The following is a 230,686-nucleotide window of genomic DNA, read 5'->3' as shown; positions in this document are numbered from 1 at the left end:
CCGCCGCCAGGGCGGCACCACCCACTACAGCCTGGAGGCGTACACCTCCACGGTCGGCTCCGCACTGCGCTGGCTCTGCGAGGACCTGCGCCTGTTCGACTCGCCCCGCGAACTGGGCGAGGCCGCCGTCCGCGCCACCGCCCGGCCGGACGCCGGTCCCCGCTTCCTGCCCGCCTTCGCCGGGGTCCGTACGCCCCTGTGGCGGCCGGGCGCCACCGCGGCCCTCACCGGACTGACCCTGGCCACCACCCGCGACGACCTGGCCCGCGCCGTCCTCGACGGCATCGCGCACTCCGTGTGCGACCTCGTCGACGGCGTCGCCGGCACCCTCGGCGCCCCGCTCAGCCGGCTGCGCGTCGGCGGCGGCGTCTCCGGCAGCGACCCGCTGATGCAGACCCAGGCCGACCTGACCGGGCTGGCCGTCGAACGCGTCGCCGACTCCGCCACCGCCAGCCTGCGCGGCACCGCCTACCTCGCGGGCGTCGCCCAGGGCCTGTGGACCTCCCTGGAAGAGGTCGTCGAGGCCCAGCCGCGCGGCCGGACCTTCGAACCCGCCCTGGACACCGCTGGACGCGCCGCACGCCGCGCCGACTGGCGCGCACTGCTCGACCACCACCTCGACACACCCGAACCGACCCCCCACTGACGGCACCCCCGTGCCGTCACGCGCGGACCGCCCGAGGACCGCGCACCGAACCACCCAGGAGTTGATGTTGTGATCACCATGCCCGCCCGGAAGCCGCGGCGCTCCGCCGCGGCGACCCGTCGAGCCCCGCTGCTGCTCGACCGCGCGGCGGCCAGGCGCAGGCTGGCCGACGACACCTACGACGTCCTCGTCGTCGGCGGCGGCATCACCGGTGCCTACGCCGCCCTGGACGCGGCCTCCCGGGGGCTGCGCACCGCGCTGATCGAGAAGGACGACTTCGCCTCCGGCACCTCCTCGAAGTCCTCGAAGATGGTCCACGGCGGTCTGCGCTACATCGAGCAGGGCAACGTCAACCTGGTCCGCCACTCCCTCCTCGAACGCCACCGCTTCCGCCAGAACGCCCCGCACCTGGTGCACCGGCTGCCGTTCCTCTTCCCGGTCCTGGAGAAGGAAGGCGTCTTCGACGCCCGCCTCGCCAAGGGCTTCGAGGGCCTGCTGTGGACCTACGACCTGGTCGGCGGCTGGCGCATCGGCAAGCTGCACCAGCGGCTCACCGTGCCCGAGGTGCTCGCGCAGGCCCCCACCCTGCGCGCCGAGAACCTCAAGGGCGGCCTGCTGTACTTCGACGCCCGCACCGACGACGCCCGCCTGGTGCTGACCGTCGCCCGCACCGCGGCCGCGCTCGGCGCCACCGTCCTCAACGGCGTCCGCGCCGACGGACTGCTCATGAGCGGCGGCCGGGTCGCCGGGGCGAAGGTCACCGCCGACGGCGACACCTTCGAGATACGCGCGCACGCCGTCGTGAACGCCACCGGTGTGTGGACCGACGAACTCGACGCGCAGGCCGACGCGGGACACGCCCCGCAGGTGCGGCCCGCCAAGGGCGTCCACATCGTCGTCCCCTGGGACAAGGTGCGCATCAACTGCACGGTCACCGTGCCCATCCCGGGCCGCGCCCGCCGCGCCACCTGCACCCGCTGGGGCAACACCGTCGTCCTCGGCACCACCGACGAGGACTACCGGGGCTCCCCGGACGACGTGCACTGCACCCGCCAGGAGATGGAGTTCCTGCTCGAAGGGGCCAACACCGCCTTCGAGGGCAAGCTCACCCCGGACGACGTGGTCGGCTCCATCGGCGGACTGCGCCCGCTGGTCGGCGGCAAGGAGGGCGCCACCCTCGACATGCGGCGCGACCACCACATCACGATCGGCCGCACCGGCATGGTCACCGTCACCGGCGGCAAGCTCACCACCAGCCGCCACATGGGCGAACTCGTCATCGACAAGGTGATGACCGTCCTCGGCCGCAGCGCCCGCAGCCGCACCGCCCGGCTGCCGCTGCTCGGCGGCGCCGGCTACGACGCCGAGGCCGTGGCCGCCTCCGGCGGACTCGCCGCCCACCTGGGCGAACGCTACGGCACCGAGGCCCGCTTCGTCGGCGACCTGGTCCAGGAGGACCCCACCCTCGCCGAACCGGTCGTCCCCGGGCTGCCCTACACCCGCGCCGAGGTCGTCTACGCCGCCCGCGCCGAGATGGCCCGCTCCGTCGACGACGTCCTGTCCCGGCGCACCCGCGCCCGGCTGTTCGCCCGCGACGCCTCCGCCGGTGCCGCCCAGGCCGTCGGCGAACTCCTCGGCGCCGAACTCGGGTTCAGCCAGGCCCAGATCGAGCGCTCCGTCGCCGACTACCTCTCCTCCGTCCGTCACGAACGGTCCATCCTCCTCGAAGGGGCAGCAGCATGATCAGCCGTCAGACCATCACCCACCCGTTCAACCGCGGCACCTACACGGTCGGCGCGCCCAGCCCCGCCAAGTGGGCCCGGAACACCCCGGTCGGCGACGGACCCGCGGCCCTCCAGAACGACCCGGTCCAGGTCCCCGACAGCGTCGTCGAGGCGCTGCGCGGCGCCGCCCGCGCCGTCCACACCGAACGCGCCGAGGTCGTCGCCCGCACCCGCGACTGGTGGGCCGGATCCATGATCGGCGAGACCGAGGGCCGCCCCGCCACCCCGGACGCGGTCGTCGTGGAGGCCGCCGACGCCGACCAGGTCGCCGCCGTCCTGCGCATCTGCCACGACGCCGGCATCCCCGTCACCCCCTCCGCCGGCCGCTCCAACGTCACCGGCGCCGCGCTGCCCGTCTTCGGCGGCGTCGTCCTCGACCTGTGCGGCCTCGACCGGATCACCGGCTTCGACGCCACCTCCCACGTCGTCGACGTACAGGCCGGCATGTTCGGTGACCTCTTCGAGAAGCAGCTCCAGGAGGAGTACGGCGTCACCACCGGCCACTGGCCGTCCGCGTTCGCCCTGTCCACGGTCGGCGGCTGGATCGCCTGCCGCGGCGCCGGACAGCTCTCCACCCGCTACGGCAAGATCGAGGACATGGTCGTCGGCGTCGACGTCGTCCACGCCGACGGCACCCGCGCCACCTACGGCGACTACGCCCGCGCCGCCGTCGGCCCCGATCTGCGCCAGCTGTTCATCGGCTCCGAGGGCACCCTCGGCGTCATCGTCTCCGCCCGGCTGCGCGTCCACCCGCTGCCCGAGTACGCCCGCGCCCTCGCCTACGGCTTCGACACCTTCGCCGAGGGCCTGGACGCCTGCCGCGCCATCCTCCAGCGCGGCGCCACCCCGGCCGTGCTGCGCCTGTACGACAAGCTGGAGTCCAGCACCCACTTCGGCCGGCCGGACACCAACCTGCTGCTCATCGCCGACGAGGGCGACGCGGCCGTGGTCGACGCCTCGATGGACGTGGCCGCCGCCGTCTGCTCCGCCCACGGCCCCGAACTCGACTCCGAGGCCGTCTTCGCCCGCTGGCTCGACGAGCGGATGCTGGTCGGCAAGTCCTCCGACGGCTTCACCCCGGGCCCCGGCTTCGTCGCCGACACACTGGAGATGGCCGCCTCCTGGAAGGACCTGCCCGCCATCTACGACGAGGTGGTGGCCGCCGTCGAGGCGGTGCCCGGCACCCTCGCCGCCTCCGCCCACCAGTCCCACGCCTACACCGACGGCGCCTGCGTCTACTTCTCGCTGCGCGGCGAGGTGGCCCCCGAGGACCGCCGCACCTGGTACCGCGCGGTGTGGGACGCCGCCAACGCCGTCCTCGTCGCCCACCGCGCCGCCCTCAGCCACCACCACGGCTGCGGACTGCTGCGCGGCCCCTACGTCGCGGACTCCCTCGGCGCCGGCTTCGCCACCTTCGCCGCGGTCAAGGCCGCCCTGGACCCGGCCGGCATCCTCAACCCTGGCAAGCTGGGACTTTCCAGCCGCTTCGGTACGCCGCCGCTCTCCTGACCCGCGCGTACCCCAGTCCCAGGAGTCAGGCCACCGCCATGAACCCCGCCGCCCGGCCCAGCGCCGCCCTCGACCCGCGCCTCGCCCGCGCCTTCGCCGACGTGCCCGTCGTCGCGTCCGTCGTGGGCGGCAGACCCCTGCGGGACTTCCTGACGGCCCCCGTCAGGGTGTGCATCCTCGCCTCCTTCGCGGTCGGCGAACTGCCCAAGGTCGTGGGGGCGCTGGGCCGGGCCCAGCGGATCGTGTTCGTCAACGTGGACAGCAGCCCGGGACTGGCCCAGGACCGCGGCGCGCTGGAGTTCCTCAAGGATCTCGGCGCGCACGGCGTGGTCAGCACCCGGCTCAACCTCATCGAGAAGGGCCGCCCGCTCGGGCTGCTGACCATGATGAAGGTCTTCGTCACCGACCGCTCCAACCTGCGCCGCAGCCTGGACGCCGTCGCACACGGCGGCCCCGACCTGGTCGAGATCATGCCCGCGCCGATCACCGGCCGGATGAGCCAGGAGGCCCGGCGCGCCCTGTCGCCGTCCGTCGCCGCCGGTTTCGTCGAGACCGCCGAGGACGTGGCCCTCGCCCTCTCCCTCGGCTCGGTCGCCGCCGCCACCTCCGACCCCCGCCTGTGGCATCTGCGCCGCGACCACCTCCCACCCGCACCCCAGGAGTAGTCCCACCGTGAGCTTCACCGTCATCGCCCGCTACCGCTGCCTGCCCGGCCGCCAGGACACCGTGCTCGGCCTCCTGGACCGGATGGCGGCGGCCTCCCGCGCCGAACCCGGCTGCCTCGGCTACCGCGTCCACCAGGGCACCGAGGACCCCCGCGCCCTCGCCCTGTACGAGGAGTACGCCACCGAGGCGGACTTCACCGCCCACTGCGCCGCCGCGCACTTCCAGGACATCGTCCTCGCCCAGGTGGTGCCCCTGCTGGAGAGCCGCGACGTGCTGCGCTGCGCGCCCCGCCCGGAGGTGAGCGCGTGAAGACCCGCGCCGCCGTCCTGCGCGAGGTCTCCCGCCGCCGCCCCTACGGCGAGACCCGCCCCGTCGAGATCGAGGAACTGGACCTCGGCGCCCCGCGCGCGGGCGAGGTCAGGGTGCGCACGGCCGCCGCCTCGCTGTGCCACTCCGACCTGTCCGTCGTCAACGGCGACCGGGTCAGGCCGCTGCCCATGGCCCTGGGCCACGAGGCGGTCGGCGTGGTCGAGGAGACCGGCCCCGGGGTCGACCGGCTCGCCCCCGGCGACCATGTGGCGCTCGTCTTCGTGCCGAGCTGCGGTTACTGCGCGCGGTGCACCGAGGGCCGACCCGCCCTGTGCGACCGGGCCGCCGCCGCCAACGGCTCCGGCGCCCTGCTGCACGGCCCGTCCCTGCTCACCGACGCCGCGGGCGAGCGCGTCCACCACCACCTCGGCGTCTCCGCGTTCGCCGAACACGCCGTGGTCGCCCAGGAGTCGGTGGTCCCGATCCCCGCCGACGTGCCGTTCGCCGTGGCCTCGCTGTTCGGCTGCGCCGTCCTCACCGGCGCCGGGGCCGCCATCAACACCGCACGCCTGGGACCCGGCCGCTCCGCCGTGGTGTACGGGCTCGGCGGGGTCGGCCTGTCGGCCGTGCTCGGGGCCCGCGCCGCGGGCGCGAGCCCGATCGTCGCCGTCGACCCGGTGCCCGCCAAACGCGACCTCGCGCTGCGCCTCGGCGCCACCCACGCCTTCGCCCCCGACGAGGCGCTGGAGGCGGTGCGCGACCTGACCGGCGGGGGAGCGGAGGTGGCCGTCGAGGCGGTCGGCAGCCCGCAGGTGATGGCGGCCTGCCTGGACGCGGTGGGCCGCGGCGGCACGGTCGTCCCGGTCGGCCTCCCGGCGCCCGGCCGAGCCCTCGAAGTGCCCGCGCTGGCCTTCGCCGGCGAGGGCAAGAGCATCGTCGGCTCCTACATGGGCGACGCGGTGCCGCGCCGCGACATCCCCCGCTTCCTCGGCCTGTGGCGCGCCGGCCTGATGCCGGTGGAGCACCTGCACACCGACACCCTGCCGCTGGACGGTCTCAACACGGCCCTGGAGGAACTCGCCTCGGGCCGCGCGGTGCGCCAGGTCGTCGACACCTCCGGACTGCTGTCCGCGACCGCGCCCTGACCCCGCCGGGTCCGCCGCACACCGGCCCGTCGCCGCCCGTCACCGGGGGAGGCGGGCCAGCGCCGTCAGCAGCCGGTCGACGTCCTCGGCGCTGCTGTACGGCGCGAGTCCCACCCGTACCCCGCCCCCGTCGCCCAGGCCGAGGTGCCGCGACGCCTCCAGCGCGTAGAAGGACCCGGCGGGCGCGTCCACGCCGTGCCCGGCCAGATGCGCGGACACCTCGGCCGGGCGCAGGCCCGCCACGGTGAACAGCAGCGTCGGGGTGCGGTGCGCCGCACGCGAGTGGACGGTGATCCCGCCGAGGTCCGCGAGCCCCCGCTCGATCCGCTCCCGCAGCACGGACTCGTGGGCCTCCAGCGCGGCGAAGGAGGCGGCCAGACGCGCCCGGCGGCCGCCGCGCGCAGCGCCGTCCAGACCGGCGAGGAAGTCCACGGCGGCAGCGGCGCCGGCCAGCAACTCATAGGGCAGCGTGCCCAGTTCGAAGCGCTCGGGCACGGCGTCACTGGACGGCAGCAGCTTGTCGGGGCGCAGCCCCTCCAGGAACTCGGGCCGGGCCGCCAGCACCCCCAGATGCGGCCCGAGGAACTTGTACGGCGAGCACACCAGGGTGTCCGCGCCCAGCGCGGCGAGGTCCACCGCCGCGTGCGCGGCGTGATGCACCGCGTCCACGTGCAGCAGCGCCCCGGCCCCGTGCGCCAGCGCGGCGACGGCCGGGACGTCGGGGCGGGTGCCGATGAGGTTGGACGCCGCGGTGAGCGCGACAAGACGGGTGCGCGGGGAGAGCACCGCCGCCACCCGCCCGGGGTCCAGTTCGCCGGTGCCGGCGTCGAAGTCCGCGCACCGCACCGCCGCCCCGGCCGCCTCGGCCGCCTGGATCCAGGGCCGGATGTTGGAGTCGTGGTCCAGGCGCGTCACCACCACCTCGTCGCCCGGCCCCCAGGTCCTGGCGAGCGTGCGGGACAGGTCGTAGGTCAGCTGGGTGGCGCTGCGGCCGAAGACCACACCCCGCGGGTCGGCGCCGAGCAGATCGGCCAGCGCGCCGCGCGCCCGCGTGACGATGCCGTCCGCGTTGCGCTCGCCCTCGGTGGTGCGGCCCCGGTTGGCCAGCGGACGGGACAGGGCCTCGGCGACGGCGTCGATGACCGGCTGCGGTGTCTGGGTGCCGCCGGGCGCGTCGAAACGCGCCGAGCCGGACTTCAGGGCGGGGATCCGCGCGCGGACCGCGTCGACGTCGAGGGCCATGGGAACTCCTGATGGGCGCGGACGGCTCCGGGCGGCGTCGGCTGACGCGGCGCCCCCATGATCGCAGCCAGGACCGCTCCAGGGCAGGGGCAGGCACCGCGAAAAATGGTATTCCATTTTTCGGCCCCGGCTCTTGACGGTGCTCTGCGCGGCTCATTACGTTCTGGTCCACCCGGAAGCACTCTTCCGTTCTGTGGAAATCACGCACCCCCTCATCCCTCCCCCCGATCCCAGGAGTCCTGCATGACTGCCCTGGAAGACCGGTCGTCCGTACACAGCGGCACCATGGCCACCAGCTCCGCCCTCTACACCCACGACCTCGCCCCCACGAAGCGGGAAGGGCGCCGCTGGGGCGCCTACAACGTCTTCACGCTGTGGGCCAACGACGTGCACAGCCTGGGAAATTACGCCTTCGCCCTCGGCCTGTTCGCCCTCGGTCTGAACGTGTGGGGCATCCTGGCCGCCTTCGCGCTCGCCTCCGTCCTGCTCTTCCTCCTGCTGACCCTCTCCGGCTTCATGGGCCAGCGGACCGGAGTGCCCTTCCCCGTCATGAGCCGGATCGCCTTCGGCGTCAGGGGCGCGAAGATACCGGCCGCCGTCCGCGGGGTCGTCGCCATCACCTGGTTTGGTATCCAGACCTATCTCGCCTCGTCCGTCCTCAGCATTCTCCTGGTCGCGCTCATCCCCTCGCTGGGCCGCCTGGACACCAACTCCCTGCTCGGCCAGTCCACCCTGGGCTGGATCACCTTCCTGGCGCTGTGGGCGCTCCAGGTGCTCATCGTCAGCTACGGCATGCGGATGATCCGCCGCTACATGGCCTTCGCCGCGCCCACCACCCTGCTCACCATGTGCGCCCTCGCGGTGTGGATGTTCGTCCGCGCGGGCGGCTCCGTCTCCCTCGACGACGGCGCCCCGCTCACCGGCGGCGCCATGTGGCTCCAGGTCTTCCGGGCCGCCGCCCTGTGGGTGGTCGTCTACGGCACGTTCGTCCTCAACTTCTGCGACTTCACCCGCTCCGCGCGCAGCCGCGCCGCCATCGTCCGCGGCAACATCGTCGGCATCCCCGTGAACATGCTCTTCTTCGCCTGCATCGTGGCCGTCCTCAGCGGAGCCCAGTTCACACTGGACGGCCGCGTCATCACCAGCCCCACGGACATCGTCCGCACCGTCCCCCATATGTTCCTGCTGGTCCTGGCCTCGCTCGCCCTGATCGCCCTCACCGTGGCGGTCAACCTGCTGGCCAACTTCGTGGCGCCCATCTACGCCCTGGTCGACCTGTTCCCCCGCAGGCTCGACTTCCGGCGGGCCGGCCTGGTCAGCGCCGTCCTCGGCCTGGTGATCACGCCCTGGAACCTGTACGACAGCCCGGTCGTCGTCAACTACTTCCTCGGCGGCCTCGGCGCACTCCTCGGCCCGCTGTTCGGCGTGATCATGGCCGACTACTGGCTGCTGCGGAAGACGCGGGTGAACGTGCCCGCGCTCTACACCGAGGACCCGGACGCCGACTACCACTACCGGCGCGGCTACAACCCGCGCGCCGTCGCCGCGTTCCTGCCGAGCGCCGCCGTGGCCGTCACCGTCGCCCTGGTGCCGTACTTCCACGCCCTGGCCGGCTTCTCCTGGTTCGTCGGCGCCCTCCTCGCCGCCCTGCTCCACACGGCCGTCGCCGACCGTTCCGCACCCGTCCGCGACCTCGACGGCGAGGCCATCGCCGTCGCCGCGGAATAGCCCCACCGAACAGAAGGCACCCCGCCATGCGCATCCTCGTGGTCAACGTCAACACCACCCGGTCCCTCACCGACGCCATCGGGGCGCAGGCCGCCGAAGCGGCCGGTCCGGGCACCGAGATCGTCCCGCTGACCCCCGCCTTCGGCGCGGAGTCCGTCGAGGGCAACTACGAGAGCTACCTCGCCGCCGTCGCCGTCATGGAGACCGTGCGCGCCCACCCCGGCCCCTACGACGCGGTCATCCAGGCCGGATACGGCGAGCACGGCCGCGAGGGGCTCCAGGAACTGCTGGACGTCCCCGTCGTCGACATCACCGAGGCCGCAGCGAGCACCGCCCGGTTCCTCGGCCGCCGCTACTCCGTCGTCACCACCCTCGACCGCACGGTTCCGCTGATCGAGGAACGTCTCGACGTGGCCGGACTGAGCGCCCGCTGCGCCTCCGTACGGGCCACCGGGCTGCCCGTGCTCGACCTCGAACGCGACCCGCGCGCCGCCGCCGACGCCATCACCGAACAGGCCCTGCGCGCGGTGACGGACGACCGCGCCGAGGTGATCTGCCTGGGCTGCGGAGGCATGGCCGGCCTCGCCGGGCAGGTCGCCGAGCGCACCGGGGTCCCGGTCGTCGACGGGGTGAGCGCCGCCGTGACGATCGCCGAGTCACTGGTCCGGCTCGGCCTCACCACCTCCAAGGTGCGCACCTACGCCCCGCCGCGGCCCAAGCGGCTCGCCAACTGGCCCCCGCGCACGGCCTGATCCCGCCGGCCGCGGCGCCCGGAGCCGCCGCGGCCCCGGGGTATCCTGACGGGCCGCCCCGCCGCGCGTCCGCACGGACCCGGCCGGTGCCGCGGCGAACGGCGGACGAAGGACGAAGATGACGGAGCCAGGGGACTTCATGCCCGAGTCCGAGCGGGTGACCCGGCAGTTGCGCGACGAGATCCTCGACGGGGTACGGGGACCCGGCAGCCGTCTGGTGGAGCGCGAACTGGCCGAGGCGCTCGGCGTGAGCCGGCTCCCGGTGCGCGAGGCGCTGAAGACCCTGGTGTCCGAGGGCCTGGTGACCCCGCGCCCGCGCACCTGGGCGGTGGTGCGCGAGTTCACCGCCAGCGACGTCGCCGATCTCGACGAGGTCCGCTCGGCCCTGGAGACCCTGGCCTTCCGGCTCGCCGCCCAGCGCCACACCCGCGACGGTCTGCGGCGGCTGCGCGCCGACCTGGACGCCGAGCTGGAGGCGGCCCGCGCCGGTGACGCGGTCCGGGCCCGCCGGTCGGCGGCCGACTTCCACCAGACCGTCACCACCCTGGCCGCCAACGAGCTGCTGAACGAACTCGACCGCGTCCTCAGCAGCCGCATGCGGTGGTTCCGCGGCCGCCACGACGACCTGCTGGGGGTGGCCCGGGAACACGAGGCCCTGTACCAGGCGATCGCGGCCCGCGACGTCGCCCGCGTCGAGGCCCTCGTCCTGCACCACCTGGCCACCGGCCGCACCGCGGCCCTGGGCCACCGCGCCCACGACACCCGCGGCGACACCTGAACGGCCACGCCGCCAAACCCCCGGGTCAGGTCTTGCGCAGGTCCGGAGCCGGGACGCCGATGAGCAGGCGGCGCACCGCGTCCCAGGCCCCGCGCAGGGCGCGGGCCACCGCGGGCGGGTCGCTGCCCATGATCCGGACCCAGGCACCGCAGTCCTCGGGCAGCACGCTCACACCGAAGGCGGGCCCGGCGGCGCGCAGGGCCTCGTGCAGGGTGTCGGCGACCTCGGCCGCCGGGGCGAGCGGGGTCAGCACATGCAGGGTGGCCATCAGGTCGTGGCCGGCGAAGACCGCGGGCCCGGTCACCGGGCCCGCCTCGCCCGGATCCAGGCGTACGGTGTCCACCACCAGCGGCTCGCCGTCCGGGCGGGTGATCTCCAGGTCGCTGAAGAGCAGCCGGTAGGCGTGCCGTTCACCGCGGGCCAGCCGGCCCGCCGTGACCGTCTCGCCCAGCAGCACGGTGGCCGTCGGATCGGCGGTCACCAGGGTCTGCTGGTAGAAGCGGGCGTCCCGGTAGGGGATCAGCGGGTCGGGCAGGTACTCGACGTAGCTCTCCGCCCCGGCGGTCAGGTGGACGACCTGGGTGGCGTGGTCGAACTCCGTCCGGTGCAGCTTGGTGGCCGCCTGCGTCGTCAGGTGCACGGCGGTGCCCGCTCCGCAGTCGATGTCGATGCGGTTGCGGTCGGCCTGCACGATGCCGCCCCCGGTGGACATCAGATAGGTGACGGGCATGTCCGGCCGCAGCGGGTCCACGTACAGGGGCCGCATGATCTGCAACGGCGACTTCTGGTAGCGGTCCACGAGTTCGGTGCGCTCGCCGACCCGGGCGTAGCGCAGTTCGAGCAGGCCGACCTTGCCGGGGCGCCCGGCGGCCAGGGTGTCCGGCGCGCCGGACAGCTCGCGCATCCGGGCCGGCACCCGCCGGGGTTCGTAGTGGGCGGGGTCCAGCCGCGCGGGCGCCCCTGTCACGCGGACACCGCCGGGGCGCCGGCCGGGTCGGCGGCCTCGTGGGCGAGCACGAAGTCGGCGATGGCGTCCAGGCCGTCGCCGGTGAGGGAGTTGGTGAGCACCACGGGCCGGCCCTGCCGTACCGCGTAGGCGTCCGACTCCATCTGCGCCAGGTCGCAGCGCACGTACTGGGCGATGTCGACCTTGTTGATGACGAGGAGTTCGCACTCGGTGATGCCCGGACCGCGCTTGCGGGGCATCTTGTCGCCCTCGGCGGTGTCCAGCACGAACAGGAACAGGTCGACGAGGGCCGGGCTGAAGGTGAGCGTCAGGTTGTCGCCGCCGCTCTCGAAGAGCAGCGTGTCCACCTCCGGGTGGCGTTCCAGGATCTCGTCGGCGGCGGCCTGGTTCATCGTCGGGTCGTCCCGGACGGCGGTGTGCGGGCAGGCGCCCGTCTCGACGCCGACGATGCGGTCCGCGGCGAGGATCCCGTCCAGGGTGCGCCGTACGTGCGCGGCGTCCTCGGAGGTGTAGATGTCGTTGGTGATCACGGCCGGGGTGCGGCCGCGCCCGATCAGCACCGGGACCAGCGCCTCGATCAGCGCGGTCTTGCCGGAGCCGACCGGCCCGGCGACGCCCACGCGCAGCACACCGTCGGGGGTGCGCCGGACGAGGTCGTCGTCGTGGTGGTGGGAGCCCTTGACCTGGGTGGGGTCGTGCATGGTGATCCTTGTCGGACGTAGGGACGTAGGGACGTAGGGACGTAGGGACGTAGGGACGTAGGGACGTAGGGACGTAGGGACGGGGGAAGGGAGGCGGTGACGGTGGCCGGGGCGCTCAGCTCGCGAACAGCCGTGCCTCGGCGCGTTCGTGACGGCCCGCCATGACGTCGGCCACCGGGACGCAGCCGCCGAGGTCGGCGAGCTCGCGGCCCAGGGCCGCCGCCACGGTCTCCTCGATCACCGGGGCGGCGCCGTGCAGCACCACCTGCGCCCGCCGGTGGTCGGTGAGCCGGAGCCGCAGCGCGGCCCCGGTGAAACTGGCCGCGAAGGCGAACAGCTCGCAGGTGACGGCCTGTTCGACGGTGAGCCCGTTGCCCGCGTGGACGACACCGGCGACCACCGGCTGGCAGCCGCGCACCGCGCCGTCCCGGTACAGCTCCCGGTAGCGCTCGATCGGCTCCGTGCCGTAGACCTCCGCGGCCAGGTCGAGCAGCTGCCGCCCGGTGCGCACCGCGGCCTGCCGCGCCTCCCGGCCCAGCTTGGTGGCGTGCAGCCGCCGTTCCACGGCCACCACCTCGTCCCAGTCGCCCGCGCCGGCCGCGCGATGGGTGAGGGCGAGCGCGGTGGCGTCGGACGGGCCCACGCTGTGGCGGAGCAGGTCCGCGAGGAGCGCGGGCAGGGTGCGCGGGGTGACCGCGCGCGCCTGCTGGAAGCCCTCCAGGCCGTGCGAGAGGGTGTAATAGCCGCTGGGGAAGGCCGAGTCGGTGAGCTGGAGCCCGGTCAGCAGCGCCGGGATCGGCATCGGGTCGTTCACGCCGGGTGTCCGTTCCTGCCGGTGGCCGTCGGTCGCCGTCCGGCCGCGGGGGTCCGCGGGACGCCGGGCGCCCCGCGGACCGTCATGGGGTGGGGTCAGACGATGTAGAAGAGCTGGTTGAGCGGAAGGCGCTCGGCCGGCTCGATGGTGGCGGGTTCGCCGTCCACGGTGACCTTGTACGTCTCCGGGTCGACGTCGATGCGCGGCAGCGCGTCGTTGCGGACCATGTGCTGCTTGCCGACGGTGCGGCAGCGCTGCACCGGCTCGATCCGCCGCTGGAGCCCCAGCTCGCCGGGGACACCGGCGGCGATGGACGCCTGCGACATGAAGGTGACCGAGGTGCGCGACCTGGCCCGGCCGTAGCTGCCGAACATGGGCCGGTAGTACACCGGTTGGGGCGTGGGCAGGGAGGCGTTCGGGTCGCCCATCAGCGCCCAGTTCACCATGCCGCCCTTGATGACCAGCTTGGGCTTGGCGCCGAAGGAGTTGATCGGCCAGAGCACGATGTCGGCGAGCTTGCCGGGCTCCAGCGAGCCGATCACATCGGCCGCACCCACCGCGATCGCCGGGTTGATGGTGAGCTTCGCCAGATAGCGCAGCACCCGCGCGTTGTCGTTGCGGGAGCTGTCCTCGGCCAGCGCGCCGCGCATCTCCTTGCAGTGGTGCGCCGTCTGGAAGGCACGGGCGAAGGACTCGCCGACCCGGCCCATGGCCTGGGAGTCGGAGGAGAAGATGCTGATCACGCCGAGGTCGTGCAGCACCGTCTCGGCGGCGATGGTCTCCGCGCGCACCCGGCTGTCGGCGAAGGACACGTCCTCGGGGATGTCCCGGGACAGGTGGTGGCAGACCATCACCATGTCCAGCAGCTCGTCCACCGAGTTGATGGTGTACGGCAGCGTCGGGTTGGTGGACGCCGGCAGCACGTTGGGCTCACCGGACACCCGCATGATGTCCGGGGCGTGGCCGCCGCCCGCGCCCTCGGTGTGGAAGGTGTGGATGGTCCGGCCGTCGATCGCGGACAGGGTGTCCTCGAAGAAACCGCCCTCGTTGAGGGTGTCGGTGTGGACGGCCATCTGCACGTCGTACTCGTCGGCGACGCGCAGCGCGGTGTCGATGGTGGCCGGGGTGGCGCCCCAGTCCTCGTGCACCTTGAGCCCGGCCACGCCCGCCTCGACCTGCTCGCGCAGCGCCTCGGGCAGGCTGCCGTTGCCCTTGCCGAGCAGACCCACGTTGACCGGCAGGTCCTCGACGGCCTCCAGCATGCGGTGGATGTTCCACGGGCCGGGGGTGCAGGTGGTGCCGTTGCTGCCGTCGGTGGGGCCGGTGCCGCCGCCGAAGAAGGTGGTGATGCCGTTGGACAGGCCCTCCTGGGCCTGCTGCGGGGAGATGAAGTGGATGTGGGTGTCGATGCCGCCGGCCGTGGCGATCAGATGCTCGCCGGAGATGACCTCGGTGCCGGGGCCGATCACCAGTTTGGGGTCGACGCCGTTCTGCACATGCGGGTTGCCGGCCTTGCCGACCCCGACGATCAGACCGCCGCGGACGCCGATGTCGCCCTTGACGACACCCAGCACCGGGTCGAGCACCACGACGTTGGTGATCACCAGGTCGAGGGCGCCCTCGCGGTTGAGCGCGGCCGGGTCCTGGGCCATGCCGTCGCGGATGGCCTTGCCGCCGCCGTAGACGGCCTCGTCGCCGTAGGAACCGGCGTTGTGGTCGTACTCGACCTCGACGACCAGATTGGTGTCGGCCAGGTGGAACCGGTCGCCCACGGTGGGGCCGAACAGGTCCGTGTACTGCTTGCGCGGGATGATCGCCATCAGCGGTCGGCCCCCTCGTTCTCGGTGTCGGCGTCGGTGCCGGCGGCGGCGAATCCCAGCTCGGTGGCGCGGCGCACGGCGGCACGCCGGGTGTCGGCGGCGTTGAGACCGCCGTTGACCAGGGCGGCGAAGCCGACGAGCCGCCGGGTGCCGCCGAAGGCGACCAGCTCCACCTCGCGGGTGTCCCCGGGCTCGAAGCGCACGGCGGTGCCGGACGGGATGTCCAGGTGCATGCCGTAAGCGGCCTCGCGGTCGAACCGCAGGGCGCGGTTGACCTCGAAGAAGTGGTAGTGCGAGCCGATCTGCACGGCGCGGTCGCCGGTGTTGGCGACGGTCAGACTGGCCTTCGCCCTACCGGGGTTGATCTCCACGGGGTCGTCCCCGTAGAGGTAGTGGGCTCCACCCGACATCGTTGTCTCCTAGTTCCAGGCGGTGAATCAGGCGGGTCTCAGGCGCTGATGGGGTCGTGGCAGGTGACGAGCTTGGTCCCGTCCACGAACGCCGTCTCGACCTGGAGGACGGTGAGCATCTCGCGCACCCCGGGCATGACGTCGTCGGCGGTGACGACCTTGCGGCCCAGCTCCATGCACTCGGCCACGGTGTGCCCGTCGCGCGCGGCCTCCAGGACGGCCTCGGTGATCAGCGCTGCGGCCTCGCTGTAGTTGAGCTTGGTGCCCCGGGCCCGGCGGCGGCGGGCCAGGTCCGCCACCACGTAGACGTGGAGCTTGTCGATTTCGCGCGGTGCGAGGTTCATGGCGTCACTTCGCTTTCTCCAACGAGATGCCGGGCCGGTCCAGGGCTGGAACGGCCGCGAGGAAGAGCCAGGTCGTCACGACGAACGGCCAGGTGAAGGGGGACCCGCCGGACGGCTGGGCGAACGCCTGCCAGGCGGCGGTGAAGGGCACCGAGGCCACGGCGGCGAGCGCGGCGTACCCGGCGGTCCACGGGGTGAGGGGCAGGAAGGTGGCGGCCAGGGCGATCGCCACCAGGACCGCGTTGTAGCCGTACAGACCGGCCTCGATCCGGTCGGCGGGCAGGCCCATGGCACAGGCGGTGAGGACCGCGACGACGCTGCCGCAGACCGCGGCGACGGCGGCGGTGCGGGAGGCCACGAGCAGCCCCGCGAGCAGGATCAGGCCCGCGTACCACTGGTCGAGCAGGAAGATCTGCGCGATGCCGTCGCAGCAGGCCCGGCCGAACTCCGCGGCGGACAGGGCGGTGAAGCCGTCCGCGACGACCGGCGGCGCCGCGGCGGCCGGTGCCGTGGGCAGGGCGATCGCCAGCACCCCGGCGACCAGGCAGAAGGGGGCCGTCAGCGCGGGCAGCCCGACCCGGCCGAGCAGCCTCCCGGCCGCCGCGCCGATCACCGCGCACACCGCGGCGGCGAGCACGGCGAGCACGGCGGTCCGCCACGAGGCGCCGAGCCGGACGACGACCGCGATGGCGGTGAGGCAACCGCAGTAGCCCTCAAGGCCCTTGGCCAGTCCGCTCCGGTCGGCGCCCAGGACCGCGGCGGCCGCGGTGGACGAGACCACGCCGAGCAGTCCGTAGCCGCCGACGCGCCAGCCGCCCGCGAACAGCGCGAGCGCGAACAGCAGTCCGGTCCAGGCACTGGGACTGAGGGCGACCTGCGCGATGCCCCGCAAGTGGGTCCGTCCCAGCCGTCCCAGCCGTCCCACATCGGCGGGAACCCAGCCTCCGGACTGTCCACCCCGCCCTCCTGCAGGCATGCCTTCTCCTCGTCAGGGAACATCTCGGGGCACCAACGAACGCTGACGCACGGCGAGAAGCTGCGTGATCAACAACTTGTTGAAGGCTACGCCTGGACCTGACGGGGGAATCTCACCAGCACGATGTGACAGCGCGGTTACGGTTGGAGATCGCCGCTGTTGAACGGGGGCGGGAACGGCGGCCGCCCGGACAGAACTTGATCATGGATTCGAAACCTTGGCACGCCCTTGGGGGTTTCCGGGAGAAAAACCGACCAAAGCGTGAAGGGCGGGCGCGCCGCGCCGGGAGGACTCGGTCGGCACACCGCCCGCCGACTCGCCGCTCAGGCCGCCGGACAGGGCAGCAGCAGAGCGCCGTCGATCCGCTCCCGGGCGGACCTCGGCCCGGCGAGCAGTGCCGGCCGGCCCGCGGCGAGGTCGGCCTGTTCGCGGGCGTCCGCGACGAGGTCGTACAGCTGGTCCCGGCCGTCCGCGTCCCGGTAGTACTCCCAACGGCCGCGCCGCAGCTCCCGGTTGCCGCGCACCCGCCAGAACAGGTACCGCTCGGACAGGTCCTCGCCGCGCAGCAGATCCGCCCCGGGTACGGCGCGGGTAGCGGCCGGTGTAGAGGCTGAACCGGGTGGGTGCTCCCGGGACGGGGCGCGGATCAGTGGAGGGAGCGCCGCCGCGCAGGGCGCACGGCACACCCGGCCCTGCGGACCCGGCCGCGCGGGGACGGCGCACGAAGACGCTCCCCGGAACCGGGAACCGGGAAGCTAGGCTCCCGTCGTGGCCCTCCCCGGAGCGGAAGAGATCCGCGCGCTGCACCTGCGGCACGCCCCGACGCAGGAGGCGTTCGAGCTCGTGCACACGCACTGCGTGATCGTGCGGCACATCACCCGTGAACTGCTCGCCCGCGCCCCGGTGCGCGCCGACACCGAGCTGGCGCTGGCCGGCGCGCTCCTCCACGACATCGGCGTCTACCGGCTCTACGGCCCCGACGGCACCCTGGACGGCGCGGACTACATCCGGCACGGCGTGCTGGGGCACGAACTGCTGCGCGAGGAAGGGCTGCCGGAGGAACTGTGCCGCTTCTGCTCCCACCACACCGGCGTCGGCCTCACCGCACACGACGTCCGCGCCCAGCGGCTCCCGCTGCCGCCCGGGGACTACCTCGCGGACACCATGGAGGAGCGGGCGGTGATGTACGCGGACAAGTTCCACAGCAAGACCGCGCCGCCGGCCTTCCTGACGGCGGCGGCCTACGCGCGCCACGTCGTCCGGTTCGGCGCGGACAAGGTCCGCTCCTTCGAGCGGCTGCGCGCGGAGTTCGGCGAGCCCGATGTGCGCGCGCTCGCCGCGCGCTTCGGACACGCCGTGCGGTGAGGCCCGCCCAGGCCGTGGCGCAGCGGTCGTGCGAAGGGGCCGCTCACCCGGTGGTCCCCGGGCCGCGGGTGGCGGGCCGGTCGGGTGTCGCGTCCTTCTGCCAGGCACCGGTGCCGAGCTTCCCCGTGGTGCCGAGGTCCAGTTCGGGGGTCACGGTCACGGGGGCGGCGCCGGGCCCGGCGACCACTCTCACATAGGGCGCGTTGACGGGATCGCTCTCCAGGCCCGTGGTGTTGCGCCAGACCAGCGTCGCACGCGCGCTCTCCCCGGGCGCCAGCACCACGGGCCTGGGCTCGCCGTCGGCGCCGGTCCCGGTGGCGATCGCGGCGCCGCCGTGCAGGACGCGCACACCGTCGACCGGCCGGTGCCGCTGGTCGAACAGCCGTAGCTGCGGATAGCCGTCGAGCCGGTAGGCGCGCGTCCCGCAGTTCGCCAGATGCAGCCCGACGACGCGCAGCCCCATGGCGGCGTCGCCCCGGTCGGCGTAGACGCGCACCCCGGACGGCGGGCAGGGGCCTGTTTCGGCCGGCGCCTCGGCGGTGGGGACGCTCCTCACCTTGATCACCCGCACCTGTGCCACGCCGTCCGAGCCCGGCGGCAGCACACCGGGGTCCACCGTGCGCCGCACGGTACGGCCGGGCGCCACCGGAGTCACCGTCTGGACCGCACTCACCTGGGCCGTCGCGGAGTTGGTGAGCAGCTGGTAGGTGATCGTGTAGGTGAGGGTCTGCCGTGTGCCGTTGGTGACCTCGAACGCCGGGCAGCCGTCCTCGATCACGGTCCTCACCCTGTCCGTCGCCGTGTAGTCGGGGTTCGCGCCGGTGTCGGGGGTGCCGGACGGGGCGGCCACGGCGCAGGCGGGGGAGGACTGTCCGGGCGCGGCGCCGGAGCCCGGGGCGGCGGACTGCCCCGTGCCGCAGGCCGTGAGCAGCAGCCCGCCGGCGGCGAGGGCGGCGGGGAGGACGAGGAGAGCGCGGCGCATGGGCCAAGTCGATCATCCGCGCCGCCCCGGGGCTGTGACGCACGGCACGTTCTGAGTCACGGAGCTGTCACGACGTCAGGGCACGCGCGGTTGCCGTCCCGGCCTCCGGCCCCGGCCGGGCGCCTCAGTCCTTGTCGTTGGGCATCGTCCGGGTGACCCGGCCGCGGGCGGTCGCTTCGAGATAGCCGCTCTCGTGATACTTGTTGCTCAGATAGACGGCCATGCCGAGCGGGGTGTCCCACGTCGGGTTGGGGGCCCGTACATCGACGTAACGGCTCGACACCTCCTGCACGTTCAGGACCTTGTCCGCCTGCTTCAGCAGCGCGGGGACGGCGTCCCAGTCGAGGTCGTCGATGTCGAACGGACTCTCCAAGGGGGTCACCGTGCCGCTGATGATGCCCTTGCGCGCGCCCTCGCCGGGGCGGTAGGTCCAGTTGTCGTAGCGGGTCTTGCTGCCCGCGACCATCACACTGGCCGACGCGTGGTCGGAGTAGACGACGAAGGAACTCATCCGGTCCGTGCCCGTCGCGGTCTTGAGCGCCCGCACGGCGGAGCGGATGCCGGCCGGGGTCAGCAGGTCGGTGTCCTCGGTCCGCGCGGACGGCGCCGTCCCGGTGCCGCTCGCGGCGGAGGACGCGGACGGACCCGGCGTGGACGTGCCCGGCGTGGACCTGCCCGAGGCGGTCGCGGCCGGGCCGCCGCCGCGGTCGCCCGCGTCGGCGGAGTCGCCGTCCGGGAGGAACGTCCACAGCAGGGTGACCGCGAGCGCGGTCACGGTGACGGAGGCACCGAGCGCGAACCACCGCCGCTTGCCGGGCCAGGACGCCCCGGAAGGGGGCCGCGGGCCGCGACCGTCCGGCACCGGCCGCCCGGGGTCACCGCCGGGCACCGACCGCCCCGGGCCGGGGCCGGGCACCGGCCGTCCGGGGGCGGCGTCCTGGACCGTCCGGACGGGGACGGCGTCCCGGACGGAGGCGGAGGCGGTCGTCGCGCCGGGGCCGCCCGACGCGGGCGGAGCCAGGGGGTACGAGGTGGCGGTGGCCCCCGCACCCGCCGCGGGGCCGGACGGGGCACCGGCGGCGGGCGGCCCGTCCTCGGCCGCCGCGGCGAGCATCGCGTCGACCGCCGCCGGACCGGGGCGCGCGGCGGGGTCCTTGACCAGCACGGCGGTCAGCAACGGGGTGAGCACGCCGGCCCGTTCGGGCGGCGGGAGCGGTTCGTTGAGGACGGCCGCCAGGGTGGCGAGCGTCGAGGCCCGGCGCAGCGGGTGCCGGCCCTCCACGGCGACGTACAGCATCATCGCCAGCGACCACAGGTCCGCCCCGGGACCGCCCTCGTCGCCGGAGACCCGCTCGGGCGCCATGTAGTCAGGGGTGCCGATGACCGAGCCGGTCGCGGTGAGCGCGGTCGCCTCGCGGACGGCCGCGATGCCGAAGTCGGTGAGGACCGGACGCCCGTCCGGCCGCAGCAGCACGTTGGCGGGCTTGACGTCGCGGTGCTCGACGCCCGCCTCGTGGGCGGCGCGCAGCGCGGCGAGGACGTCACGGCCCAGGCGCGCCGCCTCCCGCGGCTCCATCGGGCCCCGGGCGAGGCGGTCGGCGAGCGAGCCGCCGGTCACCAGCTCCATCACGAGCCAGGGATAGGTGCCTTCGCCGGCGTCGACCACATGGTGGATGGTGACGACATTGGGGTGGTCGACGCGGGCCAGGGCGCGGGCCTCGCGCAGGACCCGGGCGCGCAGCAGGGCCGCCGCCCGCGGGTCGTACTCCGCGAGCGTGGGGTCGGGCGGCCGTACCTCCTTGAGCGCCACGACCCGGTCGAGCACCAGGTCGCGCGCCCGCCAGACCGTGCCCATGCCCCCGCCGCCGAGCCGTGCCTCCAGCTCGAAGCGGCCGTCGATGACCCGCCGCACGGAACCCCCCTCGCTCATGGAACCGAGCCTACGAGACACCTGTGACACCACCGGCACCGGGCCGCCCGCCGGACCCCGCCCCGGCGGGGCGGGGCCCGGCCGGGCCGGAGGTCACCGTCCGGCGTTCTCCGCGTACGCCGCCAGTTCCGCGAGGAACTCCTCGCGCACGGCGGGCGCCGCCCAGGAGATCTCGATGGCGTTGCGCTGGAGCCGCACCAGGTCGGCGTCGGACAGCTCCGCCGGACCGCGCAGGGCGGCCAGGTTCTCCGCGACATAGCCCGGGAAGTACGCCGGGTCGTCGGAGTTGACCGTCACCTTCACGTCCGCGTCGAGCAGCGCGCGGATCTCGGCGGCCTTCATGCCGTCGGTGACATGGGCGTTGGAGATCGGGCACACGGTCAGCCCGAGACCGCGCTCCCGGATCCGGGCGAGCAGGGCCGGGTCCTCCAGGGCGTTCACGCCGTGGTCGATGCGGTCGGCCCCGATCTCCTCGACCACCTGGCGGATGTGCTCCGTGGAGTTCTCCTGGTCGACGTCGCAGTGCATCGTCAGCCGGTAGCCCTCGGCCCGCGCGCGGGCGAACACCTCGCGGAACTTCACCGGCGGGTTGCCCGCCTCGTCCGAGTCCAGCCCGACGCCGACGATCCACTCCTTGTACGGCAGCGACTGTACCAGCGTGGCCATCGCGAACTCGGCCTGGAAGTCGCGCAGGAAGCACATCACCAGCCGGCCCCGGAACCCGGTGGCGCGCTCGGCGTCGTCCAGGGCCCGGGTCAGTCCGCGCACGACGGTGTCGAAGGCGACCCCGCGCGCGGTGTGCGCCTGCGGGTCGAAGAAGATCTCCGCGTACCGCACGTTCTGGGAGTGCGCCTTGGCCGCGTAGGCCGCCGCCAGGTCGTAGAAGTCCTGCTCGGTGCGGAGCACGGACATTCCCTCGTAGTAGACGGCGAGGAAGCCGGGCAGGTCGTGGAAGTCGTACGCGGCGCGCAGCGCGCTCTCGTCGGCGTACGGCAGCGCGATGCCGCCGCGCTGCGCCAGCGCGAACTTCAGGGCGGGCTCCAGCGTGCCCTCGATGTGCAGGTGCAGCTCGCACTTGGGCAGGCCGGCGACGAACGCGTCCACGGGTGCGGGAGCGGTGGTCATGACGGGGAACTCCTCGGCGGGTGAGGTCAGTTGACGGGGCGGGCGATGTCGACGACGTCCTGGGTGTGGTAGTTGACGACGCCCAGGTCGGTGACGGCGTACTCGGGGATGGCGGTGATCTCCAGGAAGATCAGATAGCCGAAGGCGGACGGCAGCGCGCAGCCGAGGGCACGCGCGGCGGCCTCCAGGCGGTCCTCGGCCGCGGCCATCTCCTCCGGGGCGAGGTCGGCGACGATGCCGGCCACCGGCAGCGGCAGGAACTCCTTGATCTCGCCGCCGTCCACGACGACCTGTCCGCCGCCCCGCTCGGCCAGGTGGTTCACCGCGAGGGCCATGTCGGCGCGGTCGGCGCCCACGCAGACGATGTTGTTGTCGTCGGGGGCGGCGGAGGAGGCGATCGCGCCGGAGCGCAGGCCGAACCCGTTGATCATCGCGGTGACGGTCCCGCCGCCGTTCTTCCCGTAGCGCTCGGAGACCGTGACGTACAGGGCGTCCTGCGCCGGGTCGGCGCGGACCGTGCCCTCCACGACCGGCAGCGTCAGCTCCACGCCCTTGCGCACGAACGGCACCGTGCGGTCCATCTCGACCACCAGTACCCGGGCCGCGTCGCCGTCGGCCGCCACCCCGACCGACTCGCCGGTGAGCGGCTTCACCCGGAAGGCGGGGGAGAGGGCGGCGGAGCGCTCGGGGGCGCGCGGCGCCTCGGTCGTACGGCCGTCGCGCGCGACGAGCTTCCCGCGCGCGAACACCTGCTCCACCCGGAAGGACTCGGGGGAGTCGATGATCAGCACATCCGCGTAGCGGCCCGGCGTCAGCGAGCCGACGAGGTGGTCGATGCGGTACATCTCGGCGCAGTTGAGCGTAGCCATCTGGATCGCCTCGACGGGCCGGACACCCGCGGCGATCGCCATGCGCACCAGCTTGTCGAGGTGGCCCTCGCGCAGGATGTCGGCGACATGCATGTCGTCCGTGCAGAAGCCCACGCGCCGCGACTGGGCGCCGAACTCGGTGACGGTGCGCACGTTCTCGTTCATGAAGTGCGCCACCGAGGACTCCCGGATGAGCAGCGACATGCCCGCGCGCAGCTTCAGCAGTGCCTCCTCGGCGGTGTAGCTCTCGTGGTCGAGGCGGACACCGGCGGCGGACAGGGCGTTGACGGTGGTCGGCGCGGCCATCGGGGCGCAGCCGAAGACGGGCAGCCGGTTGCGGTGGGCCAGTTCGAGGGCGCGCAGCACCTTCTCGTCGCGGTTGAGGACGAACTCGGCGACCGTCTCCCACACGCCGAAGCAGTCCGCCCAGCCCTGCGTCTCGGCGTGCTCGTCGGGCCCGAAGGTGAAACCGACCGTCGTCTCGGGCAGCGTGTAGGGCGTCTTGAACGGGGCGCCCCAGAAGATCTTCATGGGTCCGGCCTCCGCCTCGCGCAGCGCCTCGCGCACCCCGTCCAGACCGGCGACCACGAGGAACTGGTCGAGCCCGGAGACGACCGAGGTGGTGCCGTACCGGACGACCGCGTCGGCGAACATCGTCACCGACAGCTTGGAGCACTCCAGGTGCAGATGCCCGTCGATGAGCCCCGGCGTCAGGTACTTGCCGCTCGCGTCGACGAACTCGGTGTCCGGTCCCACGTACGCGCTCACGTCACCGGTCGCGGCGATGCGGTCGCCGGTGACGGCGACGTCGGCCGGGTAGATCTCGCCGGTGCAGACGTTGACGAGCTGCCCGCCCCGGATGACGCGGTCCGCCTTGGTCACGCCCTCGGAGGCGTCGATGAGCTGGCGCAGGGTGGGGTGGTTCATGGGGGTGGCTCCAGAGGACGAGGAAGACAGGAGTGACGGGATCGAGTGCGAGGTGCGTGAGGTGCCGGAGGTGCCCGGTCGGCTCAGGCGGTGGCCGCGGGCACGGGCACGGTCGCGGCTTCGGCGCGTACGGTGTGGCGGGCCAGCAGCCAGTACACGCCCCCGGCGACCAGGGCGCCCGCGAACACGGAGAGGTCCAGGCCGCCCGCCGCGCGCGAGAGCGGACCGGTGAAGACGGCCGAGTCGACCCAGAGCACGGCGGCGGCGCAGCCGAGCAGCACGGCGAGCAGTCCGGCCGGGCGGACGCCGCCCTTGTGCCAGTAGACGCCCTTGCGGCCGGTCCCGTCGGGGAACAGCGAGGGCACGTCGTAGCGGCCCCGGCGCAGCGCCCAGTCGGTCAGGTAGACGGCGGCCCAGGGGGCGAGCCAGAGCACGATGAGGCTGAGGAAGTCGGAGAGCAGGGTGTAGAAGTCGGCGGAGAAGACCGCCCAGAGGGTGATGCCGGTGCACAGCGAGAGGTCGACGAAGACGACCATCCAGCGCTTGACGGGCAGACCGACGGCCAGCAGGTTCAGCCCGGAGGAGTACATGTCCGTGGTGTTCACGGCGAGCAGCGAGACGATCGCCAGCAGCAGGTACGGGGTGGTGAACCAGCCGGGCAGGATCTGCGGCAGCCCGGAGACCGGGTCTGCGGCGTCGGTGGTCGCGGTGGCGACGGCGGCGCCGAGGATCTGGAGCAGGACGTTGGGCACCATGCCGCCGAGCGCGGCACAGGCGAACACCTTGCGGGGCCGGGAGTCGGCCGGCAGGTAGCGCGAGTAGTCGCTGCCCATGTCCGCCCAGGACAGGCCGCCCGAGGCGGTGACCATCGCGAGGACCAGGGAGACGGTCACCAGGGAGGGCGCCTGGCCGTGGCCGGCGAGGTCGGCCTTCGGGAAGACGAGGACGGCCATGACCGCGAACATCGCGGCGAAGATCCAGGCGAAGTACTTCTGCACCTTCATGATCAGGTGGTAGCCGGCCAGCGGCAGCAGCATCTGGAGCCCGGCCGCGGCGGCGATGACGAGCACCTTCACGGGTGTGGTGGCGGTGATGCCGGCCTGGCCGAGCAGGGCGAGCCCGGCGAGCACGATCAGCACCATGCCGCCCGCCTCGAAGCCGACGAGCATCACCCAGCTCAGCAGGGCCGGGAGCTTCCCGCCGCGCGGGCCGAACGCGGCCCGGGAGACGGAGTGCGTGGAGGTGCCGGTGCGCGGCCCCTGGAGGCTGGTGAGACCGGTGACCGCGAAGCCGAGCACATTGCCGACGACGATCAGCGCGACCGCGTACCAGAACGACAGCCCGAAGGAGACGACGAGCGCCCCGTAGACCACGGTGAAGACGGTGGTGTTGGTCCCGGCCCACAGGCCGAGCAGCCGGCTCGGGCCGCCCTGGCGCTCCTCGGCGGGTACGGCGTCGATGCCGCGCTGCTCGACAGTGAAGACGGAGACACCGGAGACACCGGAGACACCGGAGACACCGGAGACACCGGAGACAGCGGTGGCACCGGAAGCACCGGAGGCGGCAGATGCGCCGGACGCGGCGGACGGAGTGGACGCGGAGAGTCCGGGAGAACCGGCGGGCGCGGAGGTCCCGGGCGGTCCCGGCGGGGCGGCGGCATTGGCCTCGGCCATGGGTGCAGGCGTCCTTTGCGGACTCGCGCCCCGGCCTGGAGGGACGGGACGGGCGGGCGTACGGGGAGGTCCGGCGCGTGGCCGGAAGAGGTGCCGAAACGTTTTGGCAAAAAGCCGGGCGACGCTGCCCAATCGTTTTGGCAATGAGGTGGACGGTACTGCCCAAACGTTTTGGCAGTCAACCGGTAGGCTCGCCGCATGCCAGACGTCACAGAGCCGACCAGCCACCGCACGCCGCGTGCGGCCAAGGGGGGCGGCGGGCTGCGCGAGGTCGCCCGCCGGGCCGGTGTCTCCGTCACCACCGCCTCGCACGCGCTCAACGGAGTGGGCCGGGTCGGCGCCGAGACCCGCGCCCGCGTCCTCGCGGTCGCGGCCGAGATCGGCTACCGCGCCAACCCCAACGCGCGCGGCCTGCGCGGCGCCCGCACCGGGCTGCTCGGCCTGACCCACCGCACCGCCGTCGAGGGCGGCATCACCGACATCGAGTACTTCGTCAAGATCGTCAACGCGGCCACCTGGACGGCGATGGCGCACGAGTACTCGCTGGTGCTGGTGCCGCCCTCGCTCGACGGCCGCCCCTTCGACTCGCTGCCGCTGGACGGCACCATCGTCATCGACCCGCTCACCGACGACCCGCTGCTCACCCGGCTCTCCGCCATGGGGGTGCCCGTCGTCACCACCGGCCGCGACCTGTCCCGCAAGGACACCTTCCCCTCGGTCGACAACGAACTGTCCACCTGCGCCGTCTCCGCCTTCGACCACCTCGCCGCCACCGGGGCCCGCCGCGTCGGGCTGCTCACCGGATCCACCGGCCAGTCCTACGACGAGGACGCGGCGAGCGCCTACCGCGACTGGTGCGCCCGCACCGGCCGTCCCGTCCTCATGGACCGCGCCGAGCCCGGCACCGACTCCACGGCCGCCGCCCGGCGCCTGCTCACCCGCCCCGACCGGCCCGACGCCCTCTACGTCGTGATGGAGAAGTTCGGCTTCGCCACCGTGGCCGTGTGCCGGGAACTCGGTCTCACCGTCCCGGACGACGTGCAGATCGTGGTCGGCGCCGACGGGGAGTTCGCCCGCGGCGCCCGGCCCGCCCTCACCGCCCTCGACCTCGCTCCCGAGGAGATCGGCCGGCAGGCCGCGGAACTCCTCATCGACGTGATCCGCCACCCACCGGCGCCCGGCACCGCCCCCCGCCACCGCCTGGTCCCGGCGAAACTGCTGCCCCGGGCCTCGACCAGGCCGGTACGGGGGAGCGCTGACCGCACGTGACCGCGGCCCGCGGGGGCCGCGCGGCACGCTCGCGGATCCCCACGACCGCGCACCCGCGGGCTCCCCGCCGCCCCCCGGCTCAGGCGCCACCCGCGGCGACGCGCCCCCGCGCACGGTCCATCTCGCGCCATTCCGGCCGGAGTCCCGCCAGGTTCGTGGTGAGGAAGTACGCGGCCCCGCAGACGAACAGCACCGGCGCCAGTCCGACGGCGGTCACCGCCGCCCCGGCGACCAGGCCGCCGAGCGGGATCCCGGACCAGGAGAGCGAGTCACCGAGGGCGTTGACCCGGCCGAGCATGCGGCGCGGCACCCGCTCGAAGAGAACCGCCCCCAGCACCGGGTTGATGAAGCCGGCCCCGAACCCGCGTACGCGAGCGCCGCGGCGATCAGACTTCCGGCGACCGCGCGGCACCCGCCGCGCTGCCCATGGGACCGATGGCGGCGGGCCCCTCGCCGGACCCGGTCAAGCGTGGCGGGACCGGCCCGCCGCAGCGTCTCTCGGACTCGGCTCGGAGACCGGCGACGCCCCGAGCGGGCCGTCCATCGCGACGACGCCGTCGCCGACGGGTGTGCCGGTGAGGGCGGCGCGCGGACAGGCGGCTTTGCATGGTCATGCGTAAGGGTGCATACTCTTCCTATGTCAAAGGTCCTCACCTCCCTTCCGGCCGGCGAGCGCGTCGGTATCGCCTTCTCGGGCGGCCTCGACACCTCGGTCGCCGTCGCGTGGATGCGCGACAAGGGCGCCGTCCCGTGCACGTACACCGCCGACATCGGCCAGTACGACGAGCCCGACATCGCCTCCGTGCCCGGCCGTGCGAAGACCTACGGCGCCGAGGTCGCGCGTCTGGTCGACTGCCGTGCCGCGCTGGTCGAGGAGGGCCTTGCCGCGCTCACCTGCGGTGCGTTCCACATCCGCTCCGGCGGGCGCTCCTACTTCAACACCACCCCGCTCGGCCGCGCGGTCACGGGCACGCTCCTGGTGCGGGCGATGCTGGAGGACGACGTCCAGATCTGGGGCGACGGCTCGACCTTCAAGGGCAACGACATCGAGCGGTTCTACCGCTACGGCCTGCTCGCCAACCCGCAGCTGCGGATCTACAAGCCCTGGCTGGACGCGGACTTCGTGACCGAGCTGGGCGGCCGCAAGGAGATGTCGGAGTGGCTGCTCGCCCACGACCTCCCCTACCGCGACAGCACGGAGAAGGCGTACTCCACCGACGCCAACATCTGGGGCGCCACCCACGAGGCCAAGACGCTGGAGCACCTGGACACCGGCGTGGAGACCGTCGAGCCCATCATGGGCGTACGGTTCTGGGACCCCGAGGTCGAGATCGCCACCGAGGACGTGACGATCGGCTTCGACCAGGGCCGCCCGGTGACCATCGACGGCAAGGAGTTCGCCTCCCCGGTCGACCTGGTCATGGAGGCCAACGCCATCGGCGGCCGACACGGCATGGGCATGTCGGACCAGATCGAGAACCGGATCATCGAGGCCAAGAGCCGCGGCATCTACGAGGCGCCCGGCATGGCCCTGCTGCACGCCGCCTACGAGCGCCTGGTCAACGCGATCCACAACGAGGACACCCTCGCCCAGTACCACACCGAGGGCCGCCGCCTGGGCCGCCTGATGTACGAGGGCCGCTGGCTGGACCCGCAGGCGCTGATGGTCCGCGAGTCGCTCCAGCGCTGGGTCGGCGCGGCCGTCACCGGCGAGGTGACCCTGCGGCTGCGCCGCGGTGAGGACTACTCAATCCTGGACACCACGGGCCCCGCGTTCAGCTACCACCCGGACAAGCTCTCCATGGAGCGCACCGTCGACTCGGCGTTCGGCCCGGTGGACCGGATCGGCCAGCTCACCATGCGCAACCTCGACATCGCCGACTCGCGCGCCAAGCTGGAGCAGTACGCGGCGATCGGCCTGATCGGCAGCGGCACCCCCGCCATCGGCGCCGCCCAGGCCGCCGCGACCGGTCTGATCGGCAGCATGCCCGAGGGCGGCGCCGAGGCCATCGCCTCCCGCGGCGAGGGCTCCGACGACGAAATGCTGGACCGGGCCGCCATGGAGTCCGGCACGGACTGACGGCACACCGCCCGCGGACAGCGGCGGACATCGGCGGACATCGGCCCCGGCGAGAGGGCCCGGCGCCACCCGGCGCCGGGCCCTCCCGCCGTACGGCCGGGTGCCGGTCCCGCTCCCGGCCGACGGGCCCTCCGTCGGCCCGTGTGCCCGTAGGGTGCCCGGCGGTCCTGCCCCCGGCCCTGCCCGAAAGTGCCTTGCCCCGGGCGCCCCCGGCACCTTCCCATGGAGGGAGAGCTACCGGAGGAGTGGACTGACCGTCATGCGCGCGCGCCCGCAGGACAACTCGGAACGGGACACGGGCACGCGGCCCGTGAAGGACCGCACGGGCCGCCCGCCGGCCGCCGCCGGGCCGGAGGCCGCCTCGCTCCTGCACCTCCAGCGCACGGCGGGCAATGCCGCCGTGGCCCGGATGCTCGATCAGGAGCGCCACAGCCACGGTCCGGGCTGCGGACACGGCACCGCCGCGGACGAGGCGGCGCCCGTCCAGCGCTCCGCCGTGCACGAGGTGCTGCGCACCCCCGGCGCGCCGCTGGAACCGGGACTGCGCTCCGAGATGGAGGCCCGGCTCGGCGCGGACTTCTCGGACGTGCGCATGCACACCGACCAGGCGGCGCGGCGCTCGGCCGCCGAGATCGGCGCCCGCGCGTACACCTCCGGCAGCCATGTCGTCGTCGGCGAGGGCGGCGCCGACCGGCACACCCTGGCCCATGAGCTGACCCATGTCGTCCAGCAGCGCCAGGGACCGGTCGCCGGCACCGACCACGGCGACGGCCTGCGCGTCAGCGACCCCAGCGACCGGTTCGAACGCGAGGCGGAGGCCAACGCGCACCGCGTCCTGGCCGCCGCGCTCCCCACGACGACACGCGAGGACACGGGCGGGACGGGCGGGGCCGCCCAGCGGCGGTCCGCGCCGGAGGCCGCCGTGCAGCGCGCCGCCGTGCAGCGCGCCCCCTCGTTCCGGCAGACCGAGGAGTCCGGCGAGTCCGACCGGGACGCCGCCCTGCGGATGCTGGACCGGGTGGCCCGTACCGCCGAACGCGTCATCCTCGCCACGGACCCGCGCGCCGGGAAGAAGTTCACCCCGCACCTGGCCGTCAACCTGCTGCCCGACGGCACCCTGGGCATCGCGGGCAACACCGGCAAGCGGGTGGTCACCGAGCAGCAGCGCCAGGCGATCGACGCCGAGGTCCGGGGCTTCGCCGGGGGCGCCGCGCCCAGGGCGGGCCACCACGGATGGGGCTCGGCCCCGGCGGAGCGGCAGCGCGAGCGGCAGGACCGCAGCAAGCTCCGCGCCCTGGACGCCGGTTCGTACGCCGCCCAGCACACGGAGTCGCCCGAACTGGAGGCCATCCGCGCGGCGTTGCACAAGCCGCTCACCTGGTACGCGATCAGCGCGCCGGTCAAGAAGGGCGTCCCCGCCCAGCACGGCGAGATGACCCTGCTGGGCGAGCAGGTCGCCGCGTGGAAGAAGGCGCCCAGGGACCCGGGCGACCCCAAGACGGTGTACATGGGCGGGGTCAAGCTGGCCTGTGTCGCCTGCCAGTGGGCGTTCGAGGCGGTCAACGAGCACATCGGGCGGCAGCTCGGCTACCGGGTGGTCGCCGCGGGCGCCCATGGGCAGTTCTTCCCCAACTGGCTGATGCCGCAGTGGATGCGCGGGGAGCGGGCCGTCGTCGACGAGATCCGCTCGCGCGCCGGTGACGTGGGCGCGCGGCTGACCGGCGAGTGGGTGGTCGACGGCGACATGGCCAAGGGCGACTTCGTCCATGTGCCGCCCGACTCCGAGTCGGAGTACGAGTCCGACTGACCGTCTTGCGCGCTCACCCGGCGGCCGGGCTCACCGCGAGTGGACGAGCTGGATCAGATTGCCGCAGGTGTCGTCCAGCACCGCCGTGGTGACCGGGCCCGTCTCCAGCGGCTCCTGGACGAAGCGCACACCGAGGCCGCGCAGCCGCCCGAACTCGGCGTGCACGTCGTCCACGGCGAAGGAGGTCGCCGGGATGCCGTCCTGGACGAGCGCCGACTTGTAGGGCCGTACCGCGGGGTGGCCGGAGGGTTCGAGCAGCAGCTCGGTGCCGTCCGGTTCCTCCGCCGAGACCACGGTCAGCCAGCGGTCCGGGCCCACCGGGACGTCGTGTTTCTTCACGAAGCCGAGCACCTCGGTGTAGAAGCGCAGGGCCTTCTCCTGGTCGTCGACGAAGACGCTGGAGAGATGGATCCTCATGGGGGTGTCCTCCGGGTCGTCGGGGCGCGGTCCGGTCGGGGGAGCGGTCCGCCGGGAACGGATCGTACGGGCGCGGGGCGTTCCGGCGGCGGAGGTCCCGGCGGGGGAGGTCCCGGCGGGGGAGGTCCCGGCGCGGTGCCCGGACGTCACGGCCGTGTCAGGCGCGGTCCGTGAGGCCGGCCAGTTCCGCCGCGAAGAACAGGGCCGGGTCGAAGGCCATGCCGGTGAAGTGGCCGGCGAGTTCCAGGGACAGCAGGCCGTGCAGCCGGGTCCAGAAGGACAGGGCCCGGTGCAGGGCCTCGGGCGGGGCGGGATGCTCGCGGGCCCAGTCCCGGTGGTCCGCCAGATGGGCGCCGAACGGAGTCGCGGGGGTGTCCGGGGCGAGCGCCGCCGTGCAGGCGTCGAGCAGGGTCGCCATGATCCGCGCGGAGGTCTCGGTGGTGTCCTGCGGCGCGTGGTAGCCGGGGACCGGGGTGCCGTAGATGAGGAAGTACCGCTGCGGGTCCGCCAGGGCCCACTCGCGCAGCGCGTGCGCCAGTCCCGCCAGGTCCGCGCCGCCGGCCGCGGCGGCGGCGAGCGTCTCGTCGAGACTGCGGTACGCGTCCCGGATCAGCTCGGTGATCAGGTCGTCGCGGTTGGCGAAGTAGCGGTACAGCGCGGGTCCGCTCATGCCCATCTGCCGCGCGATCGCGTTGAGGGAGAGCGCGGGCACCCCCGCGGTGGCGATCTGCTCCCAGGCGTGCTCCTTGATCTCCGCCCGGACCTGCGCGCGATAGCGCTCCCGAGGGTTCCTGGCCTCCGCCGCCTCCGCCTTCGCCATGGCCCGCCTCCTTCCCCGTCGCCTCGGCTATGTGCTCAAGGTTTCGTTAGAAGGTATCACGAAGGCTGTTGACCGGCCGATCCGCCGCACGTTATAACTTCTAACGAACGGACGGCCCTCTAGCCACTTCTGGACACGTCCGGTCCCGTCCAGCCGCGTCTGCCGTCTCCGGCCACCCCCTCGACACAGGAGAACGCCATGTCCCGCACGCTCCGCTCCGCCCTGCTCGCCGTCCCGCTCGCCGTCGGTGTCCTCGGTACCGCCGCCGTACCCGCCGGTGCCGCCACGGCGCACCCCGGCCGCCCCGCCGCCTCCCTCACCTGCCGCGGGGCGGGCGTCGACCCCGGCGCGCGGGTCCGCCACCGGACGGAGACCGTGATCCACGCGCCGCTGCACACCGTCTGGAAGGTCCAGACCGACATCGAGCGCTGGCCGGCCTGGCAGGCCGCCGTCACGACCGCGCAGCGCCTCGACCACGGCCCGCTGCGGCCCGGCTCGGCCTTCCGGTGGACCACCCCGGTCCCGCCCAACCCCTCGACGCCCGCCACCCGCCTGGACATCACCTCGACCGTCCGGCAGATCCGGCCCGGCGACTGCATCCGCTGGACCGGGCCCGCCGACGGCGAGGGCCTGCACATCGACGGCGTCCACGTGTGGAACTTCACCAAGGTCAGGGGAGGCGTCCTGGTGCGCACCGAGGAGACCCACACCGGCCCCCAGGTGGACGCCGACGTGCCCACCGCGACCGCGATCCTCCGCCAGGGTCTCGAACAGTGGCTGCTCGACCTGAAGTCCACCGCCGAGGCTCGCGCCCACCACCACCTCACGCGCTGACCCGGCGGCCCGCGGCAAGGCCCCGGAACCCACCGGTGAGGTGAGGTCCGGGGCCCGCCCTTGAGGGCCGCGAGGGCCGCGAGGGCGCGCGTGAGCCGGGTCGGCCGGGTCAGTCGGTGTAGACCGTGCCCCGCGGCGGGGTCCGGCCGGTGACCAGGTAGTCGTCGATGGCGTCCCGCGTACGGCTGGTGCCGTGGGCCAGATAGCTGGTGTGGCCGTCGCCGTCGCGGGTCGCCAGCACACCGGAGGGCAGCGCGCGCTCCAGCCGCACGGCCCACGGATAGGCCGTCGACGGGTCGTGGGTCGCGTTGGTGATCAGGATCGGCGGGGCACCGTGCACATGCAGCGGCCGGGGCGGATTCGTCACCGGCGCGGGCCAGCCGGCGCAGCCCGCCAGAATGGTCCACGACTGCGACGCGCCGCCCAGCCGGGGCGCCGCCGCCTGCCCGGCCCGCCGCAGCCGCCGCAGGTCGTCGAGGGTCCGCACCGGCGTCGGCCAGTCCTGGCACTCGACCGCGAGGGCGCTGCCGTTGGCGATGCGGTCGCTCGGACCGGCGGCCAGGGCCGGGGAGAACGCGGAGCCGTCACCGTCGTGCGCCCGGCCCAGCGCGAGTGCCAGATCCGCCCGGCGGGCCGGGAACAGCAGCAGGTTCTGCAGACCGAGGAGGATGTCCTCACCGGTCACCGAGGTCCGGCAGTCGCCGTCCTCGGCGCACTGCGGGGCCGGGATCGGGGTGTGGTCGGCCTTCGTCACCAACTCGTCCACGAGACGCCCCACATCGGTGCCGTGCAGCGAGCACGAGGTGTCCCGCGCGCACCAGTCGGCGAACCGGTCGAGGGAGTCCTCGTAGGCGTGGGTCTCGCCGCGCATCAGCGCCGGAGTGGACAGCGAGTGGTCGAGGGCGCCGTCCAGCGCCATGGTCCGGACGCGGTCGGGGAACAGTTCGGCGTAGGTCGCGCCCAGCTGCGAACCGTAGGACAGGCCCAGGTAGTTGAGCTTGCCCTGCCCCAGGGCCCTGCGCAGCAGTTCGAGGTCGCGTGCCGCGCTGACGGTGTCCACATGGTCCAGCAGGGGGCCGGTCAGCCGGCGGCAGCTCTCACCCAGCTCCCGGTTCCGCTCCACCAGGCGCCGGAACGCGGCCTCGTCCTCGGGGAACAGCGACACCTGCCGGTTGAGCAGCGCCGGATCGCAGCGCACCGGACTGCTCAGGCCGACACCGCGCGGATCCACACCGATCACGTCGAAGTGCTCCCGGGTGGCGGCGGAGAACAACCGCGCGCCCATGGCCTCGCCGTACAGGAACTCCGTGCCCGACCCGCCCGGACCGCCCGGATCGAAGAACAGGCTGCCCACGGGATGCGCGCCGGTCGCCCGCAGCCGGTCCACCGTGACCGTCGCCTTCGGTCCGTCCGGGTGCGCGTGGTCCACCGGCACCTCGATGGAGGCGCACTGCAGTTCGGCGGGGGCGTCCGGGTAGGGGCAGGAGGTCCAGTGCAGGGCGGGCACCGCGGGTCCGGCGCCGGTGCGCGCGGCGGCCGTCGCCACGGGTGCGGCGGACGCGGCGGGCGCCGTCAGTGCCATGGTGGCGAACGCGGCCAGCGCGGCGGCACCCGCGGCCAGGGCCGCCCCGCGCCGCCCCGGCGGCCGGAGCCGTCCCGTCGGCCGGGCCGTGCCGCCCGGGTCCCGTGCGCCGGCCGAGTGGAGTGATGTTCTCATGCGGATCACTCTTCCCTGTTCCGGTCGCGCAGACCCTGGAGTCAGCCGGAGAGTCAGGGGTGGGGCACACCCCCGTCTCGTCGCAACTCCCCTGCGGTCACAGCTGGTTCAGACGGTGCGGACAGCGCGGACGGGCCGCCTTCCGTCAGGGCCGGCCCCCCGGTGACGTGGCGGCCCCCTCGACGAGGTCGCGCAACTGGGAGCGGGCGGTGATCCCCAGCTTGGGGAAGCTGCGGTAGAGGTGCGAGCCGACCGTACGCGGGGAGAGGAACAGCTTCTCGCCGATCTCGCGGTTGGTCAGCCCGCGCGCCGCCAGCCGCACGATCTCCTGCTGCTGCGGCGACAGCCGGGCGAGCGCGTCCGGCTCCCGGTCCATGACGCCGAGACCCGCGGCCCGCGCCTCGGCCCGCGCCCGCTCGGCCCACGGGCGTGCCCCGAGGCGCCGGAAGGTCTCCAGGGCCTCGCCGAGCGGCGCCCGCGCCTCCGCGATACGCCGCCGGCGCCGCAGCCACTCGGCGAAGTCCAGCCGGGTCCGCGCCAGTTCGAAGGGCCAGTGCTCCAGCTCCGGGTCGGCAAGGGCCGCCCGGAAGTGCGTCTCGGCCGCGTCCTCCGCACCGGCCAGCAGTCCTCGCGCCCGGCTGACCAGCGCCCGCAGCCGGGGCGAGGCGTCGTCCCCGAGGTCGCGGGCGCAGCGCTCCACGACCACCGCGGCCCCGGCCCGCCGCCCGCTGCGCGCCGCCGCGGCGGCCAGCTCCGCGAGCGCCGGATATGAGGCGTGGTAGTGGACGGGCGCGCCCTCGGCGGTGAAGACCGTACGGAGTCGGTCGTACGCCGCTTCGAAGTCGCCCTCCGCGAGGTCGGCGGCACCGAGCGCGCGCCGGGCGTACACCGTCACCGAACGGCTCTCCAGCGGGTCGACCAGCGCGAGCGCCTCCGCGGCGCGGGCGCGGGCCGCCGCCGTGTCGCCCTGGTGGGCCAGCACCATGGCGTCCACGGCCGCGGCGCAGGACACGGCGTGGTCGAGGCCCGTCGCCGCCGCGAGGGCGGCGCTGCGCGCGCAGGCCTGCCGGGCGCGCTCCCAGCGGCCCTGGTCCACATAGCTCCAGGTGGCCGCGCCGCCCAGACCGTCCGGCAGCGGCCCGCGCGAACCCCAGCGGTCGAACGCCTCGTCGAAGGCGCGCACGGCCAGCGGCGTCTCGTCCAGCAGCCAGGCCATCACCCCGAGAGCGGCCAGCCTATCGGGCCGCCGCCGCGCCTCGGCCGCCATCCACGGCAGCACGCCGAGCAGTTCCGCCCGGTCCGCGAACGGATCGCACACGGCCCGCACCCAGGTGCGCAGCCAGTCGCGTGACGGGTCCTCCGGCAGGCGCCGCAGCACGTCCTCGATCCGCCGCCGCTGGACATCGCGTCCGCAGTAGAAGCGGACCACCACCGCGTCGGCGAGGAGGTCCAGGGCGGTGTCGGGCCGTACGAGGCACAACTCCTCGGCGGCGTCGGCCAGTCGGGCGAAGACCACGGTGTGCCGTACGGTCAGTGCCGCCAGCCGGCCCGCCAGCGCGGCGATGTCCGCCAGCAGCGACGGGTCGTCGGTGCGGGCCCGTACCGCGGCGGCCAGCTCTTCCACCCGGTCGAGGTCGCCGGTGAGTACGGCCTCCTCGGCGGCGGCCACCAGCAGCCGCGCGCCGTCCGCGCGGTCCGGCGCCAGCTCCGCCGCACGGTGCAGCGCCTCGGCCGCCGCGGCGTGCCCGCCCCGGCGCCGCGCCGGGCCCACGGTCCGCTCCAGTTCCGCGGAGACGGCCGCGTCCGGAAGAGCCGTCGCGGCGGCCAGGTGCCAGGCCCGCCGGTCCGGCTCCTCGTCCAGCAGGCCGGCGAGCGCCCGATGGGCCTCGCGCCGGGCGTCGAAGGGCGCGGCGTGGTACACGGCGGACCGCAGCAGCGGATGACCGAACCGCGGGCCGCGGCCGCTGCGCCGCACCAGTCCGGCCCGTTCGGCGGCCGCCCACGCCGCGTCCCCGGCGTCCGCGAGCACGGCCGCGAGAGCGGGGGAGTCGGCGGGTTCCAGCGCGGCGAGGCGCAGCAGGGCCCGGCGGGCGGCGGCGGGCAGCGCGCCGAGCGGGGCGGCGTGGATCCGCTCCAGGTGGGCGGCGAGCGGCAGCGGGCCCACCGGTCCGGCCGCGTCCGTGGTGGCGCTCCCCGCCAGCTCGGTGAGCGCCAGCGGATTGCCTTCGGCCTGGGCGAGGATCCGCGCCCGGAGCCGGCCGGTGGGGCGGTCGGGACGCAGGTCCAGCAGCCGGCCGGCCGCGGCGGCGTCGAGCGGCCCCAGGGTGAGTGCCGTCGCCCGCGGGCCGAGGACCGGCAGGGCGTCACCGGGGCGGGCCGCGACCAGCATCGTGACCGGCTCGCCCGCCAGCCGCCGGGCCACGAACGACAGCACCTCCAGTGAGGCGCGGTCGCACCACTGCGCGTCGTCCACCGCCACGAGCAGCGGGCACCGGCCGCCCAGGGCCGAGAGCAGGTCCAGCACGGCGACACCGGCCGCCATGACACCGCCGTCCGCCGCGACCGGCCGGGCCGCGAGCACTCCGCGCAGTACCTCCCGCCGCTCCCCGGCCAGCTCCAGCCCGTCCCACTCCGCCGCCGAGGGCCGCAGCAACTGGTGCAGCGCGGCGAACGGCAGCCCCTTCTCGGGCTCGCTGCCCTCGGCGCGCAGCACGCGCACGCCCGCCGCCGGGGCCCGGCGCACCGCCCGCTCCAGCAGCGCGCTCTTCCCCGTGCCCGGCTCGCCGAGGAGCAGCAGCACCGGATCGGGCGACGGCATGTCCAACGCGCGCAGAACGCGCGGCAGTTCCGCCTCGCGGCCGACGAGAGGCGGACCCCCGTCCGCCTCGGGGCCGACGGCCGCCCGGCCGCCGTCCGCGTGCTCGTCCACGGAGTCTCCCGGAGTCGTGGCCCGCCGAGCGGAGCCGCCTCGCCCTTGCCCGCTCCAGGCTACCGGCGGGCCCGGCCGGACCTCCCCGGGGCGCTCGGGCGGGTGCAGTCATGTGACCGATACCCGCCGCACCGGCCCCGCTCCTACGGTTCTGGAAAAGCCCGCACACCGGTGAGGAAGAGAGAAGAGAAATGGAAAGCATCGAATTCGGCGACATCACCGTCACCCGGATCCGGGAATATTACGGACCCATGGGATTCACTCCCGCGGACATCGTCCCCGACGTACCGAAGGAGACCTGGCAGGACGCGCGTTCCTGGCTCGTCCCGCATTTCCTGGACCCCGGGACACAGGTCGTGAACGCCGCCGTCCAGACGTGGCTGATACGCAGCGAAGGCAGGAAAATCCTCGTCGACACCGGCGCGGGCAACCACAAGGAACGTCCGTACGCGCAGCTCTGGAGCCACCTGGACACCGATTTCCTGGCCCGGCTCGAACAGGCCGGAGTCCGCCCCGAGGACGTCGACATCGTGATCAACACGCATCTCCACAACGACCACGTCGGCTGGAACACCGTCCTGGAGGACCGGCACTGGGTCCCCACTTTCCCCAACGCCACCTATCTCATCCCGAAGACCGAATTCGACTTCTGGAACCCGGACAACGGCCACACATCGACGATCGGCCGCGGAAACCAGAACGTCTTCGAGGACAGCGTGGCCCCCGTGCACCGGGCGGGCCTGACAGTGCTGTGGGAGGACAGCCACCGCATCGACGCCGGGCTGCGTCTGGAGGCGGCGCCCGGACACACCCCGGGCTCCTCCGTGCTGACCCTGGCCTCCGGGTCCGACCGCGCGGTGTTCGTCGGCGATCTGCTGCACAGCCCGGCGCAGATCCTCGAACCGGACGCCAACAGCTGCTTCTGCGAGGACCCCGCGGGCGCCCGCGCCACCCGCCGCAGGATCCTCGGCTGGGCCGCCGACCACCACGCCCTCGTCGTCCCCGCGCACTTCGGCGGGCACGGCGCCGCCGAAGTCGTGCGGGACGGAAGCAAGTTCGCCGTCAAGGGCTGGGCACCGCTCACCCCGTACACCGACCACGACTGAGCCGCGTGAAGGGCACACCTGTGAGTCCCGTGAAAGGCACACCTGTGCACCATCGCCCGGACCCCGTCGTCACCACCGGGCAGGGCGCCGTCCGCGGCCTGCGCCAGGACGACGGCACCCTCGCCTTCCACGGCATCCCCTACGCCGCCCCGCCCCGCGGCGCCGGCCGGTTCGCCGCACCGCGGCCGCACCCGCCCTGGTCCGGCGTGCGCGACGCCACCGCACCGGGACCCACCGCGCCCCAGTCTGCCCGGAGCCTCGGCAGGGTCGACATGTCCCCCTACTTCGGGCCCGGTTGGGTCCGAGGCGAGGACTACCTCACCGTGGACGTCCGGACGCCCGGTGTCCCGGACACTCCCGGCGCGCCCGGCACTCCTGGCATCCCCGGTACTCCCGGAGCCGCCGAACGCGGCCTGCCCGTCATGGTGTTCGTCCACGGCGGCGGATTCGTCGCCGGCTCGACCCGCTCGCCGCTGTACGACGGCACCGCCTTCGCCCGGAACGGCGTCGTCCTCGTCACCGTCAACCACCGGCTCGGCATCGCCGGGTTCCTCGACCTGCCCGGGGCCCCCGCCAACCGCGGCCTGCTCGACGTGGTCGCCGCCCTGCGCTGGGTCCGCGCGAGCATCGCCGCGTTCGGCGGCGACCCCGGCAACGTGACCCTGTTCGGGCAGTCGGCCGGGGCGACTCTTGTCGGCGGTGTCCTCGCCGCCCCCGAGGCCGGAGGGCTCCTGCGCCGGGCGATCGTCCAGAGCGGCAGCGGCCTGGGCGCGTTCACCCCCGAGCAGGCCGCCCGGGTCACCGCGGCCGCCGCCCGGATCCTCGGCGCCGCACCGCACGCGGACGCCTTCGCCGGCCTGCCCGACGAACAACTGGTCGAGGCCGCCGCCGGACTCACGGGCATCGACCTGCGCACCGCCACCGACCACGACCCGCTCTTGGGCCTCAGCCCCTTCGGCCTGGTCCTCGGCACCCAGCCCGCCCGGTCCGTGGCCGCCGGGCTCGGCGCCGGAGTCGACCTGCTCATCGGGACCAACACGGAGGAGGGAAACCTCTATCTGGTCCCCGTCGACGCGTACGCCCGCTCCACCGAAGCGGACGTGCACGACACGGCGGCGCGCGCCCACCCCGATCCGGACCGGCTGGTCGCGGCGCACCGGACCGCGCGCCCCGGGGCGTCACCCGGCGCCCTGCGGTCCGCCGTCCTCGGCGACGCCCTGTTCGGCGCGGGCAGCCGCGCCCTGGCGGAGGCCCACGCGGCACACCCCGGATCCGCCACCTACGCCTACGAGTTCGCCTGGCGCTCCGCCGCCCTGGGTGGCGCGCTGGGCGCCGCCCACGCGGTGGAACTCCCCTTCGTCTTCGACCGCGTCCGCCTTCCCGCGCTGCGCGGCGCCGACGGCCTGCTCGGCCCCGGAGAACCCCCGGCAGGGCTCGCGGCCCGGATGCACGGCGCCTGGATCCGCTTCGCCCGCACCGGCGACCCCGGCTGGGACCCGTACGGCACCGCGCGCCGGACCACGATGCGCATCGGCACCGAATGGACCCAGGCCGACGATCCGCGCCGGGCCGAACGGCTGGCCTGGACCTGACCGGCGCCCACCTCGCCCCGAGATGCCCGGACGCCGTCGCTGTCGTCGTCGGCGTCAGACCGCACCGGCCAGCCAGTCGTGGACGGCGAGCGCGGTCGTCCGGGCGTGCTCCTCCAGCAGTGTGAAGTGGTCGCCGGGCACGGTGACCTCGGTGTGCGGCAGCGGCCAGACCGGAGCGGGTCCGGTACCGGGCAGCGGGTCCCGCGCGCGGACGAACAGCGTGGGCGCCGCGAGCCGTTGCGGCGCCCAGCCGGCGAACAGCTCCGCGTACCGGGCCATGGCCGTCAGCCGGTCCGGCTCGGCGGAGGCGAACCGCGCCGCCCGGCGCAGCATGTCCACCGTCATCGCGGGCAGCGCCTGTTCCCGGTCCGCGTCCGGGCTCGGGTGGGTGTCGAGCAGGACCACGGCCCGGGGCGCTGCCCCTTCGGCGGCCAGCCGCTCCGCCACCGCCTGCGCCGCCCAGCCACCCGCCGAGCGGCCCAGCAGCACCACCGGACCGCCGTCCGCGACCGTCCGGACCGCCGCCGCCTGGGCGGTCAGGAGGGCGTCCAGGGTGGCGGGCAGCGCCTCCCCGGCGCCGAACCCCGGGTGCCGCAGCGCCGACACCGGGCGCAGGTCCCGCAGTCCGGCGCCGAGACGGGCGTACTCCTGCGGTCCGGAGAGCGCGCTGAGGGCGGGGAAGCAGACCAGCCGGGGACCGGCGGTGTCCGGTGCGAGCGGCACCGGGCCGTGCGCCTCCCCGGCGGCCCCGGCACGGTCGAAGACCGGCCGGAAGCGGGCCGCGACGGTCAGCAGCACCATGCCGTCCCAGGTCCGTCCCTGGGCGCAGGCCGTACGGAAGAGCCCGCCCAGGGAGTCCGGCGCGGGCCTGTCGTGCCCCGGGGACTCCTCGTGCGCGTCGGGTCCGCTGAGAGCGGATCCGCTGTGGGCCGGGGAGCCGTCGCATCCCGGAGCCGGAGCCGGAGCCGGAGCCGGAGCCGGAGCCGGAGCCGGAGCCGGAGCCGGAGTCGGAGCGGGGGCCGGGGCTGCGAGGGTGCCGACCCTCTCCGCGGCGGCCGCCTCCCGGGCGTACCGCTGCGCCAGTTCGGCGGCGACCGCGCGCGGGGTCGGGAAGTCGAACAGCAGGGTGGCGGGCAGCGCCAGTCCCGTGGCGGCCGTGAGCCGGTTGCGCAGTTCGACGGCGGCCAGCGAGTCGAGTCCCTGGTCCGCGAGCAGGTCGTCCGGGTGGACGGCGTCCGCCCCCTCCGGGTGGCCCAGCACCGAGGCCGCCAGCGCCCGCACCCGCGCGAGCAGCGGTCCGGGCCGCCGGGCGAGCGGGTCACCGGCCGGGTCCGCCGGGCCGCGCACGGGCCGCGGCGGGCGGCGCCCGGCCGCCGGACCGCCGGCGTGCGGGGCGCCGGGGTCACCGGACCGCAGGGCGGCCGGGTCGAGGCGGGCCGCCACCACCACCGGATCGTCCCCCGCCACCGCCGCGTCGAACAGGGCCAGGCCCTCGTCGTCGCCGAGCGGGCCGAACCCGGCGGCGGCCATCCGCCGCAGGTCCGCGTCGGTGAGGTGCGCCATCATGCCGCCGTGCTGCCGCCAGGGGCCCCAGGCGATCGAGGTGCCGGGCAGCCCGAGCCGCCGCCGGTGCCGCGCCAGCGCGTCCAGGACGCAGTTCGCCGCCGCGTAGGTGGCCTGCCCCGCCGAGCCGAACGTGCCCGCCACCGAGGAGAACAGCACGAACACGGCCAGGTCGTGCCCCCGGGTCAGCTCGTGCAGGGCGAGGGCCGCGTCCGCCTTCGGCCGCAGCACCCGCGCCAGCCGGTCGTCGGTGAGCGCCGGGACGATCCCGTCGTCCAGCACCCCGGCGGCGTGCACGATCCCGGTCAGCGGTCGGTCCTCCGGTACGCCGTCGAGCAGGGCGGCGAGCGCCGTGCGGTCCCCGACGTCGCACGCCCGGACGCTCACCCGGGCTCCCGCGGCGCGTAGCTGCGCGACGAGTCCGTCCACCCCCGGTGTCCGCGGCCCGCGTCGGCTGGCCAGCACCAGATGCCGTACGCCGTGGGCGGTGACCAGATGCCGGGCCACCAGCGCGCCCAGGGAGCCGGTACCGCCGGTGATCACCACGGTGCCGCCGGGGTCCAGCCGCCGTCCGGCCCGGGGTCCGGCCGCCCGCCCGTGCCGTCGCCCCGCCCCTGCGCCGGGGACCCGGACCAGCTCCGGGACGTGCGCCACGCCCCGCCGTACGGCTGTCTCCGGGGCGGGGGAGGCCGCCAGGGCGGGCAGCAGCCGCCACGACGCGGGATCCCCGTCGACGTCGACGAGCGCGAAGCTGCCCGGGTTCTCCCGCAGCGCCGAGCGGACCAGTCCCCACACCGGCGTGTGCGCCGGAAGGGACGGTTCCGCCGTTGCCGGTACGGGCCCGGTGCCGTCCGCAGGGGCGGGATCCGCGCCTGCCGGGGCGACGGCGTCGCGGGTCACCACGACCAGACGGGACTTCGCCAGGCGCGGTGCGGCGAGCCACTCCCGGACCAGCCGCAGCGCCCAGGTCGCCGCCCACCGCGTCCGCCCCGCGTCGTTCCGCGCTCCCGCGTCCGTGTCCGGGGGCGCGGGGCACGGCGCGACGACCACGGGCGGCGGGGTGCCGAGGGAACCGAGCGCGGCGAGGGCGGCATGTACGGGAACACCCGATCCCGGGGGAGCCAGGGCGTCCACCAGCGGTGTGCCGGTCTCGCCCAGCACACCCCAGTGCGGCACCGCCTCCGACTGCGGCGCCCCGTCCGCCGGTACCCAGTCCACCCGGTGCAGCCCCCCGGCGAGCGTGCCCGCCGACTGGGAGGTGGGAGAGAGGAGCTGACGTAGCGTCAGCGCGTCGACGGACGCCACCGGCACACCCGCCTCGTCGGCGAGGTCCACCCGCCACCGCCCCTCCCGGCCGGGCGCGATCCGTACCCGCAGCCGCCGCACATCGGCAGCGGGCCTGTGCAGGCGGACCCCGTCGAAGGCGAAGGGCAGGGCGGGACGGGACGTGTCACCACCGGGCCGGTCCCCGGCACCTGTGGTGGTGCCGTGGAGCGCCAGGGCGTGCAGCGCGGCGTCGAACAGGGCGGGATGCAGGGCGAAGTCCCGAGTGAGGCCCTGAGCGAGGCCCTGACCGAGGCCCTGCTCGGGACCGGCCGCCGGAGCGTGGGCGGTCGCCGGAGCGTGGGCGGTCGCGGCCGTGGGCAGGACGACATCGGCGTACAGCTCCTGCCCGCGCCGCCAACCGGCCCGCAGGCCACGGAAGGAGGGGCCGTAGCGCAGCCCGTCCCCGGCAAGACGCTCGTACGGATCCCGGCCCCTGCCATCGGCGGGCGACGACGGCGACAGCGGTGGCAGCGGAAGCGCGCCGGACGGCGGCCAGGTCGTCCCGTTCCCGGACATGGCGGACCCCGCGAACTCCTCGCCGTCCGGATGCGGATCCGCAGGGGCGTGCTCCGGTGGCTCCAGCGTGCCCGAGGCGTGCCGCTGCCACGGCCGGTCGCCCGCCGGAGTGTGCGGCCGGGCGTGGAACAGCACGGTCCGCCGCCTTTGCTCGTCCGGTCCCGCCACCTTGATCTGGACCTCCACCGCGCTGTCGGACGGCAACACCAGGGGCGCGGTCAGGGTGAGTTCGCCGAGCACGGGCGTCCCGGCGGCGGCACCGGAGTACAGGGCCATCTCCACGAAGGCGGTCGCGGGCAACAGGACCGATCCGGCCACCACGTGATCGGCCAGCCAGGGGCTGGTCGCGCACCGACAGCAGCCCGCCCAGCAGCAGCCCCGCCGTCATCGGCCGTCGTGACGCGAGTGCGCAGGAACGGATGGACCGGACCGGCGCCCGGCGGCGCGGCGACGCCGGACGGTGTGGGCGCAGATGCCGCGGATGCCGTGGAGGCGGCGGAAGGATGCGGCGGGGCCGCGTCGAGCCAGTGGCGGCGGCGCTGGAAGGCGTACGTCGGCAGGGGGACGCGGCGGCCGCCGCGACCGGCGAACACGGCCCGCCAGTCGACCGGCACCCCATGGGTGTGCAGTGCGGCAAGGGTGTCGAGGACGGACTCCGCCTCCGGCCGTGCCCCGCGCAGCGCGGACAGCAGCAGCGTAGGCGCGGTCGGCCCGGCACCCGCCTCCGTGCCCGCACCGCTTCCGGCACCGTCCCCGCCGTCCGTGCCGTCCCCGCCGTCGACGTCGTTCGTGCCGTCTGTGCCGCCTCCCTGCTCCGGGGCCGCCGGGGCCGGTCCGGGCGCGGCCAGGCAGCGGCGGACCAGGCCGGTGAGCACCCCGTCCGGGCCCAGTTCGACATAGTGCGCCGCGCCCCGGTCCCGCAACCGGGCCACGGAGTCGGCGAAGCGGACCGGGCGGCGGACGTGGTCCGCCCAGAACTCCGCCGTGGCCACCTCCGCGTCGGTGGCCGCCCGGCCCGGCGACACGGCCATGACCAGCGGCAGGCGCGGCGCGGCGAAGTCGAGGTCCCGCACCGCCTCCGAGAAGTCGGCCAGCATGGGATCCATGCGTGCGGAGTGGAAGGCATGGCTCACCCGCAGGTGCGTCACCGGCCGGCCGCGTTCCCGGAAGTACGCGGCCGTCTCCCGCACCGCGTCCAGGTCCCCGGAGACGACCACCGAGGCGGGCCCGTTGACCGCGGCGATCTCCACCGCGCCGCCCGTCCCGGCGAGCGCATCGGCCACCTCGTCGGCACCGGCGGCGACGGAGGCCATGCCGCCGCCCGGCGGCAGCGCGTCCATCAGCCGTCCTCGGGCCGCCACCAGCGTGCAGGCGTCCGCCAGGGACAGCACCCCGGCGGCATGGGCGGCGGCCACCTCGCCCACCGAGTGCCCGGCCACCAGGTCAGGGCGCACCCCCCACTCCTCGAACTGCCGGAACAGGGCCGTCTCGACGGCGAGGAGCGCGGGCTGCGCGAACCGGGTCGTCTCCAGCAGCGCCGCCTTCTCCGTCCCGGCGTCGGCGAACACGACGTCCCGCAGGGGGACGGGAAGCAGCGGATCGAGCAGCGCGCAGCACGCCTCGAACGACCGGGCGAAGGCCGGGAACTGCCCAGGCGCGGCAGACAATTCACGGCCCATGCCAAGGCGTTGGCTGCCCTGACCGGTGAAGAGGAAAGCCAGTGGACCACGGCTGCGGGAACTTCCCCTGCGCACCCCTGCCTTGGTCTCACCGTCCGCCAGCAGCCGCAGTGAGTCGAGCAGTCCGGCACGGTCGCGGGCCACCGCCACGGCCCGGTGCTCGAAGGCCGTGCGGGTGGTGGCGAGCGAGTGGCCGAGGTCCAACGGTGCGGCATCGGGTCGGGCGCCGACGTACTCGTACAGCCGCCGTGCCTGGGCCCGCAGGCCCGCCTCGGTCCGCGCCGAGACCGGCAACGGCACGGGAACCGGTTCCGGCGCCGCCGACGTGGGGAGCGCCGCCGCCGTCGGTGACGGCGGGGAAGCGTCGGGATCCGCCGGGGGCTCCTCCAGCACCACATGGGCGTTGGTGCCGCTGATCCCGAAGGAGGACACCCCGGCCCGGCGCGGGCGCTCCGTCACCGGCCACTCCACCGGCCGGTTCAGCAGCGCCACCCGTCCCGACGACCAGTCGATCCGGGGGGAGGGCGCGTCGGCGTGCAGGGTGCGCGGCAGCACACCGTGCGCCATCGCCTGCACCGTCTTGATGACACCGGCCACCCCGGCGGCGGCCTGCGTGTGCCCGATGTTCGACTTCACCGAGCCCAGCCGCAGGGGGCGTTCGCGCGGCTGCCGCCCGTACACCTCCAGGAACGCCTCCGCCTCGATGACATCGCCCAGCCGGGTCCCCGTACCGTGCGCCTCCACCGCGTCGATGTCCCCGGGCGCCAGGCCCGCGTCCGCGAGGGCCTGGCGGATCACCCGCTGCTGCGCCGGGCCGTGCGGTGCCGTCAGGCCGTTGCTCGCCCCGTCCTGGTTGACCGCCGAGCCGCGTACCACGGCCAGGGCGGAGAGCCCCGCGCGCCGCGCCTGCGAGCGGCGGCACAGCAGCAGCATCCCGGCGCCCTCGGCCCACCCCGTGCCGTCGGCGGCCGCGCCGAACGCCTTGCAGCGGCCGTCCGGTGCCAGCGCCCGCTGCCGGCTGAACTCCACGAACGACGAGGGTCCCGACATCACCGTCGCCCCTCCGGCCAGCGCGTACACACACTCGCCCCGGCGCAGCGACTGCGCCGCCAGGTGCAGGGCCACCAGGGACGACGAGCACGCCGTGTCCACGGTGACCGCCGGGCCTTCGAGCCCCAGGGTGTAGGAGATCCGGCCGGAGGCGACGCTCCCCGCGTTGCCGATGCTCAGATACCCCTCGACCTGCTCGGGCGTCCGGGTGAGCCGTCCCGCGTAGTCGCTGTACATCAGACCGGCGTAGACCCCGGTCGCGGTGCCGCGCAGGGCGCGCGGCAGGATCCCGGCGTGCTCGACGGCCTCCCAGGCCACTTCGAGCAGCAGCCGGTGCTGCGGGTCCATGGCCGTCGCCTCGCGCGGGGAGATACCGAAGAAACCCGGATCGAAGAGGTCCACGCCGGACAGGAAGCCGCCCTCGCGCACATACGTCCGGCCCGGCCGCCCCGGGTCCGGGTCGTACAGCGCCTCGGTGCCCCAGCCGCGGTCGGCGGGGAACGGGCCGATGGCGTCCCGCCCCTCGGCGACCAGTCGCCACAGCTCCTCGGGGGAGGTCACGCCCCCCGGGTAACGGCAGGCCATGCCCACGATCACCACAGGATCTTCGTCCGGCGGGGCCGCGGCCCGGCGCGCGGGCGGGACCGCGGCGGGCGCGGCGGCGCTCCGCGCCCGAAGGTGGGCGGCGAGCGCGGCGGCCGTGGGGAAGTCGAAGGCGACGGCCTCGCCGAGCGGCAGACCGGTCGCCGTCGACAGCCGCTCGCGCAGCGCCGTCGCAGCCAGCGAGTCCATGCCCAGGTCCCGCAGGGCCGTGCCCGGATCCACCGCCCCCGGCGCACAGCCGAGCACAGCCGCCGCCTCCCGCCGCACGAGGCCCAGCAGATCCGCGGTCGTCCCTTCGCCGGCGGCCGGCCCCCCGGCCGTACTGGGCTCTCCGGCCGCGCCCAACCCGTCGACCGCGCTTAACCCTTTGCCCGTACCTGGTCGTCCGGCCGTACCGGATCCGTCGGCCGTACCGGATCCGTCGGCCGTGTCCGGCTCTCCGGCCGCAGCCGACTCCTCGGGCGCACCCGGTCCTCCCGCAGAGGCCGGTCCTCCGGCAGAGGCCGGCCCCCCGGCCGCCATCGGCACTCCCGCCACGTCGTCCGCCTCCAGCGGCCGTGCCGGGCGGTCGGCGAGGGCGGACCGCACGATCTTCCCGGAGGCGGTGCGGGGGATGTGCCCGACCTCGTACAGGCCGGCGGGCACCTTGGCGGCGGACAGCTCCGCGCGGCAGGCGGCGAGGATCCGGCCCCGGTCAAGACCGGCCCCGCCCGGCCCGGCGACCAGCTGGGCCACCGGCACCTCGCCGAAGAGCGGGTGGGGACGGCCGTACACCGCGGCGTCCGCCACCTCGGGCAGCCGCCGCAGCACCGCCTCCACCTCGGCCGGATGCACGTTCACCCCGCCCCGGACGATCAGATCGCCCGCCCGTCCGGTGATCACGATGTCGCCGCGGGCGTCGATCCGGGCCAGGTCGCCCGTGCGGAACCAGCCGTCGCGCAGCACCTCGGCGGTGGCCTCGGGGCGGTCGTGGTACCCGGGCATGACGCCGGGCCCGCTCACCCACAGCTCGCCCTCGCCGGTGTCCCGCCCGTCCGCGCCGCCGCCGACGCGGACCCGGGTGCCGGGCAGCACCCGGCCGCACGAACCGGGGGCGGTCGCCTCGCCCGGCGCCGCCATGGTGACCGGCCCTGCCTCGGTGCTGCCGTAGTGCTCCAGGAACGGCACCCCGCAGACCGTCTCGAACGCCCTGCGGAACCCGGCGCCCGCCGGGGCGCCGCCGCTGACACAGCCCCGCAGCGCCGGTGTGCCCAGCCCGCGCCCGCGCCCGCGCCCGTCCCCGTCGTCCCCGTCCCCGTCCTCGGCCCCCGCCTCGCGCCGGACCGCGTCGAGCAGCGCCGAGCAGGTCGTCGGCACCCCGCCGAGCAGGGTGTACGGGGCGTCCTCGCGGCGCAGTTCGCCGAGCACCTCCGCCACCGAGAACCGGTCCGGCAGCACCGCGCTCGCCCCGCTCGCGGTCACTCCGAGGACGCAGACCACCTGGCTCATGGCGTGGTGCAGGGGCAGCGGCCACAGCAGCCGGTCCCGTTCGCCCAGACCCAGGACGCCGACCAGGCCCGCGGCGACGCACGACAGACGGTTGCGCTGGGTCGACAGGACCCCCTTGGGGACACCCGAGGACCCGGACGTGTAGAGCAGCCAGGCCACCTCGTCGAGACCGAGGTCGTCCCGCGCGGGCACACCCGGCTCCGTACCGGCCAGGTCCTCGTACCGCAGCGCGCGCGGGACACCGGCCGCCGCCGCTTCCGCGGGGCCGCTCTCCGCCCCCGGCGCGGGGTCCGTCGCGGCGCCGGACACCGCGACCACCGTGAGTCCGGGGCGGGACAGCAGCCCGGGGTGGCGCGTCAGCCGGTCGTCGTCGGTGACGAGCACGCGTGCCGCGCAGTCGTCCAGCAGCCGGGCCGCCTCCGTCCCGGTGCTCCCGGGATCCAGCGGTACGCCCACACCACTCGCACGGGTGACGGCGAGCAGGCTTTCGACGGCCTCCACCCGGTTGCCGAGCAGGATCGCCACCCGCTCGCCCCGCGCCAGTCCGAGCCGCGCCAGGTGGCCGGCCAGCCGTCCGGCGCGCCGCTCCAGCGCACGGTAGGACAGCCGCGTACGCCGGTCCTGGAACGCGGTCTTCTCCCCGAGGCGCCGCGCGTGCTCCCGCAGCGTCTCGTGCAGCGGCCTGAGGACTTCCGTGTCATCGGTCACCCGCTCGAACCCTCCTCTGTGCACCCGTGGTTGAGGAGACGGTGACACAGGGGGACCGGTTGCCCGGAGGTGGAGCCTTGTGCGGTAAGCAAGTTGACGACGCGTCAGTCCACGGCCGCCGCGACCGGCGACCGGTAGCGGGGGTTCAGTCGCGGTAGGCGGCGACCGCGATCCGCACGAACGAGCGGACCAGCGGATCGGTGTCGTCCTCGTGCCACGCCACCACCACCGGGCTGGGCGGCATGTCCACCAGCGGCACCACGGTCAGTCCCGCGGGCGGCACATGGTCCAGGAGCGTCACACCGACCGTGCCGTTCCACAGGACGGCCTGCTGGCACTCCTGGACGGTGCGCACCACCGGACCGAGGCGCGGCTCACCACCGCTCCAGTACGTCTGCCAGGCGGGGTCGGTGCCCTCCGGGAACAGGAACCAGCGGCGGTCGGCCAGCTCCGCGAGCCGCAGGCTGCCCCGGCGGGCCAGCGGATCGTCGGCGCGCAGCAGCGCGCCCACCGGATCGGCGCGCAGTTCGCGCACGGTCAGGCCGGTTGCGTCGAACGGGCCCCGGGTCAGGGCGACATCGACCAGCCCCGCCGTCAGCCCGCAGGCCGGGTCGGTCAGATCGGTGTCGCGGACCCGGACCTCCACCTGCGGATGCCGCCGCCGGTAGGCACCGGCCAGCCGGTTGGCGCCCGGATCGGAACTGTCGCCGAGGATCCCGACGGTGAGGACGGCGGTCCCGGCCGCCGCGGCCACCCGCACCCGCACCCGGTCGGCCTGGTCGAGCAGGGCGCGTGCCTCGTCGAGCAGCACCGCGCCGACCCCGGTGAGCGTCACACCGGCGGGCGAGCGGTCGAACAGCGCGGCGCCCAGCTCCGCCTCCAGCCGCTTGACCGCCCGGCTCAGCGGGGGCTGGCTCATGTGCAGCCGGGCGGCGGCCCGCCCGAAGTGCAGCTCCTCGGCCACCGCCACGAAATACCGCAGGGTCCGCAGCTCCATGCTGCAACGATACCCGTACGGTATCGGTGCTGCGGAACAGGTCTTGGACAGTGCGGACGGTCCGGCCGTGGAATCGGAACATGACACATGAACCGCACTCCGGCGAGTCCGCCGCCCCCTCGCAGCACCAGCGGGCGGACACCGCCCCGGCCGTGTCGGTGGTCGGCCCGGACGAGGGCGAGACGATCCGGCTGGGCACCACTCGCATGCGCGTCCTGGAGGACGGCAGCACCACCGGGCACCGCCTCGGCCTCGCCGAATCCGTCCTCGCCCCGCACACCCCCGGTCCGCCGCAGCACCGCCACGCCCAGCACGACGAGGGCTTCTACATCGTCTCCGGCACGGTGCGCTTCACCGTCGGGCACGAGGTCCACGACGCCACCGCGGGCACCCTCGTGATGGTCCCGCCCGGCGCCCCGCACACCTTCGCCAACATCACCGGCGAACCGGCCGTCATGGTCAGCACCTTCACACCGGACCTCTACGTGCAGTACTTCCGGGACCTGCGGGACCTGTACGCCGGGGACGGGACGCCCGACCCGGGGGAGACCGTCCGCGCGATGCGCCGCTACGCCACGGAGCCCGCCACCGACCTCGCCCCGCGTCCCGGAGAGCGCCCCTCATGACCATCGCCTACGGCGTCGTCGCCGGTCTGCTCGCCCTGTTCTACCTCTACTCGGGCGCGCTGAAGGCGGTCCGCAGCCGTGCACGGCTCCAGCCGATGATGGCCTGGGTCGACACCACGCCGATGCCCGCCGTCAGGGCCCTCGGCGCGGTCGAGGTGCTCGGCGCGCTCGGACTGGTCCTGCCGCCGCTCACCGGCATCGCCCCCGGTCTCGCCCTGGCCGCCGCCCTCGGGTTCGTCGTCCTCCAGACCGGCGCGACCGGGGTCCACCTGCGCCGCGGGGACCGCGCCATCGGCCTCAACGTCACCCTGCTGCTCAGCGCGGCGCTGACCGTCTGGCTCGCCACGGTCTGGGTGTGACACGACCGGCTGTACGCGTCCGCCGGGCGCACGCGTCCGCCGGGCGCACGCGTCCGCCGGATCGTACGGGTCCGTCGGGCCGCGCGGGTCCGTCGGGCCGCGCGGGTCCGTCGTACGGCGACCCGTCATACGACGGTCCGCCGTACGGCGATGACTCCGGCGCGGCCCGGCGGTCGTTGTACGGGAGAGGAACACCGAGAAGGAACGGAAAGGAACACCGCCATGCCCGTACAGCGGCCCACGACCGACTTCGACGCCCGCTACAGCTCCGCGCTGCGTCCCCGCCCGGGTGCCGCCGAGGCCACCGCCACCCCGTGGCCCGAGGCCGAGCGGCGGCTGCGGACGGCCGAGATCTTCTGGGTCTCCACGGTGCGCCCCGACGGCCGGCCGCACGTCACCCCCGTGATCGCGGCCTGGCACGACGGGACGCTGTACTTCTCCACCGGCCCCGGGGAGCAGAAAGCCAGGAACCTCGCCCGGGACACGCACTGCGCGCTGACCACCGGGGCGAACGCGCTCACCGAGGGGCTCGACCTCGTGGTCGAGGGGCGTGCCGAACAGGTCACCGATCCGGCCCTCCTGGAGGAGGTGATCGCGGCCTACGAGGCGAAGTACGGGCCGCACATCACCTCGCCCGAGGGCACCTTCCACGGCATCGGGGACGCCTTCCGCGACGGCGGCGCGGTGGTCTTCGCGGTGGCCCCGGCCACGGCGTACGGCTTCGGCCGCGACCAGGGTGTCTACACGCACACCCGGTGGACCTTCCCGGCGGCTGAGGCGGCCGGGAAGGAGTCCTGAAGCCGCCGGGACGCCCACGGCGGGCCGCCGCCTGTGGCAGTCCTGAGACATTCCCGGCCCGGGGGAGAGGGCAGGCATGGTGTCGACCATGGTTCCGGCGGAGGACACCCGGCGGGGCCATCAAGCAAGGCAAGGAGTGTTCAGCATGCGTTCCCACACGAAGTACGCGATCGCCGTCGCCGCCGCCGCGCTCACGGGGGTGGCCTGTACGGGCGCCGCGCAGGCGTCCCCCACGGCGCACCGCACCGCCTCCGCGGTGACCCGCGCCGCCGCCCCCTCGGCCTGCCGTCCGGCCGACCATCTCGCCCGGATCACCCAGGACCGGGCCAGCTCCGGGCACAGCCACTACCGCGTGACGTTGACCGCGCCGCGCGGGTACGAGCCGTGCACGCTGGCCGGCTTGCCCACCGACGTGCGGTTCTCCCGGCACGGCGGACAGGTCGCCGTCGCCGCCGGCCACTACGGGGACCAGAGGACACCGGTGACCTTCGGGCCGGGCCACCCGGTGCACTTCGACATCCAGGTGCCCGGCCAGGGCCGCGGGGCCGCCGCCGACGAGGTGGCGTTCACGCTGCGCGCCCCGGACGGGGAGATCCCCGGCACATCCGTCGGCGAAGGCACCCTCACGGTGACCCCCGGCACCCTCGTCGGGCCGGTCCGGAGCGGCGCCTGACCCGCCCGCCCGGTGCGTCCCGGCGCGGTGCTCGGGCACCGCCGGGGACGGGACGCGCCGGGCACTTGCGCGGCTCACCCCTGAAACGGGCCGCCCACGGTGTCGTCCGCCGGGGTCCGGGCGGGCGGCGCGGTCGTCCTCGGCGCCTCTTCGGTCAGGGCCTCGATCAGATGCGGGACGAGGCGGTGGGAGAGGCCCCGGACGTCGCCGTCCCGGGTGCTCTGGATCAGCTGGAGCGCGGTCAGGCCCTCGGACAGCGCGACGATCAGCCGGGTCAGGTCCTCGGCGGGCACGGACGGCCGGCGGCCGGTCGCGCCCAGCGCGCGCAGGACCAGGCGCGACAGGCCCTCGGTGAGCCGTTCCTCGTGCGCGGCCAGCGCCCGCGCGGTCTGCGGGGAGCGCGCCGCGTGCAGCGTGAACTCCATCGAGACCACGAACCAGCGCCGCTCCTCGGGCCGCTCCCCGATGCGGTCCAGGAACTGCGCCACGGGATCGGCCTCCGGGTCCAGCCCCGCCGCCGTCTCCTCCAGCCGGGCCAGCAGCCGGTCGGTGTGCGCGTCGTACAGGGCGAGGAACAGCTCCTCCTTGTCCCGGTAGTTGGAGTAGAAGGCGCCGCGGGTCAGTCCGGCCCGCTCCACGATGTCGCTCACCGAGGTGGCGTGGAAGCCCTTCTCGGTGAACAGGGCCAGCGCGCTCTCCAGCAGGCTGGCGACGGTGCGGGGACGTCGCTTCGTGGGTGACTTGGGCAAGACGGGACCTTTCGTACGGCGGTGGCGCGACGGCCTCTGCGGGACCAGTGTCCAACGGCGCGCCCGGTGGGTCAGCCGCCGGTGCCGTAGTCGTCGTAGAAGCCCTGCCCGCTCTTCACCCCGAGGTGCCCGGCGTCGACGTACCGGTGGAGCAGTTCGCGCGGGCCCGCGGGCAGCTCCGGGCGCTCGGCGGCGTAGTGGTTCTCGATGTCCAGGACCACGTCGAGGCCGACCTTGTCCATCATGCGGAAGGGACCGGCCTTCGAGCCGGTGTTGATCTGCCACATGCGGTCGATTTCCTGCGGGGTCGAGACGCCCTCGGCGACCACGGCCAGCGCCTCGCGCTTGATGGCCGCCCAGATGCGGTTGAAGATGAAGCCGGTGCTCTCGCGGCGGGCCTCGAAGGGGTGGATCCCGTACCCGGGCAGCACCCGCAGCAGCAGGTCGAGGACCGCGCGGTCGGTGCTGCCGCCGGACATCAGATCGACGGCCGGCTGCTCGGGCGGCATGTAGAAGTGCAGGTTCACCACGCGCTCGGGCCGGCGCACCCGGTCGGTGAACTGCCGCGCCGGGTACGACGAGGAGTTGCTGGCGAGGATCGCGTCCGGGTCGGCGAGCCGGTCCAGCTCCCCGAAGACCTGCTTCTTCAGCTCCAGCTTCTCCGGCACCGCCTCGACCACCAGCCAGCTGCCCGCCAGCGCCGCGGCCTCGTCCTCGCTCGCGACGGCCGTCCCGGGCGCCCCGCCGGGCACCTTCGCGGCGACCTCGCCGAGGTGCTCCTCGACATAGGTGCGGGCGGCCCGCGCGGCGCCGGGGGACGGGTCGTAGATCCGCACCTCGCCGCCGCGGTCGGCGAACATCAGCGCGATACGGCGGCCCAGGGTGCCGGCGCCGATCACGGTCACGGGCCGGTCGTCGACCGAGTCGGGGACGGTGAAGGTCATGGTCGTCTCTCTTCCGCTTTCCGCTCTCCACGGGGGCCGGGCGCGGACGAGCGCGCGGGCTCCGGACGCGGGTGGCCACACTAAGGGATACACCCTGTATCGGATACATAGTGCATCCGATACAGGGTGTATGGCAACCGGACCGGCAACCGGACCGGCCCTCACTCCGCGGCGGCCGGCGGGGTGAAGAAGTTGACCAGGTTGCCGTCCGGGTCGCGGAGCAGCAGCGAGCGGTTGCCCCAGGGCATGGTGGTCGGCTCGGTGACGAAGTCGGTGTCCGTACCGGCCAGGTCCCGGTGGACGCGGTCCACGTCGTCGACCCGGAACTCGAGGATCACGCTGTGGTTGTCGGCCGGGCGGGCGGAGCCCGGCGCGAAGAGCGGCACGGTGCGGGTGCCCGCGACGGCCAGGGTCGCGGTGGGGGTGCGCAGCTCGGCGAAGTCCTCGGTGGCCCAGGCCGCGGCCACCCCGGTGGCCCGCTCGTAGAAGGCGACGAGGCGTGCGACGTCGGCGGTGATGATGCGGATCGAGACGAAGTCCATGGCGTTCTCCTGTGCTTCTGCGGCATGCCCGATGGGGCGGTTGCGGCTCGTGCGGCCGCTGCGTCTTCGAAGGTAGAACAGATAGTGGACAGAACCGGTCCACTATTGCGGCTAGCCTCCACGGCATGACCCGACCCACCGGACGCGTGCTCACCCTCCTGGAACTGCTGGAGTCGGGCGGCACCCGGACCCTCGCGGAACTCGCCGGCCGGCTCGGCGTCGACCCGCGCACCGTGCGGCGGTACATCGGCCACCTGCACGACCTCGACATCCCCGTCGAAGCGGTGCGGGGCCGCTACGGCGGCTACCGGCTGGCCCCCGGCCACCGGCTGCCGCCGCTCATGCTCGGCGACGACGAGGCGCTCGCCGTCCTGCTCGGCCTGGTCGCCGCGCGCCGGACCGGTCTGACGGCGGCGACGGCCACCGCGAGCGAGACGGCGGCGGCCAAGATCCGGCGCGTGCTGCCCCGCCGTCTGGCGCACCGGCTCGACGCGGTGCTGGACTCGCTCACCTTCACCGGGCCGCCCGGCCCCGGCCCGTCCGCCGCCCCCGACGCCGGTGTCCTGCTCACCGTGGCCGACGCGGTACGCCACCGCCGCCCCCTCTCGATCAGGTACACCGACCGCCGCGGCAGGCACAGCGAGCGCACCCTGCACGCGGACGGGCTCGTGGTGCACTCGGGCCGCTGGTACGTCACCGGAACCGACCCCGGCATCGGGGAGGAGCGCACCTTCCGCCTCGACGGCATCACCGGCGCGCGCACCCTCCCCGGGACGTTCGAGGCGCCCGCCGCCGGGCCCGAACCGGCGGAGCGGGTCCTCACCGGCTTCGCCACCGCCGCCTACCGGCACGAGGTGGTGCTGCACATCCACGGGACGGTCGCCCGGATCCGCACCCGGCTGCCCGCCTCCGTCGCGACCGTGGAGGAGGTGCCGGACGGGGCCCGGGAACCGGCGTCGCGGGAAGCGGCGGCGGCGGACGCCGGGGGCGAGTACGGGGCCGGGGGCGGGGCCGGAGGAGAGGGCGCGGACCTTGTTCCCGAACGCTGGTACCGCGTCACCCTGCGCGTGGAACGGCTCGACTGGCTGCCCCCGGTCCTCGCCTCGCTCGACCTGCCCTTCGCCGTCGGGCGCCCCGGCGAACTCCGCGACCTCGTCGCCGCGTTCGCGGACCGCCTCGCCGAGAGCGCCCGCCGGACGCTCCCCGGACCGCCCTGACGCACGCGCCGTACGGACCTGTCGTGCGCGCCGCCCTGGCCATCCGTCGGATCCCCGCTTCCCCGTTTCCCCGCGTCGCCGCGTCCCGAGGCGCGGGACGGCCATGTCCGCCTGGCGGACGCCCTCTTGCCGGGGCCGGGCCGGGCGCCCAGGATGATTCCCTACTTATCCGATAGGAAAAATGGAGAATGGTGGGGTCGCCGTGAGCACACCCGTTGCGCGTCCGTCCGGGGTACGACGATGAGCGGGGCCGCGGAGGCCGACGACGTCCATGGCACCGACGACGCCGCCGGGGCGACCGGGATCTGGAAGCGGGTCGCCCAGGACCTCGCCGACGATCTCGCGGTGGACGCGATCGACCGCGACCGGGCCGGCAAGCCGCCCTACGACGAGGTGGCCCGGCTGCGCGACTCCGGCCTCACCGCCGCCCTCGTACCGCCGGGCGCGCGGGGCGCGGGCACCGGGTGGCGGGACGCCTGCGACATCGTCCGCCGGATCGCGGTCGCCGACGGCTCGATGGGCGAACTCCTCGGCCGCCACTACGTCCTGTCCTGGACCGCCCGCTTCCTCGCCGAGCCGGGCCACGCGGCCGAACTGGAGTCCCGTGCCGTGCGCGAGCAGTGGCTGCTGGCGGGCGGCACCGGACCGGACGGCACGGACGGGGCCCGGCACCTCGGCGACCCGGGCGCCGGCCTGACCCTGTCCCGGGCCGGCGGCGGCTACCGCCTCAACGGCCGGCGGACCCTGCCCACCGCCGTGGACACGGCCGACCGGCTCGTCCTGGACGCGGTCCGCGTCTCCGGCGGCGACGCCCTCGTCGTCCTGGTGGACCCGCGCCACCCCGGGGCCGGCCGCACTCCTGTGACCGACCGGCTGGGCCAGCGGCTCACCGGCGCGGGCACGGTGGTCTTCGAGGACGTGCCGGTCGGCCCGTCCGACGTCATCGGCGCCGCCGCCCACGACGAGGACGCGATGGCCCCCTCGGCCACCCTCGCCCCGCTCGCCCTGCGGCTCATGCTCGCCCAGGTCGTCCTGGGCGTGGCCGAGGGCGCGCTCGCCGAGGCGCGCGACCTGGCCCGTGCCGCCTCCCACGCCCGGCCCGTGACCGAACCGGCGCTCTGTCCCGACCTGCCCCCGGGCGCGGACGCCGACATGCTGCTGGCCTTCGGGGAACTGGCGCTGGCCGTGCACAGCGCCTCGGCGGTCGTCGACCGTGCCACGACCGCCATGGCGCGGAGCCTGGCCGCCGGACCGGAGCTGGACACGGAGCGGCGCGCGGACGCCGCCGCCCTCGTCGCCGCCGCCGAGGCCGTCACGGCGCGGTCGGCCCTGCGCGCCGGGGAAGGGGTCCTGGAACTGGCGGGCGCCGAGGGGCTCGACCGGTTCTGGCGCAACATCCGGGTGCTCACCGGACGCGGTCCCGCCGCCCCCGTCCTGCGCTCCCTCGGCGACCACTTCCTGCACGGCGCGCGCGCCTCGTCGGCCCCCTGGAGCTGAACCCCGGGACCGCCGGGCCCGGCCACCGCCCGCCCCGGCCGGCCCCCGGCCGAGGCCCCGCCGACGGCCCGTCAGGCGGCCCGTCAGGAAGGGTCCGGCATCCGGGCACCTGTTGACGGGCGGCGCGATCTCTTGCTCAATGGAGGGCATGACGGCCCGGCGGCAGCGCTTGACCACGCGCGACCACATCGACTTCGGTCGGGTGTGGTCCGCGGCGTGTCGCGCCTGACCCGGCAAGGGCCCGCCCGACCGGCCCGCCCCGCTGCCTCCGGGTGACCCCACGCGGACCGAGCGGTTTTCGCGCGCGTCCGCGGCCCCGGCGCTTCCTCCGCGCACCTCTCCGTACCCGACGCCCGGATCCGTACCCGACGTCCGGTTCCGCCCCCGACGCCCGAAGCCGTCGCATCGTCCCCTCGTCGCGTCCCCGCCGCGCTGGACCGGCGGCGCGGCGAGCCGACGCCGCCGCGCCCGCGCGCCCCACCGCCCACCGACCTTCTCCCCAGCAGGCCCATCGGACGAAAGGCCACTCGCATGCCCGTGGAATTCCTCGGCATCGCCGCCACCAACGACGGCTCCGAGACCACCCCGCGCTCCGGCGCCGCCTTCGACAAGGACTACACGCTCCGCCTCGCCCGAGCGCACGAGGAGTACGGCTGGGACCGGGTGCTGTTCGCCTACGGCTCCGGTTCCCCGGACCCCGCGCCGGCCGCCGCGTACGTGGCGAGCCGCACCGAGCGGCTGGGGATCCTGCTCGCCCACCGGCCCAACGTCTCCTACCCCACCTTCGCCGCGAAGACCTTCGCCACCCTGGACCAGATCAGCGACGGCCGGCTGACCGTCCACTTCATCACCGGCGGCAGCGACCACGAACAGCGCCGCGAGGGCGACACCCTGACCAAGGACGAGCGCTACGCCCGCACCCGCGAGTACATCGGCATCGTCAAGAAGATCTGGACCACCCGCGAACCCTTCGACCACGAGGGCGAGCACTACCGCTTCCACGACTTCGTCAGCGACGTCTTCCCCGTCCAGCAGCCGCGCCCCGGCGTCTCGTTCGGGGGCTCGTCGCCCGCCGCGTACGCCGCGGGCGGCGCCGAGGCCGACATCTACTGCCTGTGGGGCGAGCCGCTGGCCCGGACCGCCGAGCAGATCGAGTCCGTGCGCGCCGCCGCGCGGGCGGCGGGCCGCACCGGCCTCCCGCGCATCCAGGTCGCCTTCCGCCCGATCATCGCCCCGACCGAGGAACTGGCGTGGGAGAAGGCCCACCGCACGGTCGGCGCCATCCGGGAGCGGCGGGCCGCCGGTGCCGTACGGCACCACCGGGGCGACGCGCCGCAGAACACGGGCTCCCAGCGGCTGCTCGACATCGCCGCGCAGGGCGAGCGCTACGACCGCGCGCTGTGGACCCCCACCGCCGCCGCGACCGGCGGAGCGGGCAACTCCAACGCCCTGGTCGGCACCCCGGAGACGGTCGCCCGCGCGCTCCTGGACTACTACGACCTCGGCGTCGACATCCTCTCCGCCCGGGGGTACGACCTGCTGGACGACGCGATCGACTTCGGCCGGTACGTGATCCCGCTCGTCCGCGAGGAGGTCGCCAGGCGCGACGCCGAACGCGCGGGCGCGGCCGCCGCCGACGCGGCCGGGCAGGGTTCCCGGGTGCTGGCGCAGGCAGGCGAACGGGCGTGAGAAACACTTGATATGACGGACCGTCAGGTGTGTGCGCCGCCCGCGAGCGCGACCCTGGCGATCTCGACGGCGGTGGCGTCCGCCGCCATGGAGCACAGCACCTGCCCGCCGACATGCTGGAACCGTAGGCGCCGGACGGTCATGCGGTTGCCGCCCTGGCCGACCGTCGTGGTCTCGGCGCGCTCCACCACGCGGATGTCCCGCCAGGGGTGCGCGACGGCGTCGGTCCTGCCGGTGAGGACGAGACCGCCGTCGAAGGCATGCATGCGGGGCAGGCGGCCGTCGCGGTGCCGCTCGTGGCGCAGGGCCGCGAGGGGCAGCGCGACGGCGAGGGCCAGGAAGGCGGCGCCGAGCGCGGTGACCGCCGTGCCGTGGGACCCGGCGGTCAGGCCGATCCCCGGCGCCAGCAGGACGACCGCCGCCCCGAAGCCCGCGCAGCCGGCGTCCCCGCCGCCGAGCGCGCGGGTGGCGCGGTGCGCGCCGAACCCGTGCCGCTCCGCGACCCGGGCCGCCCGGTCGGCCGCGGCGCTCGCCCCGGACCGCCCGGTCGGCGCGCCCGAACCGGCCCCTGCCTTCTTGTGTGCCACCGACCCACCGCCTTCCCCCGGGGCCGTGCCCGGCCCCGCACGCGGGACGCCCCGCTGCTGCGAGCATGCCCAACTACGGGACGGTGCGCACGATGTCGGCGGGATAGGCGCCCCTTCCGGGCCGGTGCCGTCAGCGCCGCCGCAGCACCCGCAGCGGCGCGTAGACGAGCAGCGCGGCCACGAACGCCACCGGGTAGGCGAGGTCGGCGCCGTGCAGCGCCTCGGCGGCCGGGCCCAGGTAGAGGCCGGTGTTCATGAAGGGCACGGCGGCGGCGAAGGCGGCGGCGAACGCCGTCAGCGCGGGCCACCACGGCTGCGGGCGGGCCGTCTCCTCGGCCAGATCGACCGGGCGGCCGCCGCGGGCCCGTGCGCGGGCGGCCCAGTCGACGATGACGACGGCGCAGAACCCGGGGATCCAGTACCCGACGAAGAGCAGGACGTTCTGGAAGCGGGCGGTGGTGTCGGCCGCGTGCATCCAGAGCACCAGCGGGAAGCCGAGGACCGCGGCGAACGCGGCGGCCACCGGGCGCGGCAGGCGCACACCCGTCGTCTGGAGGGCCAGCGACCCGCTGTAGTCGTTCATGGCGTTGCTGCACAGGGCCGCCAGGGCGACCGCGAGCAGCCCGAACGCGCCGAGCGCGCCGCCGCCGAGGACCCGGTCCACGCCCCGGGCGGTCTGGTCGGTGAACTGGGCGGCACCCCACAGGCCGAGCGCCTGCACCGCGACGAACGACAGGCCGACGCCGAGCAGGGTGCACCAGAACATGCGCGGACGGGAGGCGGTCCGGGGCAGATAGCGGCTGAAGTCGCTGGCGTAGGGGGCCCAGGACAGGGCGAGGCTCAGCGCGACGGTGCAGGTCAGGACGAACGCCCCGGCGCGGTCGGCGCCGTGCGCGGTGGCGCTCGCGCCGGTGTGGCCGCCGTCGGCGAGCTTGACGGCCACGACGGTGAAGGCCGCGGCGAGCCCGAACGTCATCACCGTCTGGAGGCGGTGGATCGCCTCGTAGCCGAGCACGCCCAGCGCGCCCTGTCCCGCCATCATCACCAGCACCCCGGCCCAGAACGGCCAGCCGCAGAGCTGGGCCAGCGCGTCCCCGCCGAACAGGCCGATCAGGGCGTCCCAGGCGATGGAGGACAGCCATTGCAGGGCGCCCGGCACCGTGACGGCCCGGCCGAAGGCGAGGCGGGCCAGCGGCAGCTGCGCCGCACCGGTCCGGCTGCCCCAGGTGCCCAGGTAGGCGGTCGGCACCGCGCCCAGCAGGGTGCCGAGGACGACGGCGGCCAGCGCGGTCGGGAAGTCCAGGCCGAGCGTGCTGCCGACGGTGCCGGTGAACACGCCGGTCATGGTCAGATTGGGGGCGAACCAGACGGTGAACAGCCGCGCGGGGCTGCCGTAGCGGGCGTCCTCGGGGACCGGGGCGATGCCCCGCGCCTCCACGCGCAGATCGCCCGGGGCCGTCGGCATCCGCCCGTCGAAGACGTGCCGGGGATCTCCGGGGGCCGCTTCACCGCGGGCATACGGCACTGACATGTGACATCCCTCCGCCAGTCCTAACTGGTTCAGGTTCGACGGGTGTGATCTCAGCCCCCGTGCGGGGGCACCCCGTGTCCAGGTACGCCGGTCAGAATAGCCCCGCCCCCCCCGGCGGCGTCGGGGAGGGCGGGGGAGGGCCGGGGCGGGTCAGCGGCTCGCGCCGGGCTCCGGGTCCAGGGCGAGGACGGCGAAGGTGGCCAGCCAGTGGTCGGTGGTGAAGTCGCCGCGCTCCACGGCCGGCAGGCCCGCCGCGAGATGGGCGTCGGCGGCCCCGGAGAGGCGGGTGCGGACCGGTCCGTCCGGCAGCGCCGCCGCCAGGGAGCGCAGCGCGGCGGCCCGGCTGAGGGCGAGGCCGAGCAGATGGCCGATCTGCGGATCGGCGTGGTCGGAGACCACGGGCACGTCCAGCGGCGCGCAGGGCGCCCCGGAGCCCAGGGCGGGCAGGAACCGGTCGAGCCAGGACGCGAACCGCTCCGGCTCCAGCACCCGGCGTACGGCGTCGGCCTCGGTCAGGGCGGGGGACAGGAAGTCCTGGCCGGAGGGCTCCCAGTGCGCGGGCGCGTCGTGGTCGTCGGCGAACCAGGCCAGCAGGCGGTCCCGTACGGCACGGTCGGTCGCGGGGGACAGCTCGCCCGAGTCGAGGGCGAGGCCGAGCGCGAAGGCGCTGTTGGGGTGGTTGCCGTGGCGCACGGGATAGGTGGCCTTGGGCAGCCAGTCGGCCAGCAGCCGGTCGACGGCGGCGACGCCCGGTGCCAGCGCCTCGGTCCAGCGGGCGCCCGCCTCGCCGCCGTGGGCGCGGCACTCGGCGGCGAGCGCGAGGAGCCAGGCCCAGCCGTAGGGCCGCTCGAAGGAGGGCCGGTCGAGCAGGTAGGCGGCCTCGGCGGTGATGCGCTCGGTGGTGAGGTGCCGGTCGAGCACGGCGGTGAACGGCGCGGTGCCGGGCAGCGCGGGGGTGCCGCCGTGGCGGCGCAGCAGCCGTACCAGCAGCCAGTGCATGTGGACGGCGGAGTGCCAGTCGTAGGCGCCGTAGAAGGCCGGGTGGAGGGTGCTCGGCCGGGTGTCCTCGTCCGGGGAGGCCACCAGGTGGGCGGGGAAGTTGGGGTACTCGCGGGTGATGTTGGCCAGGGCGAGCCGGGCGAAGGGCGCCGCGTGGGAGGCGAGGGGCATCAGTGGGTGGCCCCCTCGGTGACGCGCAGGTCCTGTCCGGCGGGTGTGCTCGCGGCGGCGGCCAGCAGGGCGCGCAGCCCGCGGGCCACGGTGGCGGGCTCCAGGGCGGGCGCGGAGCCGTCGGTGACCTGCTCCGGCGCCCAGGGCACGTGCATGAAGCCGCCGCGCACCCCGGGGAACTCGGTGGCGAGCAGATGGCCGAGGCCGTAGGCGACGTGGTTGCAGACGAAGGTGCCCGCGGTGTTCGAGACGGCGGCCGGGACACCGGCCGCGCGCAGGGCGGCCACGCACGCCTTCACCGGGAGGGTGGAGAAGTAGGCGGCGGGGCCGCCGGGGATCACGGGTTCGTCGACGGGCTGGGCGCCGGCGTTGTCGGGGATGCGGGCGTCGTCGATGTTCACGGCGACGCGTTCGACGGTGACGGCGGGCCGGCCGCCCGCCTGGCCCAGGCACACGACGAGGTCGGGGGCGCTCGCCCGCACGGCGTCCCGCAGCGCGTCGAGGGCCGCGCCGAAGACGCAGGGCAGTTCGGCGGCGGTGACGGTGAGGCCGGCGGGCGGTTCGGCGGCCAGCAGCGAGGCGGCCTGCCAGGACGGGTTCACCTGTTCGCCGCCGAACGGGGCGAAGCCGGTGACGAGCACACGGGTCATGGGGCTTCCTCCAGGAGGTACGAGGGCCAGGGGGCGGGACGGCGGGCGGGGCGGTCCGGCGGGCTCAGAAGGCGAAGACCGCCATGATCACGATGCAGCAGCCCAGCAGCGGGATCGCCGTCGGTATCTGCGCCTTGATCGGCCCGTACTGGTCCTTCAGTTCGAGCAGGGTGGCCGGGACGATGTTGAAGTTGGCGGCCATCGGGGTGCACAGCGTGCCGGCGAAGCCCGCCAGCATGCCGATCGCGAGGACGGCGGCCTCGTTGCCGTGCATCTGCTGGATGAGGACGGGCCAGCCGATCGCCGCGGTCATCACCGGGAAGGCGGCGAACGCGTTGCCCATGATCACCGTGAACAGGAACATGCCCAGGCAGTACGCCAGCACGGCGAGGTACTTCGAGTTGTCCGGCAGCACATCGTCCACGATCTTGCCGACCTGGGTGCCGACCCCGGCCAGCGCGAAGATCGACCCGAGCACGGCGAGCAGCTGCGGCAGCAGCAGCGCGGAGCCCATCGCCTCCAGCATCGAGCGCCCGGAGTGCAGCGGGACGGAGATCTTCCGCTCGCCGGTGACCAGCATGCCGACGACGAGGGCGACCACGCAGCCCACGCCGAGGCCGATCAGGGTGGCCTTGCCCGTCTCGAACAGGCCGGAGTCGTCGAGCACCGAGGCGCAGATGATCGCGACGACCGGGATCGTCAGGGCCGGAACGAAGATCTTGCTGCCCAGCCGGGCGGCCGAGGCCTCGCGCTGCTCGGCGGTGGTGGTGACCGGGACGCCCTTGCCGAGGAAGTTGAATCCGGCGAGCACGATCAGGACGAGGACCGCCACGCCGAGCGGTTCGGCGGGCAGCGTCCAGCCGCCGTTGTGCGCCTCGCCGTTGGCGACACCGGTGCCGTAGGGGAAGGTGAGCCCGAGCAGGCCCCAGAACGCGGCGGAGGTCCACCGCTTCGGGTTGCTGCGGTCGGCCGCCATCTGCACGGCCATCACGACGAAGACGAGCCCCACCAGCCAGTAGAGCCATTCGACCTTGATCACTTGGCGGTTCCCTTCGGGAGCGGCAGCTCGTGCTCGGCGGCGGCCAGCGCCATGTCGCGTTCCAGTTGCCGGTCCAGGAGCAGCAGCCGGGCTCCGTGGATGAGGAAGGCGCACACGGCGAGCGGGATCGCCCACAGGGCCAGCTGGGTCGGTTCCAGTTCCTGGTGGTACGTCGAGTTCACGAATCCGGTGATCAGGAGGATCGAGCCGATCGCGATGAAGCAGTCCTCGCCGAAGAAGACACCCACGGTGTCGGCCGAGGCGGCGTAGGAGCGGACCTTCTCGCGCATCCGCTCGGGCAGCGCCGCGCCCGTGGTGCGCTCGGCCGCGGCCTCGGCCATGGGGGCGACGAGCGGCCGTACGGTCTGCGCGGGACCGCCGATGCTGTTGAGGCCGAAGGCCGCGGTGACCTGCCGGACCAGCAGGTACACGGTGAGGAACCGGCCGGCGCTGAGGCTGCCGAGGCGGCCGATGAGATTGCGGGCCTGTTCGCGCAGGCCGTAGCGCTCCAGGAGGCCGATCACCGGGAGCACGATGGCGAAGACGGTGACCGAGCGGCTGTCGGCGAAGGACCGGCCGAAGGCCGCGAGGACCTCCTGCGGGTTCATCTTGCCGAGCAGGCCGGTGACGATCCCGGCGACGCCCACGACCAGGACGGGGTTGCGGCGGGTGACGAATCCGAGGATCACCACGACCACACCGAGGAGAACGATCATGCGCGGCCTTCTTCGGGCGTTGGGGACGGGGGCGCCCCGCGGGGGACGCGGATCCGGGACCGGATCCATGGGGAAGATGCACGGACCTTAGGCGATCGTTGAACGATCGAACAAGGGGTGAATTCACACTGCTGCCATCGGGCCGACATGTTCCCCCTTCGCCGGATCGTCCGCCACCCCCTTGTCGGATCGTTCAACAATCGTCTACGTTCAGGGTGTGATCGACCTCAACGCGGACCTCGGTGAAGGCTTCGGCCGCTGGACCCTCACCGACGACGACGCCCTCCTGTCCGTCGTCACCAGCGCCAACGTCGCCTGCGGATTCCACGCCGGCGACCCCGCCGTGATGCGCCGCGTCTGCGACCTCGCCGCCGAGCGCGGCGTACGCATCGGCGCCCAGGTGTCCTACCGCGACCTGGCCGGGTTCGGCCGGCGCGCCATGGACGTGCCCGGCGACGAGCTCACGGCCGAGATCGCCTACCAGATCGGGGCCCTCAGGGTCTTCGCTCAGGCCGCGGGCGCCGAGGTGGCCTACGTCAAACCGCACGGCGCCCTCTACAACCGTACGGTCCACGACGCCGAACAGGCCGCCGCGGTGATCGCCGGAGTGCGCCTGGCCGGCGGAGAGCTGCCCGTGCTCGGCCTGCCCGGCTCCCAGCTGCTCGCCGCCGCCGGGCGGGCCGGCCTCACCGCCGTGCCGGAGGCGTTCGCCGACCGCGCCTACACGCCCGAGGGCACCCTCGTGCCGCGCCGCGAGCCGGACTCCGTGGTCACCGACGAGGACACCGTGGTGCGGCGCGCCCTCGCCTTCGCGGTGGACGGCGCGGTCCGCGCGGTGGACGGCAGCACCGTCACGGTCGCCGCCCGCTCGCTGTGCGTGCACGGCGACACGCCCGGCGCCGCCCGGATCGCGGCCCGGGTCCGTACGGCCCTGGAGACCGCCGGCGTCCCGGTCGGTGCCTTCGCATGAGCCCGGACCGGTCCCCGACCCCGCGCCCGGCGGGCCGGCACGCCCTGCTCGTCGACCTGCCCGACGCCGAGCGGACCGCCGCCTTCCACGCCGAACTGCTGCGGCGGCGCGCGGCCGGCACCCTGCCGCCCGTCGAGGAGATCGTGCCCGGCGAGCGGACCGTGCTGCTGGACGGCGTACCGGACCCGGACGCCCTCGCCCGCGCCCTCACCGGCTGGGACGTGCCCGACCGGGCCGCCGACACCGGCGACGTGGTCGAGATCCCGGTGCGCTACGACGGCCCCGACCTCGCCGACGTGGCCGCCCTGTGGGGGATCGGCGCCCACGAGGTCGCCGCCCGGCACTCCTCGTACACCTACCGCGTAGCCTTCTGCGGCTTCGCGCCCGGATTCGGCTACCTCACCGGGCTGCCCGAGCCCCTGCACGTACCGCGCCGCGCCACCCCGCGCACCCGGGTCCCGGCCGGCGCGCTGGGCCTCGCCGGCCCCTACAGCGCCGTGTACCCGCGCGCCACCCCCGGCGGCTGGCAGCTCATCGGCACCATGCCGGACCCCGCCGCGCTCTGGGACCTGACCCGGGAGCGGCCCGCGCTCCTCACCCCCGGCACCCGGGTCCGGTTCGTCACCGAGGACACCGCCGCATGAGCACCACCACCGTCACCGTCGTCCGCCCCGGCGCCCTCACCACCGTGCAGGACACCGGCAGGCGCGGCCACGCGCACCTGGGCGTACCGCGCTCCGGCGCCCTGGACGCCCCCGCGGCCCGGCTCGCCAACCGGCTGCTGGGCAACGACCCCGGCGCCGCCGTCCTGGAGACCACCGTCACCGGCTGCGCCCTGCGCCCCGACCGTCCCGTCACCGCGGTCGTCGGCGGCGCGCCCTGCCCGGTGACCGTCGACGGCCGGCCCGCCGCCTGGGGCGCCCCGGTGCACGTGCCCGCGGGCGCGGTCCTCGACGCGGGTCCCGTCGCCGCGGGCGTGCGCGCCTACGTCGCCCTCGCCGGGGGCATCGCCGTCGAACCCGTCCTCGGCAGCCGCTCCACCGACCTGCTCTCCGGCCTCGGCCCGGCCCCGCTGCGCGCGGGCGACGTCCTCCCGCTGGGCGACGTCCTCCCGCCGGGCACGGCCGCCCGCCCCGCCGCGCTGCCCGGCGCCGCCCCCTGGCCCGCGCCGCCCGCCGAACTGGTCCTGCCGCTGCGGCTCGGCCCCCGCGCCGACTGGTTCACCCCCGCGGCGCTGCGCACCCTCTTCTCGGCGGCCTACCGCGTCTCCCCGCACAGCAACCGCGTCGGCCTGCGCACCGAGGGCCCGCCGCTGGAGAGGGCCGTGCCCGGCGAACTGCCCAGCGAGGGCATGGTCCTCGGCGCGCTCCAGGTCCCGCCGGACGGACGCCCCGTGGTGTTCCTGCACGACCACCCCACCACCGGCGGCTACCCGGTGATCGGCGTCGTCGCCGCGCCCGGCCTGGCCGCCGCCGCCCAGGCGGCGGTCGGCACACCGGTCCGCTTCACGCCCGGCTGAGCCACCCGCCGCCCGGCCGGCCCGGTTGGACCGCCCGCGCGGTGGAACCCGTACCCCCGACCACGACACCCCGGCAGGCGGCGGAGGCGGGACCATGCGCGAGGAGCGGACCACCGGGGAGACCGGCGACGAGCGGCCCGGCGGCCAGGGCACAGGGGCGACGGGCCGCGCCCCGCTGTGCCTGGTGACCGGCGCCACCGGCTACATCGGCGGCCGCCTGGTCCCCGAACTGCTGGACGCCGGGTACCGGGTGCGCTGCCTGGCCCGCACCCCGGCCAAACTGCGCGACCACACCTGGGCGGACCGGGTGGAGACCGTCCGCGGCGACGTCACCGACGCGGACTCGGTGGCCCGCGCCATGGCCGGAGCGGACGTCGCCTACTACCTCGTGCACGCCCTCGGCACCGGCCGCGACTTCGAACGCACCGACCGCGAGGCCGCCCGCGTCTTCGGCGAGCAGGCCCGCAGGAGCGGCCTGCGCCGCATCGTCTACCTCGGCGGACTCACCCCCGCGGGCGTCCCCGAGGACCGGCTCTCCCCGCACCTGCGCTCCCGTACCGAGGTCGGCCGCATCCTGCTCGACTCGGGCGTGCCCACCGCGGTGCTGCGCGCCGCCGTCATCATCGGATCCGGCTCCGCCAGCTTCGAGATGCTGCGCTACCTCACCGAACGCCTCCCGGTGATGGTCACCCCGCGCTGGGTGCACACCCGCATCCAGCCCATCGCCGTACGCGACGTGCTGCGCACCCTCGTCGGCTGCGCCGCCCTGCCCGGCGACGTCAGCCGCGCCTTCGACATCGGCGGCCCGGAGATCCTCACCTATCTGGACACGATGCGCCGCTACGCCGCCGTCGCCCGGCTGCCCCGACGCCTCATCGTGCCCGTGCCCGTGCTCACCCCCGGCCTGTCCAGCCACTGGGTCGGCCTGGTGACCCCGGTACCGGCCTCGATCGCCCGCCCGCTCACGGAGTCCCTGCGCCACGAGGTGGTCTGCCGGGACCACGACATCGAACGGTACGTGCCCAGCCCGCCCGGCCACCCCTTCGGTGTCGACCGGGCCCTCTCCCTGGCCCTGCGACGCATCCGGGACGCCCAGGTGAGCACCCGCTGGTCCTCCGCCTCCGTACCGGGCGCGCCCAGCGACCCGCTGCCCACCGACCCGGACTGGTCCGGCGGCAGCCTCTACACCGACGAACGCGAACGCGAGGCCGACGTGTCGCCCGCCGCGCTGTGGGACGTCGTCGAGGGCATCGGCGGCGAGCACGGCTGGTACTCCTTCCCGCTGGCCTGGGCGGTGCGCGGCTGGCTGGACCGGCTCGTCGGCGGGGTGGGACTGCGCCGGGGCCGCAGGGACGCCCGGCGGCTGCGCGTCGGCGACTCGCTGGACTTCTGGCGGGTGGAGGAGATCGAACGCGGACGGCTGCTGCGGCTGCGCGCCGAGATGCGGCTGCCGGGCCTGGCCTGGCTGGAGATGCGCGTGGACGGCGACGGCGCCGGACCCGTCCGCTACCGGCAGCGGGCCCTCTTCCACCCCCGCGGCCTCCTCGGCCACCTGTACTGGTGGAGCGTCTCGCCCTTCCACGCCGTCGTCTTCGGCGGCATGGCCCGCAACATCGTCCGCGCCGCCTCCCGCGTCCGGGAGGACCGCCCCGCGCCGGTGCCGCACACGGCGGCCGCGAGCCGGTAGCGTCGCCCCGGACCGCGCCCGGCCACGGAGGAGGAACTGAGCCCATGCGTGTTTCGGTCGTCCTGTTCACCTCCGACCTGCGGGTGCACGACCATCCGCCGCTGCGCGCCGCCCTGGCGGGCGCCGACGCCGTCGTCCCGCTCTTCGTGCGCGACCGGGCCGTGACGGCCGCCGGGTTCGACCCGCCCAACCGCGCCGCCTTCCTCGCCGACTGCCTGGCCGACCTGGACGCCGCGCTGCGCGAGCGCGGCGGACGGCTCGTGGTGCGCGGCGGCGACCTGGTGGAGGAGGTGTGCCGGGCGGCGGCCGAGGCGGACGCCGCCGAGGTCCATCTGTCGGCCGCGCACAGCCGGTTCGCGGTCCGCCGCGAGGAGCGGCTGCGCACCGCGCTGGAGGCCGACGGGCGCCGCCTGACCGTGCACGACGCGGTCACCGTGGCCGTACCGCCCGGCGAGGTGACCCCCGCCTCCTCCGACCACTTCGCCGTCTTCACGCCGTACCACCGGCGCTGGGCGAAGGCCCCGCTCCGCGCGGCCGCGGCCGCCCCGCGCCGCGTTCCGGTCCCGGACCACGTGCGCGGCGAACGGCCGCCGCGGCGCGCCGACATCGGCGGCCTCTCGCCCGCCCTGCCGCCCGGCGGCGAGCGCGAGGCCCGCCGCCGCGTCACCGCGTACTGGCGCAGCGGCCTGGACGACTACGAGCGCACCCACGACGACCTCGCGGGCGACGCCACCTCCCGGCTCTCCGCCCATCTGCACTTCGGCACCCTCTCCCCGGTGGAACTGGTGCACCGGGCCCGCCGCCGCGGCGGAGCGGGAGCCGACGCCTTCGTACGGCAGCTCGCCTGGCGCGACTTCCACCGCCAGGTCCTCGCCGCCCGCCCCGCCGCGGCCCACGCCGACTACCGCACCCGGCACGACCACTGGCGCCCGGAGCGCGTCGCGCGGGCCGACATCGAGGCGTGGCGCGAGGGCCGCACCGGCTACCCGGTCGTCGACGCGGCGATGCGCCAACTGCGCCACGAGGGCTGGATGCACAACCGCGCCCGCCTGCTCACCGCGAGCTTCCTCACCAAGACCCTCTACGTCGACTGGCGCGTCGGCGCCGCCCACTTCCTGCACTGGCTGGTCGACGGCGACATCTCCAACAACCAGCTCAACTGGCAGTGGACGGCCGGCACGGGCACCGACAGCCGCCCCAACCGGGTCCTCAACCCGGTCACCCAGGGCAGGCGGTACGACCCTGACGGCGCCTACGTCCGCCGCTGGGTGCCCGAACTGGCGGACGTCGACGGCCGCCGCGTGCACGAGCCGTGGAAGCTGCCGGGACCCGAGCGCGCCGCGCTCGACTACCCCGATCCGGTGGTCGAGCTGGCCGAGGGCCTGGAGCGCTTCCGCCGGGCCCGCGGCCGCCCGCACTGAACCGCCGCCGCCCGCGCGGGCCCCTTGTGGTGCACACCGGCCGGAACAGGGGAGGATGAGCGGTCATGAGCAAGACACCCACGCGGATCCGGCTGGCGGACGCCGCCTTCGCGCTCTTCGACGAACGCGGGTACGAGCAGACGACCGTGGACGACATCGCGGAACGGGCCGGAGTGGGACGCACGACGTTCTTCCGGAACTACCGGTCCAAGGAAGCCGTCGTCTTCCCCGACCACGACCGGCTGCTGGAGCTGATCCGGGACCGGCTGGCCACCTCCAGCCACCGCACCGCCCTGGCCGCCGTCTCGGACGCGGTGCGCCTGGTCCTGCTGCACTACGTCGAGGAGGGCGGCCTCGCCCGCCGCCGCTACGCGCTGACCAGCAGGGTGGCCGTCCTGCGCGACCGGGAGATCGCGAGCGTGGCGCGCTACCAGCGGCTGTTCCGCGAGTTCATCGCCGAGTGGATGGGCGCCCCCACGGCGTCGGCGTCGCTGCGCGCCGAGCTGATGGCGGCCTCGGTCGTCGCCGCCCACAACCATGTGCTGCGGCGGTGGCTGCGCGGCGAGTCGGCGGACCCGGTGGCGGAGATCGACGAGGCGATGCGCGAGGTGCTGGACCTGTTCCCGGCACCGGGCACCCGCCCGCACACCGCGGAGGGCGGCGAGGGCGGCACCACCGTCGTCGCCTTCCGGACCGGGCAGGACCTCGACGCGCTGCTGCCCTCGCTGCGCCGCCTGGTCGAAGGGACCGGAGGAGATTGAAAAGGGAGAGGGAACACACCCGCGCGGGCGGTGCGTTGGACTAGCCTGCGCATGATCGGCCTGCCCGCGGACGCGGGACCCGGTGGCCGGTCGGCGACGGTTCTCACCTGGGGGAAGAGATGCACGACGGCGAAGGTCTGCACGTCCGCTGCGAGGTCCGCGTCCGGGCGGATCCCGCCCGGGTGTGGCAGCTGGTGACCGACATCCACCTGCCCGCCCGGCTCAGCCCGGAACTGCAACGGGTCGAGTGGCTCGACGGCGCCGGCCGGCCCGCCCTCGGAGCACGCTTCGAGGGCCACAACAGCAACCCCCTGGCCGGTGACTGGCGCACCGTCTCCCACGTCGTCGAACTGGACGAACGGCGCGTCTTCGCCTGGGCCGTCACCGACCCGGACGGCCGCTACGGCGCACCGGCCCAGGACCTCGCCCAGGCCCTCGCCTTCTGGCGCTACGAACTGGAGGCGGACGACGGCGGCACCCTGCTGCGCCAGTCGATGCGCGGCGGACCCGGCCGCAGCGGGGTCACCGTGGCCGTCGAGCAGCGGCCCGACCGGAAGGAGGCGATCCTCGCCTACCGCCGGGACGAACTGCGCCGCGGCATGGAGACCACCCTCCAGGGCATCAAGCAGCTCGCCGAGGAGACCGGCGGCTGACACACCCGGCGACGCGCCGGTACCGCTGCCCGCGCCCGCCCCGCGCCCGGCGCTCCGCCGACGACCTCCCGGCCGCCCGGCGCGCCCGGATGTCCTCGGCCCGCCGGAGCCGCAGACTGGAGGCGATCCGCCGGTCCTTCCCGCCGTCCCGCACGGCGGCGGCACCGGCGGCCGCGCCGTCAGGAGGGAGCGTGATGAAGCGGGAGCCCGCACCGCCGGGAGGACCGTCCGGCGAGCCGGTACCGGAGCCCGCCGCGGCCCGGCTGCGGCTGCTGGCCGAGGCGAGCCGGGCGCTGGCCTCGGGCCTGGACGCGGAGGAGGCGCTGCGCCGCCTGGCCCGGGTGGTGGTGCCCAACCTGGCCGACGCCTGTGTGGTCGACGTCGTCGACGGCGAGGGACTGCGCCGTCTCACGGTCACCGACCGGGACCCGGAGCGGGCGCTGCGGGTGCTGCCGGGAGGATTCCTGCCCGGCCCGGACGACTCGGGCGCCGCCGTCGCGAAGGTGCTGCGCGGAGCGGGCCCGCTGGAGATCACCGACTTCGGCGAACCCGACCCGCAGGACCCCCTCAAGGCCGCCCAGCGGGCGCTGTACCGCATGCTCGGTGCCGGGACCGCGCTGATCGTGCCCATGCGCGTACGACGGCAGACACTGGGCGCGCTCACGTTCGTGCGGCGTGCGCCGGGTGCCGTGTTCGACGAGCAGGAGCAGGCGCTGGCGGCGGATCTGGGGCACCGGGCGGGGCTGGCGCTGGACAACGCCCGGCTGTACGCGCTCCAGCAGTACACCGCCGAACAGCTCCAGCTCTCCCTGCTGCCCGACCTGACCGGTCTGGCCCACCTCCAGCTCGCCGCCCGCTACGTGGCCGCACGCGAACGCGCCGAGGTGGGCGGCGACTGGTACGACGCCTTCCCGCTCCCCGACGGCTCGGCGGTGCTCGCCATCGGCGACGTCGTCGGCCACGACCTGGCCGCCGCCGTCCGCATGGGCCAGCTGCGCAACATGCTCCGCGCCCTCGCCTACGACAGCGGCGACGACCCGGCCGGGGTGATGAGCCGCCTGGACCGCGTCATGCAGGGCCTGACCGGCATCGAACTCGTCACCGCCGTCATCGCCCGCCTCGAAACACCCACCACCGACGCCTCCTCCACCGCGCCGTGGCGACTCCACTGGACCAACGCGGGCCACCTTCCGCCGCTGCTGGCCCGGCCCGACGGCCGCACCCTGCTGCTGGAGGCGGGCCACGCCCCCGTCCTGGGCGTCGACCCGACCCTCGTCCGCCAGACCGCCACGACCGTCCTGGACCCCGGATCGACCCTGCTCTTCTACACGGACGGTCTCGTGGAACGCCCCGGCGAGGACATCGGACGAGGGCTGACCCGGCTGCGCCAGCACGCCACCGCACTGGCCCGCGAAGCCCTGCCGGTCTTCCTCGACGAACTGCTCGACCGGCTCAACGACGACCAGCACGACGACATCGCCGTCCTCGCCCTGCGGATCCCCGAGACCCGCGCCGTGCCCGGGACCGGTCAGCCGGCCGACCGCTGAAGCGGTGGCCGGACGGGCCGCTCCTCGGACGCGCGGCGGCGGGTGAGTTCGGGCAGGAGTGTGGCCAGACCCGCCACGGCCATGACCGCGCCGAGCCAGAGCGGCGCGCGCAGCCCCCGGGCTTCGATCGCCACGGCGCCCAGGGAGGAGCCGAGGATCACGCCGAGGGTGATGAAGGAGGAGTGGACGGTGTTGACCAGCGGGCCCGCGTTCCCGGCGCGCTGGACCCGGGTGACCATGGCCGGATTCATGGTGACGCCGACCAGTCCGACGCCCAGCATGCAGGCGACGGCGGGCACGGGGAGCCCGGCGAGGAGGGCGAAGCCGCTCAGGAAGACCGTGTTGAGCAGCAGACCGAGGGCGAGCACCGGCACGGCGTGGCGGTCGGCGAGGCGTCCGACCACATGGTTCCCGGCGACGGTGGCGGCGCCGTACGCGATCAGCAGGACGGGCACGGCACCGGGGGAGAAGCCGGTGACCTCGGTGAGGATGGGGTTGAGGTAGCTGAACGCGGAGAAGGTGGCGCCGATGACGAGCGTGCTGGTGGAGAACACCAGCCACAGCCGGCGCCGCCTGAAGACGCCCAGTTCGGCGCGCAGGCCGCCCGAGTCCTCGGCGCGCCCCAGGCGGGGCACCCCGGCGAGGGTGGCCGCGGCGGCGGCCACGGTGATCAGGGTGACGGCCCAGAACGCCGCGCGCCAGCCGAACCGCTCGCCGACCAGGGTCGACAGGGGCAGCCCGAGCAGGGTGCCGAGCATGAGGCCGTTCATGGCGACGGCGATGGCGCGTCCCCGGACCTCGGGCCGGGTGAGCCGGGCGCACAGCGATATGCCGAGGCCGAAGAACGCCTGTGAGGCGACGCCGGTCACGATCCGGGCGGCCAGCATCATGGCGTAGTCCCGCGCGGTCGCGGCCAGGACGTTGCCCGCCAGGAAGACGGCGAAGAGCGTCATCAGCGCCGTGCGCGGCGGGACCCGCATCAGGGCCACCGTCAGGAAGGGCCCGCCGGCGGCCATGGCCACCGCGAACGCCGTGATGAGGTAGCCGATCTGCGGGACGGTCACGTCCAGTCCCTCGGCCATCTGCGGCATCAGCCCGGCGACCACGAACTCACTGGTCACCATGGCGAAGATGCCGAGCGCCAGGACGTATACGGCACTAGGCACGGTACGTTCTCCTCTTGGTTATGAAACGTTCAGTTCAAAACGTGGACAGGGGAAGGCGAGGCCCCGCGAGGGGGGCTGGTGGTGGGTGAGTGAGTCAGCGGGTCAGCGGGTCAGTGCGTCCATGGTGACCTCGGCGATCGCCTCCAGGGCGGTCCGGTCGGCGCCGCCCTGGCCGGAGACGCGCATGCCGCCGATCGCGGCGTTCACGAAGCGGGCCAGCGCGTCGGCGTCCCGTACGGAGGTGATGCTGCCGTCCCGCCGGCCCTCCTCGACCGTCGCGCGCAGCGCGGCCAGGCGGCGGGCCGTGTCGCGCTCCAGCATCCGTGCCGCGCGGACGTCCCGGGCGGCCAGTTCGACCGTGGTGTTCACGGTCAGGCAGCCGAGGCTGCGACCGCCGAGCCGGTGTTCCGTCTCGCTCTCCACGATCACGGCCAGCAGGGCGCGGAGACGGTCGGCCGCGGTGTGCCGCCGGTCCTCCAGGACGGCCAGCTGGGTGGCGGTCGTGGAGTCGATGTAGCGGGTCAGGGCCCGCTCGAAGAGGTCGTGCTTGCTCTTGAAGGTGTTGTAGATGCTGCTGCGCCCCAGACCCGTGGCGTCGCACAGGTCCTGGGTGGAGGTGGCTTCGTAGCCCTTCTCCCAGAACATGCGCATCGCCGATTCCAGGGCCCTTTCCTCGTCGAACGTCCTCGGTCGGGCCATGGTGGGAGCGTAGTGTTTTGAATCGTGCGTTTCAATACGGGGGTGTACTGCGGCCGTCGACTGAGGGCTGAGGGCTGACGGCCGATGGCTGACGGCCGGTGGTAGGCGGCCGGTGGTAGGCGGCCGGGGCGGCTCGGGCCGCTATCGGTCGCCGCCGGGCTCCCCGCGCCCGGCCAGGCCCGCCTTCAGCGCGTCCCGCAGCCGGGTGAGCCGTTCGATGTCCGCGTCCAGCGCGGCGATCCGCCGCTCCACGACCGTCGCGCCGACGACCCCGGGCCCCCGAGCGCCGGGCGCCGCCGGGGCGCAGCCCGGCGGGCGCCCGGTGAGGAGCGGCAGCCGGTCGGCGATGCCGCGCAGATCCTCGACGGTGAGCCCCAGGGCGAGCAGGTCCCGCACGGTGCGCAGGACGGCGAGGTCGTCGGGCCCGTAGTCCCGCTGGCCCGCCGCGGTGCGCCGCGGTGGCGGCAGCAGCCCGCGCTGCTCGTAGAAGCGCAGTGCCCTGGGCGTCGCGCCCACGGCGGCCGCCGCGTCCCCGATCCGCATACGTGCCCCTCCCGCTCCGCGCGGCGGCCGTCAGCCGTGGTGCGGCAACTCGACGACGACCGTGCCGAACCGCTCTCCCGCGATCAGTTCCTGCAACGCCAGCGGGGCGCGATCGATGCCCGGGACGCGGGTGAGCGGGAAACGGATCAGGCCGGAGCGCAGCCAGTGTGCGAACCGCCCGGTCCACTCCCGCTCCACGTCGGGATGGTCGACACCGGTGTACCCCTTCAGCGTCATCCCCTTGACGATGAGCCGGAAGGCGTCGACCTCGACCGGGGCCCTGCCGCCGCCGCCCGCCGCCGCAAACTGCCCGGACAGCGCCCCCACCAGGGCGAAGCGGGCACCCTGGCGGGCGGCGTCCACCGCCGCGGTGAGCTGGGGGCCGCCCGTCGTGTCGAGCAGGACGTCGATGCCGTCCGGCGCGGCGGCGGCGAGCTGCCCGGCGAACGCCTGCCGCGCCTCCCGGCGCTCCGCCCCGCTCCCGTCCGCCGCCCGGAAACCGGTGGTCAGGGCCGCGTCGTAGCCGAGTTCGGAGACGAGACGTCCTGCCTTGTCCGGTGAGCCGGTGGTGCCGATGACCCGGGCGGCCCCCAGCAGCCGGGCGATCTGCCCCGCGAGGGACCCCACGCCGCCCGCCGCGCCGGTGACCAGGACGACATCGCCCTCGCGCACCCCGGTGAGCCTGGTCAGCGCCCCGTAGGCGGCGGATCCGGAGGAGAGGTGGGCGACCGGGTCGGGCAGCGCCGGATCGACGGCGGTGCACCGCGCCACCGGGACCAGGGCGTACTCGCGCCAGCCCAGCAGATGCGTGACCAGGTCGCCGGGCCGCAGCGCGCTGCCCTCCGGCGCGGCGACCACTTCGCCGACCGCCGGCCCGAACAGCGCCTCCCCCGGGCGTATTCCCGGCACCGGAGTGTCCCGGGCGGCGCCGCCGACGAGCGTGCGCAGCCCGCCGAAGACCAGGAACTGCCGGTTGCGGACGAGGACCTGGCCCGGTCCCGGGGCGGGCAGCGGGACCTCGGTGACGGTGAAGTCGGCCGGGGTGGGCAGCCCGTCGGGCACGGCGGCGAGCCGGACCTCGCGGCTGGTGCGGGGCAGCGCTGCGGACATGGGGGGCCTCCTGAGGGCGGGGCGGGTAAGTGTGCACGTCCGGCGTCCGCGGACGGCGCCGCCGGGCCGGCCGACGCTAAACCCTGACCCGCGCGTCAGGGGCAACCCCGCCTCGCCGGTACCTACCTTTTTGTGGGTACTTGTGGGCGGTCCCGGGCGCGGCGACCCTGGTGGAGGGCGCACGGAGAACAGCGGACACCGGTCTCGGGGAAAGGAGTTGATGTACCGTCAGGACGCTGGCTGATCCGCACCGGTGAGCCTCTCCAGGCGGCGGTGGCCCCAGTCGGACAGCGGTGCCAGCGCCTCGGAGAGGTCCCGGCCGAACGCGGTCAGGGAGTACACCGTCTTCAACGGCAGCACGTCGTGCACCTCCCGGTGCACGAGCCCGTCGCCCTCCATCTCGCGCAGTGCCTGGGTGAGCACCTTCTCGCTGAGGCCCGGCAGCCGTCGGCGCAGCTCACCGGGGCGGCACGGACCGGACTCCAGCAGCCACAGCAGGGCCGTCTTCCACTTGCCGTCGATCACGGCGATGGCCGCGGTCACCCCGCAGACATCCGGATCCTGGGCACGACCGCGTGTCATCCCCGCCCCCCGTTTCCTCGCAAAGCCCTTTGTCACCCATGGAGTTGCATCATGTCATCGCACACCGGACAGCCCGCCGTCACTGTCCTCGGCCTCGGACCGATGGGCCGGTCCCTGGCGGGTGCCTTCCTCGACGCGGGAGTGCGCACCACGGTCTGGAACCGCACGCCCGGCCGTGACCGCGAGCTGGTCGCCCGCGGCGCGTCCGGCGCCCGCACCACCCGGGAGGCGGTCGCCGCGAGCCCGCTGACGGTGGTCTGCGTGGTGAACTACGACGCCGTGGACGCCGTCCTACGCGACCCGGAGGTCACCGACGCCCTCAAGGGCCGCACCGTGGCCAATCTGTCCGCCGACACCCCGGACCGCGCCCGCGCCACCGCCGGCTGGGCGGCCGGGCACGGTGTCCACTACCTCGACTCGCCTCGGACGACGACCGCGAGCAGGCGGCCCGGCGGCTGCGGACGGCCGTGGAGGGCGGGCGGCTGCCCCTGGGGCCTCTCGTTCGGATCGTGCCGGGCTCGCGTGCCCTGGCACCGCACCTCGCGGCGTTGTCGTCGGTTGCCATGGCTCCGCCATGCCGCCCTCCTCCGCCTTGCGAGGCACGGCACCAGACCCCGCTCCCTCATCCGGCCTGATCCAAACGAAAGACCCTGGAGCTGCTGGCGTCCCGCCTCGACGAGGTGTACGGGGCACGCACCCGCGGCGAGCTGGTGGAGGCGTGCCGCGGCCTGCCCGCACCGGGCCCCAGGGACGACTTGGTGGTGAACCGGCCGCCGACCTCCGGGCGGTTCGTCGCGGGCGTCTTCGGCGGGTTCGTGCGCAAGGGCCAGTGGGTCGTGCCGCCCCGGCTGACCCTCTGGTCGATGTGGGGCGGTGGCCGGGTGGATCTGTCGCAGGCCCGCTTCAGCAGCCAGGACACCGAGATCCGGGCCGTGGCCCTGTGGGGCGGCACCAGGATCACGGTGCCCGACGACATCGACGTCGAGGTCAAGGGGTTCGGCCTGTTCGGTGTGCTCGGGAAGGGCGCCGCCCGGAGGACCGGACGGCCCGGCGCGCCCCGCGTGGTGATCAAGGGGCTCGCCCTGTTCGGCGCCGTCGTGACCAGGACGAGCACGACCGGCACCGAGCGCTGACGCGACCCCTCGCGCGGCCGCCGCGTCGTCGGCCGCCCGGTGTTTGGTGTCCGGCGGGCCGCCGTGGGTAGGCGCCCGAGATGGACGTGATCTTCGACGAAACCGTACGCGCCCGGCTGCGCGCCCCTCTCATCTGGTACGTCGGCACGGTGTTCGCCGACGGAGCACCGCAGGTCAGTCCGATGTGGGTGGATCTGGAGGGCGATGACGCGCTGTCGTTCAACACCTCGGTGGGCCGGGTCAAGGAGGAGAACCTGCGCCGCGATCCCCGCGTCTACCTCTCCCACGCGGACGCCGCCGACCCCTTCGACCGGGTGCAGATCAGCGGGGTGGTGGACCGCTTCATCGAGGGCGAGGAGGCGCACGAGCGGATGGACCGGCTGGCCCGCAAGTACCTCGGCGCCGAACGCTTCGAGTGGCTGATGCCGGGGGAGCGGCGGGTCGCGGTGGTCGTACGCCCCGTCAAGGTGCGGCACATCGTCGGCGTGGAGCGGTTCCGGCCCGGCGGCCCCGTCCCCGCGCCCTGACCGGCACCGTCGCGCCCCTGCCAGGCCCCCGGTGCGCCCTGACGGCGAAGCCGCCGGCCCGGCCCGGAGCGCCGTCAGATGCCCGGCCGCCAGCCCCTGCGCCGCGCCCGCGTCACCGTGAACGCCGCGAACCCGGTCAGCAGCGCCGCCCCCAGCGCGCCTCCCGCCACGGCCACGGCGGTGCCGCGGCCCCGGTGGGAGGCGCGGGCGGCCAGGGCGACGGGCGCGGGCGGGGCGGCGGCCTCGGGCGTGGCGCCCGCGGGCATCGGGGTGCTGACGGCCGCCGACGGGTCGACGGTGCCCGCGCCCACCAGCGGTCGGCCCGCCGTCACCATCGGGTAGGCCGTCGCCATCAGCCGCGCCCGCACCTGCGCGGGCGTCGACTCCGGGTGCGCCGCGCCGACCAGGGCCGCGGCGCCCGCCACGAACCCGGTCGCCAGGTCCGCTCCGCTGCCCGTGAAGTGGCCGGGACCGCCCGGTCCCACGCTCATCACCGCCGTGCCGGGCGCGGCGATGTCCGGTGCCGTGCGGGGCGCGGCCCGCTGGTCCGGGGCGCCGCCGGGCCCCAGCGACGCCACCGCCAGGACCCCGTCGAGCGCGGCCGGGTAGGCGGCGGGTGCCGGGGCGTCGGGATCGCCTGACGCGGACGGGTCCGCTTCCCCGTAGGCGGGGGCCACGACGAGCGCGCCGTGCCGTTGCGCGTCCCGCACGGCGGCCGTGAGCGCCGCGCTGCCCCGGGGCAGCGCCAGCGGTACGTCGACGACCCTTGCGCCGCCCGCCACGGCCGCGCCGATCCCGGCGGCCACGTGATCGGCGCTCGCCGCGCCGTCGCGGTCCGTGACGCGCACCGCCAGCACCCGCGCCCGCGGCGCGACCCCGGCGAAGCCCTGGCCCGGCAGCTCGGCCGCCGCGATCAGCCCGGCGACGAAGGTGCCGTGGCCGACGCAGTCCGTGCCCGCCGCGTGCGCGGCGCCCGTGGTGACGTCCGGCCCCGCCACGACCCGGCCCGCCAGCGCGGGGCTGTGCCCCGCGTCCACGCCGGTGTCCACCACGGCCACGGTCACACCCTCGCCACGGGTGGTGTCCCAGGCGCGTGACGGCGCGATGTACCGCTGCGGCCACGGCACTTGGGTCATCTTCCGGGGCGAGGGCCGCACGCAGCCGCCGCCCTGCGGCGGCACCGCGCTCACGGCGGGCAGGGCGCCGTCCCCGTCCGCCGCCGCGGCGGGCCCCGGCGACAGCGCGAACAGCGCGCACACGGCGGCCGGCACGAGGAGCGCCGGGCGGCCCCGCCGGACGTACGGCCGTCCGCGCCGCCCCGGCACGCCCCCCGCTGCGCCCTCCCGCGGCCCCCTCACGCCTCCACGTCCTCGGGCAGCAGCAGGCGCAGATCGTCGAGCGACGCCTCGGGCCGGACACTGAGGCGGCCCGCCTGACGGGTCATCATGCGCTCCAGCACCGTACGGGCGTAGCGGGCGTTGCCGAACGCGGGACCCCGTTCGACCGTGTCGAAGTGGCGGCGCAGCGCGTCCAGGGTGTCCGGGGCGCACTCGTAGCCGTCCCGTGCGCACTGGGCGCGGACGATCGCGACGAGTTGCTCGGTGTCGTAGGAGGCGAAGTCGACGACGCGGCCGAAGCGGGAGGCCAGACCCGGGTTGGAGGCCAGGAAGCGCGCCATCTCGGGCCCGTACCCGGCCACCACCACGGCGGTGTCGTCGCGGTGGTCCTCCATCAGCTTGAGCAGGGAGTCCACGGCCTCGCGGCCGAAGTCGCCGCCGGCGGCGCCCTCGGGCGTGAGGGCGTACGCCTCGTCGATGAAGAGCACCCCGCCCCGGGCGCGGGCGAACACCTCGGCGGTGAGCTGCGCGGTGTGGCCGATGTAGCGGCCCACCAGGTCGGCGCGGGCCACCTCCACCAACTGGCCCCGGGGCAGCACGCCCAGGGCACCCAGCAGATCGCCGTAGAGGCGGGCCACCGACGTCTTGCCCGTGCCGGGCGGTCCGGCGAAGACGAGGTGGTGGCCGATGGCGGGCGCGGGCAGGCCGCCGGCCCGGCGGCGGCGCGCGGTGGACAGCAGGTTCACCAGGTCGCGGACCTGACTCTTGGCGCCCTCCAGGCCCACCAGCGCGTCCAGTTCGGCGAGGAGTTCACCGACCCGGCTCGGCCCCGTGCCGTCGGCGCCGGGTGCCGCGACCGCGGCGGCGGCCTCCTCGCCGACGTCCTCGGGCAGCAGCAGGGTCAGCTGCTCCTCGGTGACGTCCCCGGAACCGGCCAGCCGGAACGCCTGCCGGTCCACCATCTCCTCGAACACCTTGCGCGCCTCCCGGGCGTTGCCGAACGACTCGTCGCGCGGCATCCGTTCGAAGTGCACGGCGAGCGCCCGCCCGGTCGCCCCGGCCAGCGTGAAGCGGTTGCGCTCGCAGTGGGTGCGGACGATGGTGACCAGTTCCTCGGGGGTGTAGTTCTCGAACTCCACGGTGCGGCTGAACCGGGAGGCGAGCCCCGGGTTGGAGTCCAGGAAGCCGCGCATGCGCCCGGAGTAGCCCGCCGCGATGACGACCACGTCGTCACGGTGGTCCTCCATCAGCTTGACGAGGGTGTCGACGGCCTCGCGCCCGAAGTCGGCGCCGCCCGAGCCCGGTTCGGCCGCCAGCGTGTACGCCTCGTCGACGAACAGCACCCCGCCCAGGGCCTGTTCGAAGACCTCGGTGGTCTTGATGGCGGTCGCCCCCACGTACTCGCCGACCAGGTCGGCCCGCGCCACCTCCACCAGATGGCCCGAGCGCAGCTCGCCCAGTGAGGCGAGCACCGCGCCGTAGAGCCGGGCCACGGTGGTCTTACCGGTGCCGGGCGGTCCGGCGAACACCAGGTGGCGGGCGGTCGCCGGGACCGGCAGGCCCATCTCGCGGCGGCGCCGGGCCAGCCGGTTGAGGTTGACGAGCGTGCTCACCTGCTCCTTGACGGCGCGCAGTCCCACGAGTCCGTCCAGCGCGGCCAGCGGACCGGCCCCAGGGCCGGGCGACTCGGCGGCGGCCTCGGGCGCGCCGTCGCCGCGCGCGCCGAGCACATCGGGTTCGCCGTTGTCCCGGCTGTCGAGACCGTCGGCGGCGAGCCGGCCGCCGGCCGCCGTCTGGCGGACGCCCGCGCCCCGGTTGCCGGTGACGGCGCAGCGCGCGGCGCGCACCGGCCGCTCGCTCGCGATCCGCAGCCCGTCGGCCGCGCCCCCGGTGATCTCGCAGTCGGTCAACTGGGCTCCGGCGCCGGGCCCGACGAGGACCCCGTGGCCCCGGCTGCCCGTGATCCGGCCGCGCACCGCGGTGAACTCGGCGCCCTCCAGCACGCCCACCCCGTCGGCGCCCGCGTCCGCCACGGTCACGTCGACCGCGGTGAGCGCGCTCTCGCCCCGTACGGCGAGCCCGGTGGACCGGCTGCCGCGCACCACCGTGCCCTGGAGCGCGGGCCGCGCGTCCTCGACCTGGACACCGCACCGCCCGGCGTCCGTCACCGAGCCGTCCTCGACCCGGCCGCGCGCGCCCTCGCGGAAGACGAGGCCGTGCCCGCCGCAGCCGCTCACGTCCACCGCGCGCAGCGTGGGCTCGCCCTCGCCCGCCACGACCACGCCGTGCCCGGCCGGGCCGTCGACCGTGAGCCGGTCCAGGCGCGGCGCGGCGGCGTCCGAGAGGACCACGCCCTCCGCGCGGCCCCCGGAGATCCGGCAGTCCAGCACGGCGGGTGCCGCGTGGTCGCGGACCAGGAGGGCGGCGGCCGTGGAGTCCTCGATCCGGCAGTCGGTGAAGGTGCCGCGGGAGCGTTCGACGGCGGCGATCCCGTGGCCGCCCGCGCCGGTCACGCGCAGCCGCAGCACCTCCGGGTCGGCGGTGCCGGACAGCAGGACGCCGTGCGTGGCCGGGGCGTCGGCGGCGCAGTCGGCGAGGACCGGGCGTCCGGTGGAGGACAGGTGGTAGCCGATCACGCACTCCTCGGTCCGGGCCTCCACCACCCGGGTCGTGGCCTGTTCCTCCAGGGCGACGCCCGGCTTGACGGAGCGCCGCACGACCAGGCCGGTGACGGTGCCGGCGGCCCGGCCGCCGGCGAGCAGACCGTTGCCGCGCGCCTCCCGCACGGTGCAGGAGCGCACCGTCGTCGCGGCGTCCTCGCCGAGGACGAGACCGGAGCTGCCGAGGTCCTGGAAGAGGCAGTCGACGACCACGCTGGGCTCGGGGGAGAGGTCGACGAGACCGGCGCCCGCCGCGTTGGAGACCCGGCACTCGCGCATGGCCAGCGAGCCGCGCTCGCGCGAGAGCAGCGCGGTCCAGCCGTTGCCGTGCACGGTGCAGCCCTCCAGCTCGGCCTGGCCGCGCGGCACGTCCACCACGGGCGCCTCGGCGTCGGCGCCGCGCAGCACCAGCCCGGACAGCTTGACCGCCTCGGCGAGGACCCGCACGGCCGAGCCGTCGCGCGGGGCGATCTCGGGCGGGTCGTCCGGGTCGTCGGCGACCAGCGTCACCATCTTGGTGATCGTGAGGTTCTCGTCGTAGCGCCCGGGGCGGATCCGTACGACGCTCCCCGGGCGGGCGGCGTCCAGCGCGGCGGAGACGGTCGTCCCCGGGGTGGCGAGGACGGTCTGGCGGGCCATGGTGTTCCTTTCGCGTGTCCGGGCCCGTCAGGCCCGCAGGGCCGTCTGCACCTGCACGGTGCGGCGGCGGGTGATGTACAGCGCGCGGCCCGCGGGCAGCACCCGCGGCCGGGTGCCGGCCACGACCTGTCCCTCGGCGGGCGGGCACGACAGCATCAGCACCGGTGTGTTGGCCTCCACCAGGCGGCGCAGCAGCGCGTCGGAGGTCATGGCCCGGCCCGCGCCGTTCGCGCCGCGCGCCACGATCAGATGGAAGCCCAGTTCGGTGCCCTGGGCGAGGAGTTCGTGCAGCGGTGCGAACGGGTCGCCGGCGCCGTAGCCGCCCGAGGAGACCAGTTCGTGGTCGTCGACGACGACGAACAGCCGGGGCCCGGTCCACCAGTCGCGCAGCTTCAGCCGGGCCGGGCCGATCTCCGGTCCGGGGACGCGTTCGCGCAGCGCGCGAGCCGCGCCCTCGACCGTCTTGCGCAGCAGGTCGAGGCCGACCGCGTAGCCGAGCCGGTGCGCCTCGGGGACGGTGTCGGCGAGTCCGCGCCGGAAGTCGACGAGCAGCACCCGGGCCTCGTCGGGGGAGTAGCGGCCGGTGATCGCGTCGCACACGTGGGCCAGCAGATTGGTCTTGCCGGACTCGACGTCGCCGACGACCACCAGGTGCGGATGCTCCTCGAAGTCGTGCCGCAGCACCTCCAGGCGCAGGTCCTCGAGACCGAGCGGCACCCGCAGGTCCCCGTCGGCGGCGGGGAGTCGGGCGGCGGGCAGGCTGAGCGGCAGCATCCGCACGGCGGGCGCCTCCGGCCCGTCCCAGCCGTCGGCGACCTGCCGCACCAGCGCCGCGACGCCCTCGGCGACGGTCTCGGCGCGCGGGTCGCCGTCGGTGCGGGGCAGCGCGGTGAGGAAGTGCATGCGCTCCCCGGTCAGGCCGCGGCCCGGCACGGCCGGCACCCCGGCGGCGGCGCGCATGTTGACGAGCGAGTCGACGGGGTCGCCCAGGCGCAGTTCGAAGCGGGTGCCGAGCTGGTCGCGCAGCGCGCCGCTGATCTCGGACCAGCGGCCGGACGCCACGATCAGGTGCACTCCGAAGTTCAGGCCGCGCGAGGCGATCAGGTTGAAGGTCGGCACCAGGTCCATGAAGTCCTGCCGTACGGTGTTCCAGCCGTCGACCACGAGGAACACGTCGCCGTGCGGCTCGTCGGGGAACTCGCCCGCCGCCCGCCGCCTGCGGAAGTCGGCCATGGACTCCACCCCCTGCTCGGCGAAGAGCCGTTCGCGGCGGGCGACGACACCGGTCACCTCGGCGACCGTACGGGCCATGCGCTCGGGGTCCAGCCGGCCGGTGACCTGGCCGACGTGCGGCAGCCCGGCCAGGCCGGTCAGCGCGCCGCCGCCGAAGTCCAGGCAGTAGAACTGCACTTCGCGGGGGGTGTGGGTGAGGGCGAGCGCGGTGATGAGGGTGCGTATGAGGGTGGACTTGCCGGACTGCGGTCCGCCCGCGATGCCGACGTGCCCGCCGGCCCCGGACAGATCGGCGGTCAGCTCCTCGCGGCGCTGGTCGAAGGGCCGGTCCACGACGCCGACCGGCACGGTGAGGAAGCGCGCCGGGGCGCCCGGCGGGGGCAGCAGCAGGTCCAGGGTGGGCGGCTCGGCCAGCGGCGGCAGCCACACCTGGTGCGCGGGCGGCCCGGAGCGCTCCAGCTTCCCGGCGGCCACGGCCAGCAGGCTCGGCCCGGAGCCGGGCTCCTCCTCGGCCCGCGGTTCGGGCGCCGTGAGCTGCGGCAGCGCGCGCGGCGCCACCCAGCCCGCGTCGAACGGCACGACCTGCCCGGCCACCACCGACTGGCGCACCTCGGGCCGCGCCACGCGGTAGGTGCCGGAGACATAGGCGGCCTTGAAGCGGGTGAGGGCGCCCACGTCGTTCTTGAGCAGGCCGCTGCCCGGCTGCGGCGGCAGCTCGTAGGCGTCGGGCACCCCGAGCACGCCCCGGCTCTCCATGGCGGAGAAGGTCCGCAGGCCGATGCGGTACGACAGATGGGACTCCAACTGGTGGATGCGGCCCTCGTCGAGCCGCTGGGAGGCCAGCAGCAGATGCACGGACAGGGAGCGGCCCAGCCGCCCGATCATCACGAACAGATCGAGGAAGTCGCGGTGCGCGGCGAGCAGTTCGCTGAACTCGTCGACGACCACGAACAGCGTCGGCAGCGGCTCCAGATCGGCGCCGCCCGCGCGCGCCTCCTCGTACTCGCGCACCGACGTGTAGTTTCCCGCCTTGCGCAACAGCTCCTGGCGGCGGACCAGTTCGCCGTGCAGGGCGTCCTTCATACGCTCCACCAGCGCGGCCTCGTCGGCGAGGTTGGTGATCACCGCCGAGGTGTGCGGGAGCCGGTCGAGGCCGAGGAAGGTCGCGCCGCCCTTGAAGTCGGTCAGCACGAAGTTCAGCGTCTCGGAGCTGTGGGTGAGCGCGAGGGCGAGGACGAGGGTGCGCAGCAGCTCGGACTTGCCGGAGCCGGTGGCGCCGATCAGCATGCCGTGCGGGCCCATGCCGCCCTGCGCGGACTCCTTGAGGTCCAGCATGACGTACGAGCCGTCCGCGCCGACGCCGATGGGCACCCGCAGCCGCTCGCTCGCGGCGCGCGGCCGGTGCAGGTCGGCGACGGCCGCGGCGCGCAGGTCGCGGATGCCGAGCAGGTCGGTCAGTTCCAGGTCCTCCTGGAGCGGGCGCTCGGAGCGTACGGCGGCGCCGAGCCGGTAGGGGGCGAGGCCCATGGCGAGGGCGCGCGCTGCGTGCGGGCCGAGCGCGTCGGGCCTGCCGAGCGCCGTCTCGTCGGGCCGGCCGTCCGGGCCGGTGGTCCGCAGCGTCAGCGCGTCCGCCTCGACCCGCAGCCGCAGAGTGCCGCGCGCGGGCGCCGCCGCGTCGAGCGTGGCGCGTACGTCGACGACGACGGTGTTGCGGTAGCCGTTCTCCGCGAGGCGGGCACCGGCCGGCACGGTCGCCGTGTCCAGCACGATCACGGTGAACGGCTCGTCGCGGCCGGGCTGCGCGCCCGGTTCGAAGGGGCCCCGGGCCGCGAACTCCTCGCCGAGCAGCGGCTCCAGCTCGGACACGGACTCCGCGATGAGCCGCGCCGGGCCCGCGCCGTCGGTGTCCGAGGGGTGCTGGAGGTGCGGCAGCCACTTGGTCCACGCCCAGTGCGCGGCGCCCTCCCCGTCGGCGACGACGGCCACGGTCAGCTCGTCGGGCGCGTGCAGGACGGTCAACTGCCCCAGGGCGGCCCGCACGAGGGCGCGCGCGACGTCCCGGTCCTCGTCCTTCGCGCCGAGCAGCACCCGGGCGAAGGAGCGCAGCCGCAGGGCGACGGGCTGGTCGCGGACGGTCGAGTAGGTGTGGATGAAGCGCCGCAGCGCGTGCGCGCACAGCGGCTCCAGGTCCTCCACCGGCCGGGTGGACAGCGGGTTGAGGGTGAGGGCGAGCTGCTGGTCGCCGGTGCCGATGCGGATCTCGCCGAAGTCCTCGTGGGTGGCCCGCCGTTCCCACAGCCGGCCGGTGCGGGCGAGCGAGGCCAGCGCCTCGGGGCGCGGATGGCGCCAGTCGAGGGCCTTGCGCTGGAGGTCGACGACCTTGCGCAGCCTGCGGCGGCTGGTGGCCAGATAGCGCAGGTAGTCGCGGCGTTCGGCGCGCAGCTTGCGCTTGCGGTCACCGGCGGCGCGCAGGAACTGGGCGACGAGCATGGCGACGGCGGAGACGGCCATCATGCCGACGGCCACCCACATCAGCACGCCGTTGCCCTCGCCGGGCCGGATGAACACCAGGACCATGCCGAGTGAACTCAGGGCCATCGGCAGGTAGGTGACGACGCCGCTCATGGCGCCCTGGGGCTCGGGCAGCGCCGGCGGCTCCTGGAGCGCGAGCTCCCCCTCCGGCATCTGCGGGCCCACCCGGCGCGGCGGCCGACGGAACGTGACGGTGCTCAAACCGGCTCCCGGCTAGCGGTGAGGGCGTGCGGCGAACGGCACAGGCCCTGCGGAAAGCGACATACGGTCATACGGCGACTGGCATACGGTCATAAGGCGAGCGGCGGCGGTGGCAAAGCGAAGGAGCCGACGCGACTTGTCGGTTGATCATACTGATACGGCTGCGCGATAGTGTGCCTCCGTTCCCGAGTCGGACCGCGCTTGAATTCCAGGCGGGAGTGAATCGAGCAACCGTGAGCGACAAGACCGTCGGCCTCTGCCGAATAGCAGTCAGAGGCCCGGCCGGATCCTTCGAATTGAGCGTGCCGGCCGATGTTCCCCTCGTGGATCTGATGCCCGTGCTCGTCGAGTACGCCGGCGACGACCTCCACGAGCAGGGCCTCGAACACGGCGGCTGGGTGCTCCAGCGCCTCGGCGCGGCCCCGCTGGACGAGGAGGGCACCGCCGACTCGCTCGGCCTGCGCGACGGCGAGGTCCTCCATCTGCGCCCCCGCCACGACCAGCTCCCCGAGGTGGACTTCGACGACCTCGTCGACGGCATCGGCGACGTCCTGCGGCCCCGCCCCGACACCTGGCGGCCCGCCCTCACCCGCCGCCTGCTCCTCGGCTTCACCGCCGCCGCCCTGCTCGCAGGACTGCTCACCCTGGCCCTGCCGGGCGACGCCGTGCCCCGCGCCGCGGCGGCGGCCGTCCTCGCCCTGCTGCTGGTCGCCGGGGCCTTCGCCGCCTCCCGCGCGGTCGGCGACGCCGGGGCCGGCGCCCTGCTCGGCGTCCTGGCCGTGCCCTGCCTCGCGCTCGCCGGGGCGCTCGTCCCCGCCGCCGGACACGGCGAGGACATGACCGGACCGCGCCTGCTCGCCGCCGGAGCGGCGGGCGCCGGAGCCGCCGTCATCGCCCTGGCCGCGGTCGGCGCCCACGCCCCGCTCTTCCTGGGCGCCTTCGCCGTGGCGGCGTTCACGGCGCTCGGCGGTGGCCTCACCGCGGCCGGCGTACCGCTCGCGCACGCCGCCGGCTGGGTCGCCGTCGTCGCCGTCGTCTGCGGCGGACTCGTGCCCGGCCTGGCCTTCCGCTTCGCCGGACTGCGCCTGCCGCCGCTGCCCTCCAACGCCCGCGAACTCCAGGAAGGCATCGAGCCCTTCCCCGCCGCCCAGGTCACCGCCCGCGCCGGACTCGCCGACTCCTACCTGACCGGCTGCTACACCGCGCTCGGCCTGGTCGCCATGGGCTGCCAGAGCGCTCTGCTCACCGCCCCCGCCTCCGACGGCTGGACCGCGCCCGCCCTCGCCGTCGCCCTCAGCGTGCTGCTGCTCCTGCACGTCAGGGTCGTCGGCTCGGTACGCCACCGCCTGGCCACCGCCGTCCCCGGCGCGTACGGGCTGGTCCTCGCGAGCTGTCTGCGCGCCGCCGACCTCGGGCTCACCGGCCGCCTCGGGATCACCGCGGCCCTCGCGGTGCTCGCGGCGGTCACCGCCGTCGCCGCCTGGACCGTGCCAGGCCGCCGCCTGGTCCCGTACTGGGGCCGGATCGCGGACCTGCTGCACACCTTCGCCGCGCTCGTCCTGCTGCCGCTCGCGGTGCTGCTCGCCGGGGTGTTCGGCGCGCTGCGCGGGATCAGGGGATAGGGGCTGATGGCGGTGCAGTCGCGCAAGGACCAGGTGCAGGCCCACCTCTTCGTGCTGGGACGGCTGTCGGGCAGCATGCTCCGCGGCGACCCGGACGCCCCCGAGACACCCTCAGCGCGTACCTCCAAGGGCATGCTGTGGGGCGGCGCCCTGGTCGCGCTGGCCTGCCTGGGCACCGCGGTGTTCGGGCTGGTCTCGCCGGGCGGCGGGACCTCCTGGCGGGTGCCCGGCACGCTGGTCGTCGTCCGCGAGACCGGAGCGCGCTACCTGTACACCGGCGGGGCACTGCACCCCGTCCTCAACGAGGCGTCCGCCCGGCTGCTGGCCGGCGACCGGTTCCGGGTCGCGGACGCGGCCGCCGACTCCCTCCAGGACACCCCGCGCGGCGCCACCCTGGGCATCGTGGGCGCCCCCGACGCGCTGCCCCACCCGGTCCGCCGCCCGGTGTGGGCGGTCTGCGCCGGACAGACCCCCGCCGCCCCGGGCACCGGCGCGAAACCGCTGACCAGCGTCCTGATCGACGCCCCCGGCGACGACGGCGGACTCGGCTCCGGTCGCGGCGTGCTGGTGACCGCACCCGGAGCGGGCGTCCAACTGCTCTGGAACGGGCGGCGGTTCCCCGTCGACACCCGCAACGGCACCCAGGCCGCGCTCGGCTGGGCCGGGGTCGTCCCGACGGCCGTGAGCCCGGCGTTCCTCGGCACCCTGGACGCCGGACCGGCCCTCGCCCCGCCCGACGTGCCCGGCCGGGGCAGGCCCGGACCGCGGCTGGGCGGCACCGCGACCCGCGTGGGACAGCTCTTCACCGCCTCCGGGCAGTCCTATCTGCTGCGCGCGGACGGACTGGTCCCGCTCACCGGGCTCGGGCACCGGCTGCTGCGCGGCGACCCGCGCACCCAGCGCCTCGCCTACGGCGGCCGGGCGGTCGCCGAACACCCCGTGGGCCCCGCCGACCTCGCCGCCCACCAGGCCCCGGCAGCGGCGGCCGCCGAGCTGGCGGCCGGACTGCCGCGGACCGCGCCCCGGGTGGACGCGGTGGACCCGGCGGCCCAGCAGATCTGCGTACGCGACAGCCCGCAGGGCGACGGCTACACCACGACCGTGGCCGTGGTGGACGCCGCCTCCGTGCCCGGCACCGCGCCCGCCGCGCAGCCCGCCGTCGGCCCCGCCTGCACCCCGGCCGACCGGGTGTGGGTGCGGCCGGGCTCCGGGGCCCTGGTACGGGCCGAGTCGAGCGCGGGGACGGGGGACTCCCGGTATCTGGTGCCGGAAAACGGCGTCGCCTACCCGCTCGCGCCGACGGCCCTGAAAAGCCTGGGCTATTCGGATTCCTCCGCGATCGGGCTGCCGGCCCGGCTGCTCGGGCTTCTGCCGCGTGGTCCGGTGCTCGATCCAACGGCTTTGGCGGTGAGCGGAGTTGTCGCACCGACGTCCGCCGCGCCGCCTTCGGATGAACAGTGCGGCGGCGCAACCTCTTAGGTTGCTCAAATTACGTGGACGGGCAGGCAGTTTCCCTCTGCATCTATCAGTTCCGGGATAATGTGACTGCCTGTTCGAACGGATCCCCCTGAGGCGAAGGGCCACTTCTGTGAGCGAACCCAGCGGCATCGACCAGACCGGCGGCACGTACAACCGGGCACAGGCCGACATCGACGCGGCCCGGACCGCGATCGAGGACAACGTCGCGGCCATGGCCAAGGCCGGGAACACGGTGCAGCAGATCCACGACGACGTCCGCCTGGCCTATGTCGCGGATTCGTCGAACATCTTCTCCGCCAAGCTCCAGGAGTGGATGCAGGCGTACACGAACGTCAAGCAGAAGGTGGACACCCTCCACCAGGCGCTGACCGACGCCGACAAGACCCAGAACCAGGGCGAGATGGACGCCCAGCAGTACGGCAGCGCGTGGAGCCCGAGCGCGGGCAGCTACTACGACGCCTCGGCCGACGCCTACGCCGCCCTCGGCGGCGGCGCCAAGTGACCCCCCGCACCACCCCGTACACCTTCGTGGACAAGGAGCCGACGACATGCCCGACGTGACCTTGGTGAAAGCGGCGGCCAACACCGCCATCGAGGAGATGACCCAGGCCAACAAGGCCATGGTGGACGCCCTCCAGGACATGCTCGACCGCATCAGGCCCCTCCAGCACTCCTTCCAGGGCACCACCGCCATCGCCTGGAACGACTTCCAGAACACGGTCAACACCTCGATCAACCAGATGAACCAGGCGTTCGGACAGGGCGCCCAGGCACTGGAGCGCATGGTCGACGCCCAGATCGAGGCCGACCTGCGCGGCGGCCAGATCATGAGCCACTAGCCATGGCGAAGGATGACGGCGACACCGGGACCTACAAGGTCACCGACGCGAAGATCGACGAGATCGTCACCGGCATCGGCGGCCTGCTCCAGGACATGGCGGGCGACAACTGGATCGCCCTGCTGAAGGCGTTCGGCGGCGACAAGACCGTCGACGGCTTCGACCGCATCTACGCGGGCTCCGGCAAGGGCGTGGCGAGCACCGGCGCCCTCCAGGCCGACTTCGCCCGGTTCGCGGCCGAGATGACGCGGCAGCTGGAGAGCATGTCGGCGAACCTGCACCAGGCGGCCGTCGACCTGAAGCTCGTCCACCAGTACCTCCAGGACGGCGAGGACGGCGCGGCCGTCACCGCCGAGGCGATGATGGCGGACCTGCGGGACGTGGTCGGCCTCTTCGGCGGCACCGTCTCCACCACCACCGCACCGGTGACCACCACCACGAAGTGACGGACGGGCGGCCCCCGCCCGCACCGGGCAGCACCGAACAACCGCGCAGAAGGAGCAGCACCATGGCGTCCGCGTCCGGGTCGTGGGAGGACATCCTCTCCCTGTACACCTGGGACCAGCCCACGACCCGTGACCAGGTGGCGGGCAGCGGCGAGGGACACGCCAGCTGGTTCGCCGAGCACACGGTCGTACCCCGCGGCGCCGACGCGGGGCCGCCGGGCGGCTCCTGGGACATCGGCTGGTACATCCCGTACGTCGTGGAGACCGTCGAGACCGACTCCGAGACCCTCCAGTCCACCATCAGCTACGACACGCTGTACTACCAGGTCGGCCTGCGGCTCGCGCGTGAGGTCGGGTCCAACGACGCGGGCACCCCGCTCAGCAGGTTCGTCCGCGAACCCCTGGACCTGCTCTGGGCGTCCGTCACCGAGGCCGGCACCGACGTCGTCAAGCTGCTCAGCTTCGACTCGGCCGGGATGACCGTCCGCGGCGTGGAGAAGTTCCTCGCCGACACCCACCAGCGGATCACCGGCTGGGCGCGCGACCTCGACGTGTCCGGTTCGGACCTCCAGGGCAGCGCGGCCGGAGCCCTCAAGGACGCCCTCACGGGCATCGCCAACGAGTTCCAGGACCTCGCCGTGCAGATGACGATGCCCAGGGAGTTCTCCGGGCTCATCGACGACGCGCGCAGCCGCCTCCAGGCCCGCACCGGCGACCTCCAGACGGCGTACGACACCTGGCGCGCCTCGCCGGAGGCCTGGCCCGCCAACCACGTCCGCGACATCCTCCAGGACGTCTTCGACAGCCTCAGCGCCCAGGCGAAGGGCGGCCTGGTCGTCTCCGTCGGCCAGACACCCGTGTTCACCGACCCGACCTACGGCAACCCCATGGACCAGTCCTTCTGGGACCGGGTGGAGGACCAGGCCAAGACCCGCTGGAAGAACCACGTCTCCACCACGCTCGACCCGCAGGCCGCCACCGCGCTCAGCGACCTGGAGAACGCCTACGGGACGGCCGCCGGGGCCATCCCGCACATCGCGCAGCCCAAGTGGCGCACCCCCGGCGCCGCCCACCCGGCCGACGGCCCGAAGGACCCGGCAAAGTCCTCCCTCGACGACCTCCAGAAGCAGATGGAGCAGAGCGAGCAGGACCAGCAGAAGGCACTGGACGACGCCGGGAAGAACCCGGGCGACGGCAGGTTGGACCAGAACCTCCAGGACCAGAAGGACCTCCCGGGCGGCGGACAGAAGGACGGCGACGGCACGGGCGCGGGCCCCGTCGTCGACCAGCAGAGCCTGAAGAACGCCCTCCAGAAGACCGGCGAGGGCGGCACCTTCACCGACGGCACCACGAAGACCGGCGGCACGGACGGCACCGGGGGCGACGCCCGCAGCGCCCTCGACAAGCTGCCGCCCGGCGCCGTCGTCAACAAGGACGGCACCGTCACCGGATCCGACGGCAAGCCGCTCAGGAACCAGGACGGCACCCTGCGCAAGGTCCCTCCCGGCGCCTACGACCTCCAGCAGCAGCGCCTCCAGCAGCAGAACGAGCAGCGCAGGCAGCAGGCGCTCCAGAAGACCGCCCAGGAGCAGGAGAAGGCGTACCAGGACCAGCTCAGGCAGCGGCGCCAGGCGCTCCAGAAGGCCGCCGACGAACAGGAGAAGTCCTACCAGGAGCAACTGCGCAAGCAGCAGCTCGACCAGCAGAAGGCGGGCACCCAGCAGCGCGCCTACCAGGACGCGCTGCGCCGGGCCCGGCTGGGCACCCGCACCTCCGGTGCCGACCTGCACACCCTGGAGAACGCCCGCAACCTCAAGGGCGGCTTCCGCGTCAGACAGCCGGACGGCTCCCTCACCGAGCACGCGCCCGCCACCGAGGAACAGCTCAGGCCCGGCCGTTCGGCCCGGATCCGCACCTCGTCGGGCGGTCTGGGCGCCCTGGCCCCCGAGGAGGCGGCCCTGACCACCGGCCGCCGTACGTCGTCCAACCCGCCGATGATGCCCCCGATGGGCTCCGGCGCGGGCGCCGGAGCGGGCGGCGCCGACCAGGGCCGGGAACGTAAGAGCTTCCTGGACGAGGAAGAGGAGACCTGGGGGACGCAGGCGTCCTCGGGGACAGGGGTGATCGGCTGATGAGCGGTGCCGAGGCGAAGGGCTTCACGTCCGCGTTCGGTGAGGTGTTGCAGGACGAGCTCGGTGACATGACCGAACGGCTCAAGGCGCAGCGGGAGCGGCTCGTCGCCGCCCAGCGCGAGCTGAACTCCCGAACCACCACCGTACGCTCCAAGGACCGCACGGTCAGTGTGACCGTCGGCGCGCGCGGCGAGGTGCGGGACATCAGGTTCCACACCGAGGACTACCGCGCCATGGACCCGGCCCGGCTGAGCCGGGCCCTGGTCGAGATCGTCACCCGCGCGCAGCAGCAGGCGGCGAAGGAGGCGTACGAGGCGTTCGCGCCGCTGCGCGGAGCGGGCGCCGAGATGCGCAGGTCGATGGAGGCGGGCACCGCCATCGGCGACCTGCTGGCCCCGCTGCGCGCACTGACCGGGGACCCCTTCGCGGGCCGGCGCGACGGCGACGGGGGCGGCGATGCCTGAGGTGCTCCGCACCACCGACCAGCTCAAACAGCTCTTCGCCGAGTACCCCCGGCTGGGCACCGCGCTCGCCGACGCCAACGCCAACATCGCCCGCATCAACGAGCTGAACAAGAGCGGCGGCGGCAACAACGAGGACGAGGCGTCCAAGCAGTACCACGCCACGGTCGACCAGGGCATGCCCCCGGTCGAGGACATGCTCACCCTGCTCAACACGCTGGTGAGCCGGCTCGGCGTGGACGGCGACGACGTCATGAAGGTCTTCGACAAGGCCGAGGACGAGGCCAAGCGGTTCGCCGCCGACTGGAAGGCGGCCACCGGGCAGTGACGGAAAGGCGACACCGCGCGTGCTGACACCGTCCCCGCAGGCGCAGGAGCTGATGAAGGCCCTCACCGGCATGGACTGGCCGTCCATCGACGAGGACGCGCTGCGCGAGGCGGCCGTCCGCTACGAGGCCACGGCCCAGGACTTCGACGCCATCGAGCAGGCCCTCGACGAACTGGCGCGGCGCATCAACGCCGACTTCGCCGGTGAGGCCGCCTCGCGGTTCGCCGCCTACGCCGCCCTGATCAGCGGCGGCGACCCCAGCTCGCTGGCCGCCATGAAGGAGCAGGCCGGCAATCTGGCGAAGGCGGCGCGCGAGACGGCGACCGACGCCGAGTACGCGAAGTGGATGATCCTCGCCCAGCTCATCGAGCTGATCGCGGAGCTGTTGTTCCTGGCGGCGGTGTGGTGGGTGCCGTTCCTGGGCGAGGCCGTGGCCGCCGAGACGTCTCTGCTGGAGACGATCGTCAGCATGCTCGTGCCCAAGATGATCCAGGGCCTGGTCAAGAGCATCGCCCTGCACACGGTGATGAGCGCCGCTCTCGGTGTCGCCATGGACTCCCTCATCCAGGGCATCCAGATGGGGCAGGGCAACCGCGACCACTGGGACGGCGAACTGACGCTCCAGGCACTGGAGTACGGCGCCGTGCAGGGGGTCATCGGTGGGGCGCTGAGCCTGGTGGGCGCCAAACTGGGCATGAAGCTCGGCGGTCTGATCGGCAAGGACTTCACCACCGTGCTCAAGCACGGCCTCGGCGAGGTGCTGGCCAAGACGGCCGGTTCGGCCGGTGCCGAGGCGGCGGCGAAGAAGCTGGCGAAGAGCCTCGGCAACACCCTCGGCGCACTCGACTTCCATCTCGCCAAGGGGCTCAACAAGGCCGCGGGCAAGAAGTTCACCGACGAGTTCACCACGAAGATCGGCAAGCTGTTCGCCCAGCACGGCTTCGCCGGGGCCGAGGGCGAGGCCGCCCGCACCATCGGACAGCTCTGGGCGAAGGACCTGGTCAAGGAGTGGGCGGGCGCCGGGTCGGCGGGCGCCTTCGGCGCGCAGGTCCGCCACACCCTCGGCAAGGAGGTGGTCGGCAAGGCCGGGGCGGAGCTGACCGCGGACAAGCTGCTCGGCACCACGGCGGTGAAGGTGCTCGCCGAGGAGATACCGGAGCTGCTGACCAAGGCGGGCATGAAGCCCGACTGGCGGTTCCTGGTGGGCCTCTACGGCACGGACATGGTCGTGCAGGGCGCGTCGCAGAACCTCGCGGAGGGCGCCTTCAACCTCATCACCCAGGGCTCGTTCACCACCAGCGGCGGCACGTTCCTCGCGGGCTTCCTGACCACCGGGATCGGGCACGCCGGACGCCACTTCCTCGTGCACCCCGCGATCGACTACTTCGCCAAGGACAGCGAGGGGGTGTCCAAGTTCGGCCAGCACCTCGCGACGCTCAGCAGCCCGGACCGGGGCCCGCTGGCCTTCCTGAACACACCCGCACCGACGACGGACGCACCGCTCACCACCGCGCCCGCGCCGACCGCCTCGACTCCTGTCCCGACCGCGTCGACGCCTGTCCCGACCGCCTCGACACATGTCGCGACCGAGTCGGCTCCCGTACCGGCCGCTTCGGTGTCCGTGAACACACGGGGCCCGGAGACGAGCACCCCGGCGGCGACCACGGCGACCACGACGGCTACGACGACCACGACGGCTACGACCACCGCGACGGCTACGACCGCCACGACGGCCACGGTCTCCACCTCGACGGGCACGAGCGCACCCGCCAACCCGCCGGTGGGCGCCCCGAAACCGGTCACGACCTTCTCGGACACGCCGCCCCTGACCACGCCGCAGACGTCCACGTCCCCGGCTTCCACACCCCAGACATCCACACCCCAGACATCCACACCCCAGACATCCACACCCCAGACATCCACACCCCAGACATCCACACCCCAGACATCCACACCCCAGACACCCACACCCCAGACACCCACATCGCAGACGTCCACACCCCAGACACCCACACCCCAGACACCCACATCGCAGACGTCCACACCCCAGACGTCCGCCCCGACGCATCCGCCCGCGCACGTGACCTCCCCGAGCGGGGAGCAGCCGAAGCCCGACCCGGTCACCGCCCCGCTCCCGCAGGAGCAGCGCCCGCTCACCGAGAGCACCTCACCCCAGACGGTGCCACCTGCCGCCCCCGCGCACCACTCCCCGTCCCCCGACCTCGACGGCACCCCTCACGACCCCGAGCGGGAACGCACCTGGCACGAGCGGCAGAGCGACCTGACCCGGCAGCGTGACGCCGCCCTCGACGACGCGCAGCTCCACGCCGAGGAGCACCGGCGCACCCGGAACCTCGACGCCGTACTGGACGAGTGGAGCCGCAAGCACGGGGTCGACGACCCGCAGACCCTCCGGCGGCTGCGCGACACGCTCGACGAGCGGATCACGGCGGCGCACGACCCGGAGAGCACCCCCGTCCCCGACCTGACCGTCGCGAAGAACCCGATGGCCGCGCTCGACGACGCGTACGCGCTGCACCAGCAGGTCGAGAACGTCGTCGGTCAGATCACCGAGCACACCGTCACCACGGTCCTGGCCGCCCCTCCGGCCGCCGCCGCGCAGATCTTCGCCGCCCATCCGGACAGCAGGGCCCGCGCCGAGGAGCAACTGCGCAAGGTGATCGACCAGCGGGTGCGCGAGGTCGCCGAGAGCCTGATCCAGGCGGAGCTGACCTCGGCCCATCCCCGCCCCGACCGGATCGAGCACGCCGTCAAGAGCGCGCTCAGCGCCGCCCTCCCGGCCCTGCACGACCTCACCGACGCCGCCGCCCGCCAGGCCCGCGACCGAGGCATGGCGGACACCCACTTCCACACGGTCTTCGACCGGCTGACCGCACAGCTGGAGGACGCCGGGCAGCGGGCGCGGACCGACGCGCGGCGCGAACACCTGCTCCACCAGTGGGGCCTGGAGTTCGAGGCCGACTGGCACGACACCTTCGGCGAGCCCGCGATCCGCCGGGGCACCCCTGACACCGTCACGCTGGACAAGTGGCGCGCGGTGCGCGAGGAGAAGCACGGGTCGCTCGCCGAACGGCTGGTGAAGCAGCTCGCCAAGGAGCACGCCGCGCACCTCGCCGTGGAGCGGGCCGAGGCCGCCGCCCGTGATCCGCGTACCGGACTCACCACCCTGGGCGAGGCGTTCGCGGCCGCCTTCACGGCACACCTGCCCGCGCACGGCCCCGCCCCGGCAGCCGCCCGCAACCGCGCCGCGCACACGGTGGGCACCGCCCTGCACACCCGCGTCGACCGGCACGAACAGGGCTTCGGCGGCGACCTGAGGACGGCGCTCGCGTTCGCCGGGGACCTGGACACGGCGGCCGTGCACCACCAGGTGACCCTGGAGACCGTCCACGCCTCACTGCACGCGCAGGCGGAGGCCGAGGCCCGCCGGTTCGCCGGGCAGTGGGCGCAGGAGCGCCCCGGGACGCCGCTGCCCGAGGACGCCGTGGACCGGTTCGCGCACGCCCACGCCGACGCCGTCACCCAGCTCTTCGACGAGCGGTTCAACCACCCCCTCGGGACGGCCACGGCGACGGACGAGACGCTCCGCCAGTGGCACGACGCGCACGCCGGACTGACGGCCGGGCTGGGCCGCCGGTGGGCCTTCGAACTGCACGCGGCCCTCGGCCTGGACCGCTGGGCGGCCGGGTTCAAGGAGGCCGCCGGGGGCCGCGGCCTGGCACCCGGCCAGCTCGAACACCTCGGCCGCCGCACCCGCGACGACTGGTTCGCGTCCTTCTACGACCTGTGGGCCCGCGGCCACCTGCCGAACCTCGACGTCCACACGTGGCTCGCCGAGGAGAGCGCCCACGGCAGACGCTTCGTGCCCGACACCACCGGCCACGGCGGTCCCGGCACCTCCCACCGGCCCGGCGGCCCCGGCACCCGGCACCTCGGCGGCGCGGAGAACGCCGCCCGGCACACCCAGGAGCCCGGCGGCGCCCCCGGCCCGCTCGCCCTCACCCCGTCCGGCCCGCCGTCCGACGACACCCGGCTCCCCCCGGCCAAGCACAACCCCAACTTCCCCGTCCCCAGCGTGCGGCCGCCCACCGCGACGGCCGAGGGCGCGCCCAGCCCGCCCGCCTGGCTGTACGACGTCTCCGCGTACGCGACCCGGAACGCCGCCACCAGCGGCACCACCGGCACCACCGGTGTGTCCGGCAGCGCCTCCACCGGCTTCACCGGCGGCGGGGCGACCGCGGGACACGTGTGGCTCCAGTTCGTCGACCCCGAATCCGGCGGCACCGTCGCCACCGCCGTGCACACCGCCCTCGACACCGAACTCGCCCGGCGGACCGGGCTGCCCACCCTCGGCACCCGTATACCGGGACTGGCCGACGCCCTGCTGAACGAGCCGCAGAGCTTCATCGGCGAGGGCAAGACGATGGTCGCCCACTTCGACGCGGTGGGCGCCGCGCGCCCGGTGACGGTGAGCGCGATCCTCTCGCCGGAGGTCGGCCACTGGACGCTCCTGCCCGACCTCGGCAAGAAGTCCCCGTACAAGTTCGACACCGTGCACCGCACCCAGCACACCGGCGGGCTCACCACCGCGGAGAGCGCGAGCCGTTCGGCCGCCGTCCCGCTCGGCCTCACGGGCTCCCCGGTCGGCCCCGCCGTCCAGGTCACCGGCGCGTACCGCACCACCGACGGACGCAAGCACACCACCACCGACCAGTACCTCAACCAGCGCGAGACACGTTCCGCCGAGGACGCGCACTTCTTCGTCAGCCACGTCCACTTCAAGGTGGAGGTGCACGGCGAACCCCTCGCGCCCGTACGCGGCCCGCAGAACACCCCGAAGGCACCGCTCACCGTCGGCCTCGGCGTGGAGAACGGCCTGCTGGTGCGCGCGCCGGAGTCCTCGGAACAGCAGCCGACCCTGGACCAGCGGGTCCCGCGCTCCTTCACCCCGCTGCCGGACGCGCCGCTGGGCGATGTCCACGTGGAGGGCCTCGGCGGCCTCGGCGACCTCGGTCTGTGGGCCGCGCAGCACCTTCGACTGGCCCCGCCCCACCCCGACTTCCAGAGCGTCCTGGACCACCTGTCCGTACGCCACTTCACCGAGCACGCGGGCGAACTGCTCACCGGAGGACTCGACCCGCGGCACGGCATCCAGGTCGGCCGGGGCACCCTCGGCACCTTCCACCTGGTCGGCGTCTCCACCACGCACGAGATCCGCGTCACCGACCAGTTCACGATGAAGAACGAGATCGGCGCGACCACGCAGAACACCGCCGCCGTCACCGGCTTCCTCGGTGCCCGCGCGGGCGGTCAGCTCGTCTACGGACAGGCCGGCGTCACCGGCGGCCTGGACAGGTCCACCACCCACCTCACCAACCTGGGCGGGGCCTCCGGCAGCAAGCACGTCAACCGCACCAAGAACAGCCTCACCGTCCTCGGCGTCCAGGAACTCACCTTCCCGGTGGAACTGCCCGGCGGACACACCCGCGAGGTGCACACCTGGGCGCTGGTGCGGCGCCCCGTCCGGGACCTGTGGGCGCTGCGCGGCTACGACACCCGCGAAGGACTGCGCGTCGGACGCAACGAACCCTCGCTCGCCCCGCTGCTCACCCCCGACCGGCAGCACGTGGACCTGTCCCTCGCCAAGGTGCAGACCCTCACCCTGGGCACCGGCCGGGACGATCCCTACGCCCTCACCGACCAGGTCCTCGACCTGGTCGCTCAGGAACTGGGCCCGTTCGTCATGGTCCTCACGCGCGAACACCTCGCGCAGAACCCGTCGACACCCTGGTACCGGCCCGGACACGCCCTCGAACGGGCCGCCGAGAACACCCGCAACATCATCCGGGCGCTGCGCCCCGACCGGCTGGCGTCCGTCCTGGACGAACTGCACCACCGCGGGCTGCGCATCCCGCTGTTCGGACGCGGCGCGCTCCGCGAGAAGATGTTCGTGCTCACCCTGCACGCCGACCTGACCGCCGCGCCCCGGTACCTGGGCACCAACCACCAGCACATGCTGCGGCACAGCAGACCCGGCACCGTACGCCACGACGGCGGCCAGGACCTCGCGCGGGGCCTCAGCGCGGGCGTGGAGGGCCGCCTCGGCTTCAAAGCGGGCTCCCACGACCTGTCGCTGTCCCTGGCGTACCGGTACGACCGCGGCGGCGTCCGCTCGACGCGCTCCGGCGGCACCGCGAGCCGCGAGCAGATGATCGCCACCCAGGGCGGCGCGCACCATTTCGCGCTCACCGGTGTCATCCGCGGCACGCTCGCCGGATACATCGGCCTGACCCCGCTGCCCCACGCGCTCACCCTCGGCCTGGTCCACCCGGTGACCCCCGTACGGCCGCTGGGCGGACCGGCGCCCCTGCGCCTGCCGTTCACCGCGGACATCGCGTTCTCCGAGCAACTGCTGCCCGACGTACCGCTGAAGACCGGCGAGCCCGGTCCGCCGCACCAAGCCCTCGTCACCGTGCTGGACCCGGCCGAGGCCGACCCGCTCGGCCCGCCACCGGCGACGACACCGGACCCGCTGTCCGCGACACCCCTGCTCACCGTGAAGGTCCACCCGCCCGCGGAACTCGTCACCGCCTTCACCGCGGCCGTCGACCACGCGGCGGGCGGCCGGCGGCGCGAGCTGTCCCTGCCCGGCGGCCCGCACCACGAGCGCGCGGCACGGCTGCTCAGCGACCTCGTCCTGTCCGCGCAGGCCGACCAGCTGTACTCGCCCGGCGGCATCCTGCTCACGGGCCTGCGGTCGCTGCGCTGGTTCCTGGGCTTCGAGGGCACCCTGCGCATCAGCGCCCGGCGCGGCGACCTGCGGCCCGCGAGCCTCACCCTGCACTTCGAGCCCGAGCAGAACATCGGCATGGAGGTCACCGTCTCGGGGAGCACGTCGGCCACCAGCACCCACGCCGTGACGGCCGGACTCAACCCCGTCCTGACCCAGGACGGACCCGGCGGCCCCTCCCTGGGCGGCTACCCGTTCACCGCCACCCTCCTCCAGCACACCACGTCGCACACCCGGGGCACCGGCCGCAGCGTGTCCCGGGAGACCAACCTGGTGCAGAACACCGGGTACTTCCTGCTCGTCACCGGCGACAGCGACTTCCGCGTCGAGGCGTCCGGGCATCCGGCCGGCATCCTCGGAGCCGTCCTGAAGGCACTGCGTCCGGGCGCGACGACCGCCGGGCGGCTCGTCCACGCCCCCGGCGCGTTCAAGGGCCTGCTGACGGCACGGGAGGCACACCGCCTGGGCATCGTGGACGACACCCTGGGCCCCTACCCGGGACTGGGGAACACCACCGGACCGGCCCCGGAAGGCACAGGACACGGCAAGGGCGCCTGGGCCGTGCCCCGGTGGACCGTCGACGACGCCATCGGCCTCTACCCGCTCGGCGGGACACAGTCCTCCGGCGGCGGGGACGCCTTCCAGGTGCTCGACGACCTGCTGCACCAGATCGAGCAGCGGGGCGTCGGCGAGACCGGCGTGCAGACCCTGCACACACTCCTGTCCCAGCAGGCCGTGCGGTCGGCGCTCCAGGCGGGCGTCGACGCGGTGGCCCGCGGGCGCGCCGGACGGCTCAACCTCAGCCGCGGGATGCGGCTCGGCGGGAAGAACGTCGAGATGCGGATCCGCCACGAGCGCCGCGCGCCCAAGGTGGTGGAGTTCACCGGCTTCGGCGACATCGAGAGCACCCACACCGTCAACACCACCGTGGACACCGGCGTGTCGAAGACCCGCGGCAACGCCCTCGGCCTGCCGGGCTCCGAACGCGCCGAGCACGACCCGCTGACGGTCGGCGGGAACCTCGGCCCCGCCTCCGCCACCCGCTCCGCCTCCAGCTCCACGACCTCCTCCGTGACGAGCGTGGTCACCCACCTCACGGCGGTGTCCGGCGGCATCGTCTCGGTCGAGTCGGACGTGCACATCGAGGTCGACCTCGTCGACACCGACGGACACAGCCTGCTCACCGGACCGGACGGCACCGCCGGGCCCGTGTCGTGGCGGGCCGGGAAGCAGACCGACTACGCCCCGATGATCCTGCTCGACCCGCCCGGAGCGACGTTCGAACCGGAGAAGCCGTCGGCGGCCGTCACCCTGTACCCCGGCCTGTCCGACCCCGCCGCCCTGCACGCCCACCTCACCCACGAGGACCGCGCCAACCACCCGGAGCTGACCCCGGGCGACGGCATCCACATCAAGGGCGTGCACGGCGCCGAACAGGTGCGGCAGCTCGCCCGGCAGCTCCTGACCCTGGCCGGCGGAGGCGGCCGCAGCGGACTCGTCCACCCCGGCACGGCGGCCGCGCACGCGCTCACCACCGGCACCAACGCGATCGCCCTGGCGGGCGCGCTCAGCGACTCGAGCGCCCTGCGGCCCGGCGGACACCTCATACCCGGACTCTTCGAGGACAGCCTCGTCGGCGGCTCCGAGGGCTCCCTCACCCTGCACATGCTCATCCGGCACGGCAACGCCCAGATCCTGCGGGTCAGCGACAAGGTGCGCCTGGAGAACCTCAGGGGCGGCGGCCTCTCCCACGACACCGCGCGCGGCGGCGACCGCGGTCTGAACGTGACCGCGGGACTGCCGTTCACCGTGAAGGGCGACACCGGGAGCGGCAGTGGCACCCACACCGGAAGCCTCCAGCCGCAGACCGGCGCGGGCCGCAGCGCCAACCTGACGCACGTCGACACCGAGGCCGACCAGAGCCGCCGCAACGACAAGCCGCACACCGGCCGCGCCGTACTGGTCTCGGTCCCCGCCACCGTCCTCGCGCACGCCGCCGTCCACCGCGACGTGAAGGACAGCTCCCTCGCCCGCCGCCTCGGGCTCTCCGCGCCCGCCGGACCGCAGACGGGCGCCACCGAGATCCGCGTCGAGATGTGGATCAGCGAGGACAAGGCCCGCGCCCTCGGCATCCTCACCGACGACACCTTCCCGCCCGAGGTCTCCGAGGCATGGGACGCCGTCACCGGCGCGGAGGACGCGTTCAAGGCCGCCTCCACCGCCTACGACGACGCCCGCCGCCCCTTCACCGACCTCGCCGTACGGGTCCGCCACGACGACGCCCGAGCACCGGAACTCCAGGAGCTGAAGGAGACCGAGGGCGCCGAACTCCAGGGACTCAAGGAGCAGTTCGAGGCGGCCCGAGCCACCTACGAACAGGTCCTGGCGGCCGCCCTCACCCTCACCCACTTCGCGCACGCCCGCGGCCAGGACGGCGTCCAGGGCCCGCTGCCCGCCCCGCCGGTGTTCACCGCACCCGAGAAGACGCCGAAGCTCCCGGACGACTACGCGCTCGTCCTGGACGACATGGGCGAGGTCTCCGGCGTCACCCTGGACGGCACGACCTGGCAGGCCGGCCCCGCCCGCAGCGACGGCAACGGCCTCTTCCACGCCCTGGCGCAGGCGCTCGGCGACCCCACCGACGCCCGCGCCGCCGCCCTCCGCGACGAGGTGCTGCGAGTGTTCCGGGACACGCGGATCCACGGCACGCCGCCCGGCGGACCGCACCCGGACCGCCGCGCGGCCCGGCTCGCCGAGATCCTGGCCGCCTACCACCCCGACGTGACCGACGTCTTCACCGACACCGAGATCGAACAGGCCGGGCTCGGCCATCTCGTCACCGACGACTCCCAAGCGGGCCGCGAGTACCGGGACCTGCACATCGTCCCCATGTCGGAAGGTGTGCCCACCCCAGAGCACGCCTCCGTCCTGCCGCCCCACCGACGGCTCGGCCTCGCCCGGGTCCAGGCCGCCCGCGACCTCGCCACCGAGACCGCCCAGCGCCGCGCGCACGCCGCGGCCGACCTCTTCCCGGCCCTCGCCGCCGTCCTCCTCGACCGCCCGGTGACCGTCCTCAGCGAGGGCCGCCGCCACACCTTCACCCCCGGCGGCGACCCGCTGCCCGAGAACAGCGGAAGCACGCACGCCGACGAACTGACCGTACTCCTGGAGAACGGCCTGTACCGCCCCCTGACCCCGCCTCGCCCCCAGGCCGAGCCGCCGGCGACACAGCAGGAACTCCCGCACGCGACACCTGAGGAAGAGCAGCCGCCCGCGGGCCCCCTTCTCCAGCGGCACCCCGTCCCCCTCGACGGCTACTGCCAGATCAGCTCCGTCCTCGTCAGCGCGCCGGACGCCGTGCTGCGGGCCCTGCCGGACCTCACCCCGCAGGCCCGGGACCTGCTCGCCGACCCCGCCCGGCTCCGCGCCGCCTTCGCCGGGGCACACGGCCACGGCACGTACGACCCGGTGCTGCGCGAGCTCGTCGAGCACGTACGCGACCGGGTCGGCGACCACCTCGGCACCCTCGGCGCCGCCGGTCTGGTCGATCTGCTGTCCAGACACCCCGACGCCGCCACGACCCTCTTCGACACCTTCGGCACCGGGGACGCCCTGCTCGACGCGATCAGCGGGGCCGTACGGAACTGGGACGCCGACTGGAACTCCGAGGAGGGCCACGGCGAGGCGTTCCTGCCGCTGCTCGCCGACGCCTTCGGTCTCCAGGTGGAGATCCACCACCCCGGCCGCCCCTCCGAAGTGCTCGGCCACAGCCATCCGCCGACCGCGACCCGCGTGCACGTCTTCCTGGACGACCGGCACTACACGGGCATGTCCCCGGCCCCGCGGCCCGGATTCCACACGCACAGCCTCGCCGAGGACACACCCGCCGGCGGCTCCACCGGGTACGGCCCGCTGCCGGTCGGCCACTTCGCCGCGCTGATGCACCTGCCCGAGCACGAACTCGCCGCCGTCGCCGACCTGATCCAGTCCGGCGCCTCCGGGGACATGGTCTCCGACCACCTGCACGAACTGGCGCTGTACGTCCTGCAGAGCACCGACCCCGGCCGGCTGGTCGAACTGATCCGCCGCACCACCCACCTGGGCGTCGCGAGCGGCGAGTGGCAGCACCTGGCCGCCTACCTCCAGCACCGGCACCAGGGCACGCTCGACCAGTGGCTCTCCGCCCCGATCGAGACGGCCCAGCACCTGGTCGCCGCCTGGCGGACGTCGGGCGAGGGCCCGCTGCCGCTCATCATGCCGCCCCCGCACCCGCCCCGCGTCAACCTGCCGGTCGACCCGGCCACGGACGCCGTCGTCCAGATCCGCAAGCCGTACACCTACCCGGAGACGGGCTTCCTGGTCGGCGCCCTCAGGAGCGAGGGCCGGGCTCCCGGGCTCGGCAACCTCAAGGAGGGCGGCACCCTCTATGTCATCGGCCACGACCACCAGTTGCTCAGCGGCAAGGAGGCGGCGGACGAACTGGGCCAGTTGCTCGGCCACGGCGACCGGCGCACGGTGAAGAACTTCGACATCCGCCTGATCGTGTGCCAGGCGGGATCCCGCAACGCCCGCACCATCTCACCGGCGGAGACCCTGGCGGTCACCCTCGGCGTCCCGGTGACCGCGTCGCTGGTCGACATCACCTTCCAGGCCCTCGACCGCCACGGCAACGAGCAGGCGCTCCCCTCCGACTACCTGTCCGCGCTGTTCGCGGGCAGCAACGCGGGCCCGCTCAACCTCATGGGCCAGGACCGTGTGCACACCACCGACGCCCTCTTCGACGAACTCGTCGCCGGTCTGGACGCGTTGGAGATCGACGAGGACGTGGAGATCGACGAGGACGTGGAGATGGACGACGTCGCCGCCGACGTCTACGACATCCTCTCCGGGGCCCCGGCACCGCAGCACACCACGCAGGGCCCGTCCTTCGGCTCCGGCGGGCAGGGCGGACCGGCGCAGGACCCGCTGCCGTACGTCATCAAGCAGCCGCACTACGCCACGGGCGACCAGTTCGGCATCGCGGCGGCGCTCGTCGCCGACCACAACCTCCAGGTGTACGTGACCTACGAGTCGGAGCAGGACAAGCACCTCGCGGCGAAGGTCGCCGCCTTCTACGCGGAATCGCCGCAACTGGACGGCCGCGTGCACGTCGTCAAGGCGTCCGAGACGATGGCGCAGTACGGGAAGAAGCTCCAGGAGCGGGGCGCGGCGGTGCCCTCGAAGTCACAGACGCGCAAACACCTCCTGGGCGTGGGCGACGCCACCAAGAAGATCGGCGCCCAGTTCACCCCGCAGCTCCGCGACGACATCCGCACGGCGTGGCACGTCGGCCCCGACCCGGTCCGGGACACGGCGATCGGGCAGTGGCTGAGCGAGGCCAAGCAGCTCCGGCTGCCCGACGGCGCCAAGGTCGCGGTGCTGTGGTCGCGGTTCAGCGGCAAGAACGGCGAGGTGCACATCGAGCACGACACCAGCTATGTCGGCATGGCCCAGATCGTCGCCGGTCTCGGCGGCCTCGACGCCGTCCTCGTCGTCGGCGACTCCGGGCCCGGCTCGGCAGCCGACCGGCATGCCAAGTACCGTGCCCTGGCCGACTACTTCAACGACGGAGTGCTGCCCGGCACCGAGGACAAGCACCCGCCGAAGGGGTTCGGGGCGAAGGTCGTCGACCTCACCGAGTTCTGGAAGGACGGCGGGGTGTCCGAGTGGCGGGGCGACACCCGGACCGGGCAGTTCCAGCTCTTCGACTACCTCCACCGCCACTTCGACACCCGTCACCTGGGCTTCCGCAGCGGCAACCTGGAGGCCATGGCCCTCATGGGCTTCCCGGTGCGGTACCTGGAGGAACCGCACAGCGAACTCGGCGGCCTGCGCATGGAAGCCTGGCACCAGGACGTCCGGACGCCGGGCCTCACCACGGCGGGCGGCACGGCACCCGGCTACGAACGCCTCACCGTCAGCCACTCACCCACCCGCTCGGGACAGCACCACAAGCTGGCCCACACCGTGGACGAACGCAGGGGCGGGCAGAAGCACGCCGCATGGCACAGCGCCGACAAGACGGCCAAGCACCTTCTGCGCGACGACCGACCCGTCTCCCGTCCCAAGGGCTTCGCGGACGAGGACCTGGCGAACATCGACGCGTACCTCCTGCACGGCGACCCCGGTCACGGTGTCCCGGACTCCCTCGTGCGGGAGATGCGGCGGATCGCGGCGCAGGCCGAGGCCGAGGGCGAGCAGCCGCGCGAGGCCCTCGCGGACTTCCGGGCGCTGTTCGCCTCGGGGAAGTACGACCCGCTCCTGATCTTGCGCGCACGCAACCTCTACGCCCAGCATTGCGTGCACCGGCTCACCGCACCCGACGACGTGCCGGGCGGCACCCCGGGAAGCGGCCGAGCCCCCACACCGGTGCGGCTTCAGGACGCACTCGAACACGGCGAGCACGACCACAGCACGGACCACACCACGAAGGAGTACCTGAGCGATGGCGGCCACGGAGACCGGTAGCCCGGCGGGGGACGACGGCAGGACGGGGCCCGGGGAGCCCGCGGCCCCGCGGACGCGGCCGGCGGCGAAGATACGCAACGGCGTGATCGGCACGGAGACGACCACGGAAGCGGCCCCCGGGGCGAAGCCGGAACCGAAGCCGGAGCCGCAACCGGGCGCGAAGGCGGTTCCGGAACCGCCCGCGGCGGCCTCGGGAGCGGGCGACACCCCTCGCGTGCGCACCGCGTCCGCGTCCTCATCCCCGTCATCGTCCGCATCCCTCGCCGAGCCCGAGCCCGAATCCGGTTCCGGGGCCAAGCCCGAGCCCGGCACCGGCACGGCCGCCTCTGCCACCGCCACCGCCACGGCCGCCGCGTCGGCCCCCCGGCTCTCCTGGCTGCGCGGTGCCGCCCGCACGGACACAGCCGGGGACGGGACCGGGACCGGGGGCGACGGCACACCGCCCTCCCGGATCTCCCGGCCCATGGTCGCCGCCGCGGCGCTCGGGGGAGTGGTGCTGCTCGCGGCACCGTTCGTCATCGGCGCCGCGAGCAGGGACGACGGCGGCGGCGCCGCCACGTCCGAACGCGCCGCCGGGTATTCGGGTCCCGGCCGGTCGCCGGACGGGTTCGTGCCGAGCGCCGAGGCCCCGCAGGGCAAGCCGGGCACGCCCGGCGGCTCCCGGTCCACCGCGCCCGGCCGCGCCCCGGCGGGAGGCACGGCGTCCGGTGGCACCGTGCCGGCCGGGGTGGTGCCGGACGGTGCCGTGTCCCCGTCCGGTGCCGTGGCCGACGGGAGCGGCGGCGGCGAACCGTCCGGCGCCGGGGCGGCGGGGAAGTCCGGCACGGACACCGCGAAGGGTGGCGGCACGGGCGGGCAGCCCCGCCTCCCGGCCCAGCAGGACAAGCAGCCCGACACCGCGTACAAGGCCACGGCGGCGTACTCGGGCTACGGCGGCCCGCACTGCTCCTCCACGGGCGCCTCCTACACCGAGTACGGCGCCTCCAAGGCCGCCAACGACGACGATGAATGGACCACCCACACCGGGGGGTACGCGGGCAACGGCTGCTCCGGGCGCTTCCGTTCGCTCCCGATGAGCGGCGACTCAGGCGACAGCGTCAACAGCGCCCTGTGGGTGTTCCGGACCGGCGGTGTCACCCAGGGCACCTGCCATGTGAGCGTGTACGTCCCGGCCGACGGCGACATCCGGCACGTGGGCGGCGATCCGTCGTACTACACCCTGCACAACGGGTCGAGCGGGAGTGCCGCGGTGTTGTCCCGCGCCGAAGTCGACCAGGTCCCCCACCGCGGTCAGTGGGTGGCCCTGCCGTCCGTGAAGATCACCGGCGGAGTCCTCGCGGTGAAGCTGCACGACCGCGGCAAGGACTGGAACTCCAAGGGTTCCACGGACGCGCACCACGCGGTGGACGCCGTCCGCGCCGAGTGCGGTGCCTGACCGGGACCCGGCGGCCCCGGGCGGTGCCCCGCGCGGCCGCCCGGGTCAGGGACGGCGCTCGACCGTGGACTCCCGGACGACGAGTTCGAAGCCGGGCAGGATCCGGCGGGGGACCGGCGGGGTGCGCGCGGTGATGCGTTCCAGCACGCAGTCGACGGCGATCTGGGCGATGGCCTGCTTGTCGGGGGCGATGGTGGTCAGGGCGACGGCGGCGTAGCGGGCCTCCTCGATGTCGTCGAACCCGGCGACGGCGATGTCCTGGGGGACGCGCAGTCCGCGTTCGGCCAGGACGCGCAGGACACCGAGGGCGACCATGTCGTTGAAGGCGAACACGGCGTCGGGCCGCTCGCCGCGGTCGAGCAGGTCGGCCATGCCCGCCGCCCCGTCCTGGCGGTCGTAGCCGTCGGTGGCCACGACCAGCGCCTCCGGGGGTTTCATGCCCGCCGCTGTGTGCGCCTCCCGCCAGCCGCGCAGGCGCAGGTGGGCCGGTTCGCGCGCGCTCTCGCGGCGGGCGCCGAGGAAGGCGATGCGGCGGCGCCCGGTGTCGATCAGATGCTGGACGGCGGCGCGCGCCGCCGCCACGTTGTCGATGGCGATGTGGTCGAAGGGCGCGCCGTACTCGCGCTCCCCGAGGAGGACCAGCGGTGAGGGGTCCGTGCGGGAGAGCAGGTCCTCCCGCTCCATCCGGATCGGGCTGAGGATGAGACCGTCGATGATCTGGGCGCGGAAGCCCTGGCAGACGAGGACCTCCTTCTCCCGCAGCCCCGCCGTGTGGTCGAGCAGGACGGTGTAGTCCTGCCGTGCGGCGGCGTCGATGACCGCCCCGGCCACCTCGGAGAAGTAGGGGTTGCCCAGTTCGGGCACGGCCAGCGCGATGATGCCGGTGCGGCCGTTGCGCAGATGACGGGCGACGAGGTTGGGCCGGTAGCCGAGTTCGTCGATGGCCCGCTGCACCCGGGCGCGGGTGCGCGGGGCCACATGGACATAGTTGTTCACGACGTTCGACACAGTCTTGACGGAAACCCCGGCGCGCTGTGCGACGTCCTTCAGGCTGACGCCCACGGAACTCCTTCGGTCGGACGGCCATGGGCCGGGCGGGCTCCGGTGCCGGCGGTCAGTCCGGCTGCCGGGCGCGGCTGAGCAGCGTCTGCGCCAGCACCACGACCGCCAGGAACCCGCCGTTGACCGTGTCGGTGAACGCGGAGCCGTACTGGGAGAAGTAGTGGTCGATCAGGTTGTGGATGACGGCAAGCACCAGGACTCCGCTGACCGTCCCGCCCACCGAGCCGCTGCCGCCGGTCAGCAGCGTGCCGCCGATCACCACCGAGGCGATGGCGGTGAGTTCGTAGCCGACGCCGATCGTGGTGACGCCCGATCCCAGGCGGGCGCTCCCCAGCGCGCCCGCGGTCGCGGCGAGGGTGGCGGACAGGACGTAGACGAGGACCTTGGTGCGGGCCACGGGCAGGCCCATCAGGGTGGCCGCGTTCTCGTTGCCGCCCATCGCGGTCACGGTGGCGCCGAAGCGGGTGCGGGTGAGCAGCAGGGCGCCGAGGACGAACAGCGCGGCGACGACGAGCACCGGCACCCAGGTGCCCTCGCCCAGCCGCCGGAAGGGCGACCCCGCGGGGACCAGATAGGTGGTGGCGCCCTCGTCGGTCAGCGCCTGCAACAGCCCGCGGGCGCCCAGCAGTCCGGCCAGGGTGACGATGAACGGCGCCATCCGGGCCCGGGTGACGAGCAGCCCCTGCACCGTGCCCCACACCGCGCCGACCGCCAGCGGCAGGGCGATGGCCAGCCAGGTCCCGCCGGCGTGCGCGCCGTAGGCGGCGACGACCCCGCCCAGCGCGTACACGGACCCCACGGACAGGTCGATGCCGCCGGTGAGGATGACGAAGGTCATGCCCAGGGCCAGCAGCCACACGAAGGAGTTGTTGCCGAGGATGCTGGAGATGTTCGACCAGGTCGGGAAGGTGGAGGAGGTCGCCGAGGCGATGGCCACCATCAGGACCAGCACGGCCAGCGCGCCCCGGCGCTGGATGTGGGAGGCCACGCGCTCGCGGAGCGCGGCGGGCCGCGCCGCGTCGGGCGCGGACCGCGGCGGCGCGACGGGCCGCAGGGCGGACGGGCTCATCGGGTACCTCGCTCCTGTGAGGCGTAGACCGCGCAGCAGATGATGGCGGCCTCCACGAGCTGGGTGTAGGACGTGTGCACGTTGTGCTGGGTGAGTACGGCGGTGATGAGCTGCATGAACAGCGCGCCCGCCACCGTGCCGAGGACCCGGACCCGGCCGCCGGTCAGCGGGGTGCCCCCGACCACGACCGCGGTGATCGCGTTGAGTTCCATGTTGAGGCCCTGGTGGGCGGGGTCCGCCTCGGCGCCGTGGCCGACGATCATCGCGCCGGCGAGGGCCGCGAGGACGCCCGAGAGGACGTAGACGGTGACGAGTACGCGGCGTACCGGCAGCCCGGCCAGCTTGCTCGCCCGGCGGTTGTCGCCGATCGCGACCAACTGCCGCCCGAACGTGGTCCGGCGCACCAGCAGCGCGGTCAGCACGGCGCACGCCGCGGCGATCCACGCCATCAGGGGGACGCCGGCGAACCTGTCCGAGCCGAGGCTCAGCAGCCCGGCGTCCATGACGGGCTTGGCGGAGTTGCCGTTGACGAGTTCGGCGACGCCCCGCAGGCCGATCATGAGGGAGAGGGTGGCGACGATCGGCTGGATGCGGGCGAAGGCCACCATGGTGCCGCCGACCGCTCCCGAGACCGCGCCGAAGACCAGGGCGAGCAGTACCGCGAGCGGCGCGCCGTAGCCGAGGTAGAGGGGGACGACCGAGGCGGACAGGGCGATGACGGCGCCCACCGACAGGTCCACGCCCTCCGTCCCGATGACCAGGGCCATGCCGAGGGCGACGATCAGGGTCGGGGCGACCTGGAAGAGCTGGATACGGACGTTGCCCGCCGACAGGAAGGAGGTGTCCAGGGCGGCGGCCACGACGAACAGCACGACCAGCGCGGCGTAGACGCCGTACGCCTGGAGCAGCCGGGTCAGCCGGGCCCGGTCCCACCGGTTGGGGGCCGACCAGGTGGTGGGAGTCATCGGGGCTCCTCCTTGGTCACGGCGGAGCCCGATCCGGCTCCGGCGTCCGTATCGGGGGTGGTGCCGGTCGTGGCCGAGGTGGCGAGCGAGTCGAGCACGGACTGCTCGGTGACGTCCTCGCCCTGGAGGTGTCCGACGACCCGCCCGTCCTTGAGGACCACGATCCGGTCCGAGCCCTCGATCAGCTCCTCCAGGTCGGAGGAGATCAGCAGCACCCCGAGCCCCTGCCCGGCGAGTTCGTCGATGAGCGCCTGCACCTCCGCCTTGGCGCCCACGTCGATGCCCCGGGTCGGTTCGTCCAGGAGCAGCACCTCGGGATCCAGGCACAGCCAGCGGGCCAGGAGCACCTTCTGCTGGTTGCCGCCCGAGAGGTCGCTGACCTTCTGGTCGGGGCCGGACGCCTTGATGCGCAGCCGGTCCATGAAGAAGCGGACGACCTCGTCCTGCTTGGCCTGCGAGACCACCCCGGCGCGGGCCAGCCGGGGCAGCAGGGCCAGGGAGATGTTCTCCCGCACGGACAGGTTGGGCAGGATGCCCTCGGTCTTGCGGTCCTCGGCGAGCATGACGACACCCGCCTTGATGGCGGCGGCCGGGCTGCGCCGGGCCAGCGGTCTCCCGCCCACCTCGACGGTGCCGCCGTCGGTGGCCAGGGCGCCGGTGATGGCCTGGGCGGTCTCGCTGCGTCCGGCGCCCAGCAGCCCACCGAGCCCCACGACCTCGCCGCGGTGGATGTCCAGGCCGACCCCGTGCACCCGGTGCCGGACGGTCAGGTCCGCGGCCCGCAGCGCCGGCACGCCCTCGCGCCGGTCGTGCTGCTCGCCGCCGAACGCCGTGGCGCCCTTGGCCCGCACGGCGGACATCTCCCGGCCCAGCATCAGCGAGATCAGTTCGAGGCGTTCCAGGCCCGCCATGTCGCCGGTGTGCACGACCGCCCCGTCCCGCATCACGGTGACCCGGTCGCAGATGGCGTACAGCTCGTCGAGGCGGTGGCTGACGTAGACGACGGCGATGCCCTGCCGCTTGAGGTCGCGGATCACCGAGAAGAGGGTCTCCACCTCGCGTGGCTCCAGCGACGAGGTCGGCTCGTCCATGACGACCACCCGGGCGTCGATCTGCACCGCGCGCGCCAGGGCCACCATCTGCTGGGCGCCCAGGCCCAGGGAGCCCAGCGGCCGGGTGACGTCCACCTCCACGCCGTAGCGCCGCAGGGTCTGGGCGGCGAAGCGGTTCATGGCGCGTACGTCGACCAGGCCGAAGCGGCGCGGTTCGCGGCCCAGGCACAGATTGCGGGCCACCGACATCAGCGGGACGAGGTTGACCTCCTGGTAGATGGTCGAGATCCCGGCGGCCTGCGCCTCCAGCGGGTTGCGGAAGGAGCGTTCCGCACCCGCGTACCGGATCACCCCGGCGTCGGGGCGGTACACGCCGGTCATCACCTTGATCAGCGTCGATTTTCCGGCGCCGTTCTCGCCGATGAGGGCGTGCACCTCACCGGGGCGCAGGCGGAAGTCCACCCCGCGCAGGGCGTGGACGCCCGCGAAGTTCTTGTCCACCCCGGCGACGTCCACGATCCAGTCGCTGCGAGGTGCCGGGTCCTGCTGGACCAACGTCGTCCTCCTCATGCGGGCTGCCGGGGCAGCCGCCGGTCCGCCGGGCCGGCCGGAACCACCGCGGTCCGGCCCCGGCCCGTTCCGTCCGTGCCGTCGCGCAGCTCAGTACACGAGGCCCTGGTCGAGGGCCTGCTGGGCGTTGTCGTGCGTGAAGTGGCCGTCCTTGATGATGACCTTGGACTGCACACCGGTGTCGCCGTAGAAGTCCTGGAGGGCCTGGAAGGCGAGCGGGCCGAAGCGGGGGTTGGTCTCGATGTCGGCCACCATCTGGCCCGCGGCGACGTTCTTCACGGCCTGCTCGATGCCGTCGATGGAGACGACCTTGATGCCCTTGCCGGGCGTCTTGCCGGCCGAGCGGACGGCCTGGATGGCGCCGAGTGCCATCTCGTCGTTCTCCGCGTACACCGCGTTGATGTCGGAGTGGGACTGGAGCAACTGCTCCATGACCTTCTGGCCGTCGGTCTGGGCGAAGTTGCCGGTCTGCGAGGCCACCACCTTCATCTTCGGGTACTTGGCCTTGACCTGGTCCTGGAAGCCCTTGGTCCGGTCGGTGGTGACGTTGTTGCCGGGGGTGCCGGTCAGGATGGCGACGTGCGCCTCGCCGCCGGTGGCCCCGGCGAGGTCGTCGGCCGCGAGCTGCGCCTGGTGGTAGAAGTCCGAGCCGATGAAGGCCATGAAGTCCGTGCACGCGGTGCCGCCGACCGTGCGGTCGATGGTGAGCACGGGGATCTTGGCGGACTTCGCCTTCGCCAGGGCCGGGCCGAGCCCGTCGGAGTTCTCCGGGGCGACGATCAGGGCCTTGGCGCCCTGCGCGATCATGTCCTCGATCTGCGAGTTCTGCGCGTTGACATCGGCGTTGGCGTTGCGCTGGATGAGCTTGACGCCGAGCTTCTTCGCCTGCTGCTCGATGCTCTTGGTCTCGGTCGCGCGGAACGGATTGCTGGTCGACTCCGACTGCGAGAAACCGACGACCGTCTTGCCGTCGGTGAGGTCGAGCCTGGGCACACCGCCGTTGTACGTCTTGTACGTGCAGCCGGGGCCCTTCGCGGCCGGTGAGGCGACCTGCTGCGAGGCCGCGGCGTTGTCGTTCGCCGCCGCGGAGGAGGAGCCGCCGCCGGAGTCGGACGAGCCGGACTTGGTGCATCCGGTGGCGGCCAGACACAGCCCGGCGGCCAGCACTGCGGCAGTGAGGGTCTTGGCTTGAACGTTCACGCGCCGATCACATCCTCAACGGGGTGGACGAAGGGGCGGGGCGGAGGAGAGCAGGGGCCGCCCTGGGCCCTCGCAGGGCGAAGGCAGAACCGACAGGCGGGCTTTGCAACGTTGTAGACATTGCGGGAACGCCGAAGCGGATGTCAACCCGCTGTAAACAACTCCTCGTCGGAGGTGACGGCGGCGCCGGACGGCGGCCGGGCGGGCGCTCCGGCGGCCCTCCCGGCGGCCGAACGCACCCCTCGCGAAGCGGCCAACTCCCCTGTGATCAGCGGGAACTGCCGCGCAATCGGCATGCCGGACAGCGCTGCCACGGCAATCGCGTACGAGGGGTGGACACCCGGAACGGCGCTGTGCTGTCATGTGGCTGCTCGCGTTTACAACGTTGTCAGGCGCCTGTCGCAGCCGAGGTGCCGCCACCGCGTCGGGGTGAGGCGGACCGAGGCGCTGCGGCGTTCCGGCCGGACGCCTCCGGGCCGCGCCGCGACCTCCTCCGGGGTCCGCGCGCCCGGCCGGCCACCGCCATGTGACGTTGCGTCAGACAGCTCCACGGCACAACGATCCGGCCAGCGCGCCCCCCACCTTCAAGACCCCGCCTCAGGTCCCACGCCCGCCCCCACGCCCCACGGCCCTCCCTCACCCAAGGCCCCTGCCCCCACAACCCCCGCCCAGCCCGCACCCGTTGGACACGGTCCTCGAACAGGAAGGGCAGCCCATGGAACGCCGTACGTTCCTGACCGGCTCCATGTCCGCCGCCGGCGCCGCAGCCCTGGCCGGCGCCCCCTCGACCGCCCACGCCTCCGCCGACACCTCCGCCCACGCCTCGGCCCCGCCGAGCCCGGCCGGGCCGACCGTCGCCGCCCGCCCCCACTACACCGCCAACCGGGCCCCGCTGCGGCCGGAGCCGTTCCTGCGGCTGCCGCCCGGCAGCATCACGCCCAAGGGATGGCTGCGCGCCCAGCTCGACCTGCAACTGGACGGACTGAACGGGCGCATGCCCGAGGTGTCCGACTACCTCGACGAGCGGACCAGCGGCTGGTCCGTCGCCGACCGCGACGGCTGGGAGGAACTGCCCTACTGGCTGCGGGGGTTCGGCGACCTCGGCTATGTCACCCAGGACAGCCGGGTGCTGGAGACCACCCGCGCCTGGATCGACCGCATCCTCGCCACCCGGCAGCCCGACGGCTTCTTCGGCCCCGCCCGCCTGCGCACCGCCCTCGGCGGCGGCCCGGACTTCTGGCCGTACATGCCGGTCCTGGACGCGCTGCGCACCTGGCACGAGTACAGCGGCGACGACCGGGTCGTACCGGCCCTGACCGGCTGGCTGAAGTACCTCCACACCCAGCCCGGCACCCTCTTCGGACAGGGCTGGGGCGCGGCCCGCGTCGGCGACACCATCGACACCGCCTACTGGCTCTACAACCGCACCGGCGACGACTGGCTGCTCGACCTGGTGCGCACCATGCACACCCACAGCGCCGACTACACGCACACCATCCCGACCTGGCACAACGTCAACCTCGCCCAGGGCTTCCGGGAACCCGCCCAGTACGGGGTGCTGGCCGGCGACGACTCCTTCCTCGGCGCCACCCACCGGGTGTACGACACCGTCATGGCCCGCTACGGCCAGTTCCCCGGCGGCGGTTTCGCCGCGGACGAGAACGCCCGCCCCGGCTACCACGACCCGCGCCAGGGCTTCGAGACCTGCGGCATCGTCGAGTTCATGCACAGCCACCAGTTGCTCGCCCGGATCACGGGGGACACCGTGTGGGCCGACCGCTGCGAGGACCTGGCCCTCAACATGCTGCCCGCCGCCTTCGACCCGCGGCAGAAGGGCACCCACTACGTCACCGCCGCCAACAGCGTCCAGCTGGACAACGTTGCCAAGTCGCACGGTCAGTTCGACAACGACTTCGCCATGCAGGCGTACCGGCCCGGCGTCCACGACTACCGCTGCTGCCCGCACAACTACGGCATGGGCTGGCCCTACTACGCCGAGGAGATGTGGCTGGCGAGCCTCGACGGCGGCCTGTGCGCCTCCCTGTACGGCGAGTCCACCGTGCGCGCGAAGGTGGGCGACGGCACCACCGTGACCGTGACCGAGCAGACCGGGTACCCCTTCGACGACACCGTCACCCTCACCGTGTCCGCGCCGCACGCCGTCACCTTCCCGCTCCACCTCAGGGTGCCGGGCTGGTGCCGCGAGCCCTCCGTCCGGCTGGCCGGGCGGCCCGTGCCGGTCCGGCGCAGCGGCGGCCACCTCGTCGTGGACCGGCGCTGGCGCGACGGCGACCGGCTCGTGCTGCGGCTGCCCATGCGCACCCGGGTGCGCACCTGGCACGGCAGCGCCGGCGCCGTCTCCGTCCACCACGGCCCGCTCACCTACTCCCTGCGCATCGAGGAGGAGTGGCGCCGCACCGGCGGCAGCGACGCCTGGCCGGAGTACGAGGTACGCCCCCGCTCGCCGTGGAACTACGCCCTGGAGCTGGACGCCCGCGACCCCGCCCGGTCCTTCGCCGTGGAACGCACCCGCGCCCGCGCCGCCAACCCCTTCACCCACTCCGGCACCCCCGTGCTCCTGCGGGCCAAGGGCCGCCGCCTGGACGGCTGGACGCGCGACGACCAGGACGTCGTGGCCCCGCTCCAGCAGAGTCCCGCCCGCACCACCCGGCCCGTCGAACATCTCACCCTGGTCCCGGCCGCCGCCGCCCGGCTGCGCGTCACCGCCTTCCCGACCGCCGCCGCCAGGGGCAGGGCGAAGGAATGGGCCGCCGTCACGGCCTCCTTCAGCGGCGTCGACAGCCCGCAGGCCCTGCTCATGAACGCGGATGTCGAACCGTCCGGCTCCTACGACCAGTCGGTGCCGCGCTTCACCTGGTGGGACCGGACCGGCACCGAGGAGTGGATCCGGTACGACTACGCCGAACCGGTCCGCGTCGGCGCGGTGGCCGTGTACTGGTACGACGACACCGGCCACGGCGCCTGCCGCGTCCCGGAGTCCTGGCGCCTGGAGCACCGCGGCACCGACGGCGTCTGGCGGCCCCTCGGCGAGAGCGCCGCCCACGGCACCGCCACCGACCGCTTCAACCGGCTCTCCTTCCCGGCGGTCACCACCACCGCCCTGCGCATCACGGCGCACCTGAAGACCGGGTTCTCCGGCGGCCTGCTGGCCTGGCGCACCGAGTCCTGAGGACCGGGTGCCGGACCGCCGCAGAACCCCGGGCCCGCCACGGACGGCAGCACACCGCACGGCCGTACCGCCGCACAGCCGTCCGGCGGGGGCCCCTCCCACCGCACCGACGAAAGGTGAAACTCCTTTGAGTCCCGGAAGAATGACCCCCGGCAGCACCCGCACCCCCGCCACCCGGCGACTGGCCGCCCTGGCACCGCTGCTCCTGGGCGCCGCCCTGCTGACCCCGGCCTCCCTCGCCCAGGCGGAGTCCGCCACCGCGTCCGCCGCCGCCCCCGCGCAGGGGCTGCGCAGCGACTGCTACCTCAGCTCCGACAGCACCTCACTGGACTTCGCCACCTACACCAGCACCGGGATCCAGCCCTCCCTGAACGTCAAGGACCTCATCCCCACGCTGCGCGGCTGCGCCGGGTCCACCCTGAACGTCGCCGCGCACTGGACGGGCACCCTGGACGTGCCCGCCGGGGGCGCGTACACGTTCTACATCAAGGGCGACAACGGCTTCCGCCTGTCGCTCGACGGCGCGAGCGTCATCGACCACTGGACGACCGACTGGGACGTGCCCACCCAGTCCCAGCCCGTCACCCTGACCGCCGGGCGGCACCAGCTCGCCTTCGACTACAACCAGGGCAACGGCGGCGCCTACATCCAGACCGAGTGGTCCGGCCCCGGCTTCGACCGGCAGCCCGTCCCGGACTCCGCGCTGCACGTCCCGGACGACTACGCGCCCCTCGACCTGGCGAGCACCGTGGACACCACCGGCCGCAAGGCCGTGGTCCGGCTGCCCGGCCGGGTGGACGCGCTGCCCGCGGACCTGACGAAGCACCTGTCGGTGATCGCCGGGGGACAGCGCTGGACACCGGCCGTGGCAACCGACCCGCACGACCGCTCGGCGCTGGTCCTCACCGCCGCCGCCAAGGACACCCCCGCGGCCATGAAGTCCGACGTCCGGATCAGCTACGACGGCAAGGGCGGTCTGAACACCTCCGCCGGTCCGCTGGGCGTCTTCTCCAGCCTGGCCCGGAACAACTCCACCTGGTACTTCGCCACCCAGTGGGCCAAGGACGTCTCCCCGTCCAACGCGCTGCCCGACTACCCGCGCCCGCAGCAGACCCGCGGGCAGTGGGCCAACCTCAACGGCACCTGGCAGTTCCAGGCCACCGCGCAGGACGCGCCGCTGCCCCGGGGCAGGCTCAGCGGGAAGATCCTCGTGCCCTACCCGATGGAGGCGCCGCTGTCCGGTGTCGCCGAGCACCACGACTGGTCGCTGTACCAGCGCACCTTCAAGGTCCCGGCCGGCTGGCGGGTCGGCTCGGGCAACCGGCTGCACCTGAACTTCGGCGCGGTCGACTACGAGGCGTGGGTGTACGTCAACGGCAAGCCGGTGGCCCACCACACCGGCGGCTACGAGGCGTTCACCGCCGACATCACCGACGCGGTCACCCGCCACGGCGACCAGAGCGTACTGCTCAAGATCAAGGACACCACCGACGCCACCCAGCAGGCGACCGGCAAGCAGTCCCGCGACCCCAGCGGCATCTGGTACACCCCCACCTCCGGCATCTGGCAGACGGTGTGGATGGAGCCGGTGCCCGAGAAGAGCGTCGACTCGCTCGTGCTGACCCCGGACGTGAAGAGCGGCACCGTGTCGGTCACCGTGCGCCCGAGCGCGGGCACCGGGCGCACCGCCCGGGTCACCGCCACCGCGTACGACGGCCACCGGCGCGTCGGCTCGGTCTCCGGCCGCGCCGGCACCGCCCTCACGCTGCGTGTCCCGCACGCCAAGCTGTGGAGCCCGGACAGCCCGTTCCTCTACGACCTGAAGGTCACCCTGGACGACGGCCGCTCGCACGACAGCGTCGGCTCGTACTTCGGGATGCGGTCGGTCTCGATCGCCAAGGCCGGCGGCGTCAACAAGATCGAGCTGAACGGCAGGCCCACCTTCCTGCTGGCCACCCTCGACCAGGGATTCTGGCCCGACGGCATCTACACCGCCCCGACGGACGCGGCGCTCAGGTCCGACCTCCAGCTGCACAAGCAGCTCGGGTTCAACACCGTACGCAAGCACATCAAGGTGGAACCGGCCCGCTGGTACTACTGGGCCGACCGGCTCGGCCTGCTGGTCTGGCAGGACATGCCCAGCCGCAACACCGACAAGGCGAGCGCCGCGAGCAACGCGGAGTTCGACAAGGAGGTGCACGAGATCGTCGACCAGCACATCAGCAGCCCCTCCGTGGTCATGTGGACGATGATGAACGAGGGCTGGGGCGAGCAGAGCAAGCAGTCCACCGGTGAACTCGCCGACGCCGTCAAGCGCCAGGACCCCGCGCGCCTGGTCGACGCCCACTCGGGTGTCAACTGCTGTGCCTCCAAGGGCGATTCCGGCCGCGGTGACGTGATCGACCACCACCTCTACCACGGACCGGCCAACCCGGCGCCGGACGCCACCCGGGCCGCCGTCGACGGAGAGCACGGCGGGTACTCGCTCACCGTCCCCGGCCACATCGCCGGGGTCGCGGGCGGCCAGGACTACGGTGACGGCCCCGCCGACATCGCCGAGATGACCAGGACGTACGTGGAGAACACGAGTCAGCTGATCCCCAACGCGAGCGCCGGACTGTCCGGTTCGGTCTTCACCCAGATCAGCGACGTCGAAGGTGAGCTCAACGGTCTGATCACCTACGACCGGGCCGTCCTGAAGGTCTACCCCGACCAGGTCAGGGACATCAACCGGCGGCTGATCGCGGCCGGGGCCGCGGCGGGCGGCACCGCCCGCTGACAGCGGCGGGAACAGCGGCAGGACAGCAGGGTGCGGGACCGGTCACCGGTCCCGCACCCCTCGCCGTGCCGTGCCGTGCTGTGCTGTGCTCAGTTCACATAGACCTCCGCCCGGTCGACGCTCACGAAGGACGCCTTGGACTGCCCGTCGTGCTCACCCGTGACCCGCACCCGCAGGGTGTGCCGTCCGGAGGGCAGCCGCGGACTGAGGTACTGGAGGGTCTCCCCGGTGCGGATCGCGCCGTAGTAGTCCAGCCGTTGCTCGGGACCGCCGTCGATGCTCAGCGCCGCGTAGCCGTTGCCCGTGTCCCGTACGGACAGCAGCGCGATCCGGGTGCCGGTGAAGGTGAACGTGGCGGTGTTCTGCGCCCGGTCGCTCCAGTGGTCGTCGCCCCAGAAGCACTGCACGGCGCAGCCGGACCCCGAGTTCCAGGCGCCGGTGTAGGCGACGCTCCCGGGACCGTTCGAACGGCCGTCGTCGTTGATCCAGTAGGCGCCCGGACCCGGGTCGCCGGACGGCAGGTCCTGGGTGGCGCCGGTGGCGAGCGGCACGCCGAGGTCGGGGCTGCCGTCCGCGTGCCAGGTGATGCGCTGCGCCCGGGTGGTGCGGTCGCCGTAGGTGTAGGCCGAGGTGGTCTTGGCGTGGTAGACGATCCAGTCCTCGGTGCCGTCCGGCGAGCGGAAGAAGGCGTGGTGCCCGGGGCCGTACACCCCGTGGGCGTCGGCGCGGGAGAAGACCGGGCCCTGGTGCTGCGTCCAGTTGCCGGGCACCAGCGGATCGGCGCCGGACGGCAGCGACATCATCCATACCTGGTAGTCGGGCTTGCCCGTGTCGCAGGTCGAATACGTCATCCAGGTGCGGCCATTGCGGTACAGGAACTCCGGGCCTTCCCGGACCTCCGGGCAGCCGCCGGCGCCGTTGATCGCGACGGCGTCGCCCGAGACGGTGTACGGGTTCGACAGCGGCGCGATGTTGAGACCGTTGTGCTGGTACGCGTTGATGCCGCTGTAGGCCAGGTAGAGACGGCCGTTGTGCTGGAGGATGCCCGGATCGATGGCGAAGTCGGAGGCGTGGTTGGGCGGCGCCAGCTTCGCCTTGAAGTGGTAGGGCCCGGCCGGGTCGTCCCGGTCGGACTCCGCGACGTAGATCCGGTGGTGGTCGTCGGTGCCGTCGTCGGCGGTGTAGTACAGGTACCAGCGGCCGTCGAAGCGGTAGAACTCCGGTGCCCAGATGTCCCGGTCGCGGGAGGCGTCCGTGTCGGTCCAGACGGTGACCGGATCGGCGGTCAGCAGGGTGCTCAGGGACGGCGAGCGCCACATGCGGATGCTGCCGCCCTGGGTGGTGGTGAGGTAGTAGTTCCCGTTCCAGTACGTCATGAACGGGTCGGGGCCGGTGTTGAGCGGGTTGCGGAACGTGCCCGCGGCGGCGGCGCGTTCGGCCGTCGCCGCGGCGGCGGGGTGCACCGCGCCCGCCCCGGCCAGCAGCAGTCCGAGCGCGGCCAGCAGGCCGAGCAGGCGCAGGCGGAGTGTGCGCCGGTGCCGGTGTGGGGGAGGCGGTGTCCGGTGGAGTCGTGTGCGCATGGGGGGCTCCTTCTCGGGGACCGTGGTGCGCGGAGCGCGAAGGTGCTTTTCATCGTTGCAATGTCGACGGTGCGCCACCGTAGGACGGTGCTGAAAGGCCGTCAAGGCAGCGTGGCGGCCGGTCGGCGGGCCGGGGCGAGGCGGCCCCGGCGCACGGGCGGGGTGTTTTCGCTGGACATGGCTTGCCAGAGCGGAGCCCGGCCCCGTATAACGTTGGAAATCCGGTACCGGGCCGGCCCGCCGGACGGCCGGTGCGCCGGGCCCGGCTGTCGGGCGGGGGCGGGGTGGCCGTCGGCCCGGGGGCCCTGCCCCGGACGGGGAGGAACAGCGTGCGGGTGAGCCTGAAGGACGTCGCGTCGCACGCGGGTGTCTCCATCAAGACCGTCTCCAACGTGGTCAACGACCATCCGCACGTCAGCCCGGCGATGCGGGCACGGGTGCAGAAGTCCATCGACGAACTCGGCTACCGCCCCAACCTCACCGCCCGGCATCTGCGCAAGGGCAGGACCGGGATCGTCGCCCTCGCCCTGCCCGAACTGGGCAACCCCTACTTCGCCGAACTGGCCGCCGAGGTGGTCGACGCGGCCGCCGCGCACGACTACACCGTCCTGCTCGACCACACCGGCGGGCGGCGCGACCAGGAGGCCCTGGTCAGCCAGGGCTTCCGGGCCAGGGTGATCGACGGGCTGATCCTGAGCCCCATCGAGCTGGAGGCCGAGGACCTGCGCGCGCGGGCCGAGCCGGTCCCGCTGGTGCTGCTCGGCGAGCGCGAGTACGACCTGCCCTACGACCACATCGCCATCGACAACGTCGCCGCCGCCCGCGAGGCGGTGCGGCACCTCATCTCGCTCGGGCGGCGCGACATCGCGTTCCTGGGCGCGCGGCGCGGTCGCAGCCAGCCCGCCCATCTGCGGCTGCGCGGCTGGCGTGAGGCGCTGGACGCGGCCGGACTCGTCGCCGACCACCGGCTGGTGGCGGCCACCGACGGCTGGGGGCACGCCGACGGGGCGGCGGCCATGGCCCGGCTGCTGGACGCCGGGCACCGGCCCGACGCGGTGTTCGCCTACAACGACCCCATCGCCATCGGCGCCATGCGCGTCCTGGCCGAACGCGGGCTGCGCGTCCCCGAGGACGTCGCCGTGGTCGGCTTCGACGACGTGGTCGAGGGCCGGTTCGGCGCCGTCACCCTCACCTCGGTCTCACCCGACAAGGCGTCCATCGCCAGGATGGCGGTGGAGTCGGTGCTGTCCCAACTGGACGGCGCGCCCCGGGGAGAGGCCCGCCGCATCCACGCCGGCTACCGCCTGGTCCGCCGGGAGAGCACCCTCGGGTCGGACGCCCCGCCGCCCACTCCGGCCTGACCCGCCGTAGAGCGGAGCCGTCAGCCGTCAGCCGTCAGCGGTCAGCGTCAGCGGTCAGCGGTCAGCCGTCAGCGGTACGGCTGTGCAGACGGCGCGGCCACGGCCACGGACAGCCGGGTGCCGAGCCGCACACCGGCCGCGTCCCGCCCGCCCGCATGGCCGCACGGCCGGTCAGCGGCTGGTGCCGAAGTCCTGCGTCCAGTAGCCGCCGGGCTGGGCCAGGCCCACACCGATCTCCTTGAACGCGCAGTTGAGGATGTTGGCCTTGTGTCCGGGGCTGTCCATCCAGGCCGCCATGACCTGCGCCGCGCTGGTGTAGCCGTAGGCGACGTTCTCGCCGTAGGTGCTCCAGGTGTATCCGGCGGCGGTGATCCGGTCGCCGGGCGCGGATCCGTCGGACCCGGTGTGCGACATGTTCCGGTGGGCCGCCATGTCCTCGCTGTGTGCCTGGGCGGCCGCCGCGAGGGCCGGGTTGGCGGTCAGCGCCGAGCAACCCGCCTTCGCCCGCTCGTTGTTGACGAGCGCCAGGATCTGGGCGGCGGAGTCCGACGGAGCCGAGGCGCCGGGCGCCGGGCTGGCGGAGGCGGTGGGGGACGCGGGGGTGGTGGTGGCGGGCGCGGTGGGCCGGGCGGTGTGCGAGGCGGCCGGTGAGGCGGCGGCGGCGCCGTGGTGCTTGGCGGCGGAGCCGGGCGCGGCGGGCGCGGGGACGGTGGGTGCGGCGGAACGGCGGGCCGACGACGCGTCGCGCGGGTGCGGCGCGGCCGGGGTGCCGGGGGAGGACGACGCGGCCGGTGAGGAGGGCGCGGACGCTCCGGGCAGGGACGTACCCGCACCGGCGGTCGGGGACGGGGTGGCGGGAGCCGGCCTGCCGCTCGCCGTGCCGGGTGCGGAGCCGCCCCACGCGGACGGGTTCCACTGGACCGAGGGGATCTCCTCGGCGACGCGGTGCGTCTGTTGCGTTCCGCCGCCCGGCCAGCCGCCACAGGCCAGGGCGGCGGAGGGGATGCCGACGACGCCCACGGCGACGGCGGCGACGGCTATCCGCCGGTGGTACTGATGCTTGCGATGCTTGCCCATGCGTGACCTCACTCGGTAGTCGCCGAGCGCCTTCCATCGGGCGGCTCCGTGCGGAGCGCGCCTTCTGAACTGCGGCGATGCCTGCGAGTGGTCATCTTGGGACGGCGTCGAGCAGGGATGCAAAGGGCTGCGCTACTACGCTGCCTCGTAGCGCCGCGCGGCCTTGCGGAGCCGTCGCGGTACGTGCTGATCAGCGGTGCCCACCCGGTGCGGGGGCCTGGTCACGCGTCAGAAGCCCTCGGTGCGCGGGGAGGAGGAGAAGGGCGGCGCGCGGAGCGCCGACCCGCCGCGCACCGCCTCCCGCATCCGCATCAAGCCGGACAAGTCCCCTATGTCACCGGTGCGGCGCCTACTAACCGCGGGGCGTAGTAGCCGGACGCGCTGTGATCGATGTCACGGCCCCTGGGGCGCCGCAGCCGTACGGGCAGGGGGAGGTGTCCATTGCTGATGAGCGACCGCAGCGACCGCAGCGGCCGCAACCGGTCGGCGGACACGGCGAGTTCGATGCCGGGGAACCGGTCGAAGGGCCGGCGCAGGGTGGTGGCGGCCTCCATGCGGGCGAGCGGCGCGCCGAGGCAGGAGTGCACGGCCGTACTCGAACGCCATGTGGTCCTTGACCGGGCGGGTGACGTCGAAGCGGTCGGCGCCGGGCCCGTGCCGGTCGGGGTGGCGGTTCGCGGCGGCGTAGGAGGCGAGGATGGCGTCACCGCGCGGGATGATCTGGCCGCCGGGCAGCGGGATGTCCTTGACGGCGTAGCGCAACGGCAGGTGTTTGACGGCGGGTTCGTGCCGCAGTCTCTCCTCGACTACGTCGGACCGGTCGGCCTGCCCGGCGCGGACGCGGGCGAGTTGCCAGGTGTCACGGAGCAGCGCGGTGACGGCCCGGTCGATGGCGTTGACGGTGGTCTCGTACGCGGCGGAGAGCATCAGCGGCAGGGTGTCGCGCAGTTCGGTGCCGGACAGGCCGCCGCCGTCGCCCCTCGTCGCGGGCCGCGACCAGCAGGGAGGTCATGTCGTCGGCCGGCTCGCGCCGTTCGAGGGCGATCAGCTCCTTTCAGGTCCGCGAACGCGGCGGCGCCGTTCGCGGCGGCCTGCTCGGCGGTGAGCGTGGTGTCGAAGATGCCGTCGACCCCGGCCCGGAATCCGTCGCGACGGCTCTCGGGCACGCCCATGAGGCGGCTGATCACCGCGATCGGCAGCGGATGGGCGAAGCGCGCCCGCAGATCGGCGCCCTCTCCGGCGGCCAGCGCGGCCAGCGCGTCCAGGAGCGCGGCGACCGTGGACTCGGCACCGGGGCGCGGCGCTTCGATGCGGCGGGCGCCGAACGCGGGGGCGATCATCCGGGGCAGCCTGCGGTGGTCGGTGCCAAAGGCGGTGAACATGCTGTCCGCCGTGCCCCACAGGGCGAGCGGCCGGGCGGCGGCGGTCCCGGAGAGGGCGGTCCGGTGCCGGACGGCGTCCTCGGAGACGTCGGGGCTGGTCAGCAGTCGTTCGAGGAGCGCGGGGTCGGTGACGGCCCACGCACTCACCCCGAGGATGGCCACCCGGGCGCCGGCTCCCCGGGCGCGTGACGCCCGGTCTTCGGCGTGGTGGTCGGAGCCGGTGGGGTCCAGGACGATCACGGGCTGCTCGGACACGAGCGCGTCTCCTTCGGCGGAGGGACCACGTCCACGGACGCGCGGACCGCTCGGGCGGCCGGGGTGCCCGGGACCTCAGGTGAGGACGCCCCGGTATGTCCGTGACAGTGCGCCTCGGCGGCCCGGCGTGTTCCGCGCGGAGCCTTTCGTGCCCCGGGCGCCGGGCGGTGAAATCGGTTCGCGCGGAGCGGTTGCGCAGCGGCAGGCTGGTCCCATGGACCATGCGGAGGTGCTGCTCGTCGCAGGACGGGCCGGAGTCGGCAAGACCACGGTGGGATGGGAGGTCTCGGCGCTGCTGCGGGGCGCGGACGTCGCGCACGCGGTCATCGACGGGGACTTCATGGGACAGGTGCACCCGGCGCCGCCCCAGGACCCCGACCGGGCGCGGATCACCGAGGCGAGCCTGACCGCGGTGTGGGCCAACTTCGCACGGCACGGCTACCGTCGGCTGGTCTACACGAACACGCTCAGCGTGCTCACGGAGACGGCCGGCATGTTCCGGCGGGCGCTGGGCGCGGACGTACGGATCGTACGGGTCCTGCTCACCGCCTCCGACGCCACCGCCCGCGAGCGCCTGGTGCGCCGGGAGATCGGCTCGGAGCTGGAGCGGGAACTGACGGGCAGCGCCCGCAAGGCACGGCTGCTGGACCGGTACGCGCCCGCGGACACCGTCCGGGTGGCCACGGACGCGAGGACCGTGGCGGACATCGCCCGCGAGGTGGTGGCCGCCACCGGCTGGGCCGGACAGGACCGGCCCGCGCGGCCGCCCGCGTGACGCCCTCTCGCGGCGCCCCGGGGCCCGGGGCGCCGCGAGAGGCTCAGAACGCGCCGAACGCGGCGGCGTACCGGATCGTGCCGGCCGGAACCGGGCGGGCGTCGTCGAGGGGCAGGGCCATCATCGCCTCGTCGGGCACCTCGAAGGGGGCGCGGATGCCGAAGCGGGAGGCCGGGGTGAAGCCGAACCGCGGGTAGTACGCGGGGTGGCCGAGGACGACGACCAGGCGCTCGCCCCGGGCGCGTGCGGCGTCCAGGGCGGCGCGGACGGCGGCGGAGCCGGCGCCGGTGCGCTGGGCCGCGGGCAGCACCGCGCAGGGGGCCAGGGCCAGCGCGGGCCGGTCGCCGATGTGGCACCGGGTGAGCAGCGCGTGCCCGGTCACGGTGCCGTCGGGAGCGGTGGCCAGCAGGGAGAGCCCGTCGATCCAGGCGGTGGGATCGGTGCGCAGCGCGTCGACGAGGTCGGCCTCCGCCGGGGTGGGGAAGGCGGCGAGGTTGACGCCGCGCACGGCGGCGGTGTCGGCAGCGGTCTCGGGCCGGGTGGTCCAGTCGGTCATGGGGTCCACGGTACTCACGCGGCGGTGGTCGGCCGCAGGCGCTCCCGGTACTCCCGGGCCGCTGCCATCAGCGCGTCGAGGGCGTCCCTGGTGCGCGCGAGCTCGGCGATGTGCGCGGAGAGCCGGTCGCGCTCCTGCGCCATCCGCTCCAGCGCGGTGTCGGAGTGCTCCTCGCTGGGCGCGTCGACGCACGGCAGGAGTTCGGCGATGGTGCGGCTGGACAGCCCCGCGGCGTACAACCGCTGGATGAACGCCACCCGTTCGACCTCCACCTCGGTGTAGTGCCGCTGCCCACCGGTGCTGCGGGAACTGCTCAGCAACCCCTGCTCCTCGTAGTACCGCAAGGACCTGACGCTGACCCCCGTGCGCGACGCGAGCTCCCCGATCCGCATACGATCCTCACCTCTGTGACCTGCGGCACAACACTTGCCTCTGACGTCAATGTGAGGTTCTAGCGTAGCCGTCGTGCCCGAGAGCCGGGCACGGCAGAGCACGACGGAGTCCTGACATGACGACCCTCTTCGACAGCTACCGGCTCGGGGACCTGACCCTGCCCAACCGGGTGGTGATGGCCCCGATGACCCGGGTGCGGGCCGCCGCCGGGGGACTGGCGACGCCGTCGATGGCGGCGTACTACGCCCAGCGGGCGACGGCCGGACTGATCGTGTCCGAGGGGGTGCAGCCGAGCCTGGTCGGACAGTCGAACCCGGGGACACCGGGGCTGCACACCGACGAACAGGTCGAGTCCTGGCGTCCCGTGACCGCGGCCGTGCACGCCAACGGCGGCCGGATCTTCGCGCAGATCATGCACGGCGGGCGGGTCTCGCACCCCGACACGACCGGGATGCGGCCGGTGGGACCCTCGGCCGTCGCCGCGACCGGCGACGTGTTCACCCCCTCCGGGCCGCGCCCCGCACCCGTGCCGCGCGCCCTGGACACCGCCGAAGTGCCCGAGCACGCCCACGCGTACGCCCGAGCGGCCCGCCGAGCCGTGGACGCCGGTTTCGACGGTGTGGAACTGCACGGTGCCAACGGCTATCTGATCTCGCAGTTCCTCTCCTCCAACGCCAACCTCCGCACCGACCGCTACGGGGGCCCGGTCGCCCACCGGATCCGCTTCGCCGTCGAGGCGGTGTCCGCGACCGTCGACGCGGTGGGCGCCGCCCGGACCGGCATCCGGCTCTCCCCGGGCGGCACCTTCTGGGGCGTCGAGGAGCGTGACGTCCTGGAGCTGTACACCGCGCTCCTGGGCGAGCTGGCCCGGCTCCGTGTGGCCTACGTCCACCTGGAGGCAACGGCCGGTGAGGACCTGCTCCGGGAGCTGCGCCGGGCCTGGCCCGGCACCCTCGTCATGAACCCGGTGCTGCCGATGGGGGCCAGGCAGACCGGCCGCGCCGACGCCGACCACTGGCTCGGGCTGGGCGCCGAACTCATCAGCTTCGGCCGCGGTTTCATCGCCAACCCCGACCTGGTCGAGCGGCTGCGCACCGGCGTCCCCCTGGCCCCCGTCGACGAGAGCACGTACTACCAGGGCGGCGACGCCGGATACCTCACCTACCCCGCCCACCGGTACACGGCGGCGGGCTGACCGCCCGCACCGGCGCGGTGCGGCGGCGCCGAGGCGGCCTCCGCGCCGGCGCCGGACCGCGGGACGGTGCGCCCGGTGGCGTCCCCGCCCCTCAGCGCGGCAGGGAGGCGGTGTCCTCCCTGACCCGGTCCAGCAGGGCGGCGGGGGCGGGCACGCCCTGGAGGGCCGGGAGCATCAGCTGCCAGAAGGCGGTCAGCCGGTCCTCGATGAGACGCCGTTCGTCCAGCGCGTCGGACAGCGTGTGCAGACCGAAGAAGGCGGACACCAGGGTCGTCGCGTCCCGGACCGGCTCGGCCCCCGCGGCGAGTGCCCCTTCCGCACGGGCCTCGTCTAGCAGGTGCTCCACTGTGGCGATCCAGTCCAGGAACGGCGGGGGCATCTCCACGTTGATCGACCGGCGTTCGGCCCACAGCCGCGCGCCCGCGCGGACGAACACGTCGTCGCGGAAGGCGCGGGCGACCGCGTAACTGAGCCGCACCAGCCTCTCCAGCGCGGGCGCGCCCACGTTCTCGTGGCGGGCGATCAGTGCGGGCCAGGCGGCGAAATGCGCCTCGACCACCGCGCGCGCCAACTGCTCCTTGCCCGCGTAATGGAAATAGATGGCGCCGCTGGTCCGGGCGGACAGTTCGCTGATGTCGGCGATACTCGTCGCCGCGTACCCCTGTTCGAAGAACAGATGCGCGGCTGCCTGCAATACCGCCCTGCGGGTGTCAGCCGCCCGTTCGTGCACGCGTTTTCCTTGCCCTTGGGGAGATCGCGAGGGGGAATATAGCCCATTTGCGGGAAGGCCGGAAAGGCTCGGCATGCGCACCACTGAATGGTCTTATTAGCATCCTTTCATGGGCTCCGGGCGCAGTTCGCACGCGCCGCGTGCCTCCGACGGACCGCAGGGCCGCGGCGCCGGTGAGACGTGCCTGACACCGTCCAGCTGGTCGCGCACCGTCCCCCGCGAACTGGTCCACCGTGTCTCGGTCGCCGAGGTGCTGCTGACCGACGTACGGCCCTGTGGCCGCCTGGCCTTCTGCGCCGCCGCGCTGTGGCCGCGCTCGCATCCGACGTTCCCGCGCGGACACGACAGCCGGCACAGCCCGTGGCTGGTCGTCGAGACCGTGCGCCAGCTCGGCATCTACATCCCGCGGTGCCACTTCGGCGTCCCCGCCGCCGCCAGGTTCCTGATCGACGACGTCTCGTACCGGATCGACCCGGACCGTGAGCCGCGGGCGCCCCACGGCGGCAGCGAGATCACCTGCCGGGTCACGGTCACCGGGCTGACCGGGGCCCCCGGGTCCGACCACCCGCGCCGGATGCGGCTGCGGGCCGACTTCCGCAGCGGCGGGCAGGTGTTCGCACGTGCGGACGGCGGGGCGCGCTTCCTGACGGCCGAACGGTACGCGACGGTCCGCACCGTGAGCGCGGGCCCGCCGCCCCGCGCGGCCACCGCCCGCCCGCGGCCCCAGCCGGCCCTGCTCGGCGTCCCGGCGGAGGCGGACGCCCTGGTCGCGCTGGACGGCGGCACCCTGGTGGTGGACCCGGCCGACCTCCGTCACCCGTTCCTGTTCGACCACGAGACGGACCACGTCCCCGGGATGGCCCTGCTGGAGGCGGCGCGGCAGGCCGTGGCCCTGCGCAGCGCAGGACGCCTGGTCCGGCCGCTCGGCGGGCGGATGACCGCGTCGCACTTCACCGAACACGCCCCGCCCGCCGCCGTGGAGAGCACCGCGTACGGCCGTACGGCGGTCTTCCGCTTCCGCCAGGGCGGCGTGGTGACCGCCGGGGGCGTGCTCCGTTACCAGTGAGGCGTCACCCACAAGTGCGTATTGCGCTGGCAAACGCCTACAGATGAGCCGGTCGAGCGTAACGTTCATTATGTTCCGGTTCCGGAAGCAGGACGGCGCTTCTCGTCCGCGCCGCCCGCCTGTCCGCGCCTGCCGACCGGCCGTGATCGGCAGTGCTTCGCGCTTTGGCCGGCGAAGCACCGCAGCGGCCGGGTCCGAGCCGCTGACGGGCGCCCCCCACCCCCCACATGGCACCTCACGCCAAGAACGGCGAAGCACATGACGAAACAGCACACCCTCGATCCCGACTGGGCACCCGAAGCAGTCGTCTTCGACTGCGACGGCACCCTCGTCGACTCCGAACGGCACTGGGAACGCGCCCGTGGCGTCGTCCTGCGCGGCTTCGGCCACGCTCCCGGCCCGGAGTTCGCCGAGCGCAGCAAGGGCCTGCACTACACCGAGTGCGGAGCACTCATGGCCGAAGTGATCGGCAGACCGGACTGCGCCGAGGAGCTGGCGGAACAGCTTCTCGCCGCGTACCGCGCCCTGGTCGCCCGCGACCCGTCGCCCATGTCGGGCGCCCGGGAGCTGGTCACCGTCCTCAGCCGCACGGCACCCCTGGCCGTGGCCAGCAACTGCCCTGCGGATCTCGTGGAGTTCAGCCTGGAGTCGGTCGGTCTGCTCCACCACTTCGAGCACGTGGTCGTCCCCGAGGGCCCCATCCGGCCCAAGCCGTACCCGGACACCTACGCCGAGGCCGTCCGCCGCCTCGGCTCCAACGGCGAGAACGCGCTGGCCGTCGAGGACTCGGTCAACGGTCTGAGGGCGGCCAAGCGGGCCGGACTGCGCGTGGTCGGCGTCGGCGCCCGCCCCAGCCCGGACGCCCTCGACCTGTCCTCGCTGTGGGTCCGTGACCTGGAGGACCCCGAGCTCATGGCCTGGGCGAACGGGCTTCCGCCCGCGAAACGCGGTCGCTCCGGTGGCGCCTTCGAGCCGAGCGTGCCGTCTCCGGGAGGCCCGCCCGACACCGACGCCGACGTGCTGCGCTGAGCCTTCGGCCACCGGGCGGCGACCATGCGACGGCGTGCGCCCGCCCGGTTCCGGAGGCCCTCGGGACCGCCCGGCCCGCCGTGCCCTGAGCGGCATCGGCGGGCCGGTGCGCACACATGGGGGCCGCGCGGCACGGTACGCGCGGTCTCAGTTCTCCAGCAGCCGGATCGCGGCGGCCGGGCAGACCGCCGCGGACTCGCGCACCCCTTCCTCGTGCACCGGATCCGGGTCGCTGCTCAGCAGCAGCACGATGCCGTCGTCGTCCTGGTCGAAGACCTCGGGAGCCATCAGGACGCACTGCCCGGACGCGACGCACCTGGGCTGGTCCACTTCCACACGCATGGGTTTCTCGTTCCGTTCGCAGGGGTGTGCTACCAGGTGACCGGGAGTTCGTAGACGCCGTAGACGAGACCGTCGTGCTTGAACTCCAACCGGTCCATGTCGGTGGCCAGTTCGAGGGTGGGGATGCGGGAGTACAGGGTGCTGTAGACGACCTGCAGCTCGACACGGGCCAGCGGCTGGCCGAGGCACTGGTGCACGCCGTACCCGAAGGCCACATGGCGGCGGGCGTCGCGGGTGAGGTCGAGCCGGTCGGGTTCGGGGAAGGCCTCCGGGTCCCGGTTGGCGATCTCGTTGGCGAAGACCACACCGTCGCCCGCGCGGATCACCTGGCCGTCGATCTCGATGTCCGCCACCGCCACGCGCCGGCGCCCGGAGTGGGTGATGGTGAGATAGCGCAGCAGTTCCTCGACGGCCCCGGCGACGGTCCTGGGGTCGTCGGTGTCGCGGAGCAGGGCCAGCTGGTCCGGGTTGCGCAGCAGGGCCAGGGTGCCCAGCGCGATCATGTTCGCGGTGGTCTCGTGGCCCGCGCCGAGCAACAGCACGCCCGTCTCGGCCGCCTGACGCTGCGTCATCTCCCCGGTGGCCACCCGCTGCACCGCGAGCTGGGAGAGCAGGTCGTCGCCGGGATCGGCGAGCTTGACGGTCAGCAGCTCGTCCAGGTAGTCGGTCAGCGCCTCGGACGCCGCGAGCAGTTCCTCCGCCGTGGAGGTGCGGCGCACGATGACCCTGGTGTTGCGCTGGAAGAAGTCGTGCTTCTCGTAGGGGACGCCGAGCAGTTCGCAGATCACCAGGCTGGGCAGCGGCAGGGCGAAGGACTCGACCAGGTCCACCGGCTTGGGCCCGGCGAGCAGGGCGTCGATCAGATCGTCGACGATCTGCTGGATCGAGGGCCGCAGCGCCTCGACCTTCCTGATCGCGAAGGGAGCCGTCACCATGCGCCGCAGCCGGGCGTGTTCGGGGTCGTCCATGGTGATGAAGGTGCGCCGGGTCTGGTCGCGCACCTTCAGCCCGGCCGTGCGGTGCGGATAGCCGGGCAGGCTGGGGTCGGCGCTGATGCGCGGATCGCCCAGCAGGGCGCGTACGTCCTCGTGACGGGTGATCAGCCACGGACTGCTGCCGTCCCAGATACGCACCCGGGAGACGGGCCGGCCGGCCTGGAGGTCCCGGAGCGCGGGGGGCGGATCGAAGGGGCAGCCGGACGCCCGGGGCATCGGAAGTTCGGGCAACTGGGCCGGCGTGTCCGTCAGTGTGTCGGTCATACCTGCCTCCTCGGCAGAGGGAGCGGTCCCATCACTCCTTACAGTGTTAGGTGCTCAGGGCAACTATATGGACGGGGTCCGGGACGTCAACGACGGCGGACGTTCGCCGTTGCTATCCGGCCACCATGCGATCGACCACGGCGTCCGCCCGTTGCTCGATCCCGTCCGTGTCGACCTCGTAGGGCAACGCCATCGCGATGGCCACGATCCCGTGCAGCGCCGCCCACAGCATCAGGGCGTCCTCCTTGGCGTCCACCTGCGCGGAGCGCGCCCGGTGGCAGGCCGCGAGCGCCTCCTCCCACGCCGCGAGCACCAGCCACACCGGATGCCGGGGCAACTGCTCGCGCGGCCCGGCGACCCGCTCCACACCGAACATCAGCCGGTAGCGCCGCGGATTCTCCACCGCGAAGGCGCAATACCGCCGTGCCATCGCCCGTACGGCCGCACGCGGCCCGCCGTCGCCCCGCCCGGCCTCCCGCAGCTCCCCGACGAGCCGGTCGTAGGCCCGCTGCGTCACCGCCGCCACCAGCTCCGACCTGTCCTTGAAGTGCAGATACACACTCGGCGCCGAGATCCCGACCTCCCGTGCGACCGCGCGCAGCGACAGCGCCTCCTCCCGGCCCGACTCGGCCAGCAGCCGGGCCGCGGCCATCAGGATCTCCTCCTTCAGGGCACCGCCCGCGCCGCGCCGGCTCGGTGCGCGCCGCTTGAACGTGTCGGACACCTCGGCTCCTTCCCGACGCCCGTGGGAGCACGGCCGCTCGCAGAGCATTATCGGAAACTCCGCAGGCGGCCGGATCCCGACCCGGCCCGGCCCGCCGCCCGGTCTACCTCGGCCTGTCGCCGCCCGGCTCGTGCGCCGAGCGTGTGTTCCGGCGCTCGTCCCGCCGCAGACGGGCCCCCATGCCCCTCACACCGGCCCTCACGCCTCCCACGCCGGTTCGCGCCTGCTCGTCGGTCCGCGCTCGCGCGCCGGTCCGCACCCGCCCGGCGGACCGCGCCGGGCGCGCGCCGCGCCACCTGCGACGCTCCGGGAGCCGCCCGCGCTCGCGCGCGCAACATAATGGGTGGATGGAGCCCGAGCCGACCCCGCACCCCGGCGGTCCGACGCTGGCCCACCTCCTCGCCCTGGCCGGGCCCGGGATGCTCGACGTGGTCGCGGCACCGCTCGGCACCGACGTCCCGGTGGCCGACGTGGTGGTGCACGACGTCGGCGAGGACCGCGACGACGACTGGACGGCGCCCGGACACGTACTGCTCACCCCAGGGGCATCGGCCGACTCCCCGGAGGCGGCGGACGTCCTGCGCGCCGCCGACCGGGCCGGGGCCACCGCCGTGGTACTGCGCTCCGGGGCCCGCAGGCCGCCCGCGGCCCTGGCCGCGGCCGCCGCCCGGGGCCGCACCGCCCTGCTGCTGCGCGCCCCGGGCACCGACTGGACCGAGGTGCTCGGGCGGCTGCGTACCGCCCTGGCGCACAGCGGCGCCGGCGCCCCGGCCGGGATGGCGGGGCTGCGCCTCGGCGACCTGGCGGGACTGGCCAACACCGTGGCCGACCTGGTCGGCGGTGCCATCACCATCGAGGACCCGCGCTCCCGGGTGCTGGCCTACTCCCGGCTGGAGCACGCGGCGGACCCGCTGCGCCTGCTCACCATCCTCGGCCAGGAGGTGCCCCGCTGGCGGGTCGCCGAACTCCGCGAACGCGGCTTCTTCCAGGCGCTGTGGAGCAGCGGCGACGTGGTGCGGCTGCCCGCCGACGACCGCTATGCCGAGCGGCTGGCCATCGCCGTACGGCACGGCGGCGACGTGCTCGGCTCGATCTGGGCCGCCGCCGACGGGCGTCCGCTCGCCGAGGACGCGGCGGCGGCGCTGCGGACCGCGGCACGGGCCGCCGCACCGCATCTCGTGCACCACGAGGTCTGGGGCAGGGAGGAGGCCGGACGCCGCGAGCAGATGGTGAAGGACCTGCTCGAAGGCCGCCCCGGCGCCCAGCAGGCGGCCCGCGGACTCGGTGTGGCACCCGACGGGCCGTACACGGTCCTCGTCGCCGAGGTGTACGACACCCGCGATCCCGGGGGACCCACCGGTCCCCGTCCGTCCGGCCCCGCCGCGGCCTCCGGGGCGCCGGCCGCGGCCACGGACACCACCGGGCACCGGGTGCTGGACCTGCTCGCCCTCCAGGCCGCCGCCTCCCTGCCGGGCTGTGTGAGCGCCCGCTCGGGCGGCCGGCTGTTCGTCCTGACACCCGCCGCCGGGGGAGCCGAGGCCGACCCCGCGCGCCGTATGGTCGCCGCCGCACGCTCCGTCCCGCACAGCGTGGTCTTCGCCGGGGTGGGGCAGCGGGCGGCGGACCTGTCGGAGCTGCCCGCCTCCCGCGAGTCGGCCGAACTGGTGGTACGGGTCCTGCGCGAGCGGGCGGCCGCGGCCCCCGGACCCTGGACCTCGGCCTCGGCGCTCCACCGGGACGTGGTCTCCGAGGCCGCCCTGCTCCGGGTGCTCGACAGCGTCGAGCCCACCTGGCAGGAGATGAACGGGCCGGTGCACGCGATGGTCGCGCACGACCGGACGCACGGCTCCGCGTACGGCGAGTCGGTCGCCGCCTACCTGGACGCCTTCGGCGACACCCGGGCCGCGGCGCTCAGCCTCAACGTGCATCCCAACACCCTGCGCTACCGGCTGCGCCGCGCCCAGGAACTGTTCGGCGTCGACGTGGGCGACCCCGTGGGCCGACTGCTGGCGGGCCTCGGCCTCCGCCTCGCCCGGCGCGGTGGCTGACCCGGGCGCGGAAGCCGACCTGGGTGCGGAAGCCGACCTGGGCGCGGGCGCCGACCTGAGCGCGGGTGCCGGCCGGTGGAGGGCTGGCCACCATGATCATCCACTTGTCGGGTCGGACAATCCCGGGAGCGAGTCCTGGTCGTCTCGGACGAAGACGAGCGCCGCCACCGGGCCCGAAGCTGTTCGTGCGGCCCGGCGCCCGCCCGGTGAACCGGGGCGACGCGCGGCGCACGGCCGCGGCCTGCCCCGCGACGCGCGGCTTCCGGCAGACGTCTTCCGACACATGTGTGAGGTGTGGTTCAACGTGACTTCCGCTTCGGCCCGGCGACGGCGTACGGCGCGCGATGCGGCGCTGGCCGCAGCAGTCGAGGAAGGGCTCCTGGACACCCGGTCGCCCCTGATCGGCCTGCTGGACGTGGACGGTGTCCTGGCCGCCGTCGACCGCCTGCACGAGGCCTTCCACGGCCCGGCCGCCGTGCAGCACACCTTCGCGGCCAAGGCGTGTTCCCTCGTGCCGGTGCTGCGGCTGCTCGCCAGGGCCGGCATGGGCTGCGAGGTGGCCTCGCCCGGCGAACTGGAACTGGCGCTGGAGGCCGGCTTCACCGCCGACCGGCTGGTCTTCGACAGCCCCGCCAAGACGGTCGGGGAACTGCGGTTCGCGCTCGACCAGGGCATCGCCTTCAACGTCGACAACTTCCAGGAACTGGAGCGCGTCGACGCCCTGCTGGCCGGACGCACCCCCCGAGGGCCCGTCGGACTGCGAGTGAACCCGCAGGTGGGAGCCGGTGCCATCGGTGCGATGAGCACCGCGACCAGCACCTCCAAGTTCGGTGTCGCGCTGCGCGACGAAGGCGCCGTCCAGGCCGTGGCCGACGCCTTCGCGGCCCGTCCCTGGCTGACCCGGCTGCACGCCCACGTCGGCTCGCAGGGCTGCCCGCTGCCGCTCATCGCCCAGGGCATCCGCGCGGCCCACGAACTGGCCGAGCACATCAACACGGCGCTCGGCCGCCGCCAGATCACCTCGCTGGACATCGGCGGCGGCCTGCCCGTCGACTTCGACAGCGACGAGGACCGGCCGGGCTACGCCGACTACGTCACCGAACTGCGCGCGGCCGTACCCGAGTTGTTCGACGGCCGCTACAGCCTGGTCACCGAGTTCGGCCGCTCGCTGCTCGCCAAGAACGGCACGATCGCCTCCCTCGTCGAGTACACCAAGTCCGCCGGCGGACGCCGTATCGCCGTCACGCACGCGGGCGCCCAGGTCGCCACGCGCACCGTGTTCATGCCCGACGCCTGGCCCCTGCGCGCCGGGGTGTACGACGCCGCGGGCCGCCCCAAGCAGGGCGCGACGGAGACCGTCGACATCGCGGGCCCCTGCTGCTTCGCCGGGGACCTCACCGCCGTGGCGCGCGAACTCCCGGCCGTGGCGCCCGGCGACATCGTGGCGCTCTACGACACCGGCGCGTACTACTTCTCGAACCACTTCTCCTACAACTCGCTGCCGCGGCCCGCCGTCCACGGCTACCGCGCGGACGCCGAGGGCCGCATCCGCTTCGCCCTGGTCCGGGCGGCGCAGACCGTGCGCGAGGTGGTCGAGGAGAGCGGCGCCGCGCAGGCCGACACCCTCGTCGGACTGCTGGCCGCCGACCGCCCGGGGAGCGGTGCCGCGCACGAGGACGGTGCCGCCGCATGACCCTGGTACTGATCTCCGCCGACATGGAGGGGGCCACCGGCACGGTCCTGCCGGCCGACGTGACCGCGGGCACCGCGCGCCACGAACGCTTCCGCCGGCTGCTCACCGGTGACGTCAACGCGGCCGTCGCCGGGTTCGCGGACGCGGGAGCCGACGAGATCGTCGTCAACGACGCCCACTGCGGCATGGACAACATCCTGATCGAGGAGCTCGACCCGCGCGCCACCCTGATCGTGGGCCGGCACAAGCCGCTCGGCATGATGGAGGGCCTCGGTGCCGACGTGGACGCGGTCGCCTTCGTCGGCTACCACACCGGCGCGGGCGAGGACGGCGTCCTCGCGCACACGTATCTCTCGCACAGCGTCCTGGCCGTACGTGTCGACGGGGAAGCGGCCGACGAGGGGCGTCTCAACGCCCTGGTGGCCGCCGAGGCGGGCGTCCCCGTCGTCCTGGTCACCGGTGACGACCTCACCTGCGCCGCGGCCCGCCGGTACGCGCCCGGCTGCCGGACGGTCACCGTCAAGACGGCGATCTCCCGGCACGCGGCGCGCTGCCGCACCCCGGCCGCCACCGGCGCGGACATCCGCGCCACGGCGTCGGCGGCTCTCGCCGAGGCCCCGCCTCCGCCCGCCGCGCGCCCCGCACCGCATGTCGTGGAGGTCGACGTGGACAGCCCCTATCTCACCGAACGCGCCCGCGCCCTGGCCGGCGTCACCGCGGCGGACCCGCGCACCCTGCGCTTCGAGGCGGCCGACGCCGCGGAGGCGCTGCGCCGCTTCCGCGCCCTGACCTGGGTGCTCGGCGGCGGCCGGGAAGCCGACTGGACCTGACCCGCTCCGCTCCGCGACCGCGCCGCCCCCCCCCCGCATGCCCGACCCGTGCATTTGTGAATCCGTGAACTCGTGAACCGACGACCGAGGGAGACCCCCGTGCCCCCTGCCGACCCCCGCAGACCACAGCAAGCACCGGCACCACGACCCCAGCTGAGCCGTTCCCTGCGCAACCGGCACATGTCGATGATCGCCATCGGCGGTGCCATCGGCGCCGGACTCTTCGTCGGCAGCGGCTCGGTGATCAAGGCCGCGGGACCGGCCGCCATCATCTCGTACTGCCTGGCCGGCGCCCTCGTGCTGTGCACCATGCGCATGCTCGGCGAGATGGTCGTGGCCCGGCCGTCCGCGGGCTCGTTCGCCGACTACGCCCGCACCGCCATCGGCCCCTGGGCGGGCTTCACCATCGGCTGGCTGTACTGGTACTACTACGTCATCATCGTCGCCGTCGAGGCGGTCGCGGGCGCGTCGATCCTGCACGCCTGGATCGGACTGCCGCTGTGGGTCATGGCGATGGGCCTGATGGCGGTCATGACCGCGACCAACCTGCTGTCGGTGCGCTCCTTCGGCGAGTTCGAGTTCTGGTTCTCCTCGGTGAAGGTGGCCGCCATCGTCGCCTTCCTGATCGTCGGCGGCCTGTACGTCTTCGGCGCGTGGCCGGGCAGCTCCTTCGACTTCTCCAGCCTCACCGCGCACGGCGGCTTCGCCCCGCACGGCTTCACGTCGATCTTCTCGGCGATCGTCGTGGTCATCTTCGCCTTCGGCGGAGCGGAGATCGTCACCATCGCCGCCGCCGAGAGCAAGGAGCCCGAACGCTCCGTCGCCCGCGCCACGACCGGCATCATCTGGCGGATCATCCTGTTCTACGTCGGCTCGATCGTGCTGGTCGTCACCATCGTGCCGTGGGACAGCGCCAAGGTGCTCGCCAGTCCGTACGTCGCGGCCTGGGACATCATCGGCCTGCCCGGCGCCGGCACGCTCATGGACATCGTGATCCTCACCGCCGTGCTGAGCGTGCTCAACTCCTCGGTCTACGTCTCCTCCCGCATGCTGCTCGCCCTGGCCGCCCACGGAGACGCCCCGGCCTGGTCGGCGTCGACCGGCAGGCGCAACGTCCCGGTGCGCGCCATCCTCGCGGGAACGGTCGTCGGCTGGGTGTCCGTGATCCTCGCCTACCTCTCCCCGGACACGGTCTTCAGCTACCTGGTGAACTCCTCCGGAGCCATCGCCATCTTCATGTACCTGATGATCGGGGCGTCCCAGCTGCGCATGCGGCGGCGCCTGCAACGGGAGGCACCGGAGCGGCTGACCCTGCGCATGTGGTTCCACCCGTATCTGACCTGGGTGGTGATGGCGGGCTTCGCCGTGGTGCTGGTGGCCATGGCGGTCATCCACGACCAGCGGACCCAGCTGTTCACCAGTCTCGGCAGCCTCGCCGTCGTCCTGATCGCCTACGCCGTACGCCGTGTCAAGGGGCCGCGCCCCGAGCCGACGGCCGCCGCGGGCCAGGACGCCGACGCCCGGACCGGAGCCCTGCACATCCCCTGACGCGGGGCGGTGCGGATCACTGCGGCGGCAGACCGGAGTCGGGGGCCGGGGCGGGCAGTTCCCAGGGGGCGGGGCCGGTGCCCTCGCTCCAGGCGCGCAGCGCCTCGCCGTCCATGCAGACGATCCCGCAGTGCGCGGCGTACTCGACGGCCGGTGCCGTGAAGCCGCTGGTGGTCACCAGGGCCGCCACGCCGGCCTCGTGCACGGTGAAGCAGGTGCCGCCGAAGCGCTGGAGTTCCTGGGAGCCGACGCGGTTGTCCTCGCCGTAGCGCTTGCACTGGACGATCAGGCGCCGCCCCTGCGGGTCCACGGCCACGACGTCGGCGCCGAGGTCACCGGCCCCGCCGACCACCTCCACCGACCCGCAGCCGTCCCGCTCGCACAGCGCCGCCACGGCCTGCTCGAACGCGTCGGCGTCGAGAGCGGCGTAGTCGACGACGGTGGGTTCCGGCTCGTCGGCGGGCACGACGGCGCCCGGGGACGTGGGGGAGGGGCGCTCCTGCCCGGCGGGCGCCTCCAGCGCGTCGAGCGCGGTCCGCGTGGCCTCCTGGAGCGCCGCGGCGGCCCGGTGGGCGGCCCGCGCCGCCGAGCGCCTGCGGTACCGGCCGCGCACGCCCGCCACCAGGGCCGGGGCGCCGAGCAGGCACAGGACGACGGTCCAGACCGGGCGCCGCTCGACGACGGCGCCCGCCGCCCGCGCCACGATGCCCAGGACGATCAGGAGCAGGGCGAGCAGGGTGAAGAACACGGCGGTCGCGCGGAGATCGAAGCGCGGCCGGCCATGGTGGCGGAGTCTGCTGCCGCGTATGCGGCGGGTGGGCACGGTCACGGCGGGCGGTTCCCTCCTCCGGCGGATCCCCGCGGCCCCCGCAGGGCCCGGCGAGGCTCCGAGGGGATCCATGGGGTCCTCGGATCTCCACGGGTGTGAAGATCACCTCCGCCGTCTGCCCCCGTTCTCCCGTTTCACCGCCGTACGCATCGCGCCGGGGAGCCGAAGCGCTTTGCGGAATCGGCAAGTTCGCGTGCCGGATCCGGGTCGCGGGGCAAGGCTGGGCGTGTTCCGCGACAGGTTCCGCGACCGCGACCGATGGAGGAAGAGCCCCGATGAGTACCGAGGATGTCCTGGAGTTCTGGGACGGCGTCTACGCGGCCCGGCCGGTGGCCACCGAGCCCCGGCCGAACGCGCGGCTGACCGAGACGGTGACGGGTCTGCCGCCCGGTGACGTGCTGGACCTGGGGTGCGGCGGGGGCGGCGACGCGCTGTGGCTCGCCCGCCAGGGCTGGCGGGTCACCGCCGTCGACGTCTCGGCCGTGGCGATCGACCGGCTCACCGCACTCGCCCTCGCACACGGCCTCGGCGACCGGATCCGCGCCGAGCGGCACGACCTCGGCGCGTCCTTCCCGGACGGCCGGTTCGACCTGGTCAGCGCCCACTATCTGCAGACTCCGCTGGCCCTCGACCGGTCCGCCGCCCTGCACGCCGCCGCTCTCGCGCTGCGGCCGGGCGGGCGGCTGCTGGTCGTCGACCACGGCTCGACCGCGCCCTGGTCCTGGGTGCAGGACCCGGACGTGCGCTACCCGTCCGCGCAGGAGGTCGCCGAGGGCATCGGTCTCGATCCGGCGTCCTGGACGGTCGAACGGGCCGACGCGCCCCGCCGGACCGCGACCGGCCCGGACGGCAGCACCGCCGAGGTCACCGACCACGTCCTGATCATCCGCCGCACCGCCTGAGACGGTCCCCGGCACGAAACGCCCAGGCAGCCGAGCGCGCTGCCTGACATGACGTCAGAAGCAGGCCCCCGCACAGGAGAACACCATGCCCACCGCGCGCCGTCGCCGCAGCGACACCCCGCCGCCCCGGACCGGAGACAGCGAGATCGAGGTCCTGCGCGGCTTCCTCGACTACCTCCGGCACTCGGCCGCCGCCAAGGTCGAGGACGCCCCCGAGCCCGGGATCAGGACCGCCGCGGTGCCCTCGGGCACAAATCTGCTCGGTCTGCTCAACCACCTCACCCACGTCGAGCGGTCGATGTTCCTCGGCGATCGGGTCACCGCCTGGCAGGCGACCTTCCACGCCGCACCGCAGGACAGTGCCGCCGACGTCGTCGCCCGCTACCGGACGGCGGTCGAGCAGGCGAACGCGGTCCTCGACGGGTGCACCGACGCCGGTGCCCCGGTGCCCCGCCCCCGGTCGGACCGGCCCGCGCCCAGCGTCCGCTGGGCGCTCACCCACATGATCGAGGAGACCGGCCGCCACGCAGGGCACATGGACATCATCCGGGAACTGCTCGACGGGGCGACCGGCCGCTGAGGGCCGTGCCCTGTGCCCTCGGCGCGCGGGCGCACGGCTTCTCAGTAGCCGCTGAGCCGGGCCCGTACCCGCCGCAGGGCCTCGGGGCCCGCGCCGCTGTGCCGGCGCGACGGATCGGCGGGACGCCGTCCCCACAGCAGCAGCACCCGGGTGGCGGCGTCGCTCCCGACCATGGCGGCCCCCTCGGGAGGGGCGAGCCGGATGCCGTACCCGCCGCCGGGGTCGGCGCGGACGACGACGTCGTCCGTGCCCGGTGTGCGCAGCCGCCCTTCGAACGGTTCGTCGCCGGGTCCCAGACCGAGTCCGGCGCGGCCCCGGGCCAGCAGCGGGCGGCCGCCCGACACCTCGCTGTGCTCGGTCATCCACGGTTCGGCCAGGGCCTGTACGGCGGTGCGGTCGTCGCCGGTCAGGTCCCAGCGGTGCAGGATCAGCTCCTCCCGCATGTGTTCGGCGAAGAACGGCACCTTGACGGTGCGGCCGGTCCAGACGACCTCCGTCCGCGGGGACAGGCCCCGCGCGGCGGCCGCGGTGGTCTCCGCGAGCTGTTCGCAGCGGCTCAGGAAGGCGGCCCACAGCTCCTGGTCGGACATCCGCCGGTAGGGGTCTCCCGCTCGAAGCCCCTGGTCTCCACGGGTGTTTCGGCCAGGACTCCCTGGAGCACCCGGGCCAGTTCCTCGGCGTTGCCCGTCTGGTGGACCAGGACGTCCCGTACGGTCCACGCCTCGCACCAGGTGCCGTCGTCGGGGCGGCGCTCCTGCACGGCGCGGACGAACGGGACCAGTTCCGGCAGGGTCTCCTCGACCCGGGTGGGGATCATGTGCGATGGGTGTCCCGCTCGGGCCGCCCGCCAGACCGTGAGCGTCCCGAGCGGGACCGGCCCGCCTGGCTGCGGGAACGCGCGCGGCCAGGTGCGGAACGGGTGCGTCCGGGCGCGGGAGGTGTACGGCCGGGTGCAGGACGCGTACGGCCGGGCAGCCCCTTGCGGTCCAGGGCTGCCCGGCCCGCCGCGCACCGGTGTGCGTGCCGCGCCGTGCCCGGCTCAGTGCGCGCCGGACTCGCCGGGGCGTGCGTGGCGCGGCAGGAGGAAGGCGAGCAGGAAGGTCAGGACGAGCATGCCGTCGACGATCCACAGCACCGTCTTCATCACGGTGCCGAAGCCGCTGCGGAAGGCGGAGGACGCCGTGTCCTCCAGCGCCGCGGGTATCCGGGCCGCGTCCTGGGGCGACGTCACCGCCGACCGGGTGTCCTTCTCCAGCCGGGTGCAGGAGGCCGGGGTCGTCTCGGGGTCCTTGGCCACGGCGCGGTCCGAGGCACAGGTGCGCAGGTCCAGGACGACGCGGTCCTGGGCCGCCGGAGCGACGTGCGCGGCAGTCAACTGGCCCCGCAGGGCGTCGGAGTGGTCGTCGACGGCACTGGCGATCCCGCCGCCCAGCAGGCCGAAGAACACGGTGCCGAGCAGGGCCACGCCGAAGGCGCCGCCGAGCTGCTGGATCGCGGTCATCGTGCCGGACGCCGAGCCCGTCTCGTGCTGCTCGACGCTGGCCAGCACGATGTCGAAGAACGGGGCCATGAGCAGACCCATGCCCACACCCGTGACGAGCAGGGCCGGCAAGAGCTGCCAGGGGCCGACGCCGCTGCCCGCCATGTCCAGGGTCAGCCAGACACCGAACACACCGAGCGCCATCACCAGCGTGCCCGCCTGGAGCACGGCACGACCGAACCGGGCGACGGCCTGGGCGAGCCCGAAACCGACGATCATGCCGCCCGACCACGGCACCATCACGAGGCCCGCCTTGAGGGGCGAGTAGCCGAGACCGATCTGGGTGTAGAGGTTGAAGACCAGCATGAAGCCCTGCATGGTCGAGAAGAAGACCAGTCCGAGGGTCATGCCGCCGCTGAAACCGCGCTTGCGGAAGAGGCCGGGGATCACCAGCGGGTCCTGCCCGGCCCTGCTGCGCCGCGACTCGTAGGCGCCGAAGGCGATGAAGACGAGCACCGAGGCGCCCATCATCAGGAACGTCCACAGCGGCCAGTCGTACTCACGGCCCTGGACCAGCGGGAAGATGATCAGCATCGCGGCCAGCGAGACCAGGATCATGCCGGGGATGTCCAGGCGCGGCTTGCTGCCGGAACGGCCCCGCGGCAGATAGCGCACGGCACCGAGCAGGGCCGCGGCGCCCAGCGGCAGATTGATCAGGAAGATCATCCGCCAGCCGGTGCCGAAGTAGTCGGCGTCCACCAGCCAGCCCGCCAGGATCGGTCCGCAGACCGCGGACAGCCCCATGACCGGGCCGAACAGGCCGAAGGCCTTCTGGGACTCCTTCGGCGGGAACATCTCCTTGATCATGCCGAGGCCCTGCGGCAGCATCACCGCGCCGAACAGGCCCTGGACGACGCGCGCGCCGATCAGCATCTCCGGGGACATGGCGATCGCGCACAGGAACGAGCCCAGGGTGAAGCCGCCCGCTCCGACGAGGAACATCCGGCGGCGCCCGTGGATGTCGCCGAGCCGCCCGCCGGTGACGAGACCGACGGCCATCGACAGGGTGTACGCGGCGGCGAGCCACTGCAGGGTGGAGGCACCGCCGCCGACGTCGGCCCGGATGGAGGGGCCGGCGACGTTCGTGACGACGGCGTCGAGCAGATCCATCACCTCGGCCGCGAGGATGACGAAGAGCGCGGCCCAGCGCCACCGGTAGGGCGTCGGCGGATCGGCGTGGGGTGTCTCGGCGGACGCGACACCTGTGGTGGACATCGGTACTACTCCTCGCGGACGGGCGGGCCCGGGAGGAAGACCCCACGGGCACGGCGGGACGGACGGATGCGCCTCCGTGCGCGGGCTCGCGCCGGGGACGACAGGTCGGCCACCCCCCAGAGAACAGTGTTCACTGTACCTGAACACCGCTCACTCAGAGAACGGCGTTCATCAAGATATAGCGCAACTCTGCGACCCGGACAAGATATATCGCGTACTGTGCATCCTCCCGGTGCGCACAGGCGGTCGGCCAGTAGGTGAACAGTGTTCTCCGGTTGCCTAGACTGGGCTCATGAACGACGCGGCCGCCCACACTCCCGGATCCCCTCCGCCCACTCCGTGGGAGCGCAGGCGCCCCTCCCGCCCCCGCCTCACGCCCGCGCGCACTCCCCTGACGCGCGAGCGCATCGTGGACGCCGCCTTCGAGGTGCTGGACCGGCAGGGGCTCGACGGGCTGTCGATGCGCCAGGTGGCGGCCGGGCTGGAGGTGACGGTCTCCGCCCTCTACGCCCACGTCAGCTCCAAGGACGACCTGCTCCAGCTCATGTACAACCGGCTCTTCGAGGGCGTCGAGATGCCCGAGCCCGACCCCGAGCGCTGGCAGCAGCAGCTGCGCGACTTCGCCCGCTCGGGGCGCCGGCGCCTGCTGGCCCACCGGGACATGGCCAGGATCTCCATGGCCCACGTCCCCTTCACCGCCGAACTGCTGCCGCAGGTCGAGTCGTTCCTCGGCATCCTGCGGACCGCCGGACTGCCGGACCGCATCGCGGCCGAGGCCGGCGACCTCATCTCCACCTACATCGACAGCTTCGTCATGGGCGAGACCATGTGGCAGGGACGCGCCGGCCAGGACGAACGCGACGCGCCCGCCGGTTCCGGCCCGGACTGGAGCGGGATCGCCGAGGAGATGCGGACGTACTTCGCGTCCCTGCCCGAGCGTGACTTCCCCCATCTGCACGCCCTGTCCGGGCTGATGGTGACCGAGTCGGCCGACGAGCGGTTCGACATCGGCCTGGAGATCATCCTGCGCGGACTCGCGAGCTATCTCCCGGACGCCCGGCCGGGCACGGACCCGGACGACGGCGAGCCGCCGCGCCTCGGCTGACCGGCCGGCCTGTGCCGGCTGACACGTATCACCCGGGTGCCGCGCGCGGTGTCCGGCGCTCCGGCCGCGCACGAGCGGGCCGCGCCGGGACTGGACGCGGCGCGGGGCGGGGAGACTCGGGACAAGCGCGCCGGTGACTGTCGTACCGGCGCGGCCGTCGGCGGAAGGAACGGGTGGCCTCGGATGGATCCGGTGTCGGTGGCTCTGCTCGGCGCGCTGGCGGGCGGTGCCGGTGGTGAGCTGGGACAGCAGGCGTGGGCGGGGCTGACCGCGCTGGTGCGGCGGCCGTTCCGGCGCTCCGCAGATGACGGCGGCGCGGACGGCGGCACCCCGCCGGTCGTTCCGGGGCAGCGCGAACTGGCCAGGCTGGGCGAGGATCCGGGCGATCCGCGGCGGGCGCGGGAGCTGAGCGCGGCACTGGCCCGACGAGCCCTGTGGGACGCCGGCTTCCGCCACGACCTCGAAGCCTGGTACGCGTGGACCAGGACCCTCGGCATCGAGGAGGGCGCGGTGCGCAACACCGTCAGCGGCGGCACCCAGAACGGCCCGGTGCTCCAGGGCCGGGACTTCTCCGGTGTCTCGTTCGGGGCCCCGGCCCCGCCCCCGCCCCCGAGTCCGGCGCCTCGCCCCGCCGCCCCGGACGAGGACCCCGGGGACTGAGGCCCGCCCGCGCCCGGGGGGCCGTGCGGCCGGCTCCCCCCGGCGGTGGGATGATGGCCGGGTGAGCCGGGCCGTGGAGGACAGCAACCGCCGTATGCTGCGGGCGCGGGACGCGATGGACCGCGACTACGCGCGTCCGCTGGACGTGCCCGCCCTGGCCCGGATCGCACATGTGTCACCGGCCCACTTCGCCCGGACCTTCCGGGCCACCTTCGGCGAGACCCCGCACCGCTATCTGCAGCGTCGCCGGGTGGAGCGGGCGATGTTCCTGCTGCGCGGGACCGGCCGCAGTGTCACGGACATCGGGATCGAGGTCGGCTTCGCCAGCACGGGCACGTTCAGCCGCACCTTCCGGGACATCGTCGGCAGGTCACCGCGGACGTACCGCAAGGAGGCGGTGGCCGCCGGGGTCCCGACGTGCTTCACCATGGCCTGGACCCGGCCCAGTTCCTGACGTCGCGTCAGGCGCGGTCCGGGGTCTCGGCGATCGAGCAGTTTCGGATAAGTTCTCCGCCCCTCCGCTCGGTAGCGTGAGCGTCATGTTCAACGCCATCACGCACTCGCAGATATACGTCCTCGACCAGAACGAGGCCCATGACTTCTACGTCGGCAAGCTCGGCCTGGAGGTCGCCGCCGACATCGACATGGGCTTCATGCGCTGGCTGACCGTCAGCGTCCCCGGCCGCCCCGAGCGGCAGATCCTGCTGGAGCGGCCGGGCGCCCCGGCGATGTCGGAGGAGGTCGCGGAGCAGGTGCGCGAGCTGGTGACGAAGGGAGCGATGGGCGGCTGGCTCATCCTCACCACGGACGACTGCCGCAAGACCTACGAGACGCTGCTGGAGCGCGGGGTGGAGTTCACCGAGGAACCCACCGAGCGCCCGTACGGCATCGACTGCGGTCTGCGCGACCCCTTCGGGAACCGGATCCGCTTCACCCAGCCGAAGGGCTGATCACCGGGGAAGGTCCGCGCCGGGGGGCGGCTCACGCGCCTTCCCGCGCGTCCCCCGTGTCCCGCACCACGTAGGCGCCCGCCCGTGCGGCGGTCGCCGCCGCCTCGGCGGCCTGGTCGGCGGTGGCCTCGTCGAGCGGGTCGCCGCTGATCAGCAGCCGGTGGTAGAGGGGGGCGGAGACGGCGCGGATCACCTCCCGGGCGTCGGTGCCCGGGGGCGCCTCGCCCCGCTCGACGGCCTGCCCGACGCAGGGGGCCCACTCCTTCAGCCGGATGTCGTAGAAGCGGTGCAGCGCCTCGGCCGTCCGCACGTCACATGTGGCGGCCGCGATCAGGGCCCTGAACAGCGCGCCCTGGCGCGGATCCGTCAGAGTGCGCCGCACCAGGCGGGCGTTGGCCCTCAGGTCACCGAGCAGCGAACCGGTCTCGGTGCGCGGCACGGACTGCTCGGCCATGTCCACCAGGACATCGGCCAGCAGCCCTGTCACGGTTCCCCAGCGGCGGTAGACGGTCGTCTTGCCCACGCCGGCGCGGCGTGCGACCTCGGTCAGGTCGAGGTGGGCGAAGCCGTGCTCCGCCAAGGAGTCCTCGGCCGCCCGCAGCACCGCCTGGCGCACCCTGGCGGTGCGCCCGCCCGGCCGTACGGTTCCCGGTTCGGCTTCGTCCGACATAACGGCACTCCAGTTCCATTAACTCCATGGGCCTGCTACCTTTGGCGGCGGCTAACGAAACTATAGACCCGTTAGCTGATCCGTCGGTGAAAGGGGTCAGTCATGGAGTACAGGCGACTGGGCGCGTCCGGGCTCATGGTCCCGGCGCTGAGCTTCGGTGCCGGGACGTTCGGCGGGCAGGGACCGCTCTTCGGCGCGTGGGGCACGACCGGCGCGCAGGAGGCGCGGCGTCTGGTGGACATCTGCCTGGACGCCGGGATCACGATGTTCGACACCGCCGACGTCTACTCCGCCGGTGCCTCCGAGGAGGTGCTGGGGCAGGCGGTCAAGGGCCGCCGCGACCAGGTGATCATCTCCACCAAGGCCGGTCTGCCGACGGGGGACGGGCCGGGTGACGCGGGCTCCTCGCGCTCCCGGCTGATCACCGCCTGCGAGGAGGCGCTGCGCAGGCTCGGCACCGACCGCCTCGACCTGTTCCAGCTGCACGCCTACGACGCCGGAACACCCGTCGAAGAGGTGCTGTCCGCCCTCGACACCCTGGTGCGGGCCGGCAAGGTCCGCTACACCGGGGTGTCCAACTTCTCCGGCTGGCAGGTGATGAAGTCCCTCGCCGCCGCGGAGAAGCACGGCCACCCGCGCCATGTGGCCCAGCAGGTGTACTACTCCCTCCTCGGCCGCGACTACGAATGGGAGCTGATGCCGCTCGGCGTGGACCAGGGCCTCGGCGCGATCGTGTGGAGCCCGCTCGGCTGGGGGCGGCTCACCGGCAGGATCCGCCGTGGAGCGCCGCTGCCGCCCGGCAGCCGCCTGCACCGCACCGCCGACTACGGTCCGCCCGTCACCGACGACCACCTCTACGGCGTCATCGACGCCCTGGAGGCCGTCGCGGCCGAGACGGGCAAGGCGGTGCCGCAGATCGCCCTCAACTGGCTGCTCGGGCGGAAGACCGTCTCCTCGGTCATCATCGGCGCCCGGGACGAGGAGCAGCTGCGGCAGAACCTCGGCGCCGTCGGCTGGAGCCTCACCCCCGAGCAGGCCGCATTGCTCGACGCGGCCAGCCACCGCACGGCGCCCTACCCGTACTTCCCCTACGAGCGTCAGGAGGGGTTCGCCCGGGTGAACCCGCCGCTGTACCCCGCGCCCTGCTGAGAAGCGCTCTCGGGGGAGGCGTCCGCCCGCGCGGAGCGCGCGGGACCGCCGTCCCCGCCGGGCGGTTCACCCCCCGGCGGCTGCCCCGTCCAGGAGCTCCCGCACGAGCGCGGCGACCTGCCCCACCTCGACGAGGAACCCGTCGTGGCCGTACGGGGACCGGATCGTACGCAGCCGTGCGGCGGGGATCCCGGCCGCCAACTCGGCCTGCTGGTACGGAGGATAGAGGCGGTCGGAGTCGATCCCCGCGACGAGGGTCCTGGCCGTCACCCGGCGCAGCGCGGCCCGTGTCCCGCCCCGGCCGCGACCGACGTCATGGCTGTTCATGGCCTCGGTGAGGACGACATAGCTGCCCGCGTCGAAGCGGCGCACGAGCTTGGCGGCATGGTGGTCGAGGTAGGACTCGACCTGGTAGCGGCCGCCGCGCCAGGGGTCCTCCGCGCCCTGCGGCGTACGGCCGAAGCGGTCCCGCAGCTCCGGTTCGCTGCGGTAGGTGAGGTGGGCGATGCGCCGGGCCAGGCCGAGTCCCGTGTGCGGGCCGCGCCCCGGACCCGCGTCGTGGTAGTCACCGCCGTGCCAGTGGGGATCGTCGCGCACGGCGTGCAACTGTGCGTTCGCCCAGGCCAGTTGCTCCGCGCTCGCCGCGGCACCGGTGGCGAGCAGCAGCAGCGCACCGGTCCGCTCCGGACGGCTCACCGCCCACTCCAGCGCCCGCATGCCGCCCATCGACCCGCCGACGACCAGTGCCCAGCGCCCGATGCCGAACGCGTCGGCCAGACCCGCCTCCGCCGCCACCTGGTCCCGTTGTGTCAGGAACGGGAAACGGCTGCCCCAGCGGTGCCCGTCCGGGGCGGGGGAGGCAGGGCCGGTGCTGCCCTGGCAGCCGCCGAGCACGTTCGGCGCGACGACGAACCAGCGCCGGGTGTCCAGAGCCCGCCCGGCGCCGACGAGCCCGTCCCACCAGCCGGGCCCCGGGTGACCGGGCCCGGCCGGTCCCGCGACATGGCTGTCGCCGGTCAGCGCGTGCAGCACGAGCACCGCGTTGGAGCGGTCGGGCGCGAGCCGCCCCCACGTCTCGTACGCCAGGCGTACCCCGGGAAGCTCGCCGCCCGCTTCCAGGGGGAGCGGCGCCGCGCGCTCGTACCACAGGCGGCGCCCCGGCGGGTCCCCCTCCCGCCAGGCCCCGGAGGCCGGCGGGAGGGGAACCCCGGGGGACGTCGGCACGGTGCTCAGGACGCGCCCTTCGCCGCGCGGAACCCCGCCTCCAGGTCGGCCTTGAGATCGGCCAGGCTCTCCAGCCCGACCGACAGGCGCACCAGACCGGGCGAGGCGCCGGTGGCCGCCAGCTGCTCCTCGTCGAGCTGGCTGTGCGTCGTGGAGGCCGGGTGGATGATGAGGCTGCGCACATCGCCGATGTTGGCGAGGTGGCTGAACAGCTCGACCGCGTCCACGAACCGCTTGCCGGCCTCGATGCCGTCGCGCAGCTCGAAGGAGACCACGGCGCCGGCGCCCCGGGGCAGATAGGTGCGCGCCGCCGCGTGCCACTTGCTGGACTTGAGCCCCGGATAGTGCACGGCGGCGACCTCGTCCCGCTGCTCCAGCCACTCGGCCAGCGCCAGGGCGTTGGCCGAGTGCCGTTCGACGCGCAGGCTCAGCGTCTCCACGCCCTGGAGGAGCAGGAAGGCGGAGTGCGGGGAGAGCGCCGGGCCGAGGTCCCGCAGCAACTGGACCCGGAGCTTGACGGCGAACGCCCCCGGACCGAGCGCGGGCCAGTACCGCAGCCCGTGGTAACTGGGGTCCGGTTCGGTGAAGTCGGGGAACCGCTCGGGGCGGGCCCCGAAGTCGAAGGTGCCGGCGTCGACGACGACACCCGCGATGGCCGTGCCGTGCCCGCCGAGGAACTTGGTCGCCGAGTGGACGACGATGTCCGCCCCGTGCTCGATCGGACGCAGCAGATACGGGGTCGGGATGGTGTTGTCCACGATCAGCGGCAGCCCGGCCGTGTGCGCCACGTCCGCCACCGCCCGTACGTCGAGCACGTCGCCGCGCGGGTTGCCCAGCGTCTCGGCGAACAGCGCCTTGGTGTTCGGCCGCACCGCCGCCCGCCACGCCTCGGCGTCGTCCGGGTCGTCCACGAACGACACCTCGATGCCCAGCCTGGGCAGCGTGTGCCGGAACAGGTTGTAGGTGCCGCCGTACAGCGATGTGCTGGAGACGATGTGGTCGCCGGAGCCGGCCAGCGTCAGGATCGCCAGTGTCTCGGCCGCCTGCCCGGAGGCGAGCGCGACCGCCGCCACCCCGCCCTCCAGCGCGGCGATCCGCTGCTCGAAGACGTCCTGGGTGGGGTTGTGGATACGGGTGTAGATGTTGCCGGGCTCGGCCAGCGAGAACAGGTCCGCGGCGTGCTGGGTGTCCCGGAACACGAACGACGTGGTCTGGTAGACGGGCGTCGCCCGCGCGCCGGTCGTCGGGTCGGGCGCGGCGCCCGCGTGGATCTGCTTGGTCTCGAAGGACCAGGCCGAGGTGTCGGGACCTGCGGGTTCCTCGTCCGTGGTGTGACCGGCGGTGACGGAGTCGACGGGCTGGCTGCTCATGGCGGTTGCTCCTTGCACGGGGAGGGCGGGAACGCCCGGGGTACGGGGGAGGGGAGGCGGGGCGCGCGTGGACGCGGAGGACCGCGCCGGGACGTGGGGGACGCCGGGGAACCGCAGGACAGGCGCACCCGCCGCATGGGCGGGTGGGCACAGCGGTGCGGAACGGGGGAAGGACGCGGTCGGAGACCGGAGCGGGGCTCAGCTCACGACGGAACAGGCCGTGGTGGTGACACGCACGTAGTCGACGTGGCGGCGGGTCACGAGCACGGTCATGGGGGCCAGGTAACCACAGGGGGAGCGGCCGCGCACCAGCACCTCGCGGCCGTTCCACCGTGCGGGCGGCGGGCCGGGCGCGCCGTTGACACCTTTCGCGCCGCGTGCTTGCATCCCGGCATGCCTCCGTCGGAGCCGCTGACCCGCCGCCGTGCCGTGGACCTCGTCCGCGTGGCCGCCGCGCTGTGTCGTCCGCTCGCGGACTGACCTCCCTCAACTCCCTTGTTCCGAGCGGGCGTTCCCCGGCGTAGCGGGATGCTGCCCGGAACCGGTGCCGCTCGTCCCGTCCCCGGGCGCCGCCGCACGCACCCGCACCACCCGCACATCCGGCAAGGAGCACACATGACCGTCCAGGACACCGGTCGGCACACCGACCGGCACACCGCCCAGGACACCGATCAGGACTTCGACCGGAAGAGCTTCGTCGCGGCCTGGGAGCGGTGGCACCGCCAGAAGGAGGAAGCCCTCTCCGCCCCGCACGGATTCCTCGCGATCACGAGCCTGCACCGGCTGAGCGCGCGTCCCGCCCGGTTCGAGGACGCGCCCGGAGCCTGGTCCAGCACCGACGAGGGAGTGGTGGTCGACCTCGCCGAGGGCGAGGAGCTGACACTCGACGGCCAAGTCCTGCGCGGCCGTCACGACTTCGGGGTCATCGCCGAACGCGACAGCCTGTACCCCGCCGCCGGTGACGCGGTCGTCGAGATCGCCAAGCGCGGCGGCCAGGACATCCTGCGCCCACGCCACCCAGGCAACGGACTGCGGACGTCCTTCACCCACACGCCCGCCTACGAGCCGGACCCGCGCTGGGTCCTCACCGGCCGCTTCCTGGCGTTCGAGGAACCCCGCCCGGTCACGGTCGGCGCCGCGGTGCCGGGCCTCGAACACGTCTACGACTCGCCCGGTCGGGTCGAGTTCACCCTGGACGGCGGGGTGCACCGGCTCACCGCCTTCAACGGCAGGACACCCGGCAGCCTGCTGGTGCTGTTCACGGACCGCACCTCGGGCGTCACGACGTACGCGGCCAGCCGCTCCCTCCAGATCCCCGCACCGGACGCCGACGGCCGGGTGACCGTCGACTTCAACCGTGCCGGGAACCTGCCCTGCGCCTACACCGACCTGGCCACCTGCCCGCTCCCGCCGGCCGGGAACCGGCTGCCCGTCGCCGTGGAGGCGGGCGAGCGGATCCCGCTGGAGCGGGGCGGGAGCGACTGACCCCGGCGTGCCGGTCCGCACGCGATCCGCGCGGGGCCGGCGCGAACGTAACAGCGGGACCGACCAAGATCATCCGAATTGCACCCGTATACCGGGATGTTTGCTACGGCGACATGTCGACCTCGTGGCGGCACCGGCGAAAGGCTGGTGCCGCACCCTCGGTACGGACCAGGCTGACCCGCACACCCCGTGTGTCACTGTTCCGCACCCGCAGAAAGCCGCACCTCGCATGTACTCGACCTGTTCCTCCGGCGCGCCCCGAAGGGCGCTCACCCCCAGTGCGGTGAGGAGGTGCCGCGCATGCTGCGCCATGTGACACGCAAGGCGGCGGGCTGGCTTCTGATGATCGCGATCGCGACCAACGCAACGTATTTCCTGGCGAGTTGGTTCCTCGACCCGCGTTCGAACTACCGTGAGCTGCGGCCCGTGCGCACCGAGGAGCAGATCGACCGGGCTCTCGCGCCGTACAACCTGGACCCCCGGGTGCCGCTCGTGCACCGCTGGTGGGACTGGCTCACCTCGGTCACCCTGCACTTCGACTGGGGCACCTCGCCCACCGGCGTCCCCGTCAACGGCGAGGTCGGCTACCGCGCCCTCGTCAGCGCGGAACTGGTCGTCGTCGCGACCGTCCTGTCCGTGGTGATCGGCGTCGCGCTCGGCGTCCACACCGCCGCCCGCCAGTACGGCTGGGCCGACCGGGTGACCCAGGCCCTGTCCGTCCTCGTGTTCAACATCCCCACCTCCGTCGCCGCCCTCGCCGTCGTCTTCGTCGCGATCTGGCTGAACCAGCACGCCGGACTGCACTTCCTCTACGTCGCCGGCGAGAACTCGCCCGACGTACAGGGGCTGCTCCCCACCCTGGGCGACCGGCTCCTGCACCTGATCCTGCCGACCCTGACCCTCACCCTGATGGGCTACGTCGGCTACCACCTGACCCAGCGCTCGCTGCTCCTCGACACGATCGACGCCGACTTCGTGCGCACCGCGCGGGCCACCGGGCTCACCCGCGCCCAGGCCATCCGCAGGCACGCCCTGCGCTCCGCGCTCATCCCGACCGCGGCGTCCGTGGCGTTCAGCGTCCCGGCCGTCTTCACCGGCGCCGTCATCACCGAGACGATCTTCGGCTGGAACGGCATGGGGCGGTACTTCGTCCAGACCATCAGCAACAACGACGTGCACGGCACGGTCGCCACCGCTGCCTTCGCCGCGGCGCTCACCGCCGTGGGCGCGATCCTCGCCGACCTCGCCACGGTCTTCCTCGACCCGAGAGTGCGGGTGAGCTGACATGTCCACCGATGCGACTCCCGGCCCGACGGCACGTCCGGTCCCCCGCACCCGGGCCCGAACCGGCGACCGGCCCGAGCGGGCGGCGGCGCACACCGCGCGGCACACCCGACGCGGACCGGCCCGCACACCTCGGCCTCGGCCGCCTCTACCTGCGGCGCTTCCTGCGCAACCGGCTCGCCGTCGTCGGCGTGCTGATCCTCCTGCTGCTGGTGCTGTTCAGCGCCCTCGGCGGCCGGTTCACCCCCTACAGCCACACCGACGCCGACTTCGCCGCGCTCACCCGGCCGCCGAGCGCCCTGCACTGGTTCGGCACCAACCAGGGCGGCAACGACATCTACGCCTGCGCCGTGCACGGGCTCCAGCGCTCCCTGACGATCGCCGTGAGCGTGTCGGTGCTGACCATCGCGCTCGCCGCGGTGATCGGCTCCGGCGCCGCGTACTTCGGCGGCCGGGTGGAACGCGCGACACTCGCCGTCATCCACTTCCTCCTCGTCGTCCCCTCGTTCCTGATCCTCGCCCTCGTCTCGCACCGGCTGGCCGGCGACTGGCGCGTCCTGATCGTCGTGCTGACCGTGTTCGGCTGGATGCCGACCGCACGGGTCATCTGGTCCGTCTCGACGTCCCTGCGCGAACGGGACTATGTGAAGGCGGCCGAGTTCATGGGCGTCGGCCCGCTGCGCGTCATCCTGCGCCACATCATCCCCAACCTCGGCTCCCTGCTGATCGTCAACCTGACCCTCGGTGTCGTCGCGACCGTCCTCAGCGAGACCGCCCTGTCCTTCCTCGGGTTCGGCGTCCAGACACCGGACGTCTCCCTCGGCACGATGCTCGCCGACGGCGCGGGCACCCTCACCAGCGCACCGTGGCTCTTCGCCTTCCCGGCCGGGCTCGTCGTCCTGCTCACCGTGTCGATGACCTTCATCGGCGACGGACTGCGCGACGCCCTCGACCCCACCTCGGTGACCGGCTCGGCAGGAGGCCGACGATGACCCTCGCCACCCCCCTGCCCGCCCCGGCACCCGCCGCCGGGCCCGCCCCGGCCCTGTCCGTACGGGACCTGCGCGTCACCTTCCCCTCCGAGGCGGGACCGGTCGAGGCGGTACGCGGCGTCAGCTTCGATCTGCTGCCCGGCCGTACCCTGTGCGTCGTCGGCGAGTCCGGATCCGGCAAGTCGGCCACCGCCATGGGCATCATGGGGCTGCTGCCGCCCGCCGCCGAACTGCGCGGACAGGTACTGCTCGGCGGACAGGACCTCGTCGGCCTCGACGACCGGGCGCTGTCGAGGATCCGCGGCAACTCCATCGGCATGGTCTTCCAGGACCCGCTGTCCGCCCTCACCCCCATCTACTCCGTGGGCCGGCTGCTCTCCGACGCGCTCCGCGTCCACAAGGACCTGACGAAACGGGCCGCCTGGGAGCAGGCCGTCGCCCTCCTCGACCTCGTCGGCATCCCCGACCCGCGCGGCCGGGCCGGCGCCTTCCCGCACGAGTTCTCCGGCGGCATGCGCCAGCGCGTCGTCATCGCCCTGGCCATCGCCAACCGGCCCGCCGTGCTCGTCGCCGACGAACCCACCACCGCGCTCGACGTCACCGTGCAGGCCCAGATCCTGGACGTACTGCGGCTGGCCCAGCGGGAGACCGGCGCCGGGCTCGTCCTCATCACCCACGACCTCGGGGTGGTCGCGGGACACGCCGACGACGTCGCCGTCATGTACGCGGGCCGCTTCGTGGAGCACGCCGGTGCCGGAGAACTCTTCCGGCGGCCGAAGATGCCGTACACCGCGCGGCTGCTGGCCGCCGTACCCACCGTCGACGGCGGCACCCGCCGCCCCCTGGTCCCCATCGGCGGGGAACCGCCCACCCTGGCCGGACTCACCGGCGGCTGCCCCTTCGCGCCGCGCTGCGCCGTCGCCCTCGGCACCTGCCGCACCGCCGAACCGGAGCTGCTGCCCGTCGCCGGACACGGCAGCGCGGCCTGCCTGCGCGCCGCCGAGATCGCCGACGGCTCCCTGGACCCCACCGGCGGCGCCGCGCCAGCCGGGTCGCCCGCCGCCCCGGACCCGACCGCGACCGGTGAGGTGGTGCTCCGGGTCGAGGACCTGGTCAAGACGTTCCCCGTCACCAAGGGCGCCCTGCTCAAGCGCCGGGTCGGCACGCTGCGCGCCGTCGACCGGGTCGGCTTCGAACTGCGCGCGGGGGAGACGCTCGGCCTGGTCGGCGAGTCCGGCAGCGGCAAGACCACGACCCTGCTGGAGATCCTGCGGCTCGCCCGGCCCGAGGGCGGCCGTATCGAGATCGGCGGCACCGACGTCGCCACCCTCGACTCCCGTGGCCGCGCACGGGAGTTGCGGCGGGACGTGCAGATCGTCATGCAGGACCCGATGGGGGCCCTGGACCCCCGGCTGCCCGTCTTCCACTCGCTGGCCGAACCGCTGCGCGCGATCGGCCGCGACCGCGACACGATCCCCGCCCGGGTCCGCGAACTGCTGCACCTGGTGGGCCTGGACGACACGGTCGGCGACCGGTTCCCGGCCGCGCTCTCCGGCGGCCAGCGCCAACGGGTCGGCATCGCCCGCGCCCTGGCGACCGAACCGAAGCTGCTCGTGCTCGACGAACCGCTCTCCGCGCTGGACGTCTCGGTACAGGCCGGCGTGATCAACCTGCTGGCCCGGCTCAAACGGGAACTCGGCCTCGCCTACCTGGTGGTCGCCCACGACCTCGCCGTGGTCCGGTACATCGCCGACCGCATCGCGGTGATGTACCTGGGGCAGATCGTCGAGACCGGGGCGACCGAGGCCGTCTTCTCCGGGCCGCGGCACCCCTACACCCGGGCGCTCCTGTCGGCGGTACCGGTCCCCGACCCGGAGCGCGAACGCACCCGCGAGCGTGTCGTGCTGGAGGGCGAGCCGCCCAACGCCGCCCGGCCGCCCGCCGGTTGCGTCTTCGTCGACCGGTGCCCGCTGTACCGCCTCGCCGACGAGGAACTGCGCCACCGCTGCCGCACGGAACGTCCGGCCCAGACGTCCGCCGCCGACGACCCGGGCCACCGCTACGCCTGTCACGGCGTCTGAGCACACCCCGGCGACGGGCGTCCCGCCCGCTCCCCGAATCCGTACACCCGGCACGCCGTCCCGCGCCCGTCACCGGCGGCGCCGCGCCGTGCCCTCACCCATCCCACTCCCTGAAGGAACACCCCGCCATGCGCGCACGACTGGCCCTGCCCGTCGCCCTGATCGCCGCCGTCACCGTCACCGCCACCGCGTGCCAGTCCCTCCACCGGCACGGACTCCGCCGCCCCGGGCGCGAAGAACAGCCCCACGGCAGCGTCGTCCGCCGCCGACTACAACCCCGTGCCCTACGACCGGATCAAGGACGGCGGCAGCTACACCACGGTCGGCACCTTCGACGACCAGGGGCAACCCCTTCCATGTGAACTCCACACTGACCGCGTCCCGCGTCTGGGCCTGGTACAACGCCGTCGCGATCACCTACTCGCCGACCGGCGAGGTGCAGTACAACCCGGACTACTTCAGCGATGTGAAGGTCTCCGTGAGCGGCGGCGACCAGAAGGTCGTGCTGACCATCAACCCCAAGGCCGTCTTCAACGACGGCACCCCCATCGACTGGACCGCCGTCAAGGCCACCTGGCAGGCCAACAACGGTTCCGACAAGTCCTTCTCCGCCTCCTCCACGGACGGCTACTCCCAGATCACCTCGGTCGTCGAGGGCGCGGACGCCAAGCAGGCCGTCATCACCTTCAAGGGCGTCAACGCCTCCTGGTCCGCCCTGTTCACCACCTTCCTGCACCCCAAGGCCGCGACCGTCCAGAACTTCAACAACGCCTACGTCAAGAAGGCGCACCCGGAGTGGGGCACGGGCCCCTACACCGTCGGCACGTGGGACACCCACTCCGGCAACATCACCTTCGTGCGCAACCCCAAGTGGTGGGGCAAGAAGGGCAAGCTCGACAAGCGCGTCTACGTCAACCTGGAGTCGGCCGCGGCCGTCAACGCCTTCAAGAACGGGCAGCTCGACTACGTCGCCGTCGGCGACGCCGAGAGCCTCAAGCAGATCAAGGGACTCAAGGGCACGGAGATCCGCAGCGGCGGCAGCCCCTTCGAGTACTCGCTCTACTTCAACACCAGGTCCACCGTGCTCGCCGACCCGGCCGTGCGCAAGGCCATCGAGGAGAGCATCGACCGCGCGCAGATCGCGAAGATCCAGTTCCAGGGCCTCGACTACACCGAACCGCTGCCCGGTTCGGCCATCCTCTACAGCTTCCAGAAGAACTACCAGGACAACGTCTCCGCCGTCCTCAAGTACGCGCCCGAGGAGGCCGGCAAGGCGCTCGACGCGGCGGGCTGGAAGCCCGGATCCGACGGCATACGAGCCAAGGACGGCAAGAAGCTCGAAGTCGGCTACACCCTCCTCGGCGACGACGCCCTGGGCAAGGCGACCGCCGGCGCCTTCGCGGCGATGCTGAAGACCGTGGGCGTCCGCCTCGACATCAAGAAGGCCGACGAGTCGGAGTTCTCCAGCATCCTCAGCGACCGCAAATTCGACCTGTTCCTGTCGGGCAACCGCTCCATGGACCCGTTCGGTGCCCGCTACCTGTGCGACTTCTACTGCTCCGACCGCGACTCCAACCTCACCGGCGCGGGCTCCCCGGCCCTCGACAAGGAGATCCGCTCCGTCGCCCAGGTCGCCGACCTCACCGCGCAGGCGAAGAAGGCCAACGAGGTGGAACGCCGGGCGCTCCAGCAGTACGCCTTCCTCCCGCTGTTCAGCGGCCCCTCCACCTACGGGGTGAAGAAGGGCCTCGCCAACGTCGGCGCGACCATCTTCCACAACCCCCTCCCGGAGACGGTCGGCTGGGAGAAGTGACGTACCACCGGGGACGGCGGGCCACGCCCGGCCCGCCGTCCCCGGTCCGCTCAGCGGGGGCGCGACCCCGCACCGCGGCCCTGCCCGCGCCGGAGGCGTCAGCGGCGCAGCCGGTACCCGGTGAGCCGGGAGCGGGCCGCACCGGCGCTGATGCCGAGCCCCTGGCCGATCGTCTCGGCCGACAACTCGTCCGCCTCGGCGGCGTAGGCGGCCTCGTGGCCGATGTCGCGCGTGAGCTGCTCCAGTTGCCGCACGGCCCGCAGCGCCGCCACCGGAGCCTGGTCGACGAGCCGGGAGAGCCGCGCCTCCAGCCGGACCAGGGCCTCCGCGATCTCCTCCGGGACCGGCACGGCCAGGCGGTCCACGGCGTCGATGTGCGCGGACCAGTCGTCGTGCGCCGCACCGACGTCCAGGTCCTCCAGTCCGCCGTCGCCGATGTCGTCCCAGTCGACGGGATGGTCCGGGCCGCGCCAGTCGCACGAGCACGCCCCCCGGTAGGCAGCGGCCCTCGGCCTGCCCCACTTGCCGCTGTAGGCCCACCACTCACTGGTCTGGTACATGTTCGTCCCGCTGCCGATGTCGATGATGACCGGCTTCGGTTCGCTGCCGTCGGCCAGGACCGCACCCACGTACCCCTCGTGGGACGCCTCGAACTCCTCCGTCTGCCACACCACGACCGTCTCCCTCCCTCGCGTCCCACCGGGCCGGCGGGACCGCGTCCGAACCAACGAGGATGCCGCAACCCGGCCGCCGCCGCCGGGGAGTCGGCTACTCGCCCGGCTGAAACCCGCGGCTCGGGTGAAGCAGGTGGCCCGGACCGCACGGGAGTTCACTCGGAGGACGGCACGGGCTCCGCGGCACGGGCACGCGCACGGGCGCGGACACCGGCGACCGTCGCCGACCGGGTGAACGCGGCGGTGACCTCCAGCAGCCAGGCCGCCTCCGCCTCGACGGTCCGGGGCAGCGGCCCCGGCGCACCGCCCGCGCCGCCGCGCGCCGGGACGGCCTCGTACGGCCGGTCCGCGCGCTTGTGCTCCAGGGCGGCGGCGATGACCGCGGCCTCCACCACGGCGTGCCGGTCGAAGGCGTCCTCAGGTCCGGCGGCCCGTGCCAGGGCACGCACCACCTCCTCCGGCAGACCGGGCTCCTGGTGGGGGCGGAGCGCCAGGTGCGCGTCGCGGATCTCGATGACCCGGCGGTACAGCGCGAACTCGGCGTGCCGCGGCCCCCGGCGCCACACCGCGACCGGCCCGTCGAGCGCTATCTCCGGGAGCACCGAGTGCAGTTCGGCCCAGAGCGGCTCCAGCGCCCGGTAGGTGCGGCGGGCGCGCAGCCAGCGCAGCGGGGCGGTCAGCCGGCCGCCCCACAGACTGGTGGTGGCCCCGCCGGTGGCGAGCAGCGCGGTCACCGCGCCCAGCACGGCGGAGACGAGGTCCTCACCCAGCCCCTGCTCGCCACGGGACAGATCGGACGCCACGTCGTTGAACGCCCACAGCGTCCACAGCGCGCCGGACGCGGCGGCCAGCATCATCATCCTGAGCCCGGCCCGCAGCGGTCCGGACGTGGTCCGGCGGGCGTGCCGGGCGAGGGCGCGGACCAGAACGAGCAGGCAGAAGCAGCCGTAGCAGGCGAACACCGCGTTGTAGGCGGCCAGTGCCCAGCCCCGGTCCGCCCGCAGCACGCCCCGCCCGGCGTCGGTCGTCACCGCCGCCAGCAGGAAGAGAATGGCCGAACCCGCCTGCACGGCCCCGGCGAGCAGGACCTGGCGGCGTCTGCGGCGCCGCGCCGCGTGCGGATCGCGGTCCGCGGCGGTGAGGGCGTGGGCGACCAGCACCAGGAACGTCAGGGCTGCGGTCTTCAGTTCGTGCGTGACCAGCAGGTCGGCGTAGTGCCGCGGCAGGAGGCGGCTCACCGCGTCGAGGGTCGCCCGCGCGTTGAACAGCAGTGCCGTGCCCAGGCACCACGCGAACCCGGCGACATGGCGCTGCGCGGGATCGGCGCCGTCGCCGCGGGTGGTCCACAGCCGGTGCCCGGCGAAGACGAGCAGGACGGTGGCGGCCAGGTAGACCGCCAGGTCAGCCATCGGCGGGGCCGTCCGGGGCGCGGCGCTCCCGCCGGGGCCGGCCACCGGACGCGCCGCCGGGCGGCCCCGGCGGCGGCGCGCCGAACAGCGAACGCAGCCGGGCCTCGTCCTGCCCGGCCGGCTCGGCGGAGTCCGTGCCGCGCTCCAGGCGGGTGGCACGGTTGAGGATCAGGGAGGCGACCAGTTCCGCCTCGGCCTCCTGGGGCAGCGTGTAGACGGTGCGGCCCAGCACCCGTTCCACCAGGGCGGCGGGCAGGTGCGGCAGCAGCAGTTCGGCGGCGGCCGAGGCGGCGGGGGAGGTCTCGTGGTGCCCGCAGATGAGGTGGGCGGCCTCGTGCAGCAGGATGTGCTGCTGGTGCAGGGGAGTGGTGTCCGCGGCGTACACGATGCAGTCGGCGCGGTCGGTCGTGATCAGCAGCCCGCAGGGGGTGTGCGGACGGTAGGCGACCGGCATGAGCCGGATGTCGCGGCCGCGTTTTCCGGCGAGCAGCGCGATGAAGGCGCCGGCGTCGAAGGGGGTGGGCAGCTCCAGCCCTTCGACCAGGCGCGTACATCGCCGCCACAACCGTCTGCCGCTCCGGTCCTCCCCCACGAGCCACCCCTTCTCGCGCCCTCGCCGCGGTCCGTCCCGGCCGGTCAGCCGGTGGTGCCGTCCCTGGTGTCCGGCGCGGTGCCACCCCGGTCACGGTGGCCGCCGGCGGCCTGTTCACGGCGGGCGAGCACATCGATCATGTCATTGATCGTGTCCACTCCCTCGGGGGACAGGTTCACCGCCCGCAGCGCCACGCTGCGCACCCCGGCGTCCCGCATCGCGCCGAGCAGCTCCAGCTCCTTGGCGATGGCCTCGCCCTGCTCCTCGTCGAAGAAGTACGCCACCGGCACGTCGAAGAACTGCGCCAGTGCCTCCAGATGCCGCTTGGTCGGATTGTCCCGGCGCCCCGTGCGCAACTGCCACACGTACGTCGCCGAGAAACTCGCCCCGGTGGTCTCCCGGCACGCCCGAGCGACCTCCTCGTTGCTGAACTGCTCCCGGTTGGGCCGCCGTACGATCCGGAACAGCGCCTCGATCCGGTCGGCCAGGCTTGCCGGAGCGGCTTCGGAGCCGGTCATCCGCACCCTCCCCTCCCATGAGCCGATGTGGGATGTACCGCGTACGCGTGAATCCTAGCCGCCCCCGTGATCCGCCGGCCGGGTATGTGGACGTGGTGGCGCCTGGCCTCACCGGGCGGAACGTGCTCGGGTGGTGCCGTGCCCGGCGGCCCCGCCCGTCCCGGATCCGGGCGACCGTGTACGGCGGACGGCAGCCGCCCCGCCGGCCCGGCGCCCGCAGGAAGAGCGACATGACACGTGAGCAACGCGCCGCCCCCGGCCCTCCGTCCGGCGTCGTCGTCGTCGGCGGCGGAGCGGCCGGACTCAGCCTCGCCCACCGGCTGGCGGCCGCCGCCGTCCCCGAAGTGACGCTCGTGGACGCACCCGCCGGACCGCTGACGCCGCCCGAGCGGACGTGGTGCTACTGGGACCGGGGGAGCGGCGACCTCGACGAGGCGGTCAGCGCCTCCTGGTCCCGGCTGCGCGTCCACGGCGCCGACGGCCGGGCCGTCGCCCTGGACCCCGCCCCGCTGAGCTACCGCATGCTGCGCTCCACCGACTTCGAACGGCTGGTGCACGCCCGGCTCGCCCGGTCCCCCACGGTGCGCGTCCTGCGGGCGACGGCGCGCACCGTCCGCGACACCCCCGGCGGCGCCGAGGTGCGCTGCACCACGCCCGACGGCCGGACGCTGTCCCTGCGCGCCCGCCATGTGTACGACTCCCGGCCCCGGCCCGTCCTGCCACCGGCCCGCACCCATCTGACGCAGCACTTCCGCGGCTGGTTCGTCCGCACCCGGACGGACCGCTTCGACCCGGCCGTCGCGGACCTGATGGACTTCCGCGTGCCGCAGCCGCCGCACGGGCTCGCCTTCGGCTACGTCCTGCCCCTGGCACCGGACCGGGCGCTCGTGGAGTACACCGAGTTCTCCCGGACGCCGCTGACCCGCGAGCGGTACGAGGCGGCGCTGGCCCACTACAGCGAGGACGTCCTGCGGCTCGGCCCGCTCACCGTGGAGTCGGCCGAGCAGGGCGCCATCCCCATGACCGACGGCCACTTCGCCCGGAGGGCGGGAGACGCCGTGTTCCGGATCGGGACCGCGGGCGGCGCCACCCGCCCGGCGACCGGCTACACGTTCGCCGCCGTGCAGCGGCAGACCCGGGCCATCGCCGCCGCCCTGCGCGCGGGCCGCGCGACCGCGCCCCCGCCGCACCGGCGGCGGGCCCTCGCCATGGACGCGGTGCTGCTGCGCGCCCTGGACACCGGGCGGATCGACGGCCCCGACTTCTTCACCGGCCTGTTCCGCCGCGTCCCCGCCGAACGCCTGCTGCGCTTCCTCGACGGCACCACCACCCCCTGGGAGGACTGGGGCGTCGGCATACGCACCCCCGTGGTCCCCATGCTGCGGACCGCCGTCGAACTCCCCTTCCTGCCCCGCCGCCCCCGCGGCTCCCCACCGAGCGGAGAGAGCCACCGATGACACTGCTGCGCGACCACGACCTGGCCCGCGCCTTCGACCACGCCGCGCCCACCTACGACCGCCTCACCGCCCTCAACCCCGGCTACCGCACCGACCTCCTGCGCTCGGCACGCCGGCTGCGGCTGCCCGGGGGCGGCGCCGGACTGCGCGTACTGGACCTCGGCTGCGGCACCGGCGCCTCCACCAGGGCGCTGCTGCGGGCCGCGCCCTACGCCCGGATCACGGCCGTCGACGCCTCCTCGGGGATGCTGCGGCGCGCCCTGGCCAAGCGGTGGCCGGCCGGGGTGCGCTTCCGGCACCTGACCGCCGAGGAGGTGGCGGCGGCCGGGGAGGGGCCGTACGACGCGGTGTTCGCCGCCTATCTCTTCCGCAACGTCACCGACCCGGACGGCGTCCTCGCGGCCGTACGCTCGCTGCTGCGCCCGCACGGCCGGCTCGCCGTCCATGAGTACAGCCTCAGCGGCTCGCCCGCCCACCGCGCCCTGTGGACGGCCGTGTGCCGGGGCGTCATCGTCCCCGCGGGCACCCTCACCGGCGACCGCGCCCTCTACCGGCACCTGTGGCGCAGCGTCCTGGACTTCGACACCGCGCCCGCCTTCCGCGCGCGGCTGGCGGCGGCGGGGTTCACCCATGTCCGCGCCGTGCCCGTCGCCGGATGGCAGACGGGCATCGCGCACACCTTCCTGGCCCGCGCGGGGGCCGCCGCACCGGCGGCGGGGGACGCCCGGTGAGCGCGGCAGGCCGTACGGCCCGCCGGGGCCGCGACCGCAGGGCCGAGATCGTGCCGGCCGCGCCCGGCCGGGACCGCTTCGGGAGCGGGGACGCGCCCCGTGTCGCCGTGGCCGGCGGGGGCGTGGCGGGACTGGCCGCCGCCACCCTGCTGGCCGAACGCGGCGCCCGGGTGACCCTTTACGAACGCGAGCAGTCCCTCGGCGGACGCCTCGCGGGCCGACGCGTCCGCCTCGCCGACGGATCAGCGGCGACCATGAGCCGCGGCTTCCACGCCTTCTTCCGCCAGTACTACAACCTGCGCGGCCTCCTGCGCCGCACGGACCCCGGCCTCGACCGGCTGCGCCCCCTGCCCGACTACCCGCTGCGGCACAGCGGCGGACTGACCGACAGCTTCGCCCACGTCCCGCGCACCCCGCCGTTCAGCGCGCTCGGCTTCGTCGCGCTGAGCCCCACGTTCGGCTGGCGCGACCTCACCGCGCTGGACGCCAGGGCCGCGCTGCCGCTCCTGGACGTCCGGGTGCCCGAGGTCTACGAACGCTTCGACGGCATGAGCGCCACCGCGTTCCTGGAAGCGGTCCGCTTCCCCGCGGCCGCGCACCACCTCGCCTTCGAGGTGTTCTCCCGCAGCTTCTTCGCCGACCCGCGCGAACTGTCCGCCGCCGAACTGCTGTTGATGTTCCACATCTACTTCCTCGGCTCGGCCGAGGGCCTGCTCTTCGACGTGCCCACCGAGCCGTTCCCCCAGGCGCTGTGGGAGCCCCTCGGCGACTATCTGCGCCGCCTCGGAGCGGACCTGCGCCCCGGCACGCCCCTGCGCGCCGTCCGCCCGGACGAGGGCGGGGGAGTGGAGGTGCGGACCGACCGCGGCACGGAGCGCCACGACGCGGCGGTGCTCGCCCTCGACCCCGGGGCGCTGCGCGACCTGGTCGCCGCCTCACCCGCCCTCGGCACCCCGGCCTGGCGCGCGGACATCGCCGCCCTGAGCACCGCGCCGCCCTTCCTCGTCTCCCGGCTCTGGCTGGACCGCCCGGTCCGCGCCGACCGCCCCGGATTCCTCGGCACCAGCGGCTACGACGGCCTCGACAACGTCAGCGTCCTCGAACGCTACGAGGGCGAGGCCGCCCGCTGGGCCGCCCGGAGCGGCGGTTCGGTCGTGGAGCTCCACGCCTACGCCGTCGCCCCGGGCACCGCGCCGCAGGACATGCGGCGGCGGCTCGTCGAGGGCCTGCACCGCGTGTACCCGGAGACACGCCGGGCCCGCGTGGTGGACGCCCGTCACGAGTGGCGCGCCGACTGCCCCTTCTTCCCGGTCGGTTCGCACGCCCGCAGGCCCGCCGTCCGCACCCCGCACCCGAGGGTGACGCTGGCCGGTGACGCGATCCGCTGCGACCTGCCCGTGGCCCTGATGGAACGCGCCGCCACCACCGGCTTCCTGGCCGCCGGTGCCCTCCTCGCGGGCTGGGGCGTGCGCGGCCAGACGCTGTGGACGGTCCCCCGGGCCGGCCGCTCACCCGTGCTCAGGGCCGTCTGCCGGGCCGGGAGCCGCTGACCGTCCGGCGCGCTCACCCCCGCGCGCCACGGTCCTCGGCTGCCTCTGCGGCCACCCGAGGGTGTGCTGCCGTGCCCGCTCCGGGGAAACGGCCCGCGCCGCGCAGTTCCCAGCGCCGCTCGGCGTAGGCGAGGTCGTCGCGCCACAGCCGTCCGGCCGTCCGTCGGATCAACGGGCGCAGCACGGGCGCCGCGGCTCGCGCGAGGGCGAAGCCGCGCCGGTCCGAGGCGGCCACGACCGCCTCGACGACGGCGGTCCGGGGCGGCACCCGTGAGGGACCGGTCAGAGGCGTGGCATGGGTCTCCACCACGGAACCGGCCCCCTCGCCCTCCGTGATGCGCATGACGACCGTACGGGGCCCGGGTGCCGTGAACTCGGCGCGCACCGGCACCACCAGGCGGCCCGTCAGCCGGAAGGACACATCGACGACGAAGGCGTCGTCGTCGCCCCGCTCCCGCGGCGGCCGGACCACCGTGAGGTCCACGAACGCGTACGGGTGGAACCACGAACCGTGCCACGGGTCGAGCCGGTTGGCGACCACGTCCTGCGGTTCGCACCGCCCGACGGCCGTGAACACGGCGTCCACCGCGCCGCCCGCCGCCGGACGCTCCGGCACCCGGGGACGGTCCGACGGCTCCTCGCCGCCGACCGCGTCGAGCCGGACCCACACCAGCACACCGTCGTCATGCGCCGGATACGGGTCCCAGCCGGTGAACGGCCCGCCGTCCAGGGCCAGTCCGTGCCAGCGGCACACCAGTGTGCCGCACACCACCCGGCCCTCCCGCAGGGGCGCCCCGAGATGCGGGCAGGCGCCCGGCCCCGCGTGCAGCTCGCCGGTGTCCGACCGCCACAGCACGACCTCCGTCCCGCCCACCGTCCGGCCGAGCGGCCGGCCTCCGGCGGGCACGTCCCGGGAGGCACCGACGACGAACCAGTTGCCGGTCGGCCGCTCCGAGGCCCGCGCGAGCGCGGCGGCGATCAGCGCCGGACGCGCCTGCCGCCAGGTCGGTGCCTGCGCCGCCCAGCGTGAGCGGCGCCGCCGCCGCACGGGCGGCGTCCAGCCGGTCCGGTCCGCCCGCCCGCTCACCCCCGCTGCCCTTCCCGTCGCAGCGCCGCCCCGGCCACGGGCGGCGCCGGGCGCCCGGCCCGTGCGCGGTGGCGCGCGGCGGCGACCCGTACGACCCCGGCCGCCGCCACCGCCGCCCGGCGTCCGCGCGAGACCACCGCACGCCGGTGCAGCACCGGATAGCCCTGGTCCGCGATGGCGTCCAGGATGCCGCCGTAGAGCGTGAACGCGGCCCGGATGCACGGGCGGGTGCGCGGATCGAGCAGGGCGATGCCCGGCTCCGCCGTCCGGTACACCCCTCGCGTCAGCTCCTCGGCGGCGACCAGCGCCGCCCGGATCCGCGCGTCGGTGCGGCCCGTACGGCGGCTCCACTCCAGCAGCGCGCGGTCCGCGCCGTGCGCCGCGAGCAGGTCCGCCGGCAGATAGACGCGCCCGCGGTCCAGGTCCTCGCCCACGTCCCGCAGGAAGTTGGTCAGCTGGAACGCCACCCCGAGGGCCGCCGCGTGCGGTGCCGCCTCCTCGCGGGGCACGACCGTGCCGAGCACCGGCAGCATCTGGAGCCCGATCACCGCGGCCGAACCGTGCATGTACGCCCGCAGATCGGCATAGGTCGCGTAGTCCGTGACCCGCAGATCGCTGCGCATCGACGCCAGGAAGTCGGCGAACAGCGTGTGCGCGATGCCGTACCGTCCGGCGGTGTCCGCGAGGGCCCGCACCACGGGCTCGGTGCCCTCCCCGGTGCGCAGCCCGTGCGCGAGGCCGTCCTCCAGCCGGCGCAGCGCGCGGTCGCGTTCCTCCGCCGTCCGGGTCCCGTCGAGATCGTCGACGATGTCGTCCGCCCGGCGGGCGAAGCCGTACAGGGCGTGCACGGCCGGCCGGCGCTCCACCGGGAGCAGCCGGGTGGCCAGGAAGTACGTCCTGCCGTGGCGGGCGTTGAGCCGCCGGCACCGCAGATAGGCGGCGCGCAGGGCGGGATCGCGGATGCCGGCGGCGTCCAGTTCACGACGGGTCATGAGCGCCTTCCGTGGTCGCTGCGACGGCCCGGACGGTGCGGGACGCGGGGCGGACGGGGACGGAGCGGGGGCGCGCGGCGCCGCCGGTGACGCGGGCGGCGGCGAGCTTGCCGCTCAGCAGGACCGTGGGCACACCGACACCGGGGGTGGTGCCGCAGCCCGCCAGGACGACGTTCTCCAGACCGCGGACCAGGTTGCGCGGCCGGAACGGACCGGTCTGCGCGAAGGTGTGCGACACCGAGAACGGGCTGCCCGCCGCGTGCCCCCGCGCCGTCCAGTCCAGCGGTGTGACGAGCAGTTCCTCGCGGACGCTGCCCGCGAACCCGGCCAGGCCCCGGCGCTCCAGCTCCGCGACCAGGCTGTCCCGGTAGCGGGGCCCCAGGTCGCGCCAGGCGGCGGCGCCGGGGCCGACGTCGGTGTTCGGACAGGGCGCCAGGACGTAGTGGAGGTGGCCGCCCGGCGGTGCCAGGCCGGGGTCGTGGGCCGTGGGCCGGGTGATCAGCAGCGACGGGTCGCTCATCAGCCGCCCGGAGCGGGTCAGCTCCTCGAAGGTCCGCTCCCAGGCCGCGCCGAAGGACAGCGTGTGGTGCGCGAGACCGGGCCAGGTGCGGTCCGTACCGGCGTGCAGCACGACGGCCGACGGCGAGTGCCGCAGGCCCACCGGGCGCCTCGGGGCGCGCCCCACGAGCCGGTGCGCGACGGGCAGCTCGCAGCTCAGGACCACGGCGTCGCAGGCGATCCGCTCGCCCGTGGCCAGCCGTACGGCGCGGACCCGGCCCGCCGAGCGTTCCAGTGCGGTCGCCTCGGCCGACCAGCGGAACGCGGCGCCCGCGCGGCCCGCGGCCTGAGCCATGCCCCGCGGCAGTGCGTGCATGCCGCCCCTGGGGAACCAGACCCCGGCCACGGTGTCCATGTAGGCGATCACCGCGTAGGCCGCCAGGGCACGGGCCGGGGCGAGACCGGCGTACAGGGCCTGGAAGGTGAAGACGCGGCGCAGGCGCGGGTCGGACAGGAAGCGGCCGATCCGCCGGTCCAGCCGCCCGAAGCCGCCCAGGGCCGCCAGCCGGGCCAGGTCCGGGTGCAGCAGCTGGAAGGGCGAGTCGAAGTTCGTGTCGATGAAGCGCCGCATCTGCGCCCGGTACAGCCGGGTCAGCCAGTCCCGCAGCGCCCGGTAGCCGGCCGCCTCCGCCGGGCCCGCGAACCGTCTGACCTCGGCCTCCATGGCCTCCGCCGCGGTGTGCACGTCGAGCGAGCTCCCGTCCGCGAAACACGCCCGGTACGCCGGGTGCAGGGGGGTCAGCTCCACATGACGGGCGAGGCTGTCGCCCACGGCCGCGAACGCCTCGTCGGCCAGGTGCGGCATGGTCAGCACCGTGGGCCCCGTGTCCAGCTCGTAGCCGCCCAGGCGCACGCGTCCCGCCCGGCCGCCGGGCAGGGCGTCCCGTTCGACGACCGTGACCCGGCGGCCCGCGCCCAGCAGATGCAGCGCGCAGGCGAGACCGGAGAGACCGGCGCCCACCACGACCACATGATCCGTCGGGCCCGGCACCGTCCTCACGCCGCCTCCGGCACGTACCGGCATGCGCGACCTCCTCTCGCGGGTGCGGTCGCGCAGATGCCTGCCCGGTACGCGGGCCGCTGTGGACGCAGGTCACCCCACCGGCGCAACGGCGTCCCTGCGGAGCCACAGGGCCGGACGGAGGCGGTCAGCGGCCGCGGTCCACCGTGAAACCGGCCCGGAACCGTCCGCCGTCGGGGCAGGCTCCGTCCACGCTCCACTCGGACAGCCGCCCGACGGGGTCGGGGCCGCCGGAGGTGAAGTTCCCGGCGGGGGCGATCGCGGCCGTTCCGGTGTAGACGGTGCCCTGTGTGCGGCGCAGGGTGACCGTGCCGTCGGCGAAAGCCTGCGACGTGGCGGCGACAGCCGGTGCCGTGCCCGTGTCGCAGCCGACCTGGATCGTGACCGTGCCTCCGGCCGCGACCGTCGTCGGCGACACCCGGGCAGCCGGGGCGGCGGACGCCCCACCGGCCGCGAGACCCAGACTCAGGACCGCCGTGACCAGGGCGGTCGAAGTGGTTGCGCTGCGCATGTGCGCTCCTCCCTGCCGGGTGTGCCTGTCCGTCCAGTGCAGCCGCCCGGCGCCGCGACGGCATGCGCGCTCCGCCGAACGGGTGAAAACGGATGCAATGGCGCCCGGAGCCAGGTGAGTGGTCCGCGATGGGTCACTCGAAGGGAGTCATTCGAGGGCTGCCCCCGGCAAGGAGATCCCGAGCATGCGAACGATCCGCGCACTCACCACGGCCGCAGCGGCGGCCGCCATGCTGGCTCTCGCCGGCACGGCACTCCCGGCGGCCGCCGCCCCGGCCGACGACTGCACCGCGGCGCAGGCCGCCGCGGACCGGGCGCAGCAGGACTTCGACCGGACGAAGAAGGCGTACGAGGCCCGGATCGCGGCGGGCGGGAACCCCGGTGCCGCCGAACGCCAGGAACTCGCGGACGCGGACGTGCACCGCAGTGTGACGGCCGCCGAGGCCGAGCGGGCCTGCGACAGCACGTCCTGACACGGCCGGGGGCGGGCCGCCGGGCGGAGGACAATGGAGGGGCCAGCACACCGCCCCAGCCCGCCGGATCCCGTATGCCCCCACTCCGCGACCCCAGCGACCCCCATGGCCCCCGCGGCCTGCACGGTCCGCGTGGCCAGCACGGCCCGCGCCAGGCGAGCCTGTTCCCCCTCGACGACCTGATCGACGCCTCGGCGCCCCGGACCCCTTCGACCTCTGCGCAGCCGGATCCCCGGCCCGCGGCCGAGCCGTCCTGCGGGGCCGGGGAGGCCACGTCCTCGGCCGCCGCGCGGCTGCTGCGGATCCGCGAGATCCACGCCGAGCCCGCGGCCGCCGTGTCGCCGCGCGGCCGGCAGATCCTGGCGCGGTTCCCGCAGGCCCGCGTGAGCGAGGTCGACTCGCACTGGCGCATCCCGCACCTGCACGGCAACGAGGGGAACGTCGAGCGGTGGGTGCGGGTGAAGACCGAGACACTGATCCTGGGCGTGCGCAGAACCCTGACCACCCGCCCCAACGGCCGCTCCGCCGACTGGATCGCGCCCGGCGCCTCCAACGGCTGCGCCATGGCCTGCGCCTACTGCTACGTACCGCGCCGCAAGGGCTACGCCAACCCGATCACCGTCTTCACCGACATCGACCGCATCCTGGCCCACCTGGAGCGGCATGTCGCCGGGCAGGGCCGCAAACCGGCGCCGAACCAGTGCGACCCCACCGCCTGGGTCTACGACATCGGAGAGAACGGCGACTGCTCCGTCGACGCGCTGATCAGCGACAACACCGCCGACCTGATCCGGGCCTTCCGAGCCTGGCCGACCGCCAAGGCCAGCTTCGCCACCAAGTTCGTCAACCGCGACCTGCTCCGCCTCGATCCGCGCGGACGCACCCGGGTCCGCTTCTCGGTGATGCCGCAGGAGGACGCCCGGCTGCTGGACATCCGCACCAGCCCGGTGCCCGAGCGGATCGCCGCCGCGGCGGACTTCGTCGAGGCCGGGTACGAGGTCCACTTCAACCTGTCGCCGGTCGTCCTGCGGCCCGGCTGGGAGGCGGCCTGGGCCGAGCTGCTGCGGCAGCTGGACGACGTGCTCCCGGCGGCCGTCAAGGCGCAGGCCGCCGCCGAGGTCATCCTGCTCACCCACAACCGCCCACTGCACGAGATCAACCTCGGCTGGCACCCGCGCGCCGAGGAGCTGCTGTGGCGCCCGGAGGTCCAGGAGGCCAAGCGGTCGCAGAACGGGGACGACAACGTCCGCTACCGCACCGGTCTGAAGGGTGCCGCCGTGGGGCGCCTGCGGGAACTGATCGCGGCCCACGCGCCCTGGCTCACCGTGCGCTACGCCTTCTGATCCGCGGGCGCGGCAGCGGCGGCCCGCGCGGCCAGGGCCCGGGTGGCGCGCACCAGCTCCGCAGGGCCCTCGACGCGGTAGGGCAGGCCCACCGAGGCGAGGGCGCCCGCCAGCCAGTCCCAGTCGTCCGCGCCGGTCAGATACCGGCAGCGGCCGGGCCCGGCCGGTTCCAGCGTGCCCGCGCGGGCGGTCAGCCGCCGGGCGACCGCCCCGGCCGGCGCCAGGAACAGCACCGCGCCCCGCGCCGCGCCCGGACCGGGGAACAGCCCGGCGGACCCCTCGGGCAGCGGACGCGGCGGGAACGTCGTGCCCGGCACCCGCAGATCCGTGATCCGGTCCACCCGGAAGGTGCGCCAGGCCGCGCGGTCCCCGTCCCACGCCAGCAGGTACCAGCGGTGCGCCAGCAGCACCAGGCGGTGCGGCTCCGCACGTCGCTCGCCGCTGCCGCCGTCCCGGGCCGCGTACCGGAAGCACACGCGCGAGCGCAGGTGCGTGGCCGTGGCCAGGCGCTCCAGCGTGCCGAGGCCGTCCGCCGGGCCCGCCCCGCCCGGCACCTCGGTGGCCGCGAGCAGCGCCTCGATCCGGCCGCGCAGCCGTGCGGGCAGCGCCTGTTCCAGCTTGCGCAGGGCGGTGTCGGCCGGGCCCGGTCCGTCCGTCCCGTACGCGGCGGCGGCGTGCCGCAGCCCCACCGCCGTGGCCACCGCCTCCTCCTCGGACAGGTGCAGGGGCGGCACGCCCTGCCCGGCGGGGAGCAGATAGCTGCCGCCGGTCCCGCGCGCCGACTGCACCCGGTAGCCCAGGTCCCGCAGCCGTTCCACGTCCCTGCGCAGGGTGCGCGGCGAGACACCGAGCCGCGCCGCGAGGTCGGCCCCGCCGCGCGGGACCCCGGCGGCCAGCAGCGACAGCAGCTCCAGCATCCGGGCACTCGGGTGATTCATGGGCCCAGCCTCGCACCCTTGCGGTCAGATTCCGGCCGCAAGGGCCGTTACGGTGCCGGGCACACCGGACCACGCAACCGAGGAGACCCCATGACCATCGTCGTCACCACCCCCACCGGCCATGTCGGCTCGCGGGTGGTCAGGCTGCTGCTCCAGGCCGGCGTGCGCCCCCGTGTCCTGGTGCGCGATCCGGCCCGGCTGGAGCCGGACGTCCGGGAGCGGGTGGACGCCCGCCGCGGCGACCTCACCGACGCGGGCTTCGTCCGCGAGACGATGGCGGGCGCCGACGCGGCCTTCCTGGTGGACCCGACGCCGCACACCGCCGAGGACCCGGTGGGCACCTCGCGCCGCACCGGGGCGGGCCTGGCCGCCGCCGTGCGCGAAGGGGGCGTGCGGCGCGTGGTGTTCCTCAGCAGCGTCGGAGCGGAACTGCGGCACGGCGCGGGCCACATCGACGGACTGGCCGCCGTCGAGGAACAGCTCGACGCCACCGGCGCCGACGTGCTCCACCTGCGCTGCGGCTACTTCTTCACCAACCTGCTCCTCTCCCTGGACGACCTGGCCGCCGGGCGGCTGACCACCGCCGACGCTCCGGACCGGACCCTGCCCTGGACCGACCCGCGCGACATCGGCGACATCGCCGCCGCCCGGCTGCTCTGCGACACCTGGCACGGCCGCACCGTCCAGGGCGTCCACGGCCCCGAGGACCTGTCGTGGCGGCGCGTCGCGCAGATCCTCACGGCGGCGCTCGGCCGCGAGATCCGGCTCCGTACGGTGTCCGACGAGGACGTCCGCCGGACGCTGGCCGCGGCCGGTCTGGCGCAGGACGCGGTGGACGCCGTCGTCGGCATGACCACGGGCACCCGCACCCTGGTCCCCGAGCAGCCCCGCGACGCCGTCACCACCACGCCCACCGCCCTGGCGGGCTGGGCCCACGCCCACCTGCGGCCCCTGCTCGCCGCCCGCGGCGGCGGAACCGGGCCGGCGCCGAGGACGGATCGCTGACGGCCGGCCTCCGCCGCGCGACGCTCCGTGTCACCGTCCCGTCACAGTCGGCTCCCGCTGAAACCCGCGCCCGCGGCCGGCCCTCTCCCTCGACGTCAGCGGATCCCTCGTAGCAGAGGATGCTCATGAACCACCGTCACGCCGCCGTCGCCGTCCTGGCCTCCGCCGCCGCACTGCTCGCCGCCACCAGCGGCACCGCGGGCGCCGCGCCGGGCCGGGCGGCGAAGAGCCCGTCCGTGTCCGCCACCACCTGGAAGCCCTGCCAACTGCCCGCCGGTCACCGGCACTTCCTCGAACTCAGGTCGGCCGCGAACGTCCGGGGCACGACCGTCGTACGCGTCACCCCGCAGACGTGCGTGGTGAACACCGAGAACGACGAGGACGTCATCTACACCCCGAGCGGAGCGACCCGGTCGCTGTCCTTCGCGCCGGGCGCCACCGTCGAGGTGCTCCACGACACCGACACCGTCGAGGTCACCCCGCGGTGGCTGGTGCACCACAAGCTCGCCAACAGCCCCTACTTCTCCTACCGCGTCGACGGCCACGGCCGGATCACCGCCCTGCGGGAGATCTACCACCCGTAGGCGTACGGCGTCCGCGCGGCCGGTGGAGCCGACTCGGTGCACCGGCTGCGCGGACGGCTGTTCCGGCGTCGTCACGCCTGCAGTGCGATGAGGGTCTTTCCCGGCTGCGCGGCCGCCGGGCTCCCGAGATGTGCGGCGAGTCCGCTGAGCCCGACGCGCCGTGCGACGGCCGTGCCCAGACGGCCGTGGCGCAGGTGCTCGAAGACCGGCGTGAACAGTGCGGGCAGGTGGCGGCCGCCGGTCCGCTGGACGACGTCGCGCAGCCGGAACAGCTCCACGCGGGCACCCCCGCCGGTGAAGCACTCCGCCGGGAGCGGCGTCCCCGACAGCAGGCCGTAGTGGACGAACACACCGGCGCGGGCCGTCAGCGCGTGCACGGCGCCGCCCACGTCACCGCCGACGCAGTCGAGGACGACATCGGCGCCTCCCGGGCCGGTCTCCGCCCGCAGCCGTTCGCGCCACCCGGGGCCGTCCGACGCGATCACCGCCCGCCACCGGGAGGGTTCGGCCACCGTCCGGCCCGGTGTGCCCCGTACGACGCCGACCGGGGTGATCCCTCGCCCGGCCAGCAGCTCCGCCAGTTGCCCGCCGATGGCCGAGGTCGCCGCCGTGACCACCACGTGGCGCACGCCCGGCCCGCAGAACCGCTCGACCATCGTCACGGCCGTCAGCGGATTGACGTAGGCGAAACAGGCCACCTCGTCGGGAAGGTCGTCCGGCACGGGGACGCACCAGGGGTACGCGAGCCGCTTGTACTGCTGCCAGGCCCCCGCCGAACCCAGCGGAAGCACCCGCAGGCCGACCGCCCCCGGCGGCACGCCCGGCCCGGCGGCCTCGATCACGCCCACGCCCTCGAAGCCCGGGACCAGGGGGAACGTGGTCCGTGACCCGTACGCGCCCGACACGGTGACCGCGTCGGAGGGGTTGACGGTCGACGCGACCATGCGCACCACGACCTCGCCCGCGCCGGGGGCCGGGGGCCCGCCCACCTCGCGCACGGCCACCGCCTCCGCGAGCCGGCCCGGCGCGTCGGCCACGGCAGCCAGCATGGACAGCCTCCCTCTCGTACATGTGTCCAGGACGTCTCATCCTAGGTCGGGCCGCACCAGGCGGCTCTCGTGGGCGAGGACCACGGCCTGCGCGCGGTCGCGCAGCCCGGTCTTCTGGAGGATCCGCCCCAGATGGGACTTCACGGCCGTCTCCGCGAGATGCAGCGTGTCCGCGATCTCGGCGTCGGTCAGACCGCGGCCCACCCGGGCGAGCACCTGCCGCTCGCGCGCGGTGAGCGGCCGCAGCCGCTCGGGGCGGGCGTTCTTCACCAGGAAGCCCGACGCACCCGCCCGGAGCCCGGAGCCCGGCGAACGCGTACTCGTCGAGGCCGGAGGTGGTGAGGATGAGCACCTTGCTGTCCGGCACCGTCCGCACGATCCGCCGGGTCGCCTCGATCCCGTCCGTCCCCGGCATCCGTACGTCCATGAGGACCACGTCGGGCCGCAGCCGCCGGGCGAGCCGCACCGCCTCCTCGCCGTCGGCGGCGCCGCCGACCGGTTCCACGTCCGGCTGCGCGCCCAGGACGGTGCGGAACGCCACCGGCCGACAGCCGCCCGCCGTGGGCGGCTGTCCGCTCGCGCGTCCCGGCGATGCCGTGCCCCGGCGCCGGGCCGGTGCTTCGCCCGCCGGGGCCGTCGTCGACGACATCCACGGTGACACCTTCGGCCAGACTCACGACCCTGACCCTGACCCTGACCCGGGTGCCGTGCGGGGTGTGCCGGAGCGTGTTGGTGAGGGCTTCCCACCCCAGGCGGTACGCGGTCAGCCGGGCCGCGGCCGGTACCCGGCTGCGGTCACCGAGCACGTCCAGGACGGCCGGCGGTCCGGCGGCCCGCATCTGTTCGGCCAGCACCTCCAACTGGGCCATGCCGGGCAGCGGTTGGGACTCCGTGTCGGCGCCAGACCCCGGCCTGGCACAGGTGCGTGGACGGCCCGGAGGACGCGGACGGCCCGGAGGACGCCGAGGGCACGGCGCTCGACCAGGCCGGGGGGGTGCCTCTATGTCCTTCGTCAAGCGAGGCGAGGGCTGCGGGGTTCGTAGAAGGTTCCGTCGCGGAGCATGGCGAACAGGACGCTGATGCGGTGGCGGGCGAGTCGGAGGAGGGCCTGGGTGTGGGTTTTGCCGCGGGCTCGGCAGCGGTCGTAGTAGGTGCGGGAGGCGGGGTCGTGGAGGGCTGCGAACGCGGAGAGGAACATCGCGCGTTTGAGCTGCCGGTTGCCGCCTCTGGGGGCGTGCTCGCCGTGGAGCGACGTGCCGGACTGGCGGGTTGCCGGGGCAAGGCCGGCGTAGGAGGCCAGGTGGGCGGCGGTGGGAAAGCTGCTGCCGTCGCCGATGGTGGCCAGGAGGACTGCGGCGGTCCTGACGCCGATGCCGGGCATCGAGGTCAGGACCTGGGAAAGAGGGTGGGCCTCCAGCAGTGCCTCGATCCGCGTTTCCAGGGCCCGGCGTTGTTCGTGGACGGCGGCCAGCGACTTCGCCAGCGACGGCACGATCACGTCGAGGGTGCCGGTGCCCGGGACGACGACGGTCTGCTCGTCGAGCGCGGTGAAGATGTCGTCGACCAGCCGCTCGGCCATGCGCGGCGCCCGGGGCCGGACGACCTCGACCAGTTTGCGGCGGCCCGCTTTGCGGAGTGCTTGTGGGGATCCGTAGCGCTCGAGGAGCCAGGTCACTGCCGGATGGTCCAGGCGCGGGCCCAGGACGCGTTCGAGGCTGGGGTGGAACTGGGTGAGCAGGCCGCGGATGCGGTTGGAGGTGCGGTTGGCCTCGCCGGCGAGGTCCTGGTCGAAGCCGGCGAGCATGGTCAGCTCGGCGGTGACCTCGTCGGTCAGGTCGAGGGTGCGCAGGGTGTGGGGCATGGTGCGGGCGGCGTCCGCGATGACGGCGGCGTCCTTCGCGTCGGTCTTGGCTTCGCCGGGGTAGAGGTCGGCAATCCTGCGCATCGCCAGGCCGGGCAGGTAGGCGACCTGACAGTCGGCGTCCCGGGCGACGGTCAGCGGCAGGGCGCCGATGGAGGCGGGCTGGTCCACGACCACCAGGACGGTGCCGAACTTGGCCTTCAGCTTGTCGAAGACCGCCCGCAGCTTCGGTTCGCTGTTCGGCAGCGGCTTGTCGAAGACCGTCTTCCCGGCCGGGGTCAGTCCGTGTCCGTGATGGGTCTGCTTGCCGACGTCCAGGCCCAGGAAGACGCCCACCCCGTCGATGCTGATCACCGTGCCCCCACATGTGTCGACGTGTGCCGGCCCCGAGGTCGGGAGCCGTTCTCGCGCAGCCACGTTATGCAGACCTGCCGCCCGCGAGCAGCCGGGCATTTCGCCCGGCCAGGCGATGGCCGGACCTCTGATCAGCGTCTCCGACGGCACCCCTCGGGCCCGGTGACACCACCCCCCAGGTCATCCGATCGACAGGGGGCAACAGTCATGCCGGGCCCGGAGGCCAGCGGCCCTCTTGCAGGACCGCGAAGAAGATAACGGGGCGGTGCGCCGAGGCCCACACCGTCGACAGCGGCAACCTGCCGCAGCTCCTGTGGAGCGTCACCGCGGGCGACAGCGACGAGACGTACGCGGGCTGCGCCGCCGACGTCCGGGTGCTGCTGCGGGCCGCCCGCGGCGCCAGGGCCGGCCCCACCCCGAGCCTGGAGCAGGCCCTCACCGGTCTGGCCGCCCCGGACACGGACGGCACGTTCGCCGTCCAGACCGCGAGCCAGTGCGCTGACCGGTCGGCGGCCTCACACGACCCGGAGACCTACCACGGCGCGCCCCGGGGAACGCCTGCGTCGAGCACGCCGTCAACGCCTGTCTGACGACCGGCGTCCTGCCGTCCCGCGACAGCACCTGTCGGAACTGACCATCGCGCCGACGGCTCCCGCGCACGGCACGCACGCGGCACGCGCGCGCGGGGCCGGTGCGCGCAGCGGTGCGGGCGGCGTCCCTGGGCCGGTGCGCCGGACGCCCCGGTCGGCCGTCCGGGCGGCGCCCCGTACCTTTCGGCCGATCGGCCCTGCGACACCGGCGATCCTGTGGCACGGACCGCTCCCGCGGGTACCCGTCCGTTCGGCGGACGGCGGGAGCCACCGGCCGGAACCCGCCGCCGCCCGGACCGTGCACCGACACGGAAAGGAACCCGATGTCCGTCGACACGCAGCAGGCGCACACCCCTTTGACGGAGGAGGAACTGAGATCACTGGACGCCCACTGGCGGGCCGCCAACTACCTGGCCGTCGGTCAGATCTACCTCCTCGCCAACCCGTTGCTGACCGAGCCGCTGCGCCGGGAGCACATCAAACCGCGGCTGCTCGGCCACTGGGGCACCTCTCCCGGGCTCAACCTGGTCCACACCCACCTCAACCGCGTCATCAAGGCACGGGACCTGGACGCGCTGTGCGTCTGGGGACCCGGGCACGGCGGGCCCGCGGTGCTGGCCAACTCCTGGCTGGAGGGCTCGTACACGGAGACCTACCCGGACGTCACCCGGGACGCGCCCGGGATGGAGCGGCTGTTCCGGCAGTTCTCCTTCCCCGGCGGGGTCCCCAGCCATGTCGCGCCCGAGACACCCGGCTCGATCCACGAGGGCGGCGAACTGGGCTACTCCCTCGCGCACGCCTACGGCGCCGCCCTCGACAACCCCGGGCTGCTGGTGGCCTGCGTCATCGGCGACGGCGAGGCGGAGACCGGACCGCTGGCCGCGTCCTGGCACGCGAACAAGTTCCTCGACCCGGTCGACGACGGCGCCGTGCTCCCGATCCTCCACCTCAACGGCTACAAGATCGCCAACCCCACGGTGCTCGCCCGGATCCCCGAGGCGGAACTCGACGCCCTGCTCAGGGGCTACGGGCACGACCCGATCCATGTCACCGGCGACGAACCGGCCGCGGTGCACCGGGCCCTGGCCGCCGCGATGGACACCGCCGTCGACCGGATCACCGCCCTCCAGCGCGCCGCCCGCGAGGACGGCGCCACCGAGCGGCCCCGCTGGCCGGTGATCGTTCTGCGCACCCCCAAGGGGTGGACCGGACCCGCCGAGGTCGACGGCCTGCCCGTGGAGGGCACCTGGCGCGCCCACCAGGTCCCGCTGGCCGCCGTGCGCGACGACCCCGGGCATCTGCGGCAACTGGAGGAGTGGCTGCGCTCGTACCGGCCGCGGGAACTCTTCGACGAGCGCGGCACACCCCGCCCGGACGTCCTGGCCTGCGTCCCGCACGGCACCCGGCGGCTCGGCGCCGCCCCGCGCGCCAACGGCGGGCTGCTGCTGCGCGAGCTGCCCCTGCCGCCGCTGGAGAAGCACGCCGTCGAGGTCGACCGGCCCGGCGCGACCCTGCACGAACCGACCCGCGTCCTCGGCGACCTGCTCCGCGACGTCATGGCCGCGACCGCGGACCGCCGCGACTTCCGCCTCGTCGGCCCCGACGAGACCGCCTCCAACCGCCTCCAGGCCGTCTACGACGCCAGCGGCAAGGCATGGCAGGCCCGGACCCTGGACGTGGACGAACACCTCGACCGGCACGGCCGGGTCATGGAGATCCTGTCCGAACACACCTGCCAGGGCTGGCTGGAGGGCTACCTCCTCACCGGACGGCACGGGCTGTTCTCCTGCTACGAGGCGTTCGCTCACATCGTCGACTCGATGGTCAACCAGCACATCAAGTGGCTGCGCACCACCCGACGGCTGCCCTGGCGCGCGCCCATCGCCTCCCTCAACTACCTGCTGACCTCGCACGTGTGGCGCCAGGACCACAACGGCTTCTCCCACCAGGACCCCGGCTTCGTCGACCACATCCTCAACAAGAGCCCCGAGGCGGTACGCGTCTACTTCCCGCCGGACGCCAACACCCTGCTGTCGGTGGCCGACCACGCCCTGCGCAGCCGCGACTACGTCAATGTGATCGTCGCCGGGAAGCAGCCCTGCTTCGACTGGCTCTCCATGGAAGCGGCGAAGGCGCACTGCGCGCGCGGAGCCGGTGTCTGGGACTGGGCGGGCACCGAGGACGGCTCCCGCGAACCGGACGTCGTCCTGGCCTGCGCGGGCGACGTGCCCACCCAGGAGGTGCTGGCCGCGGCCCAGTTGCTCCGCCGCGAGCTGCCCGGACTCGCCGTGCGCGTGGTGAACGTCGTGGACATCGCCCGGCTGCTGCCCCGCGAGGAACACCCGCACGGCATGACCGACTTCGAGTACGACGGTCTGTTCACCGCCGACAAGCCGGTGATCTTCGCCTACCACGGCTACCCGTGGCTGATCCACCGCCTGGCCTACCGCCGCTCCGGCCACCAGCACCTGCACGTCCGCGGCTACAAGGAGATCGGCACCACGACCACCCCGTTCGACATGGTGGTCGGCAACGACCTCGACCGCTACCGCCTCGTCATGGACGTCATCGACCGCGTCCCAGGCCTCGCGGTGCGCGCCGCAGCCGTGCGCCAGCGCATGGAGGACGTGCGGCTGCGCCACCACTCCTGGATCCGCGAGCACGGCACGGACCTGCCGGAGGTCACCGACTGGACCTGGGACGCCTGACCGCCCCGAAGGGTGGGACAATCAGGTAGGAACCACCCTTTCCGGCGGACGGTGAGAGAGGGTGGTGTCGCCAAGCGCAAGCTCTGCGGGACCTACCGGTCCCGCCGCCCGGTGGCGTATCCCTGGAGGGCGGCCCCGGCCGGGGCCGCCCCCGCTGGAAGGAGCCCTGCCATGGACGGCTGGTACGTGGACGACCGGTGCACCAACTGCGATGTCGCACGGCAGTTCGCACCGGAGCTGATCGGCGAGTCGCAAGGACGCTCGCACATGCTGCGGGCGCCGCGCGACGAGGCGGAGACGAGGCGCTTACACGCCGCCGCCTTCGCCTGCCCCACCCGCTCGGTGCGCCGGGCGACCGGGCGGCCCGACCCGGCGCTCGACCCCTTCCCGATGGCCCTGGACGACGGTGTGCTGATCTGCGGCCACAACTCCCGGCACACCGCGGGAGCCAACTCCTACCTGCTCATGCGGCCGTCCGGCAGCGTGATGATGATCGACACCCCGCGCTGGAGCCCCGCCCTCGCCGCACGGTACGCGGCCGTCGGACCCGTGACCGACGTCCTGCTCACCCACCGGGACCACGCCGCCCACGGCCGCGACTACGCGGACCGCTTCGGCGCCCGGCTGTGGATCCACGAGGGCGACCTCGACGCGGCACCGGACGCGGACCGGGTGATCGGCGGCCTGGACGCGGTGGACGTCGGCGAGGGCGTCACCGCTCTGCCGCTGCCCGGCCACACCCGGGGGAGCGTCCTCTACCTCGCGGACGACCGGTACTGCTTCACCGGGGACAGCTTCTACTGGTCGCGCACCACCGGTGACCTGGAGGTCGCGGAGAGCGTGACGTGGTACTCGGTCGAGGAGCTGGCCGCCTCCCTCGCCAGGGTGGCCGGACACCTGCGCTTCGAGTGGGTCCTGCCGGGCCACGGCGACCGCCGCAGGCTACCCGCCGACGAGATGTCCCGGCGGTTGCGCTCCCTCACGGAACGCACCCGGCTGCTGCGGCCCCGCCCCATCGACTTCACCGCCGTCCGCTGGTGAGGAGACCCCTGGTGCGTGCGCCGCCCGGCGGGCGCACCGCGAGTACCGCTACCGGATACAAAAGACTAACCGTTTTGAAAACCTAACCGATAGTGTTAGGTTCGGCGGCATGAAGAAAGTGAGCTTCGCCGAGTTCGGCGGTCCGGACGTGCTGCGCCTCCTGGACGCCGAGGAGCCCCACGCGGGCCCAGGTCAGATACGTGTCGCCGTACGGGCGGCGGGTGTGAATCCCGTCGACTGGCGGATCCGTGAGGGCCAGATCCTGGCGGCCCATCCCATCGAGCTGCCCGCCGGAGTCGGCCTGGACGCCGCGGGGGTGGTGGACGAGGTCGGAGAGGGCGTCGAAGGGGTCGCGATCGGAGACCGGGTGTTCGGCGAAGGGTCGAGCACCTACGCCGAGTTCGCCGTGCTGTCGGCCTGGGCCCTGATGCCCGAGGACCTCACGTTCGAGGAGGCGGCCGGGTACCCGTCCGTGGTCGAGACCGCGCTGCGCATCATCCGCGAGGTCGGTGTGCGGTCCGGGCAGACGCTGCTGGTCAGCGGCGCGTCCGGCGGCGTCGGATCGGCGGTGCTCCAGATCGCCCGCGAGCGCGGCATCACCGTGATCGGCACCGCCGGGGCGGCGAACCAGGACTATCTGCGGAGCCTGGGCGCCCTCGCCACCACGTACGGGGACGGGTGGGTCGAGCGGGTGCGGCGGCTCGGCCGCGTCGACGCGGCGCTCGACCTGGCCGGCTCCGGTGTGATCCGCGAACTCGTCGAACTGACCGGCGATCCGCACAAGGTCGTCTCCATCGCCGACCTCGGCGCACCGGAGTTCGGAGCGCGCTTCTCCGGAGTGGCCGGCAGCGTGCCGGACGCGCTCACCGAGGCCGTCGGCCTCATCTCGCGGGGACGGCTGCACATCCCGGTCGAGAAGACGTACCCGCTCCGCGACGCCGCCGCGGCACACATCGACAGCCAGGCCGGGCACACTCGCGGACGGCGCGTCCTGCTCGTCTGACCCGGCGCCGGACGGGAGGGGACGGCGGGGCCGCGAGCAGGCGCTCGGGGCCCCGTGGTCACGCGTGACGGACGCGTGCGGCTGCGCCTACACCCATTCCCGCGCCCGCGCCCGCGCCTGCGCGGTCACGGGAACGGGTGCGGATGCGGGTTGACCTCCTCGGGGCGGAGCGGCGCGGCGGTGTGGCCGAGGGTGTGCGGGGCGGTCAGCACACGGTCCAGACCGCTGATCCGGCGCAGATGATGGCCGAAGGTCATCGGGAGCAGGCCCGGGACGAGCGTCTTGACACAGGAGAGATGGGCCTCGGCGTGCACCGGAGTGGTCTGGTCGACGACGATCGCCTCCAGACCGGACGCGGCGAAGCGGCCCACCAACTCGTCCAGATCCGCGCGCAGATCGGCATGGCGCGGCCAGGCGTGACGGTCGGTCAGCTCCCGCAGACCGGTGCGCTCCCGAGGCGGCCCGCCGCCGGGACCGAGCAGGAAGTCCAGGCGGCGGGCGGCCACCGGATCGCAGTACAGCAGCGCGTGGTCGTCCATCAGCCGCACCTGCTCGGGGTCGTCGCGCATCCGGGCGGCGTCCGCCACGCGCTGCGGGTAGATCATCCGGTACGCCTCGACGGCGGTGACCAGTTCGTGCAGCGCGCCGAAGACACCGCGTTCGGGATCGAGCCCCGAGCCCCCGGCGCACAGCACGCTCGGACGCGGTGCCCCCGCCGCGGATCCGGTGCCCGGCCGGGTGTCGACGGCGGCGGCCCAGAAGCTGGGGATGCCCTCCGCTCCGGTCACGTCGAACACCTCGACGCGGTAGCCGGTGCTCTCGCGGATCCGGTCCGCGAGCAGGCCGATCCGCCGGTCGCGCGCGGAGCGCAGGTCGAGCGCGGGCGCCGGCAGCCGGGCGTACCAGGTGAGCAGGAAGGCGTCGCGCTCGGCGAGTTCCAGCAGACCGTACAGGGCGGCCTCCTCCACACAGCCGCCGAGCGCGCAGCCGTTGGAGATCTCGGAGACGAACGGCCGGACGTCCCCCGGGCTGTGCCGGCCCAGCCGGTAGTAGGCCAGGTGCTCGGGGACCAGGACCGGGCGCTCCCGGGTGAGCGAGTAGCCCCAGACCCAGGGCAGGACGAGATCGGGGTGGTACGGCTGGAAGGGGAAGCCCGGCTCCCGGTAGCGGTGCGGTTCATGGCTGCCGGTGGTCGCCGGGTCCAGTACGCCGTCGGGGTGCAGGGCGGCCAGTTCGCGGTGGCTGCCGCGCACCACGGTGCGCCGTCCTCCCGGGCGGCCCCCGCCCAGCCGCTCCAGCGCCTCGGCGACCGCGGTGACCCTGGCGGTACGGAAGTCGAGTGCGCGGCCGTACCCGCCGTCGACCGACTCGGGCGGGCCGACCTTGGCCTCGGCGAACGGCAGCGTGTGCAGGCCGCGGGTGCGCAGCCCCTTGAGGACACCGGTCTCGTCGTCGGCGTAGCGGGCCTCCAGCTCCGTCCGCTCGGCACGCAGGTCCCGTACCCGCAGGACCGCCGGGTCCGGTTTGGGCCGGGGGACGCGCGGGATCACGGCACCGGCGGCGCGGTCGTCGGGCAGGCCACCGCAGTGCGCGCAGTGCGGATCGGGCCGGAAGGTGTGGCGGCTGATCCCCAGATCGGCGAGGCGGAGCATGGTGACGGCGGGAGCGGTGTCGTCCGCCGCGGTGAGCCGGTGCAGGGCCAGGGTCGCGGCGAGATCGGCGGCCGGTGGGGTGAGCAGCGGGGACACCATGCCGGTCAGGCGGCCGCCGTGAGCGGCTTCGAGGGCCGCCGCCTCGGCCGCGTCGGCCCGCGCCCCGGCGCGACGGGCCGCGAGGCACCGATGGCAGCCGGGGACGCCGGGCCGGACCAGCGGGCCGACGACCACGCGGTCCAGCTCCGCCACGACGAGCAGGCACGGCCCTTCTCCAACGTCCTGATCGGACAGCAGAGATGACAAGGCGTCAGGAGTATCGGCGGAGAAGATCCTGATGCCTGTCCCGTGCGCCGGTGACGCGGTCTTCAGCCGCCGGGCCAGGGCACCGCCGACGAGACCGCCGTCGTGGTGCAGCCGCGCGGCGACGGGCAGCAGGGTCTCAGTCATCGCAGCGCACCGCTTTCAGCAGGTAGGGCAGGACCTCGGTGGCCGCCGGATCGTGGTCGAGCGGAACGATCAGCGCGCCGCGCGCGGGGCCGCGCAGGTCGCCCAGTGCGGCCGCCAGCGCCTCGTCGAACGTGGCGCCCGCGCCGAGTCCGCGCGGTACGCGCGGCGCCCGAGCGGACACGGAGGCCGCCGGGACCAGGCGGGCCGTGCCCGGCTCCGGGGACCAGGCCCACAGCGCGGGTCCCTCCGGAGTGTCGACGAACCGCCTCGGATCGAGAACGAGTTGAGCGTAGTGGAGCAGGGCGCGTCGCGCGGTGCGCAGCCGTGCGTCGGTGAAGTCGCGGCCGGTGGCGTGGACCCGGTGCCCGGCCCGGCCGGTGTACGGATCGCGCACCAGGGCGCTGGACGCGTGCCGGGGGAACTGCGGCAGCCCGCCCTCGTCCAGCTCCGCGAGCAGCCCGGACCGTGGGTCGATGCAGTCCGCGGCACGCCGCGAGAACTCCTCGTCACCGACCGCCGGGCCGCCGCGCAGGGCCGCGATCCGGACGAGGAGCCGCTCGGCGGACTCCGGTGCGGCCGGCAGCGCGGCCGGATGGGGCCGGTAGCGGTGCCGGGTGGTGGTCAGCGCGGCGGCGTCCAGCCGCACGAGGGGTTCGGGCGCGGCCGGGTCCAGGACAGCCTGCCGGAACCGGTGCGCCAGCAGCACGGCGGCCGCCTCCGCACCCAGGGCGGGGCGGGGGACAGGAATACGGGGCTGCGCGGCACGGTCGGCGGCCCGGGTGCCGTGGACCCGCAGCCAGGCGCCCGCCCAGCCGCCCGCCGCGCGCTCGGCGCCGGGGGCGAGGGTCGGGCCCAGCCACCAGGCGTCGGCGTCGCGGACGGCGGCGGCGAACCACAGGCCGTGCCTGCGGCAGTCCTCGTCGAGCCGGGCGACGGACCCCGTGTCGGCGTCCGCCGTGAGCAGCAGCAGCGCGTCGTGGCCGCCCGCCGCCACCGCTGTCCGGACGGCGCCGAGATCCTTGAGCGCCGTGGTGGTGTGCAGGCCGGTCAGCCGCAGCGCGTCCGCCTGGGCGCGGGTGTGCTCCGGGTCGCCGTAGAGCAGTACCCGCATCCTCGCGTGGGCGGCGGCGCGCGGGTCGGGCCCGGGGGCGGACCGCTCGTCGAGCAGGCCGTGCGCGTCGAGGAGCCGCAGGACGCGCAGGACCACCGCGCGGCGCTTCTCGTCGAGACCGCCGACGAGCTGGTCGACCGTCCGGGTGCCGTCGAGGAACGGTGCGAGCCGGTCCAGCCAGGCGGCGATGCCCGGCGCGGCGATCAGATCGGTGCCGCGGCTGGAGCGCACGTGCACGGTGCCGCTGCCGCTCGGGGTGACGAAGACGTCGGGACGCAGAAAGGGAACGGAGTCGGAGGCGAGCACGGTGTCCTCGGCTGGGGAAGGAGGGGGGCACGGTCGGCTGATTCGCTGAGGGCAGGACGGGTCACCCGGTGGGAGGAGGCGGAACACCCGGGCTGAAGAGCAGGTGGTGGGAAGGCGCGCCCGCGCCGCGTTCCGGCCCGAGCAGCGCGGCCAGCAGCGTCGTACGGTCCGGGGGTGTGCGCAGGGCGGCGTCGGCGGCCCCGGTGTCGGTGTCGCAGCGCAGCCCGGCACCCAGTCCGGCACGGGCCGCCGCCAGGCCGATGCGCTGGCCGAGGACGCCCGCCCGCAGATTGAGCATCCGGTACCAGCGGTCCCCGTACACCGGATATCCCGCCTCGTAGTTCCCGGTCACCACCACGGCGCAGGCGGCTTCGAAGGCGGCCAGCTCGCCCGGACCGCCCGCCGGGAACAGCTCTCGCGCGCTGACGCCGTCGGCGACCGGCACCAGCCGCCCGGTGCGCGGATCGCGGCGGTGGCAGCCGGGCGCGAGCCCGGTGACGCGGTGGGCCACCACGTAGAGGTCGCAGTCGGCGGGCGCGGTGTGGTCCAGTGCCACCGGGCGGGCCGCCCGGTCCAGAACGCCGAGTACAAGGGCCAGCGGAACCGGGACGGGCTCGTAACCGGCCCTGGCCGTACGGCGGTTCAGCAACGCGGTGGCGGACGCCACGGGGCCCGGCCGCCCGGCGGTGACGACGGCGTGGACGTGTTCCGTCTCCGCGTCCAGGCCGAGCAGCCGCCCCACGCGCTCCTGCGCGAACAGCGCGTGCGCCGTCGGCGCGGCACCGGCCGACTCCAGCAGGGTGAGCGCCTGCCCGGCCAGCACACCCGTGTCGAGCGCCTGGAGGCGGTGGCCGAACGGTCCGTAGCGGGCCAGGTTCGCCCCCAGCCGACTGCTGATCAGCAGCAGCACCTCCGGTGGCACGGCCGGAGGCGGGCTCAGCGCACCGGCGAGGTCGGCGCGCAGATCGGCCTCGGAGAGCAGTTCGAGGGCGTGCGCCGCCGGCAGGTAGTGGCAGAGACCGGAGGCGGTCGCCACATACACCTCGCCCGGATAGGCGCCGCCACCGGACGGCACCGGTCGTCCGGCGCGTACGCGTCCGTCCGTCCAGTCGGCGCGGGTGACGCCGTTCAGCAGCGCGAGGAGGGCGCCCAGGTGTCCCAGGTCCTGCGGGTCCGGCGCGAGGCCATGGTCCGGGGACGGCGAAGGGCGGTCCGCCGAGGGAGCGGGCGGGAAGGCCGGCGGATACGGCAGCGGGAGGACGCGCGCCCCCGGATGGTGTTTGGGCGGCGTGCTGCCCGCCGCCGGGTCGATGGCGGGCAGCACACTGCCGTACCGGGCGTGGTAGCGGCGTGCCGCGGCACCGCCGGTCTCGTCGGACGGGGGACGGGTGCCGGAACCGGCAGCCGGTGCGGGGGCCGTCATCCGCGGGTCCGCGCGGGTGCGGCGACGGCCCGCGGGGCACGGCCACCGCTCTCGTCGGTCTTCCTGGTTTCCTCGGTCTCCTTGGTCTCTTTGGCCTTCTCGGCCTCGGTGCCGCTCGCGGTGCCGCTGTTCTCGGCGGTGGCCAGGACGAGTTGGAGCGCGCTGACCCCGTAGACCTCCTCCACGGCGTCGGCCGCCAGATGGCAGAGCAGATAGCGGCTCAGCCCCGGGAGGCCGAGCCGGGTGAGGTGGAGATAGGTGTAGTTGAGCATGAGGCGGTACCTCAGGAAGCGCGGATCGCGGTACATCATCCGCTTGTACGTCGCGCTGCCGCTGATCGCCCGGTGCAGCAGGCTGGCGGAGAGCAGGCCGCCGATGCCGTTCTCCTCGTCGTCCGGTATCTCCGCCTCGGGGATCTCACCGGCCTCGTACAACGCGGTCCAGCGGCTGCCCAGCGGATCGATCGCGGCCACCCAGCGGTGCAGCGTCGCAGCCCCGCCCGGCTCGGCGAGGGCACCGGCACCGGCACCGGACATATCGGACGCGGACCCGCGGCCCGGCGCAGGTGTGGCGGACGCGGGCACATCGGTCGCGGGCAGGCCGGGGCCGGGCGGGACGGGGCCGGGCGGGACGGGGTCGAAGGCCGCGACCACGGCACGCACCTGCGCGGTGAGCACCGCGCGGTTGGCCGCGTAGCGCTGCTCGAAGCCCTGCCGCGCCCGCGGCCCGGCCGTGCTCAGATACCCCTCGGCATGCGAGCGGAAGGAGACGAACCCGCGCCGGATCGACGGGTCCTGCGGATGCCGGCACAGCGTGTGCGCGGTGGCGAGCATCAGGCGCAGGGCCAGTGTCTCGCGCGGCAGACCGGCGGCGACGGCCTCCAGGTGCTCGAACAGCAGGTCGTTGGTGCGCTCGTAGAACAGGGCTAGCTCGTCGGCGCCCACCGGGCACCCGAGCACGTCGATCCGGCGGTCGTGCTCCTCCCAGGTGATGGAGTTGTCCGGGTAGAAGGGGGTCAGCGGGCCGGTCTCCCGTTCGGCCTCGGCCAGGCGGCGGTGCAGCGGCAGCAGCGCGTCCTCGTCGGGCGCGGGCGCCGTGGACGGGTGTGCCCGCAGATGGCCGCCGATCAGTTCGCGTACGGCGGGCTCCACCACCTCGGCGAAGACGGCGGGTGTGGTCCGGACCACCAGGCGCAGATGCGGCCCGCGACGCCAGTGCCGCAGCACATGGGCCGCGGCGCCGTGAGCGGCGCAGCGCTCGATGACCGGCCGTACGGCCCGCAGGATCAGCTGGTCGGTGTCGTCGCCGAAGTACGCGACATGAGCCGCGCGCCACTGGGGTTCGGCCGCCGGCGGGTTGCCTGCCATGGGGAGTGCCTCCTTCGTGGTTCTCGGTCGACCGGGGCTTCCCGGCGGGGGCCGCGGTCATGCGGGACCGGCGCTGCCGGTGAGTTCCGCCACGGCGAGCCGGGCCAGGCCGCGCAAGGTCGCCTCCTGGTCGAGGCGTACGCCCAGGCGGTTGCACGCCAGGTGGGTCAGGTGCCCGGCGAGCCGGGCGGGACCGGCGGCCTCCCGCTGGGCGCGGCGGCAGCAGGTGAGCCAGCGGGCCACCGGGTCGGCGTCGCCCCGCTCGTGCGCAGCAGGCGCCTGTTCCGGCGCCGCCGCGTGTGCCGCCCGCGCCGCGCGGGCGACGCCGAGCAGCACGTCGCGTCGGCCCCGGTACTGCGCCACCACCGCCGGATCCGGACGCCGCGCGGGCGGGGCGGTGTGCGGGTCCAGGGTGCCGGTCAGCAGGGCGAAGCAGTACGCCGTCCGCTGGGCCGTGCTCCGGCGGGCGGTCACGGCGGCGGTGGCCAGCTCACTGCACACCGCGAAGGACTCCTCGGCCGCGCGCAGCGCCGCGCCCCGGCCGTACTTGGCGTGTTCGGGCCGGTAGGGGAGAAACGCCAGGGTGTCGTTGGGCGCCAGGGTCCCGGGCTCGCTCTCCGGTTCATGAGCGGACAACTCCGCGGCGAGCGACCGGTATTGATGTTCCGTCATGGCAGCGGAGGCGGGCAGGGCTTGGAAGAACGTCTCGGCGTGAGCGGCCAGCGCGGCGCGCACCACCGGTTCTGCGGCCGGTTCGGTGAGGCGCACCCGCAGGCGCAGATGGGGGCCGCCCTGCCAGTGGCGGAGGAAGAAGAGGAGGTCGATCAGGCCGCGTCGGCGCAGTTCGCCGGAGACCTCGCGGACCAGGTCGCGTATCACCAGGTCCAGCGGGTGAGCGGTGAACACGTGAGCACTCACCCACCGGTCCGTCGACCCGGAGTCGTCCGTGCCTTCTGTGCCGCGGCCTGCCGTCTCCCGGACTTCCGTCTCCCGGCCCTTCGGCTTTCGGCCGGGCTCGTGGGCCGGTGCGCCGTCGGCGGTAGGGGTCAGCATGTTTCCGACCGCCTCTGTTGCGCCGGGACCGTGGTGGCGGGCAGCTCGATCAGGAATTCGGCGGCGTGGTGGCGGCCGTCCCGCTGGGCGGGCGCGTCATGGAGGTCGGGCAGGGCCTCGGTGAGGAGAAGCGGCCGGTCCATGGCCGCCGCCCGTTCGAAGACACGCAGCAGATGGGGATGGGCGAAGTCGAGGTAGACCGGCTTGCGGTCCTTGTCATGCAGCGCGGGACCCGTGAAACCCCCGGCGGGGCGCGGGGTGAGCACGCGCAGGAAGCAGCGCCGGGGCAGGCCGAGGGCGGCGCGCCAGGCGTGTATCCGGACCAGGTGGGCGGCGTCCCGCTCCCCGGCGGCACGTACGGGCGCCTGTCCCCGGTCGACGAACCATGTCGCGCGGCGCAGCACCACGCTTCCGAGGGCGAGCCGGGGCATCTTCTTCCAGCCCGTCCCGGGTGCCGTCCCCGCGCCGGGGCCGGACGGGGCGGCGGCCGGGTCCGGCGGGAGGAACTGCCAGAGCTGGGGCCAGTCCGACCAGAAGGTGTACGAGGCCGGGCCGAAGACCTCCACCAGCAGCCGGGCCGGCAGCGGAAGCAGCGGGGTGGCGAGCAGGCCAAGGTGCAGCGGTCGTACGACGCGGCCGGTGGGGCGGTGGGTGAGGCGCAGGTGCCCGGTGTGCCGGTCGTGCGCGACGTCCAGATCGGCGGGGCGGATCAGCCGGCCGGGGGGCCGGTGCGAGGTGGAGCCGTCGAGGTCGATCGCGTACCGGGTGGCGGGGGCGCGCTGGTTGAGGGCACTGCCGAAGGTGGCGTCGAACTCGGCGTACAGGAGGTTGCTCTGTGCGCTCTCGGGCGCTGTGACGGTGGTGTTCGGGTCCGAGTGTGTGTGCGGTGCGCCGAGGAGGCGGGCGGTCCGGGTGCGGCCGGTGCCGCGGCCGCCGGTGACCGTGTTGAGCACCAGGGCGAGTCCGGTGCCGGTGTGTGCGTCTGGGTGTGAGCCTGGGTGTGAGCGTGGGTGTGAGCCTGGGTGTGAGTCTGTGCCTGTGTGGGGCAGTGTCTGGACGTAGCAGGTGTGGCGGTCGCCGGAGGTGTGCGGCTCGGGCCAGGTGGCGCACAGCTCGCGGACGGCTCGTGGATCGAGCCGGACCGTGCCGTCGGGGCCGGGCGCGGTACCGGAGATCAGACGGCGCAGTCCGTCCTGCCGTCCCGCGTCCCGCGCGGTGGCGAACCCTGAAGCCGGTGCGTCCGGCCCGTTCGGTTCGGCTCGGTCCCAGTGGGCGCCGAAGTCCTTGAGGAAGGTGGACAACGGCCGTACGAAGCCCGGCCCGTAGGCGGTCGCGGCGCGCCGGCCCAGCGCTTCTCGCCGGGGCGCGAGCGCGTCGAAGGGGGCGAGCAGGGCGGGCACCAGGGCGAGATCCGCGAGGGCGGTCCGCCAGGCGGCCGGGTCGAGGACGGCGGCGGTGCCGGTGACGACGGTGTTGTGGAAGTAGGGTGTGCCGCCCTCCGGTTGCCCGGCCGGACCGAGCAGTCCGAGCCGGTGGGCCGCGTCCCTGGTGCGGATGTGCATGGCGGCGGCGATACGACCGTGGGAGGCGGGCTCGGCGGTGCGGGCGGCGTCCGCTCCGTCGCGGATCGCGCGCAGATCGGCGAGCAGGAGCGTGACGCGGTCGGCCGTCCGTGGATCGGTCGCTGGTGGAACGGCCGCCGGTATGTCGGACGACTGCGTGTCGGTGGGCCGTCCGGCAGTGGGCTGTTCTTCGGCCGGCTGCGCGTCGTGCGGTGCGGGCAGCCGCTCGCCGAGCCAGTCGCAGAGCGAGGCCGCGTCGACTTCCTGGTCCGGGAGGCCCAGGCGTACCTCCAGCAGGCCCAGCCGGACGAGTTGTGCGACGACGGCGTCGGCGGTGGCCGCCCAGGGCCGGGCAGGAGCGCCACCGGTCGGGACAGGGGCGCCACCGGTCGGGACGGCGGTGTCACCGGTCGAGCCGGACGCGCCGAGCAGGGCGCGCAGCCGCCGCGGGCTTCCGGCCTCGTGGACCGCCGTCAGGATCGCCTCCAGCGCCGGTGTGGCGGGCAGCGAGCGTACGGCGCCGGAGGGGCCCGGCACGGTGAACAGCCACTCCTCGTCCCCGCCGGGGGAGCGTACCCGGGTGGCCCACGGGTTGACCCGCAGCTCCACGGCCGCGTCCAGTTCGGGCAGCAGGGCGAGCGCGGCGGCGATCCGGGACAGCGGCAGCAGACTGGCTTCGGCCACCTCGGTCCGCGCGGTGCTCTCCAGGCGTACCGCGGCGCCCGCGTCCGCCGCCCAGCGGCCGAACCCGCTCGCGGCGAAGGTGGTGAGCGGGCTGGGTTTGGCCATCGCGCGGGCCGCGTACTTGGCCAGCCGGACGGCCGCCCCGTCCAGCGGCCGTCGTCCGGCTCGGGCGCGCTCGCGCCAGCGCAGCACGTCCGCGTACAGATCGGCGCTGGCGTATCCGAGACCGGCGGCGAACGACCGGTCCTCGACGAGCCCCGCCAGGGCCGCCGCGGCGGAACGGGTCTCGGCGGGGAGGGTGCGCTCCAGTTCGGCGAAGAGATTGTCCCGGGCGCCGAGGAGGGCGGCGTGCCGGTGCAGGCCCTCGGCGAGGTCGGCGCCGAGGACGTGCGGAGGGGCCGCCCTGTCCAGCAGTGCGGCGATACGAACGCCTTGGTGGACGGCTCGGCGCAGCCCCACCAGCCGGGCCTTGAACGGGCGTGCGGCCTCCGTGCCGATCACTGCGTACAGTTCCTCGCCGAGACGCGCCGCGTCGAGGGCGAGCCGCCGGTCCAACGAGGCGATCCGCACGGCGAGTTCGGTGCTGCGCGGGATGCGGGAGGCGTCCAGCGCGCCGGTGGGCAGGCCGGCGACGCGTACGCCGACGGGGGAGGAGAGGAGGTCGGCGGGGGGCGTGGAGCGTGGGCCGGCGGTGGGGCAGGCGGCCACGGGGGCGGGGTGGGCGTGCGGAGTCCCGGGGCTCATCAGAAGACCACCGGGACCCGGAAGGAGGCGCTGGGCCGCGCCGTGCCGAGGGCCACCTGGAAGAGGACCGTCTCCTCGTCCGGGGACAGGCCCAGCAGGTGTGCGGCGCGGGCGGCGTCATAGCCGTTGTGCACCCGGGCGCAGAGCCCGTGCCGGGCGGCGACGACACAGATGCGGTGGGCCACCGCCCCCGCGGTCAGATGCAGCCTGCGGAACGCGTCCGCGCCGTACTTCGCCACCGCCTCGCCGCGCCGGACGGCGATGTAGGCCGTGCAGGCGGTGGCGCGGAAGTTCACCGACACCCGGCCCTCGGTCTGCCCGATCTGCTCCAGCAGCGGGAGCGGGTCGCCGTCGTACACCAGGCGGGTCCGTCCGCCGTTGTGCACATGGTGCCCCGGCTCGGTGCCGGTGACCCGGCCGACCAGCAGATGGCAGGAGAAGTCGTCGAACGGCGCGTCGGCGAGGGCGGCGCCGAGGTCGGGGAGCAACTGCGCCGGGGCGGGCACCGGGTCCGGGTCGAAGATCGCGGCACCGGAGTGGCGGGCACGCAGCACCGAGGCCAGGTCGGGCGGTAACCAGGCCGGTCCGTCTGTCCTCGGCGTGGCCGGGCCGCCGACGGAGCGCGACTCGGAGCCCAACTCCACATAAGCCATCGGGTGTTCGCCAGTGCCCGGCAGCCAGTCCGCGCACAGCCCGAGCAGGGTCCCCAGGTCCGCGCCGGGCCGGGCGCGCAGGCCGAGTGCGGCGGCCACCAGGTGCACCGCGCCCAGCAGCATCCCCGCCTCCTGGGCGCACAGGCGCGGCGCGTAGTCGCCGTAGAGGCGCGCGGTGCGGGCGAAGCGGCTGGTGATCACCAGGAACGCCGACGAGCCCGGGGCGGGCGGCCGCCGGGCTGCCGAGGAGCCGTCGAGGCCGACGAGTTGGTGATGAAGGGCATCGAAGCGGTACGCCGCCTCGGGGGTGACCAGGGTCAGTTCGCTCGGGTAGCGGCAGCGGGCGGAGGCCACCGCGCGGTGCAGCGGACGGCCGCCCGGGGTCGGATCGTGCTGGAGCAGGCCGTAGGAGTAGTGCAGCAGCGCGGCGAGGACGGCAGGGTCGGCGAGGTCGGCCGGGGAACCGGAGGCGGGCGGGAGCCGCAGCGGTGGCGGCGCCAGTGGCAGGCGGGGCCCGGCGGGGAGCGGGTCCTGCTCGGGGTCGGCCGTGCCCGGGGCCGGGGCGCCGGACGCGAGCGTGTCCGGGATCGCGCGGCGGGAGCAGACCGCCTCGGACCAGAGAGCCATGGGGAACGGACTGTCGGACGCCGTCACCTCGGCCGGGCGCGCCGTGCTCGCTGTGCCGGTCACGCCGCGTCCGCGCCGACGAAGCGGCCGGTGCGCAGGTCCAGTGCCACCGGCTCGGCGACCGGTGAGGGGCGGCCGTCGCCGTCCGGGCCGTCCAGCCCCGCCGTCCGGTACAGCAGGTGCAGGCAGAGCTGGTCGGCGGCGAGCGCGGCGACCGGGCCGCGGAGGTAGGAACTCGGCTTCCGCGCCCGTGCGTTGCCCAGGGCGCTTGCGGGCTCCCGCGCGGACCGGCCGCCGCCGTCGGGCGAGTCGGCGGGGGCCGGTGACTCCGGCGAACTGCGGGGATCGCTCACGGCGCTGATCACGACGTGGTCGCCTCGGCCCACCGCCTGCCCGTAGCGCACCCCGGCACGTTCCGCGAGTGTGTGGGCCCGTGCCATGGAATCGGGGGTGAACACATCGGAACCGAGCAGTAACACCCCTGTGTCGGGCGGGAGTCGGTCAAGAGGGCCGTCCAGCTCCTCGTGACGGAAGCAGTAGCCCTCCTCGCCGAGCAGCGCGACGCATTCCCGCAGCCGGGCCATGTCGTCCGTGGCCTCGTCGATGTGCACGCGTATGCGGGCCACACCCGAGGCGATCAGGGCGAGAACCAGCGCGCCCGCCAGCCGCCCCGCACCGACCACCACGGGGGCGCAGTCGCGGTACCGTTCGAAGCGGTGCTCGGGCGAGTCGGCGCGCGCCGCGACGAAGTCGATCAGCGCGGCGTGCCGTGCCCGGATCTGCGGACTCAGTCCGTGCGGCAGATCCCGCGCGGCATCCCGTGCGAAACCCTCCCTGACCAGCAGGTCCACCAGTGTGCGGACATGCCGGGCGGCCTGCGGCGCGAGTCCGGCGGTGAGCTGGTCCAGGCTGCTGCGGCCGTCCAGGAACGGCCGCAGCCGCTCCAGCCAGGGATACATGCCCGGCAGCGCGAAGGCGGCGGTGTGCCGGGGCCCGCTGATCACCACACCTCGGTCGGAGGGCAGCAGATGTGTGTCGGGAAGCAGTCTCGGCCTCATCGCCACCTCCATCGGGAGCCGCTGCGGGAATGTGCTTCCGCGGGCGCGCAGCCGCCGGCGGAAGCCGTGATGCGTGGCCTCTCGGCGGCCGACACTAACCGATTCAAATGGTCTAGTCCATCCTCTTCACAAGGGGAGACCGCCACGCTAGTGTCCCAACTCGTTGTCGCCAACACATTGTTGACGGCATGTCAAATCGGGAAGGAGGGTTCTGATGAACGAGTTCAGCAATGGCACGCCCTCGCTCGCTGACGCGGTCGCCGACCTCGCGCTGGACCTCGACCTCGGCTCGCTGGCCGAGGACGAGCACAGCCAGTCGCTGACGGCGGGTCACGGCATGACCGAAGTGAGCGCGTCCTTCTGCTGTGCCCCGCCGCCGAACTGCTGCAACTGCAGCTGTTCCTGAGCCGGCCGGCGGCGTGTGCCGGGCGGGGCGCCCCGCCCGGCACACGCCGCCACGGCGCACCCTGGGAGATGCGCCGTGAGTACGGTGCGACCGTGCGGATACCGGGCGCCGTCAGGCACTCAGCACTGAGGCCGCCGCCCGTGGTTCGCCTGGTGCTTGCGGCGGGCCTTCTTCTTCCGGCGACGCTTCGAGGACATGCAGACCTCCTGATGAGGCACGCGCGGGTGTTCCCCGGCCCATGCTTCCACAGCTCCCGGCGGTCCGCGATTCACGGGACGGAACCCCCGCATCCGGTCGGCCGGAGGCCGGTCGGCGGATCCGGCGGAATGCGATCATGGACGGGACATGTTCGTTCGCCCGTGAGGTGATTTCTTGAGGAAGGTGGCACTGCGTCCGTACGCACTGTTGCCTCGGCAGTACGACCACGAGAAGGTGCTGGCGACCACGGTGGACGCCTGGGGCCGGGCCCTCTGGCTGATCTGCCCCGACGCGGAGGTCCGCACGAGCCGGTACGGCTGGACTTCCCCCGTACCGCGCACCAGCTCGTACGACGCGGTTCTGGTCATCAGCAGGGGCTCCGCAGTCCGGGAGCGGCCCTTGCACGGCATCACCCTGCAGGTGGTCCACCTGGACGCGCTGCCCCATGGGCGGGTCGTCCTGCACGGCTACGGTGCAACGGCGGACCAGAACACGCAGATCCATGGTGCCGACGGTCGGCAGCGTCATGGTTTCGACATGGGGATCGCCGTCGAATACCTGATGGCGGACCGGCGCCATCACCTGTGGAGCGCCTGCTTCGACGAAGGTGTCTACGTGGACCCGATCAGCGCGGCCGGCCTGGTGCGCTGGGACAGTGGTGGCAACCACGAGTGGGGTTACCGGCCACCCGCCGGTGTCCCAACGGCGCCCCCCTCAAGCGGTACGCACAGCCCGTCGGGCGGGGTCGTCATCTCTACCTGCACGGCTCATCGCGAAGGCAGTGGTACGTGATGAGTATCTAGGAGCGTGGGTCAGTAACAGGCAACTGGTCGGGTGGCCGTGAGCGGTGGGATCAGTCGCGGTCGTCCAGTCGGCGCCTGTGAGGCCGGGATGGGGTTCTGCCCATCAGGTGTGCGGCCTGGTCGGACCGTGACGGGTCCTGGGCCCGGCTGATCAGCCGGCCATGGCGGCGAGTCCGGCGGTTCCGGCGTGTCGGAAGATCTTGCGGAGGTTGTGGCAGGCGGCCAGCAGGCTCCACTCGCCGCGAGCGCCGTCTTCGCCGCGCAGGAGGAGCTGGCGGCCGTTCTGGCAGGTCATGATCTGGCCGAAGACAGGTTCGACGATGGCTTTGCGGCGGCTGTAGGCGGCCTTGCCGGGCTTGGTCCGCACTTTGCGATCTTCTCAAGATCGGCGTGTGGCCGATGGGTCGGGCGGGCGTAGCGGAGCCAGTACCCCAAGCCGACAAGCCGACGGTCGAGGTAAGCGGCCCGCAGGGCCGCATCCCCGGCCTGCACCGCAGAGACGACGTGGCCGAGAAGTTCCGCCACCTCATCCCGCGAGGGTGGTTCGACCCAGCCCAGCGCGGCACCTCCACTGACCAGGTCCGCCAGGATCCGGTGGGCCGACTCGGCAAACCGGATCTCCAGCTCCGGATCGGAAGTCAGCTCCATGGTGTCAAGGATGACTGGCTCAGTGGTCACACCGCTGGTCATAGCTCGATTCATGACCGGCAGCCTAGGCCAGCCCAAGGCACAGTCGAGACCCCCACGCTCCAGCCTCGGCGGAAGCCAAGCCCGTTACTGACCCGTGCTCCTAGCCGGCGAGGCGGTCACACGCGCACACCGACATGCTGCCGGGCTGCTTGGTGAGCGTGGGCCGCGCCCACCGCTGGTTCCCGGCGCTGCTCGCCGACTGCACCTTCGAGGGCATCGGCTACAGCATCGCCAACACCTTCCTGGTCGCCGCGACCCAGCAGGGCGTCGGCGGCCGGCTCGGCGGGGGAGCCTGGATCGTGGCGGGTCTCGCGGCCCTCCCGTCGTGCGCGCTGTGGGCCCGGGTGGCCCGTCGCTGGTCCAGGCCGGTCCTGCCGCGTGCCTCGCTGGCCCTCCAGGCCGTCGGTATCGCCCTGTCGGCGCTGGTCGGCGGCGCGGGACCGGCACTCGTGTCCGCGGTGCTGTCCGGTGCCACGTTCATGGGCGTCAGTACGATCGCCCTGGCCGTCGGGGCCCACCTCCGGGTGTCGCGGGCGGTGGCTCTGCTGACCACCGGATACGGCGCCGGAGATCATCGCCCCCCTCCTCGCCGCCCCGCTGCTCAGGCACGGCTACCATCAGGCGCTGCTGCTCGGCAGCGCGATGGTCCTGCTCGCCGCCCCGCTTCCGTCGCCGTCTGCGTCCGCTGCCCGCACCACCTCGCCCGGCGCCCGCCCCGGCCTGAGCCGCCCCGCGCGGGCGTGCGGCCCCCCCAAAGGAGAGGCGGCTCGTGTCCCTCAGGCGAGTGTCACCTCCACCGGCAGTCTCTTGACGCCGTTGACGAAGTTGGAGCGGACCCGGGGGACGTCGCCGGTCAGGCGGATGCCCGACAGGCGGGGGATCAGTTCCTCGAACAGGATGCGGATCTCGGTGCGGGCGAGCAGATTGCCCAGGCACAGATGGGGGCTGCCCTTGCCGAAGGTGACGTGGTCGTTGTCGCGGCGGGTGACGTCGAAGCCGTACGGGTCGGGGAAGACCTCCTCGTCGCGGTTGCCGGAGGCGAACCACATGACGACCTTGTCGCCCTCCTTGATGTGCCGGCCGCCGAGTTCGACGTCGCGGGTGGCGGTGCGTCGGAAGTGGTAGACGGGGGAGGCCCAGCGCAGGAACTCCTCGACCGCGCCGGGGATCAGGGAGGGGTCCTCCTGGAGGCGGGCCAACTGCTCCGGGTGCTGGAGGAGGGCCAGCATCGCGTGGGTGATGGTGTGCCGGGTCGTCTCGTTGCCGGCGACGACCAGCAGCAGGAAGTAGTTGTCGAAGTCCTGCGGGGAGAGCGGCACCCCGTCGCGCGGGGTCTCGTTGACGAGCCGCGAGACCAGGTCCGTGCCGGTGCCGCCGCGCCGCCGCCGGGCCAGTTCGCGCCCGTAGGCGAAGACCTCCAGCGAGGCGGGGGAGCGGAAGGGCAGATCGCGGTACCGCTCGCTCTCCGCGCTGTGCAGGAGCACGTCGGCGTAGTCGGGGTCGGTGTTGCCGATGATGCGGTTGCCCCAGTCGATGAGCCGCTGGTTGTCCTCGGGCGGCACGTCCAGGAGGCGGGCGAGGACGTTGATGGGGAAGTCGGCGGAGACCTCCTTCACGAAGTCGAAGGAGCCCTTGGCCAGCGCCGCGTCCAGGGTGGTGGCGGTCAGGCCGCGCAGGAAGTCGGCGTAGCTGTCGATGACGCCCGCGCCGAACTGCCGCTGGAGCAGGCGGCGCAGGGCGCGGTGGCGGACTCCGTCCAGTTCCAGCAGGGAGGCGCGCCGGGCGATCTGGTCGTCGTCGACCTCCTCCAGATTGACGAACCGCGTGGAGGCGAACGTCTCGGCGTCGCGGTCGACGCGGGCGATGTCGGCATGCCGGGTCACCGCCCAGAAGCCGGAGTTGGGGGACTCCTCGGGCTGCCAGTGGACGGGGTCCTCGTGGCGCAGGGTGTGGAACATGCGCCAGGGGGTCACGCCGTCGGTGAAGTTGTCGAGGTCGGTGAGGTCGACGTCGGCCAGGGCCAGCGGCTCGCGTACGGCCTCGGACACGAGCGGGGCGGTCGGGGTCATGGGGTGTGCCTCCTCGGGGTCACAGGTGGTAGGCGTACTCGGTGAACTCCCAGTCGGTGACGTGCCGTTGGAAGCGCGCGACCTCGTCGCGCTTGTAGGTGAGGTAGGAGGCGGTGAAGTCCTTGCCGAGCAGGTCGGTCAGCGCCGTGTCCGCCTCCAGCGCGTCCAGGGCGGCGGGCAGGCTGCCGGGCAGCACCGCGGACCGGGCGGAGTCGTAGCCGTAGCCCTCCAGCGGGGCCGGCGGCTCCTCGCCCGCCAGGACGCCCAGCAACGCCGCCGCCAGGGTTCCCGCGATCAGCAGATAGGGGTTGGCGCCCGCGTCGCCCAGGCGCAGTTCGAAACGGGTCGCCGCGCCGCGCTCCGGCGGGATCCGGACCATGGCGCTGCGGTTGTCCAGACCCCAGTCGATCAGCCAGGGCGCGAGGGTGTCGGGGCCGAAGCGCTTGTAGGAGTTGACGGTGGGGTTGGCGAGCGCGGCGAGCGCGGGCGCGTGGGCGAGGACCCCGGCCACGGCGTGGCGCGCGGTCGCGGAGAGGCCGTACGGGGCCGCCGGGTCGGCGAAGGCGCCGGCGCCGTCCTCGTCCACGCAGGACAGGTGCAGGTGGAATCCGGAGCCGCCCGCGGAGTTGAAGGGTTTGGCCATGAAGGTGGCCAGCCGGCCTTCCTTGCGGGCGAGTTCCTTGACGGCCGCCTTGAAGCGGAAGGCGCGGTCGGCGGCCTCCAGGGCATCGGAGTGGGTCAGGTTGATCTCGAACTGGGAGCCGTCGTACTCGTGGTTGCCGCCGCTGACGCCGATGCCGAGATCGCGCAGCATCCGCAGCGTGCGCAGCAGGTGGTTGTCGCCGTCCGCGCGCAGCCCCGCGGTGTAGACGACGCCCTGGGCCTCGCTGTAGCGGCGCCAGCCGGACTCCGTCTCCGGGGCGGCGTCGCACAGGAAGTACTCCAGCTCGGGGCCCACCACCGGGCGCAGCCCGTGCTCGGCGCACCGCTCGACGACGGCGCGCAGCAGGTCGCGGGGGGACTCGGGCGCGGGCAGTCCGGTGGCCGGGTCGGTGACGTCGCCCAGGCAGGCGGCGACCCCGGGCTCCCAGGGCAGGGCGGTGAGGGTGTCCAGGTCCGGGTGGACGCAGATGTCGGGCAGTCCGGCGTCGAGGCCGCCGGGGACGGGGACCGTGTCGCCCTGGGGGCTGGTGTGGTAGACGGCGCGGCAGAAGGCGAGGCCGTGGTCGCAGGCGGCGGGCAGGTGGTCGAGCAGGACGTCCCGGGCCCGTTCGGTGCCGATGAGGTCGGGATAGGTCACCCGGACCACGTCGATGCCCTCGGCGGCCAGGCGTTCCAGGTGCCGGCGGACGGACGGTGCGTCGGATGCGCTCACCGGTGTCTCCTCTGGAGAAAGGGGGCGCCTGTGACGGCTCGGGCGCCGGGGAGAAGGGGGAAGAGGCGGGAGAAGGCGGGAGAAGGCGGGAGAAGGAGGAAGAAGAGGCGGAGGGGGAGGCGGTCTCGGACTGCGGGAGGGCAGGAGGCCGCAAGCTTGTTTGACCGCAAACGGTAGGGCTGGGCGACGCGCTCCCGCAAGAGGGTCGTCACGGAAATTTATCCATCCGGATAGCTATTGACCAGGGCCCTGCCGCTTCCTATCTTGTTTGAAGCCAAACGAGTCGGGGATCCGGTGTCCCCCCGTGTCCCTTGGCCGGGGCCCGGCCCCCGCGGTCGGGCCCCTTCTCCACCACTCCGACGCCCCCTCAGCCCCAGGAGGACCGGCCATGAAGGTCGTCGTCGACATGAACAAGTGCCAGGACCACGGTCAGTGCGTCTTCGCCGCCCCCGACGTCTTCTCCTTCGACGACACCGGACACCTGGCCCACGTCCCCGACCCCGACGAGTCACTGCGCGACGACGTCGAGGAGGCCGCCGACGTCTGCCCGCTCCAGGCCATCCGGATCGAGGGCTGAGCCGTGCCCGCCACTGTGGTCGTGGCCGGTGCCTCCCTGGCCGGTCTGCGCGCCGCCGAACAGCTGCGCGCGGCGGGCTGGGACGGCCCGGTCACGCTCGTGGGGGACGAACCCCACATGCCCTACAACCGCCCGCCCCTCTCCAAGGAGGTGCTGGCCGGCCGGGCGTCCTTCGCCTCGCTCGCCCTCAGACCCCGCCCCGCCGTCCACGACGTGCGCTGGCGGCTGGGTACCCGCGTCGTCCGCGCCGACCTCGACCGGCGCACCGTCACCCTCGCCGACGGCGAGACCCTGCCGTACGGCGGACTCGTCGTCGCCACCGGCACCCGCCCCCGCCGGCTCTCCTGCCCCGGCCCGCGCGCCGGCCGGCACACCGTGCGCACCCTGGACGACGCCCGGGGTCTGCGCACGGCGCTGGCCCGGCCGGGCGCGCGGGTGGTCGTGGTGGGCGCCGGGTTCATCGGCTGCGAGGTCGCCGCCACCGCCGTCGCCCTCGGCGCCGCCGAGGTCACCGTCGTCGACCCGCTGCCGCTGCCCATGGTCCGCCCGCTCGGCGAACTGCTCGCCACCGCACTGCTGACGCGCCACGAGCGGCGCGGGGTGCGGTTCGCCCTCGGCACCGGCGTGACCGCGTTCACGGGCGACGACCACGTCACCGGGGCCGTCCTGGCCGACGGAACGGTCCTCGCCGCCGACGTCGTGGTCGAGTCGGTCGGCTCCCTCCCCAACACCGAATGGCTCGACGGCAACGGCCTGGACCTCACCGACGGCGTACGCACCGACGCGCACCTGCGCGCCGGCGGCCGCCCGGACGTCATCGCCGTCGGCGACGTCGCCCGCTTCCCCAACGCCCGCTACGACGGCGTACCGCGCCGCGTGGAGCACTGGTCGATGCCAAGCGACACCGCCCGGCACGCCGCCCGCACCCTCACCGCCCATCTCACCGGCACCGAAGAGGCCCGCGCGCCGTTCGCGCCGCTGCCCACCTTCTGGAGCGACCAGCACGACGTCCGGCTCCAGTGCTTCGGCGCGCCCGCGCTCGGTCTCGACGACGTACGCGTCCTCGACGGCGACCCGGCCGGGGACCTGGTCGTCGGCTACCACCGCGGCCGGCGTCTGGTGGGCGTCGCCGCCCTCGGCGGACCGGCCGCCGCAGCGGCCGCCGCCCGCCACCGCGCCGCCCTGGCGCAGCCGCCCGCCCTCATCGCGTAAGGAACACCAGCCATGACCACCGTCCGCGGATTCCTCCACCCCAAGACGGCGACAGGTGCCTCGTCGCTGATCCCCGCGCCGCCCTGGCGCTACTCCGGCGACCTGCTGACCGTCGAGTACCGCACCGACCCGGACCGGGTGCGCGCCCTGCTGCCCGAACCGCTCGAACTCGCCGAGGAGGACCCCGGCGCGGTCGCGCTGATCTGGGCCGACTGGCAGTCCTGCTCGGCCTCCGGCGCGGAACTCCTCGACCCGGTGCTCGCCCAGTACAAGGAGGCGTTCGCGGTCGTCCGCTGCCGCTACCGGGGCCGGACCTACAGCCGCTGCGTGTACATCTGGGTCGACAAGGACTTCGCGATCGCCCGCGGCCTGCACCAGGGCTACCCGAAGAAGCTCGGCTCGATCCACCAGACCCGCCCCCACCCCTACGGGCCCGCCCCCCGCATCGAGGCCGGGGCCCGCTTCGGCGCCACCCTCGCCGCCGCCGACCGGCGCCTGGCCCAGGCCGTCGTCACCCTGCGCGAACCCGCCCCGGCCAACGGCTTCGTCAACGCCCACCCGATGGCCCACCACCGCTGGCTGCCCTCCGTAGAGAAGGGCGGCGGCCTCGCCCTGGACGAGCTGGTCGAGTCCGGTGCCGCCTCCTTCGAGGGCGGCCGGTCCTGGGTGGGCGACGCCGACCTGGAGCTGTTCGCCTCGCCCACCGAGGAACTGGCCCACCTGGAGATCCGCGAGCCGATCGCCGCGTACTACCGCCAGGTCGGCGTGGTCTGGGACGGCGGCCGGCTGCTGGAGTCGCACACCTCCGGCGCCCAGTGACCGCACCGTACGACCCCGAGGAGCCCCACCGCATGAGCACACACCTCACCACCGTCGCCGGCGTCGCCGTCGACACCCGGCACTTCATCGGCGGCGAACGCGTCGCCTCCACCGAGACCTTCACCGACGTGTCCCCCATCGACGGCAGCGTCCTGGCCGAGATCTCCCGGGGCACCGCCATGGAGGCCGCGGCGGCCGTCGCCGCCGCCAAGGCCGCGTTCCCCGCCTGGGCCGCCACCCCGCGCGCCGAACGCGCCCGCCTCCTGCACGCGATCGCCGACGGCGTCGAGCGGCGCCTGGAGGAACTCGCCCTGGTCGAGACCACCGACAACGGCGCCCTGCTGCGCTCCCACCGCCGCGGGGTCATGCCCCGCGTCGCCCACAACTTCCGTTTCTTCGCCGACTGGTTGCTCGAACTGGACCACGAGGACTTCACCACCCGCGGCCACACCAACCACGTCACCTGGGACCCCGCCGGGCCCTGCGTGCTGATCACCCCGTGGAACGCCCCGCTGATGCTGGCCACCTGGAAGGTCGCCCCCGCACTCGCGGCCGGTGACACGGTCGTCCTCAAGCCCGCCGAATGGTCCCCGCTGACCGCCTCGCTGCTCGCCGACATCGCCACCGAGGCCGGACTGCCCGCCGGTGTCCTCAACGTCGTCCAGGGCTACGGCTCCGAGGTCGGCGACCCCCTCACCGCGCACCCGGACGTGCGCCGCATCAGCTTCACCGGATCCGTGCCGACCGCCCGGCACATCGCCGCGTCCGCCGCCGCGAACCTCACCCCGCTCAGTCTCGAACTCGGCGGCAAGTCACCCCTGCTGGTCTTCGCCGACGCCGACCTCGACCTCGCCGCCGACCTCGCCGTCGAGCAGTACGACAACGCGGGACAGGTGTGTCTGGCGGCCACCCGCATCCTGGTCGAGGCCCCGGTAGCCGAGGAGTTCACCCGCCGCTTCACCGAGAAGGCGGCCGCGCTGAGGCAGGGCGACCCGAGGGAGGAGGCCACCGACATCGGGCCCACCATCCACCCCCGGCAGCTGGAGAAGATCGACGGCTTCGTGCGGCGCGCGCTGGAGGCGGGGGCCCGCGCGGTGATCGGCGGCCACCGGGGAGCTGGCCAGTACTACGCCCCCACCCTGCTCACCGACGTCCGGCAGGACTCCGAGATCGTGCAGGAGGAGGTCTTCGGACCCGTCCTGACCCTCCAGACGTTCGACGACGAGGACGAGGCCGTACGCCTGGCCAACGACACCCGCTTCGGACTCGCCGCGACCGTCGCCACCGGCGACGCCGACCGCGCCGCGCGGGTCACCGCACGCCTGGTCGCCGGCACCGTCTGGGTCAACTGCTTCTTCGTCCGCGACCTCAAGGCGCCCTTCGGAGGCTCCCGCCACTCCGGGGTCGGCCGCGAGGGCGGCACCTGGAGCTTCGACTTCTACTGCGACGTCAAGAACACCGTCACCGCGCCGAAGGGATTCAAGGACCATGGGTGAGATCGTCGGGGCGGGACTGCTCGCCCATGTGCCCACCATCGTGCTCCCCGAGAAGACCCGCCGGGAACTGAACGAGGGCAGGGAGGTCACCCTCGTCACCGGTCTCAGGCAACTGCGCCGAGTCGTCTTCGAGCGCGACGACTACGACACCGTGGTCGTCCTGGACTCCCACTGGGCCACCACCGTCGAGTTCGTCGTCACCGCGCAGCGCCGCCGGGCCGGCCTGTTCACCTCCGAGGAACTGCCGCGCGGTATGTGCCGCATGCCCTACGACTACCCGGGCGACCCCGAACTCGCCCGCAACATCGCCTCGTTCGCCGACACGCACGGCACCTGGATCACCCCGATCGACGACACGTACCTGCCGGTCTACTACGCCACGCTCAACCTGTGGAAGTACCTCGGCGAGGGCCTGCCCGACAAGCGCTGGGTGTCCATCGGCGTCTGCCAGACCGGCGACATGGAAGACCATCTGCGCCTGGGCCGCGCGCTGGCCGACGGCATCGCCGCCACCCCCGGCCGCCGGGTGCTGCTGATCGCCTCCGGCGCGCTGTCGCACACCTTCTGGCCGCTGCGCGAGCTGCGCGACCACGAGGCCAGCGACCCGGCGCACATCTTCACCCCCGAGGCCCGCGCGGCCGACCTGGAGCGCATCGACTGGTTCCGGCAGGGCCGCCACGACAAGGTCCTCGACACCATGGACACGTTCTGGAAGTACCGGCCCGAGGCGAAGTTCTTCCACTACCTGATGATGGCCGGCGCCCTGGGCGAGCAGGCGTGCACCGCCCCGGGCCGCCAGTACGGCGAGTACGAGAACTCCGTCGGCACCGGCCAGGTCCACCTCTGGTTCGACCGTCCCGAGGACGGCTGGACCGGCGCGGGACTGCCCGCCCCCGCCTCCCGCACCCCCCGCGACCGCGCCTAGAAAGGCCCCGCCCCATGCCCGAGTACCGCCGCATCCTCCTGGACGGCCAGGTGACGGAGACCGTCCGCGACGGCGACGAACTGATCGCCGGGGACGGCCGCCGCGTCCCGGCCGCGGACGCGGTCCACCTCCCGCCGGTCGTCCCGTCCAAGGTCGTCGCCGTCCATCTCAACCACCGCAGCCGCGTGGAGGAGTTCGGCATCGGCCTGCCCGCCACCCCCACCTACTTCCACAAGCCGGTCTCCGCGCTCAACGCCCACGGGGGCGCGATCGTCCGGCCCGAGGGCTGCAAGTGGCTCAACTACGAGGGCGAGGTGGCGATCGTCATCGGCAGGACCGCGCGCAACATCTCCCCCGCCGAGGCGGGCGCGTACATCGCGGGCTACACCGTGGCCAACGACTACGGACTGCACGACTTCCGCGACACCGACGCCGGGTCCATGCTCCGGGTCAAGGGCTCCGACACCCTGTGCCCGCTCGGCCCCGGCCTGGTCACCGACTGGGACTTCCGCGGCAAGCGGCTGCGCACCTACGTCAACGGGCAGGTGGCGCAGGACGGTTCGACCGACGAGATGCAGTGGGACATGCACTACCTCGTCGCCGACATCGCCCGCACCATCACCTTGTGCCCCGGCGACGTCCTGCTGTCCGGCACCCCGGCCAACTCCCGTCCGGTGCGGCCGGGGGACGTGGTCGAGGTCGAGGTGGAGGGCCTCGGCCGGCTCACCAACCACATCGTGAGCGGCCCCACCGCGATCCGCGCCGACGTCGGCGCCCAGCCGACCGAGTCGGAGGAGGTTCTGTCCACCGCGCTCGGCGGCGACTGGGAGTTCCGCGGCATCAGGCCGCCGAGGCGCTGAGCGCGGCCGCGCCGGTAGGGTCGGGGGCATGACCGACCCCCAGCAGCCCGCGGACGGCCGCCGCGGCCGCAAGCGCGTGACGCACTACGGCACCGGACGGGTCGCCCTGCTGGACGCCGCCGTCCGCGTGGTGGCCCGGGTCGGTCTGCGCGGGCTCACCTACCGGGCGGTCGCCGAGGAGGCCGGGGTCACCCACGGGCTCGTCGTCCACCACTTCGGCTCCCGGGACGCGCTCATCGAGGAGGCCGTCGACCACGCGGTCCGCGCCTCGCTCGGCGTCAGCGCCCTGGAGGGCGGCACGGGCCGGGCACCGGACTTCGCCGCGGGCCTCGGGGCGATGGTGGAGGCCGGTCCCGACCTTCAGGCGTTCCAGTACGAGCTGATGCTGGAGGCCCGCCGCAGGCCGGAGCTGCTGCCGCAGCTGCGCGCCCTGTACGAGGGGTACTTCGCGACGGCCGGGAGCGAGCTGTCCCGGATCCTCGGCCGCCCGGCCGGCCGGGGTCTGTCCCGGCTGGTCTTCGCCGCGCTGGAGGGCCTCGTGCTGCACCAGCTCGTCTTCGGTGAGCGCGAGGTGACCGAGGAGGCGCTGGCGCGGCTGCGGGAACTGCTCGCCGGACTGGCCGCGGACGGCCGGGACGTCGAAGGCACTCCCGCCGCCGACACCGACACCGCCGCCGACACCACCACCGGCGACGCGGCCGGGAGCTGAGCGCACCCGGTCCCCGCCGTACCCCCGCCCGGGTGGCCCTGGGCCGCCCGGCCGCGGGCGTGCGCCGCCGAGGACGGCCCGATTCCTGTCGTCCGCACCCCTTGTCAAACGGATAGTCCCGCACCACCATGGGGCAACTCGTTTGGGCCGAAACGACTTCCCCCTTCTTCTGGCAGGTGAATCCGAGTGGACAGTCACACGGTGCCCGCGGAGCGGACCGTACGGGACGCCCCCGCCACAGCCGCGCTCAAACCCGACGCCCTGGGTGTCCTGGGCATCCTCTTCTTCGTCCTGTCCGGCCAGGCCCCCCTGACCGGCATCGCCGGGGCGGCCCCGATCTCGGTCGCCATCGGCAACGGCGCGGGCACCCCCGCCGCCTATCTGCTGGCGGGCGCGGTCATCCTCCTCTTCTCCGTCGGGTTCGTCGCCATGGGCCGTCATGTCGTCGACGCCGGCGCCTTCTACACGTACATCGGCAAGGGCCTCGGCCGGACCGCCGGCGCGGGCAGCGCAGCCGTCGCGCTGTTCTCCTACTGCGTCATCCAGGCCGCCATGTACGGCCTGTACGGCGCCACACTGAGCACCCTGGTCGCCCACGACACGGGCCTGGACCTGCCCTGGTGGGTGTGGACGCTGGCGACGATGGCCCTGGTCCAGGCACTGGCCGCCACGGGCATCGAGGTCGGCGCCAAGGTGCTGGCCCTGCTGGTGTGCGCCGAGTTCACCGTCCTGCTCGTCTTCGGCCTGGTCACCCTGGCCAAGGGAGGCGGCCCCGAGGGACTGGGCACGGCCGCCAGCTTCTCCCCTTCCGCGGCCCTCCAGGGCGCGCCGGGAGTCGCCGTCATGTTCGCGGTGGCGTCCATGTTCGGCTTCGAGGCCACGGCCATCTACGGCGAGGAGGCCCGCGACCCCAAGCGGACCGTGCCGCGTGCCACCTACCTCTCCGTCGTGGTGGTGACCTGCTTCTTCGCCCTGACCTCATGGATGCTGGTCTCGGCCCACGGGGCGTCCGGGGCACCGGAGGCGGCGGCCGCGGCACTGGCGGGCGGCGACGCCTCGGACTTCGTGTTCGCGCCGATCGCCGCACAGTTCGGCCACTGGATCGACACCGTGCTGCCCGTCCTGCTCGCCACCTCGCTCTTCGCGGGCATCCTCACCTTCCACAACTCCGCCAACCGCTACCTGTTCGCGCTCAGCCGCGACCGGCTGCTGCCGCGGGGCCTGGGCAGGCTCAACGCACGCCGCGCCCCCTGGGCCGCCGGATGCGCGCAGACCGTCATCGCCCTGGCCCTGGTCGTCCCGTTCGCCCTGCTCGGCAAGGACCCCGTGGTGAGCCTCTTCTCCTGGTTCAGCGGACTGGCCGTCCTGGCGATGATGCTGCTCTACCTGCTGACGTCCGTCTCGGTGATCGTCTTCTTCCGCCGCACCGGCCTCGACCGCCGCCGCTGGAACACCGTGCTCGCCCCGGCCCTGGGAGCGGCCGGTCTCGCGGGCGCCGTCTGGCTGATCCTGGCCAACTTCACCACCCTGATCGGCGGCGACACGGGCACGGCCGTCCGGCTCGTGCTCTCGGTGCCGGTGGTGATGCTGCTCGGCATCGGTGCCGACCGGCTGCGCCGCCGGGGCACCACGGTCACCGGCTGACCCGCGGCCGCCGCGCACCACCCCGCTCCCCTCGTCTTCCCTCATCTGCCCTCATCCCGCCCCCTCATCCTTCCGTCCCGCACCGCTCCGGTCCGCACCACCCACGAAAAGAGGACGCACGGTGGACGCCACCCACGACGACTGGATCCGCCGGGCCACGGCGCTCCGGCTGAACGGCGCACACGTCATCGACGGCCGCGACCACGCGGCGGACCGCACCTTCGCCGTCGTCTCCCCGAGGGACGGCCAGGTGCTCGCCGAGGTGGCCGACGCGGACGCGGCCCAGGTGGACCTGGCCGTCGCCGCGGCCCGCCGCGCCTTCGACGACGGCCCCTGGCCGCGCCTGGCACCCGCCGAACGCGGCCGGACCCTGCTGCGCGTGGCCGACCTGATCGAACAGCGCCGGGCGGACCTCGCCCTCACCGTGAGCCTGGAGATGGGCAAGCCGATCAGCGACGCCCACGACATCGAACTGCGCGCCCTGATCAACACCTTCCGCTGGTACGGTCAGCTCGCCGACAAGCTCACCGACGAGTCCCCGCACACCGCGCCCGACGCCCTGGCCCTGGTCACCCGCGAACCGGCGGGCGTCGTGGGCGCCGTCGTCCCCTGGAACTTCCCCCTCACCCTGGCCGGCTGGAAGATCGCCCCCGCCCTCGCCGCCGGCTGCACGGTCGTCCTCAAGCCCTCGGAGCACTCACCGCTGTCCGCCCTGGCACTCGCCCGCACCGCCGCCGAGGCGGGCCTGCCGCCCGGTGTCCTCAACGTCGTCAACGGCGACGGACCAGGCGCCGGACGGGCCCTCGGCCTCCATCCCGGCGTCGACGTCCTCGCCTTCACCGGCTCGACCGCCGTCGGCCGCCACTTCCTGCGCTACGCCGCCGACTCCAACCTCAAGCGGGTCTGGCTCGAACTGGGCGGCAAGTCACCCAACATCGTCCTGCCCGACGCCCCCGACCTGGACCGGGCCGCCGCCACCGCCGCCTGGGGCATCTTCTTCAACCAGGGCGAGATGTGCACCGCGCCCTCCCGGCTGCTGGTGCACACCTCCGTCGCCGAACGCGTCACCGACGCCGTCGTCGCCCGCGCCCGCACCCTGCGCGTCGGAGACCCCCTCGACCCGGCCACCGAGATGGGCGCGCTGGTCGGCCGCGACCACCTCGACCGCGTACTCGGACACATCAGGGCCGGTACCGGCTCCGGCGCCCGGCTGCGTACCGGCGGAGAGCGCACCCTGACCGGCACCGGAGGCACGTATCTCCAGCCCACCGTCTTCGACCGCGTCGCACCGGACAGCGCGCTCGCCCGCGAGGAGATCTTCGGGCCCGTCCTGTCCGTCCTCGCCTTCGACGACCTCGACGAGGCCGTGGCCCTCGCCAACGCCACCGACTACGGACTCGCCGCCGGACTGTGGACCACCGACCTGTCCACCGCCCACCGCGTCTCCCGCGCCCTGCGGGCCGGCACCGTCTGGGTCAACTGCTACGAGGAGGGCGACCTCACCGTGCCCTTCGGCGGCATGAAGCAGTCGGGCAACGGACGGGACAAGTCCGTGCACGCCCTGGAGAAGTACACCGAACTGAAGACCACCTGGATCCAGCTGTGAACGACACCCGCGCCGCCCGCCGGCCCCTCATCGCAGTCCCGGCCCGCTTCTCCGCCTCCGCCTCGGCGCTGCGCCACGCGGCCGAGGTCAACGCCCGCGCCCTTGTCGAGGCCGTCTGGCGGGCGGGCGGCGAGCCCGCCACCATCCACCCCCACGCCCCCGGCGGCGTCTGCGACCCGGCCCAGGCAGCCGCCCGGCTCGCCCGCTTCGACGCAGTCCTGCTCCCCGGCGGCGGGGACCTGGCGCCCCACCGCTACGGGGCGCACGAGGCGCACGAGGCCGTCTACGACGTGGACGACGAACAGGACGCCTTCGACCTGGAGGTGGCCCGGCAGGCACTCGCGCTGAAGCTGCCGCTGCTGGCGGTCTGCCGGGGCCTCCAGGTGGTCAACACCGCCCTCGGCGGCACCCTGCACCAGGACATGGGCGGGCCGGGCCGCGAGCACCGGCATCTGCGCCACCCGGTGTCCCTCACCCCCGGATCCGCCGTCGCCGCCGTCACCGGAGCCGACAAGGCCGAAGCCTCCTGCTACCACCATCAGCACGTCGACCGGCTGGGGAGCGGCCTGACCGCCACCGCGTACGCCGCCGACGGCACCGTGGAGGCGGTCGAGGCGGCGGCCGGGATCGGCGGCTGGTTCCTGGCCGTGCAGTGGCACCCGGAGGACACGGCCCGCGAGGACCCCGCCCAGCAGCGGCTGTTCGACGCGCTGGTCGCCGCCGCGCGCGACCCCCGCTGACCGGGCGGCGCGGCGGGCGGCGGTTCAGCCCTTGGCGCGCCGCCCGCCGCGCCGCGGCGCCAGCTCGGCGCCCTCCAGCAGCGACCTGCGGCGGTCCTCGCCGTGCTGCTCCACCTGGAGGACCACACGCCGCAGGGCGGCCGCCAGGCCGCTGCACTCCTCGGTGGTCAACCGCGAGGTGACGAAGGCCTCTTCGTCGTTGAACGCGGGGAAGACCCGGCGCATGAACTCCTCGCCCTCCTCTGTCAGGCTCAGCAGCACGAGCCGTCCGTCGGTGGGGTGCCCCGCCCGGCGCAGCAGCCCCCGCGACTCCAGGGTGCGGGCCACACCGGTGAGGGTGCCCTTGGAGATGCCCGCCTCCTCGGCGACGTGCCGGGTCTCCGACTCGCCCCACACCCACACCACCCAGAGCACCACGAACGCGGTCCAGGTGAGGTTCGAGCCGCGCAGTACGGAGTTCTCCAGGTGGTGGCGCACGGTGGAGGCGGCCCGGTAGATGTTGGCCACGGCCGCCATCTGCTCCCGCTGGACGGCGATGCCGCCCAGCTTGGCCTCCGCGAGCTTCTCCGCTTCGGTGATGGATCGCTGGCCGGGCAAGCGTGCTCCCTGGGTCTGGACAGCACCGGGCGGCGTGTCGGTCCGGCCGGTCGTTCGGGAACGAATTGTACGGGCGTGGCCGGCCCGGGGCCGGAGGAGACCGGGAAGGCCCCCGGCGCCGGGCCGGCCGGTCACACGGGACGGACGGCGCGCGGCGCGGTCACCGCTTCCGCTGTCCGCGCGTGCTCCGGTCGCGTTCGTACACGATCCGGCCGTCGAAGACGGTCAGGTCGATGTCGAGCCCGGGGATGTCGTGCGGGTCGGCGGCGCGCAGATCGCCGCCGAGGACGCACAGGTCGGCGGCCTTGCCCGCCTCCAGGGTTCCCTTCCAGGACTCGGCGAAGTCCTGCCGTGCCGCGTTGACCGTGTAGGCGCGCAGCGCCGTCTCCAGGGGGACGCACTGCCCGGGGCCGCTGACCCGCCCGGTGGCCTTGGACTCGCGCAGCATCATGGCGGCCACGCCCTGGCGCCAGTTGGGTGCGGTGATGGGGGCGTCGGAGCTGGCGCAGACCGCGATGCCCGCCTCGGCGGCGGTACGCACCGGCCACTGGTAGTCGGACCGTTCGCCGCCGACGACGTCGTCCATCAGGTCGGCGATGGTCCACTTGATGGCCGGGTTCATGTTGATGCCGTAGCCGTGCGCGGCCAGCTTCTCCAGGCTCGCGGGGGAGGCGAAGTCGCCGTGGATGACGTAGTGCCGGGCGTCGGAGCGCGGGTGGGCCCGGTCGGCGGCGACGAAGGCGTCGACCACCGCGTCGATGGCCCGGTCGCCGGTGACATGCACCCCGAGCTGGTGCCCGGCCGCGTGGGCGACCCGGATCATCTCGGCGAGTTCGGCCTCCTTCAGACCGGCGTCGGCGCCGTGCACGCACAGCCCGCCGTGGCCGCCGCCCGCGTACGGTTCGCTCATCCACGCGGTCTCGTTGGGCGGCACCCCGTCCGCGAACACCTTGACCCCGATGACGGCCAGCCGTTGCGGGTCCACGTCGTCCGGCACGGCGAGCCCGGCCAGTCCCTCGGTGACATCGGCCGCCGAGCCGCCCATCGGCGCGGGGAGCAGCAGGACCCGTACGCGGGCGGCCAGTTCGCCGTCGCGGGCCAGCTCGACGTACGCGTGGAGCGTGCCGGTGTCCAGGCCGCCGCCGAGGATCTGGGCGCCGCCCGGACCGAGTCCCGGCTCGGTGTAGCTGGTGATGCCCTCGGCGTGCAGGGCGGCCACGGCCGCCCGGATCGCCGTCCTGCGCTGGGCCACGGTCGCGGGCGGGATCAGCTCCTGCACCAGCGCCTGGGCCGTCTCCTTCAGGATGCCGGTGGGCTCCCCGTCGGCGTCGGTCTCGATGACCCCGCCGGCCGGCGGCTCGCCGCCGCGGGCGATCCCGGCGAGTTCGAGCGCCCTGGAGTTCACCCAGACCATGTGGCCGGAGAAGTCGGTCAGGCAGACCGGGTGATCGGGGGCGGCGGCGTCCAGGTCACCGCGGGCGGGGCGGCGGGCCGGGTCGGCCAGGCACTCGGCGAGGTAGCCGACGTCCCAGCCGAGGCCGGTGATCCACTGCCCGGCGGGAGTGGTGGCCGCGGCCTGCCGTACGGCCTCGGCGACGTCGGCGATCGACCGGACCTCCGGATGCCCGAGGCTCAGCGCGAACGGCGGCCGGGTCAACGCCCAGGCGGCGGCGTGCAGATGGGAGTCGTTGATCCCGGGCAGCACGGTCCGCCCGGCGAGGTCGATGACCCGGGTGTCCGGTCCGGCCAGCGCGGTGATCTCCGCGTCGCTTCCCACGGCGAGGATCCGGTCGCCCGCCACGGCCACCGCCTGGGCCACGGAGAAGTCGTCGTCGATGGTCAGCACGTCGCCGCCGGTCAGGATGAGGTCCGCTGTCGTTGGCATCGGCGGCCTTTCTTGCAGAGGAGGCAGAGGAAGAGGGGGAGGAGAATGAGGGGGCAGAGAGGGGGAGGGAAGCGGAGAGAACCAGGAGGAGTGGGAGAAGTCAGAGGTCCAGTACGCGCCGGAGCCAGGACCGGCGCGCGGCCAGGGCGGCGCGGGTCACCTCGTGGTCGGGGGCGAACACGTCGAAGCCGTGGAACGCCCCCTGCCAGATGTGCAGTTCCGCCTGGCCGCCGGTGGCCCAGATGCGGGTCGCGTAGGCCACGTCCTCGTCGCGGAACAGCTCCGCGCTGCCCGCTTCGACGAACGCGGGCGGCAGGCCCGACAGATCGGCCGCCCGCGCGGGGGCCGCGTACACCGACACGTCGGCCGTGCCGTCGCCCGCCTTCTCGCCGAGCAGCGCCCGCCAGCCCAGCAGGTTCATCTCCCGCTGCCAGGTGCCCAGGCCGTCGTACTGGTGGCTGGAGACGGTGGTGTTGCGGTCGTCGAGCATCGGGCACAGCAGCAGCTGCCCCGCCAGGCGCGGTCCGCCCCGGTCGCGTGCCAGCAGGGCCACGCCCGCCGAGAGACCGCCGCCCGCGCTGCCGCCCATGACGACGAGGCGGTGGGGATCGACGCCGAGTTCCGCGGTGTGCTCCGCCAGCCACCGCAGACCGGCGTAGCAGTCCTCGACCGGGGCCGGGTCCGGGTGCTCGGGGGCGAGGCGGTACTCGACGTTGACGGCGACCACGCCCAACTCCTCGACCAGGGCGGCCAGACGTACGGTGTCCTGGTCGCGGTGGCCGCTGACCATGCCGCCGCCGTGGATGTTGTAGAGCCCCGGGACCGGCCCGGTGACGCGGCGCGGGCGCAGCACGGTGATGTCCAGGTCCGGCGCGCCGGCGGGCCCGGGGACCGTACGCTCCTCGGCGTCGATCCCGCGGCCGGCGAGCACCTCGGCGACCGGCGGGGCGGGGACGAGGGAGGCGGAGGCGCGCATCGCCTCGACGGTCGCGGGCGGTGCGGGCGCCTCGCCGGACCCCCGGGACATGGCGTCGAGCACCGCCTCCAGGGCCGGGTCGAAGGGAACGGGCGTGACGGACATGGTGCTCCTGTCCTGGTGCGGGCCGACCGGTGGGGAAGGGGCGGCGTGGGGAAGGGGTGGCCGGGCGGGCGTGCCGGGCTCACCCCGGGTGCGTGAAGGCGAGCGCGCGCGCCGGGTTGTCGACCATGATCGTGCGCAGGTCCCGCTCGCTCACCCCGAGGCCGCGCAGGGCGGGGAGGAAGTAGCGGGGGATGTAGTCGTAGCCCTTGCCGCCGTACTTCTTGAGCTGGATCTTCTGGCACACGTCGTGGCCGAGCAGGATCTGGCGGGCGTAGCCGCGTTCGACCAGGCCGGCGATGCCCCGGGCGACCTTGTGGTCACTGGTGAGGAACAGGTGTCCCCAGGGGCTGCCGGGCGACGCCAGGAAGTCGAACTCCACGAACACGCCCCGGGCCAGGACCCGTTCGCCGAACTCGGGGTCGGTGAGGACCTCACCGCCGTGCCCCAGGACGATGTTGGCGGGGTCGACGCCCTCCTCGTCCAGGATGTCGAGCACCCGGAACTTGTCCTCGCCGACACCGCCCACATGGAAGGTGACAGGGGCGCCGGTCAGCCTGCTCGCCCGGCCGCTCGCGCGGACGCTCTTCAGCTCGTTGCTGGTCAACGGCACGGAGTCCGCGCCGACTTCACCGATGATGCCCGACCGTACGCCGGTTCCGTCGGCGCCGAGGACGATGTCGCGCACGAGGATGCCGGTGAGCTCGTCGACGGTGCGCCCGTCCATGTCGGAGGGGTGGAACGTGGGGGTGTACCAGCCGCCGCCCATGACGATGTGCAGTCCGCTCGCCCGGGACAGCCGCAGCAGTGACCCGGGGTCGCGGCCGAGACCGGCGGGGGAGACCTCGACCAGGGTGCCGCCGCCGCAGTGGGCGAAGGCCGCCACCTCGGTGAGCATCTCGTCGAAGTCGCCCAGGATGTCGTTGTCGGCGTTCGGGCGGCCGTGGCGGGTGCGCGCGAGGGTGGCGAGCGTGAGCGGTTCGGCGGCCTCGGGTGCGTCCTCGCCCGGCCGGCGGAAGCCCGGCGGACGGCGCAGGTCGACGAAGACGTGCTCGTGCATGAGCGTCGGTCCGAGCACCGAGGGGTCCACCGGGCCCGCGACGGTGAGGACCTGTCCGGCGAGGTCGGGGATGTCGAAGGGGTGGCGGCTCACTGGTCCGTCCTCGGGGTCGTGAGGGTGAGCAGTCGGCGCGGGTTCGTCACGGTGACGGTCTCGACCAGGGCGTCGTCGGCACCGAGCATGCGCAGGCAGGGGACGAACTGCTCCAGGACGAAGCCGTATCCGCCGCCGCCGTAGGCGAGCAGCTGCGACTTGGCGCGCACGCCCTGGGAGAGCAGGATCTGTCCGGCACGGCCCCGGCGGGCGAGTTCGAGCACGGCCGCGGCGACGTCCTGGTCGTCGCAGACGCTGCGCACCGAGGGCAGCCGGCCGAGCCGGTCGAACTGCACGAACACCCCGCGTTCCAGGAGGGGTTCCAGGTCGTCGGGGCGCGGGGCGAGCGGGTCGCAGTGTCCGACCGCCACCCGGGCGAGGTCCGTGCCCTGCTCGGCGATCAGGTCGAGCACGCGCTGCTGGTCGGCCGGGTCCGCGCTGCGGTCGATCGTCAGGGCGGCGCCGGTGGCCGCCGAGGCCCGTGCCGCGGCGACGAGGAGGGCGCGTTCGGCGCCCTCGCGCGGGTCGAGGGCGGCGAGCGCCCCGATGATGCCGGCCCGCACCCCGTCCACGCCCTCGGTGAGGTCGCGGACGATCTCCTCGGTGAGGCGGCCGGGGTCGCTCCCGGCGGGTTCGCCGGACCAGCCGGGGTGGTGGCATCCGCTGCCCATCACGATGTGCAGACCGCTCGCCTCGGCGATCCGGCGCAGACCGGCAGGGCGGCGGGCGAGCGGGTCGGTGGTGGCGTCCACCAGTGTGCCGCCCCCCGCGCGGCGCAGCGCGGTGGCCTCGGCGGTGGCCAGTGCCTCGTCGTCGAGCAGCCAGTCGTCCCGGTTGGGCGCCCCCATGCCCACCTCGCCGAGCAGGTCCATGGTGAGCGGCGCCCGGTAGAGGGCGAGCCGCCCGGCGCCGGTGGGGCGCTCCCGTCCGGTGGCCGCCCAGGAAGCGGGGGTGTCGGCGGGCGGGGCGAAGTCGCCCAGCAGGTGTTCGCGGGGGAGCACCGGGCCGAGCGCGTCCGGTGCGATCTCGCCGGTGACGGTGACGACCGTCTCCCGTGCTGCCCGCGCGGCTCCCGGCGGGTGTACCGCTGCTGCGGTCGGATCGGTGGTGGGCATGCGGTCAACGTAGCAGATGAGATCAGTAATCGTATACGATCGTGCACGGAAAAAGTCCCGCCGCCCGCGGAGTGTGCCGGGCGGCGGGACGATCAGCCGGGGGAGCGGCGGATCCCGTACGGGCGGGCCGGGCGCGACAGACGGGGCGCGCCCCGGTGGACCGGTGGACCGTGGGCCGGTGGACCGGCTCAGTCGGTCCGGGGCGCGTCCTGGGCCTGGTGCAGCGCGTCGGCGGTGGCGATCTTGTGCGCGCACGCGACCCGTTCGATCTCCTGGGCCTGCGCGCCCGCCGCGATCAGCTCCAGCATCCGCTCGTGCTCCTCGACCGAGCGGCGGGCCCGCCCGGGGACATAGGTGAACGTGGAGCGGCGCATATGGTCGAGCCGCGCCCACTCCGCCTCCAGGAGCGCGACCAGATGCCGGTCCGGGCAGTGCTCGTACAGGGAGAAGTGGAACTCCCGGTTGAGCGCGGTGAAGGAGGCCGGGTCGAAGTCCTCCAGCGCCTTGACCATACGGGCGTTGACCTTCCGCGACCGCTCGATGTCCCGTGCCGTCATGTGCGGCGCGCAGATCGCGGTCGCGTACCCCTCCAGCCGGGCCAGGACCTGCAAGGAGTGCTCCACCTGCGCCGCGTCGAAGACCGCCACCCGGGCGCCGATGTTGCGCTCGACCTCGACGAGCCCGTCGGACTGGAGCCGGCGCAGCGCCTCGCGCAGCGGGATGGTGCTCACCCCGGTCTCCCGCGCGAGCCGGCTGAGGACCAGCCGGTAGCCGGGACCGTAGGTGCCGTCGAGGATGCGCGAGCGCAGCAGCTCGTAACTGACCTCGGCCTTCGACCCCTTGGCCCGGGTCTGTTTCTGCGTGACACTCATCGCTGTCCCCTCGTCCTGGTCCGGCCGGCCCTGGCGCGGCCCCGGAACTGTACGCGGTCGGCGGTCCCCGGCGCATCGGCACCGGCCGCGCCGCACCCGGTCCTGAGCCCGGTCACCGGGCGAGGACCTCCAGGACCGTACGGCGGAAGGCGGCGCCGGCCAGGGCGTCCTGATGGCCGCCGGGCACCGTGGTCAGCTCCGCCCCCTCGATGCCGGCGACGATACGCTCGATCCCCCGGGTCATCACGTCGTCGGCGCCGACGACGAAGACCGGCGGGGTCGCCCCGGCCCAGCCCTGCGGGGCGAACGGCGTGCCGCGCAGGCCCTCGACGCACAGCGCCAGACCGGCCGCCCGGTCCCCGTGGGCGCGGACCATGCCGGCGATCATCGCCGTGAAGGGATCGGCCGGTTCGGTGCCGTCGGCGACCGCGCGGTGCAGCGCCCGGACGTCCACCGCCTCGAAGGGCTCGGCCGGGCTGAGCCCGCCGAGCACCGCCCGGCGCAGCCGGTCGGGCGCCGCCCCGGCCAGCTCCCACAGCAGCCGCGCGCCCAGCGAGTAGCCGACGGCGTCGAACGCCGTGGCACCCGCCTCGTCCAGCACCGTCAGCAGGGCCGCGGCCAGCGCCGGGGCACCCGCCTCGGCCGCCGCCGACGGCGCGGGGCTGTCCCCGTGGCCGGGCAGGTCGGGCACGAGCACCGTCCGTCCGGCGTCCGTCAGCGCCCGGACGGTCCCGGTCGCGACCCAGTCCCTGTCCCCGTCGGAGCCGAAGCCGTGCAGAAGCAGCACCGGCGGCGCGGCGGCGGCCGGGCCGGGGGAGGAGGTGCCGGGAGTGCCGGGAGTGCCGGGAGTGCCGGGAGTGAACGTACGGACGGCCGGACCGGTTCGACCTTGCATCGTGTGGGCGCCCCTCACTGGGAGTTCCGAAGGTGGTGTCACTGTCATCACAGTGCCTCTTCCACTCTAGATCATGCATGATAGCGTATACGATTATTGAGGCCACCGCGCTCGCCCCGGCCTCCCGGTATCTCCATGAGCCGCCTTCCGGCCGGCCAACCCCGGTCACCCCGGCGGCGACCGGCACCACCCTCCTCGACCGGCCCCCGCCGCCGCTCACGCCCCAGGAGAACTCCCATGCCGCACCCGCTGGGAACCCAGCCGTCGAAGATCATCGCCGTCCATCTCAACTACCCGAGCCGGGCGAAGGAGCGCGGACGGATCCCCGCCCAGCCGTCCTACTTCCTCAAGCCGCCCTCCTCCCTGTCCGGCACCGGCGACCCCCTGGTGCGCCCGGCCGGCTGCGAACTCATGGGCTTCGAGGGCGAGATCGCCCTCGTCATCGGCCGCCACGCGCACCGGGTCACCCCCGAGCAGGGCTGGAGCCACGTCGCCTGGGTGACCGCGGCGAACGACGCCGGCGTCTACGACCTCCGCCACGCCGACCGCGGCTCGAACCTGCGCTCCAAGGGCGCCGACGGCTTCACCCCGCTCGGTCCCCGGCTGCTGGACGCCACCCGGCTCGACCCGGCCGCCCTGCGGCTGCGCACCTGGGTCAACGGCGAACTCGTGCAGGACGCCGACACCAGCACCCTGCTCTTCCCGTTCGGCACCCTGATCGCCGACCTCTCCCGGCTCGTCACCCTGGAACCGGGCGACGTCATCCTCACCGGCACCCCGGCCGGCGCCTCCGTCGTCTCGCCCGGCGACGTCGTCGAGGTGGAGGTCGGCGACCCGGACCGGGAACTGTCCACCGGACGGCTGCGCAACACGGTGACCGAGGCCGCCCAGGACCTGGCCGACTGGGGCGCGATGCCCCGCGTCGACACCGCGGTGCGCGCCGACGCCTGGGGCCCCGGACACCTGCCCGGACCCGCGCTGGACCCGCGCCTCGCCGACGCGCTGCGCTCCGTCGCCACCGCCACCCTCAGCTCGCAGCTGCGCAAGCGCGGACTCCAGCACATGACGATCGACGGCGTGCGCCCCACCCGCCCCGGCGACACCCTGGTCGGCACCGCCCACACCCTGCGCTATCTGCCGCTGCGCGAGGACCTGTTCCAGAAGTACGGCAACGGCATGAACGCCCAGAAGCGCGCCGTGGAGGAACTGCGCCCCGGCCAGGTGCTCGTCATGGACGCCCGCCGCGACCCCACCGCCGGAACCATCGGCGACATCCTGGCCCTGCGCGCCAAGATGCGCGGCGCGGCCGGCATCGTCACCGACGGCGCCCTGCGCGACAGCGCCGCCGTCGCCGCCCTCGACCTGCCCACGTACTACGCCGCCGAGCACCCCGCGGTCCTGGGCCGCCGCCATGTCCCCTGGGACACCGGCGTGCCCGTGGCCTGCGGCGGAGCGCTCGTACAGCCCGGCGACATCCTCGTCGGCGACGCCGACGGCGTGGTCGTCGTCCCGCCCGACCTGGCCGAGCAGCTCGCCGCCGACAGCGCCGAGCAGGAACTCCAGGAGCGCTACATCGCCGAACAGGTGGCGGCGGGCGAGCCCATCGAGGGCCTGTACCCGCTCGGCCCCGCCCGGCAGGACGCCTACCGGCAGTGGCGCGAGACCCGGTCCTGACCGCGCCCGCGCCCGCGTCCCCCGAATCCGCCACCCGTCCCACCCCGCCCCGCCCACACCCACCGCCTTCCACGCACCGGAGCAGCACATGAAGTTCCGCACCGACCCCGCCACCATCCGCGGGTCCATCGCCCCCGTCGTCACCCCGTTCACCGACGAGGGCGCCGTCGACCACGACAGCCTGCGCGCACTGATCCGCTGGCAGCTGGAGTCCGGCTCGCACGGCATCTCGCTGGGCGGCTCCACCGGCGAGCCGTCCGCGCAGAGCGCGGCCGAACGCATCGCCGCGATGCGCACCGCGGCCGACGAGATCGGCGACCGGGTGCCGTTCCTGCCCGGCACCGGCTCGCACAAGCTGGACGAGACCCTGGAGATCACCGCCGCCGCGCGGGACCTGGGCGCGGACGCCGCCCTCGTCATCACCCCGTACTACGCCCGGCCCACCCAGGAAGCCCTGTACCAGTGGTACGCCACGGTGGCGCGCGAGTTCCCCGACCTGCCGCTGGTCGCCTACAACGTGCCCTCGCGCACCGCCGTCGACATCGCGCCCGGGACCGTCAAGCGGCTCTTCACCGACTTCGACAACTTCGTCGGCGTCAAGGAGACCACCAAGGACTTCGAGCACTTCTCCCGCGTCCTGCATGCCTGCGGCCGCGACCTGCTCGTGTGGTCCGGGATCGAGCTGCTGTGCCTGCCGCTGCTCGCGCTCGGCGGCGCCGGATTCGTCTCCGCGGTGGCCAACCTCGCGCCCGCCGCCGTGGCCCGCATGTACGAGCTGTGGGAGGCCGGCGACTTCGACGCCGCCCGCGACCTGCACTACCGGCTGCACCCGCTGGTCGACCTGCTGTTCGTCGAGACCAACCCGGCCCCGGCCAAGTGGGTGCTCGCCCAGCAGGGCCGGATCGCCTCCGCCCACGTCCGCCCGCCGCTCACCGGCCCCACCGAGGACGGCCTGACGCGCATCCGCGCCCTGCTCGCCGAGGGTGGCGATCTCACCCAGCAGCTCTGACCCCGCGAACGAAGCCCCGCGAACGAACCCCTGCGCACGAACCCCCGCGAACGAAGAGAGACGCCATGAGCACCGACACGCCGGCCCCACGCCCGGCCGACCTGCCCGAGCAGATCCAGCACTGGATCGGCGGTGAACTCACCCCGAGCGCCGACGGCCGTACCTTCCCGGTCTGCGACCCCGTGTCCAACGCCCCCTACGCCTCCGCCGCCGCCGGCGCGTCCGCCGACGTGGACCGTGCCGTCGCCGCGGCCCGCGCCGCCTTCCCCGCCTGGTCGAAGCTGGGCAACCGCGAACGCGCCCGCATCCTGTACCGCATCGCCGACGCCGTCGAGGCGCACGAGGAGCGTCTGGCCGCCTGGGAGACCTTCGACTCCGGGCTGCCCATCACCCAGGCCAAGGGGCAGGCGCGGCGGGCCGCGGAGAACTTCCGCTACTTCGCCGACGTCATCGTCGCCCTCGGCGAGGAGGCGTTCCGGGCCGGTGACCAGCAGATCAACTACGTGGTGCGCACCCCGGTCGGCGTGGCGGGCCTGATCACCCCGTGGAACACCCCGTTCATGCTGGAGAGCTGGAAGCTGGCCCCGGCGCTGGCCTCCGGCTGCACCCTCGTCCTCAAGCCCGCCGAGTGGACCCCGCTGTCCGCGAGCCTGTGGCCGCAGATCCTCGACGAGGCCGGGGTGCCCGCCGGTGTGGTCAACATCGTGCACGGCATCGGCGAGGAGGCCGGACAGGCCCTGGTCGACCACCCGGACGTGCCGCTGATCTCCTTCACCGGCTCCACCGACACCGGCCGGCACATCGTCCGCAGCTCCGCCGACCGGCTCAAGACCACGTCGATGGAGCTGGGCGGCAAGTCCCCGGTCGTGCTCTTCGCCGACGCCGACCTGGACGCGGCCCTCGACTCCGTCGTCTTCGGCGTCTTCTCGCTCAACGGCGAGCGCTGCACCGCGGGCTCCCGCGTCCTCGTGGAACGCCCCGTGTACGAGGAGTTCACCCGCCGCCTGGCCGAGCGCGCCGAGCGGGTCAAGGTCGGCCCGCCCGCCGACCCGGCCACCGAGGTCGGCGCGCTCGTCCACCCCGAGCACTACGCACGTGTGCTGGAGTACGTGGAGATCGGACAGCAGGAGGCCAAGCTGGTGGCCGGCGGGACACGTCCGGCACACCTGCCCGAGGGCAACTACCTCCAGCCCACCGTCTTCGCCGACGTACCCCGCGACGCCCGTATCTTCCAGGAGGAGATCTTCGGCCCGGTCGTCGCCGTCGCGCCCTTCGACGACGAGGCCGAGGCCGTCGCCCTGGCCAACGCCACCCAGTACGGACTGGCCGCGTATGTGTGGACGTCCGACCTCAAGCGCGGCCACCGCATCGCCCACGCCGTCGAGTCCGGCATGGTCTGGATCAACTCGCACAACGTCCGCGACCTGCGCACTCCCTTCGGCGGAGTGAAGGCCTCGGGCCTCGGACGCGAGGGCGGCGCGCATAGTATCGACTTCTACACCGAGTCGAAGATCGTCCATGTGATGCTCGGCGAGGTGCACACACCCCGCTTCGGCGCGTCCTGACCGCGAAGGAGTAGCACCCCCATGAGTACACCTCCCGACGTCGTCCGCTCCGCCTACGCCCAGCTCGTCGTCACCGACCTGGCCAAGGCGCGCTGGTTCTGGTGCGACATGCTCGGCTTCCACGTCCAGTACGAGGACGAGGCGATGCTCTGCCTGCGCGGCACCGACGAACTCACCCACCACTCGCTCGTGCTTCGGCAGGGCGGGACGGCCGCCCTGGACCACCTCGCCTACCGGGTGCGCACCCCCGAGGACGTCGACCGCGCCGAGGAGTACTTCACCGCGCTCGGCCGCCCGGTCCGCCGCGTCCCCAGGGGACAGGGCACCCCCGGTGTGGGCGACGCCGTACGCGTCGTCGACCCGCTCGGCTTCCCGGTGGAGTTCTTCCACGACATCGACCGCGCCGAGCGCCTCATCCAGCGCTACGACCTGCGCCGCGGCGCCGAGATCGCCCGCCTGGACCACTTCAACATCTGCACCCCCGACATACCCGCCGCCTACGCCCACTACCAGGCGCTCGGCTTCGGCTGCTCGGAGACCATCGAGGGCGACGAGCACGAGCTGTACGCGGCCTGGATGTACCGCAAGCAGACCGTCCACGACGTCGCCTTCACCGGCGGCGCCGGACCCCGGCTGCACCACGTGGGTGTGGCCACCCACGAGTCCCACCACGTGCTGCGCACCGCCGACATCTTCGGCTCCCTGCGCAAGGAGCACCACATCGAGCGCGGCCCCGGCCGGCACGGTGTCTCCAACGCCTTCTACCTGTATCTGCGCGACCCGGACGGCCACCGGGTGGAGATCTACACCTCCGACTACTACACCGGCGACCCCGACCACGAGACGTACCGGTGGAACGTCCACGACGACCGCCGCCGCGACTTCTGGGGCAACGCGGTGATCGAGTCCTGGTACAAGGAGGCGGCCCCGGTCCTGGACCTCGACGGCAGGCCCCAGCCCGTCGTCGAGGCCGTGCTGGACGAGTCCGCCGTCCAGGTCGGCGCCGACGGCCTCGGCATCGTCGACCCGGTCAAGCAGGACGACTGACACACGGATGTGCCGGGTGGCGGAACGCTCCGCCACCCGGCACACGTGTCTTCGCCTGCGCCCAGGTCGCCGTCAGCGCGGCACGCCGGGCCGCTTCAGCGTGTTCCTGTCCCCGGGCCCGCCGGCCGGCGCGGTTTCCCCGGCGCGGCGCAGCCGGGGCAGCACGGTCGTCCAGACCAGCACACCGGCCACGGCGGTGGCCGCCGCCATGGTGACGGCCATGGTCGTCTCGGCGCTGCCGCCGAGCGAGACCAGGGGCGCCACCACGGGGCCCACGGCGAAGGCCGACATGCCGAGCAGGGCCGCCGCCGTCCCGGCGCGCTCACCGTGCCCGGCGAGCGCCAGCGCCGAGCTGTTCGGGCTGATGACGCCGTAGCAGAACAGCACCAGCGCGAGCAGCACCAGCACGACGGCCAGGCCCGCCCCGGCGAGCACCGCGAGCAGCAGTCCCAGGGCGGCCACGGCCGTCGCCGTCGTGCCCGCCACATACATGCGCACGGGCCCGGCCCGGCGCACCACGGCACGGTTGCACAGGGAACCGAGCACCGCGACGACCGCGTTGGCCGCGAAGACCGCGCTGAACGCACGCGGGCCGAGGTGGAAACCGTCCTGGAGCACGAAGCTGATGGACGCGAGGTAGGTGAAGAAGGCCGTACCGGTGCACGCTCCCACCAGCAGATAGCAGACGAACAGGCGGTCGCGCAGCACCACGGCGAACCGCCGCCCGGTGTCGCCGAACCCGCCCGGATGCCGCAGGGCGGCGGGCAGCGTCTCCGGCAGCAGCGTCGCGGCGACCGCCAGCAGGGCGGCGCCCACGGCGGCGAGCACCACGAACAGCCCGCGCCAGTCCAGCACCGCGGTGAGCTGCCCGCCCGCGACCGGGGCCAGGATCGGCGCCAGCGCGCCGACGAGCCCCAGCAGGCTCAGCAGCCGCGCCAGTTCGATGCCCGAGGCGATGTCCCGCGCGGCGGCCAGCGCGATCACGACACCCGCCGAGCCCGTGACACCTTGCAGGAAACGTGTCACGAGGAGCACCTCGATCGTCGGGGCGAGCGCGCACAGCAGCGAGAACACCGCGAACAGCGCGATGCCCCACAGCAGCGGCCGGCGCCTGCCCAGGCGGTCGCTGAGCGGACCCGCCACCAACTGGCCGAAGGCCAGCCCCAGCATGCACACCGACATCGACGCCTGGGCGAGGCTGTCGCTGGTGTGCAGGTCCCTGGCGAGCCGGGGCAGCAGCGGCATCGACAGATCCATGGACAGCGGCCCGAACACCTCCAGCGAACCGAGCACGAACGCGGCGCGGCGCGCGCTCATCGGGCGCGCGCCGCTGATCGTGTCCGCCGTCATCGGGACCGGCCGGTGACGCCGAGGACGCGCTCCAGCCACGAGTGGCGCACGGCCCCGGCCGCCCGGGACACCTCGGCGTCCGGGGAGAAGCCGCTGAAGCCGTGGAAGCCGCCGGACCACACATGCAGTTCGGCCTGCCCGCCCGTCGCCCAGATCCGGGTGGCGTAGTCGACCGCCTCGTCGCGGAACACCTCGGCGGCCCCGACCGACACGAAGGCGGGCGGCAGCCCGGACAGGTCACGCGCGCGCGAGGGAGCCGCGTACGGCGACACCGCGTCCGTGCCCCGGTCCGCGCCGAGCAGCGCGGTCCAGGCGGTGTCGTTGTTGGCGCGGTCCCAGATGCCGATGCCGTCGTACTGCCGGCTGGAGACCGTCTCGTTGCGGTCGTCGAGCATCGGGCAGTCCAGCAGCTGGCCCGCGAGGGCGGGGCCGCCGCGGTCCCGGGCCATCAGCGCGACCGCCGCGCTCAGGCCGCCGCCCGCGCTCGCGCCGCCGACGACGACGCGGGCCGGATCGACGCCCAGCTCGGCGGCGTGCCCGGCGAACCAGAGCAGACCCGCGTAGCAGTCCTCGGCGGCGGCGGGCGCGGGATGCTCCGGGGCGAGGCGGTACTCCACGGTGGCCGCGACCGCGCCGTAGCGCAGGACGTCCTCGACGAGACCGGCGAGCCCGAAGAACCGGTTGCCGAGGACCATGCCGCCGCCGTGGACCGAGTAGAGGCCCGGCGCGTCGCGTACCGTGCCGCGCGGCCGCAGCACGGTCAGCTCCACGTCCGGCGCCCCGGCCGGACCGGGCGCGGCGACATGCTCGTAGGTGACGGGCAGGTCGCCGATCACCTCCTCGGCGGAGGGCACCAGTGTGGCGAAGTGCGCGCGGTTGGCGAGGATCGTCCCGGCGCGCAGCGGGATGCGTTCGATCAGCTCGCGGCAGTGCGCGAGGCCCGGTTCGAGCTCCGGGTCGTAGGGGACGGGGCGCGGGCGTGGTGTGCGCTCCCCGCCCGGGGTGCGCGGTGCGGTCGTGGTCACGGTCAGGGGCCTTCCGGGTCGACGGCGTCGCGGTCGGCCCAGAACGGCTCGGCCAGGGCGCGCAGTTCCTCGGCGCCCACCCGGCGCAGCAGTTCCAGGGCGCCGATGTTCTGCCGCACCTGCTCCAGTCGGCTGGCACCGACCAGGGTCGTCACATTGGCCGGGTGGGTGAGGGTGAAGGCGACGGCGAGCTGGGCGCAGGTGGTGCCGAGCTTGTCGGCGAGCCGGGTCAGAGCCGGGACGGTCGCCACGATGGCGTCCCGGATGCCGCCGGGATCGCGGCCGATCTCGCGCTCCGGGGCGGTCCGCCCGGCCAGGATGCCGCCCTCCAGCACATCGGAGGCCTGCATGGCGAACCCGTCGGCGAACAGCTCGGCGAACGGCTCCCCGTCGGGGATGGAACGGCGCGCCAGGCTGTACTTCAGCTGGGCGATCTGCGGTCCGGGCACCCCCTGCTCGGCGGCGATACGGCGCAGGGCGCGTACGTTCGAGGCCGACCAGTTGTTGACGCCCCAGGCGCGGATCAGCCCGGCCTCGGTGAGCGCGGCGAGGTCGCCGACCAGGTCCTCCAGGCGTACGTCGTCGCGGCGCAGGTCGCCGAGGATCACCAGGTCCGCGTGTTCGAGACCGGTGCGCAGGAACGCGTTCTCCAGCTGCGGGGCGAAGCCCTCGGCGCCGAAGCCCTCGATCCACAGTTTCACGGAGGCCAGGTAGTCGGCGCGGGGGACGCCGACCGCCCGCATGATCGCGCCCCACAGCACGTCGGTGAAGACGGGCGGCATGCCGGGCATGCCGTACACGCCGACGTCGAAGAGGTTGACGCCCTGGTCGAGCGCGTGGCGGACCATGGCGACGGCGTCGGCGAAGTCCATCCGGTCGAAGGTGTGCCAGGAGCCGAGGGACAGCTGCGACACCTCCAGGTCGCTGCTGCCGATGCGGCGGCGGGGGAGAAGCGTGGGGGACACGTGTGGGTTCCTCTCGTGGGCCCGTACGCGGGCGTACGGAGCGGTGCGGAGCTGTGTGCGGCTGTGCGGGTGTGCTGCGCCGTACGGGTGTGCCGTATGGGTGCGCCGTGCGGGTACGGACCGCGGCAGGTCGGGGCGGTCTCAGGGCAGCCGGGGGTCGACGACGGCCTTGATCTCCTCGTGCCGGCTCATCGCCTCTATCCGGGCGGACGCCTGGGACAGACCGACGGGTGTGCCGAACAGCCGGTCCCACGGCATGCGGTCGCGGAAGGAGGTGAAG

185 protein-coding genes, 6 pseudogenes and 1 riboswitch (2 of these 192 only partly in view) are annotated in these 230,686 nt (G+C 74.2%); of the genes and pseudogenes, 94 read left to right on the top strand and 97 right to left on the bottom strand.

The window, feature by feature from the left end; genetic code table 11:
- The 6 genes from R4Z62_RS01680 to R4Z62_RS01655 all read left to right on the top strand — a co-directional run.
- Positions 1-646: the final stretch of an FGGY family carbohydrate kinase gene (locus R4Z62_RS01680; RefSeq protein ID WP_491518928.1), read on the top strand. The gene continues 899 nt to the left of window position 1, outside the view; only the last 646 of its 1,545 coding nucleotides appear in the window; its start codon lies beyond the left edge, outside the window; it ends in the stop codon at positions 644-646.
- A 69-nt stretch (positions 647-715) separates the two neighbouring features.
- Entirely contained in the window at positions 716-2,389 is a 1,674-nt protein-coding gene (locus tag R4Z62_RS01675) for a glycerol-3-phosphate dehydrogenase/oxidase (protein ID WP_381744761.1), read from the top strand.
- Positions 2,386-3,939 carry an FAD-binding oxidoreductase gene (locus R4Z62_RS01670; protein WP_491518927.1) on the top strand — a complete coding sequence of 518 codons (1,554 nt, stop codon included), beginning with the start codon at positions 2,386-2,388 and terminating at the stop codon, positions 3,937-3,939. Before R4Z62_RS01675 ends, R4Z62_RS01670 begins: the two co-directional genes overlap by 4 nt.
- 38 nt (positions 3,940-3,977) lie before the next feature.
- A complete protein-coding gene (locus R4Z62_RS01665) occupies positions 3,978-4,604 on the top strand; it encodes a glycerol-3-phosphate responsive antiterminator (protein ID WP_491518926.1) in 627 nt (208 codons plus the stop codon).
- Between the two features lie 7 nt (positions 4,605-4,611).
- Positions 4,612-4,914 carry a putative quinol monooxygenase gene (locus R4Z62_RS01660; RefSeq protein ID WP_064531065.1) on the top strand — a complete coding sequence of 101 codons (303 nt, stop codon included), beginning with the start codon at positions 4,612-4,614 and terminating at the stop codon, positions 4,912-4,914.
- Entirely contained in the window at positions 4,911-6,059 is a 1,149-nt protein-coding gene (locus tag R4Z62_RS01655) for a zinc-binding dehydrogenase (RefSeq protein ID WP_491518925.1), read from the top strand. Before R4Z62_RS01660 ends, R4Z62_RS01655 begins: the two co-directional genes overlap by 4 nt.
- A gap of 39 nt (positions 6,060-6,098) precedes the next feature.
- On the opposite strand, the gene R4Z62_RS01650 is transcribed toward R4Z62_RS01655, so the two are convergent.
- The gene (locus R4Z62_RS01650; protein ID WP_491518924.1) at positions 6,099-7,301 is read right to left on the bottom strand and encodes a cysteine desulfurase-like protein; all 1,203 of its coding nucleotides are present in this window, start codon (positions 7,299-7,301) and stop codon (positions 6,099-6,101) included.
- 243 nt (positions 7,302-7,544) lie between these two features.
- Between R4Z62_RS01650 and R4Z62_RS01645 the strand changes: the two genes are divergently transcribed.
- The 3 genes from R4Z62_RS01645 to R4Z62_RS01635 all read left to right on the top strand — a co-directional run bounded on the left by R4Z62_RS01645 (position 7,545) and on the right by R4Z62_RS01635 (position 10,559).
- Entirely contained in the window at positions 7,545-9,029 is a 1,485-nt protein-coding gene (locus R4Z62_RS01645; protein WP_491518923.1) for an NCS1 family nucleobase:cation symporter-1, read from the top strand.
- Positions 9,030-9,055: 26 nt separating this feature from the next.
- Positions 9,056-9,781, top strand: a complete 726-nt coding sequence (locus tag R4Z62_RS01640) for an aspartate/glutamate racemase family protein (RefSeq protein ID WP_491518922.1) — start codon at positions 9,056-9,058, stop codon at positions 9,779-9,781.
- Positions 9,782-9,899: 118 nt separating this feature from the next.
- Positions 9,900-10,559, top strand: coding sequence for a GntR family transcriptional regulator (locus R4Z62_RS01635; protein WP_382847166.1), 660 nt, complete (start codon positions 9,900-9,902; stop codon positions 10,557-10,559).
- A 25-nt stretch (positions 10,560-10,584) separates the two neighbouring features.
- Here the strand turns inward: R4Z62_RS01635 and R4Z62_RS01630 are convergent, their stop codons facing one another.
- The 8 genes from R4Z62_RS01630 to R4Z62_RS01595 all read right to left on the bottom strand — a co-directional run bounded on the left by R4Z62_RS01630 (position 10,585) and on the right by R4Z62_RS01595 (position 17,115).
- On the bottom strand, positions 10,585-11,463 hold the full coding sequence (locus tag R4Z62_RS01630; RefSeq protein WP_491521820.1) for an urease accessory protein UreD: 879 nt from the start codon (positions 11,461-11,463) through the stop codon (positions 10,585-10,587).
- Between the two features lie 59 nt (positions 11,464-11,522).
- Complete coding sequence (ureG, locus tag R4Z62_RS01625; RefSeq protein WP_237305283.1) at positions 11,523-12,227, bottom strand: urease accessory protein UreG; 705 nt, start codon at positions 12,225-12,227, stop codon at positions 11,523-11,525.
- Between the two features lie 115 nt (positions 12,228-12,342).
- On the bottom strand, positions 12,343-13,029 hold the full coding sequence (locus tag R4Z62_RS01620) for an urease accessory protein UreF (protein WP_064537182.1): 687 nt from the start codon (positions 13,027-13,029) through the stop codon (positions 12,343-12,345).
- Between the two features lie 107 nt (positions 13,030-13,136).
- Complete coding sequence (ureC, locus tag R4Z62_RS01615) at positions 13,137-14,861, bottom strand: urease subunit alpha (RefSeq protein ID WP_491518921.1); 1,725 nt, start codon at positions 14,859-14,861, stop codon at positions 13,137-13,139.
- Complete coding sequence (locus R4Z62_RS01610; protein WP_491518920.1) at positions 14,861-15,271, bottom strand: urease subunit beta; 411 nt, start codon at positions 15,269-15,271, stop codon at positions 14,861-14,863. The genes ureC and R4Z62_RS01610 overlap by 1 nt, the downstream gene beginning before the upstream one ends.
- A 38-nt stretch (positions 15,272-15,309) precedes the next feature.
- Positions 15,310-15,615, bottom strand: a complete 306-nt coding sequence (locus R4Z62_RS01605) for an urease subunit gamma (RefSeq protein ID WP_018566573.1) — start codon at positions 15,613-15,615, stop codon at positions 15,310-15,312.
- Positions 15,616-15,619: 4 nt separating this feature from the next.
- Positions 15,620-16,507 (bottom strand): urea transporter, encoded by an 888-nt coding sequence (locus tag R4Z62_RS01600; protein ID WP_491518919.1) that lies wholly within the window; start codon positions 16,505-16,507, stop codon positions 15,620-15,622.
- A gap of 407 nt (positions 16,508-16,914) precedes the next feature.
- A complete protein-coding gene (locus tag R4Z62_RS01595) occupies positions 16,915-17,115 on the bottom strand; it encodes a hypothetical protein (protein ID WP_491518918.1) in 201 nt (66 codons plus the stop codon).
- A 244-nt stretch (positions 17,116-17,359) separates the two neighbouring features.
- On the opposite strand from R4Z62_RS01595, the gene R4Z62_RS01590 reads away from it, so the two are divergent.
- Positions 17,360-17,956: an HDIG domain-containing metalloprotein gene (locus tag R4Z62_RS01590; protein WP_355485465.1), complete on the top strand. Its 597-nt coding sequence runs from the start codon at positions 17,360-17,362 to the stop codon at positions 17,954-17,956.
- A 43-nt stretch (positions 17,957-17,999) separates the two neighbouring features.
- Here R4Z62_RS01590 and R4Z62_RS01585 read toward each other — a convergent pair whose 3' ends face one another.
- The 5 genes from R4Z62_RS01585 to R4Z62_RS01565 form a co-directional block, all read right to left on the bottom strand.
- Entirely contained in the window at positions 18,000-18,938 is a 939-nt protein-coding gene (locus tag R4Z62_RS01585) for a DUF4232 domain-containing protein (RefSeq protein WP_382847158.1), read from the bottom strand.
- Between the two features lie 124 nt (positions 18,939-19,062).
- Positions 19,063-20,868: a serine/threonine-protein kinase gene (locus R4Z62_RS01580; protein ID WP_491518917.1), complete on the bottom strand. Its 1,806-nt coding sequence runs from the start codon at positions 20,866-20,868 to the stop codon at positions 19,063-19,065.
- A 93-nt stretch (positions 20,869-20,961) separates the two neighbouring features.
- Positions 20,962-21,993 (bottom strand): adenosine deaminase, encoded by a 1,032-nt coding sequence (gene add / locus R4Z62_RS01575; protein WP_064531052.1) that lies wholly within the window; start codon positions 21,991-21,993, stop codon positions 20,962-20,964.
- A gap of 26 nt (positions 21,994-22,019) precedes the next feature.
- The gene (locus tag R4Z62_RS01570; protein WP_491518916.1) at positions 22,020-23,789 is read right to left on the bottom strand and encodes an adenine deaminase C-terminal domain-containing protein; all 1,770 of its coding nucleotides are present in this window, start codon (positions 23,787-23,789) and stop codon (positions 22,020-22,022) included.
- A gap of 83 nt (positions 23,790-23,872) precedes the next feature.
- Complete coding sequence (locus tag R4Z62_RS01565; RefSeq protein WP_491518915.1) at positions 23,873-25,462, bottom strand: purine-cytosine permease family protein; 1,590 nt, start codon at positions 25,460-25,462, stop codon at positions 23,873-23,875.
- Between the two features lie 198 nt (positions 25,463-25,660).
- On the opposite strand from R4Z62_RS01565, the gene R4Z62_RS01560 reads away from it, so the two are divergent.
- The gene (locus R4Z62_RS01560; protein ID WP_491518914.1) at positions 25,661-26,731 is read left to right on the top strand and encodes a LacI family DNA-binding transcriptional regulator; all 1,071 of its coding nucleotides are present in this window, start codon (positions 25,661-25,663) and stop codon (positions 26,729-26,731) included.
- 79 nt (positions 26,732-26,810) lie between these two features.
- On the opposite strand, the gene R4Z62_RS01555 is transcribed toward R4Z62_RS01560, so the two are convergent.
- Positions 26,811-27,068, bottom strand: coding sequence for a hypothetical protein (locus R4Z62_RS01555; RefSeq protein ID WP_491518913.1), 258 nt, complete (start codon positions 27,066-27,068; stop codon positions 26,811-26,813).
- Positions 27,069-27,368: 300 nt separating this feature from the next.
- On the opposite strand from R4Z62_RS01555, the gene argG reads away from it, so the two are divergent.
- A complete protein-coding gene (gene argG, locus R4Z62_RS01550) occupies positions 27,369-28,811 on the top strand; it encodes an argininosuccinate synthase (RefSeq protein WP_064531047.1) in 1,443 nt (480 codons plus the stop codon).
- A 259-nt stretch (positions 28,812-29,070) separates the two neighbouring features.
- On the top strand, positions 29,071-30,618 hold the full coding sequence (locus R4Z62_RS01545) for an eCIS core domain-containing protein (protein WP_491518912.1): 1,548 nt from the start codon (positions 29,071-29,073) through the stop codon (positions 30,616-30,618).
- A 30-nt stretch (positions 30,619-30,648) separates the two neighbouring features.
- On the opposite strand, the gene R4Z62_RS01540 is transcribed toward R4Z62_RS01545, so the two are convergent.
- Complete coding sequence (locus R4Z62_RS01540) at positions 30,649-31,035, bottom strand: VOC family protein (RefSeq protein WP_491518911.1); 387 nt, start codon at positions 31,033-31,035, stop codon at positions 30,649-30,651.
- Positions 31,036-31,192: 157 nt separating this feature from the next.
- Positions 31,193-31,855 carry a TetR/AcrR family transcriptional regulator gene (locus tag R4Z62_RS01535; protein WP_385502109.1) on the bottom strand — a complete coding sequence of 221 codons (663 nt, stop codon included), beginning with the start codon at positions 31,853-31,855 and terminating at the stop codon, positions 31,193-31,195.
- Positions 31,856-32,053: 198 nt separating this feature from the next.
- On the opposite strand from R4Z62_RS01535, the gene R4Z62_RS01530 reads away from it, so the two are divergent.
- The gene (locus tag R4Z62_RS01530; protein ID WP_064531045.1) at positions 32,054-32,689 is read left to right on the top strand and encodes an SRPBCC family protein; all 636 of its coding nucleotides are present in this window, start codon (positions 32,054-32,056) and stop codon (positions 32,687-32,689) included.
- A gap of 109 nt (positions 32,690-32,798) precedes the next feature.
- On the opposite strand, the gene R4Z62_RS01525 is transcribed toward R4Z62_RS01530, so the two are convergent.
- Together R4Z62_RS01525 and R4Z62_RS01520 are read right to left on the bottom strand one after the other, a co-directional pair.
- A complete protein-coding gene (locus tag R4Z62_RS01525) occupies positions 32,799-34,406 on the bottom strand; it encodes an alpha/beta hydrolase (RefSeq protein ID WP_491518910.1) in 1,608 nt (535 codons plus the stop codon).
- A 145-nt stretch (positions 34,407-34,551) separates the two neighbouring features.
- Positions 34,552-37,335: a helix-turn-helix transcriptional regulator gene (locus R4Z62_RS01520; protein ID WP_491518909.1), complete on the bottom strand. Its 2,784-nt coding sequence runs from the start codon at positions 37,333-37,335 to the stop codon at positions 34,552-34,554.
- A gap of 191 nt (positions 37,336-37,526) precedes the next feature.
- On the opposite strand from R4Z62_RS01520, the gene R4Z62_RS01515 reads away from it, so the two are divergent.
- Together R4Z62_RS01515 and R4Z62_RS01510 are read left to right on the top strand one after the other, a co-directional pair.
- Positions 37,527-38,441 (top strand): MBL fold metallo-hydrolase, encoded by a 915-nt coding sequence (locus R4Z62_RS01515; RefSeq protein ID WP_491518908.1) that lies wholly within the window; start codon positions 37,527-37,529, stop codon positions 38,439-38,441.
- Between the two features lie 44 nt (positions 38,442-38,485).
- Positions 38,486-40,033, top strand: a complete 1,548-nt coding sequence (locus R4Z62_RS01510; protein WP_491518907.1) for a carboxylesterase/lipase family protein — start codon at positions 38,486-38,488, stop codon at positions 40,031-40,033.
- Positions 40,034-40,087: 54 nt separating this feature from the next.
- Here the strand turns inward: R4Z62_RS01510 and R4Z62_RS01505 are convergent, their stop codons facing one another.
- The 3 genes from R4Z62_RS01505 to R4Z62_RS01495 all read right to left on the bottom strand — a co-directional run bounded on the left by R4Z62_RS01505 (position 40,088) and on the right by R4Z62_RS01495 (position 49,963).
- Positions 40,088-43,756, bottom strand: coding sequence for a type I polyketide synthase (locus R4Z62_RS01505; RefSeq protein WP_491518906.1), 3,669 nt, complete (start codon positions 43,754-43,756; stop codon positions 40,088-40,090).
- Positions 43,657-48,966, bottom strand: coding sequence for a type I polyketide synthase (locus R4Z62_RS01500; RefSeq protein ID WP_491518905.1), 5,310 nt, complete (start codon positions 48,964-48,966; stop codon positions 43,657-43,659). The genes R4Z62_RS01505 and R4Z62_RS01500 overlap by 100 nt, the downstream gene beginning before the upstream one ends.
- Before the next feature lie 145 nt (positions 48,967-49,111).
- Positions 49,112-49,963, bottom strand: a complete 852-nt coding sequence (locus tag R4Z62_RS01495) for a LysR family transcriptional regulator (RefSeq protein ID WP_491518904.1) — start codon at positions 49,961-49,963, stop codon at positions 49,112-49,114.
- An 80-nt stretch (positions 49,964-50,043) separates the two neighbouring features.
- On the opposite strand from R4Z62_RS01495, the gene R4Z62_RS01490 reads away from it, so the two are divergent.
- The 4 genes from R4Z62_RS01490 to R4Z62_RS01475 all read left to right on the top strand — a co-directional run bounded on the left by R4Z62_RS01490 (position 50,044) and on the right by R4Z62_RS01475 (position 52,419).
- Positions 50,044-50,589 carry a cupin domain-containing protein gene (locus tag R4Z62_RS01490; protein WP_389595317.1) on the top strand — a complete coding sequence of 182 codons (546 nt, stop codon included), beginning with the start codon at positions 50,044-50,046 and terminating at the stop codon, positions 50,587-50,589.
- Positions 50,586-50,948, top strand: coding sequence for a DoxX family protein (locus R4Z62_RS01485; RefSeq protein WP_064531038.1), 363 nt, complete (start codon positions 50,586-50,588; stop codon positions 50,946-50,948). The genes R4Z62_RS01490 and R4Z62_RS01485 overlap by 4 nt, the downstream gene beginning before the upstream one ends.
- Before the next feature lie 222 nt (positions 50,949-51,170).
- The gene (locus R4Z62_RS01480) at positions 51,171-51,746 is read left to right on the top strand and encodes a pyridoxamine 5'-phosphate oxidase family protein (protein ID WP_491518903.1); all 576 of its coding nucleotides are present in this window, start codon (positions 51,171-51,173) and stop codon (positions 51,744-51,746) included.
- A 145-nt stretch (positions 51,747-51,891) separates the two neighbouring features.
- Positions 51,892-52,419, top strand: coding sequence for a DUF4232 domain-containing protein (locus R4Z62_RS01475; RefSeq protein ID WP_491518902.1), 528 nt, complete (start codon positions 51,892-51,894; stop codon positions 52,417-52,419).
- A gap of 74 nt (positions 52,420-52,493) precedes the next feature.
- Here the strand turns inward: R4Z62_RS01475 and R4Z62_RS01470 are convergent, their stop codons facing one another.
- The 3 genes from R4Z62_RS01470 to R4Z62_RS01460 form a co-directional block, all read right to left on the bottom strand.
- Entirely contained in the window at positions 52,494-53,168 is a 675-nt protein-coding gene (locus R4Z62_RS01470) for a TetR/AcrR family transcriptional regulator (protein ID WP_064531035.1), read from the bottom strand.
- A gap of 71 nt (positions 53,169-53,239) precedes the next feature.
- Positions 53,240-54,112, bottom strand: coding sequence for a 3-hydroxyacyl-CoA dehydrogenase family protein (locus R4Z62_RS01465; protein ID WP_491518901.1), 873 nt, complete (start codon positions 54,110-54,112; stop codon positions 53,240-53,242).
- A 161-nt stretch (positions 54,113-54,273) separates the two neighbouring features.
- Positions 54,274-54,654: a VOC family protein gene (locus R4Z62_RS01460; RefSeq protein WP_491518900.1), complete on the bottom strand. Its 381-nt coding sequence runs from the start codon at positions 54,652-54,654 to the stop codon at positions 54,274-54,276.
- A gap of 125 nt (positions 54,655-54,779) precedes the next feature.
- Between R4Z62_RS01460 and R4Z62_RS01455 the strand changes: the two genes are divergently transcribed.
- From R4Z62_RS01455 to R4Z62_RS01445, 3 genes are all read left to right on the top strand, one after another.
- Positions 54,780-55,871 (top strand): helix-turn-helix transcriptional regulator, encoded by a 1,092-nt coding sequence (locus R4Z62_RS01455; RefSeq protein WP_491518899.1) that lies wholly within the window; start codon positions 54,780-54,782, stop codon positions 55,869-55,871.
- A 240-nt stretch (positions 55,872-56,111) separates the two neighbouring features.
- On the top strand, positions 56,112-57,368 hold the full coding sequence (locus R4Z62_RS01450) for an acyl-CoA dehydrogenase family protein (RefSeq protein ID WP_491518898.1): 1,257 nt from the start codon (positions 56,112-56,114) through the stop codon (positions 57,366-57,368).
- 531 nt (positions 57,369-57,899) lie between these two features.
- A complete protein-coding gene (locus R4Z62_RS01445; RefSeq protein WP_491518897.1) occupies positions 57,900-59,057 on the top strand; it encodes an LLM class flavin-dependent oxidoreductase in 1,158 nt (385 codons plus the stop codon).
- A 23-nt stretch (positions 59,058-59,080) separates the two neighbouring features.
- On the opposite strand, the gene R4Z62_RS01440 is transcribed toward R4Z62_RS01445, so the two are convergent.
- From R4Z62_RS01440 to R4Z62_RS01415, 6 genes are all read right to left on the bottom strand, one after another.
- Complete coding sequence (locus tag R4Z62_RS01440) at positions 59,081-59,644, bottom strand: hypothetical protein (RefSeq protein WP_064531029.1); 564 nt, start codon at positions 59,642-59,644, stop codon at positions 59,081-59,083.
- A 130-nt stretch (positions 59,645-59,774) separates the two neighbouring features.
- Positions 59,775-61,175, bottom strand: a complete 1,401-nt coding sequence (locus tag R4Z62_RS01435) for a purine-cytosine permease family protein (RefSeq protein WP_064531028.1) — start codon at positions 61,173-61,175, stop codon at positions 59,775-59,777.
- Positions 61,165-61,260, bottom strand: a riboswitch (TPP riboswitch). It overlaps the preceding gene by 11 nt.
- Positions 61,261-61,325: 65 nt before the next feature.
- Complete coding sequence (locus tag R4Z62_RS01430) at positions 61,326-62,345, bottom strand: DUF2891 domain-containing protein (protein WP_064531027.1); 1,020 nt, start codon at positions 62,343-62,345, stop codon at positions 61,326-61,328.
- Positions 62,345-62,995 (bottom strand): pyroglutamyl-peptidase I, encoded by a 651-nt coding sequence (gene pcp / locus R4Z62_RS01425; RefSeq protein WP_491518896.1) that lies wholly within the window; start codon positions 62,993-62,995, stop codon positions 62,345-62,347. Before pcp ends, R4Z62_RS01430 begins: the two co-directional genes overlap by 1 nt.
- A 64-nt stretch (positions 62,996-63,059) precedes the next feature.
- Positions 63,060-64,034 (bottom strand): DUF979 domain-containing protein, encoded by a 975-nt coding sequence (locus R4Z62_RS01420; RefSeq protein ID WP_037895101.1) that lies wholly within the window; start codon positions 64,032-64,034, stop codon positions 63,060-63,062.
- On the bottom strand, positions 64,031-64,750 hold the full coding sequence (locus R4Z62_RS01415) for a DUF969 domain-containing protein (RefSeq protein WP_018566608.1): 720 nt from the start codon (positions 64,748-64,750) through the stop codon (positions 64,031-64,033). The genes R4Z62_RS01420 and R4Z62_RS01415 overlap by 4 nt, the downstream gene beginning before the upstream one ends.
- A 217-nt stretch (positions 64,751-64,967) precedes the next feature.
- Here R4Z62_RS01415 and R4Z62_RS01410 point away from each other — a divergent pair, with 217 nt between their 5' ends.
- From R4Z62_RS01410 to R4Z62_RS01375, 8 genes are all read left to right on the top strand, one after another.
- Positions 64,968-65,720 carry a LamB/YcsF family protein gene (locus R4Z62_RS01410; RefSeq protein WP_385502122.1) on the top strand — a complete coding sequence of 251 codons (753 nt, stop codon included), beginning with the start codon at positions 64,968-64,970 and terminating at the stop codon, positions 65,718-65,720.
- Positions 65,717-66,364, top strand: a complete 648-nt coding sequence (locus R4Z62_RS01405) for a 5-oxoprolinase subunit B family protein (RefSeq protein ID WP_064531024.1) — start codon at positions 65,717-65,719, stop codon at positions 66,362-66,364. Before R4Z62_RS01410 ends, R4Z62_RS01405 begins: the two co-directional genes overlap by 4 nt.
- A complete protein-coding gene (locus tag R4Z62_RS01400; RefSeq protein ID WP_064531023.1) occupies positions 66,361-67,239 on the top strand; it encodes a 5-oxoprolinase subunit C family protein in 879 nt (292 codons plus the stop codon). The genes R4Z62_RS01405 and R4Z62_RS01400 overlap by 4 nt, the downstream gene beginning before the upstream one ends.
- 94 nt (positions 67,240-67,333) lie before the next feature.
- On the top strand, positions 67,334-68,926 hold the full coding sequence (locus tag R4Z62_RS01395) for an SDR family oxidoreductase (RefSeq protein WP_491518895.1): 1,593 nt from the start codon (positions 67,334-67,336) through the stop codon (positions 68,924-68,926).
- A gap of 44 nt (positions 68,927-68,970) precedes the next feature.
- On the top strand, positions 68,971-70,347 hold the full coding sequence (locus tag R4Z62_RS01390) for a cryptochrome/photolyase family protein (protein ID WP_491518894.1): 1,377 nt from the start codon (positions 68,971-68,973) through the stop codon (positions 70,345-70,347).
- Positions 70,348-70,412: 65 nt separating this feature from the next.
- Positions 70,413-71,108, top strand: a complete 696-nt coding sequence (locus R4Z62_RS01385; protein WP_355483456.1) for a TetR/AcrR family transcriptional regulator — start codon at positions 70,413-70,415, stop codon at positions 71,106-71,108.
- A 119-nt stretch (positions 71,109-71,227) separates the two neighbouring features.
- The gene (locus R4Z62_RS01380; RefSeq protein WP_491518893.1) at positions 71,228-71,761 is read left to right on the top strand and encodes an SRPBCC family protein; all 534 of its coding nucleotides are present in this window, start codon (positions 71,228-71,230) and stop codon (positions 71,759-71,761) included.
- A 194-nt stretch (positions 71,762-71,955) separates the two neighbouring features.
- Positions 71,956-73,308 carry a PP2C family protein-serine/threonine phosphatase gene (locus R4Z62_RS01375; protein ID WP_491518892.1) on the top strand — a complete coding sequence of 451 codons (1,353 nt, stop codon included), beginning with the start codon at positions 71,956-71,958 and terminating at the stop codon, positions 73,306-73,308.
- On the opposite strand, the gene R4Z62_RS01370 is transcribed toward R4Z62_RS01375, so the two are convergent.
- The 5 genes from R4Z62_RS01370 to R4Z62_RS01350 form a co-directional block, all read right to left on the bottom strand.
- Positions 73,290-74,474, bottom strand: coding sequence for an MFS transporter (locus tag R4Z62_RS01370; RefSeq protein WP_491518891.1), 1,185 nt, complete (start codon positions 74,472-74,474; stop codon positions 73,290-73,292). The genes R4Z62_RS01375 and R4Z62_RS01370 overlap by 19 nt on opposite strands.
- A 102-nt stretch (positions 74,475-74,576) precedes the next feature.
- Entirely contained in the window at positions 74,577-75,173 is a 597-nt protein-coding gene (locus R4Z62_RS01365) for a TetR/AcrR family transcriptional regulator (protein WP_355483239.1), read from the bottom strand.
- Positions 75,174-75,314: 141 nt separating this feature from the next.
- Positions 75,315-75,716 carry a MerR family transcriptional regulator gene (locus tag R4Z62_RS01360; protein WP_064531016.1) on the bottom strand — a complete coding sequence of 134 codons (402 nt, stop codon included), beginning with the start codon at positions 75,714-75,716 and terminating at the stop codon, positions 75,315-75,317.
- A 30-nt stretch (positions 75,717-75,746) separates the two neighbouring features.
- Positions 75,747-76,826, bottom strand: coding sequence for an MDR family NADP-dependent oxidoreductase (locus tag R4Z62_RS01355; RefSeq protein ID WP_491518890.1), 1,080 nt, complete (start codon positions 76,824-76,826; stop codon positions 75,747-75,749).
- A gap of 228 nt (positions 76,827-77,054) precedes the next feature.
- Positions 77,055-77,408, bottom strand: coding sequence for a winged helix-turn-helix transcriptional regulator (locus R4Z62_RS01350; protein ID WP_491518889.1), 354 nt, complete (start codon positions 77,406-77,408; stop codon positions 77,055-77,057).
- A gap of 51 nt (positions 77,409-77,459) precedes the next feature.
- Here R4Z62_RS01350 and R4Z62_RS01345 point away from each other — a divergent pair.
- The 3 genes and pseudogenes from R4Z62_RS01345 to R4Z62_RS01335 all read left to right on the top strand — a co-directional run.
- A pseudogene (locus R4Z62_RS01345) lies at positions 77,460-77,825 on the top strand (NAD(P)-binding domain-containing protein); the annotation flags it as partial.
- A gap of 263 nt (positions 77,826-78,088) precedes the next feature.
- Complete coding sequence (locus tag R4Z62_RS01340; protein ID WP_491521966.1) at positions 78,089-78,541, top strand: DUF1707 SHOCT-like domain-containing protein; 453 nt, start codon at positions 78,089-78,091, stop codon at positions 78,539-78,541.
- An 80-nt stretch (positions 78,542-78,621) separates the two neighbouring features.
- Positions 78,622-79,068 carry a TIGR03618 family F420-dependent PPOX class oxidoreductase gene (locus tag R4Z62_RS01335; RefSeq protein WP_064531011.1) on the top strand — a complete coding sequence of 149 codons (447 nt, stop codon included), beginning with the start codon at positions 78,622-78,624 and terminating at the stop codon, positions 79,066-79,068.
- A gap of 74 nt (positions 79,069-79,142) precedes the next feature.
- Here R4Z62_RS01335 and R4Z62_RS01330 read toward each other — a convergent pair whose 3' ends face one another.
- From R4Z62_RS01330 to eccCa, 3 genes are all read right to left on the bottom strand, one after another.
- On the bottom strand, positions 79,143-80,339 hold the full coding sequence (locus R4Z62_RS01330; RefSeq protein ID WP_491518888.1) for a S8 family serine peptidase: 1,197 nt from the start codon (positions 80,337-80,339) through the stop codon (positions 79,143-79,145).
- A gap of 83 nt (positions 80,340-80,422) precedes the next feature.
- Positions 80,423-83,704: an AAA family ATPase gene (locus tag R4Z62_RS01325; protein ID WP_491518887.1), complete on the bottom strand. Its 3,282-nt coding sequence runs from the start codon at positions 83,702-83,704 to the stop codon at positions 80,423-80,425.
- 27 nt (positions 83,705-83,731) lie between these two features.
- Entirely contained in the window at positions 83,732-87,622 is a 3,891-nt protein-coding gene (gene eccCa, locus R4Z62_RS01320; RefSeq protein WP_491521819.1) for a type VII secretion protein EccCa, read from the bottom strand.
- A gap of 221 nt (positions 87,623-87,843) precedes the next feature.
- On the opposite strand from eccCa, the gene eccD reads away from it, so the two are divergent.
- The 10 genes from eccD (at position 87,844) to R4Z62_RS01270 (ending at position 109,730) form a co-directional block, all read left to right on the top strand.
- Positions 87,844-89,292 (top strand): type VII secretion integral membrane protein EccD, encoded by a 1,449-nt coding sequence (gene eccD / locus R4Z62_RS01315; protein ID WP_491518886.1) that lies wholly within the window; start codon positions 87,844-87,846, stop codon positions 89,290-89,292.
- 6 nt (positions 89,293-89,298) lie between these two features.
- Positions 89,299-90,771: a type VII secretion protein EccB gene (gene eccB / locus R4Z62_RS01310; RefSeq protein ID WP_491518885.1), complete on the top strand. Its 1,473-nt coding sequence runs from the start codon at positions 89,299-89,301 to the stop codon at positions 90,769-90,771.
- A gap of 109 nt (positions 90,772-90,880) precedes the next feature.
- Positions 90,881-91,273 (top strand): hypothetical protein, encoded by a 393-nt coding sequence (locus tag R4Z62_RS01305; RefSeq protein ID WP_064531008.1) that lies wholly within the window; start codon positions 90,881-90,883, stop codon positions 91,271-91,273.
- A gap of 46 nt (positions 91,274-91,319) precedes the next feature.
- Positions 91,320-91,610 (top strand): WXG100 family type VII secretion target, encoded by a 291-nt coding sequence (locus tag R4Z62_RS01300; RefSeq protein WP_064531007.1) that lies wholly within the window; start codon positions 91,320-91,322, stop codon positions 91,608-91,610.
- A 2-nt stretch (positions 91,611-91,612) separates the two neighbouring features.
- On the top strand, positions 91,613-92,056 hold the full coding sequence (locus tag R4Z62_RS01295) for a hypothetical protein (protein ID WP_064531006.1): 444 nt from the start codon (positions 91,613-91,615) through the stop codon (positions 92,054-92,056).
- Positions 92,057-92,118: 62 nt separating this feature from the next.
- Positions 92,119-94,188: a hypothetical protein gene (locus tag R4Z62_RS01290; RefSeq protein ID WP_491518884.1), complete on the top strand. Its 2,070-nt coding sequence runs from the start codon at positions 92,119-92,121 to the stop codon at positions 94,186-94,188.
- The gene (locus tag R4Z62_RS01285) at positions 94,188-94,652 is read left to right on the top strand and encodes a YbaB/EbfC family nucleoid-associated protein (protein WP_389595362.1); all 465 of its coding nucleotides are present in this window, start codon (positions 94,188-94,190) and stop codon (positions 94,650-94,652) included. The genes R4Z62_RS01290 and R4Z62_RS01285 overlap by 1 nt, the downstream gene beginning before the upstream one ends.
- On the top strand, positions 94,645-94,977 hold the full coding sequence (locus tag R4Z62_RS01280) for a hypothetical protein (RefSeq protein ID WP_491518883.1): 333 nt from the start codon (positions 94,645-94,647) through the stop codon (positions 94,975-94,977). Before R4Z62_RS01285 ends, R4Z62_RS01280 begins: the two co-directional genes overlap by 8 nt.
- A 19-nt stretch (positions 94,978-94,996) precedes the next feature.
- Positions 94,997-108,295, top strand: coding sequence for a WXG100-like domain-containing protein (locus R4Z62_RS01275; RefSeq protein WP_491518882.1), 13,299 nt, complete (start codon positions 94,997-94,999; stop codon positions 108,293-108,295).
- A 214-nt stretch (positions 108,296-108,509) separates the two neighbouring features.
- Positions 108,510-109,730, top strand: coding sequence for a hypothetical protein (locus tag R4Z62_RS01270; protein WP_491518881.1), 1,221 nt, complete (start codon positions 108,510-108,512; stop codon positions 109,728-109,730).
- Between the two features lie 45 nt (positions 109,731-109,775).
- On the opposite strand, the gene R4Z62_RS01265 is transcribed toward R4Z62_RS01270, so the two are convergent.
- The 5 genes from R4Z62_RS01265 to R4Z62_RS01245 form a co-directional block, all read right to left on the bottom strand.
- Positions 109,776-110,792, bottom strand: a complete 1,017-nt coding sequence (locus R4Z62_RS01265) for a LacI family DNA-binding transcriptional regulator (RefSeq protein WP_018566194.1) — start codon at positions 110,790-110,792, stop codon at positions 109,776-109,778.
- Between the two features lie 52 nt (positions 110,793-110,844).
- On the bottom strand, positions 110,845-111,861 hold the full coding sequence (locus tag R4Z62_RS01260) for an ABC transporter permease (protein ID WP_491518880.1): 1,017 nt from the start codon (positions 111,859-111,861) through the stop codon (positions 110,845-110,847).
- Positions 111,858-112,826, bottom strand: a complete 969-nt coding sequence (locus R4Z62_RS01255) for an ABC transporter permease (RefSeq protein ID WP_355483206.1) — start codon at positions 112,824-112,826, stop codon at positions 111,858-111,860. The genes R4Z62_RS01260 and R4Z62_RS01255 overlap by 4 nt, the downstream gene beginning before the upstream one ends.
- Positions 112,823-114,448 (bottom strand): sugar ABC transporter ATP-binding protein, encoded by a 1,626-nt coding sequence (locus R4Z62_RS01250; RefSeq protein WP_491518879.1) that lies wholly within the window; start codon positions 114,446-114,448, stop codon positions 112,823-112,825. Before R4Z62_RS01250 ends, R4Z62_RS01255 begins: the two co-directional genes overlap by 4 nt.
- 90 nt (positions 114,449-114,538) lie before the next feature.
- Positions 114,539-115,648 (bottom strand): ABC transporter substrate-binding protein, encoded by a 1,110-nt coding sequence (locus tag R4Z62_RS01245; RefSeq protein ID WP_491518878.1) that lies wholly within the window; start codon positions 115,646-115,648, stop codon positions 114,539-114,541.
- 715 nt (positions 115,649-116,363) lie between these two features.
- On the opposite strand from R4Z62_RS01245, the gene R4Z62_RS01240 reads away from it, so the two are divergent.
- Positions 116,364-118,838, top strand: a complete 2,475-nt coding sequence (locus R4Z62_RS01240) for a beta-L-arabinofuranosidase domain-containing protein (protein WP_491518877.1) — start codon at positions 116,364-116,366, stop codon at positions 118,836-118,838.
- 142 nt (positions 118,839-118,980) lie between these two features.
- On the top strand, positions 118,981-121,617 hold the full coding sequence (locus R4Z62_RS01235; RefSeq protein ID WP_491518876.1) for a PA14 domain-containing protein: 2,637 nt from the start codon (positions 118,981-118,983) through the stop codon (positions 121,615-121,617).
- Positions 121,618-121,706: 89 nt separating this feature from the next.
- Here the strand turns inward: R4Z62_RS01235 and R4Z62_RS01230 are convergent, their stop codons facing one another.
- Positions 121,707-123,197, bottom strand: a complete 1,491-nt coding sequence (locus R4Z62_RS01230) for a family 43 glycosylhydrolase (RefSeq protein WP_491518875.1) — start codon at positions 123,195-123,197, stop codon at positions 121,707-121,709.
- Between the two features lie 329 nt (positions 123,198-123,526).
- Between R4Z62_RS01230 and R4Z62_RS01225 the strand changes: the two genes are divergently transcribed.
- A complete protein-coding gene (locus tag R4Z62_RS01225; protein WP_064530994.1) occupies positions 123,527-124,558 on the top strand; it encodes a LacI family DNA-binding transcriptional regulator in 1,032 nt (343 codons plus the stop codon).
- Positions 124,559-124,729: 171 nt separating this feature from the next.
- On the opposite strand, the gene R4Z62_RS01220 is transcribed toward R4Z62_RS01225, so the two are convergent.
- Together R4Z62_RS01220 and R4Z62_RS01215 are read right to left on the bottom strand one after the other, a co-directional pair.
- Positions 124,730-125,635 (bottom strand): CAP domain-containing protein, encoded by a 906-nt coding sequence (locus R4Z62_RS01220; RefSeq protein ID WP_491518874.1) that lies wholly within the window; start codon positions 125,633-125,635, stop codon positions 124,730-124,732.
- 329 nt (positions 125,636-125,964) lie between these two features.
- Positions 125,965-127,272: pseudogene (locus tag R4Z62_RS01215) on the bottom strand (cytochrome P450).
- A gap of 214 nt (positions 127,273-127,486) precedes the next feature.
- Between R4Z62_RS01215 and R4Z62_RS01210 the strand changes: the two are divergent.
- Positions 127,487-128,047: an AAA family ATPase gene (locus R4Z62_RS01210; protein ID WP_491518873.1), complete on the top strand. Its 561-nt coding sequence runs from the start codon at positions 127,487-127,489 to the stop codon at positions 128,045-128,047.
- Between the two features lie 43 nt (positions 128,048-128,090).
- On the opposite strand, the gene R4Z62_RS01205 is transcribed toward R4Z62_RS01210, so the two are convergent.
- Together R4Z62_RS01205 and R4Z62_RS01200 are read right to left on the bottom strand one after the other, a co-directional pair.
- A complete protein-coding gene (locus R4Z62_RS01205; RefSeq protein ID WP_491518872.1) occupies positions 128,091-128,603 on the bottom strand; it encodes a GNAT family N-acetyltransferase in 513 nt (170 codons plus the stop codon).
- A 14-nt stretch (positions 128,604-128,617) separates the two neighbouring features.
- Positions 128,618-128,995, bottom strand: coding sequence for a MerR family transcriptional regulator (locus R4Z62_RS01200; protein WP_382846394.1), 378 nt, complete (start codon positions 128,993-128,995; stop codon positions 128,618-128,620).
- Positions 128,996-129,111: 116 nt separating this feature from the next.
- Here R4Z62_RS01200 and R4Z62_RS01195 point away from each other — a divergent pair, with 116 nt between their 5' ends.
- Complete coding sequence (locus R4Z62_RS01195) at positions 129,112-130,191, top strand: alkene reductase (protein ID WP_064530989.1); 1,080 nt, start codon at positions 129,112-129,114, stop codon at positions 130,189-130,191.
- A gap of 91 nt (positions 130,192-130,282) precedes the next feature.
- Here R4Z62_RS01195 and R4Z62_RS01190 read toward each other — a convergent pair whose 3' ends face one another.
- Positions 130,283-130,921, bottom strand: coding sequence for a ScbR family autoregulator-binding transcription factor (locus tag R4Z62_RS01190; RefSeq protein WP_491518871.1), 639 nt, complete (start codon positions 130,919-130,921; stop codon positions 130,283-130,285).
- A gap of 109 nt (positions 130,922-131,030) precedes the next feature.
- Between R4Z62_RS01190 and R4Z62_RS01185 the strand changes: the two genes are divergently transcribed.
- Positions 131,031-131,987 carry a ScbA/BarX family gamma-butyrolactone biosynthesis protein gene (locus tag R4Z62_RS01185; protein WP_079158789.1) on the top strand — a complete coding sequence of 319 codons (957 nt, stop codon included), beginning with the start codon at positions 131,031-131,033 and terminating at the stop codon, positions 131,985-131,987.
- Positions 131,988-132,245: 258 nt separating this feature from the next.
- Positions 132,246-133,016 carry an HAD family hydrolase gene (locus R4Z62_RS01180; RefSeq protein WP_491518870.1) on the top strand — a complete coding sequence of 257 codons (771 nt, stop codon included), beginning with the start codon at positions 132,246-132,248 and terminating at the stop codon, positions 133,014-133,016.
- Positions 133,017-133,163: 147 nt separating this feature from the next.
- Here R4Z62_RS01180 and R4Z62_RS01175 read toward each other — a convergent pair whose 3' ends face one another.
- From R4Z62_RS01175 to R4Z62_RS01165, 3 genes are all read right to left on the bottom strand, one after another.
- Positions 133,164-133,358, bottom strand: coding sequence for a ferredoxin (locus R4Z62_RS01175; protein WP_018566178.1), 195 nt, complete (start codon positions 133,356-133,358; stop codon positions 133,164-133,166).
- A 29-nt stretch (positions 133,359-133,387) separates the two neighbouring features.
- A complete protein-coding gene (locus R4Z62_RS01170; protein WP_385502146.1) occupies positions 133,388-134,617 on the bottom strand; it encodes a cytochrome P450 in 1,230 nt (409 codons plus the stop codon).
- Positions 134,618-134,729: 112 nt separating this feature from the next.
- Positions 134,730-135,341, bottom strand: a complete 612-nt coding sequence (locus R4Z62_RS01165; protein ID WP_037895074.1) for a TetR/AcrR family transcriptional regulator — start codon at positions 135,339-135,341, stop codon at positions 134,730-134,732.
- 347 nt (positions 135,342-135,688) lie between these two features.
- On the opposite strand from R4Z62_RS01165, the gene R4Z62_RS01160 reads away from it, so the two are divergent.
- From R4Z62_RS01160 to R4Z62_RS01145, 4 genes are all read left to right on the top strand, one after another.
- A complete protein-coding gene (locus tag R4Z62_RS01160) occupies positions 135,689-137,389 on the top strand; it encodes a PucR family transcriptional regulator (RefSeq protein WP_382846385.1) in 1,701 nt (566 codons plus the stop codon).
- 283 nt (positions 137,390-137,672) lie between these two features.
- A complete protein-coding gene (locus tag R4Z62_RS01155; protein ID WP_491518869.1) occupies positions 137,673-139,082 on the top strand; it encodes a diaminopimelate decarboxylase in 1,410 nt (469 codons plus the stop codon).
- A complete protein-coding gene (locus R4Z62_RS01150; protein WP_491518868.1) occupies positions 139,079-139,912 on the top strand; it encodes a M55 family metallopeptidase in 834 nt (277 codons plus the stop codon). Before R4Z62_RS01155 ends, R4Z62_RS01150 begins: the two co-directional genes overlap by 4 nt.
- Before the next feature lie 99 nt (positions 139,913-140,011).
- Positions 140,012-141,460: an amino acid permease gene (locus tag R4Z62_RS01145; RefSeq protein ID WP_491518867.1), complete on the top strand. Its 1,449-nt coding sequence runs from the start codon at positions 140,012-140,014 to the stop codon at positions 141,458-141,460.
- 16 nt (positions 141,461-141,476) lie between these two features.
- On the opposite strand, the gene R4Z62_RS01140 is transcribed toward R4Z62_RS01145, so the two are convergent.
- Positions 141,477-142,289: a restriction endonuclease gene (locus tag R4Z62_RS01140; RefSeq protein WP_491518866.1), complete on the bottom strand. Its 813-nt coding sequence runs from the start codon at positions 142,287-142,289 to the stop codon at positions 141,477-141,479.
- Positions 142,290-142,564: 275 nt separating this feature from the next.
- Between R4Z62_RS01140 and R4Z62_RS01135 the strand changes: the two genes are divergently transcribed.
- Complete coding sequence (locus tag R4Z62_RS01135; protein ID WP_491518865.1) at positions 142,565-143,191, top strand: methyltransferase domain-containing protein; 627 nt, start codon at positions 142,565-142,567, stop codon at positions 143,189-143,191.
- Between the two features lie 85 nt (positions 143,192-143,276).
- Positions 143,277-143,771, top strand: a complete 495-nt coding sequence (locus R4Z62_RS01130; protein ID WP_355483597.1) for a DinB family protein — start codon at positions 143,277-143,279, stop codon at positions 143,769-143,771.
- Between the two features lie 41 nt (positions 143,772-143,812).
- Here the strand turns inward: R4Z62_RS01130 and R4Z62_RS01125 are convergent, their stop codons facing one another.
- The 3 genes from R4Z62_RS01125 to R4Z62_RS01115 all read right to left on the bottom strand — a co-directional run bounded on the left by R4Z62_RS01125 (position 143,813) and on the right by R4Z62_RS01115 (position 146,526).
- Positions 143,813-144,361 (bottom strand): hypothetical protein, encoded by a 549-nt coding sequence (locus R4Z62_RS01125; RefSeq protein WP_491518864.1) that lies wholly within the window; start codon positions 144,359-144,361, stop codon positions 143,813-143,815.
- Positions 144,328-144,588: a maleylpyruvate isomerase N-terminal domain-containing protein gene (locus R4Z62_RS01120; protein ID WP_491518863.1), complete on the bottom strand. Its 261-nt coding sequence runs from the start codon at positions 144,586-144,588 to the stop codon at positions 144,328-144,330. The genes R4Z62_RS01125 and R4Z62_RS01120 overlap by 34 nt, the downstream gene beginning before the upstream one ends.
- 222 nt (positions 144,589-144,810) lie before the next feature.
- Positions 144,811-146,526, bottom strand: a complete 1,716-nt coding sequence (locus R4Z62_RS01115) for an MFS transporter (RefSeq protein WP_491518862.1) — start codon at positions 146,524-146,526, stop codon at positions 144,811-144,813.
- A 292-nt stretch (positions 146,527-146,818) separates the two neighbouring features.
- On the opposite strand from R4Z62_RS01115, the gene R4Z62_RS01110 reads away from it, so the two are divergent.
- From R4Z62_RS01110 to R4Z62_RS01095, 4 genes are all read left to right on the top strand, one after another.
- Positions 146,819-147,631: a TetR/AcrR family transcriptional regulator gene (locus R4Z62_RS01110; RefSeq protein WP_355483601.1), complete on the top strand. Its 813-nt coding sequence runs from the start codon at positions 146,819-146,821 to the stop codon at positions 147,629-147,631.
- A 183-nt stretch (positions 147,632-147,814) separates the two neighbouring features.
- Positions 147,815-148,291 (top strand): hypothetical protein, encoded by a 477-nt coding sequence (locus tag R4Z62_RS01105; protein ID WP_491518861.1) that lies wholly within the window; start codon positions 147,815-147,817, stop codon positions 148,289-148,291.
- 61 nt (positions 148,292-148,352) lie between these two features.
- The gene (locus tag R4Z62_RS01100; protein WP_173860790.1) at positions 148,353-148,745 is read left to right on the top strand and encodes a helix-turn-helix domain-containing protein; all 393 of its coding nucleotides are present in this window, start codon (positions 148,353-148,355) and stop codon (positions 148,743-148,745) included.
- 85 nt (positions 148,746-148,830) lie between these two features.
- Positions 148,831-149,241, top strand: a complete 411-nt coding sequence (locus tag R4Z62_RS01095; protein WP_491518860.1) for a VOC family protein — start codon at positions 148,831-148,833, stop codon at positions 149,239-149,241.
- 31 nt (positions 149,242-149,272) lie between these two features.
- Here the strand turns inward: R4Z62_RS01095 and R4Z62_RS01090 are convergent, their stop codons facing one another.
- The gene (locus R4Z62_RS01090) at positions 149,273-149,911 is read right to left on the bottom strand and encodes a TetR/AcrR family transcriptional regulator (RefSeq protein ID WP_491518859.1); all 639 of its coding nucleotides are present in this window, start codon (positions 149,909-149,911) and stop codon (positions 149,273-149,275) included.
- A gap of 102 nt (positions 149,912-150,013) precedes the next feature.
- Here R4Z62_RS01090 and R4Z62_RS01085 point away from each other — a divergent pair, with 102 nt between their 5' ends.
- Positions 150,014-151,060 (top strand): aldo/keto reductase, encoded by a 1,047-nt coding sequence (locus R4Z62_RS01085; protein WP_491518858.1) that lies wholly within the window; start codon positions 150,014-150,016, stop codon positions 151,058-151,060.
- A 66-nt stretch (positions 151,061-151,126) separates the two neighbouring features.
- On the opposite strand, the gene metX is transcribed toward R4Z62_RS01085, so the two are convergent.
- From metX to R4Z62_RS01070, 3 genes are all read right to left on the bottom strand, one after another.
- The gene (metX, locus tag R4Z62_RS01080; protein ID WP_491521818.1) at positions 151,127-152,293 is read right to left on the bottom strand and encodes a homoserine O-acetyltransferase MetX; all 1,167 of its coding nucleotides are present in this window, start codon (positions 152,291-152,293) and stop codon (positions 151,127-151,129) included.
- The gene (locus R4Z62_RS01075; protein WP_491518857.1) at positions 152,290-153,654 is read right to left on the bottom strand and encodes a bifunctional o-acetylhomoserine/o-acetylserine sulfhydrylase; all 1,365 of its coding nucleotides are present in this window, start codon (positions 153,652-153,654) and stop codon (positions 152,290-152,292) included. The genes metX and R4Z62_RS01075 overlap by 4 nt, the downstream gene beginning before the upstream one ends.
- A gap of 198 nt (positions 153,655-153,852) precedes the next feature.
- Positions 153,853-154,041: a hypothetical protein gene (locus R4Z62_RS01070; RefSeq protein ID WP_491518856.1), complete on the bottom strand. Its 189-nt coding sequence runs from the start codon at positions 154,039-154,041 to the stop codon at positions 153,853-153,855.
- Positions 154,042-154,269: 228 nt separating this feature from the next.
- Here R4Z62_RS01070 and R4Z62_RS01065 point away from each other — a divergent pair, with 228 nt between their 5' ends.
- The 5 genes from R4Z62_RS01065 to R4Z62_RS01045 all read left to right on the top strand — a co-directional run bounded on the left by R4Z62_RS01065 (position 154,270) and on the right by R4Z62_RS01045 (position 161,309).
- The gene (locus R4Z62_RS01065) at positions 154,270-155,139 is read left to right on the top strand and encodes a DUF1684 domain-containing protein (protein WP_491518855.1); all 870 of its coding nucleotides are present in this window, start codon (positions 154,270-154,272) and stop codon (positions 155,137-155,139) included.
- Positions 155,140-155,439: 300 nt separating this feature from the next.
- Positions 155,440-156,423 carry an ABC transporter permease gene (locus tag R4Z62_RS01060; protein WP_064530967.1) on the top strand — a complete coding sequence of 328 codons (984 nt, stop codon included), beginning with the start codon at positions 155,440-155,442 and terminating at the stop codon, positions 156,421-156,423.
- 11 nt (positions 156,424-156,434) lie between these two features.
- On the top strand, positions 156,435-157,415 hold the full coding sequence (locus R4Z62_RS01055; RefSeq protein WP_491518854.1) for an ABC transporter permease: 981 nt from the start codon (positions 156,435-156,437) through the stop codon (positions 157,413-157,415).
- A complete protein-coding gene (locus R4Z62_RS01050) occupies positions 157,412-159,496 on the top strand; it encodes a dipeptide ABC transporter ATP-binding protein (RefSeq protein WP_491518853.1) in 2,085 nt (694 codons plus the stop codon). Before R4Z62_RS01055 ends, R4Z62_RS01050 begins: the two co-directional genes overlap by 4 nt.
- Positions 159,497-159,854: 358 nt before the next feature.
- Positions 159,855-161,309 (top strand): ABC transporter family substrate-binding protein, encoded by a 1,455-nt coding sequence (locus tag R4Z62_RS01045; protein ID WP_491518852.1) that lies wholly within the window; start codon positions 159,855-159,857, stop codon positions 161,307-161,309.
- A gap of 98 nt (positions 161,310-161,407) precedes the next feature.
- Here the strand turns inward: R4Z62_RS01045 and R4Z62_RS01040 are convergent, their stop codons facing one another.
- The 4 genes from R4Z62_RS01040 to R4Z62_RS01025 all read right to left on the bottom strand — a co-directional run bounded on the left by R4Z62_RS01040 (position 161,408) and on the right by R4Z62_RS01025 (position 164,502).
- The gene (locus tag R4Z62_RS01040; RefSeq protein WP_491518851.1) at positions 161,408-161,983 is read right to left on the bottom strand and encodes a hypothetical protein; all 576 of its coding nucleotides are present in this window, start codon (positions 161,981-161,983) and stop codon (positions 161,408-161,410) included.
- 155 nt (positions 161,984-162,138) lie between these two features.
- Positions 162,139-163,392 (bottom strand): MAB_1171c family putative transporter, encoded by a 1,254-nt coding sequence (locus R4Z62_RS01035; protein ID WP_491518850.1) that lies wholly within the window; start codon positions 163,390-163,392, stop codon positions 162,139-162,141.
- The gene (locus tag R4Z62_RS01030; RefSeq protein WP_355484282.1) at positions 163,385-163,984 is read right to left on the bottom strand and encodes a ParH-like protein; all 600 of its coding nucleotides are present in this window, start codon (positions 163,982-163,984) and stop codon (positions 163,385-163,387) included. The genes R4Z62_RS01035 and R4Z62_RS01030 overlap by 8 nt, the downstream gene beginning before the upstream one ends.
- A 44-nt stretch (positions 163,985-164,028) precedes the next feature.
- Positions 164,029-164,502: a helix-turn-helix domain-containing protein gene (locus R4Z62_RS01025; protein WP_018566151.1), complete on the bottom strand. Its 474-nt coding sequence runs from the start codon at positions 164,500-164,502 to the stop codon at positions 164,029-164,031.
- Positions 164,503-164,732: 230 nt separating this feature from the next.
- On the opposite strand from R4Z62_RS01025, the gene R4Z62_RS01020 reads away from it, so the two are divergent.
- Genes R4Z62_RS01020 through R4Z62_RS01010 form a run of 3 tightly spaced genes read left to right on the top strand, consistent with a single transcriptional unit; the run spans position 164,733 to position 168,240 of the window.
- Complete coding sequence (locus R4Z62_RS01020) at positions 164,733-165,959, top strand: lycopene cyclase family protein (protein ID WP_491518849.1); 1,227 nt, start codon at positions 164,733-164,735, stop codon at positions 165,957-165,959.
- Positions 165,956-166,690: a class I SAM-dependent methyltransferase gene (locus tag R4Z62_RS01015; RefSeq protein ID WP_491518848.1), complete on the top strand. Its 735-nt coding sequence runs from the start codon at positions 165,956-165,958 to the stop codon at positions 166,688-166,690. Before R4Z62_RS01020 ends, R4Z62_RS01015 begins: the two co-directional genes overlap by 4 nt.
- Positions 166,687-168,240: an FAD-dependent oxidoreductase gene (locus R4Z62_RS01010; protein ID WP_491518847.1), complete on the top strand. Its 1,554-nt coding sequence runs from the start codon at positions 166,687-166,689 to the stop codon at positions 168,238-168,240. Before R4Z62_RS01015 ends, R4Z62_RS01010 begins: the two co-directional genes overlap by 4 nt.
- A gap of 13 nt (positions 168,241-168,253) precedes the next feature.
- Here R4Z62_RS01010 and R4Z62_RS01005 read toward each other — a convergent pair whose 3' ends face one another.
- The 4 genes from R4Z62_RS01005 to R4Z62_RS00990 all read right to left on the bottom strand — a co-directional run bounded on the left by R4Z62_RS01005 (position 168,254) and on the right by R4Z62_RS00990 (position 172,409).
- On the bottom strand, positions 168,254-169,327 hold the full coding sequence (locus R4Z62_RS01005) for a DUF5914 domain-containing protein (protein WP_355484289.1): 1,074 nt from the start codon (positions 169,325-169,327) through the stop codon (positions 168,254-168,256).
- Positions 169,324-170,319, bottom strand: a complete 996-nt coding sequence (locus R4Z62_RS01000) for a phytoene/squalene synthase family protein (RefSeq protein WP_064530959.1) — start codon at positions 170,317-170,319, stop codon at positions 169,324-169,326. Before R4Z62_RS01000 ends, R4Z62_RS01005 begins: the two co-directional genes overlap by 4 nt.
- The gene (gene crtI, locus R4Z62_RS00995) at positions 170,306-171,901 is read right to left on the bottom strand and encodes a phytoene desaturase family protein (protein WP_491518846.1); all 1,596 of its coding nucleotides are present in this window, start codon (positions 171,899-171,901) and stop codon (positions 170,306-170,308) included. Before crtI ends, R4Z62_RS01000 begins: the two co-directional genes overlap by 14 nt.
- Before the next feature lie 124 nt (positions 171,902-172,025).
- Positions 172,026-172,409, bottom strand: coding sequence for a hypothetical protein (locus tag R4Z62_RS00990; RefSeq protein WP_382846331.1), 384 nt, complete (start codon positions 172,407-172,409; stop codon positions 172,026-172,028).
- A gap of 184 nt (positions 172,410-172,593) precedes the next feature.
- Between R4Z62_RS00990 and R4Z62_RS00985 the strand changes: the two genes are divergently transcribed.
- On the top strand, positions 172,594-172,881 hold the full coding sequence (locus tag R4Z62_RS00985; protein ID WP_355484297.1) for a hypothetical protein: 288 nt from the start codon (positions 172,594-172,596) through the stop codon (positions 172,879-172,881).
- Between the two features lie 74 nt (positions 172,882-172,955).
- Positions 172,956-174,224 (top strand): spore photoproduct lyase family protein, encoded by a 1,269-nt coding sequence (locus R4Z62_RS00980; protein WP_491518845.1) that lies wholly within the window; start codon positions 172,956-172,958, stop codon positions 174,222-174,224.
- Here the strand turns inward: R4Z62_RS00980 and R4Z62_RS00975 are convergent.
- Positions 174,212-175,162: a helix-turn-helix transcriptional regulator gene (locus tag R4Z62_RS00975; RefSeq protein ID WP_382846326.1), complete on the bottom strand. Its 951-nt coding sequence runs from the start codon at positions 175,160-175,162 to the stop codon at positions 174,212-174,214. The genes R4Z62_RS00980 and R4Z62_RS00975 overlap by 13 nt on opposite strands.
- Positions 175,163-175,252: 90 nt before the next feature.
- Here R4Z62_RS00975 and R4Z62_RS00970 point away from each other — a divergent pair, with 90 nt between their 5' ends.
- Positions 175,253-176,167, top strand: coding sequence for an NmrA family NAD(P)-binding protein (locus R4Z62_RS00970; protein WP_389595420.1), 915 nt, complete (start codon positions 175,253-175,255; stop codon positions 176,165-176,167).
- A gap of 125 nt (positions 176,168-176,292) precedes the next feature.
- Positions 176,293-176,751: a hypothetical protein gene (locus R4Z62_RS00965; protein ID WP_491518844.1), complete on the top strand. Its 459-nt coding sequence runs from the start codon at positions 176,293-176,295 to the stop codon at positions 176,749-176,751.
- A 71-nt stretch (positions 176,752-176,822) separates the two neighbouring features.
- Here R4Z62_RS00965 and R4Z62_RS00960 read toward each other — a convergent pair whose 3' ends face one another.
- The 3 genes and pseudogenes from R4Z62_RS00960 to R4Z62_RS00950 form a co-directional block, all read right to left on the bottom strand.
- Complete coding sequence (locus tag R4Z62_RS00960) at positions 176,823-177,800, bottom strand: zinc-dependent alcohol dehydrogenase family protein (RefSeq protein WP_491518843.1); 978 nt, start codon at positions 177,798-177,800, stop codon at positions 176,823-176,825.
- A 36-nt stretch (positions 177,801-177,836) separates the two neighbouring features.
- Positions 177,837-178,449, bottom strand: a pseudogene (locus tag R4Z62_RS00955) (response regulator).
- 363 nt (positions 178,450-178,812) lie between these two features.
- Entirely contained in the window at positions 178,813-180,015 is a 1,203-nt protein-coding gene (locus tag R4Z62_RS00950; protein WP_491518842.1) for an IS110 family RNA-guided transposase, read from the bottom strand.
- A gap of 913 nt (positions 180,016-180,928) precedes the next feature.
- Here R4Z62_RS00950 and R4Z62_RS00945 point away from each other — a divergent pair.
- The 3 genes from R4Z62_RS00945 (at position 180,929) to R4Z62_RS00935 (ending at position 185,357) form a co-directional block, all read left to right on the top strand.
- A complete protein-coding gene (locus tag R4Z62_RS00945; RefSeq protein ID WP_491518841.1) occupies positions 180,929-183,313 on the top strand; it encodes a phosphoketolase family protein in 2,385 nt (794 codons plus the stop codon).
- A 171-nt stretch (positions 183,314-183,484) separates the two neighbouring features.
- Positions 183,485-184,354 carry an MBL fold metallo-hydrolase gene (locus tag R4Z62_RS00940; RefSeq protein WP_491518840.1) on the top strand — a complete coding sequence of 290 codons (870 nt, stop codon included), beginning with the start codon at positions 183,485-183,487 and terminating at the stop codon, positions 184,352-184,354.
- 109 nt (positions 184,355-184,463) lie between these two features.
- Positions 184,464-185,357 (top strand): NADP-dependent oxidoreductase, encoded by an 894-nt coding sequence (locus tag R4Z62_RS00935; protein WP_064530948.1) that lies wholly within the window; start codon positions 184,464-184,466, stop codon positions 185,355-185,357.
- A 125-nt stretch (positions 185,358-185,482) separates the two neighbouring features.
- Here R4Z62_RS00935 and R4Z62_RS00930 read toward each other — a convergent pair whose 3' ends face one another.
- From R4Z62_RS00930 to R4Z62_RS00895, 8 genes are all read right to left on the bottom strand, one after another.
- Positions 185,483-187,459 (bottom strand): TOMM precursor leader peptide-binding protein, encoded by a 1,977-nt coding sequence (locus R4Z62_RS00930; RefSeq protein WP_491518839.1) that lies wholly within the window; start codon positions 187,457-187,459, stop codon positions 185,483-185,485.
- Entirely contained in the window at positions 187,452-188,876 is a 1,425-nt protein-coding gene (locus R4Z62_RS00925) for a hypothetical protein (protein WP_491518838.1), read from the bottom strand. The genes R4Z62_RS00930 and R4Z62_RS00925 overlap by 8 nt, the downstream gene beginning before the upstream one ends.
- Before the next feature lie 61 nt (positions 188,877-188,937).
- Entirely contained in the window at positions 188,938-190,299 is a 1,362-nt protein-coding gene (locus R4Z62_RS00920) for a SagB family peptide dehydrogenase (RefSeq protein WP_389595438.1), read from the bottom strand.
- Positions 190,296-191,666: a lantibiotic dehydratase C-terminal domain-containing protein gene (locus tag R4Z62_RS00915; protein ID WP_491518837.1), complete on the bottom strand. Its 1,371-nt coding sequence runs from the start codon at positions 191,664-191,666 to the stop codon at positions 190,296-190,298. Before R4Z62_RS00915 ends, R4Z62_RS00920 begins: the two co-directional genes overlap by 4 nt.
- 57 nt (positions 191,667-191,723) lie before the next feature.
- A complete protein-coding gene (locus R4Z62_RS00910) occupies positions 191,724-192,584 on the bottom strand; it encodes a lantibiotic dehydratase C-terminal domain-containing protein (RefSeq protein WP_491518836.1) in 861 nt (286 codons plus the stop codon).
- Positions 192,585-192,712: 128 nt separating this feature from the next.
- On the bottom strand, positions 192,713-195,709 hold the full coding sequence (locus tag R4Z62_RS00905) for a lantibiotic dehydratase (protein ID WP_491518835.1): 2,997 nt from the start codon (positions 195,707-195,709) through the stop codon (positions 192,713-192,715).
- Positions 195,709-196,989, bottom strand: coding sequence for a nitroreductase family protein (locus R4Z62_RS00900; protein ID WP_491518834.1), 1,281 nt, complete (start codon positions 196,987-196,989; stop codon positions 195,709-195,711). The genes R4Z62_RS00905 and R4Z62_RS00900 overlap by 1 nt, the downstream gene beginning before the upstream one ends.
- 59 nt (positions 196,990-197,048) lie before the next feature.
- Complete coding sequence (locus tag R4Z62_RS00895) at positions 197,049-198,047, bottom strand: hypothetical protein (RefSeq protein ID WP_491518833.1); 999 nt, start codon at positions 198,045-198,047, stop codon at positions 197,049-197,051.
- Between the two features lie 214 nt (positions 198,048-198,261).
- Between R4Z62_RS00895 and R4Z62_RS00890 the strand changes: the two genes are divergently transcribed.
- Complete coding sequence (locus R4Z62_RS00890; RefSeq protein ID WP_018566125.1) at positions 198,262-198,453, top strand: thiomuracin/GE37468 family thiazolyl RiPP peptide; 192 nt, start codon at positions 198,262-198,264, stop codon at positions 198,451-198,453.
- A 119-nt stretch (positions 198,454-198,572) separates the two neighbouring features.
- On the opposite strand, the gene R4Z62_RS00885 is transcribed toward R4Z62_RS00890, so the two are convergent.
- Complete coding sequence (locus R4Z62_RS00885) at positions 198,573-198,650, bottom strand: 50S ribosomal protein bL37 (protein ID WP_491521817.1); 78 nt, start codon at positions 198,648-198,650, stop codon at positions 198,573-198,575.
- A gap of 175 nt (positions 198,651-198,825) precedes the next feature.
- Between R4Z62_RS00885 and R4Z62_RS00880 the strand changes: the two genes are divergently transcribed.
- Positions 198,826-199,443, top strand: a complete 618-nt coding sequence (locus tag R4Z62_RS00880; RefSeq protein ID WP_491518832.1) for a hypothetical protein — start codon at positions 198,826-198,828, stop codon at positions 199,441-199,443.
- A 162-nt stretch (positions 199,444-199,605) separates the two neighbouring features.
- On the opposite strand, the pseudogene R4Z62_RS00875 reads toward R4Z62_RS00880, so the two are convergent.
- Both R4Z62_RS00875 and R4Z62_RS00870 read right to left on the bottom strand, forming a co-directional pair.
- Positions 199,606-199,827: pseudogene (locus R4Z62_RS00875) on the bottom strand (transposase); the annotation flags it as partial.
- Positions 199,824-200,144 (bottom strand): annotated as a pseudogene (locus R4Z62_RS00870) (GNAT family N-acetyltransferase); the annotation flags it as partial. The pseudogenes R4Z62_RS00875 and R4Z62_RS00870, both read right to left, overlap by 4 nt.
- Before the next feature lie 188 nt (positions 200,145-200,332).
- Here R4Z62_RS00870 and R4Z62_RS00865 point away from each other — a divergent pair.
- Positions 200,333-200,656, top strand: a pseudogene (locus R4Z62_RS00865) (YbfB/YjiJ family MFS transporter); the annotation flags it as partial.
- Between the two features lie 264 nt (positions 200,657-200,920).
- Here R4Z62_RS00865 and R4Z62_RS00860 read toward each other — a convergent pair.
- Complete coding sequence (locus R4Z62_RS00860; RefSeq protein ID WP_491518831.1) at positions 200,921-202,213, bottom strand: cytochrome P450; 1,293 nt, start codon at positions 202,211-202,213, stop codon at positions 200,921-200,923.
- Positions 202,214-202,232: 19 nt separating this feature from the next.
- Positions 202,233-203,588 (bottom strand): glutamine synthetase family protein, encoded by a 1,356-nt coding sequence (locus R4Z62_RS00855; RefSeq protein WP_382844079.1) that lies wholly within the window; start codon positions 203,586-203,588, stop codon positions 202,233-202,235.
- 388 nt (positions 203,589-203,976) lie between these two features.
- Here R4Z62_RS00855 and R4Z62_RS00850 point away from each other — a divergent pair, with 388 nt between their 5' ends.
- The 10 genes from R4Z62_RS00850 to R4Z62_RS00805 all read left to right on the top strand — a co-directional run bounded on the left by R4Z62_RS00850 (position 203,977) and on the right by R4Z62_RS00805 (position 214,176).
- Positions 203,977-204,165: a ferredoxin gene (locus R4Z62_RS00850; RefSeq protein ID WP_064530933.1), complete on the top strand. Its 189-nt coding sequence runs from the start codon at positions 203,977-203,979 to the stop codon at positions 204,163-204,165.
- Positions 204,166-204,168: 3 nt separating this feature from the next.
- Positions 204,169-205,377 carry an NAD(P)/FAD-dependent oxidoreductase gene (locus tag R4Z62_RS00845; RefSeq protein WP_491518830.1) on the top strand — a complete coding sequence of 403 codons (1,209 nt, stop codon included), beginning with the start codon at positions 204,169-204,171 and terminating at the stop codon, positions 205,375-205,377.
- A 12-nt stretch (positions 205,378-205,389) separates the two neighbouring features.
- Positions 205,390-206,196, top strand: a complete 807-nt coding sequence (locus tag R4Z62_RS00840) for an acetoacetate decarboxylase family protein (protein ID WP_064530931.1) — start codon at positions 205,390-205,392, stop codon at positions 206,194-206,196.
- A gap of 32 nt (positions 206,197-206,228) precedes the next feature.
- On the top strand, positions 206,229-207,692 hold the full coding sequence (locus R4Z62_RS00835; protein WP_382844083.1) for an aldehyde dehydrogenase: 1,464 nt from the start codon (positions 206,229-206,231) through the stop codon (positions 207,690-207,692).
- Complete coding sequence (locus tag R4Z62_RS00830; RefSeq protein WP_491518829.1) at positions 207,685-208,617, top strand: 3,4-dihydroxyphenylacetate 2,3-dioxygenase; 933 nt, start codon at positions 207,685-207,687, stop codon at positions 208,615-208,617. Before R4Z62_RS00835 ends, R4Z62_RS00830 begins: the two co-directional genes overlap by 8 nt.
- A 14-nt stretch (positions 208,618-208,631) precedes the next feature.
- Entirely contained in the window at positions 208,632-209,477 is an 846-nt protein-coding gene (locus tag R4Z62_RS00825; RefSeq protein ID WP_064530929.1) for a fumarylacetoacetate hydrolase family protein, read from the top strand.
- A 28-nt stretch (positions 209,478-209,505) separates the two neighbouring features.
- Positions 209,506-210,186, top strand: a complete 681-nt coding sequence (locus R4Z62_RS00820) for a TetR/AcrR family transcriptional regulator (protein WP_064530928.1) — start codon at positions 209,506-209,508, stop codon at positions 210,184-210,186.
- Between the two features lie 186 nt (positions 210,187-210,372).
- Positions 210,373-211,830 (top strand): APC family permease, encoded by a 1,458-nt coding sequence (locus R4Z62_RS00815; protein WP_491518828.1) that lies wholly within the window; start codon positions 210,373-210,375, stop codon positions 211,828-211,830.
- 121 nt (positions 211,831-211,951) lie between these two features.
- A complete protein-coding gene (locus R4Z62_RS00810; protein WP_355480413.1) occupies positions 211,952-213,436 on the top strand; it encodes an aldehyde dehydrogenase in 1,485 nt (494 codons plus the stop codon).
- Positions 213,433-214,176 (top strand): gamma-glutamyl-gamma-aminobutyrate hydrolase family protein, encoded by a 744-nt coding sequence (locus R4Z62_RS00805; RefSeq protein WP_355480415.1) that lies wholly within the window; start codon positions 213,433-213,435, stop codon positions 214,174-214,176. Before R4Z62_RS00810 ends, R4Z62_RS00805 begins: the two co-directional genes overlap by 4 nt.
- Positions 214,177-214,200: 24 nt before the next feature.
- Here the strand turns inward: R4Z62_RS00805 and R4Z62_RS00800 are convergent, their stop codons facing one another.
- The 7 genes from R4Z62_RS00800 to R4Z62_RS00770 all read right to left on the bottom strand — a co-directional run bounded on the left by R4Z62_RS00800 (position 214,201) and on the right by R4Z62_RS00770 (position 221,771).
- On the bottom strand, positions 214,201-214,773 hold the full coding sequence (locus R4Z62_RS00800) for a MarR family winged helix-turn-helix transcriptional regulator (RefSeq protein ID WP_064530924.1): 573 nt from the start codon (positions 214,771-214,773) through the stop codon (positions 214,201-214,203).
- A 160-nt stretch (positions 214,774-214,933) separates the two neighbouring features.
- Positions 214,934-216,658, bottom strand: coding sequence for an amidohydrolase (locus R4Z62_RS00795; protein ID WP_491518827.1), 1,725 nt, complete (start codon positions 216,656-216,658; stop codon positions 214,934-214,936).
- Between the two features lie 100 nt (positions 216,659-216,758).
- Positions 216,759-217,739, bottom strand: a complete 981-nt coding sequence (locus R4Z62_RS00790) for an alpha/beta hydrolase (RefSeq protein WP_064530922.1) — start codon at positions 217,737-217,739, stop codon at positions 216,759-216,761.
- Between the two features lie 79 nt (positions 217,740-217,818).
- Positions 217,819-218,889, bottom strand: a complete 1,071-nt coding sequence (locus tag R4Z62_RS00785) for a phosphotriesterase family protein (RefSeq protein ID WP_491518826.1) — start codon at positions 218,887-218,889, stop codon at positions 217,819-217,821.
- Positions 218,886-220,004, bottom strand: coding sequence for a phosphotriesterase family protein (locus R4Z62_RS00780; protein ID WP_491518825.1), 1,119 nt, complete (start codon positions 220,002-220,004; stop codon positions 218,886-218,888). Before R4Z62_RS00780 ends, R4Z62_RS00785 begins: the two co-directional genes overlap by 4 nt.
- Before the next feature lie 188 nt (positions 220,005-220,192).
- Positions 220,193-220,876, bottom strand: a complete 684-nt coding sequence (locus R4Z62_RS00775; protein ID WP_389595471.1) for a GntR family transcriptional regulator — start codon at positions 220,874-220,876, stop codon at positions 220,193-220,195.
- A gap of 112 nt (positions 220,877-220,988) precedes the next feature.
- A complete protein-coding gene (locus R4Z62_RS00770) occupies positions 220,989-221,771 on the bottom strand; it encodes an alpha/beta fold hydrolase (RefSeq protein WP_491518824.1) in 783 nt (260 codons plus the stop codon).
- Positions 221,772-222,008: 237 nt separating this feature from the next.
- On the opposite strand from R4Z62_RS00770, the gene R4Z62_RS00765 reads away from it, so the two are divergent.
- The 4 genes from R4Z62_RS00765 to hpaD all read left to right on the top strand — a co-directional run bounded on the left by R4Z62_RS00765 (position 222,009) and on the right by hpaD (position 227,066).
- Entirely contained in the window at positions 222,009-223,445 is a 1,437-nt protein-coding gene (locus R4Z62_RS00765; protein ID WP_491518823.1) for a fumarylacetoacetate hydrolase family protein, read from the top strand.
- Between the two features lie 88 nt (positions 223,446-223,533).
- Positions 223,534-224,454, top strand: coding sequence for a 4-hydroxy-tetrahydrodipicolinate synthase (gene dapA, locus R4Z62_RS00760; protein ID WP_491518822.1), 921 nt, complete (start codon positions 223,534-223,536; stop codon positions 224,452-224,454).
- Positions 224,455-224,519: 65 nt separating this feature from the next.
- The gene (gene hpaE, locus R4Z62_RS00755; protein ID WP_491518821.1) at positions 224,520-226,019 is read left to right on the top strand and encodes a 5-carboxymethyl-2-hydroxymuconate semialdehyde dehydrogenase; all 1,500 of its coding nucleotides are present in this window, start codon (positions 224,520-224,522) and stop codon (positions 226,017-226,019) included.
- A gap of 21 nt (positions 226,020-226,040) precedes the next feature.
- On the top strand, positions 226,041-227,066 hold the full coding sequence (hpaD, locus tag R4Z62_RS00750) for a 3,4-dihydroxyphenylacetate 2,3-dioxygenase (protein WP_064530915.1): 1,026 nt from the start codon (positions 226,041-226,043) through the stop codon (positions 227,064-227,066).
- A 72-nt stretch (positions 227,067-227,138) separates the two neighbouring features.
- Here hpaD and R4Z62_RS00745 read toward each other — a convergent pair whose 3' ends face one another.
- The 4 genes from R4Z62_RS00745 to R4Z62_RS00730 all read right to left on the bottom strand — a co-directional run.
- Positions 227,139-228,416 (bottom strand): multidrug effflux MFS transporter, encoded by a 1,278-nt coding sequence (locus R4Z62_RS00745; RefSeq protein WP_355480435.1) that lies wholly within the window; start codon positions 228,414-228,416, stop codon positions 227,139-227,141.
- Positions 228,413-229,441, bottom strand: a complete 1,029-nt coding sequence (locus R4Z62_RS00740) for an alpha/beta hydrolase fold domain-containing protein (protein ID WP_491518820.1) — start codon at positions 229,439-229,441, stop codon at positions 228,413-228,415. The genes R4Z62_RS00745 and R4Z62_RS00740 overlap by 4 nt, the downstream gene beginning before the upstream one ends.
- A gap of 2 nt (positions 229,442-229,443) precedes the next feature.
- Positions 229,444-230,406 carry an aldo/keto reductase gene (locus tag R4Z62_RS00735; RefSeq protein ID WP_389595480.1) on the bottom strand — a complete coding sequence of 321 codons (963 nt, stop codon included), beginning with the start codon at positions 230,404-230,406 and terminating at the stop codon, positions 229,444-229,446.
- A gap of 141 nt (positions 230,407-230,547) precedes the next feature.
- Positions 230,548-230,686 carry the 3' end of a zinc-binding dehydrogenase gene (locus R4Z62_RS00730; protein WP_385503245.1) on the bottom strand. 971 nt of this gene lie beyond the right edge of the window, so the window shows 139 of its 1,110 coding nt (coding positions 972-1,110); its start codon lies beyond the right edge, outside the window — the gene reads right to left on this strand; the stop codon is at positions 230,548-230,550.

The organism is Streptomyces sp. PL-25, assembly GCF_058344915.1.
This window is presented reverse-complemented; position numbering and strand designations above follow the sequence as displayed.

Excerpts from the sequence above, each read along its gene's own strand:
- R4Z62_RS01150 (WP_491518868.1), top strand. The coding sequence starts at position 139,079 with ATGACCCTGGTACTGATCTCCGCCGACATGGAGGGGGCCACCGGCACG.
- R4Z62_RS01085 (WP_491518858.1), top strand. The coding sequence starts at position 150,014 with ATGGAGTACAGGCGACTGGGCGCGTCCGGGCTCATGGTCCCGGCGCTG.
- R4Z62_RS00745 (WP_355480435.1), bottom strand. The coding sequence starts at position 228,416 with ATGACGGCGGACACGATCAGCGGCGCGCGCCCGATGAGCGCGCGCCGC.
- R4Z62_RS01125 (WP_491518864.1), bottom strand. The coding sequence starts at position 144,361 with ATGTCCGACCAGGAGCTGTGGGCCGCCTTCCTGAGCCGCTGCGAACAG.
- R4Z62_RS00825 (WP_064530929.1), top strand. The coding sequence starts at position 208,632 with ATGCCCGAGTACCGCCGCATCCTCCTGGACGGCCAGGTGACGGAGACC.
- R4Z62_RS01075 (WP_491518857.1), bottom strand. The coding sequence starts at position 153,654 with ATGAGCAGCCAGCCCGTCGACTCCGTCACCGCCGGTCACACCACGGAC.
- R4Z62_RS01105 (WP_491518861.1), top strand. The coding sequence starts at position 147,815 with ATGGATCCGGTGTCGGTGGCTCTGCTCGGCGCGCTGGCGGGCGGTGCC.
- R4Z62_RS01240 (WP_491518877.1), top strand. The coding sequence starts at position 116,364 with ATGGAACGCCGTACGTTCCTGACCGGCTCCATGTCCGCCGCCGGCGCC.
- R4Z62_RS01670 (WP_491518927.1), top strand. The coding sequence starts at position 2,386 with ATGATCAGCCGTCAGACCATCACCCACCCGTTCAACCGCGGCACCTAC.
- R4Z62_RS01025 (WP_018566151.1), bottom strand. The coding sequence starts at position 164,502 with ATGACCGGCTCCGAAGCCGCTCCGGCAAGCCTGGCCGACCGGATCGAG.
- R4Z62_RS01630 (WP_491521820.1), bottom strand. The coding sequence starts at position 11,463 with ATGCGCGAGCTGTCCGGCGCGCCGGACACCCTGGCCGCCGGGCGCCCC.
- R4Z62_RS01260 (WP_491518880.1), bottom strand. The coding sequence starts at position 111,861 with ATGAGCCCGTCCGCCCTGCGGCCCGTCGCGCCGCCGCGGTCCGCGCCC.
- R4Z62_RS00915 (WP_491518837.1), bottom strand. The coding sequence starts at position 191,666 with ATGGCAGGCAACCCGCCGGCGGCCGAACCCCAGTGGCGCGCGGCTCAT.
- R4Z62_RS00945 (WP_491518841.1), top strand. The coding sequence starts at position 180,929 with ATGTCCGTCGACACGCAGCAGGCGCACACCCCTTTGACGGAGGAGGAA.
- hpaD (WP_064530915.1), top strand. The coding sequence starts at position 226,041 with ATGAGTACACCTCCCGACGTCGTCCGCTCCGCCTACGCCCAGCTCGTC.
- R4Z62_RS01620 (WP_064537182.1), bottom strand. The coding sequence starts at position 13,029 with ATGCCGATCCCGGCGCTGCTGACCGGGCTCCAGCTCACCGACTCGGCC.
- R4Z62_RS00980 (WP_491518845.1), top strand. The coding sequence starts at position 172,956 with ATGCCCCCACTCCGCGACCCCAGCGACCCCCATGGCCCCCGCGGCCTG.
- R4Z62_RS01170 (WP_385502146.1), bottom strand. The coding sequence starts at position 134,617 with ATGACCGACACACTGACGGACACGCCGGCCCAGTTGCCCGAACTTCCG.
- R4Z62_RS00930 (WP_491518839.1), bottom strand. The coding sequence starts at position 187,459 with ATGACTGAGACCCTGCTGCCCGTCGCCGCGCGGCTGCACCACGACGGC.
- R4Z62_RS01060 (WP_064530967.1), top strand. The coding sequence starts at position 155,440 with ATGCTGCGCCATGTGACACGCAAGGCGGCGGGCTGGCTTCTGATGATC.
- R4Z62_RS01355 (WP_491518890.1), bottom strand. The coding sequence starts at position 76,826 with ATGTCCGCAGCGCTGCCCCGCACCAGCCGCGAGGTCCGGCTCGCCGCC.
- R4Z62_RS01210 (WP_491518873.1), top strand. The coding sequence starts at position 127,487 with ATGGACCATGCGGAGGTGCTGCTCGTCGCAGGACGGGCCGGAGTCGGC.
- R4Z62_RS00835 (WP_382844083.1), top strand. The coding sequence starts at position 206,229 with ATGAGCACACACCTCACCACCGTCGCCGGCGTCGCCGTCGACACCCGG.
- R4Z62_RS01385 (WP_355483456.1), top strand. The coding sequence starts at position 70,413 with ATGAGCAAGACACCCACGCGGATCCGGCTGGCGGACGCCGCCTTCGCG.
- R4Z62_RS01525 (WP_491518910.1), bottom strand. The coding sequence starts at position 34,406 with ATGAGAACATCACTCCACTCGGCCGGCGCACGGGACCCGGGCGGCACG.
- R4Z62_RS01455 (WP_491518899.1), top strand. The coding sequence starts at position 54,780 with ATGACCCGACCCACCGGACGCGTGCTCACCCTCCTGGAACTGCTGGAG.
- R4Z62_RS01185 (WP_079158789.1), top strand. The coding sequence starts at position 131,031 with ATGGGCTCCGGGCGCAGTTCGCACGCGCCGCGTGCCTCCGACGGACCG.
- R4Z62_RS01435 (WP_064531028.1), bottom strand. The coding sequence starts at position 61,175 with ATGTCAGTGCCGTATGCCCGCGGTGAAGCGGCCCCCGGAGATCCCCGG.
- R4Z62_RS01400 (WP_064531023.1), top strand. The coding sequence starts at position 66,361 with ATGAGCACCACCACCGTCACCGTCGTCCGCCCCGGCGCCCTCACCACC.
- R4Z62_RS01000 (WP_064530959.1), bottom strand. The coding sequence starts at position 170,319 with ATGACCCGTCGTGAACTGGACGCCGCCGGCATCCGCGATCCCGCCCTG.
- R4Z62_RS01610 (WP_491518920.1), bottom strand. The coding sequence starts at position 15,271 with ATGTCGGGTGGAGCCCACTACCTCTACGGGGACGACCCCGTGGAGATC.
- R4Z62_RS01430 (WP_064531027.1), bottom strand. The coding sequence starts at position 62,345 with ATGCCCCTCGCCTCCCACGCGGCGCCCTTCGCCCGGCTCGCCCTGGCC.
- R4Z62_RS01015 (WP_491518848.1), top strand. The coding sequence starts at position 165,956 with ATGACACTGCTGCGCGACCACGACCTGGCCCGCGCCTTCGACCACGCC.
- R4Z62_RS01205 (WP_491518872.1), bottom strand. The coding sequence starts at position 128,603 with ATGACCGACTGGACCACCCGGCCCGAGACCGCTGCCGACACCGCCGCC.
- R4Z62_RS01155 (WP_491518869.1), top strand. The coding sequence starts at position 137,673 with ATGTGTGAGGTGTGGTTCAACGTGACTTCCGCTTCGGCCCGGCGACGG.
- R4Z62_RS00840 (WP_064530931.1), top strand. The coding sequence starts at position 205,390 with ATGACCACCGTCCGCGGATTCCTCCACCCCAAGACGGCGACAGGTGCC.
- R4Z62_RS01135 (WP_491518865.1), top strand. The coding sequence starts at position 142,565 with ATGAGTACCGAGGATGTCCTGGAGTTCTGGGACGGCGTCTACGCGGCC.
- R4Z62_RS00775 (WP_389595471.1), bottom strand. The coding sequence starts at position 220,876 with ATGAGTGTCACGCAGAAACAGACCCGGGCCAAGGGGTCGAAGGCCGAG.
- R4Z62_RS01645 (WP_491518923.1), top strand. The coding sequence starts at position 7,545 with ATGACTGCCCTGGAAGACCGGTCGTCCGTACACAGCGGCACCATGGCC.
- R4Z62_RS01055 (WP_491518854.1), top strand. The coding sequence starts at position 156,435 with ATGCGACTCCCGGCCCGACGGCACGTCCGGTCCCCCGCACCCGGGCCC.
- ureG (WP_237305283.1), bottom strand. The coding sequence starts at position 12,227 with ATGCACGACCCCACCCAGGTCAAGGGCTCCCACCACCACGACGACGAC.
- dapA (WP_491518822.1), top strand. The coding sequence starts at position 223,534 with ATGAAGTTCCGCACCGACCCCGCCACCATCCGCGGGTCCATCGCCCCC.
- R4Z62_RS00975 (WP_382846326.1), bottom strand. The coding sequence starts at position 175,162 with ATGAATCACCCGAGTGCCCGGATGCTGGAGCTGCTGTCGCTGCTGGCC.
- R4Z62_RS00765 (WP_491518823.1), top strand. The coding sequence starts at position 222,009 with ATGCCGCACCCGCTGGGAACCCAGCCGTCGAAGATCATCGCCGTCCAT.
- R4Z62_RS01485 (WP_064531038.1), top strand. The coding sequence starts at position 50,586 with ATGACCATCGCCTACGGCGTCGTCGCCGGTCTGCTCGCCCTGTTCTAC.
- R4Z62_RS01335 (WP_064531011.1), top strand. The coding sequence starts at position 78,622 with ATGGACGTGATCTTCGACGAAACCGTACGCGCCCGGCTGCGCGCCCCT.
- R4Z62_RS00895 (WP_491518833.1), bottom strand. The coding sequence starts at position 198,047 with ATGAGGCCGAGACTGCTTCCCGACACACATCTGCTGCCCTCCGACCGA.
- R4Z62_RS01395 (WP_491518895.1), top strand. The coding sequence starts at position 67,334 with ATGCGCGAGGAGCGGACCACCGGGGAGACCGGCGACGAGCGGCCCGGC.
- R4Z62_RS01445 (WP_491518897.1), top strand. The coding sequence starts at position 57,900 with ATGCCCGTGGAATTCCTCGGCATCGCCGCCACCAACGACGGCTCCGAG.
- R4Z62_RS01450 (WP_491518898.1), top strand. The coding sequence starts at position 56,112 with ATGAGCGGGGCCGCGGAGGCCGACGACGTCCATGGCACCGACGACGCC.
- R4Z62_RS00990 (WP_382846331.1), bottom strand. The coding sequence starts at position 172,409 with ATGCGCAGCGCAACCACTTCGACCGCCCTGGTCACGGCGGTCCTGAGT.
- R4Z62_RS01560 (WP_491518914.1), top strand. The coding sequence starts at position 25,661 with ATGCCAGACGTCACAGAGCCGACCAGCCACCGCACGCCGCGTGCGGCC.
- pcp (WP_491518896.1), bottom strand. The coding sequence starts at position 62,995 with ATGACCCGTGTGCTCGTCACCGGCTTCGCCCCGTTCGGCGGCGAACAG.
- R4Z62_RS01360 (WP_064531016.1), bottom strand. The coding sequence starts at position 75,716 with ATGCGGATCGGGGACGCGGCGGCCGCCGTGGGCGCGACGCCCAGGGCA.
- R4Z62_RS00860 (WP_491518831.1), bottom strand. The coding sequence starts at position 202,213 with ATGACCCCGACCGCCCCGCTCGTGTCCGAGGCCGTACGCGAGCCGCTG.
- argG (WP_064531047.1), top strand. The coding sequence starts at position 27,369 with ATGTCAAAGGTCCTCACCTCCCTTCCGGCCGGCGAGCGCGTCGGTATC.
- R4Z62_RS01365 (WP_355483239.1), bottom strand. The coding sequence starts at position 75,173 with ATGGCCCGACCGAGGACGTTCGACGAGGAAAGGGCCCTGGAATCGGCG.
- R4Z62_RS01220 (WP_491518874.1), bottom strand. The coding sequence starts at position 125,635 with ATGGGCAAGCATCGCAAGCATCAGTACCACCGGCGGATAGCCGTCGCC.
- R4Z62_RS00795 (WP_491518827.1), bottom strand. The coding sequence starts at position 216,658 with ATGCCAACGACAGCGGACCTCATCCTGACCGGCGGCGACGTGCTGACC.
- R4Z62_RS01375 (WP_491518892.1), top strand. The coding sequence starts at position 71,956 with ATGAAGCGGGAGCCCGCACCGCCGGGAGGACCGTCCGGCGAGCCGGTA.
- R4Z62_RS00780 (WP_491518825.1), bottom strand. The coding sequence starts at position 220,004 with ATGCCCACCACCGATCCGACCGCAGCAGCGGTACACCCGCCGGGAGCC.
- R4Z62_RS01130 (WP_355483597.1), top strand. The coding sequence starts at position 143,277 with ATGCCCACCGCGCGCCGTCGCCGCAGCGACACCCCGCCGCCCCGGACC.
- R4Z62_RS01035 (WP_491518850.1), bottom strand. The coding sequence starts at position 163,392 with ATGGCTGACCTGGCGGTCTACCTGGCCGCCACCGTCCTGCTCGTCTTC.
- R4Z62_RS01090 (WP_491518859.1), bottom strand. The coding sequence starts at position 149,911 with ATGTCGGACGAAGCCGAACCGGGAACCGTACGGCCGGGCGGGCGCACC.
- R4Z62_RS01585 (WP_382847158.1), bottom strand. The coding sequence starts at position 18,938 with ATGCGCCGCGCTCTCCTCGTCCTCCCCGCCGCCCTCGCCGCCGGCGGG.
- R4Z62_RS01605 (WP_018566573.1), bottom strand. The coding sequence starts at position 15,615 with ATGAACCTCGCACCGCGCGAAATCGACAAGCTCCACGTCTACGTGGTG.
- R4Z62_RS01460 (WP_491518900.1), bottom strand. The coding sequence starts at position 54,654 with ATGGACTTCGTCTCGATCCGCATCATCACCGCCGACGTCGCACGCCTC.
- R4Z62_RS01570 (WP_491518916.1), bottom strand. The coding sequence starts at position 23,789 with ATGAACCACCCCACCCTGCGCCAGCTCATCGACGCCTCCGAGGGCGTG.
- R4Z62_RS01200 (WP_382846394.1), bottom strand. The coding sequence starts at position 128,995 with ATGCGGATCGGGGAGCTCGCGTCGCGCACGGGGGTCAGCGTCAGGTCC.
- R4Z62_RS01635 (WP_382847166.1), top strand. The coding sequence starts at position 9,900 with ATGACGGAGCCAGGGGACTTCATGCCCGAGTCCGAGCGGGTGACCCGG.
- eccB (WP_491518885.1), top strand. The coding sequence starts at position 89,299 with ATGGCGGTGCAGTCGCGCAAGGACCAGGTGCAGGCCCACCTCTTCGTG.
- R4Z62_RS01255 (WP_355483206.1), bottom strand. The coding sequence starts at position 112,826 with ATGACTCCCACCACCTGGTCGGCCCCCAACCGGTGGGACCGGGCCCGG.
- R4Z62_RS01580 (WP_491518917.1), bottom strand. The coding sequence starts at position 20,868 with ATGAGCGAGGGGGGTTCCGTGCGGCGGGTCATCGACGGCCGCTTCGAG.
- R4Z62_RS01290 (WP_491518884.1), top strand. The coding sequence starts at position 92,119 with ATGGCGTCCGCGTCCGGGTCGTGGGAGGACATCCTCTCCCTGTACACC.
- R4Z62_RS00890 (WP_018566125.1), top strand. The coding sequence starts at position 198,262 with ATGAACGAGTTCAGCAATGGCACGCCCTCGCTCGCTGACGCGGTCGCC.
- R4Z62_RS01465 (WP_491518901.1), bottom strand. The coding sequence starts at position 54,112 with ATGACCTTCACCGTCCCCGACTCGGTCGACGACCGGCCCGTGACCGTG.
- R4Z62_RS01405 (WP_064531024.1), top strand. The coding sequence starts at position 65,717 with ATGAGCCCGGACCGGTCCCCGACCCCGCGCCCGGCGGGCCGGCACGCC.
- hpaE (WP_491518821.1), top strand. The coding sequence starts at position 224,520 with ATGAGCACCGACACGCCGGCCCCACGCCCGGCCGACCTGCCCGAGCAG.
- R4Z62_RS01545 (WP_491518912.1), top strand. The coding sequence starts at position 29,071 with ATGCGCGCGCGCCCGCAGGACAACTCGGAACGGGACACGGGCACGCGG.
- R4Z62_RS01415 (WP_018566608.1), bottom strand. The coding sequence starts at position 64,750 with ATGATCGTTCTCCTCGGTGTGGTCGTGGTGATCCTCGGATTCGTCACC.
- R4Z62_RS01070 (WP_491518856.1), bottom strand. The coding sequence starts at position 154,041 with ATGCAAGCACGCGGCGCGAAAGGTGTCAACGGCGCGCCCGGCCCGCCG.
- R4Z62_RS01115 (WP_491518862.1), bottom strand. The coding sequence starts at position 146,526 with ATGTCCACCACAGGTGTCGCGTCCGCCGAGACACCCCACGCCGATCCG.
- R4Z62_RS00770 (WP_491518824.1), bottom strand. The coding sequence starts at position 221,771 with ATGCAAGGTCGAACCGGTCCGGCCGTCCGTACGTTCACTCCCGGCACT.
- R4Z62_RS01640 (WP_491518922.1), top strand. The coding sequence starts at position 9,056 with ATGCGCATCCTCGTGGTCAACGTCAACACCACCCGGTCCCTCACCGAC.
- R4Z62_RS00965 (WP_491518844.1), top strand. The coding sequence starts at position 176,293 with ATGAACCACCGTCACGCCGCCGTCGCCGTCCTGGCCTCCGCCGCCGCA.
- crtI (WP_491518846.1), bottom strand. The coding sequence starts at position 171,901 with ATGCCGGTACGTGCCGGAGGCGGCGTGAGGACGGTGCCGGGCCCGACG.
- R4Z62_RS01540 (WP_491518911.1), bottom strand. The coding sequence starts at position 31,035 with ATGAGGATCCATCTCTCCAGCGTCTTCGTCGACGACCAGGAGAAGGCC.
- R4Z62_RS01480 (WP_491518903.1), top strand. The coding sequence starts at position 51,171 with ATGCCCGTACAGCGGCCCACGACCGACTTCGACGCCCGCTACAGCTCC.
- eccCa (WP_491521819.1), bottom strand. The coding sequence starts at position 87,622 with ATGCCGGAGGGGGAGCTCGCGCTCCAGGAGCCGCCGGCGCTGCCCGAG.
- R4Z62_RS01230 (WP_491518875.1), bottom strand. The coding sequence starts at position 123,197 with ATGCGCACACGACTCCACCGGACACCGCCTCCCCCACACCGGCACCGG.
- R4Z62_RS01530 (WP_064531045.1), top strand. The coding sequence starts at position 32,054 with ATGTCCCGCACGCTCCGCTCCGCCCTGCTCGCCGTCCCGCTCGCCGTC.
- R4Z62_RS01160 (WP_382846385.1), top strand. The coding sequence starts at position 135,689 with ATGGAGCCCGAGCCGACCCCGCACCCCGGCGGTCCGACGCTGGCCCAC.
- R4Z62_RS01285 (WP_389595362.1), top strand. The coding sequence starts at position 94,188 with ATGAGCGGTGCCGAGGCGAAGGGCTTCACGTCCGCGTTCGGTGAGGTG.
- R4Z62_RS01065 (WP_491518855.1), top strand. The coding sequence starts at position 154,270 with ATGACCGTCCAGGACACCGGTCGGCACACCGACCGGCACACCGCCCAG.
- R4Z62_RS01250 (WP_491518879.1), bottom strand. The coding sequence starts at position 114,448 with ATGAGGAGGACGACGTTGGTCCAGCAGGACCCGGCACCTCGCAGCGAC.
- R4Z62_RS00935 (WP_064530948.1), top strand. The coding sequence starts at position 184,464 with ATGAAGAAAGTGAGCTTCGCCGAGTTCGGCGGTCCGGACGTGCTGCGC.
- R4Z62_RS01490 (WP_389595317.1), top strand. The coding sequence starts at position 50,044 with ATGACACATGAACCGCACTCCGGCGAGTCCGCCGCCCCCTCGCAGCAC.
- add (WP_064531052.1), bottom strand. The coding sequence starts at position 21,993 with ATGACCACCGCTCCCGCACCCGTGGACGCGTTCGTCGCCGGCCTGCCC.
- R4Z62_RS00885 (WP_491521817.1), bottom strand. The coding sequence starts at position 198,650 with ATGTCCTCGAAGCGTCGCCGGAAGAAGAAGGCCCGCCGCAAGCACCAG.
- ureC (WP_491518921.1), bottom strand. The coding sequence starts at position 14,861 with ATGGCGATCATCCCGCGCAAGCAGTACACGGACCTGTTCGGCCCCACC.
- R4Z62_RS01390 (WP_491518894.1), top strand. The coding sequence starts at position 68,971 with ATGCGTGTTTCGGTCGTCCTGTTCACCTCCGACCTGCGGGTGCACGAC.
- R4Z62_RS00830 (WP_491518829.1), top strand. The coding sequence starts at position 207,685 with ATGGGTGAGATCGTCGGGGCGGGACTGCTCGCCCATGTGCCCACCATC.
- R4Z62_RS00920 (WP_389595438.1), bottom strand. The coding sequence starts at position 190,299 with ATGACGGCCCCCGCACCGGCTGCCGGTTCCGGCACCCGTCCCCCGTCC.
- R4Z62_RS00790 (WP_064530922.1), bottom strand. The coding sequence starts at position 217,739 with ATGTCCGTCACGCCCGTTCCCTTCGACCCGGCCCTGGAGGCGGTGCTC.
- R4Z62_RS01120 (WP_491518863.1), bottom strand. The coding sequence starts at position 144,588 with ATGATCCCCACCCGGGTCGAGGAGACCCTGCCGGAACTGGTCCCGTTC.
- R4Z62_RS00820 (WP_064530928.1), top strand. The coding sequence starts at position 209,506 with ATGACCGACCCCCAGCAGCCCGCGGACGGCCGCCGCGGCCGCAAGCGC.
- R4Z62_RS01300 (WP_064531007.1), top strand. The coding sequence starts at position 91,320 with ATGCCCGACGTGACCTTGGTGAAAGCGGCGGCCAACACCGCCATCGAG.
- R4Z62_RS00985 (WP_355484297.1), top strand. The coding sequence starts at position 172,594 with ATGCGAACGATCCGCGCACTCACCACGGCCGCAGCGGCGGCCGCCATG.
- R4Z62_RS00905 (WP_491518835.1), bottom strand. The coding sequence starts at position 195,709 with ATGAGCCCCGGGACTCCGCACGCCCACCCCGCCCCCGTGGCCGCCTGC.
- R4Z62_RS01110 (WP_355483601.1), top strand. The coding sequence starts at position 146,819 with ATGAACGACGCGGCCGCCCACACTCCCGGATCCCCTCCGCCCACTCCG.
- R4Z62_RS01175 (WP_018566178.1), bottom strand. The coding sequence starts at position 133,358 with ATGCGTGTGGAAGTGGACCAGCCCAGGTGCGTCGCGTCCGGGCAGTGC.
- R4Z62_RS00900 (WP_491518834.1), bottom strand. The coding sequence starts at position 196,989 with ATGGCTCTCTGGTCCGAGGCGGTCTGCTCCCGCCGCGCGATCCCGGAC.
- R4Z62_RS01380 (WP_491518893.1), top strand. The coding sequence starts at position 71,228 with ATGCACGACGGCGAAGGTCTGCACGTCCGCTGCGAGGTCCGCGTCCGG.
- R4Z62_RS01515 (WP_491518908.1), top strand. The coding sequence starts at position 37,527 with ATGGAAAGCATCGAATTCGGCGACATCACCGTCACCCGGATCCGGGAA.
- R4Z62_RS01020 (WP_491518849.1), top strand. The coding sequence starts at position 164,733 with ATGACACGTGAGCAACGCGCCGCCCCCGGCCCTCCGTCCGGCGTCGTC.
- R4Z62_RS01650 (WP_491518924.1), bottom strand. The coding sequence starts at position 7,301 with ATGGCCCTCGACGTCGACGCGGTCCGCGCGCGGATCCCCGCCCTGAAG.
- R4Z62_RS00970 (WP_389595420.1), top strand. The coding sequence starts at position 175,253 with ATGACCATCGTCGTCACCACCCCCACCGGCCATGTCGGCTCGCGGGTG.
- R4Z62_RS01050 (WP_491518853.1), top strand. The coding sequence starts at position 157,412 with ATGACCCTCGCCACCCCCCTGCCCGCCCCGGCACCCGCCGCCGGGCCC.
- R4Z62_RS01475 (WP_491518902.1), top strand. The coding sequence starts at position 51,892 with ATGCGTTCCCACACGAAGTACGCGATCGCCGTCGCCGCCGCCGCGCTC.
- R4Z62_RS01325 (WP_491518887.1), bottom strand. The coding sequence starts at position 83,704 with ATGGCCCGCCAGACCGTCCTCGCCACCCCGGGGACGACCGTCTCCGCC.
- R4Z62_RS00960 (WP_491518843.1), bottom strand. The coding sequence starts at position 177,800 with ATGCTGGCTGCCGTGGCCGACGCGCCGGGCCGGCTCGCGGAGGCGGTG.
- R4Z62_RS00940 (WP_491518840.1), top strand. The coding sequence starts at position 183,485 with ATGGACGGCTGGTACGTGGACGACCGGTGCACCAACTGCGATGTCGCA.
- R4Z62_RS01235 (WP_491518876.1), top strand. The coding sequence starts at position 118,981 with ATGACCCCCGGCAGCACCCGCACCCCCGCCACCCGGCGACTGGCCGCC.
- R4Z62_RS01350 (WP_491518889.1), bottom strand. The coding sequence starts at position 77,408 with ATGACACGCGGTCGTGCCCAGGATCCGGATGTCTGCGGGGTGACCGCG.
- R4Z62_RS01565 (WP_491518915.1), bottom strand. The coding sequence starts at position 25,462 with ATGGCCGAGGCCAATGCCGCCGCCCCGCCGGGACCGCCCGGGACCTCC.
- R4Z62_RS01535 (WP_385502109.1), bottom strand. The coding sequence starts at position 31,855 with ATGGCGAAGGCGGAGGCGGCGGAGGCCAGGAACCCTCGGGAGCGCTAT.
- R4Z62_RS01180 (WP_491518870.1), top strand. The coding sequence starts at position 132,246 with ATGACGAAACAGCACACCCTCGATCCCGACTGGGCACCCGAAGCAGTC.
- R4Z62_RS00850 (WP_064530933.1), top strand. The coding sequence starts at position 203,977 with ATGAAGGTCGTCGTCGACATGAACAAGTGCCAGGACCACGGTCAGTGC.
- R4Z62_RS01280 (WP_491518883.1), top strand. The coding sequence starts at position 94,645 with ATGCCTGAGGTGCTCCGCACCACCGACCAGCTCAAACAGCTCTTCGCC.
- R4Z62_RS01295 (WP_064531006.1), top strand. The coding sequence starts at position 91,613 with ATGGCGAAGGATGACGGCGACACCGGGACCTACAAGGTCACCGACGCG.
- R4Z62_RS01495 (WP_491518904.1), bottom strand. The coding sequence starts at position 49,963 with ATGGAGCTGCGGACCCTGCGGTATTTCGTGGCGGTGGCCGAGGAGCTG.
- R4Z62_RS01195 (WP_064530989.1), top strand. The coding sequence starts at position 129,112 with ATGACGACCCTCTTCGACAGCTACCGGCTCGGGGACCTGACCCTGCCC.
- R4Z62_RS01095 (WP_491518860.1), top strand. The coding sequence starts at position 148,831 with ATGTTCAACGCCATCACGCACTCGCAGATATACGTCCTCGACCAGAAC.
- R4Z62_RS01665 (WP_491518926.1), top strand. The coding sequence starts at position 3,978 with ATGAACCCCGCCGCCCGGCCCAGCGCCGCCCTCGACCCGCGCCTCGCC.